Genomic DNA, 230,686 nt, shown 5'->3' with positions numbered 1-230,686 from the left:
GAGGACGTTGAACGACGCCTTCATCATCCTGGATGAGGCCCAGAACACCTCCCCGGAGCAGATGAAGATGTTCCTGACCCGGCTGGGGTTCGGCTCCAAGATGGTCGTCACCGGCGACACGACGCAGGTGGATCTCCCCGGCGGGGTCCAGTCGGGGCTGAAGGTGGTGCAGCAGATCCTGGACGGGGTCGACGACATCCACTTCGCCCGGTTGACCAGCCAGGACGTGGTGCGCCACCGGCTCATCGGGGACATCGTGGACGCCTACGGACGGTATGACGCTCGCCAGCAGCGCGGCCCTCGTCGTCCCCGCGCGGTGGAGGAGGAGTCCTCGTCGTGAGCATCGAGGTGCTCAACGAGTCCGGGGAGGTGCCCTCGCCGGTCCCCGAGCAGGAGCTGGCCGACCTAGGCCGGCACGTCCTGGACCAGCTACGGGTGCACCCGCAGGCGGAGCTGACCATCACCCTGGTTGACGAGGAGACGATGGCGGCCCTGCACGTGCAGTGGATGGACCTGCCCGGACCCACCGACGTCATGAGCTTTCCCATGGACGAGCTGCGTCCGGGGCATGACGGGGAGGAGTCGGTCGCCGGGATGCTGGGTGACGTCGTGCTCTGCCCTTCCGTCGCGCGCCGGCAGGCCCAGGAGGCCGGGCACGCCGCCGGCGACGAGCTGCTGCTGCTGACCACCCACGGCATCCTGCACCTGCTCGGTTTCGACCATGCCGAGCCGGAGCAGAAGCGCGAGATGTTCGACCTGCAGCGGACCCTGCTGCTGACCTTCCTGGCGCAGCGGGGCCGGTCGACCAGCGCGGCTGACGACGACAGCGTGGCGAGGCGGGCATGACCACGCTCATCGTCCTGGCGCTGACCACGACCGTCGTCGCCTTCGTGCTCTCGGCCGGCGAGACCGCGCTGCAGCGGATGTCCCGCCACCGGGCCGAGCAGCTGCTCGACGAGGGGCGCTCCGGTGCGCGAGCGCTGGTCCGCATCACCCGGGAGGTCACCCCCTACCTGGCCGTCGCCACCTTCGTCCGGGTGACAGCCGAGGCGGCGACTGCGGTCATGGTGGCGGTCGCCGTCGACATGGTGACCGACAACCACACCCAGACCGCCCTCATCGCCTCGGCCATCATGGCGGTGGTGCTGTTCGTGGTCGTCGGCGTCTCGCCCCGGACCCTCGGGCGGCAGCACGTGGACGTGGTCGCGCTGCTGAGCGCGCCGCTCGTCCGGCTGCTGCGTCTCTTCCTGGGCCCCCTGGCCAAGCTCCTCGTCCTCATCGGCAACGCGGTCACGCCCGGCCGCGGCTTCTCCGAGGGCCCGTTCGCCACCGAGTCCGAGCTGCGCGAGCTGGTCGACCTGGCCGGGGAGTCGGCCGTCATCGAGGACGACGAGCGGGAGATGATCCACTCGATTTTCGAGCTGGGTGACACCGTTGCCCGCGAGGTCATGGTGCCTCGGCCGGACCTGGTGACGATCAAGGGGGAGAAGGTGCTGCGGCAGGCGATGAGCCTGTTCCTGCGCTCCGGCTTCTCCCGGGTGCCGGTCATCGGCGAGGACACCGACGACGTGCTGGGGATGCTCTACTTCAAGGACGTCGTCCGCGCGGTGAACAGCCGACCCGAGGCCGCCGCCACCACCCCCGTGACCGAGGTGATGCGCCAGGTCCAGCGGGTCCCCGAGATGAAGCGGGTCGATGAGCTGCTGCGCGAGATGCAGCAGGCCCGGGCCCACGTTGCGCTCGTTATCGATGAGTATGGCGGGACCGCCGGCCTGATCACCATCGAGGACGTCGTGGAGGAGATCGTCGGGGAGATCACCGACGAGTACGACCGCGATCAGGCCGAGGTGGAGCCGATCGTCGCCGAGGACGGGCAGGAGCTGGTCCGGGTGCCGGCCAACATGCTCGTCGACGACCTGGCCGAGATGTTCGACGTGGAGATCGAGACCGAGGACGTCGACTCCGTCGGCGGGTTGCTCGCCACCGCCATCGGCATGGTCCCCATCCAGGGGTCGGTGGGCGAGGTCGCCGGTCTGGAGCTGACCGCCGAGCGGATGGCCGGCCGGCGCCGTCGCGTCGCGACCGTCCTGGTGCGCCGGCTGCGGCAGCCCGAGCCCGGTGAGGAAGACGCCGTGCCGGACCGTGACGAGGCCATTTCGGCCCAGAACGAGGTGAGCAGCAGTGCCCCACACTGAGCCCGAGCAGACCGCATACCGGGCCGGTTTTGCCTGCCTGGTCGGCCGGCCGAACGCCGGCAAGTCCACCCTGACCAACACCCTGGTGGGTTCAAAGGTGGCGATCACCTCCTCCAAGCCCCAGACCACCCGGCACACCATCCGGGGCATCCGGACCACCCCGAGCTCACAGCTCATCCTCGTCGACACCCCGGGGCTGCACCGGCCTCGTTCGCTGCTCGGACGGCGGCTGAACGATCTGGTCCGCGACACCCTGCTCTCGGTCGACGTCATCGGCTTCTGCCTGCCGGCCGACCAGCGGGTAGGGCCGGGTGACCAGTACATCGCCAAGGACCTGATGGATCTGCACCGGGTGCGCAAGGTGCCAGTGGTAGCAATCGCCACCAAAGCCGACGCGGTCAGCCGCGACCGGCTGGCCGAGCACCTCATGGCGATCGACGGACTGGGTGACTGGGACGCGATCATCCCCTGCTCCGCGGTCCGCGGCGACCAGGTCGAGGAGGTCGCCGAGCTGTTGGCCGACCATCTGCCGCAGTCGCCGCAGCTCTACCCCGAGGACCAGCTGACCGACGAGTCCGATCTGGTGATGATCGCCGAGCTGGTGCGCGAGGCTGCCCTGGAAGGGATCCGCGACGAGCTGCCGCACAGCCTGGCGGTCCAGGTCGAGGAGATCGTTGCGCGCGAGGACCGGCCCGAGCGCGACCCGCTCTCCGATGTCCGGGTCAACGTCTTCGTCGAGCGACCCAGCCAGAAGGCCATCATCATCGGCCGCGGCGGGTCCCGGTTGCGCGAGGTCGGTTCTCAGGCACGGAAGGGCATCGAGGAGTTGCTGGGTCACCGGGTCTACCTCGACCTGCACGTGAAGGTGGCCAAGGACTGGCAGCGCGACCCCAATGCGCTGGACCGGCTCGGCTTCTGACGCCTGCGTGCAGGCCCAGGGGTGGACCTGCGCGTGCGCCGTCCGAATCTGTGGCAGGGTCGGGGCGTGAAGAAGTTCATCAACGACCCCGCTGACGTGGTCGTCGAAGCCCTGCAGGGTGTGGCCCTGGCCCATCCGGACCGGTTGCGCGTCGACCTGGAGCGACAGCTGGTGCTGCGCGTCGGGGGGCCGGTGCCGGGCAAGGTGGGGCTGCTCTCCGGTGGCGGCGCCGGTCACGAGCCCCTGCACAGCGGCTTCGTGGGTCCGGGGATGCTCGACGCCGCCTGCTGCGGGCAGGTGTTCACCTCACCCGTGCCCGACCAGATCCTGGCCGCGGCGATCGCCGTGGATGCCGGGGCCGGGGTGCTGCAGATCGTGAAGAACTACACCGGCGACGTGCTCAACTTCGAGATGGCCGCCGAGCTGGCGGAAGGTGAGGGGGTCAGGGTGCGCACGGTCCTGGTGGCCGACGACGTTGCGGTCGAGGACAGTCTCTTCACCGCCGGACGCCGCGGCGTGGGCGCCACCGTCCTCGTGGAGAAGATCGTGGGAGCGGCCGCAGAGGACGGGCTGGACCTGGACGCCTGCACCGCGCTGGGGGAGCAGGTGGCCGGCGCGAGCAGGTCGATGGGCATCGCCCTGGGCTCCTGCACCGTGCCGGCGGCCGGGCGTCCGACGGTGGACCTGGGGCCGGACGAGATCGAGATCGGCGTCGGGATCCACGGAGAGCCAGGCCGGCGCCGGCAGGCCCTCGCCCCCGCCCGGGAGCTGGCCGCGCAACTGGTGGAGCCGGTGGTGGAGGACCTCGAGCTGCGGCGGGGCGAGCGCGCGCTGGTCTTCCTCAACGGGCTGGGTGGGACACCGCAGCTCGAGCTCTACCTGATGTTCCACGAGGTGCATCGGCAGCTCAAGGAACGCGGGGTGGACGTGGTGCGCTCGCTCGTGGGCAGTTTCCTGACCTCCCTGGACATGGCGGGCTGCTCGCTGACGCTGCTGCGGCCAGACGAGCCGATGCTGCGTTGGTGGGACGCCCCGGTGGACACCCCGGCTCTTCGATGGTGAGGATGGGACATGGCTGATCTGACCGCATTCCAGGCCTGGGTCGCGCAGAGCGCGCGCTCGATCGGCGAGCACGCGGCGCACCTGACCGACCTGGACCGGGCCATCGGCGATGGCGACCACGGGGCGAACATGGAGCGCGGATTCACGGCCAGCGCACGCCTCGCTGAGGACGAGCAGTTCAGCGGCATCGACACCTATCTCAAGAAGGTCGGGATGACCTTGGTCAGCACCGTGGGCGGAGCCTCCGGCCCGCTCTACGGCACCTTCTTCCTGCGCCTGGCCGGTCCGCTGTCTGCCTCCGACGACGCTGGCGCCCGGGAGCTGTCGCAGGCCCTGCGGGCCGGTGTGGAGGGCATCGTGGCGCGCGGCAAGGCCGAACGTGGCGACAAGACCATGTATGACGCGTTCGCCCCGGCGTTGGCGGCCTTCGAGGAGGCAGCCCACACCGGCCGGACGATCCAGGAGTGTCTGGACCAGGCCGCTCGGGCAGCGGAGGAGGGACGGGACGCGACCGAGCCGATGGTGGCGCGCAAGGGTCGGGCCTCCTACCTGGGGGAGCGCAGCGCCGGGCATGTCGACCCGGGCGCCAGCAGCGCCGCTCTGGTGCTGCGCGCGGCCGCCCAGACTCTGGCCTGACGCATGATCGGCGTCGTCGTCGTCTCACACAGCCGCGCCCTCGCCCGGGCGGTGCGGGACCTGGCCCTGGAGATGTGCACGGGCGGCACGAGCCCGGTGGTGGAGCTGGCGTCCGGGTTGGACGAGGGCACCACCGGGACCGACGCCGCCCTGGTCGCCGAGGTCGTCGCAGCGGTGGACATCGCCACCGGCGGTGACGGGGTGCTGATCCTCGTCGACCTGGGCAGCGCGGTCCTGTCGGCGGAGATGGCGCTGGAGCTGCTCGACCCCGGGGTCGCGGCTCGGGTGCGGGTGAGCCCCGCCCCTCTCGTCGAGGGGCTGCTCGCCGCGGTCGTCGCCGCCGGCACCGGCGCTGACCTCGACACCTGTGCCCTCGAGGCCGAGAGGGGGCTTGCAGCCAAGGTGGAGCACCTGGGGGCCGGCGCCCGGGAGGACCGGCCGGCGAGGGACTCGGCCGGGGATGCCCAGGAAACGGCGGTGGCTGAGGACGCCCGGCCATGGGTCTCCACCGAGCTCGCGGTGGTAGGTGAGCACGGCCTGCACGCCCGACCTGCCGCCCGCCTGGTGACACTGGTTGGCCGGGCCAAGCCGGGCACCGAGGTGCGGCTCACCAATGTGACGATCGGACACGGCCCGGTCGACGCCCGCAGCCTCTCCGCGGTCGGGACGCTGGGGGCGCGGCAGGGGCACGTGCTCCTGGCCCAGGCCCGCGGGGCTGGGGCGGAGCAGCTGCTCGCTGACCTGGAGGAGCTTGCCGCCAGCGCCTTCGGGGACCACGCGGGGCCGGTGGAGCCGCTGTCAGAGCTCGAGCTGCCGGTGCCGGCCGCGGTGTCCAGCGAGCCGGGGGTGGCCGGGTCCGGTCTGGACGCGGCTCTCGGGCCGGCCATCATCGGCGAGCGGCCCCTCAGTCCGGGGATGGACCCGGGGGAGGATCCCGGGCCGGAAGGGAGGTCGCCCGCAGAGCCCGAGGAGCGGATCCGCCAGCTCGAGCGGGCGATCGCACAGGCCACAGGGCGACTGGCGGCGCTGGAGGAGCACGCCCGGCGGCACCTGGGGTATGGCGAGGCGGAGGTCTTCGCCGCCCACGCCATCCTGCTGCGGGACCCCGCTCTGCAGGCGGACGTCCGCGCCCGGATCCGCGCCGGTGCCACCGCGGTCACCGCCTGGTGCGGCGCCGTCGAGATGGTGGCGGCGCGGTTCGACGCCCTGCCGGACAGCTACCAACGTGAGCGCGCCCAGGACGTGCGCAGCATCGGGGACCGGGTGGTGCGCATCTTGCTCGACCATCATGAGCCGGAGTCGCTGGGGGAGGGCGTGCTGGTCGTCGACGAGCTCGACCCCGGTCTGGCGATCTCCCTCGACGCGCACTCGGTCAAGGGTGTCCTGACCCGCCGGGGCGGAGGACTGGGGCACGGCGTCCTCATCGCCCGGGCTCGGGGGGTGCCGGTGCTGACCGGTGTCGGCTCGCGCGCCGACGTCCCCCCGGGCACCCTGCTGGCCTTCGACGCCCGCAGCGGACGCGTCGACGTGGACCCCCCGCCGGAGGTGCAGACCGCCTTCGAGGCCATGCTCGAGCGTCGCCGCAAGCGCCGCGAGCGGGCCTTGGCCGACACGCACCTGCCAGTGACCACGCGGGACGGTCTGCGGATCACGGTCAAGGCCAATGTGTCCTCGCTCGCGGTGGCCCGGCTCGGGGCCGGGCTTGGGGCGGAGGGGTCCGGGCTGGTGCGGACCGAGGCCGTCTTCGCCCGGTCACGCACGGCCCCGACCGTGGAGCAGCAGCAGGAGGTCTACGGCGCGATCGCGGCGGCATACCACCCCCACCCCGTGACGATCCGCACCTGGGACGTGGGCGGGGACAAGCCCTTGGACTTCCTGCCGTCCTGGCCCGAGGCCAACCCCTTCCTGGGTGAGCGCGGCATCCGGGCCTTCCGTGAGGACCCGACCGTCCTGATCGACCAGTTGGAGGCGATCTGCCGGGTGGCGCAGGAGCACCGGGTCAACGTCCTCTTCCCGATGGTCTCCTCGCTCGATGACGTGGACTGGGCCCGGGAGCGGCTCGCTGAGGCAGCGGCCCGGGCCGGTCTTCCGGGCCTGCCTGACCGGCTCGGCGTCGGGCTCATGGTGGAGGTGCCGGCCGTGGCGGTCCGGCTGGGGCGCCTCGCCCAGGGGTTGGACTTCATCTCCATCGGCAGCAATGATCTGTCGCAGTACACCCTCGCCGCCGAGCGTGGCAACCCTCGCCTGGAGCGCTGGTCGGACCCGCTGGACCCGGCCGTCCTGCAGTTGATCCGCTTCATCTGCGAGCGCGCTCCCGAGGGCGTGGTGGTCAGCCTGTGCGGCGAGATGGCCGCAGACCCGGACGTGGCCCGGCTCCTCGTCGGGCTGGGGGTGCGGGAGCTCAGCTCCACCGCCGCGGCGGTGCCCGCGGTCAAGGCCGTCCTTCGGGAGACGTCACTGGAGCAGCTGCGCGAGCTGGCGGCCGGGGCCCTTGCGGCCCGAGACGCCGGCGCCGTCCGCGAACTCCTGCATCAGTAGGGAAACCCGGCTCACCGCGTTGTGCTCACCGCGTTGTGTTGGTGCAGGGGGCGGCCGGTGGCAGGTTGGCCTACCGGCTCAGCGCACCCCGCGGGGGCGGAACTGGATGCTGATCCGCGGGCCGACCGGCTGGTGGGTCTTGGGCACACAGTGGTCCCAGGTGCGCTGGCAGGAGCCCCCCATGACGAGCAGGTCGCCGTGCCCCAGCACATGGCGCAGGCTCTCGCCGCCGCCGCCACGCGGACGGAGCAGCAGGGCCCGGGGGGCGCCGAGGGAGACGATGGCGACCATCGTGTCGTGGCCGGCCGCGCGCCCGAAGCGGTCGCCGTGCCAGGCGACGCTGTCGCGTCCGTCGCGGTAAAGACACATGCCGGCGGTCGCGAACGGCTCGCCCAGCTCCGCGGCATAGTGCTCAGACAGGGCCAGACGCGCCTGCTCCAGGATGGGGTCCGGCAGGCGCTCGCGCTCCCGGTAGAACCGTAGGAGCCGGGGTGTGGTGACCTGCTTGTCGTACATCTGCCGCTGCTCCCCCCGCCAGTCCACCCCGGCGGGGCCACCGAGCGCGAGCCGGGTGAAGAGCTCGTCGGAGCCGGTGACCCACCCGGGCCGCACGTCGACCCAGGCACCGTGGTCCAGGAGCGTGCGGCGGACCGCCCCGGTGAGGGGACGCAAACCGACCTCCTCCACCTGATCAAGCAGGGATCCTTGCAGCATCATGGGTCGAGAATAGAACACCTGTGCAGAAGGCGCCAGTGTCAACCGCACGGGTGTTCGCGTTTCCTGTTCCGGTGTGGCAGAGCGGTCATCCAGGGGGCGTGGGAGACAATGGTGACCATGCCCACCTATCGCGAGGCCGCCATCGTGCTGCGCACGCACAAGCTGGGCGAGGCCGACCGGATCGTCACCCTACTCACCCGCGGCCGGGGCAAGGTCCGGGCCGTGGCAAAGGGGGTGCGGCGGACCAAGAGCAAGTTCGGTGCCCGGCTTGAGCCGGGCATGGTGGTCGACATCCAGTGCTACGAGGGACGCAACCTCGACACCGTCACCCAGGCCGACGGGTTGGCCCCCTACGGCGAGGCGATCGCCCGGGACTATCCGGCGTTCACCGCGGCCAGCGTGATGCTGGAGACCTGCGAGCAGCTCACCGAGGAGGGGCAGCCGGCGACCCAGCATTTCCGGCTGCTGGCAGGGGGCCTGGCGGCGCTCGCCGTGCGCGAGCATGACCCCCGGCTGGTCCTGGACTCCTACCTCATCCGGGCGTTGGCCATCGGTGGCTGGCGCGCCAGCTTCGTCAATTGCGCCCGGTGTGGGATGACCGGGCCGCACCGGGCCTTCCACGTCCCCTCGGGCGGGGCGGTCTGCCCGGTATGCCGCCCGCCCGGCTCTACAGCTCCCGCCGCCGAGACCTTCGCCCTGCTCGGGGCGCTCATGACCGGGGACTGGTCGGTGGCCGACGCCAGCCAGAGCAGGCACCGGCGCGAGGCGAGTGGGCTGGTGGCCGCATATCTGCAATGGCACCTGGAGCGCGGGGTGCGGTCCCTGCGACACGTCGAAAGGACCTTCTGAGCCGATGGCGACCCGCCAGCCCGTGCCGCCCTTCCCCCACCCTTCCGGGGCCAGGCCCCCGGCGATCCCGGCCGAGCTCGTGCCCCGGCACGTGGCCATCGTCATGGACGGCAACGGCCGCTGGGCCAACCAGCGTGGTCTGAAGCGCACCCAGGGCCACGAAGCCGGGGAGGCCTCGCTGCTGGACGTGATCGCGGGCGGGATCGAGGTCGGCGTGCGGTGCATCAGCGCCTACGCCTTCTCCACCGAGAACTGGCGCCGCAGCCCCGACGAGGTGCGCTTTCTGATGGGCTTCAACCGCGACGTCATCCACCGGCGACGCGATGAGCTGCACTCCTGGGGCGTGCGCGTCGTGTGGTCCGGGCGGACGCCACGGCTGTGGCGGTCGGTGATCTCCGAGCTGCGCGACGCCGAGGAGCGCACCCGCGACAACGACGTCATCACCCTCAACTTCTGCGTCAACTACGGCGGGCGGGCCGAGCTCGCCGACGCGGTCCGGGCCATCGGTGAGGACGTCAAGGCCGGGCGGCTGTCGCCGCGCGGGATCGACGAGCGCACCATCGGCCGCTACCTCTACCACCCGGAGGTGCCCGACGTGGACCTCTTCCTGCGCAGCTCGGGGGAGCAGCGGACTTCCAACTTCCTGCTGTGGCAGAGCGCCTACGCCGAGATGGTCTTCCAGGACGTGCTCTGGCCGGACTACGACCGGCGGCACCTGTGGGCCGGGATCGAGCAGTACGTCTCCCGGGACCGTCGCTACGGCGGAGCGGTGGACGCTCCCAGCGCCTGACCCGCCCGCACCCCTCCCCACAGGACACGGCAGAAGGCCCGACAGGACACCGGGGCGTGTTCCCTGAGCCCTTGTGGCGTGTTCGCTCGAGCCCTTTGGCGTGTTCTCTTGAGGCCTTCGGCGTGTTCGGTCAGTGGGTGGGGGCGGTGTGGGCGCAGGTTGGGCAGACCCCGAAGACCTCGAGCGTGTGCTCCACCTGGGTGAAGCCGTGCTCGGCGGCCACGGTGTCCGCCCAGCGCTCCACGGTGGGGCCCTGGATCTCCACCGTGCGGCCGCACCCGCGGCAGACCAGGTGGTGGTGGTGCCCGGTGGAGCACTTGCGGTAGACGGCCTCGCCCTCGTCGGTGCGCAGGGTGTCGATCTCACCGGCGGCAGCCATCGAGGCCAACGTCCGGTAGACGGTCGCCAGACCCACCTTGGCCCCCGCGTCGCGCAGGCTGGCGTGCAGCTCCTGGGCGCTGGTGAAGTCGTCCAGCTCGGCCAGCTGCGCCACGACGGCGCTCTGCTGCCGGGTGGGGCGACGGGTGGTGGTCACGGTGCGGCCTCCTGGTTCTTCGGCTTTTCGAGGGTATGCGGCACGCCCAGCGGGTCGTGCTCGTGCGGGTGCACCTGGGATGCGTGCTCGTCGTAGTGGCCCTCGTGCGCCGCGTGCCGGTGACCGTCGTGCAGGTAGTCGACGTGGTCGCCGTGCGGGACCACATCGTGCCCGCAGCCGGGGCCGTGCTCGTGCGGGTGCCGTTCGGCGTGCCGGTGCCGGGCCAGTGCGATGGCGCGGCGGACAGCACCCCCCAGCGCGGCGACGGCGAAGAGGGCGATGGCCAGCAGCACGATCGTCCCGCCGGAGGCGGTGTCGGCGTAGAACGAGGTCACCACGCCGCCGACGGAGGAGACCACACCGATGAGCACCGCCCACCACCCCGCGGCCCGGAAGCTGCCGGAGAACTGCTGGGCGGCGGCGTTGGGAATGATCATCAGCGCGCTGATGAGCAGCAGCCCGATCACCCGCATCGCGACCACCACGGTCACCGCGGTGAGTACGGCCAGGACGATGTTGAGCGCGAGCACCGGCAGACCCGAGGCGCGGGCGTACTCCTCGTCACCGGCCACGGCGAAGAGCCGGTCGCGCAGGACAACGGTCGCCGCGATGATCGCGGTCGAGAGGACGGCGAAGACCCCGAGGTCCTCGCGCGAGGTGGTGGTGATCGCGCCGAAGAGGAAGCCGGTGAGGTTGCCGGTCTGCCCGCCGTCCGCGCGGTTGATGATGACCACGCCCGCCGCGATGCCCCCGTAGAACATCAGCGCCAGCGCCACGTCGCCCGAGGTTCGCCCCCGGGCCCGGATCAGCTCGATCAGGACACCGGCGATGGCGGCGGCGACCAGCGCTGACCACACGGGGCTGGTCTGCGTGACGACACCGATCGCCACTCCGGCCAACGCCACGTGGCCAAGCCCGTCGCCGATGAGCGAGAGCCGTCGCTGCACCAGGAAGATCCCGACCATCGGCGCGGCCAGACCGACGAACAGGGCCGCGACCAGCGCGTTGCGCATGAACTCCAGCGCGATCATCTCGCTCACGCTGACCCCCTCCCGGCCGCGCGGGCCAACTCGGCCTGGTGCACGGCATACCGCCGCGGCGTGCCGTCGAAGACCAGGTGGCCGGTGTCCACCTCGAGGATGCGGTCCACCACGCCGCGCAAGGCAGCCAGCTCGTGGGTGACGACGAGCATGGTGGTGCCCTCGGCACCGAGACGTTGCAGGACGCCCGCCAGGACGGCCTGGCTGGCGTGGTCGACGCCGGCCGTCGGCTCGTCCATGACCAGGACCTCTGGCTCGGCGACCAGGGCCCGTGCGATGAGCACCCGGCGCTGCTGTCCCCCGGAGAGGGTGTCGACGTCGAAACGGGCCCGGTCCGCCAGCCCGACCGTCTCCAGCGACTGCTGCACGGCCGCACGGTCCGCGCGGGAGGCCCGTCGCCACCAGGGGCGGCGGGCGAGCAGCCCGGTGGCGACGACCTCGGTCACGGTGGCGCGCACGCCGCCGACGAGGGTATGCCGTTGCGGCACGTAGCCGATGCGGGTCCGGTCGCGCAGCCGGGCCAGTGGGGTGCCGAGCACGCTGACCTCGCCGGAGAGGTGCTCCGACAGACCCACCAGCCCCTTGACCAGGGTGGTCTTGCCAGAACCGTTGGGCCCCAGGACGGCCACCACCTCGCCGCGACGGACCTCGACGTCGATATCGGTCACCACCGGACGGCCCTGGTAGCCGAACGCGGCACGGTGCATCGACACCACCGGCTCGGCCGTGTCGATCGTGCCGCTGCCCGCGGGGTCAGCGATGTCGCCCTCGCTGCGGATCATGAGCAGCCCAGGCCCTGCCTCAACGACTCGAGGTTGGCCCGCATGATCTCCGCGTAGGTGGATCCGGAGGAGCTGTCGGTGATGCCTTCCACGGGGTCGAGCGTCAGCACCTCGGTGTCCGTCTCGTTGGCGATCGTCCGGGCGATGTCGTCGCGCAGGATCGGTTCGGCGTAGATCGCCTGGACGTCCAGGTCCTTGACCTGGGCGGCGACCTCGGCAAGGCGGGCGGGGGAGGGCTCGGAGTCCGGCGTGATCCCGGTGATCCCCGTTTGCCGCAGGTCATAACGGTGGGCGAGGTAGCCGAACGCCTCGTGCGTGGTCACCAGGTCACGGCTGCGGCACTCGGCCAGGCCCTCGGCGAACTCCTGGTCCAGCTCATCCAGCTCGGCCAGCACCAGCTCCAGGTTGGCCTCGTAACCGGCCGCGTTGTCCGGGTCGACCACGATCAGCTCCGCCGCGATGACCTCGGCGACCTGGCCGTACCGCTCCGGGTCGAGCCAGAAGTGAGGATCCTCGGGCCCGTGGTCGTGCCCGTCGTCCTCGTCGTGCGCGTGCTGCTCGTCGTCCTCGTCGTGCGCGTGCTGCTCGTCGTCCTCGTCGTGCGCGTCGTCCGGGTGATCATGATCGTGGTCGTCGTGCGCGTCGTGGTCGTCGTGGTCGTCGTGGGGGCTCTCCCCGACCAGCAGCAGGTCTGCGTGCGGCGCCAGGTCGACGCAGGCGCCAGCGGCCTCGACCCCGATCGCCTGGTCCACGGCAGGCTGCATCCCCGCACTGTAGAGCACCAGGTCCGCGCTCCCGAGCGTGGCGACCTGCCGCGGCGTCAGCTCCACGTCGTGCGGGTCAACGCCTGCGGAGGTCAGCGTGCTGATCTCGGCGTGCTCGCCGGCCACTCGCGAGGCGAGGTACTCGATCGGGTAGAAGCTGGTGACCACTGACAGCTGCCCCTCCTGCCCGGCCCCGGCGCTCGCGCCGCTGTTGTCACCGCCGTGAGTGTCAGTGCCGTTGCCCCCGTCGTCACCGTTGCCGCAGCCCGCGAGCCCCAGCGTGAGGGACAGGGCGGTGAGGGCGGCAAGGGCGACAGGGGCCGTAGGGGGTCGCGTCATAGCTCCAGCGTTCTGCGAATGAGAATGGTTGTCAAATCCGAGCCGATCCGGCACCGTCTGTACCGAGCCACGCGTGGATGCTCTGGCCGCGGTTGCAACGGTGGTGGGGTGTCCGAAGGTGTGGCTCGGTCCTTCTGCCCCCTGCCCCTACTCCGGTGAGCCGAAGGCCGAACTTTTCCACAGGGCCACGCTGGGCCCACACTCCAGACTCGCTGGCTTTGCCAGGCTGTCTCGATGTCGCTGTTGCAGGCCTACCTCGACGCCCACGGCGGTGCGCTCTCGTCCGCAGCCGCAGCCGAGCACCTCGGGCTGGGCTCGACAGACCTGCGGCGGCTGCTGGCGACGGGGACACTGACCCGCGTGTGTCGTGGTGGCTATGTCGACTCGGCGCGACTGGCCCAGGCTGGTCCGGAGGATGCGCACCTGCTGCGGCTGCGGGGTGTGCTGGCCACCTCACCCGCCACGTTCGCCGCCAGTCACCAGAGCGCCGCGGTGCTGCTGGGGCTTCCGCTGCTGGCCAGCGACCTTGAGCTTGTCCATGTGACGAGACGGTCCGGGACGGGTCACGGCCGTCGTCGGGATGCCTTCGCCGTGCACCGGTGCCCGGGTGAGCGCGCACATTTTCGGCAGGTGGGCGGCGTGTGGAGCGTAGGGCCGGTGGCCGCGGTCCTCGGCGCGATCCTGGCCTGCAGTCAGATCGGTGCCCAGGGCCTGGCCGACGCCGCGCTGCGGGCCCGGGTTGTCACCAGGGCACAGCTCGAGAAGGGCCTGCGGGACCTGCCGCGCGCGACGGGGACGCCTCGGGCGCGCCAGGTGGTCCGCCGGGCGGACCCGTCGGCCGAGTCGATCGGCGAGAGCGGGCTGCGGACCATCCTGCTCCTGCTCGGCTACCGGGTCCGCCCGCAGTTCGTCATCACGGACGACGGTGAGTTCGTCGCCCGCGTGGACTTGTACCTGCCGGACCTCGGCGTCGTGGTGGAGTTCGACGGGGCGGTGAAGTACGACGGGGTGGACGGACGGAGGGCGCTCGTGCGGGAAAAGGTGCGCGAGGACCGGATACGGCGGCTCGGCTACGGGGTGGTCCGGATCACCTGGGCTCAGCTCTACCGACCCGAGGTGATCAGGGAGCTCGTGGAAGCCGGGGCGCGGATGTCCTCGCGAGGGTGCCGGGCTTAGCCGACCTGATCCGTCCCGGCCAGGGCGCCACGGTTCGAGCTCCCCGCCACCGTTGCAACAGCGGCGCCTGTCCTCAAGCGCGGCGCGGTCGAGGGGGAGAGGGAGAGGGAGGGGACTAGCGTGGCAGGATCTGGGTCGCAGCGACGGCGATGAAGACCGCCAGGACCGCAATGCGCATCACGCGCTCCACCGGGGCCAGGCGGGGCCAGGACAGGTAGAGCAGCCAGAGGATGAACAGCAGCGCCAGCACGACCATGACCCAACCGACCGGGCCGCCCAGGAATCCGCCGACCAGCACCAGGACCAGGAGCAGCAGGAACGGCAGCCACACCGGCAGCTTCGCCAGTGGCTCCAGCAGCGGCCGGCTGGCCTGCTCGATGCGCTGACGCAGTGGCCCGGGGCCCTGGGCAGGGGCGGCTTCGGGGGACGGGCGTGGGGTGGACACCGGACCAGCCTAAACCGGGTCCGAGCCGGCCCCGGCCCCTGCTTAGACTGGCCCGCATGGCTCCCTCCTCCACCGTCGACACGGTCGTGTCCCTGTGCAAGCGTCGTGGCTTCGTCTTCCCCGCCGGAGAGATCTACGGCGGGACGCGTTCGGCCTGGGACTACGGACCCCTCGGCACGGCGCTGAAGGAGAACATCAAGCGCCAGTGGTGGCGCTCGATGGTGCAGATGCGCGACGACGTCGTCGGTCTGGACTCCTCGATCATCCAGCCCCGCCAGGTCTGGGTCGCCTCCGGTCACGTTGGTGAGTTCTCCGACCCGCTCACCGAGTGCCAGTCCTGCCACAAGCGCTTCCGGGTGGACCACCTGCAGGAGGCGGTGGCGGACAAGGCTGCCAAGAAGGGCCGCGAGGGTGCTGCGATCAACCCTGACGACGTCCCCCTGGATTCTATTAACTGCCCCAGCTGTGGCAACAAGGCTTGGACCGAGCCGCGCGAGTTCAACATGATGCTCAAAACCTTCCTCGGCCCCGTCGAGGACGAGTCGGGCCTGCACTACCTGCGCCCGGAGACCGCGCAGGGCATCTTCGTCAATTTCGGCCAGGTGCTGGGCACCTCGCGCAAGAAGCCGCCGTTCGGTATCGCCCAGACCGGCAAGTCTTTCCGCAACGAGATCACCCCGGGCAACTTCATCTTCCGCACCCGCGAGTTCGAGCAGATGGAGATGGAGTTCTTCGTCAAGCCAGGCGAGGACGAGGAGTGGCACGAGTACTGGATCGCCGAGCGCACCCGGTGGTACACGGACCTCGGCATCAACCCGGACAACCTGCGCCACTACGAGCACCCGCAGGAGAAGCTCTCGCACTACGCCAAGCGGACCGTCGACATCGAGTACCGCTTCAACTTCACCGGCTCGCAGTGGGGCGAGCTCGAGGGCATCGCCAACCGGACCGACTTCGACCTCACCACCCACAGCGAGCACTCGGGCCAGGAGCTGAGCTTCTTCGACCAGGCCAGCGGGGAGCGCTACACGCCCTACGTCATCGAGCCGGCCGCCGGCCTCGGGCGCTCGCTGATGACCTTCCTCGTCGACGCCTACGCCGAGGACGAGGCTCCCAACACCAAGGGCGGGGTCGACAAGCGCGTGGTGCTGCGGCTGGACTCGCGCTTGTCCCCGATCAAGGTCGCGGTGCTGCCGCTGTCGCGCAACGCCGACCTGACCCCCAAGGCCAAGGACCTGGCCGCCCAGTTGCGCCAGCACTGGATGGTCGACGTCGACGACGCGGGCGCCATCGGCAAGCGCTACCGCCGCCAGGACGAGATCGGGACGCCCTACTGCGTGACGGTCGACTTCGACACGCCCCAGGACCACGCCGTCACCATCCGTGACCGCGACTCGATGAGCCAGGAGCGGGTGGCGTTGGACCAGGTCGAGGGTTACCTCGCCCAGCGGCTCGTCGGCGCCTGAGGCATACCCCTCGCCACCGAGATTCCGGAGCGCGAGGCAACCCGACAGGCCCCTCTGAGCGTTCACCAGGCATGAGTGCCACGACAGCGGACGCCGAGTTCGCCGAGTTCGTGCGGGCCCGGCAGCACCCGCTGATCCGGGCTGCACGGCTCTACTGCGGCGACCACCACGCTGCGGAGGACCTCGTGCAGGACGCCCTCATCAAGCTCGCCTCCCGGTGGGAGAGCGTCCGCGAGGGGTCGCCTGACGCCTACGTCCGGCGCATCCTTTACCGCGACGCGGTCTCCCGTTGGCGCAAATGGGGCCGAGAGATCCCGTATGCCGTGCAGGCCGGGGAGCCGGACCTGCTCAACAGCGGCGTGGTCCCGGCACAGGTGGACGCCTGGGTCGAGGGCTCGCAGGTGCGTCAGGCCCTCGCCCAGCTGCCGCCACGGCAGCGAGCCGTGATCGTCCTGCGCTACTTCGAGGACCAGTCCGAGGCAGACATCGCGGACACGCTGGGGTGCAGCACTGGCACGGTGAAGAGCCAGGCCAGCAAGGCGCTGCAGAAGCTGAGGTCGCTGATGCCCGAGGTGGCCGGCAGCACTCGGACCGGGGGAGGAGAGCGATGAACGAGAACTTCAGGGAGGCTCTGGAGCGCGCGGCGGGCGACAACCCGCACGTCGACCTCACTGAGCAGGTGTGGGCCCAGGGGCGGGTGGTGCGCCGGCGCCGGCAGACCGTGCAGGCCGCTGGCGGCCTGACCGCGGCCGCAGCCCTCGTCGGGGCGATGTGGCTCGGCGGAGGGCTGCTGTCCGACCCTGACGCCTTCGACGGCCCCGCGGACCAGCCGACCAGCCCGGCCGTCACCTCGGTCGAGGACGAGGCTCCCGACGGGCCGACCGAGGGTGAGAACGTAGACGGGCCAGCCACCGAGGACCCGGGGACCGACGCGACCGGCGAGGATGTCACCACCGAGGACCCGGGGACCGACGCGACCGGCGAGGATCTCACCACCGAGGACCCGGCACCGGCCGGGCCGATCGACCCCTGTGGCACGGCATACCCCGATCCGGTGCTCGTGGCCGAAGGGCTGCCGGAGGCTACGACGGACCGGGCGCTGGAGGTGCTCGAGCTGGCCGCGGCCTGCGACCTGGACGGCCTAGCAGCTCTGGCCCAGCAGGACGATACCCACCTCTCCTTCGGCGTGGCCAGCCCGCAGGAGGCCTTCTCGGGCGACAAGGGCGCGGAGCGGGCTGCTGCCGTCACCACCCTGCTGACGCGCTTCGAGCCGGGCCAGGACGCACCGGACGCGCCCTACCGCTGGCCCGCCGAGGTGGAGACGGAGCAGGACTGGGCGCGCCTGGTGGACAGCGGGCTCTACGCCCAGCAGGACGTGGACCTCATGCGCGGCTCCGGGATCGGGTATAGCGGCTGGCGGGTCGGGGTCGACGCCTCGGGCCGGTGGGCCTTCCTGGTCGCCGGCGAGTGAGCCGTGCCGACTGCTCGTCACCGGTCGACTGTCGCCGGTCGACCACCGATCGACCGTCACGCACCGCGTCCTGGCCGCTGGTTCAGGGGCCGAGGATGAGGCTGAACCCGATGGTGAGCATGACCACGGCAATCCCGGCGTCGAGCAGCTGCCAGGCACGGGGCCGGGCGAAGAACGACGCCAGGCGCCCGGCCCCGAAGCCCAGGGAGCTGAACCACAGCGCGCTCGCCGTGACCATGCCGGCGTAGAACCACCAGCGTCCGTCGGAGCCGTGAGTGTTGGCGATGCTGCCGACGAGGGTCATGTCGAGGTAGACGTGCGGGTTGAGGAAGGTCAAGGCAGCCATCGTCGCCATGGACCTGCGCACCGAGCCGACCCCACCACCCTTCGCGTTGAGTGCCTCCGTGGGGCGCAGGGCGCGCCAGGCGGCGTGCAAGCCGTAGCCGATGACGAACAGCCCGCCGCCCCAGCGGGCCACGTCGAGGAAGGGTGGCCATGCGGCGACGATCGCCCCGATGCCGAGCACCGCAAGGAAGGCCAGTGCGGCGTCGGCCACGGTGCAGAGCAGGACCAGTGGGGCGACCGGAGCGCGACGCAGCCCCTGCCGCAGCAAGTAGGCGTTCTGCGCCCCGATGGCCACGATCAGTCCCAGGCCGGTGAGGAAGCCGGTGAGGAGAACGCCGAGGGAGGTCACGGGCGACCACGTTAGCCCGGGTGGGGCTGTCCGAGCCGCATCAGGATGATGAATGATCTTGGGTGACGGTTAGCATCGTTTCATGAGGTTGGACCCCGTTGCCCTGGCCACGCTCAAGGCCGTGGTCCACGAGGGGACCTTCGAACGGGCGGCGTCGAGGCTGCACGTGACGCCCTCAGCGGTGTCCCAGCGGATCAAGGCGCTCGAGCAGGCTGTGGGCCAGGTCGTCGTGGGACGCGCCAAGCCGGTCACGGCGACGACGGCGGGGGAGGTGCTGCTGCGCCTGGCCGGTCACTGGGACCTGCTGGTCCATGACGCCCTGACTGAGCTCGTCCCCGAGACGAGCGCGTCGGCACACCCACTGGTGCCGGTCGTGGTCAACGCAGACTCCCTGGCGACCTGGATCCTGCCAGGACTCGCCAGGGCGCAGGAGCAGCTGGGGATCACCCTCGACATCGTGCGCGAGGACGAAGAGCACGCCTCGGGCCTGGTTCGCTCGGGTGCGGCGCTGGCCGCGGTCACCGCCGACCCGACTCCAGTGGCAGGGTGCCGGATCCGCCCCTTGGGGTCGCTGCGTTTCGTGGCGGTCTGCACACCCGACTTTCGCGCACGGTGGCTGCCCCGCGGGGCTCGGGCAGCGGACCTGGACCGGGCGCCGATGGTGCGTTTCGACCGCAAGGACACGATGCAACACCGGGTGGCGCGGCGGTGGGTGCGCAGGGAGATCGACCCGCCCGCGTCCTACATCGGCTCCAGCCGGGAGTTCGCCGAGGCGGTGCGCCTGGGCATGGGGTGGGCCATGATTCCCGAGGCGTGGGCCCAGGAGGACCTGGCCGCGGGTGCGCTGGTGCCGGTGTCACGCCGTCCCCACCATGACGTCCCGCTCCACTGGCTTGCCTGGCGCCTCCCCTCGCGCACCCTGGAAGTGCTCTCCGACTGTGTTATCGAGCAGGCCCACACGACCCTGGTCCCGCACGATTCCGGACAGGTCGTCCCGGATGGGACAATCAAGGGGTCATGAGCACCCTCACCTCTCTCCTGCCGCCCCTGCAGATCGGGCGGCACACCATCGACTCCCCGGTGGTCCTCGCGCCCATGGCCGGGATCACCAACCGCGCCTTCCGCCAGCTGTGCCGCGAGTATGGCGAGGAGGGCCTGGCCGCAGGCGGGGCCACGGGCGCGACGTCGCTGTACGTCAGCGAGATGATCACCTCCCGCGCCCTCGTGGAGCGCACTCCGGTGACGATGAAGCTCATCGAGCACGGCCCGGAGGAGCTGCCGCGCTCGATCCAGCTCTACGGCGTCGACCCCGCCACCGTCGGCGCCGCCGTGCGTCTGCTCCGCGACGAGGACCGTGCTGACCACGTCGACCTCAACTTCGGCTGCCCCGTGCCCAAGGTCACCCGCAAAGGCGGAGGCGCGGCGTTGCCGTGGAAGACGGAGCTCTTCCGCGGGATCGTCCGGGCCGCGGTCCGAGAGGCCGCGCCGGCGCAGATCCCAGTCACCGTCAAGATGCGCGTAGGTGTCGACGCCGAGCACGAGACCTTCCTGGACGCCGGCCGGATCGCCGAGGAGGAGGGTGCCGCCGCGGTGGCGCTGCACGCCCGCACGGCCTCCCAGGCCTACTCAGGGCAGGCCGACTGGAGCCGCATCACCGAGCTGAAGCAGGCCGTCACCACGATCCCGGTGCTTGGCAACGGCGATATCTGGTCGGCGGAGGACGCGCTGCGCATGGTGGAGCAGACCGGCTGCGACGGCGTCGTGGTGGGGCGTGGCTGCCTTGGCCGGCCGTGGCTCTTCGCCGACCTGGCCGCCGCCTTCGCCGGCTCTCAGGTCCGGGTCGAGCCCACCCTGGCCGAGGTATGCCGTGTGCTTCGCCGGCATGCCGAGCTGCTCGTCGAGTTCCACCGGGACGAGGCCAAGGGCTGCCGTGACATCCGTAAGCACATCTCCTGGTACACCAAGGGATTCCGCGTCGGTGGGCAGCTGCGCCGCCAGCTCGCCCTCGTCAACACGCTGGCAGACCTCGACTCGCTCATCGACACCCTCGACCTGGACCAGCCCTGGCCGGGCGAGGCGGCCGACGGCCAGCGTGGGCGTGCCGGCTCCGCCCGGGTCGTGGCCCTGCCCGACCGGTGGCTGGACTCGCGCGAGCTCAACGAGCAGCAGCGGACGGCGATCGCCCAGGCCGAGCTGGATGTCTCCGGCGGCTGAGCGCGCGCCTTCGACCTGCATGGGTCGCTAGCCCGACCTAGCGTGGACGGTATGACCCCACGACTCAACGGCAAGACCATCGCCTTCCTGCTGACCGACGGTTTCGAGGACAGCGAGCTGACCAGCCCCTGGGAAACCGTCGTCGAGGCCGGGGGCACCGCCCACCTGATCGCGCCCTCCGGCGACAGCGTCGAGGGCAAGAAAGGCCACACCCAAGACGTCGACAGGGCCGTGGCCGAAGCCGACCCCACCTCCTACGACGCGCTCGTCCTGCCCGGCGGCACCGGCAACGCTGACAAGCTGCGCATGGACGAGGACGCCGTCGCGTTCACCCGCCACTTCGGCGCGGAGGGCAAGCCGATCGCCGTCATCTGCCACGGTGCCTGGATCATGACCGAGGCGGACATCCTGCAGGGGCGGACGATGACCTCCTACCCCTCGCTCAAGACCGACCTGCGCAACGCGGGCGCGACCTGGGTCGATGAGGAGGTCGTCGTCGACGACACCCTGGTGTCCAGCCGCACGCCCGACGACCTGCCCGCGTTCAACCGCGAGCTGGTCAACGTCTTCGCGCAGGGCTGAGGCACGCGCCGCAGCACGCGACGGAGGGGCCGGGGTCATCCCGGCCCCTCGTGCTGTGTGTTTAGTCGGTCGCGACGGGCCGTGAGGGGTCGCTGATCCAGTCGCTCCAGGACCCGACGTAGACGGCCGGCCTCGGCCCGACGCCGTGCGCCTCCAGGGCCAGGGCGAGGTGGGCAGCCTGCACGCCGGAGCCGCAGTAGACCGCCGTGGGCCGATCGGTGGCGCCCCCAGCCTCGGTCAGCCGTTGCACGAGGCCCTCGCTGTCCACGAAGGGCCCGTCCGGCACCAGGGAGAGGGCCGGCAGGGACAGGGCGCCGGGGATGTGCCCGGCAACGGGGTCGATGGTCTCGTTCTGCCCCCGGTAGCGGTCAGCCGGGCGGGCGTCGATCAGCTGCCCGCCCGCGTGCAGGTGCGCCTGCACCCCGGCGGCGTCGAGGAGCTCTCGCCCCCCGGTGACCAGCTCGATGTCTCCCTCCTCGGCCTCGACCTCACCCTCAACCTCCGGCAGGCCGGCTGACCGCCAGGCCGCCAGCCCGCCGTCGAGCACGGCGGCCTGCACCCCGTAGTAGCTGGCCACCCACCAGGCCCGGGCGGCGCCCAGGCTCCGGCCGCCGTCGTAGAAGACCACCGCCCCGTCTTGCCGCACGCCCGCGGCGCGCAGCGCGCTCTGCACCCGCTCGCGGGAGGGCATGGGGTGCCGTCCGCCCTGCCCGTCCTCGCGCACCGGGTCCGACAGGGCTGTCTCCAGGTCGAGGAAGACCGCCCTCGGCACGTGCCCCTCCAGGTATGCGGCCCGGTTGGCCTCGGTGCCGGCCCCGAGGACCCAGCGCACGTCAACCAGTGTGGGGCGCTCCTGCTCAGGGCCGACCAGCAGGGCCTGCAGCTCGGCGGGGGAGAGCAGGGCCCCCAAGCCTCGGGACGGGTCCGACGGTGCGTGCGGGGACGGCGATGACGACATGGTCAGACCCTACGGGCGGTCGCCGGGCGCGGCATACCAAGCCTGGTGGCGACCCCGGGGGAGGAGTGCACCATCGGGGGCTCGGTCGGCGGGGGCAGACCCACCCACCGCAGCGGGGCGGTGAGCTTGCCAGTGGCCTCGGCGTGGTGCAGCGGCCAGACCTCGTGCCGGACGGGGGTTCGCCACAGGATGCCGGCCCTCTGGTGGTAGGCCGCCCACCTGCCGGTGATCGAGTCGAGCTCTAGGGTGCGCTCCGCGGTGGCCACCGGCGTTCGGACGTCCACTCTGGCCTCGAACCAGGGGGAGGTGTGGCGGGCGGGGTCTGGGCGGCCGGCGTCATCCCCGGAAGGCAGCCGGTCCTGCGGCGTGTGGAACCAGTAGCCCCACCGGGCTCCGTGCACGTCCACCTGCCCGGCGGCCCTGGCGTAGGGCAGCCCAAGGCTGCGCAGCGCCACGACGAACGTCAGTCGAGGCACGACCATCCCCAGGAACCAGAGGCCGTCGCGGCCTTCGGGCCCCTGCACATAGGTGCGGACGTTGAGCTCGGCGAACGCACCCCAGCCCGGGGGCGGGGGCAGACTGGGCACGCTGACGTCGCGCATGAGGAAGGGCGTGATGCCCACCCACGCCGTGCCGCCCCACTCCTGGACGCTCAGCCCGTCGGGCACGAGCCGCTGCACCTGCGCCACCGGGTAGCGGTAGTGCAGGAAGGTCAGGTGTTGCCAGGTCTGCCGGTTGACGGGGAGGCGCACCGGCTCCTCCGGCTGGCGGCCGCTCACCGGTGCCCACCTGGCGTGCTCGGCCGGCCAGATCGTCCCATCCCTTCACCCTGGCACCTCTGGCCCCCGACGGCAGGCCGACCGGCTCAGCCGCCGAGATCTTCGGCCATGGCCACGTCGAAGGACCACATCACGCCGAACTTGTCGAAGACCTGACCGTAGTGCGACCCCCACGGCGCCAGCTCGAACGGCATGTTGACCGAGCCGCCGGCCGCCACCAGCTTGTCGATCAACTCCCTGGCTTTGTCCACGTCGTCGACCTCGTACAGCAGCGAGTAGACGGTGTCCCGGATGGCGTAGTCCTCGCCGGGCATGGCGTCCCCGCCGGTGATCGTGCCGCCGTCCAGGTCGAGCCGGGCGTGCGCGACCGACGCCGGGTCGGGCTCGAACGGCATCCCCTCCATCGGCGGGAAGTCGCCGTATGTCATGAGGTGCAGCTCGCCTCCGAGCACCTCCTGGTAGTGCGTGAACGCCTCGGCGGCGTTCCCGAGAAAGGCGATGTATGTCGACAGCGTGGCCATGATGTCTCCTTAAGACTGGGGTGGCCACGACGCTAGTCAGTGCGGGGTGCTGCCCACTTGTCCTGAGTTGCTGACCTCAGGTCGATCCGGCCAGAGACCGCGTCGAGGAAGAGCTTGGGCAGGTTGAGCGTGATGGGTGGGTCCGTCGGGAGGAGCTCTCGCAAGGCGAGGGGGACTGTGGTGGGCCGCTCCAGGGGGAAGGTCACGGGCGCGCGGCACAGCTGGCGCCGGTTGGTGCTCATCTGGAAGTAGGCGCGCGGGTCGGCGGCGCGAGGCACCTCGACGACCATCGGGTAGTAGGTCCCGTCCGGGATCGCGGTGACCAGGTGCTCGGAGGTCCCGAGCATCGCGATCCCGAGCAGCGGCTCACCCCTGACGATCGGCTCTGGGTGGAGCGCCACGAAGAGCGCGCCCTTAGGTGCGGCTCCGTCGACCCGAAGGGTGAGTGCGTGCGGTTGGGGGTGGTCCTCTGGCCGGAAGGTCCGGTGCACGGCGGCGAGCGCGGTCGAGCTGTCGTCCTGGTGCCGCATCAGGTGCGCGGCCAGCGCCCCCATCTGGGTCCGGAACCGCGACGGGGACATGCCGGTATGCCGCACAAAGGCCCGGTGGTAGCTGGAGGCCGACTCGTGTCCTGCCTCCACCTGGGAACGAGTCACCTGATGTCCGTCGAGCAGCACCTCGATCCCCCGATCGACCCGCGTTGCCGCGAGGAAGTCCCGGAGCGGGAAGCCGAGCTGCTCCTGGCACAACCGGGAGAGGTGGAAGCGGCTCAGGTGGGCCTTGGCCGCCAGCTGCTCGAGGGACGCGGCTTCCCCGCGCCGGACGGACATCAGCAGCCCGGCGATGTCATCACGTGTGCCTGGGCTCATGGACGCTCCTCATCAACCAGCTGGGCGAGAAGGAGGGGAGGCCGCCTCAGCCTCGTCCGCGAGGGGGCGAGTCGACTGGTCATGGTCGTCACTGAACCAATCCTGCACCCGATGGCCCCTCGCCGGTACGCCCTGACGTGCTGCCCGCTGGGCGGGAAAGCACCATGTCTCCCTGCACTTCCTTGCTTTCGGTACGTCTGGCCAGCCGAGGGTGACCTCATGGCCAGGCTCGCCGGGAGCCTGCCGCAACCCGCTCAAAGGTCCAGCCGTCCCCAGCGCTCGCGCAGGTCGGCGACGGCGTCCCCGCGGTGCAGCAACGCGCGAGCGCCGCCGCGAACGACCCCCGGGTCGGTCCAGTCCGTGGCAGCATGGCTCACATGTGCCGCAACATCCGCCCGCTCCACAACTTCGCGCCGCCTGCGACCGCCGAGGAGGTGCAAGCAGCGGCGCTGCAGTATGTCCGCAAGGTCGGGGGCGCCAGCAAGCCGGCACGGGCCAACGAGGAGGCCTACGCCAGGGCGACGGAGGCGATTGCCGCCGCGACCCAGGAGCTGCTCGACTCGCTGGTGACCACCGCGCCGCCGAAGGACCGGCAGGTTGAGGCCGACAAGGCCCGGGAGCGGGCCCGCGCCCGGTACGCCTGAGCGTCGTGCACCACCGCGCCGCTGGGTGCCTTCCGTGAGTCGGGCGTTACAGCTGCGCCGGGCGTCACCCGGACCCCGGCATCCCTCGCTCGCCGCCGACGCGCTGCCCACCACCCGGGGGGACGCCGCGCGGCACCTGCTCAACTGGGTCAACCTGTCCACGCCCCTGGGCCTGGTGTTGGCCCGCGCCGGGGGAGCACGGCTGCGGCGAGGACCGCGGCGCAGCATCCTGGCCGACTATTACCGCTGGGCCTTTCCTACCGGTGGCGCCTTCACCGTCGGTGACGTGATCATCTCCCGGCATGACCTGGACCTGCTGGTCGCCCGCCGCCCTGCCCTGTTCGGACACGAGCTGACGCACTCGCGCCAGTGGGCGGCCTGCCAGGGCCTGCCCTTCCTGCCGCTCTACGCAGCTTCGATGGCCTGGTCCTGGCTGCGCACCGGCGACCGGGCGTCCCGCAGCTTCTTCGAACGGCAGGCCGGGTTAGAGGACGGAGGGTATGCCGAGGTCCCGACGCGACCCCTCCGGCCGGTGCTGGCGCAGGCGGCGCGGCGGCTGCGGGGCTCACACCGCATACCCTCGGGGTTGTGACCAGCCTGCCGAGCACCGACGTGCCTATCGGGGGGGCGCGCGTGCGCGGGTATGCCCCTGCGGACCGGGAGCGATGGGTGGCCGAGGATCCGGCGCAGAAGCGCTCGGACCGGCACGACTTCGCCCGGGACCGGGCGCGGGTGCTGCACAGCGCGGCACTGCGGCGGCTGGCCGCCACCACCCAAGTGGTGGCGCCGACCAGCGACGACTTCGTCCGCAACCGGCTGACGCACTCCCTGGAGGTCGCGCAGATCGGACGGGAGTTCGGCGCAGCGCTGGGGTGCGACGCCGACGTCGTCGACGCCGCGTGCCTGGCCCACGACATCGGTCACCCGCCGTTCGGCCACAACGGCGAGGTCGTGCTGGATGAGCTGAGCGCCGACATCGGGGGGTTCGAGGGCAATGCGCAGACGCTGCGGGTGCTGACTCGGCTGGAGGCCAAGCGGGTCCACGCCGACGGCCGTCCCGCCGGGCTGAACCTGACCCGGGCCAGCCTGGACGCCGCGATGAAGTACCCATGGGTGCGGGGGGAGGGGTCGGACGAGACCGCCGCGGGCAAGTTCGGCGTCTATGCCGACGACGTCGAGGTCTTCCGCTGGGTGCGTGAGGGCGTACCGGCCGAGGCGCCGCACCGCCTCTGCTTGGAGGCGCAGGTGATGGACTGGTCCGATGACGTCGCCTACTGCGTGCATGACGTGGAGGACGCCATCGCGTCCGGAAGGGTCGCGCCGAAAGCCCTGCGGGATAGTGGCATCCAGCAGCAGGTCGCCCTCCTCGCGCACGACTGGTATGCCCCCGACCTCCCTGTCGACGAGCTGAGGGGAGCCCTCGCGTCCGTCCTGGACAGTGGCGTGGTCCCCATGCAGCACACCGGGACCCGGGCTGACCTGGCGGCCCTGAAGGATATGACCAGCCGCCTCATCGGGCACTTCGTGCACACCGTCGAGCTGGCGAGCCGGGAACGCTACGGTCCGGGCGTGCTCACGCGCTACGCCGCTGATCTGGTGGTCCCGGACCGCATCCGGGCCCAGGCCGCGATGCTCAAGGCGGTGGCCGCACACTTCGTCATGCTCAGCGAAGAGCGGCGCGCGGTAATGGACCACGAGCGAGAGGTCATCACTGAACTGGTCCGGCGCTACCTGGCCGATCCCAGGCTCTTGGACCCCGTCCACCGCGAGGCCTGGGACGCCGCGGAGAGGTCGAGCGACGACGCCGCGGCCCGCCGCGCGGTCATCGACCAGGTTGCCTCCTTCTCCGATGTCCGCGCCCTCGCGATCTTCGCCCGCACCACACCCGGCACCGCCTGATCGACAGAACACGCGAGAAGTCCCCACAGACCACGCCAAAAGTCCCCACAGACCACGCCAGGAGCCCCAGATGACCAGCCTGCTGACCGCGCTCGACCTCCCGATCGTGGGGGCCCCCATGGCCGGCGGCATCAGCACCCCGCTGCTGGCCGCTGCCGTCAGCGACGCCGGGGGCCTGGGGATGCTGGCCGCCGGCTACCGCACCCCCGAGCAGTTGGCTGCCGACCTCGTCCACACCCGCGACCTCACCCAGCGCCCCTTCGGCGTCAACCTCTTCATCCCGCGCCCGCCCGCCCGTGCCAGGCACGAGGCCGCGGTCAGCGACTTCCGCGACCGGCTGATCCCGGAGGCACAGGCGCTGGGGGTCGCGCCTGGACACCCCTCATGGGGAGACACCGACCACTGGGCGGACAAGGTGCTTCTGGTCGAGACGCTCCGGCCGGCGGTGGTCTCCTGCACCTTCGGTGTGCCTCCCGCACACGTGGTGGGCCGGTGGCGTGCCGCCGGGATCGAGGTGCACGTCACGGTGACCTCGCTGGCCGAGGCCAGAGACGCACTCGCGGTCCAACCTGACGTCCTCGTCCTGCAGGGGCATGAGGCGGGCGCCCACCGCGCCACCCACGATCCGGAGGCGGAACCGGAGGTGATCGACCACCTGGGCCTGCTGGAGGTGGTGGCCCCCGAGGTGGACGTGCCGTTGGTCGCCGCCGGGGGGATCACCACGGCGGGCGACGTCCGCCGGGCCCTGGACGCTGGAGCCGCTGCGGTCCAAGTCGGCACCGCGCTGCTCCTCGCCACCGAGGCGGGCACCTCCCAGACCCACCGCGCGGCCCTGCGCGACCCATCGCTCACCGAACGGGTCACCACGCGGGCGTTCACCGGCCGGACCGCGGGCGCGGTGCGTAACGCCTTCGTGGACCGGCACGAGGGCCACGTGCCCCCGGCCTTCCCCGTCGTCGACCAGCTCACCAAGCCCCTGCGCCGAGCGGCGGCGGACGCCGGAGACGTGCACGGGATCCACATCTGGGCAGGGTCCGGCTGGCGGGCCGCCCAGGAGCGCCCCGCGGGCGAGATCGTGCGCGAGCTCGCCGGGTGAACTCGCTTGGTTGGCTCCCGCCGGGCGTTGAGCTCGCCGACCCCGTCGACCTCGGCGGCTCGCGCCGCTCGACGGTGCTGCGGTATGCCGTCCGCTCCGGCCCGGCGGAGTGGGGCGCCTCGGTTGTCGCGAAGACCTTCACGCACGACGCGACGGGCGGCGCGGTGCCTCGAGGCTTCCAGCGCGAGCGGGTCGGCCTGGCCCACCTGCCCTCGGCCCCGACCCTGCTGGCCAGCGACGAGGCCACCGCGAGCCTGCTGATGGAGGACCTGGGGAGCCACCCGACCCTCGCGGACATCCTGCTCGGCCTGGACGCCGACACGGCCTACCAGCAGACCCTGGCCTGGGCAGGTGCGCTGGGACGCACCCTGCGGGCAGCCAGCTCACTGCCGGCCCCGGTGCGGGAGGCGCTCGGGCCTGCCGTTGCAGAGGATCGGGAGGCGCTGCGCCGCAACCCGCAGACCGGCCTGACCCGGCTGCGGGAGGTGGCCGGGCTGCGGCACGGCGCCGCGGCCGCTGCCGAGATCGCCGACCTGGTGGACTGGCTGGCGGCCGACAGTGCTCGGCACGTCCTGGCTCCGGGTGACGCGTGCCCGGACAACGCTGTCCTCACCCCCGGTGGGGTGCGCTTTCTGGACCTGGAGGGCACCGGGATCCGGCACGCCGCGCTGGAGGCTGCCTACGCGGCTGAGCCGTTCTCCACCTGCTGGTGCGTCTTCGCGCCACCGTCCGGGCTGACCTCCTCGATGCTGTCGGCCTTCACCACCGGCGCCGAGACGGTCCTTCCCGGTCTGGCGCAGGACCCGGATTGGCCTCGCCAGGTGCGGGGCGCGGTCGCGCTGTGGGTCGTCACCGGGGCGATGTGGCTGCTCGACGGGGCGCTCGCCGACCGCAGGATGAACCCCGACCACGCAGGCCCGCCGTTCCGGGCCCTGCTTGTCTCCCGCTGGCGCTGGGTGGTGCGGGAGTGCGCCGACGAGTTGCCGGACACTGCCGCGCTCTGCGATGAAGCCGTCACGTGGGCCTTGCGCACCTGGCGGCAGGGGAGCAGGCTGGACCTGCCGGCCTACCCCGCCTTCGGCGGCTGACCGGACCGACGGTCGACTATCCCCCCCGGGCGTGACACCGGGTGTGAGATCCAGGCGCAGCCGCTCGAGGAGGCGTGCGGCTTCCCCGCACCTGAATGCAACTGAACCTTTGCGTCCGGCGGCGCGACAGGGTGGGTGAGACCGTCAACGGAAGCCGAGAGGAGGCGCGCCGTGGTGACGACCGACCCCGCCTACACGCAGTTCGTGCAGGACCGGCAGGGGCGGTTGAGGCGCGCGGCATATCTGATGTGCGGAGACCCGGACCAGGCCGAGGATTTGCTGCAGGAGGCGCTCATCGCGCTGGCCGAGAAGTGGGAGAAGGTCGAGCACCCCGACGCCTTCGTGCGCAAGGTGATCTATCGGCAGCGGATCTCGTGGTGGCGCAAGACCCGCCACGAGACGATGGTGGAGACGATGCCGGACGCCGGTGTGGGTGACGGTGCGGAGGGCCGGGCCCGGGACGCGGAGGTGCACGACGTGCTGCGCACCCTGCCGCCCCGGCAGCGCGCAGCCCTGGTGCTGCGCTACTTCGAGGACCTCACCGAGGCGCAGGCCGCCGAGGTGATGGGGATCGCGGTCGGCACCGTCAAGAGCCTGTCCCACCAGGCCATTACCCGGATGCGGGAGCAGCTGGCGGCCCGTGGGACCGCTGAGCAGCAGTGGGAGGGGCAGCGATGAACGAGAGGTATGACGTGGACGGGACCGGCCGGGGTGACGGGGGCCCGGCCCTGGACGTCGTGGCCCTGCTTGAGGACGCCTCGTGGCCCGGGCAGCAGGAGAGCCTGGACCCGCACGAGCACTGGAGCAGCGGCCGTCGGCGTCGTTCCCGCAAGCGGGCCGGGGCCGGGGTGCTGGGCGGCGTGGCACTCGCCACCGTGGCCGGGCTGGTGTGGCAGGCGGGCGTCTTCGGGGGCGAGAGCGGGCCGGTGCAGCCGCACGTGGCGAACCTGCCGTCGGGGTTGACCACCTTCGTGCTGGCCCCGTCGGAGGCGGGGGAGCGGGACGTCGCGGACACCCACGCTCAGGTGCAGGTCGCCGACCCCGAGGAGCTCGCCGGGACCTCGTGGGAGCTGAGCGACCAGGTATGGGGCAGTGACCGGAGCGCGACGCAGGTCGTCGGCTCGGACGCGACGACCATCTTCTCCTTCGCCGGTACGGAAAGCGGCGGCTGGGGCTTCGTCGCCGACGACTGCGGGGCTGGCTGGTTCCAGCAGGACCTGCAGCTGGCCGCAGACGGTTCGTTCGCTGGTGGGGACCTGGTGACCAGTGATGTCGGGTGCCCGGCCCCCGCCCAGGAGGCTGAGGACTTCTGGCTCGACGTGCTCGCCGACGGCGGCACCTTGCACACGCTCGACCATGGCTGGCTGCTGCTCTCGGTCGACACCACGGCGGTCGACGTGGAGCAGGCACCACCCACCACCAGCAAGACCGGGACCGACGCCCCCAGCACGCCAGCAGAGGCCAGCGGAGAGGCGCCATCAGGACCCGGCGAGTCGCCGGCGGCCGCTTCCACACCGCCGGCGGTTGCCCCGCCCACGGTGGGGCCCGCGCCGACGACACCGGCCGCCCCGACGACACCGGCCGCGCCGACGACGCCGGCCGCCCCCACGACGCCGGCCGCGCCGACGACGCCGGCTGCGCCGACGACCCCGGCTGCCCCGACGTCGCCGCCCAGCACCCCGTCAGACCCCAGCACCCCGTCAGACCCCAGCACCCCCTCGGTTCCGAGCACGCCACCAGCGTCCCCGGCACCCGCCTCCGGTCCGGCGTTCCTCGACCCCGACGAGCAGTGGGTCGGCCAGCCGTGGCCGGCGTCCGGCGGTGGGATCTACGCCCCGAGCGTCCGGGCAGGCACGCACGACGGCTTCGACCGGATCGTCCTCGACCTCGCCAGCGAGCCGGAGGCGGCCGGACCCGGGTGGCTTGCGGCGTACACCCCCAACCCACTGCGCGATGGCTCGGGCCTGCCGATCGCAATTGCCGGCGACTCGGTGCTGGAGATCGTCCTCAACAGCATGGCCTACCCCGGGCCCGGCGACCCGGTCTACGACGGCGGCGACTTCGGGCTGGACACCCACCGGCTTGGCGGCGTCTACGAGGTCATCCGGACGACGCCCTTCGAGGGGCAGCTGCAGGTCTTTGTCGGGCTGGACGGCGAGCCGCGGCCCTACCGGGTCTTCCTGCTTCAGGACCCCCTGCGGCTGGTGGTCGACGTTCAGACGCCCTGAGCGCCGCCGGGGCGTGGGCTCAGCCCTCGTCCGGCTCCTCGGGCACCTCGGCACCCTCCGCCTCGTCGCGTTCAGCCCACTCCAGCAGGGGGGTGAGGTCGAAGACCGCGTCGTCGATCCCCGCGTGCAGATCACCTAGCTCGGCATACCGGGCCGGCATGGTGCGGACGGTGAAGTCGCGCGGGTCGCAGTCCGGCACCTCCTCCCACCGCAGCGGCGCCGAGACTGTCGCCTCCGGAGTGGCCCGGATCGAGTAGGCCGCGGCGATCGTGTGGTCCCGGGCGTTCTGATTGAAATCAAGAAACAGACGTCGCGGGTCTCGGTCTTTACGCCACCACACCGTCGTCGCCTCGTCGGTGCGCCGCTCGACCTCCCGGGCGAAGGCCAGTGCCGCCCGGCGCACGTCGGCGAAGCCGTGCTCCGGTTCGATCCGCACGTAGACGTGGATGCCGTTGGAGCCGGTCGTCTTCGGCCACCCCACCGCGCCCAGCTCGTGCAGCACCTCCTGGGCGACACTGCAAACCCGGCGCACGGTGGCGAAGTCGCACTCCTCACCGGGGTCGAGGTCGATCCGCCACTCATCCGGCTGCTCGACGTGGCCGCGGCGGCTGTTCCAGGGGTGGAACTCCACCGTCGACATCTGCACGCACCAGATCACCTGAGCCAGTTCGGTCACGCACAGCTCGTCCGCCGTGCGGTTGTAGCGCGGAAAGGTCACCCGCACCGTCTCCATCCAGTCCGGTGCACCACGCGGCAGCCGCTTCTGGTGGACGCGCTCGCCGGTCGTGCCGTCCGGAAAGCGATGCAGCATGCAGGGCCGCTCGCGCAGGGCGTTGACGATCCCGTCCCCGACCTGCACGTAGTAGTGCGCCAGGTCCAGCTTGGTCAGCCCGCTGTCGGGGAAGTACACGCGGTCCGGGTTGGAGATCCGCACGCTCCGACCGCCCACCTCGAGCTCGGTCGCGGGGCTGCTCGTCTTGGCCATGGGCCCAGGCTAGGGCAGGGGTGTGACGGGCGTGCTCCTGCGGGATTCGTCGTCCCTGTCCCGGGGGTGGGCCCGGACCCTCAGTGTGCCGCGACGGACCCGCGGCTGTCCTGAGAGTCATCAAGAGGGCGACGCACGAACAGGGTCAGCACGACGACCACGCCGGCGAGCCCGGCGGCGGCGAGCAGGGCGGTGCGGATGCCGCCACCCAGCGCGTCGTCCGGCGCGGCGCCGTCCGCGGCCAGCGCGACCGAGCTCAGCTGCATGATGGCCACCCCTATCGCGGCACCCGCCGCCCCGGCGACCTGCTGGGATGCTCCGAGGAGGGCACTGCCGTGCGAGGCCAGCCGTCGGGGCAGGGAACCCAGGCCGGAGGTGAAGACGGGGGTGAAGAGGAAGGCCAGGGAGATGCTCATCACGACGTGCAGGGCGAGCACGACCCACCAGGGGGACGACTGCACCGACAGCGCCAGCCCACCCATGGCGGCCACCAGGACGAGGGACCCGGGCACGACCAGCGGACGCGGACCGACCCGGTCGTAGAGCCGGCCCACCACCGGGCCGAGCAGACCCATCACCACCGCCCCCGGCATGAGCATCAGGCCGGACTGCAGCACGCTCATCCCGCGCACGTCCTGCATCGCGATGGGCAGGAGCAGCATGGCGCCTAACATCCCCATGAAGGCCAGGCACAGGACGCCCAGGGCGACGACATACCTCGAGACGGTCAGGGTGCGCAGGTCCAGGAACGGCTCGTCGCGACGCTGCAGCGCCACTTGGCGCCAGACGAACAGGGCGAGCGCCAGCCCACCCACGACGAGGGCCCAGAGCGGGTCGATCGCGCCACCACCGCCAGCGGCCTTTCCTATTGCCGAGAGCCCGTAGACCACGCCGCCGAACCCGAGGGCGGTGAGCAGCACCGACAGCAGGTCCAGGCGCGTGGGGGAGCCGGGCTCGCTACCCCGCAGCAGGCGCACGCCCGCCAGCGTCATCAGGATCGCGATGGGCAGGACCAGACCGAACAGCCAGCGCCAGGACCCCAGCTGCATGATGACCCCGGACACGGTCGGACCCAGCGCCGGTGCGACCGACATGGCCAGGGTGAGGTTGCCCATCACCCGACCCCGTCGCTGTGGGGGGACCAGCGACATGATCGTCGTCATCAGCAGCGGCATCATGACGGCGGTGCCGCCCGCCTGGACCACGCGGCCGAGCAGGAGGATGGAGAACGTGGGCGCGAGAAGGCACAGGGTCGTGCCGATGATGAAGGTGCCCATCGCGAGCGCGTATGCCGTCTGGATGCTCACCCGCTGCAGCAACCACCCGGTCATCGGGATGACGACCGCCATGGTGAGCAGGAAGCCGGTGGTCAGCCATTGGCCCGCGGAGGCGTCAATCTGGAAGACCTCCATGAGCCGCGGGAGCGCGTTCACCATGAGCGTCTCGTTGAGGATGACCACGAAGGCGGCGGCCGTGAGCACGCGCAGGACGAGCCGGACCCGCGCCTCGTCCAAGGCAGCTTCGAGGGTGCCCGCAGCACTCTGGGCGGCGTCGGCGGCAGCGGTCAAGACAATCTCCCGAGAATCTGGGGTGGGTGGGGCGAAGTAGGGGGGCCGGGGCGGGACCGAGAGACGGTGGCGCCCGCAGCCGTACCAGGGTAGACCCTTGCCGGGCATGTGGTTGACAGGTTTACGGCGGGCACCGGCCCACCCGCGGCTGACGGGTGCGTTGGGGATGACCCCGCGGGTTACGAGGGTCCGGCGACCTAGACTCACCGGAGGAGAGGAGGTGGGTGGTGCGGCGGATCAACGACGAGGACAAGCAGGCGCTGAAGGACAAGGCCTCCATCGAGGACGTGGTCCGGGAGCACGTCACGCTGCGCAATGCCGGCGTCGGGGCGCTCAAGGGTCTGTGCCCGTTCCACGACGAGAAGACCCCCTCCTTCAATGTTCGTCCCGCCCTAGGCACGTACCACTGCTTCGGCTGCGAGGAGGGGGGCGACGTCATCGACTTCATGATGAAGATCGACCACCTCACCTTCGCCGAGGCGGTCGAGCGGCTCGCCGAGAAGGTGGGCTTCACGCTGCGCTACGAGGAGGTGGGCGGCCCCGGAGGCCGCAGCGACCAGCCGCCGGTCGGCCAGCGGACCCGGCTGATGGAGGCCCACCGGGTAGCCGAGGAGTTCTACCACGAGGCGTTGGTCCGCTCCGCGGAGGGACGCAAAGGGCGCGACTTCCTGCGCGACAAGGGCTTCAACGGCGCGCACGCCACCCAGTTCATGGTGGGGTACGCCCCGCGAGCCGGCACTGCGCTCGTTGACCACCTGCGGCTCAAGGGGTTCACCGAGGAGGAGCTGGTCCTCGGGGGGTTAGCCAACCGCCGCGGCCGTGGCCTCTCGGACCGGTTCCAGGGGCGGGTCCTGTGGCCGATCCGAGCAATCACCGGTGACACGGTGGGCTTCGGCGCCCGGAGGCTCTACGAGGACGACTGGAGCCCGGCGAAGTACCTCAACACCTCCGAGACCCCGATCTACAAGAAGACCGGTGTGCTCTACGGCCTCGACCTGGCCAAGAAGGCGATCGCCGCAGAGCGCACCGCGGTCGTCGTGGAGGGTTACACCGACGTGATGGCCGCCCACCTGGCCGGGGTGGGCACCGCCGTCGCGACCTGCGGCACGGCCTTCGGCTCGGACCACATCACGATCCTGCGGCGCATCCTGCGCGACGAGGCGGGTAGGGCCCCGGCGCGGGTGATCTTCACCTTCGATGGCGACGCTGCGGGTCAGAAGGCGGCGATGCGGGCCTTCGAGCAGGACCAGCGCTGGGCGGCTCAGTCCTATGTCGCCGTCGCGGCGGACGGGGCCGACCCCAACGACCTGTGGGTCGCGGGTGTGGGGGACACGGACGAGGAGAAGGGCCGGGGGGTGAGGGAGCTCGTCGAAGCCGCTCAGCCGATGTTCGAGTTCGCGGTGCGCACGACCCTGGCGCCCTATGACCTGGGGGAGGCAGCCCAGCGGGTGCAGGCAATGCGTGCCGTCGCGCCGATCCTGGCCCAGATCAAGGACCAGACCCTGCGTCCCGAGGTCACCCGCGACGTCGCCGGCTGGATGGGCATCGACCCCGCGTCGCTGACCGCCGAGGTGCACAAGGCCGCTCGGGTCCCGCAGCGCGGATCGGGCCCGTCGTCCCGCCCGGGGCCGGCGCCGGGCCAAGGCCAGCCGTCCGACACCCCCGGTCGGCCCGCTCCGGAGGGCCCGGGACAGGCGGGAGCTCCAGGTGCGCCGCCCCAGAGCGGCCCACCTCCGCTGCCCCGTCCGGACCTGCGCGACCCGGTGCAGATGGCGGAGCGTCACCTGCTCCAGGTGGCGCTGCAGTATCCGCTCGCCATCGTCCCCGAGGACGTGGACGAGCTCGAGCCGGCCGGTTTTCGCGCACCGATGCACCGGGCGGTCTGGCACGCCGTCCGCACCGCCGGTGGTGTCCCCGCTGCGTCGGCCATGTCGGCCGCAGCCTGGGTCCAGGCGGTCCTACGGCATACCCCCCGGGCGTGCACCCGCTGGTGCACGAGCTGGCCGTGGCCCCAGTGCCCTCCAAGCGGGACCCGGAGACGGGCGTCCCGCCGGAGGTCTTCGTCGACTCCCTGGTCCTGCGGGTCCGGCTCGCGGGCGTCGAGCAGCAGGTCGCCGAGCGGATGAGCGCGCTGGCCAGGGCGACACCGGGCTCGCCGGGCGAACGGCTGATCGCCGAGGAGCTCAACCGACTGCACCACGAACGGGCCCGGTTGCGGGCCAGGATGGAGTGAGCGTGGCCAGGAACATCGTCAAGGCCTTTTTCAGCCGCCGGCCCAAGATCGTCATCGGCGAACTCCCCCCGCCGCAGCGCGCCCCGCGCGACATCCCGAAGGAGGCGGTGCCCGAGCTCACCCGTGGTGAGCGGGTCCTCGCCGTGGCTCAGGAGGACGCCTCGGGGCACTGGCTGGTGCTCACCACCTACCGGCTGCTGGAGCGCTCCTCGGAGGGTCTGACGGCCCTCGAGCGGGCCTGGCACGAGGTCGACACCGGCACCTGGGACCCGGACCTCTGGGTGCTGAGCATCTCCTTCACCGACGGCCTCAACGGCCGGCAGTGGCAGCTGAAGACGCAGACCGGGCCCGGGGAGGTGCCCCAGGTGCTACGCGAGCGGACCACGGCCACCGTGGTGCTCATGCGCGTGGTCGACCTCGGCCCGAGGCGCACCGCGCGGGTGACGGTCCGCAAGGATCTGGCCACCCGCGAGCTCGACGAGCAGGTCATCCTGGGCCGCGGCGCCCGCAGCGACGACGCCGAGCTGATGGCCTCGATCGACCGGGCTCGTGCCGACGTGCGGAACCAGGCCGGGATGCCGCCAGTGTGACGACGCCGATGCGTAGGCCGCGCATCGTGGGATCAAGGTTGTGCTGAGGCTTCACCCCGCTGCGCCAGGCCTCCTCAGCAATACGTGGGATCAAGGTTGTGCGCAGAGGTCCCAGCGCCCGCCTGACAGGTCGGCGAGCAGTTCCTGCCCCGGAGGAGAGCCGATTTCGGGGCCGCGTGCTCCCTTTGCTACAGTCTGACCTCGCATCTCCTTCCCCTGTAGCTCAATTGGCAGAGCAGCCGGCTGTTAACCGGCAGGTTGTTGGTTCGAGTCCAACCGGGGGAGCGCAACACGAAGGCCCGGCACCATCTGGTGCCGGGCCGTCGTCGTGTATGCGGGGCAGCGCGCTGTTCTTACAACCCACCCTCACCGGTGCCGATGCCGCGTGTGGAGCCCCGGCCGCCGGGCCGCAGGTCCTGTGCCCGTCCCTGCGGGCCCTCCAGATCTGCCTCCATCGCGGTGACGTCCATCGAGGGCCCGTAGCCGGTGTCCTTGGCACGGATCGATCGTCCGCTCCGGCGCAGCCGCTTCTCCAGCCGCTCGGCCAGCACCGTGACCGCGTAGTTGATGAGGATGAACAGGACTGCGGCGATGAGGAAGGCCACGGTGGTGTTGCCGAACCGGCTGCCCATCTGCCGGGCGGAGATGAGCAGCTCGGGGTAGAGGATGAAGTAGCCCAGGGCGCTGTCCTTGAGCACCACCACCATCTGGCTGACCAGCGCCGGGAGCATGGCGGTCAGGGCCTGTGGCACCAGGATCATCCGGCGCACCTGAGTCGGGTTCAGCCCGATGGACAGGCCTGCCTCCCGCTGGCCGGCGGGGAGCGAGGCCACGCCGTTGCGGATGACCTCGGCCATCACCGCGCCGTTGTAGAGGACCAGCCCGATGACCACCGCGACCAGTGGCCGTTGCTGGACGGGGACAGGGGTGTATGCCGTCACGAAAGCCAGTGCGAAGATCATCATGATCAGCACCGGGACGGCGCGGAAGAACTCGATGAAGAGTGTGGAGGCCCACCGCAGCACCCGGTTGTCTGACATCCGACACATCGCCGCCACGAGGGCGATCGCGAAGGCGATGGTGATGGAGAAGATGGCGGCCAGGATCGTGGCACGGATGCCGGGCAGCAGGTAGTAGATCCACGCCTCGGACCCGAAGATCGGGGCCCAGCGGCGCGGCGTGATCTGCTCCAACCCCCATAGTGTCCAGAGGAACCAGGCCAGGACTGCCGCGATGACGAGGCCGCCGACGACGGAGCTGATGAGGTGGATCCGCCGGGCGCGCGGCCCGGGGGCGTCGAAGAGGACGTTCGCGCTGCTCATCGGCGCACCGCATACTTCTGCGAGGCCCAGCTGGTGAGCATCCCCATGGGCAGGGTGATGAGCACGAAGCCGACCGCGACGATGAGGAAGATCAGGAAGAGCACGTCGGGGCGGAACTCGATGGCCCGGCGCATCGACAGGGACACGACACCGACACCGATGACGGCCGCCACCGTGGTGTTCTTGGTCAGCGCGATGAGCACATTGCCTAGCGGGGTGATGGCTCCGCGGAAGGCCTGCGGGAGGATGACGTGGCGCAGGCTCTGGGAGAAAGTCAGCCCGATCGAGCGGGCCGCCTCGGCCTGGCCCAGGGGGATGGTGTTGACGCCGCTGCGCAGGGCCTCGCAGACGAACGCCGCGTGGTAGACCGACAGGCTCAGGATCGCGAGCCGGATGTTGTTGGTGACCGAGTCCGGCCCCAGCTCCAGACCCAGCTGGACGTACAGGATGATGTTGGAGGTCAGGATGATCAACGTCAGCGGGGTGTTCCGCAGCGCGGCGACCAGGAAGGAGCCGACGACGTTGAGCGTCCTGATCGGCACCAGGCGCATGATCACCAGGATGGTGCCCAGGAGCAGCGCCCAGAAGGCGCTCCACAGGGTCAGCCACAGCACCAGGCCGAAGCCCTGAATGAAGTCGAAGCGCTCGATCAGCTCCGGGATGTCCTGCATCGAACCTCCTTGTGGGTCTGCTCACGTGGTCGGCCGGTCCAGGACTGGACCGGCCGACCACGGGGCGGGGTGACGGGACGCTCAGGCGCAGTGCCCGCCGATCTCCTCCGGCGGGTTGGCGTCGCTGGGGGTGTAGTCACCGAGGTTGTCCTCGATGATGGTCTCCATCGTCCCGTCCTCCCACATCTCACTGAGGATCTCGTTGACCTCCTCGCAGGCCTCGCTGTCCTGGTTGATGCCGATCCCGAACAGCTCCTCGCTGAAGGTGTTGCCGGTCACCCGGAACTGACCCTCCCACTGCTCCTGCGCGGCATACCCGGCCAGGATCACGTCGTCCGTGGTCAGGGCGTCGACACGGTCGGCGGCCAGGGCCTCCATGCACAGGGTGTAGGTGTCGTAGGTGGACAGGTCGATGTCCAGGTCGCTGTACTCCTCGGCGATCCGCTCGGCCGGGGTGGAGCCGGCGACGGAGCACAGCGTGCGCCCGTCGAGGTCGTCGGGGCCCTCGATGTCGCTGTCGTTCTTGACCAGCAGGTCCTGCCCGGCGACGAAGTAGGGTCCGGCGAACTGCACGCGCTCCTTGCGCTCGGTGCTGATCGAGTAGGTGGCGGCGATCATGTCGACGGTGCCGTTGACCAGCATGTCCTCCCGCTGCGGGGTGGGGGACTCTTGCCAGCTGATGTCGTCCTCTTCGTAGCCCAGGCGGCTGGCGACCTCGCGAGCCACGTCGACGTCCATGCCCTGGTACTCACCCTCGATGAGGATGCCGGTGCCGGGCTGGTCGATCTTGGTGCCGATGGTGATGCTGTCGCCGAACGGCAGGTCGCCGCCCTCGCCGTCGCCGGTGCTACCGCCGTTGCCGTCGTCCCCGTTGCCGCAGGCGGCCAGGGTGAGGGCCGCGACCGCGGCCAGGGCCGGGATGCGGAAGTGAGTGCTACGCATGGGTGAATCTCCTTCGATGTATGCGGAATGTTCTGAACTAATGTGCTTGTGGATGCTCAGTGAGCCAGGATTTTGGACAGGAAGTCCTTGGCCCGGGAGGACTGGGGGTTGGTGAAGAACTCCTCGGGGGTGTTCTCCTCCACGATGGCGCCGTCAGACATGAAGACGACCCGGTCGGCCGCCCGGCGGGCGAAGCCCATCTCGTGGGTGACCACGACCATTGTCATACCGCTCTTGGCCAGCTGGGTCATCACGTCGAGGACCTCGTTGATCATCTCCGGGTCCAGGGCCGAGGTGGGCTCGTCGAAGAGCATTACCTGCGGCTCCATGGCCAGGCTGCGGGCGATGGCCACACGCTGCTGCTGGCCGCCGGAGAGCTGGGCGGGGTACTTCTCCGCCTGGTGCTCAACCCCGACCCGCTCCAACAGCTCCATCGCCCGAGCCTTGGCTGCCGCCGGCTTGGCTTTGCGTACCTTGGTCGGACCCAGGCTGACGTTCTCGAGAATGGTCTTGTGGCTGAACAGGTTGAAGCTCTGGAAGACCATCCCCACGTCGGCGCGCAGGGCGGCCAGCGCCTTGCCCTCCTCAGGCAGCTGCTCACCGGCGATGGTGATGGTCCCCGACTCGATGGGCTCCAGGCGGTTGATGGCGCGGCACAGAGTCGACTTGCCAGAGCCGGACGGGCCGATCACGACCACGACTTCACCCTCGTGCACGGTGAGGTTGATGTCCTTGAGCACGTGCAGGTCGCCAAAGTGCTTGTTGACGTCCTGGAGGACGACCAGGGGAGCGCCCAGGTTGGTCTCCGGGGTCGGGACGGCAGCGTCGGTCATGTCGGGCACCCTAGTGCCGCAGTTGCCCGCGGACGTGGATCTTCGTGGAGATGTCACCGAGTTGTGACCTTGCCCGGGGTCCTGCCGAGGACGCCTTACGGGCCGCCGCAACTCGTGCCCACTGCCTGGCGGAGCGCAGGGGCACCGGCTACCCGGTGGTCGTGAGTGGGCCAGCAGGGGCTTGAACCCTGGACCGACGGATTATGAGTCCGCTGCTCTAACCGGCTGAGCTACTGGCCCCGGATGCGGGAGGACGAACTCGTCGCGGCACCGCACCGCCAGCCGAGCCTACCTGTCCGATGCTGACCCTCCTCGCAGTGCGTCGACAGTCACTGACGCAGGTAGTTCTCCAGGTGGTCCCGCTCCGCCTCCAGGGCGTCCAGCCGGGCCTTGACGACGTCGCCGATCGAGACGATGCCGGCCAGGCCTGCGTCGGAAACCACCGGCATGTGCCGAAAGCGGCCCTCGGTCATCGTGGTTGCCAGCTGGACCAGGTCGTCCTCGAGGGTGCAGGTGCGGATGTCGGCGGTCATCATCTGCGACACGGCCGTGCTGGAATCGCCACTGCCCCGCAGGTGGTGGACCACGTCCCGCTCTGAGGCAATCCCCACGACCTCGTCACCGTCGACCACGAGGACCGCGCCAATGCGGTTGTCATCCAGGGTCTCCAGCAGCTCCGCCACCGTCGCCGTCGACGGGAGGGTGATGACTGAGGAGCCTTTCTTCTTGATCAGGTCAGCCACGCGCATACCCGAACGTAGCATGCGGTATGCAGCCCCGCCAGGGTGCCAGATGAGCCCCCGATCAGCCCCTGAGGTGGATGGGGCTGCTGTTGCACTTGCTCAAAACGTGAACAGCGAGCACAATGTGACGCACAACCGCAGAGCGCACGACAGTCAGCATCGCATCCCGGTGAACGAGGCGTTGGGGAAGACGTCCCTCACCACCAGGAGGTCCGGATGTCCGCTGTCATGCCCAGAGTCATGACCCGTGGGATGGTGTTCATCCACTCCACGCCTATTGCGCTGTGCCCGCACATCGCCTGGGCCCTCGAGGGGGTCCTGGACACCCGTGTCAGCCTGGACTGGGTGGCGCAGCCTGCCCAGACCGGCAGCATGCGCACCGAGTTCGCCTGGACCGGGGAGGCCGGCACGGGCGCCGCCCTCGCCAGCGCCATGCGCGGCTGGGACGGCCTGCGGTATGAGGTCGTCGAGGAAGCCAGCCGCGGAAGCGACGGCGTGCGGTGGACCCACACCCCGAGCTCGGCCTGCACACGGCGCGGCTGTCCGCCAACGGCGATGTCGTCATCAACGAGGACCGGCTGCGCACGATCGTGGAGGCGGCCGGCGGCAGCGCCGCGACCCTGGTGGCCGAGTTGGACCGGGCTCTGGGCACGGCTTGGGACGCCGAGCTGGAGCACTTCCGGCACGCCGGTGAGGGCGCGCCGGTGAACTGGCTGCACAAGGTCGGCTGACAGCCTCGCGAGGACACGAGCTTGCGAGGCCCGCAGCGGGGCGCGGAAGCCGACGGAAGGGGCTAGGTCGGCTGACAGCCTCGCGAGGACACGAGCGTGCGAGGCCCGCAGCCACTTGCGTGTTCTGTCGGGCTGTTTCGCGTGTCCTGTCAGGGGATGGCTGGGGATCGCACTGACTGGGCGACCTGCTCGTGGATGGCGATCATCCGCTGCGCGGACGTGGGCCAGTTGAACAACTCGGCCTGAGCGCGGGCGGCGGCGTGGGCGCCGGGCCGGGCGAGCAGCTCTTCGATGCCGTCGGCGAAGGCGACGGGGGTGGAGGGCTTGACCGTGCCGCCGGAGCCGACGACCTCCTGCAGCGCACCCTCGTCGGAGCAGACCACCGGCACGCCGAGTGCCAGCACCTCCAGCGCGGCCAGGCCGAAGGTCTCTAGGGGGCCGGGGGAGATGGCCACGTCGGCCTGACCCATCCGAGCCGCGAGCTCGGCCCGGTCGGTGATGTAGGAGTGGAAGGTGACCGGCAGGTTCTGCGCCCGCTCGATCAGCGCCCCGAGCATGGGCCCGGCGCCGAAGACGGTGAGCCGGACGTCGTGGCCGCGGCGGATCAGCTCGCGGACCGTCTCGATGGTCAGGCCGGGGTTCTTCTCGGGGGAGAGCCGGCTGCAGTGCACGATCTGGGTCGCCTCACCGGGAGCCGGGGGTGTCCAGGCGTGCACGTCACGGACGGGTCGGAAGGTCTCCAGGTCCACCCCGAGCGGCACCACATGGGCGTCGATGCCGTTGCGGTGAAACTCCTCCGCGGCGAACTGGCTAGGGCAGACGATCGCGTCGTAGTCGTACGCGCTGCGGCGGTTGATGAAGTCGGCGGCCCAGTGTGCCGGACGGTCGGGGACCGGCGTGCGCCGCACCAGGATGCCGGTCATATTCTCGTGACTGATCATCACCGAGCCGATACCCCGGCTGCGGGCCCAGCGCCCCATCCACCGGGTGGTGGCCCGGTCGGAGACCTCCAGGGCGTCCGGGGCGATGGCCTCCAGCAGCCGGACCATCCCCACCCTGCTCCACATGAGCGAGTAGCCCGAGCCGGGGATGGGCGTGGCCGGCACGCGGTACACCAGCCCCTGCGACTCCTCGGTGATCTCCTGCCCTGGGCCCGGGATGATCAGCGAGGCGCGGTGCCCCATCTCCTGGTAGTGCTCGCCCCACGCGCGCAGTGCAGTCTTGATCCCGCCGGAGGTGGGGCTGACGAAGTTGGCGACCCGCAGGATGTGCATACCGGGCTTAGGCGCTGGTGAAGGTCAGCGCCACATTGACCCCGCCGAAGCCGAAGGCGTTGTTCACCGCGGCCAGGTCGCCGTCGGGCAGCGTGCGAGTGCTGCCGGTGACCACGTCGAGGTCAAGGTCCGGGTCCGGGTCGTCCAGGTTGATGGTGGCCGGGACCTGCCGGTGGTGCAGGGACAGCACGGTCAGCACCGCCTCCAGCGCGCCGGCCGCGCCCAGCAGGTGGCCGGTCATCGACTTGGTCGCGGTGACCGGGATCGAAGAGGTGTGGCCGCCGAAGGCTCGGTGGATCGCGTTGGTCTCCGCCTTGTCGCCCACCGGGGTCGAGGTGGCGTGTGCGTTGATATGGCGCACGTCGGTCATCGACAACCCGGCGTCAGCGACGGTCTCGGCCATCGCCCGGGCGGCACCCTCGCCCTCCGGCTCGCCAGCGGTGATGTGGTGGGCGTCGGAGGACATGCCCACCCCGGAGAGGTAGCCGTAGATCTTGGCCCCCCGCGCCTTGGCGTGCTCCTCGGCCTCCAGGACCATGACGGCCGCCCCTTCGGCGATGACGAAGCCGTCCCGGCCCGCGTCGTAGGGGCGCGAGGCGCGCTCAGGCTCCTCGTTGCGCTTGGACAGGGCGGTCATCGCGGCGAAGGCCGCAATCGGCAGCGGGTGGATGGCGGCCTCGGTGCCGCCGGCGACGACCACGTCGGCGCGGCCCTGGCGGATCATGGTCACGGCCTGCCCCATACCCTCCGCGCCGGAGGCACAGGCGCTCACGGCGCAGTGGGCCCCGGCCCGCGCGCCGAGGTCCAGCGAGACCGCCGCGGCGGGGCCGTTGGGCATGAGCATCGGGACGGTCAGCGGGAAGACGCGACGCGGGCCCTTGGTGCGCAAGTTCTCCCACTGGTCCAGCAGGGTCCACACGCCGCCGATGCCGGAGCCGATCGCGACGCCGAGCCGCTCGGGCTCGACCTCGGGGGCGCCCGCGTCGGCCCAGGCCTCACGGGCGGCGATGAGGGCATACTGGCCCGAGGGGTCGTTGCGACGCACCTCCACCTTGGGCAGCACCTGTGCCGGGTCGGTGTGGATCTGGGCGGCGAAGGTGACCGGCAGCTCGTGCTCGCTCACCCAGTCCTGGGTCAGGGGACGCGCGCCGGACCGTCCGGCCAGGATCGCCTCCCACGTCTCGGGGACGGTGCCGCCCACGGGGGTGGTGGCACCCAGGCCGGTGACGACGACGCGGCGCGGGGTGTGGCTGGGGGACATGGTCCTGGCCTCCTGGCGGGATGAAGGGGTATGCGGTGCCGCTGGCGCGGCGGGGACTGCCGGGTCCGGCGCGGCGGAAGTCGCGCGCCGGACCGGCGGCGGGTCAGCCCTGGTTGCTGGCGATGTAATTGACGGCGTCCCGGACGTGGGTGAGGTTCTTGACCTCGTCGTCGGGGATACGCACGCCGAACTTGTCCTCGGCGTTGACCACGATCGTCATCATGGACAGCGAGTCGATGTCGAGGTCCTCGGTGAAGGACTTGTCCATCTGGACCTCCTCGGCCTCCAGACCGGTCTCCTCGTTGACGATCTCGGCCAGACCCTCAAGGATCTCCTGCTCGCTCAGTGCCATTATGTGTCTCCTTCGGTATGAGGTTGGGCTGACCCGGTGCTGCTGCACCCGCCGGGCCTCGGGAGCTGTGGGGTGGGGCTCAGGCCTGCGTCTGGTGCCTGGGCGGCGGGGGAGCCGTCGTGGACGTCGCGGCGCTCACGGCATGACCACCACCTGGGCGGCATACACCAGGCCGGCGCCGAAGCCGATCTGCAGGGCCAGCCCGCCGGACGGGGCCTCGCCCTCGTCCAGCATCCGGCTCATCGCCAGGGGGATGGAAGCGGCGGAGGTGTTGCCGGTCTCGGCGATGTCGCGGGCCACCGGCACGTGCTCGGGTAGCTTCAGCGCCTTGATCATCGCATCGGTGATGCGCATGTTGGCCTGGTGGGGGACGAAGGCGTCCAGGTCGTCGGGGGTGATGCCAGCGGCCTTGACGGTCTCCAGCGCCACCGGGGCCATCGAGAAGACGGCCCAGCGGAAGACGGTCTGACCCTGCATGACGAACGCGGGCCACGGCACGGCCTCGGTGCGGCCGGCATCCTCCATCGTCGGCCGCAGGTCGGTCCACGACTCGCGCTGGGTGATGACGTCAGCCTGGTCGCCGAGGCTGCCCCACAGGGTCGGGCCGATCCCCGGGAAGTCCGAGACCCCGATGACGGCCGCACCGGCACCGTCGCCGAAGATGAACGCCGAGCCGCGGTCGTGCTTGTCGGTGAAGTCGGACAGTTTCTCCACCCCGACGACCAGCACGTAGTCGGCGGTGCCGACCCGGACCATGTCGTTGGCCAGGGAGACGGCGTGGCAGTAGCCGGCGCAGGCGGCGGAGATGTCGAAGGCGGCCGGGCTGGGGATGCCCATCCGGTGCGCCAGCTGCGGCGCGGCGGCCGGCGTCTGGAAGGGGTGGCTCACCGTGGCCATGATGACCACACCGATCTGGTCGGGGGCGACCCCGGCGCGCTCCATCGCCTGCCGCGATGCGGCTTCGGCCATGTCGATGACGGTCTCGTCCTCGCGGGCCCATCGGCGGGTGGCGATGCCGGAACGCTGCCGGATCCACTCGTCGGAGGAGTCGATGAACTGGATGATCTCCTCGTTGGTCACCACCCGCTCGGGGCGGTAGCCGCCGACGCCATGGATGCGGGCGTGCCGCATCCCCTGCGGCACGGTCAGGGTGGGGCGGGTGGTCACTGGTCCTCCTGGGGGGTGCGGCTCGGCTGCTCGGGCACCGGGTCGGCGGCGCCGTGCTCGGCGATGATCCGCTGGGCGGCCTCGAGGTCGTCGGGGGTCTTCAACGCGAGGGTCTCGACCCCTTTCAGGCCTCGCTTGGCCAGACCCACCAGCGTACCCGCGGGCGCGATTTCGATCAGGGCGGAGACGCCTCTGTCGGCGAAGGTCTGCATGGTCAGGTCCCAGCGCACCGGGCTGGAGACCTGCGTGACCAGGCGGTGCAGCACCTCCTGGCCGTCCTGGACGACGTCGCCGTCGGCGTTGGAGACGAGCGGGAGTCGCGGGTCGCGGACCTCGATGGCCCGGGCATAGCGGGCCAACCGGTCCACCGCGGGCTGCATGTGGTGGGTGTGGAAGGCGCCGGCGACCTGCAGCGGGATCACCCGGGCACGGGTGGGCGGCTCGGCGGCCAGCTGCGCCAGCTGCTCCAGGGTGCCGGCCGCCACGACCTGCCCGGCGCCGTTCATGTTGGCGGGGGTCAGGCCGTGCTGCTCGAGGGCGGCCCGGACCTCCTCGGGGTCACCACCGACGACGGCGCTCATCCCAGTGGGCATGACGTCGGAGGCCTGCGCCATCCCGCGTCCCCGCTCGCGGACGAAGACCATCGCCTGCTCGGCGCTGAGCACCCCGGCGGCGACCGCCGCCGTGATCTCCCCGACCGAGTGGCCCGAGACAGCGCCGACGGAGTGCGGCAGGGCGTCAGCCTGGGGGAACAGGGCGCGCAGGGTGACCAGCCCGGCGGCGACGAGCAGCGGCTGCGCCACTGCGGTGTCCCGGATGGTGTCCGCGTCGGAGGTGGTGCCGTGGGCGACCAGGTCGATCCCGGCCACGGCGGACAGCCACTCCGCCCGGTCCCGGACGCCCGGGAGCTCGAGCCAGGGGGCAAGGAATCCTGGGGTCTGGGAGCCCTGTCCGGGCGCGACGATGACGAGCACCACCCCACTCTGCCCATCGAACCCTCCACAGGCCGTCACCGTTTCGCACGATAACGACGGCGCGACCTTGGAGGGTTCCCACAACGCCTACCGTCCGCGTCGGGTGATCCGCCCCAGCGCGAGCGCCACCTGCAGCACCCACGCGTCCCGGGCGTCGTGGGGGTCGAGGCCGACCGTCTCCGCGACCTTGCGCAACCGGTAGCGCACGGTGTTGGGATGCAGGAAGAGCAGGCGCGCGGTCGCCTCCAGCACCATGCCGTTGTCCAGGTAGGCCTGCACGGTGTCGAGCAGGGCCGAGGGATGGTCGCGCAGGGGCACGTAGACGCGGTCCACCAGCATCCGGCGGGCCGGGTTCTCGCCCAGCAGGGCCCGCTCCGGGAGCAGGTCGTCGGCGGCCACCGGACGCGGTGTCGTGGCCCAGGCCGGGGCTGCGTCCATCCCGGACAGCGCCGCCCGCGCGCTGCGACCGGCGGCGAACAGGTGGGGGACCCGGGGCCCGACCACCACCGGGCCGTCCCCGAAGGCGGCGGTGAGACCGGCGGCGTCCTCGACCGGGTCCGAGCAGCCACCCAGGACGCAGATGAGCCGGGGACCCTGGGCCGCGGTCAGGACTTCCCGGCCGATCCGGCGCGCCGCGTCCCGCAGTGTCGACAGCGCCGGGGCCGACTCCCCGTCCGGGAGCCGGCCGACGATGACGGCCACGTCGGTCACGTCCTCCCAGCCCAGCTCGGTAGCGCGGGAGGCCAGGGTGCCGTCGGCCTCGCCCCGCAGCACGGCGTGCACGACCAGTGACTCCAGCCGCGCGTCCCAGCCGCCCCGCTGCTCGGCCGCCCGGGCGTAGACGCCCGCGGCCGCGAAGGCCAGGTCCCGGGAGTAGCGCAGCACCGCCTCCCGGAGGGCGGTCTCCTCCTGCGCCCCGACCAGCTCGGGCACGGCCTCCTCGACCGTGGTCACGGCGGTCCGGGAGAGGTCCAGCGCCTGGGCCAGGGAGATCGTGGAGGCCAGGCTGCGGGGGGCCCCGGCGAAGATCTGGCCAGGGGGTGGGCCGGGGCGGGCGCCGTCGTCATACCAGGTCAGCAGGGCGCTGATCCCCGCCTGGGCGACCAGGGACACCCAGGAGCGGTCGTCGGCCGAGAGGTCGCGGAACCATCCGTGCTCCGCCTCCATCTGACGGGTCGCCCGGGCCGCTAGGCCACCGGCCCGCCGCGCCAGCGGCTCCGGCGAGGGCCGGGGCTCGGGCGGGACGGGGGGCTGGGGCACGTCTGGAGCCTACTGCGCAGGCCCGAGCCCCCGGATGTTCACCCAGTGCTCATCCGGGCGTGGGGTCGAGGTGCCCTGAGGCGTCATCGCGGCAGGTTGTGCTGGAGCACATGTGTGCCGCCAACCCTGCCGTCGTCTCATCGACGCTCCGGCGGACGCCGACCGAGGAGTCGCCGGGCGGGTTGCAGCCCGGGGTCGGCGGCCCGGTCCTCGTGGCCCACCGGGGAGCCTGCGGCTACCGGCCCGAGCACACGCTGCCCGCCTACGAGCTGGCCGCGCGGATGGGGGCGGACTACCTCTCGGTGGACGTGACCGTCACCCGGGACGGCCACCTCGTGGCCCGGCACGAGTGCGAGCTGTCCGCGACGACCGACATCGCCAGCCGGCCCGAGCGCCTCGGCCTGCGCACCATCCACAAGGTCGACGGTTACCTGGTCCGCGGCTGGTTCGTCGAGCACCTCACCTTGGAGCAGGTGCGCGAGCTGCGGGTGGTCGAGCGCTACCCCCACCTGCGGCACGGCAGCGTGGCCTACAACGGGCTGCTGGAGGTGCCCACGCTGCGGGAGGTGCTGGACCTGCGCCGCCGGCTGGCCGAGCAGCTGGACCGACCGATCGGTGTCCTGCTCCAGCTGCGCAGCCCTGGTCACCTGGTCGAGCAGGGCCTGGACCCGGTAGTCCGCCTGGTCGACCTGCTGCGCGCGGACGGGTTGGACCGGCCGGAGGCCCCGGTGGTGCTGGTCAGCGACGACCTGTCCACCCTGGAGCGGGTACGACAGCTGGGCTCCCGGGTGCCGCTCCACCTGCGGGTGCTCGTGGGGGAGCACGGCGCGGCCCTGCGCGATCTCGCCGCCACGGCGCGCGTCGTCAGCGGGCTCCAGCCGGACAAGCAGCTGGTCCGGCCGCGCCGCCTCGACGGCAGCCTGGGCCAGCCCACCGCTCTGGTGCAGGACGCCCACGCCGCCGGTCTGGTCGTCATGCCCTGGGTGTTCCGGGCTGAGAACGCCTTCCTGCCCGAGGAGCTGCGCCGGGGCGACGGTGACTCCCGCCTGGGCCGGGCCGCCGACGAGATCCGGGCTTTCCTGGACGCCGGCGTGGACGGCTTCTGCACCGACCACACCGACCGGGGCGTGCTCGCCCGCCGCGCGAGCGAGCCCGCCTAGGACGCGACGGCGGGCGGTGTGGGAGCAGGGGGCCCACACCGTCCGCCGTCCGATGTGCCGGCGGGGGCCGGTCTCAGGCGTCGCCGCCCGCGGTGCCGGAGGCGCCGGCGTTGACGTCCATCAGCCGGTAGCGCTCGGCCGCCTCGACCGGCACCTGCGGGTCGATGTCGCCGCGGTCGGCGAGCATCTGCAAGGCCTTGACCGCCATCGATGGGCCATCGATGTGGAAGAACCGCCGCGCCGCAGGGCGGGTGTCGGCGAAGCCGAAGCCGTCCGCACCCAGCGCGTAGTAGTCCTCGGGCACCCACGGGGCGATCTGGTCCTGGACCGCACGCATCCAGTCGCTGGTGGCCACGACCGGCCCGGTGCCCTCGGACAGCCGCCGGGTCACGTAGGGCAGGCGCCGCTCCTGCGTCGGGTTCAGGAAGGCGTCCCGGTCGCAGGCCATCGCCTCGCGGCGCAGCTCGTTCCAGGACGTGACCGACCACACGTCAGAGGTCACGCCCCAGTCCTGCTCGAGCAGCTCCTGGGCCTCCAGGGCCCACGGCACGCCCACGCCGGAGGCGAGCAGGCGCACGTGCTTGGCGTCCTCGGCGGGCTGCTTGCCGGAGATCTTGTGCATGCCCGCCAGGATGCCCTCGACGTCCACGTCGTCCGGCTGGGCCGGTTGCTTCATCGGCTCGTTGTAGACGGTGAGGTAGTAGATGACGTCCTGCGGGTCCTCGCCGTACATCACCCTCAGCGCGTCGGGCAGGATGTGGGCCAGCTCGTAGGCGTAGGCGGGGTCGTAGGCGCGGATCGCGGGGTTGGACGAGGCCAGCAGCAGCGAGTGCCCGTCGGCGTGCTGCAGGCCCTCGCCGGCCAGGGTGGTCCGGCCCGCGGTCGCGCCGATCATGAAGCCGCGGGTGAGCTGGTCGGCCGCGGCCCAGATGCTGTCGCCTGTGCGCTGGAAGCCGAACATCGAGTAGAAGATGTAGAACGGCACCATCGGCACGCCGTGGGTGTCGTAGGAGGTGCCCGCGGCGGTCAGGCCGGCGACCGAGCCGGCCTCGTTGATCCCCACGTGCCAGATCTGGCCGCTGGTGGACTCCTTGTAGGCCAGCATCAGGTCGGCGTCGACAGAGGTGTAGTTCTGCCCGTGGACGTTGTAGATCTTCGCCGTGGGGAAGAAGCTGTCCATGCCGAAGGTGCGGGCCTCGTCGGGGATGATCGGCACCAGGTGCTTGCCGAACTCCTTGTCGCGGATCCACTCCTTGAAGATGCGGACCAGGGCCATCGTGGTGGCGACGTTCTGCTTGCCAGAGCCCTTCTTGGCGACGTCGTAGATCTTCTCATCGGGCAGCGGCAGCCGCGTGTTGCCCGGCCTGCGCTCGGGCAGGAAGCCGCCTAGCTGGCGCCGCCGCTCCTTTAGGTACTGGATCGCCTCGTCGTCCTCGCCGGGGTGGTAGTAGGGCGGGGCGTAGGGGTCGGCCTCGAGCTGCTCGTCGCTGATCGGGATCTGGAGGCTGTCGCGGAAGCCCTTGAGGTCCTCCAGCGTCATCTTCTTCATCTGGTGCGTGGCGTTGCGCCCAGCGAACTGGGTGCCCAGTGAGTAGCCCTTGATGGTGTGCGCCAGGATGACCGTCGGCTGGCCGGTGTGCTGCATCGCGGCCTGGTAGGCGGCAAAGACCTTGCGATAGTCGTGGCCGCCGCGCTTGAGCTTCCACCAGATCTCGTCATCGCTCCAGTCCTTGACCAGCTCCTTGGTCCGCGGGTCGCGGCCGAAGAAGTGGTCCCGGATCCAGGCGCCGTCGTTGGCCCGGTAGGTCTGGAAGTCGCCGTCGGGCGTGGTGTTCATCAGGTTGATCAGGGCGCCGCTGGCGTCCTTGGCGAGCAGGTTGTCCCAGCCGCGGCCCCACAGCACCTTGATGACATTCCAGCCGGCACCGCGGAACTGGCTCTCCAGCTCCTGCACGATCTTGCCGTTGCCGCGGACCGGGCCGTCCAGGCGCTGCAGGTTGCAGTTGACCACGAAGGTCAAGTTGTCCAGCTCGTCGTTGGCGGCCACGTGCAGCAACCCCCGCGACTCCGGCTCGTCCATCTCGCCGTCGCCGAGGAAGGCCCACACCTGCTGCTGGCTGGTGTCCTTCAGGCCCCGGTTGTGCAGGTACTTGTTGAACGCCGCCTGGTAGATGGCGTTCATCGGACCCAGCCCCATCGAGACGGTGGGGAACTGCCAGAACTCCTGCATCGAGCGGGGGTGCGGGTATGAGGGCAGCGTGGTCACTCCCTCAGCGGCCTTGCTCTTCTCCTGCCGGAAGGCGTCCATGTCGGCCTCGGAGAGCCGGCCCTCGAGGAAGGCGCGCGCGTAGATGCCGGGAGAGGCGTGACCTTGGAAGAAGATCTGGTCGCCGCCGCCCTCGTGGTCACGTCCGCGCCAGAAGTGGTTGAACCCCACCTCCCACAGGGTGGCCTGGGAGGCGTAGGTGGAGATGTGTCCACCGACGGAGATGTCGGGGTGCTGCGCGCGGTGCACCATAACCGCCGCGTTCCACCGCATCCAGGCGCGGTAGCGGCGCTCCATGTCCTCGTCCCCCGGGAACCAGGGCTCCTGCTCGGGGGAGATGGTGTTGATGTAGTCGGTGGTGGTGACCGAGGGGATCCCGACCTGGGAGTCACGGGCGCGTTCCAGCATCCGCAGCATCAGGTAGCGCGCACGCTGGCGACCCCCCGTCTCGATCGCCGCGTCCAAAGACTCCAGCCACTCCTGAGTCTCCTCGGGGTCCGTGTCCGGGACCTGGTTCGGCAGTCCATTGAGGATGGGGCCAATGGGGCGCTCCAGTGCCATCAGGTGATCCTTCCGTCGCACAGCGGGCATCGCCCGCCAGTCTGTCACGCCTGCCGAGGCGACGCCTGCGCTGGCCCGGACGTTGCCCGTCACCGGCGGCGCGCGCCGACCCCGCTTTACGAGCGCGCCCGGCCTCTGGTTGTCTAGACCGCACCATGGAAGCCAACGAGAGAGCGAGCGAGCAGTCGTCCACGACCGACGGTCCGATGGGGGCCGCCCTGCGCAAGCTGGGCCTGCGCCCCGGTCAGATCGTGGTCGAGTACGGCTTCGACGACGACGTCGAGGAGTCGGTCCGGGACGCCGTCGAGGCGCTGGCCGAGGGTCCGCTGGAGGACGAGGACTACGACGGGGTCGTGGACGTGGTGCTGCTGTGGTGGCGCGACGGCGACGGCGACCTCACCGACGAGTTGATGGACTCGCTGACCCGGCTGGAGGAGGGGGGCAGCATCGTCCTGCTCACGCCCGGCACGGGCCGCCCCGACCGGGTCCCCGCCCCCGACGTGCAGGAGGCCTGCACGACCTGTTCGCTCAGCGCCTCCGGCTTCGTGCCGGTCCAGGGCTGGGTGGGGCAGCGCCTGGTGGGTCGACGATGACCGCTGCGGGCGCGGCGCCTCCGGTGATCGGGGAGCGGGCGCCCGAGCTGGTCCTGCCGGACCAGCACGGAGAGCTGGTCCGGCTCTCCGAGGTAGTGCTCGACCGGCACGCACTGGTCGTCTTCTTCCCCTTCGCCTTTTCCTCGATCTGCACCGGTGAGCTGCTGGACATCCAGCTCAACATCGATGAGTTCGTCAACGACAAGGTGCAGGTTCTCGCCGTCTCCTGCGACCCCACCTACGCGCTGCGCGCGTGGGCGGCCCACGAGGGCTACCGCTTCCCGTTGCTGTCCGACTTCTGGCCCCACGGCCGAGCCTGCCGGGACTGGGGGGTGCTGGACGAGACCTCGGGGACGGCCAGGCGCGGCACCTTCCTCATCGACCCCTCGCACGCCGTGCGGTGGAGCCTGCAGCAGGAGTCCGGCCAGATCCGGGAGGTGGGGGTCCTGCACCGGGCCGTGCGGGACCTGTAGCCGCCACCTCCTAGAATGGTCGATCGCAAGGGCCTGTAGCTCAGTTGGTAGAGCGCCGCGTTTACACCGCGTAGGTCGTCGGTTCGAGCCCGGCCGGGCCCACGTGGACAACAGCAGAGACGGTGGTGGCGCAGTGCCCGAGGGGGTGCGGCTACGCGACGTGGTCGCGCTGCTGGAGGAGTTCTACCCCGTGCACACGGCGCAGTCCTGGGACCGCGTCGGCCTGGTCGCGGGCGACCCCGAGCAGTCGGTCGGCACGATCCTGCTGGCGGTGGATCCCACCCTTGACGTCGTCGCCGAGGCCGTGGCGCTGGGCGCCGACCTCATCATCACCCACCATCCGTTGCTGCTCAAGGGGATCCACTCGGTCGCCACCACGACCGCCAAGGGTGCGACGATCACCGAGCTGCTGGTCAACGACATCGGGCTCTACTGCGCGCACACCAACGCCGACGTCGCGGATCCCGGTGTGGGACAGGCGCTTTCGATGGCCTGCGGACTCATCGACACCGAGCCGTTGCAGGTGACCGAGGACCAGGAACTCGGCCGGGTCGGCGACCTGCCCGAGCCGGTCAGCCTGCAGCAGCTGGCCACCCGGCTCGTGGAGCACCTGCCCCCGACGGCCGGCGGCATCCGGGTCAGCGGGCCGGCCGCGGCACCGGTGCGCCGCGTGGCGGTGCTGGGCGGGGCCGGGGACAGCGCCTTCGAGGCGGTGCGGCGCAGCGGTGCCGACGTCTACGTGACCGCGGACCTGCGCCACCATCCGGCGCTCGAGGCGCGCGAGGAGGCCCGGGCCGCAGCCCGCGCAGGGGCGTCGAGCACGCCATACCTCGTGGACGCCGGGCACTACGCCACCGAGTGGCTCTGGCTGCCGGGTCTGCGCGACCGGCTTGCCGCCCGGCTCGGCGGTAGCGTGGACATCTGCCTCTCGAGCGTCCGCACCGACCCGTGGGACTTCGTCGTCGGGGCCGGCGGCCCCGAAAGCCACCATTCCGAGAACCACCCCACCGACCATGGAGGTATGCCGTGAAGGCTTCGCCCCAGATGCAGGCGCGCCTGCTGGAGCTCGTCGACCTGGACACCACCCTGGCCCAGCTCGCGCACCGGCTGCGCAGCCTGCCGGAGCTGATCGACATCACCCGGATGGAGCAGGGCGAGACCGCCCTGGAGGAGGACGTGGTGCGGGCCCAGACCGAGCTCAGCGACGTCCGCCGCGAGGTCGAGCGGGCCGAGGGGGCGGTCCAGCAGGTGCGAGACCGTGCGGCCCGCAACCGGCAGCGTCTCGACGTCGGCACCGGTAGCGCGAAGGACCTGCAGGGTCTGCAGCACGAGCTGGAGAGCCTGGCCCGTCGCCAGTCCGTGCTGGAGGACGAGGAGCTGGAGGCAATGGAGCGCGCCGAGCAGGCCGAGGCCGCCGAGGCCAAGGCTCTGGTTGCTCGCCAGGCGCACCGTGAGCGGCTCGAGGAGCTGCGTGCCGACCGGGACCGCAAGACCGCCGAGATCGAGGCCGAGCGCGAGCAGGTCGCCGGAGGGCGGGCAGCGATCACCGCTGACCTGTCCGAGGAGCTGCTGGCCCTCTACGAGCGGCTGCGCGCCCACTCCGGCAGCGGCGCAGCCCCGCTGCAGCAACGCCGGTGCGGGGGGTGCCGGCTGGAGATCAACGCGGTCGACCTGGGCCGGATCAAGGCGGCCCCCGAGGACGAGGTGCTGCGTTGCGAGGAGTGCGGGCGCATCCTGGTGCGGGTCCCGGAGTCCGGGCTGTGACGCTGCGCCACGCGCTGATCGTCGAGGCCGACGGCGGCAGCCGGGGCAACCCGGGCGTGGCTGGGTACGGAGCGCTGGTGCGGGACGCCCGCACGGGCACCGTCCTGGCCGAGCGGGCGGCGCCGCTGGGCACCGCCTCCAACAACGTCGCCGAGTACTCCGGCCTGCTGGCGGGCCTGCGCGCCGTGCTCGACCTCGATCTGGCCCGGGAGGCGGCCGTCGAGGTCCGGATGGACTCCAAGCTGGTCGTGGAGCAGATGGCCGGCCGCTGGAAGATCAAGCACGCCGACATGCGGCGCCTGGCTCTCGAGGCGCGCGAGCTGGTTGACGCCATCCAGCGCCAGGACGGCACCGTCTCCTTCACCTGGATCCCGCGGGAGCAGAACGGCGCCGCCGACGCCCTGTCCAACGACGGGATGGACGGGCAGACGGTCCGGCGTGACCACGTGGGTCCCGCGGGCCAGGCCGGGGAGAGCCGGGGGGAGCGGGGCGGGGAGGCCGACGCGCCCTGGTCGCTCTTCGACGAGCCGCAGGAGGAGCGACCGAGCACCGACGGGGGCACGGCATACCAGAAGAGGCAGGAGGTCCGGCCCACCTTCGGAGAGCAGCGGGCGCCGGTGGCCGACCTGGTGCTCTCCGATGAGACCGTGCCGGTGCTGGAGGGCCAGACACGGCTAATCCTGGTCCGCCACGGCATCACCGACTACACCCAGCAGCATCGGGTGGACGGCCGGGGCGGCGCCGACCCGGCCCTGAACAGCACCGGGATGGCCCAGGCCCGCGCCGCAGCCCAGGCCGTCCTGCGCCTCGTCGAGCGGTCCGAGCCGGGGCCGGTGAGCGTGGTCAGCTCCTCGCTGGAACGTGCGCGGCAGACGGGCCAGGCGATCGCGGACGCGCTGGGGGTGCAGCGCGAGGAGGACCGCGACTGGGACGAGCAGGGCTTCGGGGACTGGGACGGCCGGACCATGGGTGAGCTGGCCGAGGAGTTCGGCCAGGAGCTGCTGGCCCTGCGCTCGGACGCGGACTACAAGCGGCCCGGCGGCGAGTCGCGCCGCGAGCTCGACGAGCGCGTCGCCGCCGCCCTGACGCGGGCCGTGCAGCGGGGCGACACCGTCGTGGTGGCCACGCACCGGGTGGCACTGATGTCGGTGCTGTGCCGGCTGCTGGGGATCGACCACGAGCGCGGCTGGTCGTTGGCCACGGCGCCGGCGTCGCTGAGCGCGGTGGAGATCTGGCCCGACGGGGTGGCCCAGGTGGCCTTCGTCAACGACACCCACCACCTGCACGACCTGGTACAGCCGCCGGGCCAGGACGCCCCGGCGACAATCGTCGACCGATCCCTGGACTGAGGCGACCACGGCTCGCCCCCGACCGGGGACACGCTTCGCCCCCGACCGGGGACACGGCTCGCCCCCGACCGGGGACACGGCTCGTACCGGTCAGGGGGTGACGTCGAGGACCCAGGGGCGCCCGGGGCGCTCGCGCGGGGCCAGCCGGACCTGGTGGTGCGGCTCGAGCAGCTCCACCAGCTCCTCGGGGCGCCGCGGGGCCGACGCCTCCTGGCACAGGGTCCGGGAGACCAGGCCACGCGTGTGCTTAGCCATGTGGGTGGCCCCGGGGACGCGCACCTGCACCCACCGCTCGGCCCGGGCCCCGTCGGGCGACCAGGCCGCGGCATACGTGCTGGAGCGGCAATCGACCACCAGCCCACGCCCGGCCGCTGCCTGCAGCACCGGAGCGAGGTGGGGGCGCCAGTATGCCGACAGCGGGCCGATGCCGGGCAGGTTCACTCCCATCGAAAGCCGGTAGGGAGCCACCCGATCGGTCATCCGGACCGCGCCGTAGAGGGCCGAGACGACCCGTAGCCGTGAGCTCGCCCGCCTGCTGGCCGAGACGTCCAGGGTGGCCAGGTCCAACGCGTCGTAGAGCACCCCCGTGTAGAGGTCGCGGGCGGACAGGGTCGGGCTGGACTCCAGGCGGGTGTTCCGCTCGATCTCCGCCGCCAGGTTCACGCTGACCCCCAGCACGAAGGGCGCGTCGATGCGGGCACTGGCCCCGGCCAGCGCCGTCGCCACCGCACGGCGCGCGTCGGTCAGCTCGGGTGCCGAGAGCCGCTCCCACCGCAGGTGGGCGCCTCGGTCACGGACGGCCTTGGACTCCGACGGCGGCAGCAGGATCAGCACGTCAGGCAGGGTAGGCGACGGCCTCGGCCCCGCCGGAGCCGACCCGTAGGGTGGGCGGCATGGTGCAGACGGCGACGACACTGTTGAGCGACCCCAGCACGCCGACGGGGCAGCTGCTCGAGCAGACCTTTGAGGCGATCCGGCAGGAGCTGCAGGTGCGACAGGACTTCCCGCACCAGGTGCTGGGGGAGCTGCGCAGGACGATGGCCGACCCGGACCTGCCTGAGCGGGACGAGACCGACGTCGAGTTCATCACCATCGACCCGCCGGGCTCGATGGACCTGGACCAGGCGATGCACATCGAGCGGGCCGGGGAGGGCTGGCGGGTGCGCTACGCCATCGCCGACGTGCCCGCCTTCATCCAGGTCGGCGGCTCCCTGGACCAGGAGGTGCGGTTGCGCGGGCAGACGATCTACTGCCCAGACCGCCGGGTCCCGCTGCACCCGCCGGAGCTGAGCGAGTCGGCGGCCAGCCTGCTGCCGGACCAGACCTGCCCGGCATACGTCTGGGACATGGTGTTGACCGCCGATGGGCGACGTGAGTCGGCCGAGGTCTATCGGGCGATGGTTCGCTCCCGCCGCCGCTATGACTACGAGGAGACCCAGCGGCTGGTCGATTCGGGTGAGGCCGAGCAGACGCTGCTTCTGCTCAAGGAGGTCGGCGAGGCGCGGATCCGCCGCGAGCTGGAGCGGGGCGGTGCCAGCCTGCCGATGCCGCAGCAGGAGGTCCACCAGGACGGTGAGAGTTATGTCCTGCGCCTGCGCCCGCTGCTGGACAGCGAGGACTGGAACGCCCAGATCTCCCTGCTCACCGGGATGGTCGCAGGGCAGATGATGGTCGACGGCGGCGTCGGCATCCTTCGCACCATGCCGGCCCCGGAGGACCGGGCCGTGACCCGCTTCCGCCGGGAGGCGGCGGCACGGGGCGAGCCGTGGCCACGGGGTATGACGTACGGCGAGTTCCTGCGCACGCTGGACCGCACCGACCCCGCCCACCTGGCGATCATCAACGCCGCGACCTCCCTGTTCCGGGGCGCGGCATACACCGCCTTCGACGGCGAGCTGCCGGCGCAGGCGGAGCAGGTGCAGGCGGCCCTCGCGGCCCCCTACGCCCACGTGACGGCGCCGCTGCGCAGGCTGGTGGACCGCTACGCCCTCGCTGTCTGTGAGGCGCTCAGCGCCGGACGTGAGGTGCCCGACTGGGCGCGGGCGGCATTGCCTGACCTGCCGGCGATCATGCGGGAGAGCGACCAGCGGGCCAAGGCCGTGGACCGGGCCTGCGTCAGTGCGGTGGAGGCGGCCGTCCTGCGGGACCGGGTGGGGCAGACCTTCGAGGCGATGGTGGTCGACCAGACGGGCCGCGGCGACGCGGTCGTCCAGCTCCTCGACCCTCCGGTGAGCGAGCCCGCCACCGGCCATGCCGAGGTCGGCACCATGGTAAGAGTGCGGGTCGACGCAGCCGACGTCCGTGCCCGCAAGGTCGAGCTGAGCGTCGTCAGCGCCACGGTCGAGGCGTCATGAGCACGGCACCCCAGCCAAGCCCGCGCGGCGAGGCGGGTTTCGCTGGTCCGCCGCCCCGGCTGATCGCCACCGACTGCGACGGCACTCTGCTGCGCTCGGACGGCACCGTGTCCACCTATACCCGGGACGTGCTCGCTGAGCTCGCGCGGGTCGGCTTCCCCACCATCCTGGTCACCGCTCGCCCGCCCCGGTGGATGGACGAGCTGGCCGACCTGGGCGTCACCGGGCTGGCCCTGTGCGGCAACGGTGCGTTCACCTACGACCTGGGACGCCGGGAGATCGTCGCGCACCGGCAGATGGACGCCGCGCTCGTCGGTGAGTTGCTGGGCGACCTGCGCCGCGAGCTGTCCGACGTCGCGCTGGCCACCGAGTCCCTGCGCGGGTTCGCCCGTGAGCCGCACTTTGAACGCGCCACGGGGCGGAACGACGGCCAATGGCTGGTCGGCCCCGTTGAGGAACTGGCTCGCGTCGACGCCGGCAAGATCCTGGTCCGGCACCCGCACCTGCACACCGAGGAGCTGACGGCCCTGGTGGAGGACGTGGTCGGCGACCGCGCCGAGGTTTCGCACTCCGGCGCGATCCGGATGACCGAGATCGTCCCCGCCGGCGTGACCAAGGCCCTGGCCCTGTCGCACTGGTGCCAGGAGCAGGACCCACCGGTGGCCGCCGAGGCTGTTTGGGCCTTCGGTGACATGCCCAACGACCTGCCGATGCTCGCCTGGGCAGGGGTAGCGCACGCCGTGGCCAACGCCCACCCGGACGTGCTGGCGGTGGCCGACCAGGTCGTGCCCCGCAACGATGAGGACGGTGTCGCGCGCACCCTGGAGGAACGGCTGCTGGGCTGGTCTGCCGGCCGCGCGGGAATGGCGACGCCGATCGAGCCGGCCCCACTGAAGGGTGGATGAGTCGGCCGGTACGCCGGGTTCTGTCCCTCCGCGCCGTCACCGGCACTGCGAAGGTGGCGACCATCCATCTCGGGTATACGTTGCCGCATACCTCCAGCGACCTACCCGTGCGCTTGGGCGGGCAGCCCTCGGGCGCGCACTGTCTGGTCTTGCTCCTGGCGGGGTTTACCGATCCACGCCGGTCACCCGGCGTGCTGGTGGTCTCTTACACCACCCTTTCACCCTGACCCACCGGCGAACCGGTGGGCGGTCTACTTTCTGTGGCACTTTCCCGCGGGTCACCCCGGGTGGCTGTTAACCACCACCATGCCCTGTGGAGCCCGGACGTTCCTCGGCGGGACACCCTCACGGGGCCCGACGCGGCCGCCTGGCCGACTCATCCACGACCTCCCACTCTACCCCCGGCCTCAGGTCGGCGACGTACACTCGGTCCACGTGACCACCTCCAACCCCTCCGTCGACGACGTCCGCCGTTGGCGGCGCCACCTGGCAGACGAACGGGCCAACAGCCGCGTCTTCCATGACCTGGCCGCCCGACGGCACGGGGAGGAGCGTGACATCCTCAACGCCCTGGCCGAGGCGGAGGAACGGCACGCGCAGCACTGGGTCACCCTGCTCGGTGACCATGCCGAGCCCGCACCTCGCGTGACGCTGGGCCACCGGGTGCACGCCTGGCTGGCGCGCCGCTTCGGCCTGCTCTTCGTGCTCTCGCTGTTGCAGCGCTCCAAGGCCGGAAACCCCTATGCTCGCGATGCCGACGCCTCCTCGTCGATGGTCGCCGATGAGGCGGTGCACGAAGAGGTGCTGCGCGCCCTGGCCGCACGCGGCCGGTTGCACCTGTCCGGCAACTTCCGGGCGGCGGTCTTCGGGGCCAATGACGGTCTGGTCTCCAACCTGGCCTTGGTGATGGGCATGGCCGCGGCCGTGGACAGCAGCAGCATCGTGCTGACCGCCGGGATGGCAGGCCTGCTGGCAGGGGCCTTGTCGATGGCGGCGGGGGAGTACATCTCGGTCCGCTCCGCCCGTGAGCTGCTGGCAGCCTCGCAGCCGTCCCACGGCACCAAGGACGCTCTGGGCGGGCTGGACCTGAACACCAACGAGCTGGAGCTGGTCTATCGGGCCCGGGGGATGGACCCCGACCATGCCCGGACCCGTGCCGCAGACGTGCTCGGGCAGATTCACCTGCGTGGCCTGACGCCGGATGACGCCGTTCCGGCAGTGATGACTGACGCCGACGAGCAGGACGCCGTCCTCAACCCCTGGGGTGCGGCCATGGCCAGCTTCGGCTTCTTCGCGGGCGGGGCAGTGATCCCGGTGCTGCCCTACCTGGCCGGCCTCACCGGCTACGCTGCGCTGCTGACCGCGCTGGTCCTCGTCGGGGTGGCGCTGCTGCTGACCGGCGCCGTGGTGGGGGTGCTCTCGGGCGCCTCACCGCTCGCCCGTGGCCTGAGGCAGTTGCTCATCGGGTATGGCGCGGCCGCCGCCACGTACCTGCTGGGGTTGGCCTTCGGCGCCAGCGGGCTGGGCTGATTCAGCAGTCCAGAGGCCCCTGGTCCTTCAGGTCCAGGACCTTGACCCCGCCGTCGGCGCCGAAGTCGCCGATGTGCTGCAGGTACATCCCCCGGCCGGTGGGCGAGAGCAGGGCGTCGTGGATGGGGATGATCCCCGTGCGCGGCTGCACCCGGCGGACGAACTCGATCGTCTCGGCCACCTTGGCCCACGGCGCGTTGACCGGCACGGCCAGCAGGTCAACCTTCCCAGGCTCGGCGTCGAGCGCGTCTCCAGGGTGGTAGAGCACCGGCTCGCCCTCAGCCCGCACCACCACGCCGAGGTTGCCGACGCGGGGGACGTAAGGGTGGATGAACGCGTGCTGCTCGCCCACGGGCGTCAGCTCCGCAGAGCCGTTGCCGAGGGCGATCCGCTCCCCGCTCACCATCCGCTCGGTGCGCCCTGCCAGCCCGGCCTCGGTGAGCTGCTCGGCCGTCTGCGGCTCGGCGAGGACGACCACCTGCGGGTGGTCCTGGAGCAAGCCCGGCAGGCGCTCAGGGTCGTAGTGGTCGCGGTGCAGATGGGTGATGACCACCGCGGTCAGGTCCGCCAGCCCCGCGTAGGCGGCATCGGAGAAGTTGCCCGGGTCGATGAGGATGCGCTGGTCACCGACCTCGAGCAGGAGGCAGGCATGGCCAAGGTGCGTGATCTGCATACCGCGACCGTATCCGGTTCCCGCTGACCGGGCGAGAGCACGTATCGTCGAGGTCCGTGGAGTTCCTTAACGGCATGCGGCCGACGCACGACCTGACCTACAACGACGTCTTCATGGTCCCCTCGCGCTCCGGCGTGACCTCGCGGATGGACGTCGACCTGCGCACCGCGGACCGGGTGGGCACCACGATCCCGATCGTCGTTGCCAACATGACCGCCGTCGCCGGACGCCGGATGGCTGAGACCGTCGCCCGGCGCGGTGGGATCGCGATCCTGCCCCAGGACATCCCGCTGCCGGAGGTGCGGGGCACCATCGAGCGGGTCAAGGCCAGTCACACCGTCTACGAGACCCCGATCGTCATCGGCCGCGACGCGCCCGTGGCCCAGCTGCTCTCGGTGCTGCCCAAGCGGGCCCACCGCGCCGCGGTCGTGGTGGAGGACGGGCGGCCCGTCGGTGTCGTCACCGAGACCGACGCCGAGGAGGTCGACCGGTTCGCCGCCGTGGGGGACGTGATGCACGAGCCGCGGCTGGTCCTGGATGACGCAGTGGACCTGCGCGAGGCCTTCGACCGGCTCGAGGAAGCCCACGTCCGGGTGGCCCCCGTCGTGGCCGACGGTCGGCTGGTCGGGGTGGTCACGCCCAAGGGCCTGATCCGGTCGGCGATCTACACCCCGGCGGTCGACGAGCGGGGACGGCTGTGCGTCGGGGCTGCGGTCGGGATCAACGGGGATGTTGCCGGCAGAGCGGCCGAGCTGCTGGCTGCGGGCGCCGACGTGATCGTCGTCGACACTGCCCACGGGCACCAGGACAAGATGCTCGCCGCACTGCCGCAGGTCACCCGCGAGCGGGACCGGCACGAGTCCGAGACCGGGGTCCGGGTGCCCGTCGTCGCCGGCAACGTCGTGTCCAGGGCCGGGGTCGAGGACCTCGTGGACGGCGGTGCCGACATCATCAAGGTCGGCGTCGGTCCAGGGGCCATGTGCACTACCCGGATGATGACCGGGGTGGGCCGGCCGCAGTTCTCCGCGGTGCTGGAGGCGGCCGAGAGCGCCCGGGCCCTGGGCGCCCACGTCTGGGCCGACGGCGGGGTGAAGTATCCCCGCGACGTCGCCCTCGCCCTGGCGGCCGGCGCGGCCTCGGTGATGATCGGATCCTGGTTCTCCGGGACCTTCGAGTCGCCAGGGGACCTGGTCCGCGACACCGACGGGCGGCTCTACAAGGAGTCCTTCGGGATGGCCTCTGCGCGGGCGGTGCGCAACCGCACCCGTGAGTTGTCCGCCTTCGACCGTGCCCGCTCCGCCCTGTTCGAGGAGGGCATCTCCTCGGGTCGGATGTTCCTGGACCCGCAACGGCCCGGCGTCGAGGACCTGCTGGACGCGATCATCTCCGGCGTCCGCTCCGCCTTCACCTACGCGGGGGCCCGCACCATCGGCGAGTTCCACACCGGTGCGGTCGTCGGCATCCAGGGTGCTGCCGGCTACGAGGAGGGCCGGCCACGGCATACCAGCTGGTGAGGCACCCAGAGCCCCTTGTCATGGGTGAGCCAGTTCTTCCCGGCTCACGGATGACGAAACGGCTGCAGGCGGGGCGGGCGTGAGCGCACGGCAGGACCAGGGCCTGGTGGGTGGTGTCCAGCGCCCGGTCGTGGATCAACCGCCATGGATCAACCGCCATGGATCAACCGCCATGGATCAACCGCCATGGATCAACCGCCATGGATCAACCGCCATGGTTCAACCCAGGTGGTGGGCGTGCCAGGCTGCGCCGATGATGCCGGCCTGGTTGCGCAGCTGCGCAGGGACGATCGGTGCCCGCAGCTCCAGCAGCGGCAGGAACTTGTCGGCCTTCTTGGAGACCCCGCCACCCACGATGATCAAGTCCGGCGAGAACAACGCCTCCACCACCGAGTAGTAGCGCTGCAGCCGGCCCGCCCACTCCTTCCAGGACAGCCCTTCCCGCTCGCGGGCGCTGCTGGCCGCGCGCGTCTCAGCGTCGTGACCATCGATCTCCAGGTGCCCCAGCTCGGTGTTGGGCACCAGAGTCCCGTCGACGAACAGCGCTGAGCCGATCCCGGTGCCCAACGTGGTGACCAGGACCACGCCGCGCACGCCCCGCCCGGTGCCGTAGTGCACCTCGGCCTCGCCCGCTGCGTCCGCGTCGTTGACCACGTGCACCGGGCGCCCCAGCCGCTTGGTGAAGAGCACGTCGGCGTCCGTGTCGATCCACGAGTCGTCGATATTGGCCGCCGAGCGCACGATGCCCTGCTGCACGACCGCCGGCACGGTGATGCCGACCGGGCTGTCGGTCCCCAGCTGGTCGACGAACTGCTCGGCGACCCACGCGACGACGTCTGCGACGTCACCGGGGGTTGCCCCGGCGGGGGTGTCGACCCGCAGCCGCTCGGCCGCGAACTGGCCCTCGGTCAGGTCGACGGGCGCGCCCTTGATGCCGCTGCCGCCGATGTCAATGCCCAGGACGTGCGTGTTCGCCATGGGCCAAGGGTATGTCGTGGGTAGGCCGCCCCGCCCCACGTGTCTTCGCTCAGGCCTCTGACACGCTCGGGGGAGACGAGGGCTGGACCAGAGGGCGGTAGCGGATCAGGGGAGGGTGAGGATCTCCGCGCCGTCCTCGGTGATGAGGATGGTGTGCTCGAACTGGGCCGAGGGGCGGCCGTCGGCGGTGACGATCGTCCAGCCGTCGGCCCACTCCCTCCAGTCGGGGGTGCCCAGGTTCAGCATGGGCTCGATGGTGAACGTCATCCCGGGCTCGATCACCGTGTCGTAGGCCGGCGCGGAGTCGTAGTGCGGGATGACCAACCCGGAGTGGAAGGCCTCACCGACACCGTGACCGGTGTAGTCCCGGACCACGCCGTAGCCGAACCGGTCGGCATAGGCCTCGATGACCCGCCCGATGACATTGATCTCCCGGCCCGGGCGCGCGGCCCGGATGCCGCGCATCAGCGCCTCCCGGGTGCGCTCGACCAGCAGCCGGGTGTCCTCCGCGACGTCCCCGCACAGGAAGGTGGCGTTGTTGTCGCCGTGCACGCCGCCGATGTAGGCGGTGATGTCGATGTTGCAGATGTCGCCGTCCTGCAGCTCCCGGTCATCCGGGATCCCGTGACAGACCACCTCGTTGACCGAGGTGCACAGCGACTTGGGGAAGCCCCGGTAGCCCAGCGTCGAGGGGTAGGCCCCGTGGTCGAGCAGGAACTCGTGCCCGGCCCGGTCGATGGCGTCGGTGGTGACCCCGGGCCGCACCATGGACCCGCACAGCTCCAGCGCCTGCGCGGCCAGCCGGCCGGCCGCCCGCATCGCCTCGATCGTCCCCTCGTCCTTGATCTCCGACCCGGTGAAGGGGGCAGGAGCGGGCCGGTCGACATACTCGGGACGGGCGATGTGACCGGGCACGGACAGCCGGGGGCTGACCCGTCCAGGGGCAAGCGGGGCGAGGGTGGGCATACAGTGATTCTAGGCGCCGCCACCGCACACCCACGACTCCCCGGAGGACGTATGCCGTTCTGGTTCAACATCAGGACCCGCCAGGTCGAGGCCCACGACGACCCGGCCCGCGCCCGCAGCGCCGACCTCATGGGCCCCTACGCCACCGAGGAAGAGGCGGCCACCGCGGTCGAGCGGGCGGCGCAGCGCACCGCCCAGTGGGAAGAGGAGGAGCGCTCCGAGGACGAGTGGGCCACCGGTGATGCCGAGCGTCGCCAGTGGGACCCCAACCCGCTCAACGACTGACCTGGACCGGAGCGACCGGGCCGACGTGGACAGGCTCGGGGGGTCGACGCAGACGGGCTCGGCTGGCCGCGGTGCCCCGTGATGCCTCAACGGTGCAGCTTGGGCAGCACCTCGCGCCCGAAGACCTCCAGCCACTGCTGCTGGTTGCGGCCCACGTTGTGCAGGTAGACCCGGTCGAAGCCGAGGTCAACGAAGCTCTGGATGTGGGCCCGGTGCACGTCCGGGTCGCTAGAAATGACCATCCGGCCCTCGAAGTCCTCCGGGCGCACGAGCTTGGCCATCTCCGCGAAGTCGTGCGGGCTGCGGATGTCGGCCTTGGGGAACTTCATCCCGCCGTTGGGCCACTCCGTCATCGCGCTGGCCAGGGCCTCCTCGTCGGTCTCCGCCCACGACAGGTGCAGCTGCAGCACCTTGGGCATGGCGTCAGGGTCCTTGCCCGCTTCGCGGGCCCCCTCGGCGAACTTGCCGAAGAGCATCTCGATCTTGCCGTGCGGGGCGCCGACGGTGATGATGCCGTCCGCCAGCCGGCCGGTCCGTCTGGCGTTCACCGGGCCGGCGGTGGCGACCAGGATGGGCGGCGCCTGCTCGGGCATCGTCCACAGCCGGGTCGTCTCCATCGTGAAGAACTCGCCGGACCACTTGGAGTCCTTGCCCTGCGCGGAGGTGGTGAACAGCTGGTGGATGAGCTCCACCGCCTCGAACAACCGCCGGGAGCGCTCGCCCGCCTCGGGCCAGTACCCGGCGATGACGTGCTCGTTGAGCGCCTCACCGGCGCCGACGCCCAGCCAGGTCCGCCCGGGATACATCGCCTCCAGGGTGGCCGCCGCCTGCGCGACGACCGCCGGGTGCCAGCGGAAGCTGGGGCACACCACGCCGGGCCCGAGGTCACCGGCCGTGCGTTCGCCCACCGCGGTCAGCACATTCCAGACGAACGCCGACTGGCCCTGCGTGGGCACCCACGGCGCGAAGTGGTCAGCGGCCATGCAGCCGGAGAACCCGTGCTCCTCCGCACTCGCCGTCAGCGCCACCGCCTCCGTGGGGTGGAACTGCTCCAGCATCGCCGCATACCCGACCGTCAGCCCGCTCATGACCCCGAGCCTAGGGGGTGGGTTGGTCGGTAGGTTGCCCTACGTGGACGAGGTGCTGGTGGAGCGGGTGCTGCGGGCCGTGGAGCAGGTGCCCCCGGGACGGGTGGTGTCCTACGGCGACCTCGGGGCGCTGGTGGGCACCGGGCCCCGGCACGTCGGGCGGATCCTGCGGGAGTGGGGCTCGGGCGTGCCCTGGTGGCGGGTGACCCGCCGGGACGGGACCGTGTATGCCCTGCTGCTCGCCCGGGCGAAGGAGCGCTGGCAGCAGGAGGGGATCGAGGTCGCGGCGTCCGGGGCGGGTTGCCGGTTCCAGGTCCACCGTGCCGATCTGGAACGGCTCGCGCGGGACTACGGCCGGGCGGCGGCCGACCTGCCCCATGCGGCAGGATGAGGACATGAACCGCCAGCAGGAGTACGTCCTTCGCACGATCGAGGAGCGGGACATCCGCTTCGTCCGGCTCTGGTTCACCGACATCCTGGGCACCTTGAAGTCCGTAGCGGTCGCGCCGGCCGAGCTCGAGCAGGCGTTCACCGAGGGCATCGGCCTGGACGGCAGTGTCATCGAGGGCTTCACCCGGGTCTACGAGGCCGACATGATCGTCCAACCCGACGCGGACACCTTCCAGGTGCTGCCGTGGCGAGGGCACACGGCCCGGATGTACTGCGACATCCACATGCCCGACGGCAGCCCGGCCGCAACTGACTCGCGGCACATCCTGCGCCGCGCGCTCGCCGCGGCGGGCGAGGACGGCTACACCTTCTACACCCACCCCGAGATCGAGTTCTACCTGTTCAAGGAGCCCTACGACCGTACGGTCGGGCCGGTACCTGTGGACCAGGCGGGCTACTTCGACCACGTCGCCCGCGGCGACGGCCACGACTTTCGCCGCGCGGCGATCGAGATGCTGGAGCAGAGCGGCATCTCCGTGGAGTTCAGCCACCACGAGGGCGGGCCGGGGCAGCAGGAGATCGACCTGCGCTACGCCGACGCCCTGTCGATGGCCGACAACATCGTGACCTTCCGCACGGTCGTGCGGGAGGTGGCGCTACAGGAGCAGGCCTTCGCCACCTTCATGCCCAAGCCGTTGGCCGCGCACCCGGGCTCGGGCATGCATACCCACGTCTCGCTGTTCGAGGGCGACACCAACGCCTTCTACGAGCCGGGTGCCGACTACGAGCTGTCCCAGACCGGTCGGCAGTTCATGGCGGGTGTGCTGGCCCACAGCCGGGAGATCTGCGCGGTCACCAACCAGTGGGTCAACTCCTACAAGCGGCTCTGGGGCGGCGGTGAGGCCCCGGCCTACGTCTGCTGGGGCCACAACAACCGCTCGGCCCTCCTGCGCGTGCCGATGTACTCGATCGGCAAGGGGCACTCCAAACGGATCGAGCTGCGGTCCCTGGACTCCGCCTGCAACCCCTACCTCACCTTCGCCATGGTGCTCTCGGCCGGGCTGCGGGGGATTCGCAACGGCTACGACCTGCCGCCCGAGGCCGAGGACGACGTCTGGGCGCTCACCGACGCCGAGCGACGCGCGATGGGCATCGACCCGCTGCCGCAGAGCCTGGGGGAGGCGGTGGCCATCATGGAGGGCTCCGAGCTGGCTGCCGAGGTGCTGGGGGAGCAGGTCTTCGACTTCTACCTGCGCAACAAGTGGCAGGAGTGGGGCGACTACCGCTCTCAGGTGACGCAGTTCGAGCTGGACCGTTACCTGCTCCACCTGTGAGCCCAGCGGTGAGCCCTGCGACCCACGACTCGACGGCCCGGCGCCCCCGCGGGGGCAGGGACCAGGGCGACCCGGACCGGGTCGGGCAGGCAGTCTTGGCCCGGGCTGGCTTCAGCGACGGCCGTCGGGCGGCCACCTTGCTCGACGAGGTCGCCGAGCACCTTCGGGCTGCTCCCGGCTCCGAGGATCTGTCCGCCGCCCAGCTCGCCATCGAGCTGGGGACGACCGCCGACCCGGACGGGGCCCTGCTGGGGCTGGTCCGCCTGCTCGACCCCCGCAGCTCCGGGGCCGATGGTGACCGGTGCGACGAGCACGTCCGGCCCGTGGTGCTCGCCGGCGGCCAGGGGCGCCTGCGGCTGCTGGCCCTGCTGGGCGGGTCAGCGGCGCTCGGCGAGCACCTGCTGCGCCACCCCGCCCATGTCGCCGACGTCGCCGAGCCGCTTGCCCCCGAAGCCCGGGATGTCGTCGAGGCCGTCCAGGGTCTGCGCGGAGACAGCCCGGAAGGCCCGGATGCCCTGCGGATCGCCTACCGTCGCCAGCTGCTGCGCATCGCCTGCGCCGATCTGACCAGCGAGGACCCGGTGGCCCTCATGCCGGCCGTGTCCGGCGCCCTAGCCGACCTGGCCTCGGCCGCGCTGCAAGGCGCGGTGCTGCTGGCCCGGGCTGAGACCCCGGGGGAGGAGGGGGTCGACTTCACGGTCATCGGGATGGGCAAGACCGGCGGGCGGGAGCTGAACTACATCAGCGACGTGGACGTGATCTTCCTCGCCGCGCCCCGTCAGGGCACCGCCGAGGAGGAGGTCACCCAGGTCGGCACCAGCCTGGCCAGTGCCGTGATGCGCATCTGCGGGCAGTCCACCGACGAGGGCACGCTGTGGCAGGTGGATGCTGCCCTGCGCCCCGAGGGCCAGCGGGGGCCTCTCATCCGCTCGCTGCGCTCCCACAAGGAGTACTACGAGCGGTGGGCCAAGACCTGGGAGTTCCAGGCCCTGCTCAAGGCCCGGGTGGTCGCCGGTGACCCCGGCCCGGGCAAGGCGTGGCTGGAGATGGTTACCCCTTTGGTCTGGGAGGCCGCCGGACGGGAGAACTTCGTCGAGGACGTCCAGGCGATGCGACGACGCGTCGAGCAGCACGTGAAGAAGCAGGAGGCTGACCGACAGCTCAAGCTGGGTCCGGGCGGGCTGCGCGACATCGAGTTCAGCGTCCAGCTGCTGCAGCTGGTCCACGGGCGCACCGACGAGACCCTGCGCTCCGGCAGCACGCTGGAGGCGCTCCGGGCCCTGACCGACGGCGGGTACGTCGGGCGCGACGACCTGAAGGTGCTCGACCCGGCATACCGGTTGCTGCGCACCCTGGAGCACCGGGTCCAGCTGCACCGGATGCGCCGCACGCACCTGATGCCCACCGCGGAAGCCGACCTGCGCCGCCTGGGCCGCTCGCTGGGGGAGCGCGGAGAGGCCGACCGGGCCGTCCTGGCGAGGTGGCGCTCGGTCCAGCGGGACGTCCGCCGGTTGCACGAGCGCCTCTTCTACCGGCCGCTGCTGTCCGCGGTGGCCCGGTTGTCCACAGACGAGGCCACGCTGTCACCGGAGGCTGCCCGGGTACGGCTGGCGGCGTTGGGCTTCCAAGACCCGGCCGGTGCCATGCAGCACCTCGTCTCGCTCACTGAGGGCGTAAGCCGGCGGGCCACCATCCAGCGGCACCTGCTGCCGGTCATGCTGTCCTGGTTCGCCGACGGCGCCGACCCGGACTCCGGGTTGCTCGCCTTCCGGAGGATCAGCGACAAGCTGGGCACCACCCACTGGTACCTCGGCATGCTGCGGGACGAGGGGACGGCCGCCCAGCGCCTGGCCCGCGTCCTCTCCTCCAGCCGGTATGCCGTGGACCTGCTCATCCGCAGCCCGGAGACGGTCGCCCTGCTCGGCGACGAGGGTGCCTTCGTCGCACCCGACAAGAACACCGTCCTGGCGCGGATGACCACGGCGGCCAGGCGTCGCGCCACCCCCGAGGAGGCCTTCGCGGCGCTCCGCTCGGTGCGGGCTCGCGAGCTGGTGCGGATCGTCCTGGGCGACGTCACCGCGGGCTGGGCCGGCGAGACCGTGCGGTCCGCCCTCAGCGACCTCACCGAGGCCTACCTCGACGTCGCCCTGGAGGTCGCCCAACGCGGGGTGCTGGAGCGTAGGGGCGAGGACGCTGCGACGAGGATGCTGGTGGTGGGGATGGGTCGGCTAGGGGGCCGTGAGGTCGGCTACGCCAGCGACGCCGATGTGCTGTTCGTCCACGACCCACTACCCGGTGCCGACCCCGAGGTGGCCGGGGCGCAGGCGACCGAGATCGTCAGCGGGCTGCGCCAGGGTCTGGCCGGCGCCGGTCCCGACCCGGTGCTGGAGCTGGACGCCAGCCTGCGCCCCGAGGGCAAGGGCGGCCCGATCGTGCGCAGCTTGGAGGGCTACCGCAGCTACTACGAACGTTGGTCGGCGGGGTGGGAGTCGCAGGCCCTGCTGCGAGCGCGACCGGTGGCCGGGGACCCTGAACTGGGGGAGCGCTTCGTCGACCTTATCGAGCCGCTGCGCTGGCCAGAGGATGGGATCAGTGGGGCCGCGGTGCGGGAGATCCGCAAGCTCAAGGCACGGATGGAGGCCGAACGGCTGCCCCGGGGCGCAGACCCGCGAACCCACCTGAAGCTGGGGCTCGGGGGGCTCTCGGACGTCGAGTGGGTCATCCAGCTGCTTCAGCTCCAGCACGCCCACGCGCACCCGGGGTTGCGCACGCCCGGCACGGTCGAGGCACTGCAGGCGGCGGCGGAGGCCGGGCTGATGTCACGGCAGGACGCGGGCCAGCTGCTCGACGCCTGGCGGATGGCCTCCCAGCTGCGGGACGCGGGCATCGTGTGGCGGGGTCGACCGGTGGACAGCGTGCCCAGCGACGCACGCGACGCCGAGGGCATGGCGCGGGTGATGCTGCACGAGGCCGGCCGTGGGGGCGAGCTGGCCCAGGACTGGCGACGGGTGGCGCGGCGCGCCCGGGTGGTCGTCGAGCGGCTCTTCTATGGTGACCGGCCACCCAGGGTCGGTGCGTCGGCGGAGACCGGGTCTCATCAACCCCCGCGCAGATTTGGCGCCACCCGGCCGGCTGACACCCGCGGGGGCGGGGGTGGGTTCGGTCGGCCTCAGACCCCCACCGGGCGGCCCCACGCGGCCCCCTTCGGCACCGGCGCCTTCGGGCGCCCCCGCCCGCCCGGCCCGACCACCCGTCGCCCCGGGGTGGAGAACCCGCTGACGCCCGAGGAGGACCAGGATCCTGACCGGCGCGGCCGTCCTGGAGGGGCCCCGGACGATCCGTAGGATGGCCCGGTGACCCGCTCCGACCCCTCGCAGGCAGCCCTCGTCCTGGCCGCCGGCCCTCGGCGCGAGGTGGACTCCTGGGTCGCCGGCGGTGTGGTCCCCGTGACCGTCGCGCCGCTGGCGGGTTGGGTCGGCGTGGTGGCCCGCGGGCCGTCGCGGACCGGTGAGCCCTACGACGACGGCGCGTTGTTGCTGGCCGCGCGGGCGCTGGGGCCCAAGGCGGGACCGGGGCTGGGGTTCTTCGAGATCGACGGCCGTGCGGTCATCACCGTGCATCCCCCGGGTCGGCGCAGGGTGCTGCGCTGGGTGGTATGGGAGCCGGACGTGGGCCTGCTGCGGCCGCCGGGGCTGGAACTGGCCGGCCCCGCCGAGATGGTGTCTCTGGCCGGCGCCGCACCGCGTGTGCGCGATGAGCTGGTGGAGCTGCTGCACGAGACCCGGGTGCGGCCCGCGCGGATGCTGATGGCCGTGATGGCCACCCTTGACCTGCCCGGCACCCGTCTCCTGGAGCACCCCGACCACGTGGACTCCCTGCCCGGCGCAACCGATCGCGAGCCCGACCGGCGCCAGGTCGGGTGGTTCGAGGACGCGGTCCGGGACTCGGTGCGGCTGCGGCGCGAGCTGGGTGGCCTCCCGTGACCCCAGTTGCCGCCGGCCCGCCGCTGACCCTGCTGCCGGCGGTGGACGTCGCCGCAGGCCGGGCCGTCCAGGTGGTCGACGGCGGGATCGACGACCCGTACCGGGTGGCGATGGGCTGGGTCGAGCGGGGTGCGCAGTGGATCCACCTGGTCGACCTGGACCGGGCCTTCGGGCGGGGGGACAACGCGGACCAGCTCGGCACGCTGGCCGCGCGTCTCCCGGTGCCGGTCCAGCTCTCCGGGGGGTTGGGCACGGCGTCGAGCATCGACTGGGCTGCGGGGACGCAGGCCGCACGACTGGTGCTGGCCAGCTCCACCCTCGGCGACGTCGACCTGCTCACCAGCGTGGTCGCGCGCCACGGGCGCGACCGGGTCGTCGCCGCCGTCGACGTGCGGCAGGGGCGGGTGGTCAGCCGGGGGACCCGGGTGGACCTGGGCCCCGCCCAGGAGTTCCTCCCCGGCCACCCGGTGCTGGGGTTGACCTCACGGCTTCTCGTGGCTGACGCTGCCCGCGACGGATCACGCAGGGGCAGCGACGTCACCCTCTTCGCCGAGATCGCCGCGCTCGGCACCTCCCGGGTCATTGCCTCCGGAGGCATCGCGCAGCTCGCCGACCTGCGCGCTCTGCGGGCCCTGACCGGCCAGGGGGTCACCGAGGCGGTCCTGGGGGCTGCCCTTTACCACGACGAGTTCACTCTTGAGCAGGCCCTGGAGGTATGCCGATGACCCACCCGACCAGCGAGGATCCCCACCCGAGCGGCGAGGCGCGGCACCGCTTCACCGGGCACGAGCCGGCGGCTGGTCACGACACCGCCGGCGTCCCGTGGGCAGGGCGCACCCTGACCGGCACCGGGTTCGATGCCGACACCGGCGCCGCCGATGCGCGACTGGCGCACCTGCTGGTGACCCCGGCCGCCGAGCGCGACGAGCAGGAACTGGTGGCCGCGGTGGCCGAGGCCCGCCTCATCGTCCCGGTCGTGGCGGTCCCCAGTGAGATCGACGATTCCTCGGGCATTCCGGTCGACGCGGTGAGCGACATGGCCTCGGTCACGCTTGTCGCGCCCGACGGCCAGCGTGCGTTGCCTGCCTTCACCTCGACTGCGGCCCTCGCGGCGTGGAACGCCGAGGCCCGGCCGGTGCCGGTGAGCGCCCAACGGGCCGCGCTGGCGGCGGTGCAGGAGGGGTGCGAGGTCATCCCGCTGGACCTGCCGGCCCCTCCTGGCCCCGCGGCATACACCTTGCGCCCCTCGATGGTGTGGGCCCTGGCGATGGGCCGGGTCTGGTCGCCTGCCCACCAGGACCCGAAGGTGGTGGCCGCGGTGGCGGCCGCGGTGGCGGACGAGCCGGCCGTCGTGGGCCACGAGCTCGCCGACGGGGAAGGGGGCCAGCTGGAAGTTCGGCTGCGACTGACGCCCGGTCTGACCCAGAGCCAGGTGCAGTCCCTGGTCGCGGTGATCGGTGAGCGGCTGGCGGATGACCAGGACACCCGCACCCGCATCGACGCGCTGGGGTTCCGGTTGCGCTGACGTGTGCACTCGACACGGGGTCTGCATCAGCAGCGCGGACTGGGGCGTGCTGAGGGGTCACCCCACGCGGCCGCGGTGGAGCTGGCGCGCCGGTCCAGATGTGTGTTACCCACCTGACCGGGTGAGACTGGGGGCATGGCGCAGATGGATCAGCACGGCTCGCCGTCTGGGGTGGAGGGCGCCGGTGCGGTCGCGCCGCGGCAGATCCCGCTGCGGGGGTGGCTGCTCATCGTGCGTCGGGTGGTCCGGCGGATAGCTGAGGACAAGTTTCCTCTGTACAGCGCAGGTGTCGCCTTCTTCGCCGTGCTGTCCGTGGCACCGGTGCTGCTGACGGCGTTGTCGGTGTACGGCGCCATCAACACCCCGGCCCAGGCCCTCGATCACCTCTCCGGGCTCGTGGCGCTCATGCCTCCGGCCGTCGGTGAGATCCTCGCCGATCAGCTGGTGTCCATCACCGAAGCGTCGACCCAGCTGCTCACGGTCCGCGGCCTACTGGCGCTAGCGGTCGCCCTCGGCACAGCGATGACGGCAATGACGTTCCTCATCGACGCACTGACGGTGGCCTACCGCGAGCAGGAGACCCGGGGGGCGCTGCACCGCAGCGCGCTGGCCCTGGCGTTCGTCCTCGGCGGCGCTCTGGTCCTCGGGGCGGTGATTACCGCCAGCGCCTTGGTCTCGCGCGTCCTGCCCGAGGCACCGGCCTGGGTGCGGGCACCGGCCCTGGCCGGGGTCTGGATCGGGCTCGCCGCGCTGGTGGCGCTCGGACTGGCGGTCCTGTACCGGCTCGCCCCCGGCAGGCGGGGCCGGGCACGGTGGCGCTGGATCAGCGGGGGCGCGACTGTCACGGCCGCCCTGTGGCTGGCGGCCTCGGCCGGTCTCTTCTTCTATGTGCAGAACTTCGGCACCTACGAACGCACCTACGGCTCGCTGGCAGGGGTGGCGATCAGCATGTTCTGGCTCTGGTTCACCGTCCTGCTGATCATCCTCGGGGCAGCGTTCAACGCAGAGACCGAGCGGCAGACAGCCCGCGACTCGACCGCCGGGCCCGAGCGCCCGCCCGGGCAGCGCGGTGCCGTGGTCGCCGACGACATCCCGCCGCACCAGGAGGAGTCGAGCTGATGTCAGCGGCTGTCAGGTATGCGGCGGCAGATGAGGGGAAAGGCGGCCACCGGTGATGACTGGTCCGACAGAGGGTCTCGGCAGCGTCCCGGACGCGCTGGTGCTGGTCGCGTCACCGGCGCTCGCAGGTTCGCTGCGACGCGTGCAGGAGAGCGGATGGGTGGGGCCGGTGGTCGTGGTGGGCGATGCGGCCGAGGCGACTGAACTCGCCCGTGCGCTGAAGGCGGACCCGTCCCAGCCGGGCCCGTCCAGGGCGCAGACTCGTGGCCAGGTTGCCGCGTCATCGGGGGTGGTCGACGGGAGCTCGTGCTGGACCCCGACCGTCAGCTGGTGCTCAGCGGTGGCCGACGAGCCCACCTGACGCCGCTGGAGTACGACGTGCTCCACGCGCTGCTGGTCGAGCCCGGCCGGGTCCGCGACTACGCCGAGCTCACCGAGCAGGTCTGGGGGACGCGCCACGTGGGTGAGGCCGCGCAGGTGCACTCGGTGGTCAAGAGGGTCCGGCGCAAGCTGGACCGGATTGCCAGCCCGGTGCAGGTGCAGGTGGTCCACGGAGTCGGTTTCCGGGCGGTGGTCCAGCCCGTCGCCGCCCCGACCGACGAGAGCGGTCACGATCAGGTCAAGGGACAGTAAGGACTTGGTCAAGATCCTTGTGCCCCAGGTCAGGGGCTCATAGGTTCGCAGGAGCTGCACCGACAACGCATGGGTCAGCGCTGGTCACGGCCTCGGGAGGTACTTCGACAATGGTGGCTCAGGCCGGTCCGCTGGGTGACCGGACAGGGGTGCCGGTGGTCCCTCAGGAGCAGCCGGCCGAGGTGGCCCTCATTGTGGTGCTCTCACCCACGACCGTCGCACACGTCGGCCAGATCGCCCAGGCCGGGTGGGACGGCCCGGTCCTGGCGGTCGGCTCGGTCGAGGAGGCCCGGGCCCTGCTGGAGAACTCGTGGCCCCCGGCAGGGGAGCGGCGCACGCCATACCGGCCCGCCCGCCCCCAGCTCTCGCCGGCCCCCGAGACACCCGATCGAGCTGGGCTCAGCCTTGACCCCGACCGGCGCAAGGTGGTGCACCACGGGCACGAGTGCACCCTCACCCCGCTGGAGTTCGGGGTGCTGGAGGTGCTCATGCAACGCCCTGGGCAGATCCAGCGCTTCGCCGAGTTGACCCGCCTGGTGTGGGGCACCACCTTCACCGGGGACTCGGCCCACCTGCACGCGGTGGTGCGCCGGCTGCGCCGCAAGTTGGAGGGCGTGCGGGCCCCCGTGGAGCTGGTGGCCGTCCGCGGGGTCGGTTTCCGCCTCAGCGGCGTGGTTCCGGTCGACGATCCTCGGACGAGGCGGTCCGGCGTGGGTGACGTGCCGTGGGCGGGGTCGGTTGCCTCGCCGTGAGCGTGCCGGGGTGCGCGTCTATGTCTGCTAAGATGGTGGATCGACCAGTTGGGTGCGTACCGCGCCCGACGTGCAAGAGGGGCCCTGCCCCCACCCGCGTCGACCTCAGGGTCGCCGGGTCCCCGGTCCGGACCTGACCGTATCGAGCGGGCGGGTCCGCAACGAGCAGGACGTCGTGCGCAGCACGACGACCTGAATCGTGGACCGACAGGCCTCTTGCGCACCCAGTGCCAGGAGGCTTTCCTGGTGTCTGGGGTCTTCGACACGACGAAGGAGCACGCACATCAGCGAACCTCGCATCAACGACCGCATCCGGGTGCCGGAAGTGCGGTTGGTGGGCCCCAACGGGGAACAGGTCGGCATCGTGCGCGTCGAGGACGCGCTGCGACTGGCGGCCGAGGCCGACCTCGACCTGGTCGAGGTCGCCCCTCAGGCGCGTCCGCCGGTCGCCAAGCTCATGGACTTCGGCAAGTACAAGTACGAAGCCGCCATGAAGGCCCGGGAGTCCCGCAAGAACCAGATCAACACGATCATCAAGGAGATCAAGCTCCGCCCCAAGATCGACAAGCACGACTACGAGACCAAGAAGGGTCACGTCGTGCGGTTCCTCAAGGGTGGCGACAAGGTCAAGGTGACGATCATGTTCCGCGGTCGCGAGCAGTCGCGGCCCGAGCTGGGTTTCCGGCTGCTGCAGCGGCTGGCCGAGGATGTTGCCGAGCTGGGCTTCGTGGAAAGCCAGCCCAAGCAGGACGGTCGCAACATGGTGATGGTCCTGGGGCCGAGCAAGAAGAAGACCGCGGTGCGCCAGGAGAAGCGGCGTGACGCCGAGCGCGAAGCGCAGGATGGCTCGGACAGCTCGTCGGACGCCTCCGACGACACCACCGTGGAGACCGCCGCCGAGACCGCTCCGGAGACCACTCAGGAGACCACGGACGCCTGAGGCTGCGGCCCGCCCCAGCCTCACCCCATTCCCCCCTGTTCACGCCCGCACGTCCGCGGCGCAACGACGAAGGAGACCGGCTCATGCCGAAGATGAAGACCCACAGCGGTGCCAAGAAGCGCTTCCGCGTCACGGGCAAGGGCAAGATCATGCACCAGCGTGCCCGGCACGTGCACAAGTTCCAGGAGCGCCGCGCCTCGCAGGCCCGTCGCCTGGTCAACGACAAGGAGGTCGCGCCCAGCGACGTCCGCCGGGTGAAGAAGATGCTCGGCCTCTGAAGGCCCGGCTCACCACACCCTTTCCCCTTCTTTCCCCGAGAACCTAGTCAAGGAGTACTCACGTGGCACGCGTGAAGCGGGCGGTCAACGCCCACAAGAAGCGCCGGGTCGTTCTGGAGCGCGCCAGCGGTTACCGCGGCCAGCGCAGCCGGCTCTACCGCAAGGCCAAGGAGCAGGTCACCCACTCGCTGGTCTACAGCTACAACGACCGGCGCAAGCGCAAGGGTGACTTCCGTCGCCTCTGGATCCAGCGGATCAACGCCGGCGCCCGCGCCAACGGCATGACCTATAACCGGTTCATCCAGGGCCTGAAGGTCGCCGGTATCGAGGTCGACCGCCGCATGCTGGCCGAGCTCGCGGTGCACGATGAGGCCGCCTTCGCCGCGCTCGTCGAGCTGGCCCGCGTGAACGTCCCGGCCACCGAGGACGCTCAGGCCGGCTCCGCGGCCTGAGCCGCGGGGTCCCGTAGCCCTTCTCGTCCGACGCCCCGGCGCATGACCGACCGACCCTTGGTGCTGAGCAACCCTCGCAGCGAGCGGGTCCGGCAGGTCGCTGCGCTGGGGCGTCGTGCTGCCCGGGAGCGTTCGGGCCGGTTCCTCGTCGAAGGCCCGCAGGCGGTGCGCGAGCTGCTGCGATATGCCCCGGAGGCCGTCGAGCAGGTGTACCTGACCGAGGCCGCAGCCCATCGACACCCGGGCCTCCTCCCCGACCGGGGACACGCTTCGCCCCCGACCGGCGACACGGTTCGCCCCCGACCGGCGACACGTCCCGCGCCCGACCGGGGACACGGGCCGCGCCTCGCGTGGTGCACGGAGCAGGTGATCTCGGCGATGGCTGACACGGGCGCCCCTCAGGGCGTGGTCGCGGTCGCGCAGAAGGTCGACGTGCCGCTGGCGCAGGCGCTGGACGCGGTGGGGGTGGCCGGCTTTGTGGTCGTCCTCACCCACGTCCGCGACCCCGGCAACGCCGGGACGGTCCTGCGGGGGGCCGACGCCTTCGGCGCTTCAGCGGTGCTGGTCAGCGACGCCTCGGTCGATGTGTACAACCCCAAGGTCGTCCGCGCGACCGTCGGCTCCCTGTTCCACCTGCCGGTGTCGGTGGGGACACCGGTGCCCGAGCTGCTCCGGGCCTGCCGGGAGCGGGGGATCCGGCTGCTGGCGGCCGACGGGGCGGGCGGGACCGCCCTGCCCGACGTCGACCTGGCCGGGGCGCACGCCTGGGTGATGGGCAACGAGGCCTGGGGGCTGGAGCCGGAGGTGCTCGCCCTGTGCGACGCAGCGGTTTCGATCCCCATCCAGCGGGCCGAGTCGCTCAACCTGGCGATGGCAGCCACGGTGTGCCTGCACGCCTCCGGCAGCGTGCGGGAGCAGTGAGGTCCGCTGGCCCAGGTGCCGCTAGGCGGGTGGGTCTCGAGCCGGGGTGCCGCTAACCGGGCGGCTGTCAGCGGGTGCGGGGTCCGGAGTGGGGTCCGGAGTCACGCGCGCCCTCGTCCGCCTCGTCGGCCTCCGCGACCTTCTCGGCGACCTCCAGCGCCTGCTGGTGCTCCTCGCCCCGGCGGCCCAGCCAGGCCAGGCCGAGCACCAGGGCGACACCCGCGAAGAACAGCGCCACCGGCAGACCGAGGTCGCCGCTGGGGGCCAGCATCGTCCGGTCCTCGTCCTGCCACGGCCACAGGGCCCGCACCGCGCCGGCGATGGTTCCGGTGACCACCACCAGCGTGGTCACGTGATGCTTCTCCAGCAGGTGCTGCAGGAGCCGGACGAACAGCGAGAGCCCCACCACCACCCCGGCGGCGAACACGCCGATGTAGACCCACTGCCGCTCGTTGAGGGCGGTGATCGTCGGGGTGTACAGACCGAGCGTCAGCAGCAGGAAGGATCCGGAGAGCCCGGGGAGTGCGAGTGCGCACACCGCGACCGAAGCCGCGAGGAAGACCAGCACGAGGTGGGTCGGCACCTGCTGAGGAGGGATGCCGACCAGGAAGAAGACGAGTGCCGCGACCACGGTCGCCAGCCCCACCCGCGGCCAGGTCCACGCCGGGCCGACCATGCCTGCCGGGACGGTGATGGCGGCCAGGCTCATGCCGAGGAAGAGGGCAAACGTCGGCACGGGGTGGTTCTCCACCAACGGGCCGAGCAGTCTGGCCCCGATGACCACCGCCGGGAGCATGCCCAGCAGGACGGGGATGACGACGTCCCAGCGGATCTGGGCGAACTCCCGTCGTGCTGCATCCCGGTCGCTGAGCAGCAGGCGGGCAGCCCCGACGAAGTGGCCGGCGGAGGTGATGAGCCGCTCATAGACCCCGACGATGAGCGCGACCGTGCCGCCACTGATGCCGGGGACCACCTCGGACAGCCCGATTGCCGCCCCGCGGGCAGCGTGCAGCGACGAGGTCAGGGGGGAGGGCATGGGACAAGGCTACGGTCTGCCCCGCCTAAACCCGGTCGTGGACACGGGAGCGGCATACATAGACTTGCGCAGGTGTCCGGTCCCAACAACAACTACGACCCCGTCGAGGTCGCTGCCCTCGCCCCGGAGGCGATCGAGGCCAACGTCGCCGACGCCCTGAGCGCCATCGCCGACGCAGGCTCCCTGGAGGAGCTCAAGGCCGCCCGACTGGCGCACGCCGGTGAGCGGTCACCGCTCGCCCTGGCCAACCGCGAGATCGGTGCTCTGCCGCCCAGTGCCAAGGCCGAGGCCGGCAAGCGGGTGGGTCAGGCCCGCGGAGGGGTGAACCAGGCCCTGGCCGCCCGGCAGGCCGAACTCGAGGCGGAGCGCGACGAGCGGATCCTCGTCGAGGAGGCCATCGATCTCACTTTGGCGCCATCCCGCCGGACCCTCGGGCGGCGCCACGTGCTCACCGTCACGGCCGAGCGGATGGCCGACGTGATGGTCGGCATGGGCTGGGAGATCGCCGAGGGCCCCGGGGTCGAGGCCGAGTGGTTCAACTTCGACGCGCTCAACTTCGACAAGGACCACCCGGCCCGGCAGATGCAGGACACCTTCTTCATCGACCCGGCCGACGCCGGGCTGGTGCTGCGCACCCACACCTCCCCGGTCCAGGCGCGCAGCCTGCTGGAGCGGGGGGCACCGCTCTACGTCGCGGTGCCGGGCAAGACCTTCCGTACCGACGAGCTGGACGCCACGCACACCCCGGTCTTCCACCAGATGGAAGGCCTGGCGATCGACGAGGGCCTGACCATGGCCCACCTCAAGGGCACCCTCGACCGGCTGGCCGAGGCGATGTTCGGCGAGGGGATCGTCAGCCGCCTGCGGCCCGCGTTCTTCCCGTTCACCGAGCCGAGCGCGGAGATGGACTTCCAGTGCTTCGTGTGCCGGGGGGAACCGAGTGCCGCGCAGTGTCGAACCTGTGGCGGCACCGGCTGGATCGAGTGGGGCGGCTGCGGCATGGTCCACCACAACGTCCTGCGCGCCTGCGGCATCGACCCGGAGCGCTACCAGGGCTTCGCCTTCGGGATGGGCGTGGAGCGGACCGCGATGTTCCGCCACGGCATCGCCGACATGCGCGAGCTGATCGAGGGAGACGTGCGCTTCAACGCGCAGTTCGGGATGGAGATCTGATGCGGGTTCCGGTCGACTGGCTGGGTGAGTATGTCGAGCTGCCGCCGGGGGTGACCGGCGAGCAGATCGCCGCCGACCTCGTCTCCGTCGGACTCGAGGAGGAAGGGCTGCACGGTGGTGACGTCACCGGGCCGCTCGTGGTCGGCCGGGTGCTGGAGAAGTACCCCGAGCCGCAGAAGAACGGCAAGACGATCAACTGGTGCCAGGTGGACGTCGCGGACGCGAATGACACCGGGGAGCCCCAGGGCATCGTCTGCGGCGCTGACAACTTCGAGGTCGGCGACCTCGTCGCGGTGGTCCTCCCCGGTGGGGTGCTGCCCGGAGACTTCCGGATCTCGGCGCGCAAGACCTACGGCCACGTCTCGGCGGGCATGATCTGCTCGGTGCGCGAGCTGGGCATCGGTGATGACCACGATGGCATCATCGTGCTGCCGCGCCTGCTCGGCGAGGGGCGCGTCGCCGAGCTCGGCCTAGAGCCCGGCGACAACCTGATCCCCGTCCTGGGCCTGGACCGCGAGGTCGTCGAGGTCAACGTCACGCCGGATCGCGGCTACTGCTTCTCGATCCGGGGCATCGCTCGGGAGTACTCCCACTCGACCGGCGCGGCATACCGCGACCCGGCCGACCTGCCGGTGGACCCCGCGGCGGACGGCGGGTATCCCGTGCAGCTCGCCGACCAGGCACCGCTGGACGGCGTGCCCGGTTGCGACCGCTACCTGGCTCGGGTCGTCCGGGGCATCGACCTGACCCGGCAGACGCCGGAGTGGCTGGCGCGTCGGCTCACCGAGGCCGGGATGCGCCCCATCGGGCTCGCCGTCGACGTGACGAACTACGTCATGCTCGCCCTTGGCCAGCCGCTGCACGCTTTCGACCTGGACACCCTCGAGCGCCCAATCGTCGTGCGCCGGGCCCGCGCGGGGGAGCGGCTGAAGACCCTCGACGACGTCGACCGCGGCCTCGACCCCGAGGACCTGCTCATCACCTGCGGGCCGGGCGGGGAGCGCATCCTGGCCCTCGCCGGCGTCATGGGCGGCGAGGACGGCGAGGTCACCCCCGGACAGACCACGGACGTGCTGATCGAGTCCGCCCACTTCGACCAGCGCTCGGTGGCCCGGACCGCGCGCCGGCACAAGTTGTCCAGCGAGGCGGCGAAGCGGTTCGAGCGCGGGGTCGACCCCGACGTCACCGCCGCGGCGGCCCAGATGGCCGTCAACTTGCTCGTCGAGCACGGCGGCGGCATCGCGGACCCCGCGATCACCGACGCCGACGAGCGCGCGGCGACCACGCTGCCGGCGATCGACCTGGACCTCTCGCTGCCCAGCGCCTACGTCGGCGTCGACTACCCGCGCGAGCGGGTCGTGGAGATCCTGCAGATGATCGGGTGCCGCGTCGAGAAGCCGGACGCGTCGCAGGCCTACCTCCCGGTGCGTGTCACGCCGCCCACCTGGCGGCCTGACCTCACCGACGCCCCGACCCTGGTGGAGGAAGTGGCGCGGATCGACGGCTACGACAAGATCCCGTCGGTCGTGCCGCGTGCTACCGGGGGCCGAGGCCTCACCCACGCCCAGCGCAGCCGCCACGCCGTGGCCTACGGCCTCGCGGGTCAGGGGCTGCACGAGGTGCTGACCTACCCGTTCGTCGGCGAGAGCCGGTTCGACGAGTTGGGACTGGCCGCGGACGACCCGCGCCGCGCCGCCCTGAGGCTGGCCAACCCGCTGTCGGACGAGGCGCCCCTCATGCGCACCGAGCTGCTGCAGACCCTGCCGGACACCCTGCGACGCAACATCTCCCGCGGCTCGCGGGACGTGGCGCTGTTCGAGATCGACACGGTCACCCTGCCCGACCATACGGCCCAGGCCCCGGTGCCGGGCGTGGGCGCCCGACCCTCCGACGAGGTGCTCGAGCGCATTCGCGGCGCGGTCCCGTCCCAGCCGCTGCACGTCGCGATCGTCGCGGCCGGCCAGGTCGAGCGAGCCGGCTGGTGGGGCCAGGGCAGGCCCCTGGATGTCACCGACATCGTGGGGTGGGGGCACGCGGTCGCCGACACCCTGGGCGTCCCCGTGCAGCGGGTGCAGACCGAGCGTGCGCCCTTCCACCCGGGACGGTGCGTGGAGCTCACGCTGGCTGACGGCACCCCCGTCGGGTGGGCGGGCGAGCTCCACCCCAAGGTGCTGCAGCGCCTGGGTTTGCCGGAGCGGACCTGCGCGGCCGAGCTCGACCTGGAGGTGCTGGTCACGGCCAGCGAACAACCCGGACAGGCCGGCGCGCTGTCCACCCACCCCGTCGCCGGGTCGGACGTCGCCCTGGTGGTCCCCCGCACCGTCTCCTACGCCGATGTGGAGGCCACGTTGCGCATGGGCGCGGGCGACCTGCTGGAGAGCATCGCGCTGTTCGACGTCTACGTCGGTGACCAGATCGAGGACGACCAGCAGTCGCTGGCCTTTCGGATGACCTTCCGCGCCCCGGACCGGACGCTGACCACCGAGGAGGTCAACGCGGCGCGCGATGCGGCGGTGGCCCGCGCGACGCGGGAGCTCGGCGCAGTCCAGCGCTGAGGCGCCCCTGGCACCGCAGCGCGCCTCAGTAGGCTGGAGCCATGACTTCCGATCGAGCTCCTGACCGTGTCGCCGTCATCACCGGAGCCTCCCGGGGGATCGGTGCCCACCTGACCCGCGCCCTGCTCGGGGCCGGCTGGCACGTCGCCGGCCTCTCCCGTTCGGGCGGCACACCGGAGGGCGTGGAGGGCCAGCCGTTCGAGTCGTTCACCTGCGACGTCACCGACGAGCAGGCGGTCGAGGCCACCGTGGCCAGGGTCGTGGAGCGGCACGGACGCATTGACCTGCTCGTCAACAACGCCGGCGCGATCGAGCCGGAGGTGCCGCTGTGGGAGGCGGACGTCGAGACCTGGTGGCGGGTGATGGTCATCAACGTGCGCGGCCCCTTCCTGCTGACCCGAGCGGTCGTGCCGCACATGATCGGTGCCGGGGGAGGACGCGTGATCAACCTCAACTCCGGCTCCGGCACCAGGGAGAGCGCCTTGCTCACGGCCTACCACGCCTCCAAGTCCGCGCTGGCCCGGCTGACCGGCGGCACCGCCCTGGCTGGAGCCGAGCACGGGGTGCTCGCCTTCGACCTGGCCCCGGGCGTGATCGAGTCGGACATGACGCATTCCATGGAGCTGCACCGCGGCCGCACCGAATGGACCGACCCCGAGGACCTCAAGGCGCTGGCGCTGGCTATCGCCGACGGTGAGCTCGACGGGTTCAACGGTCGCTTCGTCCGGGCCGGGACCGATGACCTCGACACCCTGCGCGAGCGGTCGAGGTCAGGCCTGGCCGAGGGGGCCCGCATGCTACGCCTGCGCCCCTGGGGCAATGATGACCCCGTGAGCTGATCCTGTGTATGGCGTCCGGTTGGCTTGGGAGGAGCTACCCCGGGAGGTCCGCTCCTGGGTGGGCGAGGTCCTGGGCGAGCCGGTGGTGGGCGCGGCCTCCCAGCCCGGCGGCTTCTCCCCTGGCACCGCGGACCGGGTCATCACCGCGTCAGGACGCCGCGCATTCGTCAAGGGGGTGAGCCCGGCCCAGAACCCGGGCACCCCGGACCTGCACCGGCGGGAGGCCGAGGTGCTGCGCAGCCTGGTCGACGTGCCCGAGGTGCCGCAGCTGCTCGCGTCCTACGATGACGGCGAGTGGGTCGCCCTCGTCGTCGAGGATGTCGAGGGCCGGCATCCACAGCTGCCCTGGACGGAGGAGGAGCTGCGGGCCAGCCTCGCCGCGCTGGGCGACCTGGCACGCCGCCCGGCGCCCGCCACCTGGCCGGCGCTGCACGAGGAGCTGGTGGGGGAGTTCGGGGCGCTGGCCCGGCTGCGTGACTCCGGCACCCAGGGAGTGCCCCCCTGGGTCGCGGCCCGCCTCGACGACCTGGTGGGGCTTTGTGCACAGACCCTGCCGCGGCTGGCGGGGGAGTCGGTCGCCCACACGGACATGCGCGCTGACAACCTGTTGGTCACCCCAGCGGGCACGGTGCGTGTGGTCGACTGGCCCTGGGCGTCGCGGGGCGCAGCCTGGGCCGATGCCGTCATGCTCCTCGTCAACGTGCGGTGGGGAGGGGACCTGGACGTGCGTCCGCACCTGCCCGTCCTGCACGAGCTCGGCGCGGAGCCGGAGGACGTCCTTGGCCTCATCGCCGCGTTGGGTGGGTCCTTCATCGAGGCCGCAGCGAAGCCACCGGCGCCGGGGCTGCCGACGCTCCGAGCCTTCCAGCGGAAGCATGGGCAAGCCTGTGTCGCCCTCCTGGAGGAGCTGGGGGCCTGAGACCTGGCAAAGGGCCGCGCCGTCGGAGCGGACTCCGCATAGTCATGCAGCCCTAGGTATAGTCCTGCAGCATGAGTTCCATCCCGACGACGCGCGGAGCGCGGCACCAGCGGATCGCCGACCTGCTCGAACGTCACCCGGTGGGCTCGCAGGGGCAGCTGCTGGACCTCTTGGCCCGGGACGGCATCATCGTCACCCAGGCCACCCTGTCCCGCGACCTGGTCGACCTGGAGGCCGTCAAGGTCCGGCGGGGGCGCCAGCTCGTGTATGCCGTCCCCGGCCAGGGGGGAGACCTCACGCCGCGACCGGCGCAGGACTCCGGGGAGATCAGCGCCCGGCTTGCCCGGTTGTGCCAGGAGCTGCTGGTCAGCGCCCGGGCGGTGGGCAACCAGGTCGTGCTGCGCACGCCACCGGGGGCCGCGCAGTTCCTCGCCTCGGCCATCGACCGCAGCGACGCCCACGACATCCTGGGCACCATCGCCGGCGACGACACGATCCTGGTGATCACCACCGACCCGGCCGGGGGTCCCGAGACCGCCCAGCGGCTGCTGGACCTGGCCGACGACGGCACGGGCGAGCGCGACCCGGGCTGAGCGGGCGACACCGCGCCACACGGACCGGAGACCTGGCCGCCCACGGCGATGGGGGAAGATGAGGTCATGACTGTGAGCCTGTGGGGCGGCCGGTTCGCCGGCGGCCCGAGCGATGCCCTGGCGGCCCTGAGCAAGAGCACCCACTTCGACTGGCGCCTGGCGCACTACGACCTTGCGGGGTCGCGGGCGCACGCGCGGGTGCTGCACAAGGCGGGGCTGCTCTCCGACGATGACCTGGAGACGATGTTGCGCGGCTTGCGTGCGCTGGCCGAGGACGTGACCTCTGGGGCATTCGCCCCGGCTGAGGACGACGAGGACGTGCACACGGCGTTAGAGCGTGGCCTCATCCAGCGCATCGGGCCCGAGGTGGGGGGCCGGCTGCGGGCCGGGCGCTCGCGCAACGACCAGATCGCGGCCCAGTTCCGGATGTACCTGCGCGACCAGGCCCGGCTCATCGGCGCCAAGGTGCTGGACGTGGTCCAGGCGCTGGTCGACCAGGCTGCCGAGCACGCCGAGGTCGCTATGCCGGGGCGGACGCACCTGCAGCACGCCCAACCGGTGCTGCTGGCCCACCACCTGCAGGCCCACGGGTGGGCGCTGCTGCGGGACGTGGAGCGGCTGATCGACTGGGACCGGCGTGCCGCGGTCAGCCCTTACGGCTCCGGAGCACTGGCCGGGTCCTCCCTCGGGCTGGACCCTGAGTCCGTGGCCCACGACCTGGGCATGCCCTGCTCGGTGGAGAACTCCATCGATGGCACTGCCTCGCGCGACTTCGCGGCCGAGTTCGCCTTCGTCGCGGCAATGACCGCGGTGGACATCTCTCGGCTGGCCGAGGAGATCATCCTGTGGGCCACCGCGGAGTTCGCCTTCGTCACCCTCGACGATGCCTACTCGACCGGCTCCAGCATCATGCCGCAGAAGAAGAACCCGGACGTCGCCGAGCTGGCGCGCGGCAAGGCCGGCCGGCTCATCGGGGACCTGACCGGCCTGCTGGCCACGCTCAAGGGTCTGCCGCTGGCCTACAACCGAGACCTGCAGGAGGACAAGGAGCCGGTGTTCGACGCGGTCGACACCCTGGAGGTGCTGCTGCCGGCGGTGTCCGGGATGGTGGCCACCCTCACCTTCCACCGGGAGCGGATGGAGTCGCTGGCGCCGCAGGGCTTCTCCCTGGCCACCGATGTCGCCGAATGGCTGGTCCGCGAGGGGGTGGCCTTCCGGGACGCCCACGACATCGCTGGTGCCTGCGTGCGGCACTGCGAGGAGCAGGGGATCGGCCTGGAGGACCTCGCCGACGATGACCTGCGCCGGATCAGCGACCACCTGACCCCGGACGTCCGCTCGGTGCTCACCGTCCGCGGCTCGCTGGTCTCCCGCAACGCCCACGGCGGCACTGCCCCGGCCCGGGTCGGCGAGCAGCGCTCCCACCAGCTCAGGCAGGTCGACCGGGCCCGGCACTGGGTGCAGGAGATGCCCCTGGTCCGGGACTGAGGCGGTATGCGGATCGACCGTGACTTCCTGGCCCGTCCCGTGCTCGACGTCGCCCCGGCCCTGCTCGGGGCCCTGCTGCAGCACGACGGGGTGACCCTTCGGCTGACCGAGGTCGAGGCCTACGCCGGCCCGGCAGACCCGGGCTCCCACGCCTACCGCGGCCCGACGCCGCGGACCGAGGTGATGTTCGGGCCGCCGGGGCACCTGTACGTCTACCTGTCCTACGGCATGCACCACTGCGTCAACATCGTCACCGGCCCGGACGGCACGGCGTCGGCGGTGCTGCTGCGGGCGGCGCAGGTGGTCGAGGGGCTGGACCTGGCGCGCGAGCGTCGCCAGGCGGGGTTGTCGACGCCGGTGACCGAGCGGGACCTGGCTCGCGGACCGGGCCGGCTGACCCGGGCGCTGGGTCTGGCTCTGCGCCACGACGGACTGGACCTGCTTGCCCCGGAGGCAGAGGTCCGGCTGCGGCCCGGCACCCGGCCCCCGGGTGTTGTGCGCACCGGGCCCCGGGTCGGGGTCAGCGGTGAGGGCGGGGACGGCGCCCTTTTCCCCTGGCGGTTCTGGATCGGGGACGAGCCGACCGTCTCGGCCTACCGGGCCGCGGCGCGTAGGCTGGGGCGGGCTGCCCCGGCCGGGCGGCATACCCCTGACGAACCGCAGAAGGACAACGACCGGTGAGCAACATCCTCGACGAGCTGCAGTGGCGCGGACTGTTGGCGCAGACCACGGACCTGGACGCCCTGCGCACCGCGCTCGAGAAGGGGCCGCTCACCCTGTACTGCGGCTTTGACCCGACGGCCCCCTCGCTGCACTTCGGCAACCTGGTGCAGCTGATCGTGCTGCGTCACTTCCAGCGGGCCGGGCACCGGGTGCTGGCCTTGGTGGGGGGCTCGACCGGTCTCATCGGTGACCCGAGGCCCACCTCGGAGCGCGTGCTCAAGACAGCCGAGCTCACGGCCGAGTACGTGGATCGGATCCAACGGCAGGTCGGGCCCTTCCTCGACTTCGAGGGCGAGAACCCGGCCCTGATCGTCAACAACCTGGACTGGACCGCGCCGATGAGTGCCTTGGACTTCCTGCGGGACATCGGCAAGCATTTCCGCGTCAACCAGATGATCAAGAAGGACGCCATCGCCGCACGCCTGGAGAGTCAGGAGGGTATCTCCTACACCGAGTTCAGCTACCAGCTGCTGCAGGGGATGGACTACCTGCACCTCTACCGCGAGTACGGCTGCACCTTGCAGACTGGCGGACAAGACCAGTGGGGCAACCTCACCGCCGGCGTGGACCTCATCCACCGGGTGGAGGGCGGCACCGCGCACGTGCTGACCACGCCGCTGGTCACGGACGAGAACGGCGAGAAGTACGGCAAGTCCGCAGGCAACGCTGTATGGCTGGCCGCCGACATGACCAGCCCCTACGCCTTCTACCAGTACTGGATCAACGTCGCCGACTCCGAGACCGGCAAGCTGCTGCGCATCTTCACCGACCGCAGCCAGGAGCAGATCGCCGAGCTGGAGCGCTCTGCCGCCGACCGGCCGCATCTTCGAGAGGCGCAACGCACCCTGGCTGCGGACGTGACCTCCCTCGTGCACGGCCCCGGGGCGACCGCCCAGGTGGAGGCCGCCAGCCAGGTGCTCTTCGGCAAGGGGGACCCCGGCCAGGTCGACGCCGGCACCCTGAGCGACGCCACCGGGGAGCTGGCCGGTGCGGAGGTCGCGCCGGGGACACCACTGGTCGAGGCGATGGTGCTCGTCGGTCTCGCCGAGAGCAAGGGTGCCGCCCGCCGCCTCATCGGCGACGGGGGCGTCAGCCTCAACAACACCAAGGTGGAGGACGTCGAGCGCGACCTGCAGAGCGCAGACTTCCTGCACGGTCAAGTCGCCCTGCTCCGGCGCGGACGTAAGAGCCTCGCCGCCGCCCGAAACCCCGGCTGACCTGCGGATTTGTGCTCCGGGCGGATCGTGCCCTAAAGTTTCACCTCGCTGCACCGACAGGGAGGCACGGACACCAGCAGGTGGCCGGTCCCGGGTGCGGACTACTCCATCCGAGCAGAGCGTGACGCAAGTGATGCTCCCGGAGGCCAGGCCGACGCGGATTTGACCGCAGATGGGCCGGAGGAGTAAAGTAGCAAAGCACCCCGACGAGAACGCGCCACAAGCGCCGGAACGTCTTGTGTGTCCGATTCTTGAGAACTCAACAGCGTGTCAGATTTATTGATGCCATAGTTTGTTTGTCGTGCCTGGTTTGGTTTTGGCTGGGTTGGGTGCGGCGTTTTTTTGACTGCCATGTTCTGGCCCCCCGCTGGGGTGTGGTGGTTTTGCTTGTGATCTGGCTCTTGATAAGGGTTTAGGTTTTTATCGGAGAGTTTGATCCTGGCTCAGGACGAACGCTGGCGGCGTGCTTAACACATGCAAGTCGAACGATGAAGCGCAGCTTGCTGCGTGGATTAGTGGCGAACGGGTGAGTAACACGTGAGTAACCTGCCCTCCACTCTGGGATAACTCCGGGAAACCGGTGCTAATACTGGATATGACTGCTGCCTGCATGGGTGGTGGTGGAAAGATTTATTGGTGGTGGATGGACTCGCGGCCTATCAGCTTGTTGGTGGGGTAATGGCCTACCAAGGCGACGACGGGTAGCCGGCCTGAGAGGGTGACCGGCCACACTGGGACTGAGACACGGCCCAGACTCCTACGGGAGGCAGCAGTGGGGAATATTGCACAATGGGCGAAAGCCTGATGCAGCGACGCCGCGTGCGGGATGACGGCCTTCGGGTTGTAAACCGCTTTCAGCTCTGACGAAGCTTTTGTGACGGTAGGAGCAGAAGAAGCACCGGCTAACTACGTGCCAGCAGCCGCGGTAATACGTAGGGTGCGAGCGTTGTCCGGAATTATTGGGCGTAAAGAGCTTGTAGGCGGCTTGTCACGTCTGCTGTGAAAGCCCGGGGCTTAACCCCGGGTCTGCAGTGGGTACGGGCAGGCTAGAGTATGGTAGGGGAGACTGGAATTCCTGGTGTAGCGGTGGAATGCGCAGATATCAGGAGGAACACCGATGGCGAAGGCAGGTCTCTGGGCCATTACTGACGCTGAGAAGCGAAAGCGTGGGGAGCGAACAGGATTAGATACCCTGGTAGTCCACGCCGTAAACGTTGGGCGCTAGGTGTGGGTCCCATTCCACGGGGTCCGTGCCGCAGCTAACGCATTAAGCGCCCCGCCTGGGGAGTACGGCCGCAAGGCTAAAACTCAAAGGAATTGACGGGGGCCCGCACAAGCGGCGGAGCATGCGGATTAATTCGATGCAACGCGAAGAACCTTACCAAGGCTTGACATGCACCGGACGACTGCAGAGATGTGGTTTCCCTTTGTGGCTGGTGCACAGGTGGTGCATGGTTGTCGTCAGCTCGTGTCGTGAGATGTTGGGTTAAGTCCCGCAACGAGCGCAACCCTCGTTCTATGTTGCCAGCGGTTCGGCCGGGGACTCATAGGAGACTGCCGGGGTCAACTCGGAGGAAGGTGGGGATGACGTCAAATCATCATGCCCCTTACGTCTTGGGCTTCACGCATGCTACAATGGCCGGTACAAAGGGCTGCGATCCCGTGAGGGGGAGCGAATCCCAGAAAGCCGGTCTCAGTTCGGATTGGGGTCTGCAACTCGACCCCATGAAGTCGGAGTCGCTAGTAATCGCAGATCAGCAACGCTGCGGTGAATACGTTCCCGGGCCTTGTACACACCGCCCGTCAAGTCACGAAAGTTGGTAACACCCGAAGCCGGTGGCCCAACCCCTTGTGGGAGGGAGCTGTCGAAGGTGGGACTGGCGATTGGGACTAAGTCGTAACAAGGTAGCCGTACCGGAAGGTGCGGCTGGATCACCTCCTTTCTAAGGAGCTCAACGGCCTCCCTTGACTGTAGTGGTCGGGTGGGGTTGGTGGCCGCGTGGTGCACCCGAGTGTGGTGCCCGTGGTTGCTCTGGGTGGAACATCGATGGATCAGTTGCTGCGCCTTTTCTGGTTGCTGCGCATGTGAGTACGGCTCCTGCTTTTGGGTGGGGGTGTGGAAAGTGTGGTGGTGGTTGGTGGGTGTGGTGCTTGGCACGCTGTTGGGTCCTGAAGGCTCGGACCTCTTGTCTCCTGGGATGCACTGTTGGTGTGTCGTTGGGGGGTGGGGTTGGGTGTCTTCGATGCTGGGGCCGTGTGCATGTCCACCTGTTGGGTGGGTGTGTGTGTGGTTGGCCTGGTTGTTGGTTGAGAACTGTACAGTGGACGCGAGCATCTTAAGTCTTTGTGTGACTTTTGTTAAGTTTTTAAGAGCGCACGGTGGATGCCTTGGCACCAAGAACCGAAGAAGGACGTAGGAATCTGCGATAAGCCTCGGGGAGTCGATAACCAGACTGTGATCCGAGGGTGTCCGAATGGGGAAACCCGGCCAGCTTCATCGCTGGTCACCCGCACCTGAATATATAGGGTGTGTGGAGGGAACGTGGGGAAGTGAAACATCTCAGTACCCACAGGAAGAGAAAACAACATGTGATTCCGTGAGTAGTGGCGAGCGAAAGCGGATGAGGCTAAACCGGCATTGTGTGATACCTGGTAGGGGTTGCAGTGTCGGGGTTGTGGGAGTGTCACGTTCTGGGTCTACCAGCCCGGTGCACAGTAAGAAATTCTGCGTGTAGGTGAAAGGTCTGGAAAGGCCTGGCGAAGACGGTGAGACCCCGGTAGCCGAAACATGTGGGACTGTGTGTGATGCCACCCGAGTAGTACGGGGCCCGAGAAATCCCGTACGAATCTGGCAGGACCACCTGCTAAGCCTAAATATTACTTGGTGACCGATAGCGGACAAGTACCGTGAGGGAAAGGTGAAAAGTACCCCGGGAGGGGAGTGAAATAGTTCCTGAAACCGTGCGCTTACAATCCGTCGGAGCTTTGCACTTTGTGTGGGGTGACGGCGTGCCTTTTGAAGAATGAGCCTGCGAGTTAGTGCTCAGTGGCGAGGTTAACCCGTGTGGGGTAGCCGTAGCGAAAGCGAGTCCGAATAGGGCGTTTGAGTCGCTGGGTCTAGACCCGAAGCGGAGTGATCTACCCATGGCCAGGGTGAAGCGCGGGTAAGACCGCGTGGAGGCCCGAACCCACTTAGGTTGAAAACTGAGGGGATGAGCTGTGGGTAGGGGTGAAAGGCCAATCAAACTCCGTGATAGCTGGTTCTCCCCGAAATGCATTTAGGTGCAGCGTCATGTGTTTCTTGCCGGAGGTAGAGCTACTGGATGGCTGATGGGCCTTACCGGGTTACTGACGTCAGCCAAACTCCGAATGCCGGTAAGTAAGAGCATGGCAGTGAGACTGCGGGGGATAAGCTTCGTAGTCGAGAGGGAAACAGCCCAGATCACCAGCTAAGGTCCCTAAGCGTGTGCTAAGTGGGAAAGGATGTGGAGTTGCGAAGACAACCAGGAGGTTGGCTTAGAAGCAGCCACCCTTTAAAGAGTGCGTAATAGCTCACTGGTCAAGTGATTCCGCGCCGACAATGTAGCGGGGCTCAAGCACACCACCGAAGCTGTGGCACCAGCATTTTGCTCGGCCTGTCCCTTTGTGGGGTGGGTCCAGGCGTGTTGGTGGGTAGGGGAGCGTCGTGCCGGGAGTGAAGCATCCGAGTGATCGAGGTGTGGATCCGGCACGAGTGAGAATGCAGGCATGAGTAGCGAATGAAGAGTGAGAAACTCTTCCGCCGAATAACCAAGGGTTCCAGGGTCAAGCTAATCTGCCCTGGGTAAGTCGGGACCTAAGGCGAGGCCGACAGGCGTAGTCGATGGACATCCGGTTGATATTCCGGAACCGGCGAAGAACCGCCCAATGCTGAATCCGGTGATGCTAAGCGCCCGAACCGTCCAACTCGGTCAGATGCCTTCGGGTGTGTGACTGTGGGCGGGGAGCGCGTGACCCGAGCCGGTAGTAGGTAAGCGATGGAAGGACGCAGGAAGGTAGCCTCCGCGTGGCGATGGTTGTCCACGTCTAAGAGCGCAGGGCCGGGGAGTGGTAAGTCCGCCCCATCAGTGCCCGAGGCTTGATAGTGACCACGTATGTGGGAAGTAGGGTGATCCTATGCTGCCAAGAAAAGTTCCTAGCGAGGTTCGAGCCGCCCGTACCCCAAACCGACTCAGGTGGTTAGGTAGAGAATACCAAGGCGATCGAGTGAATCGTGGTTAAGGAACTCGGCAAAATGCCCCCGTAACTTCGGGAGAAGGGGGGCCGGACGCGTGAAACCCGTTGCGGGTTAGCGCTGATGGCCGCAGAGACCAGGGAGAAGCGACTGTTTACTAAAAACACAGGTCCGTGCGAAGTCGCAAGACGATGTATACGGACTGACGCCTGCCCGGTGCTGGAACGTTAAGGGGACGGGTTAGCCGCAAGGCGAAGCTCTGAACTTAAGCGCCAGTAAACGGCGGTGGTAACTATAACCATCCTAAGGTAGCGAAATTCCTTGTCGGGTAAGTTCCGACCTGCACGAATGGCGTAACGACTTCTCCACTGTCTCAACCGCGAACTCGGCGAAATTGCACTACGAGTAAAGATGCTCGTTACGCGCAGCAGGACGGAAAGACCCCGGGACCTTTACTATAGCTTGGTATTGGTGTTCGGTACGGCTTGTGTAGGATAGGTGGGAGACTGTGAAGCAGCCACGCCAGTGGTTGTGGAGTCATCGTTGAAATACCACTCTGGTCGTTCTGAATGTCTAACCTCGGTCCGTGATCCGGATCAGGGACAGTGCCTGGTGGGTAGTTTAACTGGGGCGGTTGCCTCCTAAAGGGTAACGGAGGCGCCCAAAGGTTCCCTCAGCCTGGTTGGTAATCAGGTGTCGAGTGTAAGTGCACAAGGGAGCTTGACTGTGAGACAGACATGTCGAGCAGAGACGAAAGTCGGGACTAGTGACCCGACGGTGGCTTGTGGAAGCGCCGTCGCTCAACGGATAAAAGGTACCCCGGGGATAACAGGCTGATCCTGCCCAAGAGCTCATATCGACGGCATGGTTTGGCACCTCGATGTCGGCTCGTCGCATCCTGGGGCTGGAGTCGGTCCCAAGGGTTGGGCTGTTCGCCCATTAAAGCGGTACGCGAGCTGGGTTTAGAACGTCGTGAGACAGTTCGGTCCCTATCCGCTGCGCGCGGAGGAAACTTGAGAAGAGCTGTCCCTAGTACGAGAGGACCGGGATGGACGAACCTCTGGTGTGTCAGTTGTCCTGCCAAGGGCACCGCTGATTAGCTACGTTCGGACGTGATAACCGCTGAAAGCATCTAAGCGGGAAGCACACTTCAAGATGAGGTTTCCATGCACCTTTGGTGTGAGAGGCTCCCAGCTAGACTACTGGGTTGATAGGCCGGACGTGGAAGCACAGTAATGTGTGAAGCTGACCGGTACTAATAAGCCGATAACTTAACAATACTTATGTCACACGAACGATTTTGTGTGCGCGTCCACTGTACGGTTCCCGACCCATAACCAGCACACTCAGTGAGTGAGTTGAATAAGGGTTGATCGTGTTACGGCGGTCATAGCGTCAGGGAAACGCCCGGTCACATTCCGAACCCGGAAGCTAAGCCTGACAGCGCCGATGGTACTGCACTGGAGACGGTGTGGGAGAGTAGGACACCGCCGGACCTCTTCTACAGTAGGCCTTGGCCAGCACCTTCGGGTGCCGGCCAAGGCCTACTGTCATTTGCGCACCTACTCTGGACCCCATAGATCAGGACGAGAGGACACCCCACGTGAACGACAAGGGAGACCGAGCCGACGGCGACCGCGACGGGCGGGACGAACGTCAAGGCGGCCCGCGTCACGGTGGAGGACCGCGGCGCGCCGAGCGCCGGGACGAGCGGTCCGAGTGGCGTCCCCGCGGTGGGGAGGAAGGTGGCCATCGCCGCGGGTCCGGTGAGGATCGACGGGGGGAAGCACCTCGGCGGGGCTCCGATGACAGGCGTGGCGGCGCGGGTCGCGATGGCCGTGGGCGGGACGACCGAGGGCGGGGCGGCTCATCGGGGCGATCGGATCGCGATGACCGTGGGCGGAATGACCGAGGGCGGGGCGGTTCAGCGGGCCGATCAGACCGCGATGACCGAGGGCGGGGCGGTTGGCAGGGGGGGCCGGAGCGGGACGGCCGTGGGCGCGATGACCGTGAGCAGCGTCCGCCGCGGCCACGGGAACCAGAGCTGCCGGAGGACGCGCATGCCGGGGTGCTGGACCGGTCCCTGCGGGCCGAGCTACGCACCCTGAGCAAGGAGAACGCCGAGGGCGTCGGGGGCCACCTGGTGATGGTCGGCCGGTTCCTCGACGCCGAAGACTTCGACCAAGCCCTGGCTCACGCCGAGGCAGCCTCGCGCCGCGCCGGGCGGGTGCCTGTGGTGCGGGAGGCTCTGGGGCTGGTGCATTACCGCCGGGGCGAGTGGGCCAAGGCGCTGACCGAGTTCCGGACGGCTCGACGCATGTCCGGCACCCACCATCTGCTCCCGCTCATGGTGGACTGCGAGCGTGGGCTCGGCCGGCCGGAGCGCGCGCTGGAGCTGGCGGCGAGTCCCGAGGCACGGGCCCTGGGAGCGGCCGAGCAGGTCGAGCTGGCGATCGTGATGGCCGGGGCCCGCAGCGACCTCGGGCAACACGCCGCCGCGGTCCTGCAGCTCAAGGACCTGGCCACCCGGGGCACCGGGCGCGAGTCTTGGGCGGCACGGGTCCGCTACGCCTATGCCGCGGCACTCGAGGCAGACGGGCGGCAGGACGAGGCTGCCGTCTGGTTCGAGCGGGCGGCGGAGGTCGATGCGACGGGGGAGACCGACGCGGCAGAGATCCTGGGGTTGGCGGACGATCCGGTCCTGGTCGACCTCGTCGGCGACGGGGACGACGAGGATGGCGAGGACGACACAGCCCCGGGGGCCGAGGCGTCGCCGGCCACCGCCTCAGGAGCCGACGGTGCTGGTGGGGACAGCCCTGCTGCGTTCAGGCGAGGGTCCCGGGACCAGGCCGAGCGAGACGACGCGCGATGAGGGTCCGGGGCGTCCTGTGCGACCTGGACGGTGTGGTGTATCGAGCCCATCAGCCCTGCCCCGGGGCGGTGGAGGGCATCAGTGCCGCCCGCGCCAGCGGCGTGCCGGTGCTGTTCATGACCAATAACGCCTCCCGCACGCCCGGCGACGTCGCCCGGCAGCTGACCGGGCTCGGCCTGCCCGCGACAGCCGACGAGGTGCTGACCGCCTCGCAGGTCGCGGCGGCCCTGGTCGCCTCGGAGTATCCGTCGATGGCCACCGACGGCGGCGGCACGGTCCTGGCCGTGGGAGGCCCGGGGGTGGGGACGGCGCTGGAGGAGCACGGCCTGCGCTGGGTCGACACCGCCGCCGTGCGGGCCGGCCTGGCCTCCCGTCCGGTGCAGGTCGACGTGGTCGTCCAGGGCTATGGCCCGGATGTCGCGGTCGCAGACCTGACCGAGGCGGCGTATGCCGTGGCAGCCGGTGCCGCCTGGGTGGCCACTAACGATGACGCCACCCTGCCCACCGAGCGTGGTCTGGCGCCCGGGAACGGCAGCCTGCTCGCCGCGGTCCGGCACGCTACGGGTGCAGAGCCACGGGTCGTGGGCAAACCGCACGCCTACGCCTACCAGGAAGGGCTGGCCCGGCTGGGGCTGGCCCCGCACGAATGCCTGATGATCGGTGATCGCCTTGACACGGACATCGCCGGGGCCCGCGCCCTCGGTCTGCCCAGTGCGCTGGTCCTCACCGGCGTGACCACCCGCGAGGACGCCCGCTCGGCACCGGAGTCGATGCGTCCGGACCTGACTGTGGACTCCCTGGTCGAGCTGGCCCACCTGTGGGGGGCGGCATGAAAGGCGGCCCCCAGGACGAGCATCAGGACGAGCGGCCGGTGACCGGAGACCCCGGGGTCGACCGGATCACGGCCGATCTCCAGCAGGCCATGGGGGAGGACCCCGAGCAGGTGGTGACCGCGCTGACCGAGGCCCACCGTCGGCTGCAGGCTCGGTTGTCGGACCCTGGGCCGACCCCACCCCAGTGACCCGCGAGGCAGGGGGCGGGGAGCAGGGCAGGCTCGGGCAGGAGCCGCAGCGGCTGGACCGTGAGGTCGTCCGTCGTGACCTGGCCCGGACCCGCAGCCAGGCCGCCCAGCTCATCCGGGCTGGGCGGGTGCTGGTCGACGACCGGGTGGTGACCCGGGCCGGCGTCGCCGTCACCCCCGGGCAGCAGGTGTCCCTCCGGGCGGCCGCCCATGATGAGACGTCCTGGATCGTGCGGGGCTGGGTGGGTCGCGGGTCCCTCAAGCTCGACCACGCCTTCACAGCCTGGGAGCCAGAGGGACTAGCCGTCCGGGGCCGTCGCTGCCTCGACGTCGGCGCGTCCACCGGTGGGTTCACCCAGGTCCTCCTGGAGCGGGGAGCCGCCCACGTGGTCGCCCTGGATGTCGGGCATAACCAGCTCGACCCTCGCGTGGCGACGGACCTGCGGGTCACCGAACGGTCCGGCACGAACATCCGAGAGGTCGACCCGGCGCAGGTCGGCGGCCCCTTCGACGTCGTCGTCGCCGACCTGTCCTTCATCTCACTGACCCTGGTCCTGCCTGTGCTGCATACCCTTTCCCGCCCGGGGGCGGACCTCGTGCTTCTGGTTAAGCCCCAGTTCGAGGTGGGCAAGGAACGGCTCGGCAAGGACGGTCTCGTGCGCCGGGTCCAGGACCGCTACGAGGTCCTCGAGGCGCTGGAAGGGCACGCGCGCACGGTCGGCCTGGCACCTGTGGACCTGCACCGTTCGCCGGTGGTGGGCGGCACGGGCAACGTCGAGTACCTCTGGTGGCTGCGTCGGTGTCCGGGCGGCATGATGGACTGTGGGCGCGGGCCGGCTGAGCTCGCGGCCCGCCGAGGGGTGCTGAGACTGGAGGAGGACGCGTGAGCCGACGCATCATGCTGGTTACTCACCCGACCCGTCCGGAGGTGCCCGAGCTGGCGCAGGCCTTCGCCGAGGGTCTCGCCGAGCATGACATCGAGGCCGAGATCGTCCCCGAGGGTGACCCCACCCGGGATCGGCTGGGCACCGAGGTGCTGGTCCCCCGCAAGAGCCCGGTGCCGCCGCACGTGGACGCCACCGGCTGCGAGCTGGTGGTGGTCTTCGGCGGGGACGGCACGATCCTGCGGGGGGCCGAGATCGCCCGCCCCGCCGGTGCGCCGTTGCTCGGCGTCAACCTGGGCCGGGTCGGTTTCCTGGCCGAGGCGGAGCGCGACGACATCGAGGCGATCATCACCCGTATCGTGACCGGTGACTACCGTGTCGAGGAGCGGATGACCTTGGAGGTCGACGTCCTGCACGAGGGGGAGATCGTCTGCCGCAACTGGGCGCTCAACGAGGCCAGCGTGGAGAAGGCCGCGCGCGAGCGGATGCTGGAGGTGGCGGTCGAGGTCGACGGTCGTCCGCTGTCGACCTGGGGTTGCGACGGAGTGGTCATGTCGACCCCGACCGGCTCCACGGCCTACGCCTTCTCCGGCGGCGGCCCGATCGTCTGGCCCGACGTCGAGGCGCTGCTGCTGGTCCCCATCTCGGCCCATGCGCTCTTTGCCCGTCCGTTGGTGCTCGGGCCCGACACCCGCCTGGCCGTGGAGGTCGTGCCGCACTCGCACGTAGCCGGGGTGATGTGGTGCGACGGGCGGCGAGCGGTTGAGGTGCCTGCCGGTGCCCGGATCGAGGTGCGCCGTGCCCAGGTGCCAGTGCGGCTGGCCCGGCTGAGCAACGACCCCTTCACCGACCGGCTGGTGCAAAAGTTCGCGCTTCCGGTGACGGGCTGGCGCGGCCCGGCTAGCCCGGCTAGCCCGGCCATCCCGGCTAGCCCGGTCGGCGCCGGTCGCGACACCGCCGCGGACCAGGGTGCCGGCGAGGCCACCGGGTGAGCCTGCGGCGCATCCGGATCCAGGAGCTGGGTGTCATCGAGGACGCTGAGCTCGACCTCGCTGACGGGCTCAACGTCATCACCGGCGAGACCGGTGCGGGCAAGACGATGGTCGTCAGCGGCCTAGGGCTGCTGCTCGGGGAACGCGCAGACACCGGGCTGGTCCGCTCGGGCAGTCGCCGCGCCGTCGTCGAGGGGGAGGTCGAGGTGGCCCCAGACCACCCGGCCTCGCGGCGCGTCGCGGAGGCGGGTGGGGATGTGGAGGACGGTCTGGTGCTGGTCCGCACCGTCGCCGCCGAAGGACGCTCACGGGCCAGCCTCGGCGGCCGTTCCGCCCCGGTGTCGGTCCTGGCCGAGGTGGGCCAGCACCTGGTCGCCGTGCACGGCCAAGCCGACCAGTGGCGGCTGCGCGACGCCGACCAGCACCGCATCCTCGTCGACGCCGCTGGGGGTCAGGAGCTGCAGGAGGCTCTCGCTCGCTACCGGGACGCCTGGGAGCGGTGGCAGCAGGAACGGTCCCGCTTGCTCCGGCTCACCAGCTCGGCCGCGCAGCGCTCGGTGCGCGTCTCCGTGTTGCGGGCGGGGTTGGAGGAGATCCAGGCCGTCGACCCTCACGAGGGGGAGGAAGATGAGCTGCGGACCGAGAGCGAGCGGCTCAGCCACTCCGAAGAGCTGCGCAACGCGGCCCAGCACAGCCACGACGTGCTCGCCGGTGCGGAGCTGGAGGACCCCGACCGGCCCAGCGTCGCGGCCCTGCTCTCCTCCGCGCTGGCCGTGCTCGGGCCGGCAGGTGAGCACGACCCGGAACTGGCCCAGCTGCGAGAACGGGCCCAGGAGCTGTCCTACCTAACCTCCGACCTCGCGTCCGACCTCGCCGGGTATGCCGCGACGATCGATATCGACCCTGCCCGGCTCGAGGCGGTGCACGCCCGGCGGGCCGAGCTGATCGGGCTGCTGCGGCGGTACGGGCCTGGCACCCGAGAGGTGTTGACCTTCGCCCGCGAGGCGGCCGAGGAGCTGGAGCGCATCGACGTCTCGGACGTGGCCCTGGGCCAGCTGCAGGAGGAGGTCGAGCGGCTCCGACAGCAGACGGGTCGCCTGGGGGCGGAGCTGACCGAGGTCCGGCAGGCGCTGGCGGAACACATCGGCGCCGCCGTGACCGAAGAACTCGCCCACCTCGCGATGGGCTCGGCCAGGGTAAGCGTCGCCGTCGAGCAGCGGCTGGGAAAGCAAGAGCCGACAGCGGCCCACGGTCCTGCCGGAGTTCCCGCGACGAAGGGCTCCACCGTGTCCGCGGGAGGCGCCACCCCCACACCCCCGACCGATCCCCGGCGACGGTCCCCCTGCCCACTGGCGAGGAGGCGCAGCCTGCGGCGCACGGGCTGGACACGGTCGAGATCCGGTTGGCCGCCAACCCCGGGGCAGCGGCTCGGTCGGTCACCCGCGCGGCCTCCGGGGGCGAGCTGTCCCGGGTCATGCTGGCCCTGGAGCTGGTCTGCGGCCTGGGGGCTGGCGGCGGCAGCGTGCCCACCTACGTCTTCGATGAGGTCGACGCAGGTGTCGGCGGCGCTGCGGCCCTCGACCTGGGTGCGCGGCTCGCCCGGCTGGCTGAGCACGCCCAGGTGGTCGTGGTGACCCACCTGGGCCAGGTCGCCGCCTACGCCGACCGGCACCTGGTGGTGCGCAAGAGCACCGACGGACAGGTCACCCGCAGCGGGGTTGCGGTCGTGGAGGGCCCGGACCGTGAGGCCGAGCTGGCCCGGATGCTCGGCGGGGTCGCGGAATCCGACGCGGCGCTGCAGCATGCCCGAGAGCTGCTGGCCCGCCGTGGGACCATGGGCCGACCATGAGCAGCACGAGGCGTATGCGCCCCGCCGACCCGACGGTCCCGCTCGTCGGGACAGTCCGCGTCGACGAGCGCACCAAGCGGCTCACCACCCGGCTGCAGACGGGGGAGATCGCGGTGATCGACCACGGCGATCTCGACCAGGTCAGTGCCCACGCCCTCGTCGCCTGCTCGCCCGCCGCGGTGGTCAACGCCGCGGCGAGCACCACCGGCGCCTACCCCAACATGGGGCCCCGGATCCTCCTGGACGCCGGCATCCCGCTGCTGGACCGCGCCGGCCCGGAGGTCATGGACGTGGCAGAGGGGTCCACCGTCACGATCAAGGAAGGCGAGGTCTGGGTCGGTGGCGCCCTGGTGGCCAGCGCCGACCGGCTTACCCCCGAGCAGGTCACGGATCAGATGGAGCGGGCCCGGGCCAACCTCTCGGACCAGATCGAGGCCTTCTCGCACAACACGATGGAGTATGTCCGAGCCGAGCGCGAGTTGCTCCTCGACGGCATCGGGGTGCCCGAGCTGCGGACCGACTTCGCGGGCCGCTACGCCCTCGTCGTGGTCCGCGGCTACCACTACAAGCAGGACCTGCAGGCCCTGCGGCCCTTCCTCCGGGACGCCCGCCCCGTGCTCATCGGGGTCGACGGGGGTGCGGACGCGTTGCTGGAGATGGGCCTCGCTCCCGACGTGATCGTGGGCGACATGGACTCGGTCTCGGACCGGGCCCTGACCTCTGGTGCCGAAATCGTGGTGCACGCCTACCGCGACGGCCGGGCGCCGGGGCTGGAGCGGGTGGAGCAGCTGGGCGTGACCGACGCGGTTATCCTGCCGGCGACGGGCACCAGTGAGGACATCGCCATGCTGCTCGCCGACGAGTTGGGCGCCGAGCTCATCGTGGCCGTGGGCACCCACGCGACGCTGGTCGAGTTCCTCGACAAGGGCAGGCAGGGGATGGCCAGCACCTTCCTGACCCGGCTGCGGGTCGGCAGCAAGCTGGTTGACGCCAAGGGGGTCAGCTTGCTCTACCGCTCCGGCATCTCCACCATGTCCCTAGTCTGGCTGGTGTTGGCTGGCCTCTTTGCGCTGGGGGTCGCGCTGGCCACCACCCCGGCGGGTCGGGCCTTCTTCGGCGTCGTGGCCGTACGATGGGACGACATCTGGGCCTGGATCGAGGGGCTGTTCTAGACACGTGATTGACTTCCGTTACCACCTGGTGTCTCTGGTCGCCGTCTTCATCGCGCTCGCGGTGGGGGTCGTGCTGGGCGCCGGACCGCTGCGCGAGGGCATCTCCGACACCCTTGAGGGCGAGGTCTCCGGCCTGCGCGCCGAGCGTGCCGAGGTGCGTGCCCAGGCCGCCGAGGCTCAGGCCCACGCCGACGCACTGGATCGGGCCATGGGTGTCATCGCACCCCGCACCGCATCGGCCACCCTGACAGGGGTTCGCGTCGCCGTGGTCCTGATGCCGGGCGCCGACCGCAACCTGGGCGAGCAGCTCACCGAGGCCGTCGACGAGGCAGGCGGATACGTCCCGCTCACAGTCACGCTGCAGCCCTCCTGGCAGACCCAGCAGGGGCAGGAGGAGGCGGTCCCCCTGCTCGAGCAGATCGCGGGCGACCTGCAGCTGCCGACGCTTCCGGAGGGGGAGGGGCCATCTCTGCCCGCCGTGCTGGGCGCGGCCGTCGTCGGCGCCGACGGACCCGGGCGTACCGGGGCCTGGCTCGAGGTGCTTGAGCAGCTGGACTCAGAGGGCTACCTCAGGCTGGCCTGGAGCGAGCAGCCCGACGGCACGCTGGAGGACCGCCGGCCGCCCGACGCCGTGTTGCTGGTCAGCGGTGGTCTCACCCTGCCGGAGGAGGGTGATCTGGACGAAGCCGACACCTTGGTCCTGGACACCCGCACCAGCCTGGTGCGCACGTTCGTGCGCCTGAACGCCCCTCTCACCGTGACCGGCACCGGCACCGTCGGCGGGGCCCAGCAGCCGCAGGGTGGTCAGGACCCGCTGGTCGTCGGGATTCGCCAGGACCGCGCCCTGCGTGCCCAGACCTCTACCGTCGACGACGCGGAGGGAGCCGCCGGCCGGCTGTCCACGATCCTCGCCCTGGGCTGGGAGGTGGCGGGCCGGTCCGGCCACTACGGCATCGGGCCGCAGGCCGAGGCGCCCATGCCGCAGCCGCCACCGGTGCGGCTGGTGACCGGCCTGGTGCCCGGCGACCAGGAGCAGGCCACCGAGCCGGTGCCCGACGACGCCGAGGAGACCGGGGACACCGAGGCCACCGGGGACACCGACGACGCCGAGGAGACCGGGGACGCCGGGGACACTGCCGTCCCTCCGGTCGAGGACGACGCGGCCACCACCGCACCATGACCGGCCCAGCACGGTCCACGGGCGTGCGGGGAACCGTGCTGCTCGCCGCCGTCGGGTACGCCGTCGCATGCGCCGTCCGGGCCGCCCACCACAGCGGCCGGTTTCCCGGAGGCTCGGGCCGCTGGGAGCGGGTCAACCACGCCGGCAAGCCGATCACCCTGACCGGGGGGATCGCGCTCGCGGCCGGGACCGGACTGCCGCTCGCCCTCGTCGACCCACCAGCCGCCCTGGCCGTCACCGGCGCCACCCTGGCCGGCGCCGCTGACGACCTGGGGGAGAGCGTCCAGGCCAAAGGACTGCGCGGTCACCTGCAGGCGCTGCGTGCGGGCCGGGTGACCACAGGCGCAGTCAAGATCGGGGTGATCGGTGCCACCGGCCTGGCCAGCGCGCTCTGGTCCGACCACCATGGTCGCGGGGTGGGCCTGCACACCGTGGCCGCAGCGGGGCTGATCGCCGGGGGAGCCAACCTGGCCAACCTTTTCGACCTGCGGCCAGGCCGGGCACTCAAGGCGGGGCTGTCGTGCGGCATACCTCTGCTGCTGGCCGGACGCCCGGCCGCCGCCACGGCTGCCGGGGCCAGCCTGGCCGTCCTACCCGACGACCTCGCGGCCCGCTCCATGCTGGGGGACACCGGCGCCAACCCGCTCGGCGCAGCGGTCGGGGTCGCCGCAGCACAGCACCTGACGGGCCGTGGACGGTGGACCGTCCTGGCGGTCGTGACGGGGCTGACCCTGCTCAGCGAGCGGGTGAGCTTCACCGGCGTCATCGAGTCGACCCCGGTGCTGCGCAGCCTGGACGCCTGGGGGAGGGGGTGACCAGCCCCGCTAGTGCCCGGCTGGGCGGCCAGGGACTGCTCGCCGCGGCCGGTGTCGTCGCCGCAGTCACCCTGGTGTCCCGCGCGGTGGGTCTGGCCCGGTGGGGTGCGTTCTCGCACGCGGTGGGTGCCACCTGCGTGGGGGAGGTCTACGCGACGGCCAACACCGTGCCCAATGTGCTCTTCGAGATCGCAGCAGGCGGTGCCCTCGCGGCCGTCGCTGTCCCGCTCGTGGCCCGCCACCTGCACCGCGGTAACGATGAGCTGGCCGACCGGACTGCCTCAGCCCTGCTGAGCTGGGCCCTGCTGGTGCTGCTGCCGCTGACCCTGCTGCTCGCCCTGGCCGCCGGCCCGATCACGGCGCTGCTGCTCGGCGGCGGCGGGCTGGACCGAGGTTGCGAGCCGGCGGCGGCCCAGGCCGCCGGGCGGGTCATGCTGCTGCTTTTCGCCCCGCAGGTGGCGCTCTACGGCGTCGGCATCGTGCTCACCGGCGTCCTGCAGGCGCACCGCCGGTTCTTCGCCGCGGCGCTGGCGCCGTTGCTGTCCAGCCTGGTGGTGATCGCGGTCTACCTGGCCTTCGGGGCCCTCTACGAGCCCGACCAGGACCTCGCCCTTTCTGACCTCCCGACCTCCGCACTGGTGCTCCTGGCCGGCGGCACGACCCTTGGGGTCGTCGCCCTGAGCCTGCCGCTGCTGGTCCCGGCGGTCCGGCTCGGCATCCGCTGGCGGCCGACGCTGCGCTTCCCGGGTGGCTCCGGCCGCCTGGCCGGAGCGCTCGCCGGGGCCGGGGTGCTCGGTGTCGGCGCGCAGCAGCTCTTCGTGGTCGTGGTCATCCTGCTGACCAACCGCACCGGGGTCGCGGGCATCGCGGTGTGGAACTACGCGCAGACGATCTACCTGCTCCCCTACGCCGTCCTCGTCGTCCCGCTGGCCACCGCGGCCTTTCCCCGTCTCACCGACGAGCCGGAGCGCGCCGTAGCCACCCTGCGCCGGGCGCTCACCGCCTCGGTCGTGGCCGCCGTGGCCGGTGCTGCGGTGCTGGTCGCCACGCGTCACGACGTCGGCACCGTCTTCCTCGCCCTCGACAGGGGGTCCGGCGGGGCCGGCCGGGCCTCGCTGGAGGCGCTCCCGCCGACCCTGGCGCTGCTCGCCCCCGGACTGGTGGGGTTCGCCCTCCTCGCAGTGCTGACCCGCGCGCTCTACGCGGCCCACCGGCCATGGGACGCCGCCGCCGGCACGGTCCTGGGCTGGGCCGTCGCGGCGCTGCTGCCGCTCGCGGTCGTGCCGGTCCTCCTGGCCCGGGACGGCACCATCCGCGAGGTCCTAGCCATGCTCGCCGCGGCCTCGTCCGTGGGCATGGGGGTCGCCGCGGGCATCCTGCTCGCGCGCACCCGCCGGGTATGGGGCGCGCCCGCCCTCGCCGGCGCCGGCCGGGCCGGGCTTGCCGCACTGGCCGGCGCGGCCGTCGTGGTGCTCGCGCGGGAGCTGCTGGCCACGACCTGGGTGCCGACGCAGTGGCCCGGTGCGCTGCTCGCGGGGACGCTGACCGGTGCTGCCGTCCTGGTGGTGGTGGCCGCGGCGCTGCGGGTGCTGGCACCGAAGTCCTTCGACCAGGTGCGGGCGCGGGTGGCCGCCCGACGGGAGCGGACCCGGGAACGGGTCGGACCAGGAGGTGTGCGGTGAAGGTGCTGCTGGTGACCGGTCTGGTGGCGGGGGGCGTCGGCGGACACGTCCGCATGCTCGCGCAGGGCCTGGCGGCGGCCGGGCACCAGGTGCTGGTGGCCTGCCCGCAGGAAGTGGCGCGCGGCTTCGAGCTGGACAGGACCGGCGCGACGGTGGTCCCTGTCGAGGTGGGCAGCGGGCTGCACCCGGCCCGCGACCTGCAGGCGCTCCGGCGCCTGCGACGGCTCGCGGCGGGGGCCGACGTCGTGCACGCGCACGGGGTGCGGGCCGGGGCACTGTCCGCCCTTGCCCTCGCCAGCGCGCCGCTGGTCGTGACCGTCCACAACGCCCCGCCGAGCGATCGCCGCTCCGCCCTCGTCTACGGCGTCCTTGAGCGGCTGGTCTACTGCGGTGCCGACCTCGTTCTGGGTGTCTCGCCGGACCTCGTCGACAGGGCCCGGACTCGGGGCGTCCGACAGGTCGACCTGGCCGTCGTCCCGGCCGACCTGACCCGCCTCGTGCCGCCTCAGCGGCGCCCTGAGGTGCGCGCCGCCCTGCGCCGGGAGCTGGGCCTCGTGGACGATCAGCTGTTCTTGCTGACGGTGGGCCGGTTGGGAGCGCAGAAGCGCACGGTCGAGGTGGTGGCGGCCTACCAGTCGATGGTCGGACGCCATCCGCACGAGACGGGGGCCCCGCCCGTCGTGCTGGCCGTCGCCGGGGACGGGCCGGCCCGGGTCGACGTCGCCGCGCAGGCCGCCGGCGGGCCGGGCCGGGTGCACCTGCTGGGGCGCCGGGACGACGTGCCGGAGCTGCTCGCCGCGGCGGACGTCGTGGTCTCCGGAGCCCAGTGGGAGGGTCAGCCGTTGTGGCTGCAGGAGGCTCTGGGTTCTGGCGTGCCCGTCGTGGCGACCGACGTCGGCGGCACCAGGGTCGTGGTCGGGGACGCCGCGGTGCTCGTGCCGGTGAGCCGCGACAGCGGCGGCCTGGGCGGCTACGCCAGGGTCCGGGCGCTGCGGGCGGCCCTGCAGCAGGTGCTGGACGACCCGCAGCTGCGGTCGGTGATGTCGGACCGCTCGCTGCGTCGAGCCCACGAGCTGCCCACCGCGGTGGAGGCCGTCGCGGCGGCCGAGGCCGCCTACGCGCGGGTGCTCGGCACGGCATACCAGACCGGCCCGTCGGACCCACCGGCACCTGAACTAGACTGACAGCCCGTGGCCCAGACGACGAAGCACATCTTTGTGACCGGAGGCGTCGCCTCCTCCCTCGGGAAGGGTCTGACGGCGTCCAGCCTCGGCTTTCTCCTCCGCAGTCGGGGACTGCGGGTGACCATGCAGAAGCTGGATCCCTACATCAATGTCGACCCGGGCACGATGAACCCCTTCCAGCACGGCGAGGTCTTCGTCACCGAAGACGGCGCCGAGTGCGACCTGGACATTGGCCACTACGAGCGCTTCCTCAACCGCAGCCTTTCCGGGCGGGCCAATGTGACCACCGGGCAGGTCTACGACGAGGTCATCTCCAAGGAGCGGCGGGGGGAGTACCTCGGCGACACCGTCCAGGTCATCCCGCACATCACCAACGAGATCAAGGCTCGGATGCGGGCCGACGCCGAGCTGCCCAAGGGGGAGCGGCCGGACATCATCATCACCGAGGTCGGCGGGACGGTCGGCGACATCGAGTCGCTGCCGTTCCTGGAGGCGGCCCGGCAGGTGCGCCACGACATCGGCCGCGCCAACTCCTTCTTCCTGCACGTCTCGCTGGTGCCCTACCTGGCGCCCAGCGGTGAGCTGAAGACCAAGCCGACCCAGCACTCGGTCGCCGCGTTGCGGCAGGTCGGCATCCAGCCCGACGCGCTGGTGCTGCGCGCGGACCGGGAGATCCCCGACGGCATCAAGCGCAAGATCTCGATGATGTGCGATGTCGACGCCGAGGCCGTCGCGGCCGCCGTGGACGCGCCCTCGATCTACGACATCCCCAAGGTGTTGCACCGGGAGATGCTCGATGCGTATGTCGTGCGGCACCTGGACCTGCCCTTCCGGGACGTCGAGTGGTCGGCCTGGGACGCGCTGCTGGAGCGGGTGCACGAGCCTGAGCACCGGGTGGAGATCGCCCTGGTCGGCAAGTACATCGACCTCCCCGACGCCTACCTGTCGGTGACCGAGGCGCTGCGCGCCGGCGGCTTCCGGCAGGACGCCAAGGTGGACATCCGCTGGGTGGCCTCCGACGAGTGCCAGACCGAGGTCGGTGCCACCCGGGCACTCGGTGGGGTCGACGCGATCCTGGTGCCCGGTGGCTTCGGTGTGCGCGGCATCGAGGGCAAGATCGGCGCGCTGCGCTGGGGCCGGGAGCGCCGTGTGCCCACCCTGGGCATCTGCCTGGGGCTGCAGGCGATGGTCATCGAGCATGCCCGCAACGTCGCCGGCATCGAGGGCGCGAGCTCGACCGAGTTCGATGCCCAGACGCCGGACCCGGTCATCGCCACCATGGAGGAGCAGAAGGTCGTGGTGGCCGGCGGCGCCGACTACGGCGGGACGATGCGGCTGGGGGCCTACCCCGCGGTGCTGGCCGAGGGGTCCGTGATCGCTGAGGTCTACGGCTCAACCGAGGTCAGTGAGCGGCACCGGCACCGCTACGAGGTCAACAACGCCTACCGCGACCGGCTGACCGAGGCGGGGCTGGTCTTCAGTGGCACCTCGCCGGGCGGGACGCTGGTGGAGTACGTCGAGCTGCCCCGCGAGGTCCACCCCTACTACGTCTCCACCCAGGCCCATCCCGAGTTCAAGTCCCGCCCCGACCATGCCCACCCGCTCTTCGCCGGGCTGGTCGCCGCGGCCCTGGACGGGCAGCGCGCGCAGCGCCTGGTCGAGGTCGAGGCCCGCCAGCACCAGCACGAGCTCCCCGCTGACTGACAGAACACGCGAAAGGTCTCGACAGGACACGTGAACTGTCCGGCGAAGAGTCTTCGCGCGTATTCGGCGCGTCCTGTGGGGACTGAGGCGTGACTGGGCGCGCGGCCTGGGCCGCATGCGGCATACCGTGACGCCATGACCCTCGACGCCCCGCGCCTGAGCCTGGACGAGCTGCGTGACCTGCCCGGGCGCCGACCGGTGGTGACCAGCGACACCGTCTTCGAGGGGCGCGTCTGGGACGTGGTCGCGGACCAGGTCGACCTGGGCGGTCCGGAGCCGGTGCGGCGCGAGTACGTCGCCCACACCGGCGCGGTCGCCATCCTGGCCCTGCGCGAGGACCGGGGCGCGCCAGAAGTCCTGGTGATCCGGCAGTACCGCCATCCGATCGGCGCCGAGGACTGGGAGCTGCCCGCCGGCCTGCTCGACGTCGAGGGGGAGGAGCCGGTGCTGACGGCCGCGCGCGAGCTGGCGGAGGAGGCCGACCTGACCGCGGCGTCGTGGGAGCAGCTGGTCTCGCTCACGCCGTCGCCGGGCGGCTTGGACGAGGTCATCACGATCTTCCTGGCGACCGGGTTGTCCGACGTGCCGCAGGACGAGCGGCACGAGCGGACCCACGAGGAGGCGGGTATGCCGACCGGCTGGGTCACACTCGACGAGGCCGCCGCAGCGGTTCTGGCCGGACAGGTGCGCAACGGTCCCCTCATGATCGGTGTGCTGGCGCTCGCCGAGCGGCTGCGGCGGGACCGCCGGAACACCCCGTAGACTGCTCCCCGTGCACGGGGCGGAGTGACGACCCGCCGGCGGCAGCACGGCATACCCGTCCGGGAGTCGTGCAGCGTCGCAACCGGGCACCGCGCGTGCGGCGGACCGACGAGAGGTCGAGAACTCCTCGGCGAAGGTGTGGTGGCACCGCGACCTGGCCCCCGCCCGCACCTTTCAGGGCTGCCCGCTGGGTAGACCTACCCTCGGGCTCGTGACCCCGAGAGGAGAGATCATGCTTCGCACCCACGAGGCCGGGACCCTGCGCCCCGAGCAGGTCGGCACCACCGTGACCCTGACCGGCTGGGTCGGCCGCCGCCGCGACCACGGCGGCGTCGCCTTCATCGACCTGCGCGACGCCAGCGGCGTTGTCCAGGTCGTCGCGCGCGACGAGGTGCTCACCGGCACCGCCCACGACCTGCGCAGCGAGTACTGCGTCAAGGTCGTCGGCGAGGTCGTCGCCCGCGCGGACAAGGACGTCAACCCTGAGCTGCCGACCGGCGGGATCGACGTGGTCGCCGCCGACATCGAGGTGCTCAGCGAGTCCGACCCCCTGCCCTTCCAGATCGACGAGCGGGTCAGCGTCGGGGAGGAGGCGCGCCTGCGCCACCGCTACCTCGACCTGCGCCGTCCCGGTGCCAGCTCCGCCGGGCAGAACCTGCGGCTGCGCTCCAAGGTCAACGCGGCCGCCCGCACCCTGCTGGCCGAGCACGACTTCGTCGAGATCGAGACCCCGACCCTGACCCGCTCCACCCCCGAAGGGGCCCGTGACTTCCTGGTGCCGGCCCGGCTGCAGCCCGGCAGCTGGTACGCCCTGCCGCAGAGCCCGCAGCTGTTCAAGCAGCTGCTCATGGTCGCCGGTATGGAGCGCTACTACCAGATCGCCCGCTGCTACCGCGACGAGGACTTCCGGGCGGACCGGCAGCCCGAGTTCACCCAGCTCGACATCGAGCTGAGCTTCGTCGAGCAGGACGACGTCATCGAGCTCGGCGAGGCGATCGCCAAGGCGGTCTGGGGCGTCATCGGCGTCGACCTGCCCACGCCGTTCCCCCGGATGTCCTACGCCGAGGCAATGGCACGCTACGGCACCGACAAGCCCGACCTGCGCTTCGACCTGGAGCTGAGCGACTGCACCGAGTTCTTCTCGGGAACGCCGTTCCGGGTCTTTCAGGCCGAGTATGTCGGCGCGGTCGTCATGCCCGGCGGCGGCGCGCAGCCGCGGCGCCAGTTCGACGCCTGGCAGGAGTGGGCCAAGCAGCGCGGCGCCAAGGGGCTGGCCTACGTCACGGTCGGCGAGGACGGCGAGCTGGGCGGGCCGGTGGCCAAGAACATCTCCGACCAGGAACGTGCCGGGTTGGCCGCGCACGTCGGCGCCCAGCCGGGTGACTGCGTCTTCTTCGCCGCCGGACCGGTCAAGGCCTCGCGGGGTCTGCTCGGTGCGGCCCGCCTGGAGATCGCCCAGCGGGTCGGGCTGATCGACGAGTCGGCCTGGAGCTTCCTCTGGGTCATCGACGCGCCCCTCTTCGAGCCGGCGGGCGAGGCCGTCGCCGCCGGTGACGTGGCGGTCGGTTCGGGTGCCTGGACCGCGGTCCACCACGCGTTCACCTCGCCGAAGGCCGAGTTCGTCGACTCCCTGGAGTCCGACCCGGGTGCCGCGCTCGCCTACGCCTACGACCTGGTCTGCAACGGCAACGAGATCGGCGGCGGGTCGATCCGTATCCACCGGCGCGACCTGCAGGAGCGCGTCTTCGCGATCATGGGGCTCTCGGCGGAGCAGGCGCAGGAGAAGTTCGGCTTCCTGCTCGAGGCGTTCAAGTATGGCGCGCCCCCGCACGGCGGCATCGCCTTCGGCTGGGACCGCATCGTGGCCCTGCTGGCCGGCACCGACTCGATCCGCGACGTCATCGCCTTCCCCAAGACCGGTGGCGGTTTCGACCCGTTGACGGAGGCACCTGCCCCGATCACCCCGGAGCAGCGCAAGGAGGCCGGGATCGACGCCAAGCCAGCCGAGCCGGCCCCCGCGCCGCAGGGCGCGGAGCAGGTGAGCCCGCACCAGAGCTGAGCACGCGTGTGCAGGAACGGTGCGTCACACCCGTAGCGTCAACGACGGGTGTGACGCACCGTTTCCGCACCACCGTGGTCGCGGCGCTCAGAGCTCCAGCTGCCGCGAGTGCCAGGCCCGGGCGGTGCGGTAGCCCAGGCGCCGGTAGAGACGCCGGGCCACGTCGTTGTCCGCGAACATCCCCAGGGTGCAGACGCCGTGGTGCTCCAGCGCCCAGCGGGTCAGTCCTGCCGAAACCACCTCGCCCAGCCCCTGCCCCCGGGCGTGCGTGGCGGTGAGGATGCCGGCCAGGTGCGGCACACCGGAGCGCTCGGTCTCGGCCCCGCCGACCGCCAGCAGCGCGCCGTCCGGCCCGCGGACGCCGACCCAACGGGTCATCACACCCTCACCGATCCGCGTCCACACCCGCGGGTTGTGCTGGTGGGCGAAGGCCAGCAGCTCCTCGGCGTCCTCACGGTCATCCAGCAGCACCAGGGACTCCTCGCCAGCCAGCGGCGGCGGCACGGTCGTGGCCCACATCCACTCCCAGTCCCCACCCTGGTCCGACAGCGGGAGCACCTCATGACCGACCGCGGCGTGCTCCTGCGGCACGGACACCGACCGCGCCTGCCACGCAGTGAGCAGGTCCTCGTCCATGACCCGCTGCACGGCGGCGCGAACCCGACCTGCCTCCTCGGCCAGCCCTCCGTCCTCCGGCACTGCACCGGGCTCGATACCCGGTCGTAGGGGCGCGACCCACAGCCCGGGCCGGTGGCCGAGCCGCTGCACCACCGCGACACCGTCATGCACGAGCGCGTGGCCGGACAAGGGGTCTGGCAGCCCCCACCGCAGCCACGGGTCGTCGTCGGAAAGCGCGCGCAGGTCCCCGTAGGTCAGTGCCGTGGAACGCCCGCCCGTGGGCGGGTGCAGCGACGAGCTGGAGTGCATGGCGAGAATTCTGGCACGCTTTCCGGGGCTGATCCGGACGCGGCCTACGCTGGGCCAATGGCGGACGACGACCTCTTCAGCAGTGGCCCAGCGGACGCCGGAGGCGGGCTGATGGCTCCGCTCGCGGTCCGGATGCGTCCCCGCAGCCTGGGCGAGGTCGCCGGTCAGCGGGATGCGCTCCGGCCCGGCTCGCCCCTGCGTCGGCTCATCGAGGGCCAGGGCGGCGCGGCAGGTCCACTGTCCGCGATCCTCTGGGGTCCGCCGGGGACGGGGAAGACGACGCTGGCGCACCTGGTCGCGACGGCTGCGGACCGGCGCTTCGTGGAACTCTCCGCGGTCACGGCCGGGGTGAAGGACGTCCGTGCCGTGATGGAGCAGGCTACCCGCGACCGCAGCCTCTACGGTCGCCAGACCGTCCTCTTCCTCGACGAGATCCACCGGTTCACCAAGGCCCAGCAGGACGCGCTCCTGCCGGGCGTGGAGAACCGCCTGGTGATCCTCGTGGCCGCCACGACGGAGAACCCGTCCTTCTCGATCATCGCACCCCTGCTGTCCCGCTCGGTGCTCGTCACGCTCACCTCCCTCGACGACGACGACGTCCACGCGGTGGTGGAACGGGCGATCACGGACGAGCGGGGCCTGGCCGAGCGGTTCACCCTCGACGAGGAGGGTATGGCGCACGTCGTGCGGATGGCGGGGGGCGACGCGCGACGGGCGCTGACCACGCTCGAGGCCGCCGCCGGTGTGGCGAGCGACGACGTCCCTGCGGGCCGGGAGGGCGACGTGATCCCCATCTCGCTGGCGCACGTGGAGCAGGCCGTGGCCCAGGCCGCGGTGCGGTACGACCGGGCCGGTGACCAGCACTACGACGTGGCCAGCGCGTTCATCAAGTCGATGCGGGGCTCCGACGTCGACGCCGCGCTGCACTACCTCGCGCGTCAGCTCGAGGCGGGGGAGGACCCGCGGTTCATCGCCCGCCGGATCGTCATCGCCGCCTCCGAGGACGTCGGGATGGGCGACCCGACCGCCCTGCAGACCGCCGTCGCGGCCCTGCATGCGGTGGCCCAGATCGGCATGCCCGAGGCGCGGATCATCCTGGCCCAGGCGGTGGTGCACAACGCGCTCGCGCCCAAGTCCAACGCTGCCTACGCCGCGATCAACGCCGCGATCGCCGACGTGCGGGCGGGCAAGGGCGGGGCCGTCCCCGCGCACCTGCGCGGCACCGGGTATGCCGGGGCCGCGCGGCTCGGTCACGGCGAGGGCTACCGCTACAGCCACGACGAGCCCAACGGGGTCGGGCCCCAGCAGTACCTGCCCGATGACCTGCTCGCCGAGGACGCCGACTACTACCAGCCCAGCGGCCGCGGCTGGGAGGAGCGGCTGGGGCCGCGGTGGAGCGAGCTGCGCAGGATTATCCGCGGGCACTAGCACTGTTTCAGCGCCGTCGCAGCACGGCAGGACCCCACGACGTCTGCCACACGACGAGGCGGCCCGACCCAGAGGGTCGGACCGCCTCGGCCGCTGCGTGGGGTCAGCCGGACACGTGTCTCACATCAGGTCCTGGATGGCCTGACGCAGGGACGCGTGCGCCGGGTTGCCGGCGTCGGTCTGGTTCAGCGCCGCCTGCAGCTGGGCCCGACGCTGGTTGGGGTTGTTCGGGTTCTCCGCGCGGTCCAGCGACCGGGTGATGTTCGCAGCCTTGTTGTCGCGGATCTCGCCGGCCCGCACGACCTGGTCCAGGTAGGCCCGGGCGACGACGATGCTGGGCTCCCAGTCATACATCCGCATCGACATGGCGTTGTGCTCGTCGAGCTGGACGGTCTTCGCCGCAGCGATCTCGTTAGCGCTCAGGTGCTCGGAGGGCAGGACGGCCAGGCTGTCGAAGCCCCGGGAGATCTCGTTGGCGTAGACGTTGCCGTTGTACCAGTACGAGGACCAGTAACCGGCCCCGCCGGCGCCGCGGTCGAAGTAGCCGATCTCCTTCACGTCCGAGGGGTCGGTGAAGTCGAACAGCGACGCACCGCCCGAGTACCAGGCCTGCACCATGACGTCCCGACCGGGGACCGGCAGGATGTTCGCCTGGTGCGCGACGCAGGTCTCGTTCGCAGCCTGCGCCGCGGGCAGCTTGTAGTAGCTCTCGAAGTTCAGCTCCGGGCTCCCGCCGCTACGGTCGATGGTGAAGAAGGCGTTGGCACCCCACTCCTTGCGGTGGTGCGGGGCGCACCGGGCGCCGCCGCCGCCACCCCACTCGTCGGTGAACATCACCGTCTCGCCGTCGTTGCTGAAGTTGGCAGAGTGCCAGTACGAGAAGTTCTCGTCCGCGACGTAGTCCAGTCGTGCCGGGTTGGCCGGGTCGGTGATGTCGATGAGGATGCCGTTGCCCTGGCAGGCGCCAGCCGCGAGACCGACCTCGGGGTAGACGGTGATGTCGTGGCAGGTGTTGGTGTTGGGGTTCGGGCTGTAGCCCGTGCCGGCCGGGGCGCAGCTGTTCAGCCCCGAGCCGTCCGGGCGGGGGGTCGTGCTGCAGGGGTGCCCCTCGCGGGTCGGACCGTTCTGCAGTCCGTCGACCGCGCCGGTCTCCTCGTCGGCGAACAGGCGCCACTCCTTGACGACCTCGGCTGCAGCCGGGTTGGCGACCGGGACCTTGATGATCTCGATCATGTGCGTCGAGGGGTTGGGGTCGTCCAGGCCGCGGCCACAGCGGTCGTCGACGAGGCCGTCAGGCGTGTGCACCTTCTCGCCCGCGTGGCGCTGGCCGGCGGTGCCGTTGTTGTAGATGTAGACGTGGTCGGGGTCGGTGGGGTCCTCGACCATGCGGTTGGTATGGGAGCCGCGGCAGGTCTGGATCGCCGCCACCTGGACCGGGTTGTCCAGGTCGGAGATGTCCCAGATGCGCACGCCGCGCATCCGCTCCGGGTTGGGCTGGTTGGCCGGCCCGGCGCCCTCGGTGCCGCAGTCGAGCCGGCCGTTGGTCTGCTCGACGGAGGTGAACAGCAGGTTGCTGTGGACGTTGGCATCGAACTGCCCACCCGGGCACACGACCGTGGTCCGGATCGTCGGGTTGGCCGGGTCCGAGACGTCGATGATGTTGAATCCGGAGTAGTTGCCCTGGATGACGTAGTCACCGGTGAAGGCCATGTCCGAGTTGGTGGCCGTCAGCGGAGCGGTCTTGGGCATGTTCGACAGCAGCTCCATGTTCTTGCCGAGCTGCTCGTCCTGCGACAGGTGGAAGCGGGGGTCTTCGGTGTCCGGAAGGTTGGGATCGGCGGCCGCCTGCGCGGCGCCGGGGGCCAGGGTGAGGCCAAGCAGCGCGGCGCTGACCATCGCCAGAGAGCCTCGGAGTCGGCGGGGGGAACGTGCTCTTGCTGTCATGGCGGTGACGCCTTTCGTGCCGGTATTCGCTTAACGGGACGCGCAACGGGCCGAGTTGCTGGGCAACCACCATCGGGTGCCTCGGTCACGCATCGACCGTGGTGCTGCAGATGCAACCTAGCCACCCTCGCCAACGACACCGGAGGATTTGACGAAACCTTTACCCGCTTCCGAAAAGTTTTGCCTTCGCTTGACCAACGGGCCGATTTCTTGACGAATCCTTGACCTGTTCCTTCAAGAATCGTGGGGTGGTGGCGGGTATGGTTTGTCGGCCCGCGGGGTGATTCTTGAGGTGGTGGCCTGCTCGGGGCAGCGACCTCGACGACGAGAGAGAGGCCAGGACGTGCCGCGTCCCGCATATCTGGTGCCGGTCGGCGCCGTGCTGATCTGTCTGGCGCTGGGTGCCTGCTCCGGGGCCGAGGAGCCACCGGCAGTGACCCACCGGGTCATCCAGGGCGGCGCCCCTGGTGAGGCCGGCGAGGTGCTCACCCAGATGCCTACGATCCCCGATCCTGAGATCACGGCGGACGACGTGGCCTTCGTGCGGCACATGATCGTGCACCACGGCCAGGCCCTGCAGATGACCGAGCTGGTCGACGAGCGCACGGGGCGCGAGGACGTGCCCCTGTTCGCCGAGCGCATCCGCCTGAGCCAGGAGGACGAGATCAGGCTCATGGAGGAGTGGCTGCAGACGCACCGGCTGTCAGTCCTGCGGATCGACGACGCAGGCGGGGGGCACGGCGCCCACGCCGTGGGGGAGATGCCCGGCATGATCTCGGAGGAGCAGCTCGCCGAGCTGGCCGCCACCGACGGTGAGGACTTCGACCGGCTCTTCCTGAGACTGATGTATGCCCACCACGACGGGGCGGTCACCATGGTGGAGGACCTGCAGCAGGGCAACCAGGGCACCGACCCCGTGCTCTGGAACCTGGTCGTGGACATCGACTCGGACCAGCGGATCGAGATGGACCGGATCCTGCAGATGCAGGAGCAGATGGGCGCCGGTGACCGCGGCGCAGCGGAGAGTTCCGGGGGAGGGACGGGGAGCGACTAGCATGGTGCGGTCCGTGGCCCCCGCCGAAAGTTGAGCATGGAAACCGCCGAGATCCGCCGCCGCTGGCTGTCGTTCTTCGAGAGCAAGGGTCACGCGGTGGTGCCCAGCGCCCCGCTGGTCTACGACGACCCCAACCTGCTCTTCGTCAACGCCGGGATGGTGCCGTTCAAGCCCTACCTCCTCGGCGAGCAGACCCCGCCGTGGCCCCGGGCCACCAGCGTGCAGAAGTGCGTCCGGACGCTGGACATCGAGGAGGTCGGCAAGACCACCCGGCACGGCACCTTCTTCCAGATGAACGGCAACTTCTCCTTCGGTGACTACTTCAAGCCGGGCGCCATCCGCCACGCCTGGGAGCTGATCACCAGCTCCCAGCAGGCCGGTGGCTTCGGCTTCGACCCGGAGTCGGTCTGGGTCACCGTGCTGGGACCCGGGGTGCACCCGAGCCTGCCCGAGGGGGACGAGGAGGCCGCTACCCTGTGGCGCGAGGTCGCCGGTCTGCCCGAGGAGCGGATCCAGCGCCGCGGCCTGGCGGACAACTACTGGCACATGGGGGTGCCCGGTCCGGCCGGCCCCTGCAGCGAGATCTACATCGACCGCGGCCGCGAGCACGGCCAGGACGGCGGGCCGGTCGTCGACGAGGACCGCTTCCTGGAGATCTGGAATCTCGTCTTCATGCAGGAGATGCTTGGGGAGGTCCGCACCAAGACCGACTTCGACGTGGTCGGCGCCCTGCCGAGCAAGAACATCGACACCGGGATGGGCTTGGAGCGGGTGGCCTACCTGCTGCAGGGGGTGGACAACCTCTACGAGATCGACGAGGTCTACCCGGTGATCGAGCGGGCGGAGGATCTGTCGGGCCGGGCCTACGGCGCCAACCACGAGGACGACGTGCGCTTCCGCGTCATCGCCGACCACGTCCGCTCCGGCCTGATGCTCATGGGCGACGGCGTCGTCCCCGGCAACGAGGGCCGGGGTTACGTGCTGCGGCGGCTGCTGCGCCGCGCGGTCCGCTCCATGCGGCTGCTCGGCGTCGACCCCTCGGTCGCCGCGCTGCCGGAGCTGCTGCCGGTCAGCAAGGACGTGATGGCCACTTCCTACCCCGAGCTGGAGCGGGACTGGCCGCGGATCAGCGAGGTCGCCTACGCCGAGGAGGACGCCTTCCGGCGCACCCTCGCCAGCGGCACCACCATCCTCGACACGGCTGTGGCCAAGGCCAAGCAGGCCGGCGCAAGCACCCTTGGGGGGGCCGAGGCCTTCGCGCTGCACGACACCTACGGCTTCCCGATCGACCTCACCCTGGAGATGGCCGCCGAGCAGGGGTTGTCGGTGGACGAGGACGCCTTCCGGACCCTGATGACCGAGCAGCGGCAGCGGGCCAAGGCCGACGCCAAGGCCAAGAAGCACGGTCACGGCGGCGGCACCGCATACCGCGAGCTGTCCGACCGGCTGGGGACCAGCACGGAGTTCACCGGGTATGAGGCGATGACGGGCGAGGCGCCGGTGGTCGGCCTGCTCTCCGGCGGGGCCGAGGTGGAGCGCGTCCGTCTCGAGGGCGCCGATGCCGAGCACGGCGCCGAGCTGGAGCTGGTGCTGGGGAGCACCCCGTTCTACGCCGAGGCCGGCGGCCAGCTCGCCGACCACGGGACGATCCGGCTGGCCGGCGGCGGCGTCTTTGAGGTGCTCGATGTCCAGCGACCCCTGCCTGGCCTGGTCGTGCACCGGGGCCGGCTGCTCGAAGGGGAGGCTGCGGTCGGTGACACCGCTCACTCCCAGATCGACGTGCACCGCCGCGCGGCGGTCTCCCGCGCCCACACGGCCACCCACATCGTGCACAAGGTAATCCGGGAGGCCCTGGGCGACACCGCGACCCAGGCCGGCTCCGAGAACGCCCCGGGTCGGCTGCGCTTCGACTTCCGCGCCACCCGCGGGCTGTCCCCGGACGAGCTGGCCGGGGTCGAGGCCCGCATCAACGACCGACTGATGGCAGACCTGCAGGTCAGCGCCGCGGAGATGCCGCTGGCGCAGGCGCGGGAGATGGGGGCGATGGCCCTCTTCGGTGAGCGTTATCCGGACCTGGTCCGCGTGGTCTCCGTCGGTGGCCCGTGGAGCCTGGAGCTGTGCGGGGGCACCCACGTGGTCAACTCCGCCCAGCTGTCCCTGGTGAAGATCCTCGGCGAGGCATCGATCGGCTCCGGGGTGCGGCGGGTCGAGGCGCTCGTCGGCGCTGATGCCTACGGTCACCTGGCCCGGGAGAACGTCATCGTCGGACAGTTGACCGACACGCTGAAGGTGCGTCCGGAGGAGCTGCCGGAGCGGATCGCCTCGCTCGTGGCCCGGCTCAAGGAGGCTGAGAAGGAGATCGCGCAGGCCAAGGCGGCGCAGGTGCTGTCCTCGGCTTCCAGCCTGGCCCAGCAGGCCCGCGACGTGCACGGCGTGACCTGGTTGGGGCACGACCTCGGCGACGGCGCGGGCGGGGACGACCTGCGCCGGCTCGCCGCCGACCTGCGGGGCCGGCTCGGCACCGAGCGGCCGGTCGTGGTCGCCCTCACCGGCGCCCAGAACGGCCGTCCCGCGGTCGTGGTCGCCACCAACGAGGCGGCCCGGGAGCGGGGGCTCAAGGCCGGTGCGCTGGTCAAGGTCGCCGCCCAGATCCTTGGTGGTGGTGGCGGCGGCAAGGACGACCTGGCGCAAGGCGGCGGGCAGGACCCGGCCAAGGCGCCGGAGGCCCTGGCCCGGATCGAGGCGGGTCTGACCGGGTGAACGCTCCCCCGTCTTCGCCGTCGGGGGCGCAGGACGGCGTGCTGCTGGGGGTCGACGTCGGCCAGGCCCGCGTGGGCCTGGCCGCCAGCGACGGCGCCGGGATCCTGGCGCACCCGGTGGCCACCCTGGCCCGCGACGAGAGCGGAGGCACGGACCTGGAGCAGATCGCGCTCGAGGTGCGGGAGCGGGGGGCCGTGGCCGTCGTGGTCGGGCTGCCGCGTGCCCTCTCGGGGGAGGAAGGCTTGGCCGCCCGCGCCGCACGCCGGTACGCTGAGGCACTGCAACGGCGTATTGAGGTGCCGGTGCGGTTGTGGGACGAACGTCTCACCACGGTGGACGCGCACAGGGTGCTACGGGACAGTGGCGTGCCGGGCCGGTCCCAGCGTGGCGTCGTCGACCAGGCAGCCGCAGTGCTTATCCTCCAGGCAGCGCTCGATGCACGGCGCGCCGGTCGTCCCGTCGGTGCCCCCACCAAGCAGAGGAAGCCGCGTTCGCGTTCGTCCGTGGCCCGTGACGAAAAGGACCAGCCATGAGCCAGCCTCCTGCGGACGAGTGGGACGAGCACGACGACGACCGCGACGACGACCGCGACGACGACCGCGACGACGTCCGTGGTGACGTCCGTGGTGACGGCCGCCGCTACGACGACGGTCTGCTCGGCCTCGGGGCCGGGGAGGAGCACGATGAGACGCTGGCCGACGAGATGCTCGCATCGCCGCCTGAGGAGGGGGCCTACGGCGCGCGTCGGCGCCGCAAGCGCAACCCCCTCCTGCGGGGCGTCGCACTGCTGATTGCCTTGGGTCTTGTCGTCGTGACGGGGGTCTTCTCCTTCAACGCGGTCTCCGGGCTGCTGCCGCAGATCTCCCTGGGCGGTGAGCCCACGGCCGCGGACTACGAGGGATCGGGCACCGGTGAGGTGATGGTGGAGATCCCGCAGGGCGCCTCGGGTGGTGAGATCGGCGAGCTGCTGGTCCAGCACGATGTCGTCGCCTCGGCCTCGGCGTTCACCGCGGCCCTGGCTGCGGACACCCGGGGCGGCTCCGTTCAGCCGGGGACCTACCGGATGGCCGAGCAGATGAGCTCCCAGGCTGCTTTGTCCCGGCTCCTGGATGGTGGCTACCGCGAGATCAACGGCGTGACCATCCGCGAGGGCCTCTGGGTGGCCGAGACCTTCGAGATCCTGGCCGAGCAGACCGGGCACGACGTCGCGGAGTACGAGGCGATCGAGCCCGGGGAGCTGGACCTGCCCGAGGCGGCCAACGGGGAGCTCGAGGGTTTCCTGTTCCCCAGTACCTACGAGTTCCCCGCCAACGCCGGGCCGCAGCAGCAGCTGCAGACGATGATCGACCAGGGCAAGGCAGTCCACGCCCGGCTGGGGCTGGAGGGCGAGGAACTGCGCGAGGTCGTCATCAAGGCCAGCATCATCCAGGGCGAGGGCATGTTCGCCGAGGACCTGCCCAAGATCGCGCGGGTCATGGAGAACCGCCTCGAGGGCAACTCGGAGACCAACGGCTACCTGCAGATGGACTCCACGGTCCACTTCATCTACCAGGAGCGCGGGCTGGCCGGCACGACCGAGTCCCAGCGCGACAACGACGACCCGTACAACACCTATGACCACCCGGGCCTCCCCCCGGGTCCGATCAACAGCCCCGGCGAGGCTTCCATCCAGGCCGCGATGAACCCCGAGCCCGGGGACTGGGTCTACTTCGTCACGGTCAACCCCTCCACGGGCCAGACCGAGTTCGCTGCCACCTACGAGGAGCACCTGGCCAACGTCGAGGAGTTCCAGCAGTGGTGCCAGGAGAACCAGGACGACTCGGGCCAGTGCTGAGCGGGCAGCCCGGCGAGTCCCGGCCGCGCCGGGCTGCGGTGGTCGGCTCCCCGGTGCAGCACTCCCTCTCCCCGGTGCTGCACCGCGCCGCATACGCGGCCCTGGGCCTGACCGGTTGGACCTACGACCGGGTGGAGGTGGCGCAGGGCGCACTGCCCTCCCATATCGGCGCGCTCGGACCGGAGTGGGTGGGCCTGTCGGTGACGATGCCGGGCAAGGAGGAGGCGCTCGCACTCTCCGTAGAGGCAAGTCCGGAGGCCATCCTTGCCGGTGCGGCCAACACCCTCGTGCGTCGCGGCAGCGGTTGGTATGCAGACAACACGGACGTCGCCGGTCTGGCCACCGCGCTGCAGCGCGAGCTGGACCGCACCGGAGCCGGCCCGCTGCGGCAGGCGCTGGTCCTCGGGGGTGGGGCCACCGCCCGCTCGGCGGTGCTGGCGCTACGCCGGCTCGGCGCCCTCGGGGTCACCCTGCTGGTGCGGGGCCGGGTGCGTCCGGAGACGGCGGCCATGCTGGAGCGCCTGGAGCAGCACCGGGGACCCACCTCACCGCGGGTGCGCACGGAGCGGATGGCGGAGGGCATACCCCTGGACGGCTCCGCCTTCCAGGTCGTGGTCGGGACCTTGCCCGCAGGCGCACCCGCTCCCGTCCTCCACCTGCCCGCAGGACGCGCACCCGCGCCGGTCCTGCTCGACGCGACTTACGCCCCCTGGCCCAGCGCCCTGGCCCAAGCCGTGGCCGGCCGGACCGGCGGTAGGGTCTCGGTCGTGAGAGGCACCGCGATGCTCCTGCACCAGGCTGTCGGGCAGGTTGAGCTGATGACCGGCCGGTCCGCGCCCCTCGAGGCGATGTCGACGGCGCTGGAGGAGCACCTCGGGGACGCCCGGTGAGCGACCTCATCCTGCCGCTCGTGACCGGCGTCGTCGGCACCGTGCTGGGGATCCCGGTCGCCCGCTGGCTGGAGCAGACCACCTATCGCAAGCCCGATGAGCTGGACGAGCCGTCCCCGGGTCGACGCTGGTGGGTGCCTCCCACCCTCGGGACGTGCGCCGCCCTGGTGCTGTACCGGGTCTGGCAGGTGGAAGACACCGCGGTGCCGGGCTGGCCGGTTGCCACGGTGCTCACCCTCACCCTGCTGGTCGTCGTGCTCGCCTGCGTCTGCTTGGCGGCCATGGATCTGGACGTCCACCGGCTGCCGGACCGAATCATGTGGCCGACGATGACCACACTGGGTCTCGGGGTAGTGCTTGCCGCTCTCGTCGGGGGCGGCCTGGAGCCGCTCGTGCGGGCCCTGCTGGGCGCGCTGGGCGGCGGCGGACTGTACCTGCTCATCGCCCTGCTCTCCCTGGCACGGGGGTCCCTGGCGGTGGGTCTGGGCGACGTCAAGCTGGCGGTGCTGCTCGGGGGTGGGCTCGGCTGGTTCGGGTGGCCCGAGGCCATTCTCGGCATCTACGGCGGCTTCCTGGTCGGGGGCGTCTGGGCGCTGGCCCTCCTGACGCTGCGCCGCGTCAGCTGGGCCGGTCACTTCGCCTACGGCCCGGCGATGATGGTCGGGGCGCTGCTGGGGCTGATGCTGGCCCCGCAGCTGAGCACGACGATGCTCTCGCTCTAGCGACGGCGTGGCAGGATCGGTGACCATGCTGCGATGGTTGACCGCCGGCGAGTCCCACGGACCCGCCCTCAGCGCGGTGCTCGAGGGACTGCCCGCCGGGGTGCGCGTGGAACGCGCGTCCATCGAGGCCGCCCTGGCACGTCGCCGACTGGGCTACGGCCGCGGCGCGCGGATGTCCTTCGAGGCCGACCGGCTGCACTTCCTCGGCGGGCTGCGGCACGGGCTCAGCCTGGGCTCGCCCCTGGCCCTGCAGATCGAGAACTCCGAGTGGGCCAAGTGGGCGGCCGTGATGTCGCCCGAGCCGGTCGAGCAGGAGACGCTGCAGCGGGCCGACGACGTCGGCGCCCCTCAAGAGCTGGCGCGCAACCGCCCGCTGACCCGTCCCCGGCCCGGGCACGCGGACCTGGTGGGGATGACCAAGTACGGATTCGATGAGGCACGCCCCGTCCTGGAGCGGGCATCAGCGCGGGAGACCGCGGCCAGGGTGGCCCTCGGCGCCGTCGCCGCCGCCTTCCTGGAGCAGGCGGTGGGCGTGCGCCTGGTCTCGCACACCGTGAGCATCGGGCTGGCGGGGGTGCCCGGGCTCGACGACGACGCGCCCACCGACGACCGGCTGCCCGGTCCCGACGACGTGGACCGGCTGGATGCCGACCCTGTCCGCACCCTCGACCCCGAGCTCTCGGCGGCAATGGTGGCCGAGATCGACGCGGCCCGCAAGGACGGCGACACCCTCGGCGGTGTGGTCGAGGTGCTGGCCTACGGGTTGCCGCCGGGGCTGGGCTCGCACGTGCACTGGGACCGGCGCCTGGACTCCCGCCTGGCGGGGGCGCTCATGGGTATCCAGGCGATCAAGGGCGTCGAGGTCGGCGAGGGCTTCCGGACCGCCGCCAGGCGCGGCAGCCAGGCCCACGACGAGCTGGACCGTGGGCCGGACGGTCTGGTGCGCCGGGCCACCCACCGCAGCGGCGGCACGGAGGGCGGGATGAGCACAGGGGAGGTGCTGCGGGTGCGGGCCGCGATGAAGCCGATCTCGACCGTGCCCCGGGCCCTGCGCACGGTGGACACCGCCACCGGCGAGGCGGCCACGGCGATCCACCAGCGGTCCGACGTGTGCGCGGTCCCGGCCGCCGGTGTGGTTGCCGAGGCGATGGTCGCGCTCGTGCTGGCCGATGCAGTCCTGGAGAAGTTCGGCGGCGATTCGGTCGCCGAGGTGGCCCGCAACCACGCGGCATACCTGGCCTCGGTCGCCGAGCACCAGCGCACGCCGGTGACGGGGGGAGGGCATGAGCGGGGTGACCGGGCTCCCCGACAGCGCCGAGGGCGCGCTGGGGCCGGTGCTGGTGCTCATCGGGCCACCCGGCGCGGGCAAGAGCACCGTGGGGCAGGTGCTTGCGACCCGGCTCGGCGTCCCGGTCCACGACAGCGACCGGATGATCGAACGCGCGCAGGGCCGAGAGATCAGCGATATCTTCGTGGACGACGGGGAGGCCTTCTTCCGGGAGCTGGAGCGTGCCGAGGTGCTCAGAGCGCTGGAGGAGGAGACCGGTGTGCTCGCCCTCGGCGGGGGAGCCGTCATGCAGGAGCAGATCGCGCAGGCGCTGCGCGCCAGCGGACGCCCGGTGGTCTTCCTCGACGTGAGCATCGCCGATGCCTCACGGCGGATCGGGTTCGACGCCTCCCGGCCCCTGCTGCTGGTCAACCCCCGCGCCTCCTGGACGCGCATGATGAACACCCGGCGGCCGACCTACGAGGAGCTCTCGACCGTCCAGGTGAGCACCGGGGGCAAGGATCCCGAGCAGGTCGCCGACGAGGTCCTGTCCGCCCTGGGCCTGGCGGGGTCGGCATGAACTCCCGGACCGTGCAGGTGCGGGGCGATCGGCCCTATCCCGTCCACATTGAGGCCGGGGCGGTGTCCCGCCTGGTCGAGCACTCCCGTCCCGGACGCCGGGTGCTGGTCGTGCACCAGCCTGGACGGGATGAGCTGGTCGCGCAGGCCGTCAAGGTGCTGGAGTCAGCTGGCGCCCAGGTGGTGCGTGAGCAGGTCCCCGACGCCGAGGCCGCCAAGCGGGCCGAGGTGCTGGTCGGGCTCTGGGGCCGGCTTGGTCAGGAGGGATTCACCCGGGACGACCTCGTCGTGGGCGTCGGTGGCGGTGCGGTCACCGACCTGGCCGGGTTCGTGGCCGCAAGCTGGCTGCGCGGGGTCCAGGTCGTGCACCTGCCCACCTCGCTGCTGGGTGTCGTCGACGCCGCCGTGGGCGGCAAGACCGGGATCAACACCGCGGAGGGCAAGAACCTGGTCGGTGCCTTCCACCCGCCCGCCGCCGTGCTCTGCGACCCGGCCTGGCTGCACACCATGCCCCGGGCCGACTACGTCTCTGGTCTGGCCGAGGTGCTCAAGTGCGGTTTCGTCGCCGACCCGCAGATCCTGGACCTGGTCGAGGCCAGGCCGGAGGAGGCCACGGACCCGGTGGGTGACCCCGAGCTCGCCGTGGAGCTGGTGGCCCGGGCCGTGCAGGTCAAGGCGGACGTGGTGGCCGCCGACCTGACCGAGTCCTCCCTGCGGGAGGTGCTCAACTACGGCCACACCTACGGTCACGCCGTGGAGCTGGTGGAGGACTACACCTGGCGGCACGGCGACGCGGTGGCCGTCGGCATGGTCTTCGTGGCCGAGCTCGCCCACCGGGCCGGGCTGGTGGACCAGGCCCTGTTGGAGCGGCACCGACGGGTGCTGTCCGCGGTCGGGTTGCCGACCACCTATCCCGCCGGGGCCGGGCGCTGGGAAGAGCTGCGGGCGGCGATGGCGCGGGACAAGAAGTCGCGCGGCACCACGCTACGGTTCGTCGCGCTGGCGGCGCTGGCCCGGCCGACCCGCCTGGTCGGCCCCCCGGAGGAGCTGCTGCAGGCCGCCCACGTCGCCGTCACCACCTGACCTTGCCCCGACCGGCCTCACGGTTTGCCCCCGACCGGGGACACGGTTTGCCCCCGGCCGGGGACACGGTTTGCCCCCGACCGGGGACACGGTTCGGCTCACTCGGTGTTCGAATCCTGGATGACGTCCGACGCCCGCTGCCCAAGCCGCTCCGGGGTGCTGGCAGTGGGGTGCGCTACGGCGTCCCCGGTGGCGGTCACCGACGGTGGCACCGAGCCACCCTGGGGGGCGCCCGCCATGAGGTCCCTGATCTCCTGCCGCTGCTGGGGAGAGGGCAAGCCCCAGGACGGTTCGTCATAGCCAGCCGCCCGCCACAACGGGGTCGCCTGCCGGGTCCCGAGCAGGATGTCGACCATGTCCCCCGAAATCAGACCGGGGTGCTCGACGCCGCACGCCTCCGCCAGCTTGAGCATCTCCCGCCGCCAGGAGACGAGGTAGTTGGCGGCACGGGGGCTCTTGTCGTCGGGGTCCAGGCCCCGGACCAGCCACGGGTTCTGCGTCGCGACCCCGGTCGGGCACAGGTCGTTGTGGCAGCGCTGGGCCTGGATGCAGCCGATCGACATCATCGCCTCGCGGGCCACGTAGACCATGTCGACCCCCAGCGCGAAGGCGACGGCGGCATTGTCCGGCAGCCCGAGCTTGCCGCCACCGAGCCATACCACCCGGTCCGCGATCCCGGCGCGGGCGAACCGGGAGTAGACCTCCGGGAAGGCGATCCGGAAAGGCAGTGAGACCGAGTCGGCGAAGGCCAGCGGTGCCGCCCCGGTGCCGCCCTCCCCACCGTCGATCGCGATGTAGTCCACGCCCCGGTCGCAGCGGGCCATCAGCTCGGCCAGCTCGTCCCATATGTCGACCAGGCCGACGGCCGACTTGATCCCCACCGGTAGCCCGGTCTCCGTCGCGAGCAGCTCGACGAAGTCCAGCATGCTGTCGACATCGGAGAACTCGGCGTGCCGGCTAGGGGAGTGGCAGTCCTGGCCCAGGGGTATGCCGCGGATCTGAGCGATCTCCTCGGTGATCTTGGCCTGGGGGAGCAGCCCACCAAGTCCCGGTTTGGCGCCCTGGGAGAGTTTGACCTCCAACGCCCGGACCGGGTTGGCGGCGACCAGGTCCTTCAGCCGCTGCAGGTCGAAACGGCCCCGCTCGTCCCGGCAGCCGAAGTAGGCGGTGCCGATCTGGAAGATGAGGTCGGCACCGTGCTGGTGGTGGGCCGAGATCCCGCCCTCGCCCGTGTTGTGCAGAGCCCCGGCCGCGGCGCAGCCGCGGTTGAGCGACTCCACGGCCCGACCCGAGAGCGCGCCGTAGCTCATCGCCGAGACGTTGATGACCGACCCGGGTCGGAACGCACCCGCTCGACCACGCGCCTGCCCGAGCACTTTGGCGCAGGGCATCGGCGTCTCCTCGCCGGCGTGCGGGTGCACGGCCGGTTGCACCGGCGCGAAGGTGCGGTGCCGGATGACGGCATACCCCTCGTCCCGCTCCAGGTCGTTGTCGGTGCCGAAGCCGAAGTAGGGATTCTCCCGCTTCGCCGAGGCGTAGATCCAGCGCCGCTGGTCGCGGCTGAAGGGTCGCTCCGAGTTGTTGTCGGTGACGATGTACTGCCGCAGCTCGGGGCCCACCTCCTCCAACAGGTAGCGGGCGTGCCCGACGATGGGGAAGTTGTGTCGGATGGCGTGCTTCTTCTGCGTCAGGTCGCGCACCGCGAGCGCGGCCAGACCCGCTGCCGGCAGCGCCAGGGCCTTCGTCCACCTCATGGGGCCAACTGTGCCGTAGACGGTGCGCCAGGGACTAGTGGAACGGCCCGGTAGACTTGACCGGGTTTGGAACCGCTGCGACCGCCGCGGCCCGCCCGCCCGACCGTCTGACACCGCATACCGAAGGAAGCAGCCTGTGGCGACCACGAACGACCTGAAGAACGGCATGGTCCTGGCCATGGACAACGGCCTGTGGCAGGTGCTGGAGTTCCAGCACGTCAAGCCCGGCAAGGGCCCGGCGTTCGTGCGCACGAAGCTGAAGAACGTCATCAGCAACAAGATCATCGACAAGACCTTCAACGCCGGCACCAAGGTGGAGACCGCGACTGTCGACCGCTCTGACTATCAGTACCTCTACCACGACGGCACCGACTACATCTTCATGGACGAGAAGACCTACGAGCAGGTGCCGGTCAGCCCTGAGGCGATGGGCGACGCCGCGAAGTGGATGCTGGAGAACGGCCGGGCGATGATCGCCCAGCACGAGGGGCAGGTGCTGTACGTCGAGCTGCCGCCGTCGGTCGAGCTGGAGATCACTCACACCGACCCAGGCCTGCAGGGCGACCGCTCCACCGGCGGGACCAAGCCCGCGACCGTGGAGACCGGTGCGGAGATCCAGGTGCCGCTGTTCCTGGAGTCCGGCACCCGGGTCAAGGTGGACACCCGTGATGGGTCCTACCTCGGCCGCGTGAACTGACGTGGCGGCACGCCGGCGCGCGCGCAAACGTGCCTTGGAGCTGCTCTTCGAGGCCGAGCAGCGCGGGATGAACGCGGGGGACCTGCTTGAGCAGCGGATCGCCGCCCCGACCACTCAGCACCCGCTGCCCGAGTATGCAGTGCAGGTCGTGCGAGGCGTGCTGGAGCACTGGCGGGAGATCGAGGAGATCCTCACCACCTGGTCGCAGGGGTGGACGCTGGAGCGGATGGCCGCCGTCGACCGGGCGGCCCTGCGCATCGGGGTCTGGGAGATCGTCTGGAACGACGAGGTGCCAGACATGGTTGCCGTCTCCGAGGCCGTGGACCTGGTGGGGACGATGTCGACCGACGACTCCCCGGGCTTCGTCAACGGTCTGCTCGCCCGCGTCTCCGAGGTCAAGACCACCTTGCTCTGACCCCGCCCTCGTCCCATCCCGCGACCGGCGACACGCTCTGCTCGCGACCGGCAACACGCTCTGCTCGCGACCGGCAACACGCTCTGCTCGCGACCGGCGACACGCTCTGCTCGCGACCGGCGACACGTTCTGCTCGAATCAGTAGTGCGCGGGACGTCGCCGTCGCCGGTATCGCAGCGTTTCCGGGTCGATGGCCGGTCTATCCACGGTGAACGGCAACTTGCGCAATTCACCGTCCCAGCGGACCCACCCCGTGAACTCGTCTGGGCGGACTTGCCCCGCCGCCCGGTTGACGCGTCGTGCCACCCCGTCCGGATCGTCCCGGACCTGCGCGGGGGACCACCGGACCACGCCAAGCCCGGTGGCCTCGATCCTTGCCTGGCGCACTTCTTCAGCGGCCAGGTGGCGTAGCACCGTCTCCTCCGGCGTCGCGTCCACATCGAGGTCGTCAAGGAAGTACTTCATCTCGCCGTCGCACTCACCCACCACCCCTCGCTCCGGCCACAGGCCGTCGACGCGCGCTAGGAACTTCTTCCCTGCGTCGTAGACGGCGACCTGCGGCAAGGGCAGGGGTTGCCCTTGAAGGTGCAGGTGAACGAACGAGAACGACTCACCCCAGGTTTCACGCCCAGGGTCGGCGAGGTGGGTGGCTGCCACCGCCTTGGGACGCCCGCCCCAGCGAGCCTGCGCGTCGATGACCTGTCTCACCTCGCTCACACTGGCCAAGCCCCGACGTAGCACATCGTCCAGCATGGCCACGCCGTGCGGGAGCGTCCGTGTCCGCAGCACGTCTGCGATGGTGCGCACGAGCCCTGTGCTCCGCATGCCTTCCACCAGCTCGGTGTCATTCGCCACGGTTTCACTTCGGTGTATGCGCAGGCCCGGGTAGCGACGTGAGCTGGGCACCCGGTCGATCGTGGTCAGGTGCACAGGGGTCCCGGTGGCGACGGTGACAGCCAGGCCGTGCAGCAGGGCCGCCGTGGTGTGACTAGCTGCATGTCCGGGTCGCGATGCGAGAGCGTTGCGCAGCCGGTCAAGATGCTGGTCGGTGCGCGCCTCCCAGCCGGTGCGGCTGTCGTCGAGGGTTGGGTGGGCATACCAGCCCTGACGTAGGCGGACGATCTCCCCAGCCTCCAGGAGCCACTCGATCTCCCGGCGGCTCATTCCCCGGGCAAGGGCCTGCGCGTAGCTGAACGGGCTGGGCGGGATGACGATCACGCTCACAGAGTGCGCCGAGGTCGGACAAGCGCGACATGGTTGTCCACAGCTGGGGACGGACGACGTCAGCGCGGCAGCTTCTGGGATGATGTGTCGCCGGTGGAGGGCAGACCGTGTCCCCGGTCGGAGGTGGGGAGGGGAGCGGTATAGGGTGGTCCCCGACCGTACGTCCTTTAACCACCGTCCTGTGAGGCGGGGAAGGAGCCGGGCATGAGTGATGCCCAGAACAGCCCACCCGGAGGACGTGAGGTCCTCGCCAGCGATGACATCCGACGGGGGCTCAAGCGGATCGCCCACGAGATCCTCGAGGCGAACAAGGGGCCTGAAGGTCTGGTGCTGCTGGGGATCCCGACCCGCGGTGTGCCCCTGGCCCGGAGGCTCGCCGAGGTCATCCAGGAGGTCGAGGGCGCGGACGTGCCGACCGGCTCGCTGGACATCACCATGTACCGCGACGACCTGCGCAGCCAGCCCACGCGGCCGGTGGAGCGCATGGAGCTGCCCGTGGAGGGGATCGACGACAAGGTCGTGGTCCTCGTCGATGACGTCCTCTACTCCGGCCGCACCATCCGCGCCGCCCTGGACGCGCTGACCGACCTGGGGCGTCCGCGTGCGGTCCGACTGGCCGTGCTGGTCGACCGAGGGCACCGTGACCTGCCGATCCGCGCCGACCACGTGGGCAAGAACCTGCCGACCTCCCGCACCGAGCGAGTGCTGGTCCGGCTGGGCGACCTCGACGGCGTCGAAGGGGTGTGGATCCAGTGAAGCACCTGCTCTCCATCGCCGACCTTGACCGCGAGGAGATCCTGGCGATCCTCGACACAGCGATCTCCATGCACGAGGTGCAGGGCCGGGACGTCAAGAAGCTGCCCACGCTGCGGGGGCGCACGATCATCAACTTCTTCTTCGAAGACTCCACCCGCACCCGCGCCTCCTTCGAGATCGCCGGCAAGTGGATGAGCGCCGACACCATCAACCTCACCGGCAAGGGCACCTCGGTCTCCAAGGGCGAGTCGCTGCGTGACACGGTGCTCACCATCGACGCCATGGGCGTGGACATGATGGTGATCCGCCATCCCGCCAGCGGCGCGCCGCGGCAGATCGCCGACTGGGTCGACTGCTCGATCGTCAACGCCGGTGACGGCACCCACGAGCACCCCAGCCAGGCGTTGCTCGACGCCTACACCCTGCGCCGCAGCCTGGGTGATCTGGACGGCCGGCACGTCGCGATCGTCGGGGACCTCACCCACTCCCGGGTGCTGCGCTCCAACCTGCTGTGTCTGCGCAAGCTCGGGGCCGAAGTCACCCTCGTCGCGCCGCCCACGCTCATGCCCGCCGGGATCGCGGGCTGGGCCAGCACCGACGGCTTCACCGTGTCCTACGACCTCGACGCCGTCCTGCCCACCGTGGACGCCGTGATGATGCTGCGTGTCCAGCGCGAGCGGATGAGCGGTGGCTACTTCCCGACGGCCAAGGAGTATGCCGTCACCTACGGGCTCACCGCCCGCCGCCTGGCCCTGCTCCAGGACCACGCCGTCATCGCCCACCCCGGGCCGATGAACCGCGGCCTGGAGATCTCCGCCGAAGCCGCCGACGCGGCCCGATCCTTGGTCCTGGACCAGGTCAGCGCCGGGGTGGCCGTCCGGATGTCGATCCTCTACCACCTGCTCGCCGGGGAAGGGAGCGCCCAGTGACCCCGACCGCCCACCAGCCCACCAGCCCGCCGCTGCTCATCCGGGGTGGCGACGTGCTCGGCCAGGGCGTCCAGGACGTCCTCGTCGTCGACAGCACGATCGCGGCCGTCGGCCCGGACGCCGCTGACGAGGCGCCGCAGGGCGCGCAACGGCTGGACGCCGCCGGCATGGTCGTGCTGCCGGGTCTCGTCGACCTGCACACCCATCTGCGCGAGCCCGGACGGGAGGACGCCGAGACCGTGGAGAGCGGCTCGCAGGCCGCCGCCCTCGGGGGTTTCACCGCCGTGCTGGCCATGGCCAACACCACGCCGGTCACCGACACCGCCGAGGTCGCCGAGACCGTGTGGGACCTGGGACGCCGCGCCGGCTACGTCGACGTCCACCCCGTCGGGGCCGTGACCAAGGGCCTGGCCGGCGAGGAGCTAGCCGAGCTGGGGCTGATGGCCCGGTCCCGAGCCCGGGTCCGGGTCTTCTCCGACGACGGGCGCTGCGTGGACGACCCGCGCCTCATGCGCCGGGCGCTGGAGTACGTCCGCGTCTTCGACGGCGTCATCTCCCAGCACTCCCAGGACCCGCGGCTGGCCGACGGCGTGGCCTGCTGCCACGAGGGTGAGCTGTCCGGCCGCCTGGGTCTGGCCGGCTGGCCCGCGGTCGCCGAGGAGACGATCGTGGCCCGTGACGTCATGCTCGCCAAGCACACCGGCTCCCGGGTGCACGTCGCCCACGTCTCCACGGCGGGGTCCGTGGAGGTCCTGCGCTGGGCCAAGGCGCAGGGTATCGACGTCACCGCCGAGGTCACCCCCCACCACCTCATGCTCACCCAGGACCTGCTCACCGGCTACGACCCGACGTTCAAGGTCAACCCGCCGCTGCGACCTGCCGAGGACGCCCAGGCCCTGCGGGAGGCGCTGGCCGACGGCACCATCGACGCCGTCGCCACCGACCACGCCCCGCACGCCCGGCAGGACAAGGAGCACGCCTTCGTCGACGCCGCCTTCGGCATGCTCGGCCTGGAGACCGCCCTGCCGGTCGTCTCCACGCTGATGGTGCAGGAGGGGCGGATGTCGTGGACCGACGTGGCGCGCGCGATGTCCACCACCCCCGCCCGGATCGCCCGGCTGACCGACCAGGGCCAGGGGATCCGCGCCGGCGCCCCGGCCAACCTCACCCTCGTCGACCCGGACCGCCGGGTCACCGTGGACCGGGCCAGGTCACGTTCGCTGTCCCGCAACAACCCGTGGCACGGCCGGGAGCTGACCGGCGCGGTCCACCTGACGATGCTGCGCGGCCGGGTGACGGCCCGCGAGGGCCTCGTGTGGGGGGAGCAGTGACGACCGCGCGAGGACACGAGCAAGGCGGCTCCCTGCCGTCCGCGCACGACACCGCGTACCCGCAGCCCGCCGTGCTCGTCCTCGAGGACGGGCGCACCTTCCGCGGCGAGGCCTACGGCGCGCAGGGGAGCACGGTCGGCGAGGCCGTCTTCTGCACCGGGATGACCGGCTACCAGGAGACCCTCACCGACCCCTCCTACCACCGGCAGGTCGTCGTGATGACGGCGCCGCACATCGGCAACACCGGCGTCAACCCTGAGGACATGGAGAGCGAGCGGGTCTGGGCAGCCGGGCTGGTCGTGCGCGACCCCGCCCTGCGCCCCTCCAACTGGCGCTCGCAGGGCGAGCTGGAGGGCGCGCTGCGCGAGGCCGGCGTGGTCGGGATCAGCGGGGTCGACACCCGCGCCCTGACCCGCCACCTGCGCGACCGAGGCTCGATGCGAGTCGGCATCTTCTCCGGGCCACAGGCCGCAGCCCCGCAGGGCGAGCTCCTCCGCGCCGTCGAAGAGGCACCGCGGATGGCCGGCTCGGCCCTGGCCGCAGAGGTCTCCACCCCGGAGCCCTATGTCGTCTGCCCGCCGGAAGGAATCCCCACCCGGTTCCGGGTCGCCGCCCTGGACATGGGTATCAAGGGAAGGACCCCGGCGCTCATGGCTGCACGCGGCATCGAGGTTCACGTGCTGCCCAGCCGCACCGACGCCGACCAGCTGCTGGCCCTGGAGCCGGACGGGGTCTTCTTCTCCAACGGTCCGGGCGACCCGGCGACCGCGGACCACGAGGTCGGCCTGCTGCGCGAGGTGCTGGAGCGCCGCATACCTTTCTTCGGCATCTGCTTCGGCAACCAGCTCCTTGGCCGGGCGCTGGGCCTGGGGACCTACAAGCTGCCCTTCGGGCACCGCGGGATCAACCAACCGGTGCTGGACCGCGAGACCGGCAAGGTCGAGGTCACCAGCCACAACCACGGCTTCGCGGTCGCCTGGCCCGAGGGCCTGGCCACCGACCGGCCCGCGGACACCGACCTCGGTCCCGTGCTCTGCTCGCACATCGCCCTCAACGACGACGTCGTCGAGGGGCTCTCCTGCCGGGACGTGCCCGCGTTCAGCGTGCAGTACCACCCCGAGGCGGCGGCCGGTCCGCACGACGCCGAGTACCTCTTCGACCGTTTCGTCGACCTCCTCACCAGCAGCACCGACAAGGGGGCCCCGCATGCCCAAGCGTGACGACATCACCAGCGTCCTGGTCATCGGTTCCGGACCCATCGTCATCGGCCAGGCCGCGGAGTTCGACTACTCGGGCACGCAGGCCTGCCGCGTGCTGCGCGAGGAGGGCGTGCGGGTCATCCTGGTCAACTCCAACCCGGCCACGATCATGACCGACCCGGGGGTCGCCGACGCCACCTACGTGGAGCCGATCACCCCTGAGATCGTCGAGGCGATCATCGCCAAGGAGCGCCCCGACGCGGTGCTGGCGACGCTGGGCGGACAGACCGCGCTCAACACCGCCATCGCCCTGCACGACAACGGCGTCCTGGAGAAGTACGGCTGCCCGCTCATCGGAGCCGACGTCAGGGCGATCCAACTCGGGGAGGACAGGCAGCTGTTCAAGGGCGTGGTCGAGCGGTGCGGGGCAGAGGTGGCCCGGTCGGCGGCCTGCCACAGCATGGAGGAAGTGCTCGCCGCAGCGGATGACCTCGGCTATCCCGTCGTCGTGCGACCCAGCTTCACCATGGGCGGACTGGGCTCCGGCTTCGCCTACGACGAGGAGAGCCTGCGCCGGATCGCCGGGGCCGGTCTGCAGGACAGCCCGACCACCGAGGTGCTTCTGGAGGAGTCGATCCTGGGCTGGAAGGAGTACGAGCTGGAGGTCATGCGCGACCGGGCCGACAACGTGGTCGTCGTCTGCTCGATCGAGAACCTTGACCCGATGGGCGTGCACACGGGTGACTCGATCACCGTCGCCCCGGTGATGACCCTCACCGACCGCGAGTACCAGCAGCTGCGCGACATCGGGATCGCGGTGATCCGCGAGGTCGGGGTGGACACCGGTGGCTGCAACATCCAGTTCGCGGTCAACCCCGAGGACGGCCGGGTCATCGTCATCGAGATGAACCCCCGTGTCTCCCGTTCCTCCGCGCTCGCGTCGAAGGCCACCGGCTACCCGATCGCCAAGATCGCGGCCAAGATGGCGCTGGGCTACACCCTGGACGAGGTGCCCAACGACATCACGTCCGGCGGTGGGGTGGCGTCCACAGACGGGCGGTTCTACTCCGCCGCCTTCGAGCCCACCCTGGACTACGTGGTCGTCAAGGTGCCCCGGTTCGCCTTCGAGAAGTTCCCCGCGGCCGACCCCACGCTGACCACCACGATGAAGTCCGTGGGCGAGGCCATGGCCCTGGGCCGCAACTTCACCCAGGCACTGCAGAAGGCGCTGCGGTCCACCGAGGCCCGCCACACCAGCTTCCACTGGCGCGAGGACGAGACCCCCTCGCGCGAGATGGCCCGCGCGTTGCTCGACCAGGCCCGCACCCCCACCGATGGTCGGCTGGTCCTGGTGCAGCAGGCGCTGCGCGGCGGGTGCACCGTCGAGGAGGCGCACGAGGCCACCGGCATCGACCCCTGGTTCCTGGACCAGATCGTGCTCATCAACCAGCTGGCCGCGCAGGTGCGGGCCACGGCCCGGGCAGCCCAGGGCGGCCGCCTCACCCCCGAGCTGCTGCGCCTGGCCAAGCGGCACGGCTTCGCCGACGCCCAGCTGGCCCAGCTGACCGGGCTGCGGGAGGACGTGGTGCGTGGCGTGCGCCACGCCCTCGGGGTGCGGCCCGTCTACAAGACCGTGGACACCTGCGCAGGGGAGTTCGTCGCGCTGACCCCCTACCACTACTCCTCCTACGACGAGGAGACCGAGGTCGCCCCCCGGGAGCGTCCCGCGGTGATCATCCTGGGCTCGGGTCCCAACCGGATCGGGCAGGGCATCGAGTTCGACTACTCCTGCGTGCACGCCTCGCTCACCCTGCGCGAGCACGGCTTCGACACGGTGATGGTCAACTGCAACCCCGAGACCGTGTCCACCGACTACGACACCTCCAGCCGGCTCTACTTCGAGCCGCTGACCCTGGAGGACGTGCTCGAGGTCGTGCACGCCGAGCGGATGGCCGGCCCCGTCGCCGGGGTCATCGTCCAGCTCGGCGGCCAGACCCCGCTGGGGCTGGCCGCTGCGCTCAAGGCCGAGGGGGTCCCGGTCGTCGGCACCTCACCGGAGGCGATCGACCTGGCCGAGGACCGCGGGGCCTTCGGCCGGGTGCTGGCCGAGACCGGCCTGGTCGCGCCGCGGCACGGCACTGCATACTCCGTCCCGGAGGCGCTGGGGGTGGCCCGCGACATCGGCTACCCGGTCCTGGTCAGGCCCTCCTACGTGCTCGGGGGCAGGGGGATGCAGATCGTCTATGACGACGAGTCGCTGGCCGCCTACGTGGGCCGGGCCACCCAGGTCGTCAGCGGCGAGGTGCCACACCCCGTGCTGGTCGACCGCTTCCTGGACACCGCGGTCGAGATCGACGTGGACGCCCTCTACGACGGGACCGACCTCTACCTCGGCGGGATCATGGAGCACATCGAGGAGGCCGGCATCCACTCCGGCGACTCCGCGTGCGTGCTGCCACCGTTCACCCTGGGCCGTAGCGAGCTGGAGCAGGTCCGCGAGGCCACCCGCAAGCTCGCGCTCGCCATCGGGGTACGTGGTCTGCTCAACGTGCAGTTCGCCCTGGCCCAGGACGTCCTCTACGTGCTCGAGGCCAACCCGCGGGCCAGCCGCACCGTGCCGTTCGTCGCCAAGGCCACCAGCGTCCCGCTGGCGGCCGCGGCGGCACGGGTCATGATGGGCACCAGCATCGCGGCGCTGCGTCAGGAGGGCATGCTGCCCACCCATGCCGATGGCGGGCTGATGCCGGACGACGCCCCCTTCTCGGTCAAGGAGGCGATCCTGCCCTTCCGACGCTTCCGCACCCAGACCGGGCAGGCGATCGACTCCATCCTGGGTCCGGAGATGCGCTCCACGGGGGAGGTGATGGGTATCGACCCAGCCTTCGGCGCCGCCTTCGCCAAGAGCCAGCTGCGGGCCGGCTCGAGCCTGCCGACGCAGGGCACCATCTTCGTGTCCGTGGCCAACCGGGACAAGCGCTCGATGATCTTCCCGGTCAAGCGCCTGGTGGACCTGGGCTTCCGCATCATGGCGACCGAGGGCACTGCGGACGTCCTGCGCCGCAACGGTATCGATGCCCAGGTGGTGCGCAAGCGCAGCCAAGGGCGGGGGCCAGGAGCCGAGGGCGGACCCACCGAGCCCACCGTGGTCGATCGGATCACGAACGGCGAGGTGGACATGGTCATCAACACCCCGTCCGGCAGGGACGCGCGGGCGGACGGCTATGCCATCCGGGCCGCCACGACCTCCCTGGACCGCCCGATCATCACCACGGTGCAGCAGCTGTCGGCGGCCGTCCTGGGCATCGAGGCCATGCGTGCCGGTGCGCTGCAGGTGCGCTCCCTGCAGGAGCACGCCGCCAGCCTGGACCTCTACGGCCGCACCCCGGCGCACACCTGAGGCGGCCGACGGCGGTGGCAGCGCAGGCGGACCGTAGGGGCGTCCCGCACAGGAGTCGGCGCGGGGCGGCCCGGGAGACTTGGACGAGCGAGACGGGCACGACTGCTGGCCCGGAGCTGTCCGCTCTGGTCAGCGCGGCGCGACCCGAGGGCGGTTACGACGTCCTCACCCTGTCCGTCCCCGCTCGCCCTTCCTGGGCCGGCGCCCGACCCGGGCAGCTGCTCGTCCTCCCCGCCGATCCTGCCCGCGGCGCAGTCCTGCCGCGCGTGCTCTGGCTGGCAGGGGTGCAGGGGGATCCGCTGCACGGCACGACCATCCAGGTGATCCTCTCCGAGGAGGAGGCGCGGGGCTGGCCGGTCGGCAGCACCGTGCGCCTGCTCGGGCCGCTTGGTCGAGGTTTTGCCCTGCCGGCCCAGCCGGTCGACGTCGTGATCGTCTCCCACGAGGAGTCCGCCGCACCGGTGTCCTGGCTGGTCGCGCTCCTGCGCGAGCGCGGATGCCTGGTGCACGTCCTGCTCCCCGCCGACGACGCGGACCGGCGCCTAGACCCCGGTCCGCTGCGGCGGCACGCGACCGGCGTGGTCCTCACCAGCACCGAGGACCTGCCCGCGGCCCTGGGGTCGTTGCTCGGCACCGTCGACCCGGCGCTGGTGCTCGCCCTCGGCCCCACGCACGTCGTGCGCACGGTCGCCGAGCAGTCCCGGGGCCGGGTGGTGCGGGTGGCCGCGGTCGACCCGGGGGCACCGGTGGTGTGCGGCACCGGGGTCTGCGGGGTGTGCGATCTCGAGGTCGCCGACGACCCCGGGTCCCGCCGGGTCCGGCCCTGCGTGGAGGGACCGGTCGTGCCGGGGGAGTGGCTGCTCACCCCGCGGACGGGGGTGCCCGGTGCGTCGTAGCGACCCGCTGCCCCCGGTCCTGCTCGCCCCAGGAGCCGTCAGCGAGCCACGTGCTCTGGCCCGCTTCGGGGACCTGACGCAGGCCCTGCTGCCCGTCGGTCCGGTGCGCACCGGAGAGCCCGGGCCCGTCGCTGCGGCGGTGCAGGGGACGGGCGTGGGCGGGGTGGAGCACGCCTCGAGCCCGGGGTATGCCGTGCCCGCAGCCTTGGAGCTGGTCCGCTGGTGTGCGTCCCGCGGCCTGTCCTGCGTGCTGTCCGTGCGCGGCAGGTCCACCGGTGATCTGGCCGAGGTGGTGCAACGGGTCCGGCTCAGCCTGGACGCCGACGCGGTGGCCGCCGTCGAGGTGGACCTGCGGGGGGCCGACGACCAGGCCGTGCTCAAGTCCATGGCCCGGGTGCGCGAGGCCGCACCCCGCGACCTGCTGCTGCTCGCGCGGCTCAGCGCGCTCGACCCCGAGCTGGTGCCCGCGGCTCGCGCCGCGGTGGCCGGTGGGGCCGGCGCCGTGGTCGTCTGCGGTTCCGTGCGGCTCGGGCCCGACCGGTGGTGGTCCGGTCCGTCGACGGCGGCAGTCTGCCGGGCCGGCGTGCGGGAGCTGGTCGAGGCTGCGGGGGAGCAGCGCTGGCCGGGGGCTCGGCTCGTGGCCGCCGGGGGCGTGCACGACATTCTCTCCGCGCGCGCTGCGCTCACCGCCGGCGCCGACGCCGTCCAGCTGGGCACCGCCCTGTGGGCGGACCCCACCCTGCTGTGGCGCATCACCGACGACCTGAGGAGGTCCTCATGACCACACCCGACCCCCGGCCCGGACGGCAGCCCTTCGGCGAGCGGCTGCTCGACCAGATCGAGCAGTGGGGGCCACTGTGCGTCGGGCTGGACCCGCACCCGCACCTGCTTGCCGACTGGGGCCTGCCGGACACGCCGGAAGGTCTGCGCTCCTTCAGCCTGAGCGTCCTCGACGCCGCCGAGAACCGCTGCGCCGCAGTCAAGCCGCAGTCGGCCTTCTACGAACGGCACGGGTCCGCGGGCGTCGCGGTCCTGGAGGAGGTTCTGGCCGCGAGCCGCGAGCGGGGTCTGCTGTCGGTGCTTGACGCCAAGCGGGGAGACATCGGCTCCACGATGGGCGGTTACGCGCAGGCCTACCTGCAGGACGGATCCCCGCTCGTCGCGGACTCCGTCACCCTCAGCCCGTATCTGGGCTACGGCTCGCTGCGGCCGGCGCTCGACCTGGCTGCGGAGACCGCCCGGGGTGTCTGGGTGCTGGGGCTTACCTCCAACCCCGAGGGAGCCGAAGTGCAGCTCGCCGGCGAGCCCACCGTCGCGGCCCGGATCCTGGAGCAGGTGGCCCAGGACAACGCCGGGGCACCCAGATGTGGGCACGTCGGGCTGGTCGTCGGGGCGACGCTGCCCCGGACCCCCACCGAGCTCGGGCTCGACCTGGCGGCTTCCGGCGCGCCGGTGCTTACCCCTGGGGTGGGCGCCCAGGGAGCCGACGAGCACGACGTCGCGCGCACCTTTGCCGGGCTCACCGAGCGCGTGCTGGTGCCGATCGGCCGGGGGGTGCTGGAATCCGGTCCCGACGGGGCCGCCCTGGCCACCGCGATCCAGGGGTGGTCCGACCGGCTGCGCGGCGCCCTGCGCGGATGACGGGTCGCCGTCCTGCTCGATGCCCGCCCTGTCGGGGGGAGGGCGATGGGTTGGCGCCTGCCCGCCCGGATCGCTATGTTCGCTGCGAGGACGCAGACCGGCTGCGCCGACGCGACGAGGAGAAGCACAGTGGCACTTCCCGAGCTGACGCCCGAGCAACGATCCGAGGCGCTCGCCAAGGCCGCGGCGGCCCGCCGCGAGCGCGCAGAGGTCAAGAACCGCCTGAAGAACTCCCAGGGATCCCTCAAGGAGGTCATCACCGCCGGCAAGGAGAACGACGTCGTCGGCAAGATGAAGGTGTCCGCACTCCTGGAGTCGTTGCCGGGGGTGGGCCGCGTCCGGGCCAAGCAGGTGATGGAGGAGATCGGGATCTCCGAGAGCAGGCGGGTGCGAGGGCTGGGCGCCAACCAGGTGCACCAGCTGCTCGAGCGTTTCGGCGACCGCTGACCGGGGTGCCTCAGCCCCGTCGCCTGGTCGTGCTCGCCGGCCCCACCGCCGTCGGCAAGGGCACCGTCGCCGCCTACGTGCGTCAGCACCACCCCGAGGTGTGGCTATCCGTGTCCGCGACCACCCGGCCGGCCCGGCCGGGGGAGGAGAACGGCCGGCACTACTTCTTCCTCGACGAGCAGGAGTTCTCCCGGCTCGAGGAGGCCGGCGAGCTGCTGGAGTCGGCCACCGTGCACGGACGGGCCCGGTACGGCACCCCTCGTCGGGCGGTGGAGCAGGTGTTGGGGCAGGGACGCCCCGCACTGCTGGAGATCGACCTGCAGGGAGCCCGGCAGGTGCGGGCCAGGATGCCGGAGGCGCTCTTCGTCTTCCTGGCGCCCCCGTCCTGGGAGGAGCTCGTCGACCGGCTCGTTGGTCGGGGCACCGAGACGGAGGAAGAACGCGCGGTCCGGCTGCAGACCGCACGCACCGAGCTGGCCGCTATGGACGAGTTCGACGTGACCATCGTCAACGATGATGTCGCGCGGGCGGCTGAAGAACTCGTATCATTGATGGTTGACCCCCCACCCGCTGAAGACTGAGAGCATCTTTTCGTGACTGGTACCGGCACCATCGCCCACCCCGACGGCATCACCAACCCGCCGATCGACAGCCTCCTGGAGCGCGCGGACAGCAAGTACGCCTTGGTGATCTATGCGGCCAAGCGGGCCCGGCAGATCAATGCCTACTACGCCCAGCTGTCCGAGGGCCTGCTGGAGTATGTCGGCCCGCTCGTCGAGGCCGACGCCACGGACAAGCCGCTGTCCATCGCTCTGCACGAGATCAACCAGGGCAAGCTGCACACCAGCTCCCCCGAGAGCTGAGCACCCCGCGCGAGGGGCTGACCATATGCGCGTCGTCCTCGGCGTGTCCGGAGGGATCGCGGCCTACAAGGCCGCCCTTGTGCTGCGCCTGCTCACCGAGGCCGGGCACGAGGTGAGGGTCGTGCCGACCCAGGCGGCGCTGCGCTTCGTCGGCGCCCCCACCTGGGAGGCGCTCAGCGGCCGACCTGTGGCGGCCGACGTGTGGTCCGACGTCCCCTCGGTGCCGCACGTGCGGCTCGGCCAGGAGGCCGACCTCGTCCTCGTCGCGCCCGCCACCGCGGACCTGCTGGCCCGGGCTGCCCACGGCCTGGCCGACGACCTGCTGACCAACACCCTGCTCACCGCCCGCTGCCCGGTGGTGCTCGCCCCGGCGATGCACACCGAGATGTGGACCCACCCCGCCACCAGGGCCAACGTGGCGCTACTGCGCGAGCGGGGCGTCGTGGTCGTCGAGCCCGCCTCCGGGCGGCTCACCGGGGCGGACACCGGCCCCGGCCGACTGCCCGAGCCGGAAGAGATCGTCGCGGCCGCGCTGGCCGCGGTGCAGGCAGGCGGGCAGACGCGCGAGGGAGCGACCACGGGACCCGGCCTCCGGCCCGGTGACCTGCACGGTCGGCACGTCGTCGTCTCCGCAGGCGGCACCCGCGAGCCTCTGGACCCGGTCCGTTTCCTGGGCAACCGCTCCTCCGGCAAGCAGGGGTATGCCGTGGCCGCCGCCGCGGCGCGGCGGGGGGCGCGCGTCACCCTGGTCAGCGCCAACGTTGCGCTGCCGGTCCCGCAGGGCTGCGAGGTCGTCCAGGTCGAGACCGCCCTGCAGCTGCAGGAGGCGATGCGGGCCACGGTTGCCGGCGGCGTGGACGCGGTCGTGATGACGTCAGCCGTAGCCGACTTCCGGCCGGCGCACTACGTCGAGCGCAAGATCAAGAAGACCCACGGGGCCGGTGACGAGAGCGCCCCCACGATCGAGCTGGTCCGCAATCCAGACATCCTGGCCGACCTGGTCCAGGGCCGTGGAGAGGCGATCAGCCCCTATATCGTCGGCTTCGCGGCCGAGACCGGTGATGACAGCGGCGACGTGATCGAGCTCGCCCGCGCCAAGCTGGCCCGCAAGGGCTGCGACCTGCTCGTGGCCAACGAGGTGGGGGCGGACAAAACCTTCGGCCAGGACGAGAGCACCGTGCACCTGCTGCGGCCGGGCACCGACGAGGTCCCTACCGTCGGCCCGACCGGCAAGGACAGCATCGCCGAGGCCATCTGGGACACGGTCGCGCCGGAGCTGGCCTCGCGCTGAGCGGGTTGTTCACGCGGTGAGGGCCATGGTCTGTCGGCGCGCCCGCATAGACTGCCGAGCGGCCACAGTCAGCAGCCGCTGCATACCGAGGAGAGCGCATGTCCCGCCTGTTCACGTCCGAGTCCGTCACCGAGGGACACCCCGACAAGATCTGCGATCAGATCAGCGACGCCATCCTCGATGACCTGCTCCGCCAGGACCCGCACTCGCGGGTGGCGGTCGAGACCATGGTGACCACCGGCCTGGTGCACGTGGCTGGCGAGATGCGTACCGAGGGCTACTCCAACATCCCCCAGCTGGTGCGGCAGACGATCCTGGAGATCGGCTATGACAACTCGCACAAGGGCTTCGACGGCCGCACCTGCGGGGTGCAGGTCTCTATCGGTGACCAGTCCGCCGACATCGCCACCGGGGTCGACGACGCAGTCGCCAGCCGCGGGCTGGATGGTGCCGACCGCTACGACCAGCAGGGAGCTGGTGACCAGGGTCTGATGTTCGGCTACGCCTGCGACGACACCCCCGAGCTGATGCCCCTGCCGGTCTTCCTCGCGCACCGGCTGGCCGAGCGGCTGACGACCGTGCGCAAGAACGGCGAGCTGGACTACCTACGGCCCGACGGCAAGACCCAGGTCACGATCGAGTACGACGGCGACCGGCCCGTCCGGCTGGACACGGTCGTGCTGTCCACCCAGCACGCCACCGGCATCTCCCTGGAGAAGCAGCTCGCCCCGGACGTGCGCGAACGCATCATCACGCCCGTGCTGGACGCCGCGCACGAAGCCGGTGCCGAGCTGGAGACCGACGGCTACCGGCTGCTGGTCAACCCGACCGGGATCTTCACCATCGGCGGGCCGGTGGGCGATGCCGGCCTGACCGGGCGCAAGATCATCGTCGACACCTACGGCGGGATGGCCCGACACGGTGGTGGCGCGTTCTCCGGCAAGGACCCCTCCAAGGTCGACCGTTCCGCGGCCTACGCCGTCCGCTGGGTGGCCAAGCACGTCGTGGCCGCCGGGCTGGCCACGCGTTGCGAGATCCAGGTCGCCTACGCGATCGGCACGGCTCGGCCGGTCGGCCTCTACGTCGAGACCTTCGGCACCGAGACCGTCCCGGTGGAGCGCATCCAGCAGGCCATCACCTCGGTCTTCGACCTGCGCCCGGCAGCCATCGTCGACGACCTGGACCTGCTTCGTCCGATCTACCGGCCGACCGCCGCCTACGGGCACTTCGGTCGGACCGCCGCCGACGGGGTGGAGGACGCCTTCACCTGGGAGCGGCTGGACCGCCTCGAGGCGCTGCGCGCGGCAGTCTGACGGCGGCGCCCGTGCCGGAGCAGCTCGCGCTGGTGCCCGCGCCCCCCGCGGCGCGCCGGCGCAGGTCCGCACCGGCCTCGGACGCGCCGCTGGCCGAGCGCGACCCTGTCGCAAGGGTCCTCATCGACACCCCGCTGGCCCACCTGGACCGGCCGTTCGAGTATGCCGTCCCCGCCGCCCTGGACGAGGACGCCCGTCCGGGCTGCCGGGTCCGAGTCCGGTTCTCAGGGCGCGACCACGACGGCATCCTGCTGGCCCGCACTGCGACCGCCGAGCACGACGGCCGGCTGGCGCCGCTGCGCACCGTAGTCAGCCCCGAGCCCGTCCTGGCCCCCGCCGTCGCCGCCGAGCTGCGCCTGGTCGCCGACCACTACGGCGGCACAGCCGCGGACGTCCTGCGGCTCGCCGTCCCGCCCCGGCATGCCCGTGCCGAGCGCTCGGTGCCGCCCGAGGTGCCGTCGCCAGAGAGCCTGGAGGGCGGGGCCCCCGCCCACGAGCTGGGGACCGGCACCGCGGAGGAGGGGCAAGACGCGCCGGCCGACCGGCAGGACGCGCCCGCCGACCCGTGGGCGGCCTACCCGGCGGGTCCTGCGCTGCTGCGCCGCCTGGCCGCCGGCCAGGCGCCCGCCGCGGCCTGGCTGGCCCTGCCCCGCCAGCCCCCGGCGACCGACTGGCCGGCGGCCATCGCTGCCGCGGTCCGCGCCACCTCGGCCTCGGGCCGGGGCAGCCTGGTGGTCGTCCCGGACCGACGGGACGTAGATCGGGTGCTGCCGGTCCTGACGCAGGCCCTGGGGGAGGAGGCCGTGGTGCGGCTGACCGCCGACCTCGGCCCGGAGGCCCGCTACCGCGCTTTCCTGCAGGTGCTGCGCGGCCATGCCCGGGTGGTGGTCGGGACCCGCGCGGCGGCGTTCGCGCCCGTGCGCGACCTGGGCCTGCTCATCTGCTGGGACGAGGGGGACGACCTGCACCAGGAGCCCCGGGCCCCCTACCCGCACGTGCGCGAGGTGCTGCGGCTGCGGGCCGGGCAGGAGCGCGCGGCCCTCCTCGTCGGCGGGCTGACCCGCAGCGTCACCGTCCAGTCCTGGGTGGAGGCCGGCACGGTTGCGAACCTGATCGGAGGGCCAGCACAGGTCCGGAGGGCGGCTCCGCGGGTTGTCGTGGCGGGGGAGGGCCTGGCGGAGGAGCGCGACGCGGCCGCCCGGACCGCCCGGATCCCCAGCCTGGCGTGGCGGACGCTGAAATGGGGGCTTGCCCGGGGGCCGGTGCTGGTCCAGGTCCCACGGCAGGGGTATGTCGTGGCCCTGGCCTGCCAGGACTGTCGCGCCCCCGTCCGCTGCGCCGTCTGTCAGGGGCCGGTCGGGGTGACGGGTTTGCCGCCCGCCGCGGTGTGCCGCTGGTGCGGGACCGAGCCAGTCCAAGACCGCTGCCGTCAATGCGGCTCCCCGCGTCGCCGTGCCACGACGCTGGGGAGCGGCGCACCGCCGAGGAGCTGGGTAGGGCCTTCCCCGGCACCCGGGTGGTCAGCTCGGGCGGTCAGCAGGTGGTGCCCGAGGTGGACCCCGAGCCGGCGCTGGTCGTCGCCACGCCCGGAGCCGAACCGTGGTGCCGGGCGGGATATGCCGCGGTCGTCTTGCTGGACGGCTGGCGGCTGCTGGAACGGCCGGCGCTGGATGCCGCACCTGAGGCCCTGCGGCGTTGGGCGGCGGCAGCCGCCGGTGCCGCCACCCCGGCGCATGGACCGGCGGACGGACCGGCGGTGGCTGGTGCCGGACCCGCCCAGGTCGTGCTGTGCGGCGTACCCCCGCACGGCAGCGTGCCGGCCGTCGAGGCGCTGGTCCGGTGGGATCCGTCCTGGTTGGCCGCTCGCGAGCTGTCCGAGCGCCGCGAGCTCGGCCTGCCGCCCGTGCGGCGCCATGCCACGGTGGTCGGGCCGCCGGGCGCGGTGCAGGAGGCGGTGTCCGCCCTGTCTCAGGACGGGACGGTGGAGCTGGTCGGCGTCGTCGAGTCGGGCGTCGACCAGGATGCTCGGTACGGACCGGACGGGGGTGGCACGGGCCACCGGGGTCGCGCCGTGGCCACCGTGCGCGAGCCGGGCGGGTCCGAAGACACCCTGCCCGGCGCGGTCCACGCTCTTCGAGCCGCCCGCAGCGCCCGCAAGGCCGAGGACCAGCTCCGGGTGATGCTCGACACGACGGAAGCGCCTGGCTAGCAGGACAGGGCGGGAATGCCCCCGGAAGTCTCAAATCCGTAACGATCAGGTCACCGTGTGGACACGAAGGTGGTCAAACGGGTCCCGACCTGTCTATGTTCATCTGGCAACCCCCCGGGTTCGCCGTATGCGTGACCAGCCCTCGATCTGATGTGGCTGGACGGGCGGCGACCTTTCACTAGGAGGAACATTGAAGATCAGGCGCGCAACCATGGCCGTTGTGGCTGCAGGGGCCCTGGTGCTGGCCGGCTGCACGTCGGACTCAGGTGACGAGACCACGACTCCCGACGAGACCGCCACGGACGTCGACACCGACGCCGACGCCGGCGCGGACGCGGACGACGAGACGGGTGACACCGACACCGAGACGGGCGGCACCGACACCGACACCGAGACCGCCACCGACGGCGGCCAGGAGATGGGTGAGGAGGGTGACACCGCCAAGGCCGACCTCGGCGACGTCACCACCAACGACGACACCGTGACCTTCTCGACCGGTGCTGAGCAGTACAACTCGTACAACGACACCACGTCGGCGACCAACTCGACCTACAACTCGGTCGTCAACAACCAGCTGATCTCGAGCTTCTGGTACTGGGGCACCGACGGCACCGTCTACCCCGACGAGACCTACGGCACCTACGACATGGTCTCCGAGGACCCGCTGACCATCGAGTACACCATCTCCGATGACGCGGTCTGGTCCGACGGCACCGACATCACCTCCAACGACTACCTGCTCACCTGGGCCTCCACCAACCCGGACTCCCTGTTCGGCGAGGGCGACGACAACGCCGGCGAGTTCGACCCGGTGAGCAACTGGTCCGTCTACGCCCCGGACGTCCTGGAGACCGAGGTCGGCAGCAAGACCTTCACCGTCGTCTACCCCGAGCCCTACCCGGACTGGGAGATCGCGGTCGGCGGAGCGCTGCCCTCGCACATCGCTGCCGAGCAGGGGGGCCTGTCCTCCGATGAGCTGGCCCAGGCGATCCTCGACGGCGAGGGTGAGACGGTCAACCAGGTCGCTGAGTTCTGGAACACCGGCTGGAACTTCCCCAACTACCAGGTTGAGGACGAGTCGCTGGTGCCGTCCTCCGGCCCGTACACGCTGGAGGGTGCGTCCTGGCAGACCGGGTCGAGCCTGGCGCTGGTGCCGAACGAGAACTACTGGGGCACCCCCCCGGCGACCGGCACCCTGGAGTTCGTCTTCGCGGCCCCGGACACCCACGTCCAGGCTCTGATCAACGGTGACATCGACGTCATCAGCCCCCAGGCCACCGTTGACACCATCGCCCAGATGGAGAACGCCGGCGACTCGATCACCCACCAGACCGGTGACTCGATGACCTGGGAGCACCTGGACTTCAACTTCGGTGAGACCAGCGCCTTCGCCGACGAGAACGGTGGCCTGGCCGCCCGCGAGGCGTTCGCCTACTGCGTCCCGCGCCAGCAGATCGTGGACACCCTGATCGCGCCGCTCAACCCCGACGCCGTGGTCATGAACGCCCGCGAGAAGTTCCCGTTCCAGGAGGAGGAGTACAACGAGCTCGTCTCCGAGTCCTACGACGGCCGCTTCGACGAGGTCGACCTGGAGACGGCGGCCGAGAAGTTCGCCGAGTCCGGCCTGGAGGAGGGCGTGACGATCCGCATCGGCTACTCCGCCCCCAACCCGCGCCGTACCGACGAGGTCGCGGCCATCAAGGCCTCCTGCGACCAGGTCGGCTTCACCATCGAGGACTCCGGCTCTGCGGAGTTCTTCCAGGAGGGCGGCGACCTCGACGCCGGTGACTACGAAGTCGCGCTGTTCGCCTGGGCCGGTTCCGGTCAGATCGCGTCTGGTGCGAACATCTACCAGACCCAGACTGGCAGCGCCGGCCTGCAGAACTACGGCAACTTCTCCAGCGAGACCGTGGACGAGGCCTTCGCCACCCTGTCTTCCTCGGTGGACCCGGAGGTCCACATGGAGCAGCTGAAGATCATCGAGAAGGCGCTGTGGGACGAGCTGTACGGTATCCCGCTGTTCGCTCACCCGCGTGTGGTCGGCTACGACTCCACCCTCGAGAACGTCCGCGACACAACGGTCCAGACCGGTGTGTCGTGGAACGCCGAGCAGTGGGTTCGCGCCAACTGACGCTCTAACGTCAGGGTCGTCAGGTGGGCCCTGCCCACCTGCGGCACCCGCCTCCGGGGCGGGAGGGGATATCCCCTCCCGCCCCGGAGGTACGTCCGGCGTCCTCCCGTGGCGTCAATGACCCGCTCGTCTCCCTGTTCTGCCCCCTCCCCGCGCGTGGAAAGAAACGTCCCGAACGGTCGTGGCTAACCGTGCCTGCACGGGTTAGAGTTCGTCACCAGCCAGGTCGCCACGCAGGCGCGCCCCCCGCTCCCAGGAAGGCCCCCCCGTGCTCCAGTTCATCCTTCGAAGGATCGGCATCTCGGCGCTGGTGATGCTCGTCGCCTCCGCACTGCTGTACTTCCTGACGATCAACTCCGGCGACCCGCTGGAGGAGCTGTGGGAGAGCAACGCGGACAACCGCCAGCAGCTCATCGATGCACGCATCGCGAACATGAACCTGGACATGCCGTGGTGGCAGCGCTACCTGACCTGGCTGGGCGGCGCGGGCCGATGCCTGCTCCTGGACTGCGACCGGGGGCTCACGAGGGACGGCGCCAACGTCAACACCATGCTCGTGGACGCCGCGGGGGCCAGCCTCCGGCTGGTCACCATCGCCACCTTCCTGGCGATCATCATCGGTGTCACGCTGGGCATCCTGTCGGCGATCCGGCAGTACTCCGGCTTCGACTACGCGGTGACCTTCACCGCCTTCCTCTTCTACTCCCTGCCCGTCTTCTGGGCGGCGGTGCTGCTGAAGGAGTACGGCGCGATCCGGTTCAACCGGTGGATGGGCGATCCCACGATGTCGTTGGTGACCATCATCGTCATCGCGATGGTCCTGGGCATCATCCTGGCCGCCGTGCTGGGCGGTGGCCTGCGACGCCAGGTGATCACCTTCCTCGCCACCGCTCTCGTGATCGGCGGCGTCGTGGGCTACTTCGATGCGGTCAACTGGTGGCACCGCCCCGCACTGGGGCTCCCGCTCGTGATCGTCGGCGGGCTCGCGGCGCTGGCCTTCATGCTGGTGATGACGGTGGGCCTGGCCAACCGGCGGATCCTGTACGCCGGGCTGGTGGTCGTCGGCCTGGGCGTGGTCTCCTACTTCGCCACCCAGCCCCTCCTGGACGACCCGGCCAACTGGTTCGTCGTCCTGGGTCTGGCACTGCTGGCCGCCGCGGTGGGGGCAGCAGTCGGCTGGTTCATGGGCGGTTATGAGCGCAGGGTCGGGATGACCGTTGGTGCCGGCACCGCCGTCGGCATGGCCTTCCTGATCTTTATGGACCACCTGCTCTCGGCCTGGAGCGGCTTCCTGGCCCGGACCCCCGGCCGGCAGATCGCCACCATCGGGGAGCGGCGCCTGGACCCCGGCCGGGTGGAGCTGGCGTTCTACGAGAACATCTACAACTGGGGCATCCAGCTGATCCTGCCCACCATCGTGCTGACGGTCATCTCCATCGCCGCCTACAGCCGCTACACCCGCGCCTCGATGCTGGAGACGATCAACCAGGACTACATCCGCACCGCCCGCTCCAAAGGGCTCTCGGACCGGGTGGTCTACACCAAGCACGCGCTGCGCAACGCGCTGATCCCGATCACCACCATCGTGGCCTTCGACTTCGCCGGGCTGCTGGGCGGGGCGGTCATCACCGAGACGATCTTCGGCTGGCGTGGGCTGGGGGCGATGTTCGCCGCCGGCCTCAACAATGTCGACCCCAACCCGGTCATGGCCTACTTCCTGGTGGCCGGCGGTGCCGCGGTGATCATGAACATGGTCGCCGACATCGCCTACGCCTTCCTCGACCCGCGGATCCGGCGGTGAGGGACAACGTGAGCACGCACCCTCATCTCCCAGCCACTGACGCCCGTCTCGCCCACGTGAGGACGACCCGATGACTGACAACAACCGCCCGGACGGGGCGCGTCCCGGCCCCGACCAGCCCCGGCTGCCCGGGTCCGGGCGCGAGGGGCTCTCCCCCATGCCGATTCCCGCCGATCCCGGCAGCCCCCAGCAGATCCACTCCTCGGCTGCGGCCACAGACCTGGAGGAGAGGTACTCGGTCGAGAAGAAGCTGGACCTGAGCCAGAAGTCCTACTCCCAGGGCCAGCTGGTCCGGCGACGGTTCATCCGGCACAAGGGCGCCATCGTCTCCCTCGCCTTCCTGCTCTTCGTGACTGCCATGGCCTTCACCTCCATTGGCTACGGGATCATCCCCGGCTGGTGGGACAAGGGCTTCATCCTCACCAGCGCGCAGGTTAACGGGGGTCGGCCGACGCTGGAGCTGTGGCCGCCCAGCCTGGGGGAGCACCCCTTCGGCCAGGACACCATCGGCAAGGACTACTTCGCGCTGACCATGCGCGGCACCCAGCGCTCGCTGATCATCGCCTTCACCGTCGGCCTGCTCTCCACCCTCATCGGCACCACCATCGGGGCCATCGCCGGTTTCTACCGCGGCTGGGTCGAGTCCGTGCTGATGCGGATCACCGACCTGTTCATCGTCATCCCGCTCCTGGTGCTGGCTGCCGTCGTCGGCCAGTACGCCGGCGGCATCTGGTCGCTGGCTGTCCTGCTCAGCGTGCTGACCTGGACCGGCCTGGCCCGTCTGGTCCGCGGCGAGGTGCTCTCGCTGCGTGAACGTGAGTTCGTCACCGCAGCCGAGGCCATCGGCACCGACTCGGGCCGGATCATCTTCCGGCACATCCTGCCCAACACGATCGGCACGATCATCGTCAGCGCCACGCTGGCGATCGCCTCCGTCATCCTGCTCGAGTCCTCGCTGTCCTTCCTGGGCTGGGGCGTGCAGCCCCCGGACACCTCTTTGGGCCTGCTCATCTCCACCTACCAGAACGCCTTCCTGACCCGCCCCTGGCTGTTCTGGTGGCCCGGCATGCTGATCCTGGCCATCGCCCTGTGCGTGAACTTCCTCGGCGACGGCCTCCGCGACGCCTTCGACCCCCGCCAGAACAGGACCGCTGACTGATGACCGCGACCACCGACAACCACGGCGCCACCCCCGTGGACCCCGTCTTCACCGGCTCCGGCACCCCCACCGAGGGTGAGGAGGTCGTGCTCACCTTCGACGACGTCGACGTCCGTTTCCGCACCGAGTTCGGTTCGGTGCACGCCGTCAAGGGCGTCGACCTGGCGATCCGGCCCGGAGAGGTCGTCGCCCTCGTGGGCGAGTCGGGGTCCGGCAAGTCGGTGACCTCGATGACCGCCATGCGCCTGCTGCCCCGCAACGCCACCATCGGCGGCCGGGTCAACGTGGCCGGCAGGGATGTGGGCCGCCTCACCGAGACCAATATGCGGCGCCTGCGCGGCAACGACATCGCCATGGTCTTCCAGGAGCCGATGACCGCGCTGAACCCCGTGCTCACGATCGCCACCCAGATGACGGAGTCGATGGAGCTGCACGGCGTGGCCCGTGGACAGGGCGCCTGGGACCGGGCGGTCGAGCTGCTCGGCATGGTCGGCATCCCCGAGCCCGAGCGGCAGATGAGGAAGTACCCCCACGAGCTCTCCGGCGGCCAGCGTCAGCGTGTGGTCATCGCCATCGCGATCAGCTGCGACCCCAAGGTGATCATCGCCGACGAGCCCACCACGGCCCTCGACGTGACCGTCCAGGCCGATATCCTCGACCTCCTGCGTTCGCTGAAGGACAAGCTCAACACCGGCATCCTGCTCATCACGCACAACATGGGCGTGGTCGCCGACATGGCCGACCGGGTAGCTGTGATGTTCAAGGGCGAGATCGTCGAGCGGGGCACGGCCGAGGAGGTCCTGCTCCACCCCCGGCACGACTACACCAAGATGCTGCTGGGCTCGGTCCCACGGATGGGTGCCGGGCGCGGTCAGATGGGCATCAACGTCCGCGAGGAGGTCGACCCCGAGGCGCCACTGGCGATCGACCTGAAGAACCTCATCATCGAGTACCAGCGGCTGGGCAAGCCGCCGTTCCGCGCCGTTGACGATGTCAGCTTTGAGGTCCGCAAGGGTGAGATCGTCGGTCTGGTCGGTGAGTCCGGCTCGGGCAAGTCCACGATCGGGCGCTGCGCCCTGGGGCTCATCCCGGCCTCCGGCGGTGAGTTCCGCCTGCTGGGCGAGGACCTCACCCAGATGAACCGCCGCCAGCTCAAGAAGCTGCGTCGGCGTATTGGCGTGATCTTCCAGGACCCGGCGGCCTCGCTCAACCCGCGGCTGCCGATCGGCGACTGCATCGCCGAGCCGATGGAGGTGCACAAGGTCGGTGACAGGAAGGCGCGCCGCCAGAAGGTCTATGAGCTGCTCGACGCGGTGCAGCTGCCGCGCGAGGTCTACAACCGCTACCCGCACGAGGTTTCCGGCGGCCAGCGCCAGCGCATCTCCGTCGCCCGGGCGCTCTCCCTCGACCCCGAGCTGCTGGTGGCCGACGAGCCGACCTCCGCCCTGGACGTCTCGGTCCAGGCGCGGGTGCTGAGGATCTTTGCCGATCTGCAGGATCAGTTCGGCTTCGCCTGCCTGTTCATCAGCCACGACCTGGCGGTCGTCGACCTGCTGGCGCACAAGGTGGTTGTCCTTCAGAACGGCAAGGTCGTCGAGGCCGGGCCGCGCGAGCAGATCATGGAGAACCCCACGCAGGAGTACACCCAACGGCTGATCGCCGCGGCACCCGTCCCGGACCCGATCGAGCAGAACCGGCGCCGCCGGGAGCGGCACCAGCTGCTACGGGAGCAGGGCGAGGAGGTCGTCGAGCTGCACGCTGACGCCAGCCTGTTCCGCCAGTCCATCTCCGGCGAGCGGGACGTCGTCGAAGGGGAGTCCTCGGGCGACGACCCCTACCGTCGCCCCTGACGCACACAGCCACCCACCCAGCCACCCGCACGACCGGCGACACGCTCTGCCCCCAACCGGCGACACGCTTTGCCCACGACCGGCGACACGCTATGTCCCAACGGGCGACACGCTCTGCCCCCAACCGGCGACATACTCTGCGGCCGCCGGGCGCGCGCCGTGCTCCGTGTGTGAGGATCGTCCGGTGAGGCAGCGAGGTATGTGGTGAGAGTCGTCTTCGCGGGAACCCCGCAGGCCGCGGTCCCGAGCCTGCGGGCCCTGCTGGGCTCCCGCCACCAGGTCGTCGGTGTCCTGACCCGGGCAGATGCGAGGGCGGGGCGCGGTCGCGGCCTGCAACCGTCCCCGGTGCGCGAGGTGGCTGAGGAGGCCGGGCTGCCGGTGCTGACGCCGGTCACGCTGCGGACCCCCGAGGCACAGGAGCAGCTTACGTCCTGGGCCCCGGACGCCTGCCCGGTCGTCGCCTACGGCCTGCTGGTCCCGCCCGCGCTGCTTCACCTGCCGCGGCACGGCTGGGTCAACCTGCACTTCTCGTTGCTGCCCGCCTGGCGCGGCGCGGCGCCGGTGCAGCACGCCATCCGGGCCGGTGACGACGTCACGGGAGCGGTGACCTTCCGGCTGGAGGAGGGCCTGGACACCGGGCCCGTGCTCGGGCGGCTCACCGAGGCGGTCCAGCCGCGCGACACCAGCGGTGACCTGCTGGCCCGCCTTGCGGACTCAGGCGCCCACCTGCTCGTTGCCACCCTGGACGCCCTCGAGGACGGCACGGTCGTCCCGGAGCCGCAGCCGGCCGACGGCGTCAGCCACGCGCCGAAGATCACCGTCGACGACGCGCGGCTGGAGTGGACCAGGCCGGCGTATGTCGTGGACCGGGCCGTGCGGGCCTGCACGCCGGCCCCAGGGGCGTGGACCACCTGGCGCGGGGAGCGGATCAAGGTGGGCCCGCTGAACGCGGTGGACCCGGTCGACCCGGCGGCCGTCGGCGAGCTGGCATCCGGCGAGGTCCGCGCCGAGCGTCGCCGGGTGCTGGTCGGCACCGGCAGCGGGCCGGTCGAGCTGGGCCAGGTGCAGCCGCACGGGAAGAAGGCGATGGACGCGGACGCCTGGGCCCGTGGCGTCCGTCCGGAGGCGGGGGAGCGGTTCGATGGCTGAGGCGACATCCGGAGACAAGGGCGACCGCGAGGACGCCCACGGCCGCCGCGCCCAGAGCGCCGGTGACACCAGCGGGCGCCACCGTCAGAGCGGCGGCGACGACGGCCAGGGTGGCCGTAGGCAGGGAGGCCGAGCCGGTGGGCAGCGCGACGGCGACCGCGCGGGGGCCGGCGCGGTCCCCGGCAGCGGTCCGCCCAGCGCCCCGCAGAACGCGCCCGGGCCGCTGACCCGGCCCGGCAGGCGGCCTACCAGGTGCTCCGCGCCGTCGACGTGGGGCAGGCCTATGCCAACCTCGAGCTGCCCCAGGTCCTGCGCCGCGCCCGGTTGGGCGGCCGGGACGCCGCCTTCGCCACCGAGCTCACCTACGGCACCCTGCGCATGCAGGGGCTCTACGACCGCGTCGTCTCAGTCGCAGCCGACCGGGCCTCCACCAGCATCGACCCGCCCGTGCTGGACGTCCTGCGCCTCGGGGTGCATCAACTGTTGGGTATGCGGGTGCCCGACCACGCGGCCGTGAGCGCGACCGTGGGACTGGCGCGCCAGGAGCTCGGCCAGGGCGCCAGCGGCTTCGTCAACGCCGTGCTGCGTCGGGTCGGCGAGCGCGACCGGGAGGCCTGGGTGGACACCGTCCTCGACGGCCTGGACGACCCCGTGCTGCGGGCCGCGGCCGAGCACTCGCACCCCGAGTGGGTAGCCCGGGCGCTGCGGGCTGCCCTGCTGGGCGCGGGGGTGGCCCCGGCCGCGGTCGGGGCCGAGCTCGACCGGTTGTTGGCGGCGCACAACGTCCCGGCCCCGGTGACGCTGGTGGCCCGTCCGGGACTGGTGGAGGACACCGAGCTGGAACAGGCCGGAGCCAGCTCGGCGCCGGTCGCGCCGACAGCCTGGACCCTGCCGGGGGGAGACCCGGGGGACCTGCCCGCGGTGCGCGACGGCCGGGCCGCGGTCCAGGACGCAGGCTCGCAGCTGGTCGCCCTCGCCCTGGTGGACGCCCCGCTGGAGGGACCGGACGAGCGCTGGCTCGACCTGTGCGCCGGCCCCGGCGGCAAGGCCGGTCTGCTCGCCGCACTCGCAGCCGCCCGCGGCGCCACGCTACGGGCCAACGAGGTCAGCCCCCACCGGGCCGAGCTGGTGCGGCATACCCTCGTCGCGCCGGTGCACGCCGGTGCCGAGGTGACCGTGACCGTCGAGGATGGCCGGGAGGTCGGTTCCCACGAGCCGGCGGCCTACGACCGGGTGCTGGTGGACGCGCCCTGCACCGGGCTGGGCGCCCTACGCCGGCGCCCGGAGGCCCGCTGGCGCCGCTCGCCTCAGGACCTGACCACGCTCGGCCCGTTGCAGCGCCAGCTGCTCGCCTCCGCGCTCGATGCCACCCGGCCGGGGGGAGTCGTGGCCTATGCCACCTGCTCACCCCACCTGGCTGAGACCCAGCTGGTCGTGCGGGACGTGCTCAAGCGGCGGGACGACGTCGAGCTGATCGACGTCCGAGGCCTGCTGCGCGACCGCTCCGGGACGGTGCTGGACGGCACTGGCGCAGGGTCCGAGCCGTGGGCCCAGCTCTGGCCGCACCGGCACGGCACGGACGGGATGTTCCTCGCCCTGCTCCGGCGCCGCTAGGCGAGCCCCTGGCGCTGCGCCGGACCGCCACCCCGCCGGGGGGCGCTGGCCCGCCAGTAGGGTCGGAGGATGACCCGCCAGCTGCAGATCAGCCCTTCCATCCTGTCCTCCGACTTCGCCAACCTCGAAGCCGAGCTCCGGGCGATCGCCAGTGCGGACTGGGCGCACGTGGACGTCATGGACAACCACTTCGTGCCCAACCTGACGCTCGGGCAGCCGGTCGTGGAGTCGCTGGCCCGGGTGAGCCCGGTGCCGCTGGACGCGCACCTGATGATCGAGGACCCGGACCGCTGGGCGCCGGGGTATGCCGAGGCCGGGGCAGGGTCGGTGACCTTCCACGTCGAGGCGGCAGCGGACCCGGTCGCCGTGGCGAGGGCGATCCGGGCCGAAGGCGCGCGCGCGGCCTTCGCCCTCAAGCCGGGGACGCTGTTCGAGCCTTACGAGGAGTTGCTCGACGAGGTCGACATGGTGCTGGTGATGACCGTCGAGCCGGGCTTCGGCGGGCAGTCCTTCATGGCCGACCAGTTGCCCAAGGTGAGGGCGGTGCGCGAGGCGGTCCGCCGACGCGGGGGAGAGATCTGGGTCCAGGTCGACGGCGGGGTGTCCGCCGACACCATCGGCCAATGCGCGGAGGCCGGAGCGGACGTCTTCGTCGCTGGGTCGGCGGTGTACGGCGCGGACGACGTCCCAGGCCGGATCGCGCAGCTGCGCGAGACCGCCGGGCGGCACGCCTGCGCCTGACCATGGCGCGGGGCAGGCCGGGGCAGGTCGGGGCAGCCCAGCAGCGGGTATAAACTGGGCCCGCACACGTGCTCCGGGGTCGGTGTAATTCCGAACCGGCGGTAACAGTCCGCGACCCGGCCGCAGCCAGCGGTCGGTTGACCTGGTGAAACTCCAGGACCGACGGTGAAAGTCCGGATGGGAGGCAGCACGCGCGTCGCCCGTGGCGACGGTGCCCGAGATGTCGGCGACGGCATACCCAGGCACCGAGCCGCCGCACCGGCGACGCGTCGCTTCACAACCCCCGGCGCCCACACCCGGCGAGCGGGGTTGTGATCTCCTCTCGCCCTGATCCGAGAGGACAGACGTGGACGTCTGGAACGACATCTTCTACGCAGAGCTGAACGTCTTCGGCCACCCGATCGCCTGGCGGGAGGTCGTCGGCAACGTCTTCGGCTTTGGCTCGGCCATCCTCGGCATGCGCCGCACGGTCTGGGCCTGGCCGATCGGCATCATCGGCAACGCCCTGCTGTTCACCGTCTTCATGGGAGTCTGGTTCGCCAACCCCCAGGAGCACAGCCTGTTCGGGCAGGCCGCGCGACAGGTCTTCTTCATTGCCACCAGCGTCTATGGCTGGTGGCGCTGGCAGCAGTCGCGCAAGACCCGCGCCAAGGGCGCCCCGGCCATCACCCCGCGCTGGGCCACGCGCGCCGAGCGCGTGGTCTACCTCGTCGCCGTCGCGGTCCTGGTGGTCCTGACCCAGTGGATCTTCCGCGCGGTCGGCCTCGGCTGGGAGGCCCCCTCCTGGTACTACTGGGCCGACGCCTGGATCTTCGTGGGCTCGATCCTGGCCACCTACGCCATGGCCCGTGGGTGGGTTGACTTCTGGCTGGTGTGGATCGCGGTCGACCTGGTAGGGGTGCCGCTGCTGTGGCACTCCGGCTACTACCCCTCCGCGGTCATGTATGCCGTCTACGGCGGCCTCGTGCTCTGGGGCTTCGTGGTCTGGCGCAAGGCCGCCCGGGAGGAGACGCCCGAACCGGCGGTCACCGGGGCCGGTCCGGTGCCGGCGGAGGGTCGGTAGAACCGCCGTGGCCGGCCCCGGCGCCGCGGACGACGCGGTGGTGGGACGCGGGGGCCGGCCGCCTGCGGACTAGGCTGGCGGGGTGAGTGCTGCCAGCCCAGGAACCCCGGAAGGCGCCCCGAGCCCCCGGCGCGACGCCTACGCCACCTTCCGCCCGGTGCGCGGCACGTGGGTGGCGGGCATCATGGCTGTCCTCTCGATCATCGTCTTCGTGTTGGTCGCGATTTTCGCGCCGACCTACGAGGGTGTCGCGCCCATCGTCACCGTGCTCAACCGGGTCGCCCTGGTCGGGGTCGGAGCCGCCATGGCCGCTTTCCTGTGGCGGTATGCGGTGATCCGCGCCGTGCCCACCCCGCAAGGGCTCACCGTGGTCAACCTCTTCCGGACCTATGAGGTGGAGTGGGCCCAGATCCTGGGCGTCGGTTTCGCCGGCGGGTCGGCCTGGGCCATCCTGGAGCTCACCGACACCGAGGAGATTGCGGTGATGGCGATCCAGCGTGCGGACGGCGACCGGGCGCACCGGGAGGCCTCGCGGCTGGCGGCGCTGATCCAGCACCACCAGAACCGCGTCCAGGAGCAGCAGCGGCCCGCCGAGGGCCCCGCCCCTGAGGGTCGGCAGGCGACGGACCAGGACGACCGGGACACACCGGGAGGTTCGTGATCCGGCGGGTCACCGGTAGCTCAGCGCTGGCGGCTGAACCGCTCAGAGGTTGCGTGCGCGCTCAGAGCCTGCGTCGGTGGCTGGCCAGCGCCGCGACGTCGGCATCCGAGCCCTCGGCGACCACCCGGGCGTGGTCCTCACGGCCGAAGGCGTGCAGGACCAGCTCCAACGGCGTCCCCCGCAGGACCACGGTGCCGCCGTCGTCCGGCGGCCGGCGCAGCGCCACCCGCCCATGCCCGTGCGCCACCGCGACCACCCCCGTGGGTGCGCCGCGGTAGGTCATCCGGCCCGCCATCCGCACGGTGCGCCAGAGCTGGGCCTGGACCTCCTGCGGCAGATCGGTCGGCTGCCAGTCCGGCTGGGCGCGGACCATGTCCTCGTGGTGGACCGCCAGCTCGGCCGTGTTGACCATCCGGTCCAGCAGAGGAAGCCGGGTTGGCCACCAGGGCGCAGGCCCGTCGACCACCTGCCCGACCAGGTCGCTGAAGTCCCGGGCGGCGACGCGGTCCTGCACCGACTGCGTGTGCCGCTGCAGCGCCTTCACCGGCGCCGCGACGCCCGGCAGCGCGTCGGGACGGGACTCGCGCACCACCAGGTGGGCCAGCAGATCCCGGACGGACCAGGGGTCGCACAGGGTAGGGGCGTCTGGCCCCAGGTCGGTGGCGGTGGTGGCGATCAGCCTGCGCAAGGAGGACGGCATACCCCATCTCACCACGGGGGCCCCGGCAGCGCTGCGCCGATCCTCGGGGTACGGGATCATCAGGTGACCCGACCGGATGATCTGGACGAGAGCAGCGGGTCGACGTCGGCAAGGCCTGCCGGTCGGCCCCGGCGTCCGCGGGCTGAACGTCGTGCGAGAATGTTCGACGCCCCCACCTTCGGACCGCCCCGACGGACGCGGGGTTCTTGCATGCCCCCAGCCCCTCGGAGGTCCCCTCACGATGTCCACCGCCAGCCAACCGGTGCCCCGCCCCGTCGCATCGCGCGCGGTGCTGCGGCGCGGGTTGGGGGTCATCTGGGGCGGGATGAAGACCGAGCCGCGCCCCACGATCGTGGCGGTGATCGGGTCGGTGCTGTGGGCAGCGGCGACGGTGGGCACGGCTGCGGCCATCGGCTATGTGACGGACCAGTACATCGAGCCGGCCGTGCTCCAGCGCCAGGTCGAGGCCGCCGCGCTGTGGACCGTCTTCGGCGTGCTGGTCGCCGTCCTGGTGGTCAACGTCATCGGTGTCATCCTGCGGCGCGTCTTCGCGACCGTCGCCGGCTTCAACCTGCAGGCCCGCTACCGCCGGGACGTCACCCGGCAGTACCTGCGCCTGCCCCTGTCCTGGCACCATGCGCACCCGTCCGGGCAGCTGCTGTCGAACGCGCACGCCGACGTCGAGGCCACCTGGCAGGTGTTCAACCCCCTGCCCATGGCCATCGGCGTGGTGTTCATGCTCTTCATCGCCGGCACGATGATGGTGCTGGTCGACCCGTTCCTGGCCTTCATCGGCCTGCTGGTCTTCCCTGGGCTGTTCGCCGCCAACGTCGTCTTCCAGCGCTTTATGTCGCCCCGGATCACGCTCGCCCAGCAGCTACGTGCCGAGGTGGCCGAGGTGGCCCACGAGTCCTTCGAGGCCGGCCTGGTGGTCAAGTCGATGGGCCGCGAGGAGGAGGAGACCGAGCGCTTCCGGACCCAGACCCACGAGCTGCGCGACGCGCTGATCCAGGTGGGCCGCACTCGGGGAGTCTTCGAACCGGTCATCGAGGCCATCCCGACGCTGGGGACGCTGGCCGTGCTCGGCGTGGGGACCTGGCAGGTCTCCCGCGGCGAGCTGGGCGCCGCCGAGGTGGTGCAGATGGCCTACCTGTTCTCGATCCTGGCCTTCCCGGTGCGCGCGCTGGGCTGGGTGCTGGCAGAGCTTCCGCGCTCGGTCGTTGGCTACGACCGAGTGCAGCACGTGCTGCAGGCCGAGGGCAGCATGCACTATGGCCGGGCCACCTTCGCCGACCGCGACGGCCCGGCCAGCTCAGAGCTGCAGGACGTGGTCTACGCCCACCCGGGGGAGGAGAAGCCCACGATCACCGGCGTCACCCTGGAGATCCCCGCGGGCAGCACCACCGCACTCGTCGGCCCTACAGGCGCGGGCAAGACCACCTTGACCAACCTGGCCCTGCGCCTGGTGGACGCCGACTCGGGGCGGGTTCGCATCGACGACGTCGATGCCCGCGAGCTGCAGCTGGGTGAGATCCCGGCGGTGGCCACTCTTGTCGCGCAGCAGACGTTCATGTTCGACGACAGCGTCCGCGGCAATGTCACCCTGGGGGAGTCGGCCAGCGACGAGTCGGTGTGGGAGGCGCTGCGGATCGCCCAGGCCGAGGGCTTCGTTCGCGAGCTGCCGGACGGCCTGGACACGGTCATCGGCGAGCGGGGAGGCAGCCTGTCCGGCGGTCAGCGGCAGCGGATCGCCCTGGCCCGGGCCGTGTGGCGCCGCCCCCGCCTGCTCGTCCTTGACGACGCCACCAGCGCCGTCGACCCCTCCGTGGAGCAGGCCATCCTCGCCGGGCTGCGGGAGGCCCGGGCGGGCATGACCGTCCTGGTCGTCGCCTACCGGATGGCCACCATCACGCTGGCGGACCAGGTCGTCTACCTCGAGCACGGCCGGGTCGTCGACCGTGGGCCCCACCCCGAGCTGCTCGCCCGGTGCCAGGGGTATGCCGACCTGGTGCACGCCTACGCCCGGGAGGCCGCAGAGCGCGCGGCCGTGGCCGGCCAGGAGGAGACCCAGTGAGCCCGCGCACCCCGGCGACCTCCGGCGGCAGCCGGATTGAGGCCCAGAGCGACCTCGGCACCCTCGCCACTCTGAAGCGGGGCCTGCAGCTCTCGCCCGAGCTGCGCAAGGGGCTGCTGGTCACTGCGCTCATCGCCGTCGTGGCCACCCTGGGCCGCGTGGTCATCCCGTTCGTGGTCCAGCAGACGACCGACAACGGGATCATGGCCGAGGGAGGTGTCGACCTCGACTACGTCCTGCGGGCGATCCTCCTCGCGGCCGGCGTCGTCGCGATCACCTCGGTGGCGCAGTATGCCGTCAACGTCCGGCTGTTCACCGCCGCCGAGTCGGGCCTGGCCACCCTCCGGCTGAAGGCGTTCCGGCACATCCACGACCTGTCCGTGCTGACCCAGAGCACCGAGCGGCGCGGCGCCCTCGTCTCCCGGGTCACCAGCGACGTGGACACCATCTCGATGTTCGTCCAGTTCGGCGGGCTGATGCTGCTCATCAGCACCGCCCAGATCGTCCTGGCGACCATCCTGATGTTCATCTACAGCCCGGCCCTGGCACTCGTGGCCTACCTCTGCCTGCTGCCCCTGGTCATCCTGGTCCGCTACCTGCAGCCGGTCCTGGGCCGGGCCTACGGCCTGGTCCGGACCCGGGTCGGCGACATGCTGGGCGCGGTCAGCGAGTCCATCGTCGGCGCCACCACCATCCGCGCCTACGGTGTCGAGGACCGGACCGCCGAGCGCATCGACCGGTCCATCGAGGCCCACCGGCAGTCCGCGATCCGGGCCCAGATCCGCTCGGTTGTCGCCTTCGTCTCCGGCCAGACCTTCGCCGGGATCACCACCGCGGTCGTCCTCGTGGTCGGCACCGTGCTGGCCACCCGCGGCCACCTGACCCTGGGCCAGCTGCTGGCGTTCCTCTTCCTGGTCAACCTGTTCACGCAGCCGGTGCTGATGGCCACCGAGATCCTCAACGAGCTGCAGAACGCGGTCGCCGGCTGGCGGCGGGTGATCGGGGTCGTCGACACCCCGGCCGACGTCTCCGACCCGGGGGAGGACGGGATCGTGCAGGAGCGGGGGCCGATCACCGTCGACTTCGAGGACGTCTGGTACGCCTACCCCGGTGGCGAGCCGGTGCTGCGCAACGTCAACCTGCGCATCGAGCCGCATACCAGGGTGGCGATCGTGGGGGAGACCGGATCGGGCAAGACCACGATGGCCAAGTTGCTGACCCGCCTGATGGACCCCGCGGGGGGCCGCGTGCTGCTGGATGGCACCGACCTGCGCCGGATCCCGTTCTCCACGCTGCGTCGCCGTGTCGTCCTCGTCCCGCAGGAGGGGTTCCTCTTCGACCAGGACCTGCGCGAGAACATCCGCTTCGGCAAGCCCGAGGCCAGCAACGAGGACCTCGACCTCGCCGTCACCGAGCTGGGGCTGGACGCCTGGGTCGCCGGGCTGCCGCACGGCCTGGACACCAGGGTCGGTCAGCGTGGCGAGTCCCTGTCCGCGGGGGAGCGGCAGCTGGTCGCCATTGCCCGGGCCTACCTGGCCGACCCCGACCTGCTCGTCCTCGACGAGGCCACCAGCGCTGTCGACCCCTCCACCGAGGTCCGGGTCCAGCGTGCCCTGGAGGGACTGACGACCGGCCGCACCTCGGTCGCCATCGCCCACCGGCTCTCCACCGCAGAGGCCGCCGACATGGTGGTCGTGGTCGACCAGGGCCGGATCGTCGAGGTCGGACACCACCGGGACCTGGTCGGGCAGGGCGGTGTCTACTCCCGGATGCACGCCTCCTGGGCGGCGCAGCGGACCGGCTGACCCGCGGGTCGAGGACCGGTCGGAGCCTTCTGGCCCCTGGACTGGCAGAATGAGGCCGCACCGTCCATGACCACCGACCTGGAGCCGAGCGGCAGCCGGGACCCGCACCAAGGAGCACCACCCCATGCACGAAGACAACCACGGCCACAGCAAGGCAGCCTGGGTCGGCGTCACGATCATGCTGGTCGGCACGGTCGTCGGCTGCTGGGGCGTCTTCGCCGGCCCCGAGGTGCTGCTGTACATCGGGCTCGGGGTCGGGGTGGTCGGTGCGGTGGCCTGGTACGGCATGGAGCGGGCCGGGTACGGCGGAAACTCGAAGATCGCCCAGCACGACGGCTGACCGCCCGCCAGCGGGCGGGGGCGGCACGGGTCACCCGCGCGACGGCTTAGGCTGGTGGGGTGCCGACCGTGCTGGAGCAGATCATCGAGGGCGTCCGTGAGGACCTTGCCGTACGCCGCGCCGCCCGCCCCCTCACCCAGGTGCAGGAGAGCGCGGCCGCTACGCCCTGGCCCCGGGATGCCCTCGCTTCGCTCACCGAGCGCAGGGGCGTCCACGTGATCGCTGAGGTCAAGCGGAGCAGCCCCTCCAAGGGGGCTCTGGCGGCCATCGCCGACCCCGCGGCCCTGGCCGCCGACTATGCCGCCGGCGGGGCGAGCGTCATCAGCGTGCTCACCGAGCAGCGCCGGTTCGGCGGCTCGCTCGCGGACCTCGACGCCGTCCGAGCCCGGGTGGACGTGCCCGTCCTGTGCAAGGACTTCGTCGTCGACCCCTACCAGGTGTGGGAGGCGCGGGCGCACGGCGCGGACCTCGTCCTGCTCATTGCCGCGGCCCTGCCCCAGGAGGTGCTCCAGGGCCTGCTGGAACGGGTGGAGTCGCTGGGAATGCACGCCCTGGTCGAGGTGCACGACGAGGAGGAGCTGGGCCGAGCGCTGGACGCCGGTGCCCGGATCGTGGGGGTGAACAACCGCGACCTGCGCACCTTGGAGGTGGACAGGAGCACCTTTGCTCGTCTCGCGCCCGGCATCCCGGCAGGGCGGGTTGCGGTCGCCGAGTCCGGCATCCGCGGACCTCTGGACGTCATGGCCGCCGCCGAGGCAGGCGCTGGGGCCGTGCTGGTCGGGGAGGCCCTGGTGACCGGCAGCTCCCCGCGGGACGCGGTGGCCGAGCTGGTGGCGGCCGGTGCCCACCCAGCAGTGCGTGGTCAGCAGGTCGGGACACGCGGGGGTGAGCGGTGAGCACGGCGACCGGCCGGTTCGGTGACTTCGGCGGACGTTTCGTGCCCGAGGCGCTGGTCGCGGCGCTGGAGGAGCTGGACGCCGCCCGGACCGACGCGATGGCCGACCCGGACTTCCGCGCCGAGCTCGACGGCCTCCAGGAGTCCTACACGGGGCGGCCCAGCCCGCTGACGGAGGTGCAACGCTTCGCCCGGCACGCCGGCCGCGCCCGGGTCTTCCTCAAGCGCGAGGACCTCAACCACACCGGTTCCCACAAGATCAACAACGTCTTGGGGCAGGCGCTGCTCGCGGTCCGGATGGGCAAGCGCCGGGTGATCGCCGAGACCGGCGCCGGCCAGCACGGCGTCGCCACCGCCACCGCGGCCGCCCTGATGGGTCTGGAGTGCACGGTCTACATGGGCGAGGTCGACACTCGCCGACAGGCGCTGAACGTCGCCCGGATGCGGCTGCTCGGCGCGACCGTGGTGCCCGTCGCCACCGGCAGCGCCACGCTCAAGGACGCTATCAACGAGGCGATGCGCGACTGGGTGACCCACGTCGATCACACCCACTATTTGTTGGGCACCGTGACCGGTCCCCACCCCTTCCCGACCATGGTGCGCGACTTCCACGCCGTCATCGGTCAGGAGGCCCGCGACCAGGTCCAAACGGTGGCTGGCCGCCTTCCGGACGCCGTGTGCGCCTGCGTCGGGGGTGGTTCCAACGCGATGGGCATCTTCCACGCCTTCCGCGACGACGCCCAGGTGGCGCTGCGCGGCTTCGAGGCGGGCGGTGAGGGCCCAGAGCAGGGCCGGCACGCCGCCCGTTTCTCCGGGGGGGTCCCAGGGGTGCTGCACGGTGCGGCCACCTACGTGCTGCAGGACGAGGACGGCCAGACCCTGCAGACCCATTCAGTCTCGGCCGGTCTGGACTACCCCAGCGTTGGTCCCGAGCACGCCTTCCTGCACGACAGCGGCCGCGCCACCTACGAGCCGGTGACCGACGCGGAGGCGATGGACGCCTTCGCCCTGCTCTGCCGCACCGAGGGCATCATCCCGGCCATCGAGAGCGCCCACGCCCTCGCCGGGGCGCTTCGGGTGGGGCGCGAGCTGACCGCCGCCGCCGGCCAGGACGGGCCCGAGCCGGTGGTCCTGGTCAACCTCTCCGGCCGCGGGGACAAGGACGTGGACACCGCTGCCCGGTGGTTCGGCCTTGTCGACGGCCAAGAGCTGGTCGAGGCCGAGCAGCTCAAGGCCTCAGAGCCGGTCGCCGAGGCCGAAGGGAGCGGGTGGTGAACGCCCTGGACGCAATCTTTGCCCGGTGCCGCGATGAGGGCCGGGCCGCGCTGGTGGCCTACCTGCCGGCCGGCTACCCCGACCTGGACAGCTCCCTGGCCGCGGTCCGGGCGGTGGCCGAGAGCGGCGCCGACATCGTCGAGGTCGGCGTGCCCTACACCGACCCGCTCATGGACGGGCCGGTCATCGAGCAGGCTGCCGCACAGGCGCTCGCGGGCGGGTTCCGGTTCCACCAGGTGCTTGACGTGGTCCGCGCGGTGCACGAGGCCGGGGCGGTGCCGGTTGTCATGTCCTACTGGAACCCGGTGCTCCGCCACGGGCCGGCCCGGTTTGCCGCCGACCTCGCCAACGCCGGTGGCGCCGGCCTCATCACCCCCGACCTCATCCCCGACGAAGCCTCGGCGTGGCGCGATGCGGCTACCGAGCACGGTCTGGCCCCCATCTTCTTGGTCGCCCCCAGCTCTACCGACGAGCGGCTGGCGATGACCGCCCAGGCCTGCCGCGGCTTCGTCTACGTCGCCTCCACGATGGGCGTCACCGGCGCCCGGGATGAGGTGGGCGAGGGTGCACTCCGGCTCGTGGAGCGCACCCGCGCCGTCACCGACCTGCCACTGTGCGTCGGCCTGGGCGTGAGCACCGGGGCCCAGGCTGCACAGATCGCCGCCTACGCCGACGGTGTCATCGTCGGCTCCGCCCTGGTCCGGGCTATCGGGCAGGACCCCGGGCTGGGCGCGCTCCGGGCCCTCACGCGTGGGCTGGCCGAAGGGGTGCGCGGCCGGTGACCGGCGACGCGGACGTGCGCGCCGACCCGGTGGGCTACGCCCCCGTCGAGCCTGCAGCGGGCACCGGGCGGTCCGCATACCGGACCCGGGTCCTCGACGTGGTCGGGCTGATCGCCCGCGTCGGTCTGGGGTTGGTGCTGATCGCCGCGGGCCTGCCCAAGATCCTGGACGTCACCGGCTCGGTCCAGAACGTGCTCGCCTACGAGCTGTTCGGCTACGGCACCGCCCGCCTCATCGGCACCATGCTCCCGGTCGTGGAGATCGTGCTCGGGGTGCTGCTCGTGCTGGGTCTGTTCACCCGCGCAGCCGCCGCGGCCGGCGGTCTGCTCATGGTCGTCTTCATCGCCGGGATCGCCTCAGCCTGGGCCCGAGGTCTGGCCATCGACTGCGGCTGCTTCGGCACCGGCGGCCCCGTCGAGCCGGGCGAGACCGCCTACCTGCTCGACATCCTGCGCGATCTGCTGTTCCTGGCCATGGCGGCCTGGCTAGTGCTCCGCCCGCGCACCCCGTTCGGCCTCGACACTCTGATCACGAAAGGTCGCTGAGACAGCATGCCCCGTCCGCCCGCCCCCCAGGTCAAGCCGGTCTCCAGCAAGGGTCCCCCCGGCGTCCTCATCGGCGCCGTCGTAGTGCTGGTGCTCGCTCTGATCGCCGGCTTGGTGTGGGCCGCGACCCGTGACGGCGCCGACCTGTCAGCCGAGGGCTCGGCCAACGCCCTGCCCGAGGGCGGCGGGATCAGCCTGGGCCCCGACCCGGAGGCCGGCATCCCGAAGCTGCACGTCTACGGCGACTTCCAGTGCCCCTGGTGCGGGGTGTTGGAAGACGCGATCGGGGAGTCGGTGCAAGAGAAGGTGGAAGCTGGCGAAACGCACGTCACCGTCACTCTGATGTCCTTCCTGGACGGCCGGGTCCCGGGCGAGAACTCGGTGCGCGCCGCCAACGCGGCGCTGTGCGCGGACGACCAGGACGTCTTCCTGCCCTACTACCACCAGGTCTACGTCAACCGCCCGGCCGAGGAGGGCAGCGGCTGGACTGACGACCAGCTGGTCTCCTTCGCCGGAGCGGCCGGGATTGAGGGCGACGACCTGGACACCTTCACCAGCTGCCTGGAGGACCGGTCGCACGTCGACTACGTCCACGCCATGCAGGAGCGGGCCAACCGCGACGGGGTCAGCGGGACGCCCCGCCTGTTCGTCGACGGCACCCAGATCACCGACGAGCAGATGCAGGGCCTGATGGAGAACCGGGTCACCCTGGACCAGGTCGTCGCCGCGCACTCCTGACCCATCTGCGAGGAGATGCACTCATCGGCCTCACCGATGGTGGTCACCGGCAGGTGGTCGTCAGGACTAGGCTGGGGCCCATGCGTCGAGCCAAGATCGTCTGCACCCTGGGACCAGCCACCGACTCCTACGAGCAGATAGAAGCGCTCGTCCACGCCGGGATGGATGTGGCCCGCCTCAACCTTTCGCACGGCCGCCACGAGGAGCATTACGAGCGCTATCTGAGGGTGCGACAGGCCAGTGACGCGCAGGGTCGCGCAGTCGCGGTGCTGGCCGACCTGCAGGGCCCCAAGATCCGCACCGGCACCTTCGCCAGCGGTCCGGTGACCCTGGCGACCGGTGACGCCTTCACCATCACCACCCGCCAGGTCACAGGCGACCAGGGCAGCGTCGGCACCACCTACGGCGGCCTGCCCGGCGACGTCGCCGTGGGCGATCCCCTCCTCATCGACGACGGCAAGGTGATGCTGCGGGCGGTGGAGGTCACCGAGACCGACGTCGTCAGCGAGGTCATCACCGGTGGCGTCGTGTCCAACAACAAGGGGATCAACCTGCCCGGTGCCCTGGTGAGCGTCCCCGCCACGTCGGAGAAGGACATCGAGGACCTGCGTTGGGCCCTGCGCACCGGCGTCGACGTCATCGCGCTGTCCTTCGTCCGCTCCGCGGCCGATATCGAGGTCGTGCACCGGGTGATGGACGAGGAAGGCCGCCGAGTGCCGGTCATCGCCAAGATCGAGAAGCCGCAGGCGATCGAGAACCTCGATGAGATCGTCGACGCCTTCGACGGCATCATGGTGGCCCGCGGCGACCTGGGGGTCGAGCTGCCGCTGGAGCAGGTGCCGCTGGTGCAGAAGGATGCCATCCAGCTGAGCCGCGAGCGGGCCAAGCCGGTCATCGTGGCGACCCAGGTGCTGGAGTCGATGATCGAGAACCCCCGGCCCACGCGCGCCGAGGCCTCCGACTGCGCCAACGCCGTGCTCGACGGAGCCGACGCCATCATGCTCTCCGGCGAGACCTCGGTCGGCGCCTACCCCATCCGGGCGGTCCGCACGATGGCGAGCATCATCGAGTCCACCGAAGACCACGGACTGCACCGCATCGCCCCCATCCGCACCGTGCCGCGGACCCCGGGCGGGGCCGTCACCCGAGCCGCGATCGCCATGGCCGACGCGCTGGACAACCACGGCGTCAAGTACCTCGTCACCTTCACCCAGAGCGGTGACACCGCGCGCCGGATGGCGCGCGTCCGGCCCCAGACCCCGATGCTGGCCTTCACCACCGAGCAGGACACGCGTTCGCAGCTGTCCCTCACCTGGGGGGTGGAGACCTTCCTCGTGCCCTTCGTCTGGCACACCGATCAGATGGTGCTCCAGGTCGAGGAGGCGCTGTTGCGGGAGGGTCGCTGCCAGAAGGGTGACCTCGTCATCATCGTGGCCGGCTCGCCCCCCGGCGTCTCCGGCACCACCAACGCACTGCGGTTGCACCGCGTCGGTGACACGATCTTCGGCAACGCGCCGGCCTACTCCGAGGAGCCGGTGGTCTAGCGCGTCGGCCTCCAGCGCGCGCCGATCGCCACAGTCCGGCGGGTATGCTGTACCGGATCGACAGGCGGGCCCCGACCGGGCCCGTCACCCCCGCCGGGGTGGTGGAATGGCAGACACGGGGCACTCAAAATGCTCTGCCCGAAAGGGCGTGCGGGTTCAAGTCCCGCTCCCGGCACCCATACAGGTTGGCGACGGATGATCGTGACGGCACAGCACGGCGAAAGATAAGGTAGACGCGTGACGGCAGCAAAGACGCCCAGCACCGAACCGACGGAGTCGTCGGACCCATCCGGAGCGACGGGGGCGGACACCACCCAGGACGAGACGTCGGACGCCACCCCGCAGGGCGGCGACGCGACGGAGGCGCCCGACGCGACCGCCGGTGCGGCCCCGGAGGAGCAGGAGATGCCGGGCCTGCGCATCTTGCTCGCCGAGGACGAGGCCCTCATTCGGATGGACCTCGCCGAGATGCTGACCGAGGCCGGTCACCAGATCGTCGGCCAGGCCAGCGACGGGGAGCAGGCCGTGTCTCTGGCCCAGGAGACCAAGCCCGACCTGATCGTCATGGACATCAAGATGCCCGGGATGGACGGCATCTCCGCCGCCGAGCAGATCGGCCGGGACGGCCTCGCCCCGGTGGTGATGCTCACCGCGTTCAGCGACAAGAACCTGGTCGAGCGGGCCCGCGATGCCGGGGTCATGTCCTACGTCGTCAAGCCGTTCAGCGCCGCCGACGTGCTGCCCGCCATCGACATCGCGCGCGCCCGCTGGGCCGAGCGTCAGGCGCTGGAGGCCGAGGTCGCCGACCTCAGCGAGCGGTTCGAGACCCGCAAGCGGGTCGACCGCGCCAAGGGCCTGCTGATGACCCAGCTCAAGCTGAGCGAGGCTGACGCCTTCCGGTGGATCCAGAAGGCCGCGATGGACCGGCGCCTGTCGATGCGCGAGGTCGCCGACGCCGTCATCGCCGGGATGCCCGCCAAGAAGTAGCCCGGCGGCGCACTCGCGCCGGGACGCCGCAGGCCCCGCACGGGGCACCGCCAGTTCGGTGACACGTTCGCCGATACCGGACCCCTGCCGCAGGAACGGGTGGGCCTGGTCGTAGCCTTCCGCCATGGATGGAGCCTTCCCCGGGCTGGGGACCCTCATCAACATCGTGGCGGTGCTGGCCGGCGCCTCGCTGGGGATGCTCGCCGGCCATCGGCTCTCGGCACACGTGCGCTCGGTCGTCACCAGCTGCCTGGGCCTGGTCACCCTGCTGATGGCGATCCTGTCGGCCCTCGACGTCACCTCCCCGGCCTTGGCGGAGACCGTGGGCCGTGGGGTGCCCATCCTCGTCGTGCTCGGCAGCCTGCTGCTGGGCGGGATCACCGGCGCCGTGCTGCGGATCGAGCAGCGGCTGGAGTCGCTGGCGGGCGTGGTGCAGCACTGGGTCCAGCGTCTTGGCCGCGCCACCGAGGGCACGGGTGAGGGTGCCCGGGAGCGGTTCATCGAGGGCTGGCTCACGGCGTCGCTGCTCTTCTGCGTGGGACCGCTGACCATCCTCGGCGCCTTGTCCGACGGACTCGGGCGGGGGATCGACCAGCTGGTCCTGAAGTCCGCGCTGGACTTCTTCGCCGCGATGGCCTTCGCCTCAACGTTCGGGGTCGGCGTGCTCTTCTCCGTGGTGTCGGTGGCTCTGATCCAGGGAACGCTGACCCTCGTGGGCCTGACCCTGGGCTCGGTGGTGCCCGAGGCCAACATCGCGGCCCTGACCGCCACCGGAGGCCTGCTCCTGGTCGGCATCGCCTTCCGCTTGCTTGACATCAAGCAAGTGCCCGTCGGTGACCTGCTCCCGGCGCTCGTATTCGCGCCGGTGCTGGTCAGCGTCATCGCCGCCGTGACCTGAGCCTGCTGGCAGGAAGCCGAACAGGACGGGCTCCAGTCGCGCGGTCGTTGCCGCTGGGTCAGGCCCCGGGTGGGCGCTCGCGCAGGGCGCAGGTGAGTCGAGCGGTGCACACACGGCGCCCCTCGTCGTCGCTCACCACGATCTCGTAGGCGGCGATGGAGCGGCCGAGTGACAACGGCGTGGCGACCGCGGTCACCTGCCCCTCGCGCACCGCTCGGTGGTGGGTGGCGTTAAGGTCCACGCCCACCGCGATCCGGCCGGCGCCGGCGTGCAACGCGGCCCCGATCGACCCCACGGTCTCGGCGAGCGCGGCCGAGGCGCCCCCGTGCAGGAGGCCGTACGGCTGGGTGTTGCCCACGACCGGCATTCGGGCCACGGTGCGCTGCGCGTCGGCCTCCAGCAGCTCCATCCCCATCCGCTCGGCCAGGGTGCCGGTCATGGCGAACGGGACCTCGTCGGGGCGCACGGCGGACGTGGGGTGAGCGTTGTCGGTCATGGGACATAGGCTGCCATGCGTGAGTCGACTGCTGCTGTTGGATGGACACTCCGTGGCCTACCGTGCCTTCTACGCCCTGCCGGTGGAGAACTTCTCCACCACCACGGGCCAGAGCACCAACGCGGTCTACGGCTTCACCTCGATGCTCATCAATGTCCTGCGCGACGAGGCCCCGACCCACATCGCGGTGGCCTTCGACAAGTCCAGGCAGACCTTCCGCACCCAGGAGTACTCCGAGTACAAGGCGGGCCGGGCCAGCACCCCCGAGGAGTTCAGGGGCCAGGTCGACCTCATCAAGGAGGTACTGGACGCGCTGCGGATCCAGCACCTGGAGGTGGAGGGGTATGAGGCCGACGACATCATCGCCACCCTCACCGGCCAGGCCCGGGAGGAGGGGATGGAGGTCGTCATCCTCTCCGGCGACCGGGACGCCCTGCAGCTGGTGGACGAGCGCACCCTGCTGCTCTACCCGGTCCGGGGCGTCTCCGAGACCTGGCGGCTGACCCCCGAGGCGGTCAAGGAGAAGTACCTCGTCCCCCCGCACCTGTACAGCGACCTGGCCGCCATGGTGGGCGAGAGCTCGGACAACCTGCCCGGCGTGCCGGGGGTCGGTCCCAAGACCGCCGCCAAGTGGCTGACCCAGCACGGCGATCTTCCCGGCATCGTCGCCGCCGCCGACCAGCTCACCGGCAAGGCGGGCCAGGCGTTGCGCGACCACCTCGACCAGGTGCTGCGCAACCGACGGCTCAACCAGCTCGTGGGCGATGTGCCCCTCGAGGTCACGGTGCCCGACCTGGCCGCCCGCGGCTGGGACCGTGAGGAGGTGCACCGCGTCTTCGACGGCCTGGAGTTCCGGGTGCTGCGCGAGCGGCTGTTCACCACCCTGGACTCGGCCGAGACCGAGGCCGAGGAGGGCATCGACCTGGAGGGCAGCCTGCTGCGTGCGGGCGAGCTGGCGGCCTGGCTGGCCGAGCACGCCCAGGCGGGGGAGCGGGTCGCCGTCGTCGTCCACGCGGCTCCCCGCACGGCCGCGGGCCCGGGGGAGGCGACCGGGGTCGCGCTGGCGGGGGACAGCCACGCCGCATACCTCGACCTGGCCGACGCGGATCCGTCGGACGAGCAGGCGCTGGCCGTCTGGCTCGCCGACCCCGAGCACCCCAAGGTGCTGCACGACGCCAAGGGTCAGATCGCCTCGTTGGAAGTCATCGGCATGCCGATGGAGGGCGTGGTCAGCGACACCGGCCTGGCGGCCTACCTCATCCGGCCAGACCAACGCTCCTACGACCTGACCGACCTCTCGCTGCGCCACCTGCGCCGTGAGCTGCGGCTGGAGGACGACGCGGAGGAGGCGCAGGGCCAGCTGGACCTGAGCTTTGGTGATGAGCAGGACGGCGCCCAGGAGCGGGCGGCCGCCCGCTCCGGCATGGTGCACGCCCGCGCCGTCCACGACCTGTCGGTCAAGCTCGACCAGGAGCTGGCCGACGAGCAGGAGCAGCGGCTGCTGCGCGAGGTGGAGCTGCCGCTGGTCGGGGTGCTGCGACGGATGGAGCAGGCCGGCATCGCCGTCGACCTGGATGCCCTGCACGCCCTGGAGGGCGAGTTCGCGGGAGGGATGGCCCAGGCGCAGCAGGACGCCTGGGACGCCATCGGCGACGACACCGTCAACCTGGGCTCGCCCAAGCAACTGCAGGTGGTGCTCTTCGAGACCCTGGGGTTGCCCAAGACCCGTCGCACCAAGACCGGTTACACCACCGACGCCGATGCGCTGGCGGGGCTGTTCGCCCAGACCGAGCACCCCTTCCTGGAGGCGCTGCTGCGGCACCGCGACGTCTCCCGGCTGCGGGTGACTGCCGAGGGCCTGATCAAGTCGGTCGCCGACGACGGGCGCATCCACACCACCTACCAGCAGACGATCGCGGCCACCGGCCGGCTGAGCTCGACCGATCCCAACCTGCAGAACATCCCGATCCGCACCGAGGAGGGGCGGCGGCTGCGGGAGGTCTTCGTCGTCGGTCGCGACCCGCGCGCCAACGTCGACTACGCCGCGTTGCTGTCGGCCGACTACAGCCAGATCGAGATGCGGATCATGGCCCACCTCTCCGGCGACGAGGGGTTGATCGAGGCCTTCCGCACGGGTGAGGACCTGCACCGCTTCGTCGGCTCCCGGGTCTTCGGGGTCGAGCCCCAGGAGGTCACCCCGGAGATGCGCGCGAAGGTCAAGGCGATGAGCTACGGCCTGGCCTACGGCCTGTCCGCGTTCGGGCTGTCCAAGCAGCTGGGCATCTCCACCGGAGAGGCCAAGGGGCTGATGGAGGAGTACTTCGAACGCTTCGGCGGGGTCCGCGACTACCTGCGCGACATCGTCGCCGAGGCGCGGCGCAGTGGCTTCACCGAAACCCTCCTGGGCCGCCGCCGCCACCTGCCGGACCTGCTCAGCGACAACCGACAGCGGCGCGAGATGGCCGAGCGGATGGCCCTCAACGCACCCATCCAGGGGTCTGCAGCCGACCTGATCAAGATCGCCATGCTGCGCACGGAGCAGGCGCTGCGCGACCAGGGCCTGGCCTCACGGCTGCTGCTACAGGTGCACGACGAGCTGGTGCTCGAGGTCGCGCCCGGGGAGCAGGAGCAGGTTGAGGCGCTGGTGCGCGAGCAGATGGGCGGGGCCGCCAACCTGTCGGTGCCGCTAGACGTCAGCGTGGGGGTGGGCCGCACCTGGCACCAGGCCGCCCACTGACCCGGGCCGGGATGCAGCAGGGCGACAGCCGGCGGGACCGACGAGGGGCATGCGCTGCGCACTAGGTAACGATGTGGGCACAATCGGACAGGTTGGCCGCGGCACCCTTGTCATCCCGTGACGAGGGTCCTAGGTTCAGGGCACACCGTGACGGCACCGCTGCCGCACATCGACACGAGGAGCACCATGCGCACAACCTCTCTTCGCTCACGCGCGTCCGTGACCACCCGCGGGATTGCTGCAATGGCCGCCGCCACCCTGATGTTGGCGGCCTGCGGCAACGGAGGAGACGACACCGACAACGGCGAGCCCGCCAACACGGGAGCCGGGACCGACACTGACACCAGTACCGGCGAGGCCGCCGGCGAGGCCGGCGAGCGCGACCTGACCCTGCAGGTCGGCACCGTGCTGCCGCAGACCGGCTCTCTTGCCTTCCTGGGCCCGCCCGAGGAGGCGGGCGTCCTGCTCGCCGCAGAGCACATCAACGAGGCCGACCTCGGCATCACCGTCGAGGTCACCCTCGGCGACTCCGGCGACCCGGACAACCGGGCCTACGCGACGACCGTTCCGCAGCTGCTCAACGCCGGCACCCACGTCATCGTCGGCGCGGCATCCTCCGGTGTGTCCAAGCTGTTCATCGACGAGGTCATCGCCGCGGAGCGGCTGATGATCTCCCCGGCCAACACGGCCGCGGAGTTCACCGACTGGAACGACAACAACCTCTACTGGCGCACCGCGCCATCCGACCTGCTGCAGGGCGAGGTGCTGGGCAACATGATCGCCCAGGACGGTGTGATGAACCTGGGCATCATCTACCTGAACGACGCCTACGGCACCGGTCTGGAGGCGACGCTCACCGAGACCTTCGAGGCCGCGGCCGGCACGGTCGTGGCCAGCGAGCCCTACAACGCCGGTGACACCACCTTCGACGCCCAGATCAGCTCGGTGCTGGCCCAGAACCCGGACGCGATCGCGATGATCACCTTCGAGGAGATCAAGACGATCCTGCCGGCCATCGAGGCCGCCGGCTTCGACACCGGCAACCTCTACTTCGTCGACGGCAACATCGCCGACTACAGCGAGGACTTCGATCCGGGCATGCTCGAGGGTTCCAAGGGCACCCAGCCGGGCCCGGACCTGGGCGACGACTTCCGCAACCAGCTGAACGAGGTCTGGACCGCTGAGGGCAACCCCGAGCTGGAGAACTGGAACTACGCGGCGGAGTCCTACGACGCCGTGGTCCTGGCGGCGCTGGCCGCGCTCGCCGCCAACTCGGTGGACGGGCCCGACATCGCCGCCAAGATGCAGGAGGTCTCCGGCGGTGCCGGCGACGGTGAGCAGTACGACAACTTCGCCGACGCGGCCCAAGCCATCATCGACGGTGACGTCGTGAACTACGACGGCCCGTCCGGTCCCATCACCTTCGACGAGAACGGTGACCCGACCGAGGCCACCATCGGCATCTTCGAGTACGACGAGAACAACAGCCTGGTCCGCCTGAACTAAGAGGCGAACCACGCCGCACGACAGTGGGCCCCGGGACGAAGGTCCCGGGGCCCACTCATGTGTGCGTGCTGACAGCAGGGCAGGCTAGGCGCTGTCCTGTCCCAGGGTGCCCAAATACAGCCCGATGACCCGCTCGTCGTTCAGCAGCTCCCGGCCCGTCCCGCTGTGGGCATCCCGACCCTGGTCGAGCACGTAGGCGCGGTCGCAGATCTGCAGGCAGCGGCGGGCGTTCTGCTCGACCATGATCACCGTCACACCGGCCTGGTTGATCGAGGAGACCCGCAGGAAGGCGTCGTCCTGGCGCACGGGCGACAGGCCGGCCGACGGCTCGTCCAGCAGCAGGACTTCTGGGCGCATCATCAGCGCCCGAGACATCGCCACCATCTGCCGTTCGCCACCGCTGAGCGAGCCCGCCACCTGGTTCATCCGGTCCCGAAGGGTCGGGAAGATGTCGACGACGAAGTCGATGCTGTCCCTGATCTGGGAGGGGCGCTGGTAGGCGCCCATCTCCAGGTTCGCCCGGATGGTCAGCGTGGGGAAGACGTTCTCGGTCTGGGGGACCAGCCCTACTCCCTTGCTGACCAGCTTGTTGGCCTTGAGGTTGGTGATGTCCTCGCCGCGCAGCAGGATCGCGCCCGAGCGCACGTTGACCAGTCCGAAGATGGCCTTGAGCAGGGTTGACTTGCCGGCCCCGTTGGGCCCGATGATGCCGATGAGCTCGCCGTCGTAGGCCTGCAGGTTGGTGTCGGTCAGGATGTCGATGCCAGGCAGGTAGCCGGCGGTGACGTTCTCCACGTCGACGACGAGGTCCCTGGCCGGGGTCGGTGCGGGCTGGTCGGCTGGCTGGGTGTCGGTCAGGCTCATGACAGTCGGCTTCCCTCCGCGTCGTACCGGCCGGTGATCTGGCCGAGGTCGTCGTCCAGGTGGCTGCCCAGGTAGGCGTCCACGACCGCCGGGTCCTTCATCACCTCACGCGGCGGGCCTTCGGCCACGATGCGGCCCTCGGCCATGACCACGACCCAGTCGGCGATGTGCCGGACCATGTGCATGTCGTGCTCGACGAAGAGGACGGTCATGCCCTCGCTCTTGAGGTCGATGACGTGGTCCAGCAGGGACTGGACCAGGGCCGGGTTGACGCCCGCCATCGGCTCGTCCAGCAGGACGAACTCCGGCTCGGTCATCAGGGCCCGGGCCATCTCCAGCAGCTTGCGCTGCCCACCGGACAAGGCGGCCGAGTAGTCGTCCCGCTTGTCGTAGAGCTTGAACTTCTTCAGCAGCTCCAGCGCGCGGACCTCGATCTGCTTCTCCTGCGAGCGCCACAGGAAGGGCAGGACGCTGGTGAGCATTCGCTCGCCAGTCTGCTTGGAGGCGCCCAGCTTCATGCTCTCCAGGACGGTGAGGCGCTGCAGCACCTTGGTCAGCTGGAAGGTGCGCACCTGCCCGCGACGGGCGGCCTTCCAGGCAGGGATGCCGGCCAGTGAGCGACCGTTGAAGGACCACTCGCCGCTGTCCGGCTTGTCGAAGCCGGACAGCAGGTTGAACAAGGTCGTCTTGCCGGCGCCGTTGGGCCCGATCAGGGCGGTGATCGCGTTGCGGGGAATCTCCAGGTGTTGCACGTCGACAGCCTTGATGCCACCGAAGCTGCGGGTGATGTTGTCGGCGACGAGGATCGGGTCCTTCTTGCCCACCCCGGGCGCGGACGGCCCGGTGGCCAGGTCGTGGTTGGCGTGCACCTCGTGGGTGGGCTGAACCTCGAGCGTCTCGACGGCGTGGCCGTCCTCGGCGACCACGACCTCGTCGAAGTCACCGGTGTGGTCGGTCACCTCGATCTCTCCCTCGTCAGGCGCATGGGCGCCGGAGGCGGAGGGACGGGGATGCTGGTCACTTGACAAAGGTCATCTCCTTCTTCTTGCCCAGGATGCCTTGTGGTCGGAAGGCGACGAGCAGCATCAGGGCCACGCCGACCACGATGAAGCGCAGGTTGCCGGCATTCGTGGGGGTCAGGGGCAGCCACCCCGCCGCCGCCATCTGGGGCAGCACGCCGGCCAGGAAAGCCATCAGGGCCCAGTACAGGGCCGCGCCCAGGACGGGGCCGAAGATCGTCGCCGCACCGCCAAGCAGCAGAGCCGTCCACACGAAGAAGGTGAGGCTGGGCAGGTAGTACTGCGGGATCACTGCCGCGGGAAGGGCGATAACCACCCCGCCCAGGGCACCGAAGACGCCGCCGATGATCAGCGCTTGCATCTTGTAGAGGAAGACGTTCTTGCCCAACGAGCGCACGGCATCCTCGTCCTCGCGGATCCCCTTCAGCACCCGGCCCCACGGGCTGCGCATCAGCATCCAGGTCACCAGCACGGCCACAACCACCAGGAGGAGCCCGAAGATGCGCACCCACCAGCCGGTCTCGGTGTAGGTCCACGGGCCGATCCCGTAGCTGCCGCTGGGTAGGGGGTTCGCCGCCCGGAACCCGGCGTGGTAGCCACCCAGGCCGTCCGCGGAGTTGGTCCACTCGTCAAAAATCTGCGACTGGAAGAGCAGGCGGACGATCTCGGCCGCGGCAATCGTCACGATCGCCAGGTAGTCGCCGCGCAGCCGCAGCGTGGGGATGCCCAGGAGGATGGCGAAAACCACCGCCCCGGCGATGCTCACCATCATGGCCACATACCACGGCAGGCCGAAGCTAAGGATGGAGATCGCGTACGAGTAGGCCCCGATCGCCATGAACCCGGCCATGCCGAAGTTGAGCAGGCCGGCATAGCCGAAGTGGATCGACAGTCCGATGGCGGCGAGCATGAAGCCGATGGTCTCCGGCGACAGGACGAAACTCGCGGTGTTGTTGAGGATCTGGCCCCAGTCCATCGCAATCCCTCCGTTATCCGATTCGTGCTCGTCGGCCCAGGAGCCCCTGCGGCCGGACGAGGAGGATGAGGATCAGCACGCCTAGCGCACCGACGTACTTGATGTCCGAGGGGATCCACAGGGTGGACACCTCGACGAGGATGCCGATGGCCAGGGCGCCGATGAGGGCTCCGAAGGCGGTGCCCAGGCCGCCCAGGACGACGGCGGCGAAGATCAGCAGCAGGATCTGTACCCCCATGTCCCACTTGATCCCTGGGCGGAAGTAGGCCCACAGGATGCCGGACAGGCCCGCGAGCGCGCCTCCGGCGACCCACACCAGCCGGGTGACGGCCTCGACGTCGATGCCGCTGGCGGAGGCCAGGGACCGGTTGTCCGCGACGGCCCGGGTGGCTTTGCCGGTGCGAGTGCGCAGCAGCCACAGCGCGACCAGGAGCAGCACGGTCAGGCTGATGCCCATGCTCACCATGTCGATGGTGCTCAGCCGGATCGGCCCGATGATCTGGTGCCGGGTGCCGCCGGCCCCTGGGAGCTGCAGGGTGCCGCCGCCAATGAACATCTGGAAGACGTAGCGACCGGCCAGGGACAGGCCGATGGTCAGGATCATCAGCTGGACCAGCCCGATGCCGCGCCGCCGCAGGGGACGCCAGATCGAGGCGTCCACTGCTAGGCCCAGCGCCCCGCTGAGCAGCACCGCCAAGGGGATGGCCGCCCAGATGGGCAGTGCGATCGTGACGCCAAGGAAGTAAGCCATCACGGCGCCGAAGGTGACCATCTCCGCGTGCGCGAAGTTGGTCAGGCCGGTGGTGCCGAAGATCAGCGACAGGCCGATCGAGGCCAGCGCCAGCATGAGCCCGAAGTTGATCCCGTTCATCAACCGCTCGGTGAACTGGGAGGCAAAGCTGGCCGTCTCCCGCACCCCTTCACCGAGGAAGAAGTTGCCGGGTTGGAAGAACTGGGAGCCGTAGTTGACCGTGATCGGGTTCGCACCGGTGACCGCGATGCCCTCGGGCAGGGTCTCCTCATCGACGAAGACCTCGTAGGGGTCGGTGCTCGGCACGCCGACCCGCGCCTGGCCGCGGTCGTTGGTCGTCGCCTCTGCCTCGTAGCCACCCCCCGAGATGACGACGCGGGCGCCCTCGACGGGTTCGTTGTCGTGGCGCAGGTTGACCGTGATGTTCTGGTCGTGCTCCTCGATGTTGACCTGCGAGGGGTCGTCCGGCGTCTGGGCCAGCGCGGTGGCAGGGGAAAGGACGTTGAAGACGAACAACGTCATCAGCAGGAGCCCCAATGCATGCAGGGGTCTCCGGGCGCGACGACGCTCCCGGTAGGGGGTGGTGGGCGGCACTGCTCCTCCAGCCTGGTTCACGGGTCGGACTCCATGCCCCGGGCCGGCGCATGGCTGGGGTGAGCATAAGGGAACGTGCGCCGAGTCAACAGGGTGGCACCGGAGTGTGTCCGGATCGTGATGTTGCGTCGCCGGGGTGATGATCGGGGGGTCAGGGGTGCCGCGCGAGGAAGATGGCGGTCCCCGGCACCAGTTCCCCGCGGGTGCGACTCCAACCGCCCCAGACGTGGTCGCGACCCGCGGGCCAGGGTGGCTCGACGAGGTCCTCCAGGACCAGACCGGAGGCGACCACCGCACGGACGAGGTCGCCGACAGTCCGGTGGTGCTCGGCATACGTCGCGAGCCCGTCCTGGGTCTCCTCGACGTAGGCCCGGCGGTCGAAGTAGGAGTGGCGCACGACCAGTCCCTCCGGTCCAGGCACGTCGGGCAGCGACCAGCGGAACGGGTGGGGCAGGGAGAAGACGCACCGCCCCCCGGGGCGCAGCACCCGGGCCCACTCCCGCAGCGCCTGCTCGGCCTCGGGGACGAAGGCCAGCACCCCGTGGGCGGTGAGCACCAGGTCGAAGGAGGCGTCTGCCAGCGGCAGCCGTGCCCCGTCACACTGCAGGTATGCGGCCGGGCCGGCCGACGGCATACCCGCGGCCGCGTCCCGGGCGTCGACGCGGCGGGCCACCCGCAGCATGCCGGCGGACAGGTCGCTGGCCAGGACCCGGGCCCCCTGCCGCGCGCACCAGCGTCCGCCCTGAGCCGCGCCGGCGCCGACCTCGAGCACGTCGGCCCCGGCGAGGTCACCGAGCAGGCCCAGGTCGGCCTCGGTCCAGCCCTCCGGTCCCCACACCAGGTCGGCGTCGCCGAGGAAGCCGCCGTGCTCGGCGTAGTAGTCCTCGGCCTCGGCGTCCCACCAGGCCCGGTCGGCCCGTACCGTCTCCTCGTGGTCCGCAGGACGCCGGGTGACCCGGTCGGGGGTCGGGGGAGTGGTCGAGGAGGAGCTCACGGTCCTAGTCTGGGGGCTCGGGCGCCGCTTTGACCTGGGTGGTCAGCGCCGGTTAGGCTGTCAGGGCGCGTTTCGTGCGCTGTCGGCTGCCCCGAATCGGGGGCCGACGCGGCGCCGCGCACGCGCATCATCCACATCGTCCATACACTGTGTCCACAATCGGAGCCCCTACTACATGACTGCAACCACGGCCGAGAGGGCCATCTCCCAGATCGCTGTCAACGACATCGGGTCTGAGGAGGAACTGCTCGCGGCGATCGACGCCACGATCAAGAACTTCAACGACGGAGACATCGTCGAGGGGGTCATCGTCAAGGTCGACCGGGACGAGGTCCTGCTCGACATCGGCTACAAGACCGAGGGTGTCATCCCCTCGCGCGAGCTGGCCATCAAGCACGACGTCGACCCCTCCGAGGTCGTCAGCGTCGGCGACGAGGTCGAAGCCCTGGTCCTCCAGAAGGAGGACAAGGAGGGCCGGCTGATCCTGTCGAAGAAGCGCGCCCAGTACGAGCGCGCCTGGGGCTCCATCGAGCAGATCAAGGAGGAGGACGGCGTCGTCACCGGCACCGTCATCGAGGTCGTCAAGGGTGGCCTCATCCTCGACATCGGCCTGCGCGGCTTCCTGCCCGCCTCCCTGGTCGAGATGCGTCGCGTCCGCGACCTGCAGCCTTATGTCGGCAAGCAGATCGAGGCCAAGATCATCGAGCTGGACAAGAACCGCAACAACGTGGTCCTGTCCCGCCGCGCGTGGCTTGAGCAGACCCAGTCCGAGGTCCGCACGACCTTCCTCAAGGAGCTGCAGAAGGGTCAGGTGCGCTCCGGCGTCGTCTCCAGCATCGTCAACTTCGGTGCCTTCGTCGACCTTGGTGGCGGCGTGGACGGCCTGGTGCACGTCTCCGAGCTGTCCTGGAAGCACATCGACCACCCGGGCGAGGTCGTCGAGGTCGGTGACGAGGTCACCGTGGAGGTGCTGGACGTCGACATGGACCGCGAGCGCGTCTCGCTGTCGCTGAAGGCGACCCTTGAGGACCCGTGGCAGACCTTCGCCCGCACCCACGCCATCGGCCAGGTCGTGCCGGGCAAGGTCACCAAGCTGGTGCCCTTCGGTGCCTTCGTCCGCGTCGAGGACGGCATCGAGGGCCTGGTCCACATCTCCGAGCTGGCCGAGCGCCACGTGGAGCTGCCGGAACAGATCGTCACCGTCGGTGGCGAGGTCTTCGTCAAGGTCATCGACATCGACCTGGAGCGCCGCCGCATCTCGCTGTCGCTCAAGCAGGCCAACGACGCCGTGGCCCAGGAGTTCGACCCGACCCTGTACGGCATGGCCGCCGAGTACGACGAGGAGGGGAACTACAAGTACCCCGAGGGCTTCGACCCGGAGACCAACGAGTGGCTCGACGGCTTCGAGGCTCAGCGCGAGAAGTGGGAGAAGGAGTACGCCGACGCCCACGCCCGCTGGGAGGCCCACAAGGCCCAGGTCGAGGCGGCCACCGAGGCCGACTCCTCCGCCGGTGTCGAGGTCGCGCCGTCCGCGTCCACCTACTCCAGCGAGACCCCGGAGGACGCCGGCGGCACGCTGGCCTCCGACGAGGCGCTCGCGGCGCTGCGAGAGAAGCTGACCGGCGCCTGATCGTAGGCCCCAACGGCCTAGGCCCGTCCACCCCCTGGGTGGGCGGGCCTTCGCCGTCCCCCTGGGGTTAGGGTCGGCAGGGTGTCCCTCACCCTCGTCGACGCCCGTGCCCGCTCCCAGGTCGTCTCCGGCGCCGCCTACCAGATCCACCTCGACCTCACCGGTGACGAGCACTTCCTGGCCACCACTACGGTGACCTTCGCCGCCCCGCCCGGGACGTCCACCTTCCTGGACCTGCAGCGGGCCCTCGATGTCGAGGTGGAGCTCAACGGGCGCCCGCTCGGGCCTCGCTGCTACCGGGACGACCAGGTGCACCTCACCGACCTGGCAGCGCACAACACCGCGGTCGTCACCGCCCGGATGCCCTACGTCACCGACGGCGACGGGATGCACCGTTTCGTCGATCCGAGCGACGGCGCGGTCTACCTGGGCTGCTACGGGGGGATGGACGTCAACCGCCGGGTCTTCGCCTGCTTCGACCAGCCTGACCTCAAGGCACCGGTCACGGTCGCGGTCCGGGCCAGGCCGGGCGCCACGGTGCTGTCGAACGGCAGACCGGAGCAGGTGCCCGACGTGACGGACGGCGGCGCGCCGACGTCTTGGGTGTTCGCGACCACACCGCCGCTGTCGACCTACCTCGTCACGGTGTGCGCCGGCCCGTGGGCGAGCCGCACCTGGGAGCACGACGGGCGCCCCTTCGGCTGGCACGCCCGCGCCTCGCTGGCCGCCGACCTCGACCGGGACCTGCCGATGCTGCGGGAGCAGACTGTGTCCGCCTACGACTGGTACGCCCAGCGCTTCGACGAGCCCTACCCCTTCGACTCCTACGACCAGATCTTCGTCCCCGGCCACAACTGGGGCGCGATGGAGAACCCCGGGTGCGTCAGCTACCGCGACGAGCTGCTCCCCCAGGGCACGACGCCGGCCGTGCTGGCGCGCCAACGGGCGATGACGATCGCGCACGAGATGGCGCACATGTGGTTCGGCGACCTGGTGACCTTCCGTTGGTGGGAGGACACCTGGCTCAATGAGTCGTTCGCCGACTACCTCGGCTTCGTCGTCGCCGGCGCCACCGGCGCGGCGCCAGGGGCGCTGGCGGAGTTCGACCTGGGCCGCAAGGCGGGTGGGTATGCCGCGGACGCCCGCCCGTCCACGCACCCGGTCGCGCCCCGGCCGGAGGACGTGCCGGACGTCGACTCGGCGTTCAACAACTTCGACCCCATCTCCTACGCCAAGGGCAACTCCACCCTGCGCCAGCTGGCCTTCTGGCTGGGGGAGGAGACGTTCTTCGCCGGGGTGAACCGGCACCTGACCGGCGCGCGGTTCGGCACCGCCTCGCTGGACGACTTCGTCGCTTCGCTGCAGTCAGTCACCGACCGGGACGTCACCGGCTGGGTGGAGGCCTGGCTGCGGGTGCCGGGGACCGACGTCCTCCAGCTCACGCGGCCGGGGGCAGAGGCGGGCGTGGGCGGCGCCGGGGCCAGGGGCCGGGAGGGGCTGACGCTGCGGCTGGTCCCGGGGGTCGACGAGCGGTCCGGCTCCTCCGCCGCCGCCCGGCGCCCGCACCGGGTGCGGGTGAGCGGGTATGCCGTCTCGGGAGACCAGGTCGAGCGGGCGTGGGAGCAGGTGGTCGATCTCTCGCCCGGGCAGGCCATGGTGCGGCTGGCGCCCGCCGACCTGGTGGTGCCGAACAGCACCGGGGACACCTTCGCCCGGATCGCCCTGGACTCGGGGACCCTCGACCGGGTGCTGCAGGTGCTCGGGCGGGTGCCGGATGAGCACCGGCGGGTGATCCTGTGGTCGGCCCTGCTCGAACTGGCGGCCCGGGGGGAGATCACGCCGGCGGTGCTGGTGCGGGCGGTCGAGCACCACCTGCCTGGGGAAGGGACTGACTTCGTCGTGGCCCACGTTCTCAGCCGGTCCGCCGCGGTGGTGCGGCAGGTGACGCCGGCGGGCGAGGTGGGGGAGCTGCTGGAGCGCCTGGGGCAGGTGGCGCTCGTCCTGCTGGGTGCCGCGCAGGTGGCCACCGCCGTGGCCCAGACCGCGGTGTCCGTGGGTGCCGGGGCACTGCACGACGTGGACCTGCTCCTCGGTTGGCTCGAGGTGGGCGCCGGCCATGGTCCGCTGTCCCAGGAGGAGCGCTGGGAGGTGCTCCGCCGCCTCGCCGAGCTCGGTGCCGACACCACACAGCTGCTCACCGCGGAGCAGGAGCGGGACCCGTCGGCCGCGGGCCAACTGGCCGCGCTGGCGGTCGCGGCGGCCCGGCCCGAGCCGTCGACCAAGGCGCAGGCCCTGGCCAGGATGGCCGACGACGCGGTGAGTAACCGGGAGATCGGCGCCCTGGCCCGAGGGTTATGGTCGGCCGAGCAGCGCGACCTGGTCGACCCGCTGGTGGCTGACTACCTGCGCACGATGGCCCCCGTTGCCCGGCGGGGCCAGGCGCTCGGGCTCGTCGTCGGCCGTGCGGCCCCCGGCTTCCGCTGGACCCTCGCCCAGCAGGCCGACCTGGAGCGGGCCTTGGGCGAGGACACCCTGCCGCCGGTGCTGGCCCGCACCTGGGCCGACGTCCTGCACGACCAGCGCCGACTCGGCGGCTGAGCGCTCACGGGACACCTTCGACGAGCGTCGTGGACGCTGCGGGAAGGGTCTGTCAGGTCTCGGCGTTAGCGTGGGTGCTATGAGACCCGTCACCGATCTGCAGCGCGCAGTGCACCCGTTCCGGGTCGAGTCCGACTTCTCCCCCAGCGGGGACCAGCCCGGGGCGATCGCCGACCTCGCGACCCGGATCAACGCCGGCCAGCAGGACGTGGTGCTGCTTGGCGCCACCGGCACCGGCAAGTCGGCCACCACCGCGTGGCTCGTGGAGCAGGTGCAGCGGCCGACGCTGATCATGGCTCCGAACAAGACGCTGGCCGCACAGCTGGCCAACGAGTTCCGCGAGCTGCTCCCGCACAACGCGGTCGAGTATTTCGTCAGCTACTACGACTATTACCAACCCGAGGCCTACGTCCCGCAGTCCGACACCTACATCGAGAAGGACTCCTCGGTCAACGACGAGGTGGAGCGGCTGCGGCACTCGGCGACCAACAGCCTGCTCACCCGGCGTGACGTCGTCGTGGTCGCTTCGGTGTCCTGCATCTACGGCCTGGGCACGCCGCAGGAGTATGTCGACCGGATGGTCCGCCTGCGCGTCGGCGACACCATCGAGCGGGACGGTCTGCTGCGCCAGTTCGTCACCATGCAGTACGCCCGCAATGACGCCTCGTTCACCCGCGGCACCTTCCGGGTGCGTGGCGACACCGTAGAGATCATCCCGCAGTACGAGGAGCTCGCGGTGCGGATCGAGTTCTTCGGCGACGAGGTCGACCGGCTCTACACCCTGCACCCGCTCACCGGCGAGGTGGTCCGCGAGGAGCAGGAGATGTACGTCTTCCCCGCCTCCCACTACGTCGCCGGACCAGAGCGGATGGAGCGGGCGGTCGCCGGGATCGAGGCCGAGCTCGCCGAGCAGCTGGAGAGCTTCGAGCGCCAGGGAAAGCTGCTGGAGGCCCAGCGGCTGCGGATGCGGACCACCTACGACATCGAGATGATGCGCCAGGTCGGCTCCTGCTCCGGGATCGAGAACTACTCGCGGCACATCGACGGGCGAGGACCAGGCAGCGCCCCCAACTGCCTGCTTGACTACTTCCCGGAGGACTTCCTGCTCGTCATCGACGAGTCGCACGTGACCGTGCCGCAGATCGGCGCCATGTACGAGGGCGACATGTCCCGCAAGCGCACACTGGTCGAGCACGGCTTCCGCCTGCCCAGCGCCATGGACAACCGGCCGCTGAAGTGGGAGGAGTTCCTGGAGCGGATCGGCCAGACCGTCTACCTGTCCGCCACGCCCGGTGACTACGAGATGGCCAAGGCCGACGGCGTGGTGGAGCAGATCATCCGCCCCACCGGCCTGATCGACCCCGAGGTCGTGCTCAAGCCGACCAAGGGCCAGATCGATGACCTGCTGCACGAGATCAGCGCGCGGGCCGAGCGCAACGAGCGGGTGCTGGTCACCACGTTGACCAAGAAGATGGCCGAAGACCTGACCGACTACCTGCTCGACAAGGGTGTGCGGGTGCGCTACCTGCACTCCGAGGTCGACACCCTGCGCCGGGTGGAGCTGCTGCGCGAGCTGCGCCTGGGGGAGTACGACGTGCTGGTCGGCATCAACCTGCTTCGCGAGGGGCTGGACCTGCCTGAGGTCTCCCTGGTGAGCATCCTGGACGCCGACAAGGAGGGCTTCCTGCGCTCGGCCCGCTCGCTGATCCAGACGATCGGCCGCGCCGCGCGTAACGTCTCGGGGCAGGTGCACATGTATGCCGACACGGTCACCCCCTCGATGCAGGAGGCGATCGACGAGACCAACCGCCGCCGCGAGCGGCAGGTGGCCTACAACACGGCCCACGGCATCGACCCCACCCCGCTGCGCAAGCGGATCGCGGACATCACCGACCTGCTGGAGCGCGAGGACGCCGACACCGAGGCCCTCATGGGCAGCGGGCGTTCTCAGTCCCGGGGCCGGGGACGGGGGCGGGGCGCCGCGGCCGCCGTCGGCACCACGGTCCTGGATCGGCGTGCCACCGACGACATGCCGGCGACCGAGCTGGCCACGCTCATCCACGAGCTGTCCGATCAGATGCACCAGGCCGCGACCGACCTGCACTTCGAGCTGGCGGCCCGCCTGCGTGATGAGATTTCCGAGCTGAAGAAGGAGCTGCGGCAGATGCGGGAGGCGACCGGCTGACCAGGCTCTGAGCGTTGCCTTGGCAGGGCCCGGCGTCAGGCCGCCTCGGCGGGGTCGGGGGCCCTGGCCTGGCCCCGTCTTCGGCCCCGGCCCAGGACGAGGATGCTGGCGAGCACGACGAGCGCCATCCCGGCCAGCTGCAGCGGCTGCAGGACCTGCCCCAGCACCACCAGCCCGGCCAGCGCCGCGGCGGCCGGCTCCAGGCTGAGCAGCACCCCGAAGGTGCCGGAGGCCAGGTGGCGCAGGGCCATCAGCTCCAGGCTGTAGGGAATCGCCGAGGACAGCAGCGCGATGCCTAGTCCGCGCAGCAGCGCATCGGGAGTGAGCAGGGCCATGCCGGCCGTGGCCAGACCGAGCGGCAGGGTCGCCACGGCACCGATCGCCATGCAGATCGCGATGCCGTCCAGGCCGCCGAACCGGGCGCCGGTGCGCCGGCTGAGCACGATGTAGGCGGCCCAGCAGGCGCCTGCCGCCGCGGCCAGGCCGATCCCGACCAGGTCCAGCTCCGCCCAGGGCGTGGTCAGCGCCTCGGAGATGAGAAAGACACCGACGAGGGCCGCCGCGACCGCGGCCAGGTCCCGGGCCCGCTTTGAGGTGGCCGCGGCCAGAGCGAGCGGGCCAAGGAACTCGATGGTCACCGCCACGCCGATCGGCAGCCGGGTGAGGCTGGCGTAGAAGCTGAGGTTCATCAGGGTCAGGGCGGCGGCGAAGAGCGAGACGACCAGCCAGTCGGCCCGGCTCCGGCCGCGCAGGCGCGGCCGGACGAAGAGCCACAGCACCGCGGCCGCGAGCGTGAGCCGCAGCGTCACTGACCCCAGCACGCCGACCAGCGGCAGCAGGGTGACCGCCAGGGCGCCACCGAACTGGACCGAGACGACGGCCAGCAGGACCAGGACGACGGGATGCACCGGGGGTCGGGCGACGCCACCGGCCTGGGGGAGGGGTCTCACCAACCGCGGGCCCGCCACTGGGGCAGCTGGCCCCGCTCGGCGCCGAGCGTGGTGTTGTCGCCGTGTCCCGGCAGGACGACGGCGTGGTCGGCATACACGGCGAACACCCGCTCCTCCAGGTCGCCCATGAGGGTGCTGAAGTCCTCGGGGGTCTGGGTCTTGCCCGGCCCGCCGGGGAAGAGGGAGTCGCCGGTGAACAGCAGGGTGCTCTCCTGGTCCGCAGCGGTGGACAGGGCCAGGGCCACGGACCCGGGGGTGTGACCCCGCAGGCTGATGATGTCGAGCACCATGTTGCCGACCCGGAGCAGGCCACCGTCACCGAGCCGGACGTCCACCGGCACCGGCAGGTCGTCGGCGTCGGCCACCCCGGCGAGGGTCCGGGCGCCGGTGGCCTGCACGACCTGAGCCAGGGCCCGGTGGTGGTCCCAGTGGCTGTGGGTGGTGAGCACCTGGCCGAGCTCGGTGGTGCCGTCGTCCTCCCGGAGCAGCTCCAGGATCCGGTCTGCGTCGTCGGCGGCGTCCACCAGCAGCCGCTCACCGGTCGTGGTGCAGGTGATGAGGTAGACGTTGTTGTCCATGTCCGAGACGGAGATCTTGCGGACGCGGGCCGGTCCGAGGTCCACGGACCAGCCCGGTCCCCCCGGCTCGACGTGGCCGGCGGTCTGCTCGCGGGTGCTCATGCCCGCGAGTCTACGAGGGGCCGGGTCGAGCCCCTGACCACTGACACGTCAGACCGTCAGCGGCCGGTCGGTGGGCCGGATCGGCGCGGGCAGCGTGGTGCGGCCGGACAGGTACCGGTCGACGGCGGCGGCACAGGCCCGCCCCTCGGCGATCGCCCACACGATGAGGGACTGGCCGCGGCCGCAGTCCCCTGCGGCGAAGACGCCGTCCAGGGGGGTGGCGAAGGAGCCGTCCCGCTCGTAGGTGTTGGCCCGGGTGCGGGGGAGCTCGACGGCGGGGGCCGCGGTCTGGTCGGGGCCGACGAAACCCATCGCCAGCAGCACGAGCTGGGCGGGGATCTCCCGCTCGGTCCCCTCGGTGGGCACGAAGCGGCCGTCGAGGAAGGCACCGTCGACCATCGTCAGCCCGCGCACCCGGCCCTGCCCGTCGTCGAGCACCTCCACGGTGGAGACGCCGTAGGTGCGCTTGCCGCCCTCCTCGTGCGCCTCGGTCACCTTGTAGAGGAGAGGGTAGGTCGGCCAGGGCTGGTGCGCGGGCCGCTCGGTCGGGGGCGTGGGCATGATCTCCAGCTGCAGCACCGAGCGGGCACCCTGCCGATGCGCCGTGCCCAGGCAGTCGGCGCCGGTGTCGCCACCGCCGATGATGACCACATCCTTGCCCTCGGCGTCGATCCCGCGGGGCCCGCCCAGCGCCTCCCGGTTGGCGGGGACCAGGTAGTCCATCGCGGGGTGCACGCCCTCGAGGGCGGCGCCGGGCACCTGCAACGTGCGGGGCACGGTCGACCCGGTCGCCAGGACCACCGCGTCGAATCGCTCCCGCAGCTGGGCCAGCGATGGGTCGTCCGGCCCGTCACCGCCGACCGTGACCCCGGTGACGAAGCGGATGCCCTCGCCGCGCAGCTGGACCAGCCGCCGGTCCACCACCGACTTCTCCAGCTTGAACTCGGGGATGCCGTAGCGCAACAGGCCGCCCACGGCGTCAGACCGCTCGTGGACCACCACGGTGTGCCCTGCCCGGGACAGCTGCTGGGCGGCGGCCAGCCCGGCCGGCCCGGAGCCGACGACCGCGACGGTCCTGCCGCTGAGCCACTCCGGCTCCTGCGGGGTGACGCGACCGTTGGCGAAGGCGCGGTCGATGATCGAGACCTCGATCGCCTTGATCATGACCGGTGGCTCGTTGATGCCTAGCACGCACGCCGTCTCGCACGGGGCGGGGCAGAGGCGACCGGTGAACTCGGGGAAGTTGTTGGTCGCGTGGAGGCGCTCGATGGCGTCGGCGAAGTTGGCGCGGCGGGTGTGGTCGTTCCACTCCGGGATGAGGTTGCCCAGCGGGCAGCCCTGGTGGCAGAAGGGGATGCCGCAGTCCATGCAGCGCCCCGCCTGCCGGCGCAGGACGTCGGTGCCTTGCTCGCCGTGCACCTCCTTCCAGTCCTGGATGCGGACCGGAACGGGACGGCTCGGCCGGTCCTCCCGCTGACGGTGGGTCAGGAAGCCGTGCGGGTCAGCCATGGGAGTCCTCCAGGATTCGTTGCCAGGCGTGCGGGCCGTTGGGGTCCTCGCCCCGTTCCTCGGCCTCGTGCCGGATGCGCAGCACGCTCGCGTACTGCCGCGGGGTGATGACGGTGAACCGGCCGGTCCAGCCGTCGTCGGCGAGCAGCGCCTCGGCGACGGTGCTGCCGGTGAGCTCGCGGTGCTCGAGCAGCAGCAGGCGCACCAGGTCGATGTCGGCCTGGGACGAGCTGCCCAGGGGCGAGAGCGCCAGGTCCCCGTTGGCCCGGGCGAGGGGGTTGACCAGGTCTGGGTCCAGGTCGAGCAGGTATGCGGTGCCGCCGGACATCCCGGCGCCCAGGTTGCGCCCGGTGGGGCCGAGCACCAGCGCCGTGCCGCCGGTCATGTACTCCAGGGCGTGGTCGCCGACGCCCTCCACGACCGCGGTCGCGCCCGAGTTGCGCACGCAGAAGCGCTCGCCGACGGTGCCGCGGACGTTGACCTGCCCCGACGTCGCGCCGTAGCAGATGACATTGCCGGCGATGACGTGGTCCCGGGGGCCGGCGCTCACGTAGGGGGCCCCGTCCGGGGGACGCACCACGATCCGCCCACCGGAGAGGCCCTTGCCGACGAAGTCGTTGGCGTCGCCGACCAGGCGCAGCGTGACGCCCCGGGGCAGGAAGGCCCCCAGCGACTGCCCGGCCGAGCCGACCAGGGTGAGGTCGATCGTCCCGTCCGGCAGGCCCCCGGGCCCCGCCGCTCGGGTCACGTGGTGCCCCAGGAGGGTGCCGACGGTGCGGTTGACGTTGCTCACGGGAACCGTGCCTCGGACAGGTGTGCCGTCGGTCAGGGCCGGGGCAGCCAGCTCCACCAGCCGATGGTCCAGGGCCGCTTCCAGTCCGTGGTCCTGGCTGGTCGTGCACCGCAACGACGCACCCGCCGGCACCTGGGCTCGATGCAGGACGGGGGAGAGATCCAGCCCCGCGGCCTTCCAGTGCTCGACGGCAGCCCCGGTGTCGAGCAGGTCGGCTCGTCCGATGACCTCCTCCAGGCTGCGGTAGCCCAGCTCGGCCAGGTACTCGCGCACCTGCTGGGCGAGGAACTCGAAGAACGTCACGATGTACTCGGCCCGCCCGGTGTAGCGCTGGCGCAGTTCGGGGTTCTGAGTCGCCACGCCCACCGGGCAGGTGTCGAGGTGGCAGACGCGCATCATCACGCAACCGGACACGACGAGGGGCGCGGTGGCGAAGCCGAACTCCTCGGCGCCGAGCAGGGCCGCGACGAGCACGTCCCGCCCGGTCTTGAGCTGCCCGTCGCACTGGACCACGATCCGGTCGCGCAGGCCGTTGACGAGCAGGGTCTGTTGGGTCTCGGCCAGCCCCAGCTCCCACGGCGTCCCCGCGTGCTTGAGCGAGGTCAACGGGCTGGCCCCGGTGCCGCCGTCGTGTCCGGAGACAAGGACGACGTCGGCCTTGGCCTTCGCCACTCCGGCCGCGACCGTGCCCACCCCGACCTGGCTGACCAGCTTGACGTGGATGCGGGCGTGCGGGTTGGCGTTCTTCAGGTCGTGGATGAGCTGCTTGATGTCCTCGATGGAGTAGATGTCGTGGTGCGGGGGCGGGGAGATCAGCCCGACCCCCGGGGTCGAGTGCCGGGTCCGGGCCACCCACGGGTAGACCTTGCCCGGCGGCAGCTGCCCGCCCTCGCCCGGCTTGGCGCCCTGCGCCATCTTGATCTGGATGTCGTCGGCATGTACCAGGTAGGCAGAGGTGACCCCGAACCGGCCGGAGGCGACCTGCTTGATCGCCGACCGGCGCTCCGGGTCCAGCAGCCGCTCCACGTCCTCTCCGCCCTCGCCGGTGTTGGACTTGCCGCCCAGCCGGTTCATCGCGATCGCCAGGGTCTCGTGGGCCTCCTGCGAGATCGAGCCGTAGCTCATCGCCCCGGTCGCGAACCTCTTGACGATCTCGCTCACCGGCTCGACCTCGTCGATGTCGACCGGCTCCCGGTCGGGACGCAGGCAGAACAGCCCACGCAAGGTCATCAGCTCGCCCGCCTGCTCGTCCACCAGGTCGGTGTACTGCCGGAAGATGTCCTCGCGGCGCTCGCGGGTGGCGTGCTGGAGACGGAAGACGGCCTCCGGGCTGAACAGGTGGGGCGGGCCCTCGCGGCGCCATTGGTACTCGCCCCCGATCTCCAGGGTGCGGTGGTAGGGCGGGATGCCCGAGCGCGGGTAGGCACGCTCGTGCCGGTGCGCCACCTCCTCGGCGACGACGTCCAGCCCGATGCCGTCGATCTGGCTGGTGGTGCCGGGGAAGTGCCGGGCCACCAGGTCGCGGGACAGGCCCACCGCCTCGAAGGTCTGCGCGCCGCGGTAGGAGGCGATGGTGGAGATGCCCATCTTGGACATCACCTTCAGCACGCCCTTGCCGAGGGCGGTGATGAGGTTGCGGATCGCCACGTCCGGGTCCAGCCCGTCCAGGACCTGCCCGGCCGAGCACAGGTTCTCCACGGTCTCCATGGCCAGGTAGGGGTTGACCGCAGCCGCGCCGTAGGCCACGAGGGTCGCGACGTGGTGCACCTCGCGCACGTCGCCCGCCTCGACGAGCAGCCCGACCCGGGTGCGGGTGTTGCCCGCCACCAGGTGGTGGTGGACGGCGCTGGTGAGCAGCAGCGAGGGGATGGGGGCCAGCTCGCGGTCGGCGTGCCGGTCTGAGAGGACCACGAAGAAGGCGCCGGCGGCGACCGCCGCGTCGACCTCGGCGCAGATCTCCGCCAGCCGCGCGGCCAGGGCCGGTGCGCCCCCGTCAACGCGGTAGAGCCCGCGGACGACGGTCGCCCCGAGGTCGGCGTGCCCAACCTCGGCGTCGATGCGCCGCAGCTTGGCCAGCTGGTCGTTGTCGATGACCGGGAACGGCAGGACCACCTGCCGGGCGTGCTGCGGGGTCTCGCTGAGCAGGTTCGGCTCCGGCCCCGTCGAGGTCACCAGGGAGGTGACGACCTCCTCGCGGATCGCGTCGAGGGGCGGGTTGGTCACCTGCGCGAACGCCTCGACGAAGTAGTCGAAGAGCAGCCGCGGCCGCTCCGAGAGCACGGCGATGGGGGTGTCTGTGCCCATCGCGCCGAGCGGCTCCTGGCCGCTCTGGGCCATCGGGGCGAGCAGGATGCGCAGCTCTTCCTCGGTGTAGCCGAAGATCTGCTGACGCCGGGCGACGGAGGCATGGGTATGCCGCACGTGGACCCGTTCCGGCAGGTCGCCCAGGTGCACGAGGTGCTCGTCGAGCCACTCGCGGTAGGGCGCGCGGGCGGCGAGCCCGTCCTTGACCTCCTCGTCGGGCACGATGCGGCCCTCGGCGAGGTCGACGAGGAACATCCGCCCTGGGGCGACCCGACCCTTGCGGGCGACCTGCTCCTCGGGGATGTCCAGCAGACCGGTCTCCGAGCCCAGCACCACCAGCCCGTCGGTGGTCACCCAGTAGCGCGAGGGCCGTAGACCGTTGCGGTCCAGCACCGCCCCCACCTGGGTGCCGTCGGTAAAGACGAGGTTGGCGGGTCCGTCCCACGGCTCCATGAGCATGGAGTGGTACTCGTAGAACGCCCGCAGCGCCGGGTCCATCCCGGCGGCGTTCTCCCACGCCTCCGGGATCATCATCCGGACCGCGTGCGGCAGTGACCGGCCGGAGAGGGCCAGCAGCTCCAGCACCTCATCGAAGGTGGCCGAGTCGCTGGCGTCGGGGGTGCAGATCGGCAGCACGTCGGCGAGTGCCTCGCTGCCACCGGGGAAGAGCTCGCTCGCCAGCTGCGACTGCCGGGCGGTCATCCAGTTGCGGTTGCCGCGGACCGTGTTGATCTCGCCGTTGTGGGCGATCAGCCGGTAGGGGTGCGCCAGCGGCCAGGAGGGGAAGGTGTTGGTGGAAAACCGGGAGTGGACCACGGCCAGCGCGCTCGCGTAGCGCTCGTCGCCCAGGTCGGAGAAGTAGGCGGGGAGCTGCTCGGTGGTGAGCATCCCCTTGTAGGTGAGGGTGCGGGTGGACAGCGAGACCGGGTATGCCGTGGTCGCTCGCTCGATCCGCTTGCGGCACAGCCAGACCCGGCGCTCCAGCTGCAGGCCCTCCTCGAGCCGGCCGTCCGGCGCGGGCTGGGCGGCCACCACCAGCTGGCGCATGACCGGCATCACCGACCGCGCGGTCGGGCCGACGAGGCGGCTGTCCACCGGCACCTCGCGCCAGCCCAGGGTGCGCAGGCCGCTGTCAGCGACGATCTGCTCGACCCGGGCGGCCACCTCGTCGGCGGTGCCGTCCGCGGGCAGGAAGACCATGCCGACGGCATACTGGCCGGGGGCCGGCAGCTCGAACGGCAGCACGACGCGCAGGAAGGCGTCCGGCACCTGGGTGAGGATCCCCGCCCCGTCACCGGTGTCGACCTCCGAGCCGACGGCGCCGCGGTGGTCCAGGTTGTGCAGCGCGGTCAGGGCTTGGCGCACGACCTCGTGCCGGGGGACGCCGTCGAGCCGGGCCACGAAGGCGACGCCACAGGCGTCGTGCTCGTGCCGGCCGTCGTACAGGCCCTGCGGGGGTGCGCCGGGCACAGGGCGGAGCGCAGCGGGGGTCTCGGGCATAGGAGCACCGTTCTGACAGGCACCGTGGGGCGCGGGGTGGGCGCGCGGGACAACGGCGACCCGCAGAGTTATGTGGGAGGCAGCATACATATGCACTCCCCGGTGGGGAAGGGGCGGAGGCAGATTCGCACGGGCCTCGACGATCGCGGGCGTCTAGCATGGAGCCACCACAACGGAAGGATCGTCATGACGAACTCACCCGAGACCAGCCCGCCCACGAACTCACCCGATGCCACCCCGCCGAACATCTCCGACGTGGCCGCGGAGTCGCCGGAGGAATCGGTGGAGAAGGAGCGGGGCGCCACTGAAGAGTTCCTGGACACCGGTGACTCCGTCCCGGAGGACGACTCCCTGTAGTCCTGCCGCGGGCGCCGTGGGGGTGAGGGCTGGACCGTGGTGGGCCGGTAGCCCAGCCGCGGCGGTTGCGGGCAGCCCGCGGACACGCAAGATGTGTCGGTGGGGGGACTTACAGTGGATGTGTGCAGTCTTCGTCCCTCCCCACTCCCGTGCCAGGACCTCGTCACGACCGTCTGGTGGTGCAGGGGGCCCGTGAGCACAACCTCAAGGACGTCTCGGTCGACATCCCCCGCGACGCCCTCGTGGTGTTCACCGGGCTGTCTGGCTCGGGCAAGTCCTCCCTCGCCTTCGACACCATCTTCGCCGAGGGGCAGCGCCGCTACGTCGAGTCCCTCTCCGCCTATGCGCGCATGTTCCTGGGCCAGATGGACAAGCCCGACGTCGACTTCATCGAAGGCCTGTCCCCGGCGGTCTCCATCGACCAGAAGTCGACCAACCGCAACCCGCGCTCGACCGTCGGCACGATCACCGAGGTCCACGACTACCTGCGCCTGCTCTACGCCCGCGTCGGTCGTCCGCACTGCCACGTCTGCGGGGAGCCGGTCGAGCGGCAGACCCCCCAACAGATCGTCGACCGGCTGCTGGAGTTGCCGTCCGGCACCCGCTTCCAGTTGCTGGCGCCGGTCGTCCGGGGCCGCAAGGGCGAGTTCGTCGACCTCTTCTCCGAGCTGCAGGCCAAGGGCTTCGCGCGTGCCCGGGTGGACGGTGAGCCGGTGCAGCTGACCGACCCGCCGACCTTGGAGAAGCAGCGCAAGCACAGCATCGAGGTGGTCGTCGACCGGCTCGTCGCCAAGCCGGGGGAGCCGAGCGACGACGGTGCACCGACCGTGGACCGTGCCTATGCCCGGCGGCTCACCGACTCGGTCGAGACCGCCCTGTCCCTGGCCGGGGGCATCGTGGTCGCCGAGTTCGTCGACGTGCCCGCCGCGGGGGATGAGCCGGGCAGCCGGGCCCTGCCGGTGGACGCCGCCGGTGTCGAGCTGCCGCGCGAGCGTCGGTTCTCCGAGCGGATGGCCTGCCCCAACGAGCACCCCCTCTCCATCGACGAGGTCGAGCCGCGCTCGTTCTCCTTCAACAGCCCCTTCGGCGCCTGCCCGGAGTGCACCGGCATCGGCGTGGAACTGGAGGTGGACCCCGAGCTGGTGGTCCGCGAGGATCAGAGCATCCTCGCCGGCGCCATCGTTGCCTGGTCCACCGCCAGTGGCGGCCTCAGCGACTACTTCCTGCGGGTGCTCGGCGGGCTCGCCGACGATCTCGACTTCCGCCTGGACGTGCCCTGGCAGGCCCTGCCCGGGCGGGCCAAGGACGCGATCCTGCAGGGCTACAAGCACAAGGTGCACGTGCGCTACCGCAACCGGTTCGGCCGGGAGCGCAGCTACTCCACCGGCTTCGAGGGCGTCATCCCCTACATCAAGCGCAAGCACGGGGAGACCGAGTCCGACAGCAGTCGGGAACGCTACGAGGGCTACATGCGCCAGGTGCCGTGCCCGGCGTGCAAGGGCGCCCGGCTCAAGCCAGAGATCCTGGCGATCCTCGTCGGCGGCCGGAGCATCGCCGAGGTCAGCGCGATGTCGATCGATGAGTGCGCCGAGTTCCTCGCCCAGGTGCAGTACACCCCCCGCGAGGCTGCTATCGCGGCCCAGGTGAGCCGCGAGATCGCGGCCCGGCTGGGTTTCCTGCTGGACGTCGGTCTGGACTACCTGTCCCTGGACCGCCCGGCTGGCACCCTGTCCGGCGGCGAGGCGCAGCGGATCCGGCTGGCCACCCAGATCGGCTCGGGTCTGGTCGGGGTGCTCTACGTCCTCGACGAGCCGAGCATCGGGCTGCACCAGCGGGACAACCATCGGCTCATCGAGACCCTGACCCGCCTGCGGGACCTCGGCAATACGCTTATCGTCGTCGAGCACGACGAGGACACCATCGCCACCGCCGACTGGGTCGTCGACATCGGGCCAGGGGCGGGTGAACACGGCGGCCACGTCGTGCACAGCGGCTCCGTCAGGGACCTGCTCTCCCACCCGACCTCCCTGACCGGCCAGTACCTCTCCGGTCGCAAGGCCATCCCGCTGCCGGAGGCGCGGCGCCCGCAGGACGGTCGCGCGGTGGCCGTGCGCGGTGCCCGGGAGAACAACCTGCAGGACACCGATGTGAGCTTCCCGTTGAGCAACCTGGTGGCGATCACCGGGGTCAGTGGCTCGGGCAAGTCCACGCTGGTCAACGACATCCTCTACAAGGTGCTGGCCAACCAGCTCAACGGGGCCCGGCACGTCCCGGGGCGGCACCGGCGGGTGGACGGGCTGGACCAGCTGGACAAGGTGGTGCACGTCGACCAGAGCCCGATCGGCCGCACCCCCCGCAGCAACCCGGCGACCTACACCGGCCTGTTCGACCACATCCGCAAGCTGTTCGCCACCACGACCGAGGCCAAAGTCCGCGGCTACCTGCCGGGCCGGTTCAGCTTCAACGTCAAGGGCGGGCGCTGCGAGGCCTGCTCCGGCGACGGCACGTTGAAGATCGAGATGAACTTCCTGCCTGACGTGTACGTGCCCTGCGAGGTGTGCCACGGTCGCCGCTACAACCGGGAGACGCTCGAGGTGCACTTCAAGGGCCGGACCATCGCCGACGTCCTCGACATGCCGATCGAGGAGGCCGCCGACTTCTTCGCCGCCGTGCCGGTGATCAGCCGGCACCTGAGCACGCTCAACCAGGTCGGGCTGGGGTATGTGCGCCTGGGCCAGCCGGCCACGACCCTGTCCGGTGGTGAGGCCCAGCGGGTCAAGCTCGCCGCCGAGCTGCAGAAGCGCTCCACCGGGCGCACCATCTACGTCCTGGACGAGCCCACGACCGGGCTGCACTTCGAGGACATCCGGCGGCTGCTCGCAGTGCTGCAGGGCCTGGTCGACAAGGGGAACACGGTCCTGGTCATCGAGCACAACCTCGACGTGATCAAGTCGGCCGACTGGATCGTCGACATGGGCCCGGAAGGTGGCCGGGGCGGTGGCACTGTCGTCGTCGAAGGCACGCCCGAGCAGGTGGCCCGGCACGCCGGCAGCCACACCGGCCGGTTCCTGTCCCCCATCCTCGATGTCAACCGCAGGTCCACGGCATGAGCCCCGTGAGCCCCGTGAGCCCCGTGAGCACGGAGGCGTTGCTACCCCGCCCCACCCGGCGTGCTGTGCTCGGGTGCGCGGCCGGGGCCGCCGCCATCCTTTCTGCCTGCGGAGGTGACCGCGACGCGTCCACGCCGACGGTGGAGGCCGACGGCGCGGTGCGGGTGCCCCTGGCCGACACCCCGGTCGGTGGCTCGACCTACTACCCCGGCGCCTCGGCACGCATCGTCGTGACCCAGCCCAGCGAGGGCAGGTGGCTCGCCTACGACGCCACCTGCACCCACGAGGGCTGCATGACCTCCGCCACCGACGACGACGGCAACCTGGTCTGCCCCTGCCACGGCAGCGTCTTCGACCCGGCCAGCGGCGAGCCGGTCGCCGGCCCCGCGCAGGAGCCGCTGGCCACCTTGGCCGTCGAGGTGGACGGGGAGGACCTGCTGATCCGTGGCTAGCCCCGCGTCCTACCGCCCCCGCACCGGGGAGATCCCCACGGAGCCGGGGGTCTACCGCTTCCGCGACCAGCACGACCGCGTCATCTACGTGGGCAAGGCCAGCAACCTGCGCTCCCGTTTGTCCTCCTACTTCCAGGACCTGTCCGCGCTGCACCCGCGCACCCGGCAGATGGTCACCACCGGGGCCAGGGTCGAGTGGACCGTGGTGCGCAACGAGGTCGAGGCGCTGCAGCTGGAGTACTCCTGGATCAAGGAGTTCGACCCCCGGTTCAACGTCAAGTACCGCGACGACAAGTCCTACCCGTACCTGGCCGTGACGATGGGTGAGGAGCACCCCCGCGCCCAGGTGATGCGGGGAAAGAAGCGGACCGGCACCCGCTACTTCGGCCCCTACACCCACGCCTGGGCGATCCGGGAGACCCTGGACACCCTGTTGCGGGTCTTCCCGCTGCGCACGTGCTCCGCCGGTGTCTTCCGCCGGGCCCAGCAGGTGGGGCGCCCGTGCCTGCTCGGCTACATCGACAAGTGCTCCGCCCCGTGCGTGGGCCGGGTCAGTGCCGATGAGCACCGGGGCATTGCCGAAGACTTCTGCGACTTCATGGCCGGTGACACCGCCCGCTTTGTGCGCAGGCTCGAGACGCAGATGCGGCAGGCGGCGGCCGAGCTGGACTTCGAGACCGCGGCCCGGCTGCGCGACGACGTGGGTGCCCTGACCCGCGCGCTGGAGCGCTCGGCGGTGGTCCTGCCTGACAGCACCGACGCCGACGTCTTTGCCCTGGCCGACGACGAGCTCGAGGTCGCGGTACAGGTCTTCCACGTCCGGGGTGGGCGGGTCCGCGGCCAGCGGGGCTGGGTCAGCGAGAAGGGCGCCGAGGACATGGGCTCGATCGTCGAGCACCTGCTGCAGCAGGTCTATGGCCCGGAGCGCGGCGAGGTCGTGCCGCGGGAGGTGCTGGTCCCGGTGCTGCCCGAGGGGCATGAGGAGCTGGAGATCTGGCTGTCCGGGCTGCGCGGATCACGTGTGCGGGTGCGCATCCCTCAGCGCGGTGACAAGAAGACCCTCATGCAGACGGTCGGGCGCAACGCAGAGCAGGCGCTGGCCCGGCACAAGATCACCCGCTCAGGCGACCTGACCCTGCGCTCGCAGGCTCTGCAGGAGCTGCATGAGACCTTGGAGCTGGACGACGCTCCGCTGCGCATCGAGTCCTTCGACATCAGCCACGTCCAGGGCAGCGACGTAGTCGGCTCGATGGTGGTCTTCGAGGACGGCCTGGCGCGCAAGAGCGAGTACCGCCGGTTCATCGTCCGACAGGGCACCGGTGACGACACGGCCGCGATGCACGAGGTGCTCACCCGCCGCTTCCGCCACCTGGTCCAAGCGCCTACGCCCACGCCCACGCAGGACGACGGGCGGCCGTCGAAGTTCGCCTACCCGCCCAACCTGGTCGTCGTCGACGGCGGCCTGCCGCAGGTCCGGGCCGCCCAGCAGGCCCTGTCCGACCTGGGCATCACCGATGTGGCTGTCGTTGGCCTGGCCAAACGCCTGGAGGAGGTGTGGCTGCCCGACCAGGAGTACCCCGTCGTCCTGCCCCGCTCCAGCGAGGCGCTCTACCTGCTGCAGCGGGTCCGCGACGAGGCCCACCGGTTCGCCAACGCCTTCCATCGCCAGCGCCGCTCCCGAAGCATGACGGTCAGCGCACTGGACGGCATACCCGGCCTGGGCCCGGCCCGGCAAAAGGCGCTGCTGCGCCACTTCGGCTCGGTCAAGGCGCTGCGGGCGGCCGACCTGACCCAGCTGCAGGAGGTGCCCGGGGTCGGGCCGGCGCTCGCGCAGACGGTGCTGGCCAGGCTGCGCGACGAGCAACCCGGTCCGGCGGTTAACCTGAGCACGGGCGAGGTGCTCGACTGACCCGCTGGTCCCGCCACGGGCAGCACCCGCCCGACGACGGGACGGAGCCCACTGTGACGACACCCGCCACCGGCGCGCGAGAGGGGCTGCCCGCGCCTGCCCCCACCATGGCGCGCCACGACATGGTCATCCTCACCGGCATGTCCGGAGCAGGCCGCACCACCGCCGGCGACGTCCTGGAGGACCGGGGTTGGTACGTCGTGGACAACCTCCCGCCGGCCATGGTGCCCCGGCTCATGGAGCTCACCGCCGACGACCCGCACCGGCAGAAGGTTGCGGTCATCGTCGATGTGCGCTCGCGGGACTTCACCACCGAGCTCTCCCGGTCCCTGGAGGACCTCGGCGCCGCAGGCTGGCAGCCCCGGATCATCTTCGTCGACTCCTCCGACGAGGCGCTCGTGCGGCGCTTCGAGGCCGTGCGCAGGCCGCACCCCCTGCAGGGGGAGGGGCTGCTGCTCGACGGCATCCGGCGTGAGCGCCGCATGCTCGGTGACCTACGCTCCAACGCTGACATCGTCATCGACACGAGCGACTACAACGTCCACGAGCTCAGCGCCAAGATCGACGACCTGCTGCGCACCGACGACGAGGTGCGCCTACGTTTTGCAGTGGTCTCCTTCGGGTTCAAGTACGGCATCCCCCTGGACGCCGACGTGGTGCTTGACCTGCGCTTCCTGCCCAATCCCTACTGGATCCCCAAGCTGCGCCCGTACACCGGGCAGGACGGCCCGGTCCGCGACTTCGTCCTGGGCCAGGACAACGCCGGTGACTTCCTCGAGCACGCGGAGGCGATGCTGCGGACCGCGGTGCGCGGCTACCTGGAGGAGGGACGTCGTTACCTCACCGTCGCCGTGGGCTGCACCGGGGGCAAGCACCGGTCGGTCGCGACCGCCGAAGAGCTGACTCGGAGGTTGATGGACCTGGACGAGGTCGGCGTGCAGCTGACCACCTTCCACCGGGACCTGGGGCAGGAGTGAGCGCCCTGCGGGTCGTGGCCTTGGGTGGTGGACACGGGTTGTCGGCCTCGCTCCAGGCACTGCGGCATATCACCGAGGCAATCACCGCCGTGGTCACCGTCGCCGACGACGGCGGCTCCAGCGGCCGGCTCCGCCAGGACTTCGACATCCTGCCGCCCGGCGACCTGCGGATGGCGCTCGCCGCGCTGTGCGAGGACACCGTCTGGGGCCACCAGTGGTCGGGCGTCCTGCAACACCGCTTCGGCGGGGACGGTGACCTGGCCGGCCACGCCCTGGGCAACCTGCTCATCGTCGCCCTCTGGGACCTGCTGCCCGGCCAGGAGGTGCGCGGCCTGGACCTGGTCGGCCGGCTGCTCAACACCCGCGGCCGGGTGCTGCCGATGTCGCAGGTGCCACTGGACATCGAGGCCACCGTGACGGTGGACGGCGCGACGGTGGACGGCGGGAAGACGGACGGCGGGAAGACGGACGGCGGGAGGACGGACGGCGGGAAGACGGACGGAGAGGGGGAGGGCTGCGCCGGCACGGTCACCGTGCGCGGCCAATCCCAGGTCGCGCGGCACCCGGGCCGGGTCACCTCCGTGCGCCTGCTGCCGGCGTCGCCGCCCGCTTGCCCCGAGGCGGTGGAGTCGATCAAGCTGGCCGACGTGGTGGTGCTGGGGCCGGGTTCCTGGTTTACCTCGGTCATGCCGCACCTGCTTGTGCCCGACCTGCTGCAGGCGCTGCAGGACACCCCCGCCCAACGGGTGCTCACCCTCAACGTGAGCCTCACCGACGACGAGGACTCCGGTTACACCGTCGCCGACCACGTGCACGCCATCGCCGCGCACGCACCCGGGCTGACCTTCGACCACGTCATCGCTGACCCCGGCGTCGTCCGCTCCGAGGCCGAGCGCCGAGCCCTGGCGAAGGCGGTCGACCGGGTGGGGGCCGAGCTGGTGGTCACCACGGTCGCCAAGATGGGTCGGCCCGGCCTGCACGACACGCTGCGGCTCGCCGCGGCGTACCGCGACGTCATGAGCGGGGTGGTCTCGTGACGGGCAGGGCAGGGCGGGATAGTAGTGTTCCGGACGCCGGGCGGGGGCAGACCGGCACGGACGACGCACCTCGGACGAGGAGGATCAGCGCAGTGGCGATGACCGCGAAGGTCAAGGACGAGCTGGCCAGGCTCCCGGTGACCAAGACCTGCTGCCGCAAAGCCGAGGTCTCCACGATGCTCCGGTTCGCCGGCGGGCTGCACATCGTCGGTGGCCGCATCGTCATCGAGGCCGAGCTGGACACCGCGCAGAGCGCGCGGCGGCTGCGCGCCTTCATGGCCGAGGTCTACGGCTCCAGCAGCGAGGTCGTGGTGATGAGCCCCGGCGGCCTGCGCAAGCACACGAAGTATGTGGTGCGGGCCACCTCCGACGGGGAGTCCTTGGCCCGCCAGACCGGGTTGATCGACCACCGCGGCCGACCCGTCCGCGGGCTGCCCCCGCGGGTCGTGGGCGCCTCGGTGTGCGACGCTGAGGCCGCCTGGCGGGGGCCTTCCTGGCGCACGGCTCGATCACCGAGCCCGGCCGCTCCTCCGCCCTGGAGATCACCTGCCCCGGGCCGGAGGCCGCCCTCGCCCTGGTCGGGGCGGCGCGACGGCTGGGGATCCAGGCCAAGGCCCGAGAGGTCCGAGGAGTCGACCGAGTGGTCATCCGGGACGGTGACGCGATCGGGGCGATGCTGACCCGGCTGGGCGCCCACGACGCGGTGCTGGCCTGGGAAGAGCGTCGGATGCGCCGCGAGGTCAGGGCGACCGCCAACCGGTTGGCCAACTTCGACGACGCCAACCTGCGCCGCTCCGCCCGGGCTGCGGTGGCGGCCGGCGCCCGGGTGGAGCGGGCCCTGAAGATCCTCGGTGAGGAGGTGCCGGAGCATCTGCGGATCGCGGGTGAACTGCGCCTGGAGCACAAGCAGGCTTCGCTGGAGGAGCTGGGCCAGCTGGCCGACCCGCCGATGACCAAGGACGCCGTGGCCGGCCGGATCCGGCGGCTGCTGGCGATGGCCGACAAGCGGGCCGAGGAGCTGGGGATGGAGGGGACCGAGGCCAACCTCACCCCGGACATGTTCGACGACTGACCCGGCCAGGTCGAGGGCGAGCACCGCAAGGTCGCGGATGTTCCGGTCAACCACTCGAGGACCTACGTGGCTCCGGTCTGCTGTCGCCCGGTGGCCCGCCGTGGCCCTGCCGGAGTGCCCTCACGCCGGTGCGGGAGCGGTCCCCCGGGCACGCGCCGCATACCGGCAACCGATAGGTTGGGAGGCAAAAGGAGCCTACGGAGGAGTCCTCTGCGGTCCCTTTCAGCGGTGCACACCCGGTGCGCCGACGACCCACGAGGGAAGGTTGTCTGATCATGACCGTTCGTGTTGGCATCAACGGCTTCGGGCGCATCGGCCGGAACTTCACGCGCGCCGTGCTGAGCTCCGGCGCCGACATCGAGATCGTGGCGGTGAATGACCTCACCGACAACGCCACGCTCGCCCACCTGCTGAAGTACGACTCGATCCTGGGCCGGTTGGATGGCAAGGTGAGCTCCTCCGAAGAGGAGATCACCGTCGACGGCAAGGTCATCAAGGCCTTCGCCGAGAAGGACCCGAGCGCGCTGCCCTGGGGGGACCTTGGTGTCGATGTGGTCGTGGAGTCCACCGGCATCTTCACCGACGCGGCCGGGGCCCAGAAGCACGTCGACGCCGGTGCCAAGAAGGTCATCATCTCCGCCCCCGCCAAGAACGAGGACATCACCGTGGTGATGGGCGTCAACGAGGGCGACTACGACCCCGCCTCGCACCACATCATCTCCAACGCCTCGTGCACCACCAACTGCCTGGCCCCGATGGCCAAGGTGCTGCACGAGGAGTTCGAGATCGTCAAGGGGCTGATGACGACCATCCACGCCTACACCGCCGACCAGAACCTGCAGGACGGCCCGCACAAGGACCTGCGCCGTGCCCGCGCCGCCGCCCTCAACATCGTGCCGACCAAGACCGGTGCCGCCGCCGCGGTGTCGCTGGTGCTGCCCGAGCTCAAGGGCAGGTTCGATGGCTACGCCCTGCGGGTTCCGGTCGCCACCGGGTCGGCCACCGACCTCACCTTCGAGGCCGGCCGTGAGGTCACCGTCGAGGAGGTCAACGCCGCCGTGAAGAAGGCTGCCGAGGGCCCCCTGAAGGGGATCCTGAAGTACACCGAGGACCCGATCGTCTCCAAGGACATCGAGACCGACCCCCACTCCTGCATCTTCGACGCAGGCCTGACCAAGGTCATCGGCAACCAGGTCAAGGTCGTCGGCTGGTATGACAATGAGTGGGGTTACTCCTGCCGTCTGGTCGACCTCGTTTCGCTGGTCGGCGACAAGCTCTGAGCTGATGCGCACCCTCTCCGACCTCGCCGAACAGCTCGGCGGGCTGGCCGGCAAGACCATCCTGGTCCGCTCGGACCTGAACGTGCCGCTCGCGGGCACCACCATCACTGACGACGGGCGCGTGCGGGCTTCGGTCCCCACGATCCGTCACCTGACCGACGCCGGCGCCCGGGTCGTCGTCGTCGCCCACCTCGGCCGACCCAAGGGCGCACCGGAGGCCCGCTACTCGCTGGCCCCGGTCGCCGACCGGCTGCGTGAACTGCTCGGCAACATCACCCCGGTCACCTTCGTGGAGGAGACCGTCGGCGAGCGCGCCACCGAGGCGGTGGAGGCCATGTCGGACGGTGACGTCGTGGTGCTGGAGAACCTCCGGTTCACCCCGGGGGAGACCGCCAAGGACGACGACGAGCGCGGAAAGTTCGCCCAGCAGCTTGCCGAGCTGGCAGATGGCTACGTGTCGGACGGCTTCGGGGTCGTGCACCGTGCCCAGGCCTCGGTCTACGACGTGGCCCGGGCGCTGCCGCACGCCGCGGGGATGTTGGTGCACGCCGAGGTCGAGGTGATGCGGGCGCTGCGCGAGCAGCCGCGCCGGCCCTACGCAGTCATCCTGGGCGGGGCCAAGGTCAGCGACAAGCTCGGGGTCATCGAGTCCCTCATCACCGTGGCCGACCGTCTCCTCGTCGGCGGTGGGATGGTGTTCACCTTCCTCAAGGCCCAAGGCTATGAGGTCGGCACCAGCCTGTTGGAGGAGGACCAGGTGGAGACGGTGCGCGGTTACCTGCAGACGGCAGCGCAGCGCGGGGTCGAGATCGTCCTGCCGGTGGATATCGTCGTAGCTGCCTCCTTCTCCGCCGACGCGGAGCACCAGGTGGTCGCGGCCGACGCCATCCCCGCCCACCTGATGGGTCTGGACATCGGCCCGGCGTCGGAGGAGTTGTTCGCCGAGAAACTCGCCGACACCCAGACCGTCTTCTGGAACGGCCCGATGGGCGCTTTTGAGATGGAGCCGTTTGCCTCGGGCACTAAGGCGGTCGCCGAGGCCCTGGTCAAGCGCACGAAGGCCGGCGCGCTCACCGTCGTCGGTGGTGGCGACTCCGCCGCCGCGGTGCGCGCGTTCGGCCACGCCGACGAGGACTTCGGGCACATCTCCACCGGGGGTGGGGCCAGCCTGGAGTACCTCGAGGGCAAGGAACTGCCCGGGCTACAAGTACTGGAGGACTGATGGCGAGCAAGACCGCAAACGCAACCGGGCGCACGCCGCTGATGGCGGGCAACTGGAAGATGAACCTGGACCACCTGCAGGCTACCCACCTGGTGCAGAAGCTGGACTGGACGCTGCGGGACGCACGGCACGACCATGACCAGGTCGAGGTGGTCGTACTGCCTCCGTTCACCGACCTGCGCTCGGTGCAGACGCTGGTCCAGGGCGACAAGCTCCGGCTCGCCTACGGCGGGCAGGACCTGTCCCAGCACGACGAGGGGGCCTACACCGGCGAGATCTCCGGGGCCTTCCTGGCCAAGCTCGGCTGCACCTACGTGGTGGTCGGGCACAGTGAACGCCGCGAGCACCACCAGGAGAGCGACGAGCTGGTCGCCGCCAAGGTGCGCGCGGCCCTGCGGCACGGGCTCACGCCGATCCTGTGCGTGGGGGAGCCGCTGGAGGTCCGTCAGGCCGGGCAGCACGTCGAGCACGTCGTGACCCAGCTGCGGGCCGCGATCGAGGGGCTGGAGGGCGAGCAGGTGAGCCGGGTCGTAGTCGCCTACGAGCCGGTGTGGGCGATCGGCACCGGGGAGGTCGCCACCCCGGACGACGCCCAGGAGGTGTGCGCCGCGATCCGCCGCACCGTGGCCGGGCCCGTCGGCGACGAGGTCGCCGCCGGGCTGCGGGTGCTCTACGGCGGCTCGGTCAAGCCCGGCAACGTCGCGGAGATCATGTCCCGCGAGGACGTCGACGGTGCCCTGGTCGGGGGCGCCGCGTTGTCGGTGGACGACTTCGCCGCGATCGTGCGCTACCAGCACCACCACGGGGCCGGCTGAGCACGCCGCTGCCGCGCCGTACGTCCGGGCACGTTCGGTCCCTGGCGCTTGCTGGGTTAGGCTGTCTGTCGCCCCGGATCCCTCACGGGTCCGGGGCTGACGATCTTCTGACCGGTCCGACGACAAGGTGTGTCCTGCGTGGAGTACGTGCGCTGGTTCCTCGATGGGCTGCTGGTGATTACCAGCTGCTTCCTCGTCCTGCTCATCCTGATGCACAAGGGCAAGGGTGGGGGCATGTCCGACATGTTCGGCGGCGGCATGAGCAGCAGCCTCGGTGGCTCCTCCATCGCTGAGCGCAACCTGAACCGGATCACCGTCGGCATGGCCCTGGTCTGGGCCGGTGTCGTCGTGGCCATCGGCGTCCTCGTCCGCTTCTCCTGACCGGCGCGCCGCAGATGAGACGTTCGCCACAGCGCAGGTGGCGGGGTTAGGCTGACCCTCAGGGACGTCATACCCCACCCGTGTGGGTGTGCCGTCGACAGTCCGCGCAAGGAGGCAACGATGGCTGGCGCAAACGCGATCCGAGGAAGCCGGGTCGGTTCTGGCCCCATGGGTGAGACCGAGCGGGGGGAGGTCGCGCCCAGGATCTTTGTCAGCTACTGGTGCGGCAACGGTCACGAGACCACCCCCAGCTTTGCCCAGGGCGGCGAGGTCGAGATCCCCGCGGTGTGGGACTGCCCCCGGTGCGGACTCCCCGCAGGGCAGGACAGGTCCGCGCCCCCGGGACCTCCCCGCACCGAGCCGTACAAGACGCACCTGGCCTACGTCAAGGAACGCCGCAGCGACCAGGAGGGCGAGTCCTTGCTCGAGGAGGCGCTGCGCACGCTGCGTGAGCGCGGGGTGGGCGCCGGGCCCGCCGAGTAGCTGGCCTGCCCGCTCTGGTCTGCCCGGTCAGGTGACGAGTGGCAGCCCGTCGCACAGGGCGCGGGCGTAGATCTCGTCGGGGTCCAGGCGGCGCAGCTCCTCTGCCAACGCCTCGGACAGGGAGGGGGTATGCAGCGCGACCAGGCGGGGTGGGGTGCCCAAGCGGGTGAGGGTGGCGGTGTCGGAGCCGTCCTCGCTGCGGGTCAGCTCGATCGGTCCGGAGGCGCGCTCCAGGCGCACACCCACCAGGCCGCTGCCCTCCGGCGTGCCGACCCTCGTGACCGGGCAGCGCAGCGCCTGCGCCAGCCACCCGGCGAGGAGGTCACCACTGGGGTGGCCCGGCTCGCCGCGCACCTCGACGCCGGTGACCGGCTCGTAGGGTGAGCCCTCCAGCGAGGTCGCCAACAACGCCCGCCACCGGGTCAGGCGGGTCCACGCCAGGTCGGTGTCACCGGGCCGGTAGTGCTGCGCGCGGTGCCGCAGCTGAGCCGCCGGGTCGGTGCACCGGTCGGCGTCGGTGACCCGGCGGATCGCCATCGCGCCCAGCGGGGTGGCGGCCACGTCCTCCTCGCTATCGCCTGGCCACCAGGCGACAACGGGGGAGTCGGGCAGCTGGAGCGGGATGACGACCGCGCTTCCGTGGCGGGTCAGCTCCCCGTGCAGCCGGAGCACGACCACCTCGGAGGCGCCGGCGTCACCACCCACCCGGATCTCGGCGTCCAGCCGGTCCCCGGCGCCCTCATCGACCGGGACCACGACCAGGATGCGGGCGGGGTGCTGGCGGGTGGCGTCGTTCGCGGCGGTGATGGCGTGATCCAGGCCGTCCTCGGTGACCGAGACGAGCAGGGTAAGCACTCGGCCCGTCGCCATCGCACCCACCTCCTGGCGGAGCTGGACAAGGCGCTTGGCGACGTCCCTGGTGGAAGCGTTGGGCAGGTCGACGATCACGGCAACCTCCACTCCCGGCCGTCCCGCCGGACCAGGTCGTCGGCGGCGGGCGGACCCCAGGAACCGGCCGGGTAGTCCTGCGGGGGCTGGTCCCGGGCGGCCCAGTGCTCGATCACCGGGTCCAGGATGCGCCAGGACTGCTCGACCTCCTCGTGGCGGGGGAACAGCGGCGGCTCGCCGAGCAGCACGTCGAGGATGAGCCGTTCGTAGGCCTCGGGGCTGGACTCGGTGAACGAGGCGCCGTAGCCGAAGTCCATCGACACGTCCCGCACCTCCATCTGGCTGCCGGGCACCTTGGAGCCGAAACGGACCGTGACCCCCTCGTCCGGCTGGACGCGGATGACGACCGCGTTGGCGCCCAGCTCCTCGGTCGCGGTGCTGCTGAACGGCTGGTGCGGCGCGCGGCGGAAGACGACCGCGATCTCGGTGACGCGCTTGCCCAGGCGCTTGCCGGTGCGCAGGTAGAAGGGCACCCCGGCCCATCGGCGGGACCGCACGTCCAGGCGGAGCGCCGCGTAGGTCTCGGTGCCCCGATCGGCCTCCACGCCCTCCTCCTCGACGTAGCCGGCGACCTTCTGCGAGCCCTGCCAGCCGGGGGAGTAGCGGCCACGGGCGGTCGTGGTGTCCAGGTCCTCACCCAGGCTCACCGCCGCCAGCACCTTCTCCTTCTCCGAGCGCACCGCGTCTGCGGTGAACGACAACGGCTCTTCCATCGCGGTGAGGGCGAGCAGCTGGAGCAGGTGGTTCTGGATGACGTCGCGGGCCGCACCGACGGTGTCGTAGTAGCCGGCCCGGCCGCCGATGCCGATGTCCTCGGCCATGGTGATCTGCACGTGGTCGACGTAGCGCCCGTTCCAGACCGGCTCGAAGATCTGGTTGGCAAACCGGAAGGCCAGGATGTTCTGCACCGTCTCCTTGCCCAGATAGTGGTCGATCCGGAAGACCGAGTCCGGCGGGAAGACCGCCTCCACGATCCGGTTGAGCTCCTGGGCGCTGGGCAGGTCGTGACCGAACGGCTTCTCAATCACTACCCGGCGCCAGGTCCCCTCGCTCGGGTCCGACAGTCCGCTGCGCTGCAGCTGCTCGCAGACGGTCGCGAACCAGGAGGGCGGGATGGAGAGGTAGAAGGCATGGTTGCCGCCCGTGCCCCGATCCTCGTCCAGCTCGGCGACGGTGCGCGCCAGCTGAGCAAAGGCCGCGTCGTCGTCGAAGGCACCGGAGACGAACCGGAAGCCCTCGGCGAGCGAGCGCCAGACCTCGTCGCGGAACTCGGTCCGGGCGTTCTCGCGCACGGCCTCCCGCACCACCTCCGCGAAGTCCTGGTCTTCCCAGTCGCGACGGGCGAAGCCGACGAGGGAGAAGCCCGGGGGCAGCAGCCCCCGGTTGGCCAGGTCGTAGATGGCCGGCATGAGCTTCTTGCGGGCCAGGTCGCCGGTCACCCCGAACATCACCATGCTGCACGGCCCCGCGATGCGGGGCAGGCGCTTGTCGTCCGGGTCGCGCAGCGGGTTGTGCAGCATGGTGTTGTGCGCGGGGACCGGTGCGGGTGGGCCGTCGTCGCGGTTCACCAGGGCAGCACCCTGCGCAGCTGCTCGAGCCCGGTGTCCCGGTCGGTCAGGTGCAGGCGCAGCACCGGGCGCCCGTGCTCAGCCAGCACCTGGGCATCGCCGGTCGCCTGGGCCGCGATGAACTCGCCAAAGGTGTAGTCCTGGCCGGGCACCGGCACATCCTGCGCCGGGGCCGCGGTCACCTGCAGGTAGACACCCTGGGCGGGGCCGCCCTTGTGGTACTGCCCGGTGGAGTGGAGGAAGCGGGGGCCCCAGCCGAAAGTCACTGGCCGGCCGGTCCGCTCCACCAAGCCCGGTTGCATCCGGGCCAGGTCGGCCAGCTCGAGCCGGTCGAGGTACACCATGACCGCCAGGTAGCCACGCTGCGGGTCGAGGCGGTCCAGCAGAGCCCGGACCGCCCCGGTGAGGTCGTCGGCGTCCTCGGGCAGCCACCCTCCCGGGGCCCGCACCTCGACGGCGCCGTCGACCATGGCCGGGGCCGCGCCGGAGCCGACGCCTTGGGCCATGATCCGGCGGGCGGCCTCTTTGGCGCTCTCCACGTCGGGCTGGTCGAAGGGGTTGATCCCCAGCAGCCGGCCGGCGGCCGCCGTGGCCACCTCCCAGAGCAGGAGCTGTGCGCCCAGGGAGCCGGTGACGTTGACCTGCGACTCCGCCCCGCCGTTCGGCAGGCCCTTGTCATCGTTGGTCTCATCGACGTCAGGGGCCAGGACGACGACTGTGCAGTCGCTCGTGTCAGACAGCCCCTGGGTCGGTGCCGCGCCCGCTGGGGTCACCACCGGCAGCACGCCGGTGCCGGATTTGCCCGTCGACTCGGCGATGAGCTGCTCAACCCAGTCGGCCAGACCGACGATGCCGGAGCCGGCGTCGGTGAAGAGCAACTTGTCGCGAAGCGGCTCGGTGCCGGCCAGGGCGGCGGCGAGCCGCAGCCCCGGGTTGCCCAAGTCGTCCTCGGCGAGAAGATCGGCGACCTCTTCGGCCTCGTTCAGCAGGGCGCCCACGTCCACCCCGGCCAGGCCGGAGGGGACCAGCCCGAAGGCGGTCAGCGCCGAGTAGCGACCCCCGACGTCAGGGTCGGCGTTGACGACCCGGTAGCCGCCCTCCCGGGACCGTGTGTCCAGCGGGCTGCCAGGGTCGGTGACGATGACCACGCGTTCGGTGGGGTCAATGCCTGCGTCGGTGAAGGCCTGGACGAAGGCGCGCCGTTGGCTGTCGGTCTCCAGCGTGGAGCCCGACTTGGAGGACACCACCACGACGGTTCGCTCCAGATCCTCCTGCACCGCGGCCCGCACCATGTCCGGGTCGGAGCTGTCCAGCACCACGAGCGGCCGCCCCGCGGTGGCGCAGATGACCTCAGGGGCGAGGGAGGACCCGCCCATGCCGCACAGCACCACCCGGTCGACGCCGCGCTCGCGCAGCTCCTCCCGGAGCGCGGCGATCTCCCCGACCAGGGGCCGGGAGGTGCGGGGCAGGTCAACCCACGCGAGACGCTTGGCGGCCTCGTCCTGCGCGTCCGGCCCCCACAGCTGCCCGTCCTGCGCGAACAGTCGGGAGGCGAAGCGCTCCTCGACCAGGTCCGGCAGATGACGCTCGACGGCGTCGGCGGCGGCGCCCAGGGCCTCCACGGTGAGAGCGGTCATGACCCCGACCCGGCGGACGCGGCCTTGTCGAGCTCGCCTTGCACCGACTCCAGCAGCTCGGCCCAGGACTGCTCGAACTTGTCCACGCCCTCGACCTCGAGCAGGTCGACCACCTCGGGGTAGGACACACCCATCCGCTCCAGGTCGTCAAGCATCTGCTGGGCCTCGGCGTAGCCGCCGGTGACGGTGTCCCCGCGCAGCTCACCATGGTCGACCGTGGCCTCCAGCGTCTTGCTGGGCATGGTGTTGACGGTGTGGGCGGCGACGAGCTCGGTGACGTACATGGTGTCCGGGTAGTCGGGGTTCTTGACCCCGGTCGAGGCCCACAGCGGCCGCTGCAGGTTGGCGCCGTGGTCGCGCAGGTTGGCCCAGCGGGGGGTGGAGAAGACCTCCTCGAAGGCCTGGTAGGCCAGGCGTGCGTTGGCCAGGCCGGCCTTGCCTCGCAGCGCCAAGGCCTCGTCGGTGCCGATGTCCTCCAGCCGCTTGTCGATCTCGGCGTCGACCCGGGAGACGAAGAAGCTGGCGACCGAGCGGATCGTGGACAGGTCCCGGCCCTGCTCCAGGGCCTGCTCCAGCCCGGTCAGGTAGGCGTTCATCACGCCGCGGTAGCGGTCCAGGCTGAAGATCAGAGTGACGTTGACGCTGATGCCCGCAGCCAGGGCCTGGCTGATGGCCGGTAGCCCTTCCACGGTGGCCGGGATCTTCACCAGCAGGTTGGGCCGGTCGATCTCGTTCCACAGCTGCTGGGCCATCTCCACGGTGCCGGTGGTGTCCTTGGCCAGCCGGGGGTCGACCTCGATCGAGACCCGGCCGTCCTGCCCGCCGGTGGCCTCAAAGGTCGACAGGAAGATGTTGCAGGCGTTGCGCACGTCCTCGGTGGTCAGTGCGTGCACCGCCGCGTCCACGTCGGCACCCGACCCGGCCAGCTGCCGCACCTGGTCGCTGTAGGCCTCGCCCTCGGACAGCGCGGTGGCAAAGATTGTCGGGTTGGTGGTGACACCCAGGACCCCGCGGTCGATGTAGGCCTGCAGGTCGCCGTCGGTGATCATCGGGCGGTTGAGGTCGTCCAGCCACACCGAGACACCAGCCTCGGCCAGCTCGTGCAAGATGGTACGGGTGGCCTCGCGGTCACCGGTGGCGCCCTCGGTGGGCTCGGCGGTCGGCTTGTGGTCGCTCATCTTGTCTCTCCTTGGACTCGCTGCTGGAAACTCGCTGTGGGTGCGCCTGCTGCTGGGCTCAGTGCTGCGACTCGTCCGTGGACCGGGTGCCGCCCTCGCCGGCGTCGCCCAGGGTGCTGTCGTCGCCCTCGGGCTCCTGCGGGACGCCCTGCCCGGGGGCGGGGTCACCCTGCGCCGCCTGCAACGACTCCTGCGCCGCCTCCACCACGGCCTCTGCGGTGACGCCGAACTCCTGATAGAGCCGTTCGTAGTCGGCCGAAGCGCCGAAGTGCTCGATGCTCACGCTCCGGCCGGCGTCGCCGACCAGCTCCCGCCAGCCCATCGCGATGCCCGCCTCGACGGAGACCCGGGCCCGCACCGCCGCCGGCAGGACCTCCTCGCGGTATGTGGCGTCCTGCTCGTCGAACCACTCGCGGCACGGCATCGACACGACCCGGGTCGGGACGCCCTCCGCCTGCAGGGTGTCGCGGGCCGCGACGGCCAGCTGGACCTCGGACCCGGTGCCGATGAGGATCACCTCTGGCTCACCGCCCTCGGCCTCGGCCAGGACGTAGGCTCCCCGGGCGACGCCCTCGGCGGACGCCATACCGCCCTTCCCCCGGTCAAAGGTCGGGACGTTCTGGCGGGTCAGCGCCAAGGCTGAAGGGTGGTCCACGGTCTGCAGGATGGTGCGCCAGGCGACCGCCGTCTCGTTGGCGTCCGCGGGACGGACGACGTCCAGGCCCGGGATGGCGCGCAGCGCGGCCAGGTGCTCGATCGGCTGGTGCGTCGGGCCGTCCTCGCCCAGGCCGATGCTGTCGTGGGTCCAGACGTAGATGACCGGGGCCTGCTGGATGGAGGCCAGCCGGACCGCCGGGCGCATGTAGTCGGAGAAGACCAAGAAGGTGCCGCCATAGGGGCGGGTCAGTCCCTCCAGCGCGATCCCGTTGAGGATCATCCCCATCGCGTGCTCGCGGATGCCGAAGTGCAGGGTGCGGCCGTACTCGTGGCCGGGGAACATCTCCGTCGCCTTGCTGGACGGGACGAAGCTGGGCTCACCCTTCATCGTGGTGTTGTTGGAGCCGGCGAGGTCGGCCGAGCCGCCCCACAGCTCGGGCATGACCGGCGCAAGGGCGCTGAGCACCTCGCCGGAAGCCTTGCGCGTGGCCACGCCCTTCTCGTCGGCCTCGAAGGTGGGGATCGCCTCCGCCAGGCCCTCGGGCAGGGTCTTGTCCTGCAGCCGGTCGAGGAGGGCCGCCCGCTCGGGGTTCGCCCCGCGCCACGCGTCGTAGCGCTCCTGCCAGGCGGCCCGGGCCTGCTGGCCACGGTCGATGACCTTGCGGGCGTGGGCGAGCACCTCCGGCTCCACGGGGAAGGTCTGCTCCGGGTCGAAGCCGAGCAGCTTCTTGGTGGCCGCGACCTCGTCCGCGCCCAGGGCCGACCCGTGCGAGGCACCGGTGTCCTGGGCCTGCGGCGCCGGCCAGGCGATGATCGTGCGCAGCAGGACCAGGGTCGGCTTGTCGGTGCGCTCGCGGGAGGCCTGCAGCGCGGCGTACAGGGCGTCGACGTCCTCGACGTAGGCGCCGGCGCGCTGCTCGACCCCCTCGACGTCCTCGGTGGCCTCACCGGTGGACCCGGTGCTGCCGCGCCAGTCCACGGTCTCCACGTGCCAGCCGTAGGCCTCGTAGCGCTTGGCCACGTCCTCGCTGAAGGAGATGTCGGTGTCGTCCTCGATCGAGATGAAGTTCTGGTCATAGATCACGGTGATGTTCGACAGCTCCTGGTGTCCCGCCAGGGAGCACGCCTCGGAACTGACGCCTTCCATGATGTCCCCGTCGGAGGCGATGACCCACACGTGGTGGTCGAAGGGGGACTCGCCGGCGGAGGCGTCCGGGTCGAGTAGCCCACGCTGCCGGCGCTGGGCCATCGCCATGCCGACGGCGGAGGCCAGGCCCGAGCCCAGCGGCCCGGTCGTGATCTCCACGCCGGTGGTGTGGTGCACCTCGGGGTGGCCAGGGGTGGCGCTGCCCCAGGTCCGCAGCGCCTTGAGGTCCGACAGCTCCAAGCCGTAGCCGTTGAGGTAGAGCTGGACGTACTGCGTCAGGCTGGAGTGGCCGGCGGACAGCACGAACCGGTCCCGGCCCAGCCAGTGGGGTTCGGACGGGTCGTGGACCATGACGTTCTGGTAGAGCAGGTAGGCCAGGGGTGCCAGGCTCATTGCCGTGCCGGGATGTCCGTTGCCGACGTTCTCCACCGCGTCGGCCGCCAGCATCCGGGCCGTGTCCACCGCGCGGACATCTGCGTCGGTCCACCCCACCTGCTCGGCGACCGGTCGGGACAGGCCCTGGTCCCGGTCGGCGGTGAAGGTCTGTTCGGGTGCACTCACGAAGATCTCCTGACATGTGGGGCCGGACGTGTGGCCTGTCCGCCGGGCGGGCACGCCACACTCCTGACCTTAACGGTCCCCGGCACCGGCACGCTGGTCGAGGGCGGGGTCGGCGGGCGGCTGACGCCGGGGCTGAAGAGAGTTCGGGCGTCCTCAGCGAGTACCATCGACGAAGGTCGTGCCCAGGGCGCGGCCCCCTTGGCCGCCGACCCTGAAGGACACCGTGACCTCGCTCGACCCACGATCTGCGCCCCCGGTCCAGGGACACGAGGGTCAGCCGGGCCGCCGAGGGGCCGGCGCGGTCGTCCGCGACTACGTGTCACTGACCAAGCCGCGGATCATCGAGCTGTTGCTGGTCACCACCTTCCCGGTGATGTTCCTCGCCCAGCGCGGGGTGCCCCCGGTCTGGCTCATCGTCGCCACCCTGGTCGGCGGCACCCTGGCGGCCGCCTCGGCCAACACCCTCAACTGCGTCCTGGACCGCGACATCGACGCCCAGATGCATCGCACCGCCAACCGGCCGCTGGTCACCGGCACTATCCCGGTGCGCAACGCGGTCGTCTTCGGCGGGGTCCTGGGCGTGGCCTCGGTCCTCTGGCTCGGGCTCGTGGTCAACTGGTTCTCGGCCTGGCTAGCGCTGGGCGCAATCCTCCTCTACGTCGTCTTCTACACCATGGTGCTCAAGCGCCGGACCAGCCAGAACATCGTGTGGGGCGGGGTCGCCGGGTGCATGCCCGTGCTGATCGGCTGGTCGGCGGTCTCCAACTCGCTGTCGTGGTCGGCGGTCATCCTCTTCCTGGTCGTCTTCTTCTGGACACCGCCGCACTACTGGCCGCTGTCGATGCGCTTCCGCGAGGACTACGCCAACGCCGGCGTGCCGATGCTGCCGGTCGTCGCCGAGGACACCGCGGTCGGCCGGCAGGTCGTCATCTATGCGTGGGCGACCGTCCTGGCCTCGCTCGTGCTCGTCCCGGTGGCGCCGATGGGGTGGGTATATGCCGTGGTCGCGGTGGTCTCCGGGGCGCTCTTCGTCGTGGAGTCCCACCGCCTGCACATCCGGGCCAGGGCCGGCGTGACCGGCAAGTCGCTGGGCGCGATGCGCTTGTTCCACTACTCGATCAGCTACCTGACCCTGCTCTTCCTGGGGGTCGCGGTCGACCCGCTGCTGCACTACCCGCTGCCGCTGTGACCCCCGCTCCACCGCAGTCTGCGAGACCGAAGGCCATGAGCACCTCTAGCACCTCCCCAGCCCCCTCGCCCGCCCGATCTGCGCTCGCGTCCTTCCTCATCCCCACGCACGTGACCCGGTGGGTGCGCGTGCTGGCCTGGGCCTCATTGGTGGCCAACGCACTCCTCATCGTCACCGGGGGAGCGGTCCGGCTCACCGGCAGCGGGCTGGGCTGCCCGACCTGGCCCCGGTGCACCGACGAGTCGTGGACGAACACCCCCGAGATGGGCCTGCACGGCGTGATCGAGTTCGGCAACCGCATGCTGACCTTCGTGCTGGTCGTCGTCGCGCTGCTCACCTTCGCGTCCGTCTGGCGACTGCGGGTGCGGCACCCGCTGTTCTGGAAACTGGCGCTGGCCATCGGGCTGGGCATCATCCTGCAGGCCGTCATCGGCGGCATCACCGTGCGGACCGGGCTCAACCCCTGGGTGGTCGGGATCCACTTCGTGGTCTCCGCGGTCCTGGTCGCGGTCGCCAGCGTCCTGGTCAACCGGACCCGACGGGCCTCGCTGGAGCACGTGGCCGTCGCCGAGCGCAAGGGGCAGCTCGCCGGCCGGGACCGGGGAGCGGCCCGGGTCCTGGGCGCGGTCCTGGCGGCCAGCGGCTTCCTGGCCGTCTACCTCGGCACTCTCGTCACCGGCACCGGCCCGCACTCCGGCGACGCCGGGGAGGTGTCGCGGCTGCTGTTCGACCCCTATGTCATCACCCGCGTGCACGTGGTCCCCGTCTACGTTCTCACCGCCACCACGGCCATCTGCCTGGGGGTCGCCTTCTGGCTGCGCTGGCCGGCGCCGGTCCGTCGGATCCTCCTCGCGCTGACCCTGCTCGTCCTCGCCCAGGCCGCAATCGGCTACTACCAGTTCTTCAACGGTGTCCCTGAGCTGGCGGTCGGGATGCACATGGCGGGGGCCGCGGCGCTCGCCGCAGTCATCACCATGACTACCGAGAAGTTGTATGCCGTCTCCGCCAGTGCGCAGGAGACGCCCGTCGCGCCGGCCACCCCGACGGACCGGGCCTCGGCGAGCGCCTGAGGCTCCTCAGCGCCCGACCGCCGCGTCGACCAGACGGACCACGGCGTCGGCCAGTTCGGCCCCGACCATCACCGCGTCGTTGTGCCCGGCCCCGTCCAGCACCAGCTCTTCCACCAGGTGTGGGGTGGCCCGGGCCACCTGCTCGCTGAGCGAGGTGGGCACCACCTGGTCGGCCGTGCCCCGGACGACGGTCACCGGCACCTCCAGCTCGCGGATGTGGGCGAGGACCGGGTAACGGTCCCGCAGCAGCAGGCCGACCGGCAGCCACGGGTAGTGGGTGCGACCGACGTCGGCCAGCTCGGTGAAGGGGGAACGCAGCAGCATTCCGGCGGGCGGGCGGGCTGCTGCCAGAGCCGCCGCCACGCCGGTGCCGAGCGACTCACCGACATACACCTGCCGGTCCTGGTCGAAGCCCTCGGCCACCAGCCGCTCCTGCGCGGCCAGGGCGTCCGCGGCCAGCCCGCTCTCGGAGGGTCGGCCCGGGTTGCCGCCGTAACCGCGGTAGTCCACCAGCAGCACCGTCAGGCCCCGCTCGGAGAGGTGCTCGGCGATCTGGACCCGACCGGCCCGGTTGCCGCCGTTCCCGGGCAGGAAGAGCACGGCGACGCCGTCATCTAGGTCAGGCCGGGCCGGGACCAGCCAGGCGGTCAGCTCCAGCCCGTCGTGCGTGGACAAGGTGACGTCCCGGGCGCCGGGAACCACCTCGGTCGCGGGTGGGGGCGCGGACCGGTCGGGGAAGTAGATCAGGCCTCGTTGTCCCACGGACACCACTCCTCCCAGCAGGGTCAGCATGATGGCGGCAGCGACAACCCACCTCCAGGGCTGTAGGCCCCTGCGCTGACGCTGCTCCATACCCCATCCTGCACACGGCCCACCCAGCCCGCCGATCTAGACTGTCACATCGTGACCCCCGCCCCGACCGCCGCCCTGCTCATGGACTCCGTGCAGCGTCGGTTCGGCAGGGTCGAGGCGCTGCGCGGGCTGACCTGGGAGGCGGCCGCCGGGGAGGTCACCTGCGTGCTGGGCCCCAACGGGGCCGGCAAGACGACGGCCGTAGAGATCGCGACCGGGCTGCAGCGTCCCGACGGCGGGACCGTGCGTGTGCTGGGGACCGACCCGTGGGGGGCCAGCGCCGAGCACCGGGCCCGGGTGGGGGTCATGCTGCAGGACGGTGGCCTGCCCCAGTCGGTGCGGCCGCTGGCCCTGCTGGCGCACCTGGCCCGCTTCTGGACCGAGCCGGCCGACGTCGACGCCCTCGCCGCGCGCCTGGGCATCCACGACTTCCGGCAGACCACCGTCCGCCGGCTCTCCGGCGGGCAGCGCCAGCGGGTCGCGCTGGCGGCGGCACTGGTCGGGCGCCCCGAGGTGGCCTTCCTGGACGAGCCTGCCGCCGGCCTGGACCCGCACGCGCGGCGCGAGGTCCACGCCCTGATCCGCGAGCAGGCCGACGCGGGGACGGCCATGGTGGTCACCACTCACTCCTTCGACGAGGCCGAGCGGCTGGCCGACCGGATCGTGGTCATCGTCGGCGGCCGGGCCGTGGCCCGCGGCACGGTGGCCGAGGTGGCCGGCGAGCGGGGCCTGGAGGAGACCTACTTCGCGCTCACCGACGCCGCCCGCTCGACCATTCACACCAGCCCGCAGGAGTCCGACCGGTGAGCGCCCCTGCCCCCGCCCCCACCCCCACCCGTGTCCTGGCCCAGGCCCGGTTCGAGGCCGCCGGCCTCCTGCGACACGGGGAGCAGTTGCTCATCTCCGTCGTCCTGCCGCTGATGGCCTTGGTCGGGCTCACCTTCGTGCCCTACCCCGACCTGTCGGTCGGCGCGTTCGAGGGGGTGGACCGCATCGACGTGGTCGCCCCCGGGGTGATCGCGCTGGCCGTGATGTCCACCGCCTTCACCGGCCAGGCCATCCTCATGGGCTTCGAGCGTCGGTGGGGGGTGCTGCGGCTGCTGGGCACCACCCCGCTGGGTCGCGGCGGCCTGCTCATGGCCAAGGCGCTGTCGGTGCTGGTGGTGCTGGCGATCCAACTGGTCGTGCTCGGCGGCACGGCCTTGGCCCTGGGCTGGCGCCCGTCGCTGGTCGGTCTGCTGCCCGCCCTGCTCGCCGTGCTGCTGGGCACCGCGGCGTTCGCGGCTCTCGCCGCCTGCCTGGGCGGGTCGCTGCGCGCCGAGGCCGTGCTCGGTCTGGCCAACCTGGTCTGGGTCCTGCTGGCCGCCGGCGGTGGGGTTCTCGTCCCCGCGGGGGCGCTGCCCGGCGCCCTAACCACCGTGGTCTCCCTTCTCCCCTCGGCCGCCCTGGGCGACATGCTGCGCTCCGCGCTAGTTCACGGGGCCCTCGCCTGGGCCCCGCTGCTGACCTTGCTGGTCTGGGCCGTGGTCGCGGGGCTGTTGGCCCGTCGCCTCCTGCGCTGGTCGGACTAGCTCGGATTGGAGTCCGTGCGCGAAATAGGTCACAATGGCATAGTGAATTTGGCCGAGGTGCATGACGAGTCGCGGACCCGCGACCGGGTGCGCCGTGCCGTGGGTGAGCGGGGGCCGGTCAGCGCCTCTGCTCTTGCCGGAGAGTTGGGCCTGACGCCGGCCGCCGTGCGCCGCCACCTCGACGCTCTGCGGGAGGCCGGGCTCATCACCGAGCACGACGGCCCGGTCGCGGGCAAGCGTGGTCGGGGTCGCCCCGCCCGCTCCTACGTGCTCACCCCGCTCGGCCAGGACCAGTCCCGGACCAACTACAGCGGCGTCGCGACCGCCGCGTTGCACTACCTCGCCGACACCGCCGGCCCTGAGGCCGTCGATGCCTTCGCCGAGGAGCGGATGGCCGAGCTGGAGGTCAAGCTGAGCGCCGCCGTGGAGCGCGCGGTCGAGGAAGGGGGCCGCGACGACCTGGACACCCGCGCCGGCGCGCTGGCCCGGGCCATGTCCGAAGAAGGTTTCGCCGCCTCCACCCGCCCCGTGGGCGTCGGCACCGGGCTGGCCGGGATCCAGCTGTGCCAGGGCCACTGCCCGGTGCGCTCCATCGCCAGCGAGTTCCGCCAGTTCTGCGACGCCGAGACCGAGGTCATCTCCAGGGTGCTGGGAGTCCACGTCCAGCGGTTGGCTACGCTGGCCGGCGGCGAGCACGTCTGCACCACCTACGTGCCCACCGGCGCCTTCGGCACCGGGCCCCCCACCCCGGAGCAGGCGGCCAACGCGCCGCCCCGGCCCTACGCCATACCCGAGCGCACCACTCAGCACACCACCGAGCGCACCACTGAGCACACCCCGTAACCCCCCGCCGACGAGAGGACGTGAGATGAGCACCAACATCGAGGAGCTCAACCCCGGTTTGAAGGACCTGGGCAAGTACGAGTACGGCTGGGCCGACAGCGACGAGGCGGGCGCCTCCGCACGCCGAGGTCTGTCCGAGGATGTCGTCCGCGGCATCTCCGGGATGAAGAACGAGCCTGACTGGATGCTGCAGGCCCGGTTGAAGGGCCTGCGACTCTTCGGCAAGAAGCCGATGCCGCACTGGGGCGCGGACCTGTCGGGCATCGACTTCGACAACATCAAGTACTTCGTGCGGTCCACGGAGCGGCAGGCCACCAGCTGGGAGGACCTGCCCGAGGACATCAAGAACACCTACGACCGCCTGGGCATCCCGGAGGCCGAGAAGCAGCGCCTGGTCGCCGGTGTCGCCGCGCAGTACGAGTCTGAGGTCGTCTACCACCAGATCCGTGAGGACCTGGAAGAGCAGGGCGTCCTCTTCCTGGACACCGACACCGCGCTGCGCGAGCACGAGGACCTGTTCAAGGAGTACTTCGGCTCGGTCATCCCGACCGGCGACAACAAGTTCGCCGCGCTGAACGCCTCGGTCTGGTCGGGCGGCTCGTTCATCTATGTCCCCAAGGGCGTCCAGGTCGAGATCCCGCTGCAGGCCTACTTCCGGATCAACACCGAGAACATGGGCCAGTTCGAGCGGACCCTGATCATCGCCGACGAAGGCTCCTCGGTGCATTACGTCGAGGGCTGCACGGCGCCGATCTACAAGACCGACAGCCTGCACTCGGCGGTGGTGGAGATCATTGTCAAGAAGAACGCCCGGGTGCGCTACACGACCATCCAGAACTGGTCGAACAACGTCTACAACCTGGTCACCAAGCGCGCCACCTGCGAGGAGGGCGCCACCATGGAGTGGATCGATGGCAACATCGGTTCCAAGGTGACGATGAAGTACCCGGCCGTCTACCTGCTGGGTGCGCACTCCAAGGGCGAGACCCTGTCGGTCGCCTTCTCCGGCGAGGGTCAGCACCAGGACGCCGGGTCCAAGATGGTGCACGCCGCCCCGTACACGTCCTCGACCATCGTCTCCAAGTCGGTGGCCCGGGGCGGTGGGCGCAGCTCCTACCGCGGACTGGTGCAGATCCTGGAGGGTGCCCACCACAGCAAGTCCTCCGTGGTCTGCGACGCACTGTTGGTCGACCAGATCTCCCGGTCCGACACCTACCCCTACGTCGACGTCCGCGAGGACGACGTGCAGATGGGTCACGAGGCCACCGTCTCCAAGGTGTCCGCGGACCAGATGTTCTACCTCATGTCCCGAGGCCTGTCCGAGACCGAGGCCATGGCGATGATCGTGCGCGGGTTCGTCGAGCCCATCGCCCGTGAGCTGCCCATGGAGTATGCCCTCGAGCTGAACCGCCTCATCGAGCTGCAGATGGAAGGAGCCGTCGGCTGATATGTCGCTTCTGATGAACGAGCCCGCCGAGACGTCCGTGGATCACCAGGACCCCTCAAGCCAGATCGGGGGGACCACCGCATACCGGACGAGTCGCGCGCCTCGCGCACGCGCTCCTCCGACGTGGCCGACTTCCCCGTCCCGACGGGGCGCGAGGAGGAGTGGCGCTTCACCCCGGTCGACCGGCTGGGCAACGTCTTCGCCGACGCACCGAGTGACGACCACGGGGAGGACTACGCGGCGCACTACGCCCTGGACCTTCCGGAGGAGCAGCTGGCCCAGCCGTCCCTGGCCCCTGGCCAGGCTCCGCGCGGCACGGCGCTGGTGCCTGAGGACCGCGGCGCGGTCGTGGCCAGCAGGAACACCGAGGAGGCGCTGCACGTCAAGATCCGGGCGGAGGCCGTCTACGACGAGCCGCTGCGGGTGACCGTCACCGGTCGCGGCGCCGGGCGCCGCTCCAATGCCCACTACGTGCTGGAGGCGGGTGCGCACAGCAAGGCACTGTTCATCCTCGACCACGTCGGCTCCACGGACCACACCGGCAACCTGGAGGTCCTCGTCGGCGACGGCGCGGACCTGACCGTCGTCAGCCTGCAGCGTTGGGACGACGACGCGGTGCACCTGGCTCAGCACGACGCCCTCGTCGGTCGCGACGCCCGCTACCGCCACATCTCGGTCACCCTCGGCGGGGGGATCGTGCGGGTCAACTCCAACGTCCGCTACGCCGGGCCCGGCGGTGACGCGACCCTGCTCGGGGTCTACTTCGCCGACGCCGGCCAGCACTTGGAGCACCGCTCGTTCGTGGACCACAACGCCCCCCGGTGCCAGTCGCTGGTGACCTACAAGGGCGCCCTGCAGGGGCAGACCGCCCGCACCGTCTGGGTCGGCGACGTCCTCATCCGCAAGGAGGCCGAGGGCATCGAGACCTACGAGCTGAACCGCAACCTGGTGCTCACCGACGGCGCCCGCGCCGACTCGGTGCCGAACCTGGAGATCGAGACCGGCGACATCGCCGGCGCCGGTCACGCCAGCTCGACCGGTCGCTTCGATGACGAGCAGCTCTTCTACCTGATGTCGCGCGGCATCACCGAGGCGGACGCCCGTCGTCTCGTGGTGCGCGGCTTCTTCGCCGACATCGTCGCCAAGATCGGGGTCCCGGAGGTGGTCGAGGCCATCATGACCGCGATCGACGCCGAGCTGGAGCTGACCTCCTCCATGGAGCCCGCCCAGGCATGAGTGAACCGGTCCGCGTCTGCTCGGTCGACGAGCTGCCCGCAGGTGTCGGTGCGGCCGTCGCCGAGATCGAGGGGCGGCGGGTGACCATCGCCCGTGACTCTGCCGGCCGCATCCATGCCTTCGACGACACCTGCACCCACGCCAACGTCTCGCTCGCCGAGGGCGAGGTCGACGGCGGTCTCATCGAGTGCTGGTTGCACGGCTCCCAGTTCGACATGACCACAGGCGAACCAAAGCAGCTGCCGGCCACCCAGCCGATTGCGGTGCACACCGTCAGCGTCGCCGATGACGGGTCCGTCTACGTGACCCTCGCCGCCTGACGCCTCACCACCTACCCGACGAACTGCTTCCCGAAGGAGCACCATGACCACTCTTGAGATCAAGAACCTCCACGTGAGCGTGGAGACCGAGGACGAGCCCAAGGAGATCCTGCGCGGCGTCGACCTGACCATCAACTCCCATGAGACTCACGCGATCATGGGTCCGAACGGCTCAGGCAAGTCCACCCTGGCCTACGCCGTGGCCGGCCACCCGAAGTACACCGTCACCGAGGGCCAGATCCTGCTGGACGGCGAGGACGTGCTGGGGATGGGGGTCGACGAGCGGGCCTCCGCCGGTCTGTTCCTGGCCATGCAGTACCCCGTGGAGGTGCCCGGCGTGACCGTGTCCAACTTCCTGCGCACCGCCAAGACCGCGGTCGACGGCGAGGCCCCCAAGCTGCGCCACTGGGTCAAGGACGTCAAGGTCGCGATGGACGCGCTGCGCATGGACTCCTCGTTCGCCGAGCGCAACGTCAACGAGGGCTTCTCCGGCGGTGAGAAGAAGCGCCACGAGATCCTGCAGATGGAGCTTCTGCAGCCCAAGATCGCGATCCTGGACGAGACCGACTCCGGCCTCGACATCGACGCGCTCAAGGTCGTCTCCGAGGGCGTGAACCGGGTCAAGGAGAACACCGGGCTGGGCGTCATGCTCATCACCCACTACACCCGGATCCTGCGCTACATCCAGCCCGACCACGTGCACGTCTTCGTGGGCGGCCGCGTCGCCGAGTCCGGCGGCCGGGAGCTGGCCGACCGCCTCGAGGCCGAGGGCTACGACCGCTACTTGACCGCAGCGGTCTGAGCACCAGCGCAACACGAGAACTCAGCACAGACACGTCGCAGCACCCAGCACGAAAGCAGGACGAGGTATGACGACGGACCGGTCGACCGCCGATCTCACAGCGGGTCTGGCGTTCAGCGCGCAGGAGCTCGCCGCGGTGCGGGCAGACTTCCCGCTGCTCGCCCGGCGGGTGCGGGACGACCGGCCGCTCGTCTACCTCGACAGCGGCGCCACCAGCCAGAAGCCGCGGGTGGTCCTGGACGCAGAGCGCGAGTTCTACGAGCAGCACAACGCTGCGGTGCACCGGGGCGCGCACCAGCTGGCCGAGGAGGCCACCGAGGCGTTCGAAGGTGCCCGGGCCAGCGTCGCGTCCTTCCTCGGGTCCGCCGCCGATGAAGTGGTGTTCACCAAGAACGGCACCGAGGGGCTGAACCTGCTGGCCTACGCCTTCTCCAACGCCGCCGCACCCGGTGCTCTGGACGGTACGGACCCTCAGTGGGCCGAGCGGCTGCGCCTGGGCCCTGGTGACGAGATCGTGGTCACCGAGATGGAGCACCACGCCAACCTGGTCCCGTGGCAGGAGCTCTGCCGCCGCACCGGCGCCACACTGCGCTGGATCGGCGTCACGGACGACGGCCACCTGCAGGATCCCGAGGGCGTGGTCGGGGAAGCGACCCGTGTGGTCGCACTGACCCACGTCTCCAACGTCCTGGGCACCCTCAACGACCTGGGGCCGGACTCGCCGGTGATCCGAGCCGCCCAGGCCGTCGGGGCCCTGGTCTTTGTCGATGCCTGCCAGTCGGCCCCGCACCTGGACATCCGAGCGATCACCTCCGCCGGCTCCGGCGTGGACGCGCTGGTCTTCACCGGGCACAAGACGCTCGGTCCCTCCGGGGTCGGCGTGCTCTGGGCCCGCCGCGGGCTGCTCGAGGCCATGCCGCCCTTCCTGACCGGCGGTTCGATGATCGAGATCGTGCGGATGGAGGGGTCCACCTGGGCACCCCCTCCGGCCAAGTTCGAAGCGGGGGTGCCGATGGCCGCCCAGGCCGTCGGCCTGGCCGCGGCCCTGGACTATCTGACCGCCCTAGGGCTGGATCGGGTGCACGCTCATGACCAGGCCCTGATGCGCCATACCCTCCAGACGCTCGCGCAGCGTCCCTGGGTGCGGGTGCTTGGGCCCAGTGCCACGGCCGACCGGGTGGGCGCGGTGAGCTTCGTCGTGGACGGGGTGCACCCGCATGACGTCGGGCAGATCCTGGACGACTCCGGGATCGCCGTGCGGACCGGGCATCACTGCGCTTGGCCGTTGCACCGGCGGCTACGGGTGCCGGCCTCGACCCGCGCCAGCTTCGGGGTCTACACGACGACCGAGGAGATCGACCAGTTCGCGCAGGCCCTGGACCGGGTGCCGCAAATCTTCGGGATGGAGGCCAGCGCCTGATGGATCTGTATGGCGAGCTCATCCTCGACCACGCCAAGCGACCCCAGCACGCCGGGCTGCGTGAGCCCTACGACGTCGAGGTCAACCACGTCAACCCCACCTGCGGCGACGAGATCAGCCTGCGGGTGCACGTGGCAGGTGACCCCGACGGCACGGTGCTGCAGGACGTCTCCTACGACGCGCTGGGCTGCTCCATCTCCATCGCCTCCGCGTCGGTGCTGGCCGAGGAGACTATCGGACGCCGGGTGCCGGAGGCTCTGGAGGTCTACGGCCACCTGCGCGCGATGCTCACCAGCAAGGGGCAGGACGCCGGTGACCCCGAGCAGATCGGCGACGCTGTGGCCTTCGCCGGGGTAGCGCGCTACCCGGCCCGGGTGAAGTGCGCACTGCTGCCCTGGACCGCCCTGCTCGACGCCCTGGCCCGGGCCGGCGTCGACATCTCCGCGTCCAGCAGGGCCACCGATCCTGCCCCCTGACCTTGACCGACCGACTATCGTTGGAGGAACCATGACCATCAGCACCCCGCCCAATGTCGCGGACATCGAAGAGGCCCTGCGCGACGTCGTCGACCCTGAGCTCGGCATCAACGTCGTGGACCTGGGGCTCGTCTACGGCGTGACCGTGGACGCCGCCAACCACGCCGTCATCGACATGACGCTCACCTCCGCGGCCTGCCCGCTGACCGACGTCATCGAGGACCAGATCGCCCAGTCCCTGGAGGGTCTGGTGGCCAGCCACCGGATCAACTGGGTCTGGATGCCGCCGTGGGGCCCGGACAAGATCACCGAGGACGGCCGTGAGCAGCTGCGCGCCCTCGGCTTCAACGTCTGAGACCTGCCCGGTGAGCCCGGCCCGGACCGGGCCGGCCCGACGAGCCGTCCGGTGAGCCTGACCCGCACGGTCGAGGTGGCTCCGGAGCGGCTCGCGGGCTGGATCGAGCGGTTCACCGCCTCCCACGGGGCCGTCTCTTGGGCGATCGCCGACGGCGCCGCCCCGGCCGGCACCCAGGTCGGCATCCCGAGCGACGCTCCGGCCGCCTGGTTCGGCCAGGCCATGGACGGTTCCTGGGCGCGGCTGGAGGGGTGGGCCGCCCCCGAGTCCGGCGCGCCGGGACCGCTCGCCTCTGATGATGGTCCCTCCGCCCGCTGGCCGTCCCCCTCCGGCCCCCTGCTCCTGCTCCTGATCCGCCGGGGCGGGTATGCCGTGGCCGTCGCCTCCGCGACCGGTGAGCTGCTCGCGCACAAGGTCGGCACCCGTCGGGTGCAGGGACGCACCGCCGCCGGAGGGTGGAGCCAGCAACGCTTCGCCCGACGTCGAGCCCACCAGGCCGATGAGCTGGTCGAGGCCGCCGTCGGGCATGCCCGAAGGATCCTGGGGGAGGGGGAGAGCAGGACCGGCGCACCGGTGGCGGCACTGGTGCTCGGCGGCGATCCTGCGCTGGGTGACCAGGCGATGCAGCTGCTGGCGACCGGCCCCCGCAGCCGGCTGCACGGCATACCCCGGCGCACCCTGCCTGACCTGGCCGACCCGCGCCGGGCCGTCCTGGACGACGCGGTGCGCAGGGCGCTGGCGGTGCGAGTCACGGTGCACAACGCCTGACGCGCCCAGGCGGTCCACGGGAGCAAGAGTGCCGCTCACGCCTGAGCCCCGCAGCATGAGGGCCCGGCACCTGATGGTGCCGGGCCCTCATGCCGTGCCTCGGTCGGGCAAGGCAGGATGTGCCTGACCCGGCCGGCGAAAGGCGTCAGCGCCGCACGGTGTCGGTCTCCGCCGAGGTGCGCGCGCCGGAGCGGGCATCCTGGGGGTGACGTGCTTCGTCGGACGCCTCCGGCGCCTGGTCCTGGACGGCGCCGACGGTCACCGGCTGGTCGACGGTGTCGCCGACCGGGCCTGCCTCGGGGGTGTCCGCAGCCCAGGGCAGACCGCGGCGCGGCGCGTCATACGCAGCCTGGTCAAGGATGCCCTCACGCTTGGCGACGACCGCGGCGACCAGGGACTGGCCGGCCACGTTGGTGGCGGTGCGGCCCATGTCCAGGATCGGGTCCACGGCGAGCAGCAGGCCCACGCCCTCCAGCGGCAGGCCGAGGGTGGACAGGGTCAGGGTGAGCATGACCGTCGCGCCCGTCACGCCGGCCGTGGCGGCCGACCCGATCACCGCGACGAAGGCGATGAGTAGGTACTCGGTCAGGCCCAGCTGGATCCCGAAGAACTGAGCCACGAAGATCGCGGCGATCGCGGGGTAGATGGCCGCGCAGCCGTCCATCTTGGTGGTCGCGCCCAGCGGGACCGCGAAGGAGGAGTACGCGCGGGGCACGCCCAGGTTGCGCTCGGTGACTGCCTGGGTGACCGGCATGGTGCCGATCGAGGAGCGGGAGACGAAACCGAGCTGGATCGCCGGCCAGGCGCCGGAGAAGAACTGGCGCACCGAGAGGCCGTTAAAGCGCAGGACCAGTGGGTAGAGCACGGCGATGACCAGCAGCAGGCCGACGTAGACGGCCAGCGTGAAGCGACCGAGCGAGCCGATGGTGTCCCAGCCGTAGGCGACGATCGCGTTGCCGAGCAGACCGACGGTGGCCAGCGGCGCGAGCCGGATGATCCACCACAGCACCTTCTGGACCACGGCGAGCGCGGACCGGGTGAAGCCGAGGAAGGGCTCGGCCTCCTTGCCGACCTTGACCACGGCGATGCCGACGGCGATCGCCACGACGAGGATCTGCAACACGTTGAAAGACAAAGAGATCGAGTCGTCCTGGCCGGGGCTGGCGCTCAACCCCAGCACGTTGGCCGGGATGATGCCGGTGAGGAAGTCCAGCCAGCCGCCGGTGCGGCTGGGCTCGGCGGCGTCGGCGGCGGTGACACCCGCGCCGCGGGCCGGGTCCAGGAGCAGGCCGACGGTGATGCCGATGACGACGGAGGCCAGGGCGGTGATCGCGAACCAGAGCAGGGTCTGCCAGGCGAGCCGGGCGGCGTTGGCGACCTGCTGCAGGTTGGCGATCGAGGAGACGATGGCCAGGAAGACCAGCGGAGGCACGATGGTGCGCAGGAGGGTGACGAACGAGGACCCGATGATCCGCATGGTCTCCGAGAGCCAGGTCGGGTTGTCGGCGCTGGCGCCGGTGGCCCGGGCGACCAGGCCCAGCACGATGCCGAGCACCAGGCCGATCAGGACCTGGGTGCCGAAGGACACCCGGGGAAGACGAGCAAGCACGAGGACGAGCCTTTCGCGAACGAAGAGACCGGGGATCCTGCGTGGCGCGTGGTTGCCCCCGGGTGCCGCGGGGACGGCACGACTGGGAGCAACGAGTGCTTATGGGTAACCATTCCCTGCGTTTGGTATGAGGTGGGTCACACGGGCTCAGTGTTCCTCGACGCTGCCCGCGTTGAGGACATCGCACTGGCCCGGGTCGGCGCTCCGGTAGCCGCGCATGAACCAGCCCATCCGCTGCTCGGAGGAACCGTGAGTCCAGGTATGCGGGGTGACCTGTCCCTGCGCGCGCTCCTGGATGGAGTCGTCACCGACCGCGGCCGCCGCGGACA

201 protein-coding genes, 4 tRNA genes, 3 rRNA genes, 1 other RNA gene, 4 pseudogenes and 1 riboswitch (2 of these 214 running past the window's edge) are annotated in these 230,686 nt (G+C 71.1%); of the genes and pseudogenes, 156 read left to right on the top strand and 57 right to left on the bottom strand.

Going from position 1 to position 230,686, the window contains the following annotated elements; translation table 11 throughout:
- From FY030_RS09400 to ptsP, 7 genes are all read left to right on the top strand, one after another.
- Positions 1 to 340, top strand: the 3' end of a protein-coding gene (locus tag FY030_RS09400) for a PhoH family protein (RefSeq protein ID WP_238348210.1). Its footprint begins 734 nt before the window's first position; the window shows 340 of its 1,074 coding nt (coding positions 735-1,074); its start codon lies off the left edge, out of view; its stop codon occupies positions 338 to 340.
- A complete protein-coding gene (gene ybeY, locus FY030_RS09395; protein ID WP_158061274.1) occupies positions 337 to 846 on the top strand; it encodes an rRNA maturation RNase YbeY in 510 nt (169 codons plus the stop codon). The genes FY030_RS09400 and ybeY overlap by 4 nt, the downstream gene beginning before the upstream one ends.
- The gene (locus FY030_RS09390) at positions 843 to 2,195 is read left to right on the top strand and encodes a hemolysin family protein (RefSeq protein WP_158061273.1); all 1,353 of its coding nucleotides are present in this window, start codon (positions 843 to 845) and stop codon (positions 2,193 to 2,195) included. Before ybeY ends, FY030_RS09390 begins: the two co-directional genes overlap by 4 nt.
- Positions 2,182 to 3,114, top strand: coding sequence for a GTPase Era (gene era, locus FY030_RS09385; RefSeq protein WP_158061272.1), 933 nt, complete (start codon positions 2,182 to 2,184; stop codon positions 3,112 to 3,114). Before FY030_RS09390 ends, era begins: the two co-directional genes overlap by 14 nt.
- A gap of 66 nt (positions 3,115 to 3,180) precedes the next feature.
- A complete protein-coding gene (dhaK, locus tag FY030_RS09380) occupies positions 3,181 to 4,176 on the top strand; it encodes a dihydroxyacetone kinase subunit DhaK (RefSeq protein ID WP_158061271.1) in 996 nt (331 codons plus the stop codon).
- A gap of 9 nt (positions 4,177 to 4,185) precedes the next feature.
- Entirely contained in the window at positions 4,186 to 4,812 is a 627-nt protein-coding gene (gene dhaL / locus FY030_RS09375) for a dihydroxyacetone kinase subunit DhaL (protein ID WP_158061270.1), read from the top strand.
- Positions 4,813 to 4,815: 3 nt separating this feature from the next.
- On the top strand, positions 4,816 to 7,350 hold the full coding sequence (gene ptsP, locus FY030_RS09370) for a phosphoenolpyruvate--protein phosphotransferase (RefSeq protein ID WP_158061269.1): 2,535 nt from the start codon (positions 4,816 to 4,818) through the stop codon (positions 7,348 to 7,350).
- A gap of 78 nt (positions 7,351 to 7,428) precedes the next feature.
- Here ptsP and FY030_RS09365 read toward each other — a convergent pair whose 3' ends face one another.
- On the bottom strand, positions 7,429 to 8,067 hold the full coding sequence (locus FY030_RS09365) for an alpha-ketoglutarate-dependent dioxygenase AlkB (RefSeq protein ID WP_158061268.1): 639 nt from the start codon (positions 8,065 to 8,067) through the stop codon (positions 7,429 to 7,431).
- A 117-nt stretch (positions 8,068 to 8,184) separates the two neighbouring features.
- Here FY030_RS09365 and recO point away from each other — a divergent pair, with 117 nt between their 5' ends.
- Together recO and FY030_RS09355 are read left to right on the top strand one after the other, a co-directional pair.
- Entirely contained in the window at positions 8,185 to 8,916 is a 732-nt protein-coding gene (gene recO / locus FY030_RS09360; protein WP_158061267.1) for a DNA repair protein RecO, read from the top strand.
- A gap of 4 nt (positions 8,917 to 8,920) precedes the next feature.
- On the top strand, positions 8,921 to 9,706 hold the full coding sequence (locus FY030_RS09355; protein ID WP_158061266.1) for an isoprenyl transferase: 786 nt from the start codon (positions 8,921 to 8,923) through the stop codon (positions 9,704 to 9,706).
- Positions 9,707 to 9,836: 130 nt separating this feature from the next.
- On the opposite strand, the gene FY030_RS09350 is transcribed toward FY030_RS09355, so the two are convergent.
- Genes FY030_RS09350 through FY030_RS09335 form a run of 4 tightly spaced genes read right to left on the bottom strand, consistent with a single transcriptional unit; the run spans position 9,837 to position 13,166 of the window.
- Entirely contained in the window at positions 9,837 to 10,241 is a 405-nt protein-coding gene (locus FY030_RS09350; RefSeq protein WP_158061265.1) for a Fur family transcriptional regulator, read from the bottom strand.
- Positions 10,238 to 11,281: a metal ABC transporter permease gene (locus tag FY030_RS09345; RefSeq protein ID WP_158061264.1), complete on the bottom strand. Its 1,044-nt coding sequence runs from the start codon at positions 11,279 to 11,281 to the stop codon at positions 10,238 to 10,240. Before FY030_RS09345 ends, FY030_RS09350 begins: the two co-directional genes overlap by 4 nt.
- The gene (locus FY030_RS09340) at positions 11,278 to 12,063 is read right to left on the bottom strand and encodes a metal ABC transporter ATP-binding protein (protein WP_158061263.1); all 786 of its coding nucleotides are present in this window, start codon (positions 12,061 to 12,063) and stop codon (positions 11,278 to 11,280) included. Before FY030_RS09340 ends, FY030_RS09345 begins: the two co-directional genes overlap by 4 nt.
- Complete coding sequence (locus tag FY030_RS09335; protein ID WP_158061262.1) at positions 12,060 to 13,166, bottom strand: metal ABC transporter solute-binding protein, Zn/Mn family; 1,107 nt, start codon at positions 13,164 to 13,166, stop codon at positions 12,060 to 12,062. Before FY030_RS09335 ends, FY030_RS09340 begins: the two co-directional genes overlap by 4 nt.
- 234 nt (positions 13,167 to 13,400) lie before the next feature.
- Between FY030_RS09335 and FY030_RS09325 the strand changes: the two genes are divergently transcribed.
- The gene (locus tag FY030_RS09325; protein ID WP_158061260.1) at positions 13,401 to 14,342 is read left to right on the top strand and encodes a PDDEXK family nuclease; all 942 of its coding nucleotides are present in this window, start codon (positions 13,401 to 13,403) and stop codon (positions 14,340 to 14,342) included.
- Positions 14,343 to 14,457: 115 nt separating this feature from the next.
- On the opposite strand, the gene FY030_RS09320 is transcribed toward FY030_RS09325, so the two are convergent.
- Positions 14,458 to 14,787 (bottom strand): DUF6703 family protein, encoded by a 330-nt coding sequence (locus FY030_RS09320; RefSeq protein WP_158061259.1) that lies wholly within the window; start codon positions 14,785 to 14,787, stop codon positions 14,458 to 14,460.
- 56 nt (positions 14,788 to 14,843) lie between these two features.
- Between FY030_RS09320 and FY030_RS09315 the strand changes: the two genes are divergently transcribed.
- From FY030_RS09315 to FY030_RS09305, 3 genes are all read left to right on the top strand, one after another.
- Complete coding sequence (locus FY030_RS09315) at positions 14,844 to 16,253, top strand: glycine--tRNA ligase (protein WP_158061258.1); 1,410 nt, start codon at positions 14,844 to 14,846, stop codon at positions 16,251 to 16,253.
- 71 nt (positions 16,254 to 16,324) lie between these two features.
- On the top strand, positions 16,325 to 16,864 hold the full coding sequence (locus tag FY030_RS09310) for a SigE family RNA polymerase sigma factor (protein ID WP_158061257.1): 540 nt from the start codon (positions 16,325 to 16,327) through the stop codon (positions 16,862 to 16,864).
- Positions 16,861 to 17,724 carry a hypothetical protein gene (locus tag FY030_RS09305; protein ID WP_158061256.1) on the top strand — a complete coding sequence of 288 codons (864 nt, stop codon included), beginning with the start codon at positions 16,861 to 16,863 and terminating at the stop codon, positions 17,722 to 17,724. The genes FY030_RS09310 and FY030_RS09305 overlap by 4 nt, the downstream gene beginning before the upstream one ends.
- Before the next feature lie 82 nt (positions 17,725 to 17,806).
- On the opposite strand, the gene FY030_RS09300 is transcribed toward FY030_RS09305, so the two are convergent.
- A complete protein-coding gene (locus tag FY030_RS09300; RefSeq protein ID WP_158061255.1) occupies positions 17,807 to 18,418 on the bottom strand; it encodes a LysE/ArgO family amino acid transporter in 612 nt (203 codons plus the stop codon).
- An 82-nt stretch (positions 18,419 to 18,500) separates the two neighbouring features.
- Here FY030_RS09300 and FY030_RS09295 point away from each other — a divergent pair, with 82 nt between their 5' ends.
- The 3 genes from FY030_RS09295 to FY030_RS09285 are packed head-to-tail and all read left to right on the top strand — an operon-like array spanning position 18,501 to position 21,214.
- Positions 18,501 to 19,439 (top strand): LysR family transcriptional regulator ArgP, encoded by a 939-nt coding sequence (locus FY030_RS09295; RefSeq protein WP_158061254.1) that lies wholly within the window; start codon positions 18,501 to 18,503, stop codon positions 19,437 to 19,439.
- On the top strand, positions 19,436 to 20,632 hold the full coding sequence (gene dusB / locus FY030_RS09290) for a tRNA dihydrouridine synthase DusB (protein WP_158061253.1): 1,197 nt from the start codon (positions 19,436 to 19,438) through the stop codon (positions 20,630 to 20,632). Before FY030_RS09295 ends, dusB begins: the two co-directional genes overlap by 4 nt.
- 51 nt (positions 20,633 to 20,683) lie before the next feature.
- The gene (locus tag FY030_RS09285) at positions 20,684 to 21,214 is read left to right on the top strand and encodes a type 1 glutamine amidotransferase domain-containing protein (RefSeq protein ID WP_158061252.1); all 531 of its coding nucleotides are present in this window, start codon (positions 20,684 to 20,686) and stop codon (positions 21,212 to 21,214) included.
- A gap of 61 nt (positions 21,215 to 21,275) precedes the next feature.
- Here the strand turns inward: FY030_RS09285 and FY030_RS09280 are convergent, their stop codons facing one another.
- The 5 genes from FY030_RS09280 to FY030_RS17075 form a co-directional block, all read right to left on the bottom strand.
- On the bottom strand, positions 21,276 to 22,172 hold the full coding sequence (locus tag FY030_RS09280; RefSeq protein WP_158061251.1) for a sulfurtransferase: 897 nt from the start codon (positions 22,170 to 22,172) through the stop codon (positions 21,276 to 21,278).
- A 2-nt stretch (positions 22,173 to 22,174) separates the two neighbouring features.
- Positions 22,175 to 22,951, bottom strand: a complete 777-nt coding sequence (locus FY030_RS09275; RefSeq protein ID WP_192498554.1) for a YqjF family protein — start codon at positions 22,949 to 22,951, stop codon at positions 22,175 to 22,177.
- Positions 22,952 to 23,037: 86 nt separating this feature from the next.
- A complete protein-coding gene (locus tag FY030_RS09270; RefSeq protein ID WP_238348209.1) occupies positions 23,038 to 23,472 on the bottom strand; it encodes a VOC family protein in 435 nt (144 codons plus the stop codon).
- 32 nt (positions 23,473 to 23,504) lie between these two features.
- On the bottom strand, positions 23,505 to 24,341 hold the full coding sequence (locus FY030_RS09265; protein WP_158061248.1) for a helix-turn-helix domain-containing protein: 837 nt from the start codon (positions 24,339 to 24,341) through the stop codon (positions 23,505 to 23,507).
- Positions 24,342 to 24,595: 254 nt separating this feature from the next.
- A complete protein-coding gene (locus FY030_RS17075; RefSeq protein ID WP_272950507.1) occupies positions 24,596 to 24,718 on the bottom strand; it encodes a hypothetical protein in 123 nt (40 codons plus the stop codon).
- Between FY030_RS17075 and FY030_RS09260 the strand changes: the two genes are divergently transcribed.
- From FY030_RS09260 to FY030_RS09230, 7 genes are all read left to right on the top strand, one after another.
- The gene (locus FY030_RS09260) at positions 24,719 to 24,985 is read left to right on the top strand and encodes a DUF2277 domain-containing protein (protein WP_158061247.1); all 267 of its coding nucleotides are present in this window, start codon (positions 24,719 to 24,721) and stop codon (positions 24,983 to 24,985) included.
- 34 nt (positions 24,986 to 25,019) lie between these two features.
- Positions 25,020 to 25,577, top strand: coding sequence for a hypothetical protein (locus FY030_RS09255; RefSeq protein ID WP_238348208.1), 558 nt, complete (start codon positions 25,020 to 25,022; stop codon positions 25,575 to 25,577).
- A 5-nt stretch (positions 25,578 to 25,582) separates the two neighbouring features.
- Positions 25,583 to 26,884 carry a deoxyguanosinetriphosphate triphosphohydrolase gene (locus tag FY030_RS09250; protein ID WP_238348657.1) on the top strand — a complete coding sequence of 434 codons (1,302 nt, stop codon included), beginning with the start codon at positions 25,583 to 25,585 and terminating at the stop codon, positions 26,882 to 26,884.
- Positions 26,885 to 26,954: 70 nt separating this feature from the next.
- Positions 26,955 to 27,980: an NAD(P)H-dependent flavin oxidoreductase gene (locus tag FY030_RS09245; RefSeq protein WP_158061246.1), complete on the top strand. Its 1,026-nt coding sequence runs from the start codon at positions 26,955 to 26,957 to the stop codon at positions 27,978 to 27,980.
- On the top strand, positions 27,977 to 29,068 hold the full coding sequence (locus FY030_RS09240) for a hypothetical protein (protein ID WP_158061245.1): 1,092 nt from the start codon (positions 27,977 to 27,979) through the stop codon (positions 29,066 to 29,068). The genes FY030_RS09245 and FY030_RS09240 overlap by 4 nt, the downstream gene beginning before the upstream one ends.
- A 171-nt stretch (positions 29,069 to 29,239) precedes the next feature.
- On the top strand, positions 29,240 to 29,746 hold the full coding sequence (locus FY030_RS09235) for a SigE family RNA polymerase sigma factor (RefSeq protein ID WP_158061244.1): 507 nt from the start codon (positions 29,240 to 29,242) through the stop codon (positions 29,744 to 29,746).
- Positions 29,743 to 31,296: an AMIN-like domain-containing (lipo)protein gene (locus FY030_RS09230; RefSeq protein ID WP_158061243.1), complete on the top strand. Its 1,554-nt coding sequence runs from the start codon at positions 29,743 to 29,745 to the stop codon at positions 31,294 to 31,296. Before FY030_RS09235 ends, FY030_RS09230 begins: the two co-directional genes overlap by 4 nt.
- 19 nt (positions 31,297 to 31,315) lie before the next feature.
- Here FY030_RS09230 and ligD read toward each other — a convergent pair whose 3' ends face one another.
- Positions 31,316 to 32,281, bottom strand: a complete 966-nt coding sequence (ligD, locus tag FY030_RS09225) for a non-homologous end-joining DNA ligase (protein ID WP_158061242.1) — start codon at positions 32,279 to 32,281, stop codon at positions 31,316 to 31,318.
- Positions 32,282 to 32,361: 80 nt separating this feature from the next.
- On the bottom strand, positions 32,362 to 33,849 hold the full coding sequence (locus tag FY030_RS09220) for a DHA2 family efflux MFS transporter permease subunit (protein ID WP_238348207.1): 1,488 nt from the start codon (positions 33,847 to 33,849) through the stop codon (positions 32,362 to 32,364).
- Positions 33,850 to 34,076: 227 nt separating this feature from the next.
- Between FY030_RS09220 and dnaG the strand changes: the two genes are divergently transcribed.
- From dnaG to FY030_RS09205, 3 genes are all read left to right on the top strand, one after another.
- Positions 34,077 to 35,975 (top strand): DNA primase, encoded by a 1,899-nt coding sequence (gene dnaG / locus FY030_RS09215; RefSeq protein ID WP_238348206.1) that lies wholly within the window; start codon positions 34,077 to 34,079, stop codon positions 35,973 to 35,975.
- A 109-nt stretch (positions 35,976 to 36,084) separates the two neighbouring features.
- Complete coding sequence (locus tag FY030_RS09210) at positions 36,085 to 36,672, top strand: hypothetical protein (RefSeq protein WP_158061240.1); 588 nt, start codon at positions 36,085 to 36,087, stop codon at positions 36,670 to 36,672.
- A 212-nt stretch (positions 36,673 to 36,884) separates the two neighbouring features.
- Positions 36,885 to 36,957, top strand: a tRNA-Asn gene (locus FY030_RS09205).
- Positions 36,958 to 37,025: 68 nt separating this feature from the next.
- On the opposite strand, the gene FY030_RS09200 is transcribed toward FY030_RS09205, so the two are convergent.
- From FY030_RS09200 to FY030_RS09175, 6 genes are all read right to left on the bottom strand, one after another.
- On the bottom strand, positions 37,026 to 37,994 hold the full coding sequence (locus tag FY030_RS09200; RefSeq protein ID WP_158061239.1) for an amino acid ABC transporter permease: 969 nt from the start codon (positions 37,992 to 37,994) through the stop codon (positions 37,026 to 37,028).
- Positions 37,991 to 38,665 carry an amino acid ABC transporter permease gene (locus FY030_RS09195; RefSeq protein WP_158061238.1) on the bottom strand — a complete coding sequence of 225 codons (675 nt, stop codon included), beginning with the start codon at positions 38,663 to 38,665 and terminating at the stop codon, positions 37,991 to 37,993. Before FY030_RS09195 ends, FY030_RS09200 begins: the two co-directional genes overlap by 4 nt.
- 81 nt (positions 38,666 to 38,746) lie before the next feature.
- The gene (locus FY030_RS09190) at positions 38,747 to 39,607 is read right to left on the bottom strand and encodes a glutamate ABC transporter substrate-binding protein (RefSeq protein WP_158061237.1); all 861 of its coding nucleotides are present in this window, start codon (positions 39,605 to 39,607) and stop codon (positions 38,747 to 38,749) included.
- A gap of 56 nt (positions 39,608 to 39,663) precedes the next feature.
- Entirely contained in the window at positions 39,664 to 40,440 is a 777-nt protein-coding gene (locus tag FY030_RS09185) for an amino acid ABC transporter ATP-binding protein (RefSeq protein WP_420371852.1), read from the bottom strand.
- 166 nt (positions 40,441 to 40,606) lie between these two features.
- A tRNA-Ile gene (locus FY030_RS09180) sits at positions 40,607 to 40,680 on the bottom strand.
- Between the two features lie 89 nt (positions 40,681 to 40,769).
- Positions 40,770 to 41,189, bottom strand: a complete 420-nt coding sequence (locus FY030_RS09175) for a CBS domain-containing protein (RefSeq protein ID WP_158061236.1) — start codon at positions 41,187 to 41,189, stop codon at positions 40,770 to 40,772.
- Between the two features lie 210 nt (positions 41,190 to 41,399).
- Between FY030_RS09175 and FY030_RS09170 the strand changes: the two are divergent.
- Positions 41,400 to 41,914: pseudogene (locus FY030_RS09170) on the top strand (DUF3145 domain-containing protein).
- A gap of 149 nt (positions 41,915 to 42,063) precedes the next feature.
- Here FY030_RS09170 and FY030_RS09165 read toward each other — a convergent pair.
- The 6 genes from FY030_RS09165 to FY030_RS09140 form a co-directional block, all read right to left on the bottom strand.
- On the bottom strand, positions 42,064 to 43,188 hold the full coding sequence (locus FY030_RS09165; RefSeq protein WP_158061235.1) for a glycosyltransferase: 1,125 nt from the start codon (positions 43,186 to 43,188) through the stop codon (positions 42,064 to 42,066).
- 7 nt (positions 43,189 to 43,195) lie between these two features.
- Entirely contained in the window at positions 43,196 to 44,449 is a 1,254-nt protein-coding gene (fabF, locus tag FY030_RS09160) for a beta-ketoacyl-ACP synthase II (protein ID WP_158061234.1), read from the bottom strand.
- Between the two features lie 103 nt (positions 44,450 to 44,552).
- Positions 44,553 to 44,801, bottom strand: coding sequence for an acyl carrier protein (locus FY030_RS09155; RefSeq protein ID WP_158061233.1), 249 nt, complete (start codon positions 44,799 to 44,801; stop codon positions 44,553 to 44,555).
- 135 nt (positions 44,802 to 44,936) lie between these two features.
- Positions 44,937 to 45,968, bottom strand: coding sequence for a beta-ketoacyl-ACP synthase III (locus tag FY030_RS09150; protein ID WP_420371851.1), 1,032 nt, complete (start codon positions 45,966 to 45,968; stop codon positions 44,937 to 44,939).
- Entirely contained in the window at positions 45,965 to 46,942 is a 978-nt protein-coding gene (locus FY030_RS09145; protein ID WP_158061232.1) for an ACP S-malonyltransferase, read from the bottom strand. The genes FY030_RS09150 and FY030_RS09145 overlap by 4 nt, the downstream gene beginning before the upstream one ends.
- An 87-nt stretch (positions 46,943 to 47,029) precedes the next feature.
- Positions 47,030 to 48,202 carry a PucR family transcriptional regulator gene (locus FY030_RS09140; protein ID WP_238348205.1) on the bottom strand — a complete coding sequence of 391 codons (1,173 nt, stop codon included), beginning with the start codon at positions 48,200 to 48,202 and terminating at the stop codon, positions 47,030 to 47,032.
- A 110-nt stretch (positions 48,203 to 48,312) separates the two neighbouring features.
- Here FY030_RS09140 and FY030_RS09135 point away from each other — a divergent pair, with 110 nt between their 5' ends.
- Positions 48,313 to 49,362, top strand: a complete 1,050-nt coding sequence (locus FY030_RS09135; RefSeq protein ID WP_158061231.1) for a glycerophosphodiester phosphodiesterase family protein — start codon at positions 48,313 to 48,315, stop codon at positions 49,360 to 49,362.
- A 73-nt stretch (positions 49,363 to 49,435) separates the two neighbouring features.
- On the opposite strand, the gene aceE is transcribed toward FY030_RS09135, so the two are convergent.
- The gene (gene aceE, locus FY030_RS09130; protein ID WP_158061230.1) at positions 49,436 to 52,189 is read right to left on the bottom strand and encodes a pyruvate dehydrogenase (acetyl-transferring), homodimeric type; all 2,754 of its coding nucleotides are present in this window, start codon (positions 52,187 to 52,189) and stop codon (positions 49,436 to 49,438) included.
- Between the two features lie 155 nt (positions 52,190 to 52,344).
- Here aceE and FY030_RS09125 point away from each other — a divergent pair, with 155 nt between their 5' ends.
- From FY030_RS09125 to FY030_RS09100, 6 genes are all read left to right on the top strand, one after another.
- A complete protein-coding gene (locus FY030_RS09125) occupies positions 52,345 to 52,782 on the top strand; it encodes a DUF3052 domain-containing protein (protein WP_238348204.1) in 438 nt (145 codons plus the stop codon).
- Entirely contained in the window at positions 52,779 to 53,255 is a 477-nt protein-coding gene (locus tag FY030_RS09120; RefSeq protein WP_158061229.1) for a redoxin domain-containing protein, read from the top strand. Before FY030_RS09125 ends, FY030_RS09120 begins: the two co-directional genes overlap by 4 nt.
- Positions 53,256 to 53,284: 29 nt before the next feature.
- Positions 53,285 to 53,357, top strand: a tRNA-Val gene (locus tag FY030_RS09115).
- Positions 53,358 to 53,388: 31 nt separating this feature from the next.
- The gene (locus tag FY030_RS09110; protein ID WP_192498553.1) at positions 53,389 to 54,285 is read left to right on the top strand and encodes a Nif3-like dinuclear metal center hexameric protein; all 897 of its coding nucleotides are present in this window, start codon (positions 53,389 to 53,391) and stop codon (positions 54,283 to 54,285) included.
- A complete protein-coding gene (locus tag FY030_RS09105; protein WP_158061227.1) occupies positions 54,282 to 55,019 on the top strand; it encodes a zinc ribbon domain-containing protein in 738 nt (245 codons plus the stop codon). Before FY030_RS09110 ends, FY030_RS09105 begins: the two co-directional genes overlap by 4 nt.
- Complete coding sequence (locus FY030_RS09100; RefSeq protein ID WP_238348203.1) at positions 55,016 to 56,368, top strand: bifunctional RNase H/acid phosphatase; 1,353 nt, start codon at positions 55,016 to 55,018, stop codon at positions 56,366 to 56,368. Before FY030_RS09105 ends, FY030_RS09100 begins: the two co-directional genes overlap by 4 nt.
- Positions 56,369 to 56,458: 90 nt before the next feature.
- On the opposite strand, the gene FY030_RS09095 is transcribed toward FY030_RS09100, so the two are convergent.
- Entirely contained in the window at positions 56,459 to 57,202 is a 744-nt protein-coding gene (locus tag FY030_RS09095; protein WP_158061226.1) for a YaaA family protein, read from the bottom strand.
- A gap of 59 nt (positions 57,203 to 57,261) precedes the next feature.
- On the opposite strand from FY030_RS09095, the gene FY030_RS09090 reads away from it, so the two are divergent.
- Both FY030_RS09090 and FY030_RS09085 read left to right on the top strand, forming a co-directional pair.
- Positions 57,262 to 58,722, top strand: a complete 1,461-nt coding sequence (locus tag FY030_RS09090) for an RNB domain-containing ribonuclease (RefSeq protein ID WP_158061225.1) — start codon at positions 57,262 to 57,264, stop codon at positions 58,720 to 58,722.
- Positions 58,719 to 59,627, top strand: a complete 909-nt coding sequence (locus tag FY030_RS09085) for an HAD family hydrolase (RefSeq protein WP_158061224.1) — start codon at positions 58,719 to 58,721, stop codon at positions 59,625 to 59,627. The genes FY030_RS09090 and FY030_RS09085 overlap by 4 nt, the downstream gene beginning before the upstream one ends.
- On the opposite strand, the gene rnpB is transcribed toward FY030_RS09085, so the two are convergent.
- An RNA gene (gene rnpB, locus FY030_RS09080) (RNase P RNA component class A) lies at positions 59,621 to 60,006 on the bottom strand. The two genes, FY030_RS09085 and rnpB, sit on opposite strands and share 7 nt — an antisense overlap.
- 56 nt (positions 60,007 to 60,062) lie before the next feature.
- Here rnpB and FY030_RS09075 point away from each other — a divergent pair.
- Positions 60,063 to 61,157 (top strand): VIT1/CCC1 transporter family protein, encoded by a 1,095-nt coding sequence (locus FY030_RS09075; RefSeq protein WP_158061223.1) that lies wholly within the window; start codon positions 60,063 to 60,065, stop codon positions 61,155 to 61,157.
- Position 61,158: 1 nt separating this feature from the next.
- Here the strand turns inward: FY030_RS09075 and FY030_RS09070 are convergent, their stop codons facing one another.
- Complete coding sequence (locus FY030_RS09070; protein ID WP_158061222.1) at positions 61,159 to 61,830, bottom strand: MBL fold metallo-hydrolase; 672 nt, start codon at positions 61,828 to 61,830, stop codon at positions 61,159 to 61,161.
- Between the two features lie 56 nt (positions 61,831 to 61,886).
- Here FY030_RS09070 and FY030_RS09065 point away from each other — a divergent pair, with 56 nt between their 5' ends.
- A complete protein-coding gene (locus FY030_RS09065) occupies positions 61,887 to 63,344 on the top strand; it encodes a GuaB1 family IMP dehydrogenase-related protein (RefSeq protein ID WP_158061221.1) in 1,458 nt (485 codons plus the stop codon).
- A gap of 219 nt (positions 63,345 to 63,563) precedes the next feature.
- Here the strand turns inward: FY030_RS09065 and ppgK are convergent, their stop codons facing one another.
- Both ppgK and map read right to left on the bottom strand, forming a co-directional pair.
- Positions 63,564 to 64,322, bottom strand: a complete 759-nt coding sequence (ppgK, locus tag FY030_RS09060; protein WP_158061220.1) for a polyphosphate--glucose phosphotransferase — start codon at positions 64,320 to 64,322, stop codon at positions 63,564 to 63,566.
- 105 nt (positions 64,323 to 64,427) lie between these two features.
- Positions 64,428 to 65,288, bottom strand: coding sequence for a type I methionyl aminopeptidase (map, locus tag FY030_RS09055; protein WP_158061219.1), 861 nt, complete (start codon positions 65,286 to 65,288; stop codon positions 64,428 to 64,430).
- 51 nt (positions 65,289 to 65,339) lie between these two features.
- On the opposite strand from map, the gene FY030_RS09050 reads away from it, so the two are divergent.
- The gene (locus tag FY030_RS09050) at positions 65,340 to 65,573 is read left to right on the top strand and encodes a methionine aminopeptidase (protein ID WP_158061218.1); all 234 of its coding nucleotides are present in this window, start codon (positions 65,340 to 65,342) and stop codon (positions 65,571 to 65,573) included.
- An 86-nt stretch (positions 65,574 to 65,659) separates the two neighbouring features.
- Here the strand turns inward: FY030_RS09050 and FY030_RS09045 are convergent, their stop codons facing one another.
- A complete protein-coding gene (locus FY030_RS09045) occupies positions 65,660 to 66,661 on the bottom strand; it encodes a TIGR03557 family F420-dependent LLM class oxidoreductase (protein ID WP_158061217.1) in 1,002 nt (333 codons plus the stop codon).
- A gap of 43 nt (positions 66,662 to 66,704) precedes the next feature.
- Here FY030_RS09045 and FY030_RS09040 point away from each other — a divergent pair, with 43 nt between their 5' ends.
- From FY030_RS09040 to FY030_RS08980, 13 genes are all read left to right on the top strand, one after another.
- Positions 66,705 to 67,052, top strand: coding sequence for an MGMT family protein (locus tag FY030_RS09040; RefSeq protein WP_158061216.1), 348 nt, complete (start codon positions 66,705 to 66,707; stop codon positions 67,050 to 67,052).
- Between the two features lie 4 nt (positions 67,053 to 67,056).
- Positions 67,057 to 68,385: a glutamine synthetase family protein gene (locus FY030_RS09035; protein ID WP_158061215.1), complete on the top strand. Its 1,329-nt coding sequence runs from the start codon at positions 67,057 to 67,059 to the stop codon at positions 68,383 to 68,385.
- Positions 68,386 to 68,393: 8 nt separating this feature from the next.
- Positions 68,394 to 71,729: a bifunctional [glutamine synthetase] adenylyltransferase/[glutamine synthetase]-adenylyl-L-tyrosine phosphorylase gene (locus tag FY030_RS09030; RefSeq protein WP_192498552.1), complete on the top strand. Its 3,336-nt coding sequence runs from the start codon at positions 68,394 to 68,396 to the stop codon at positions 71,727 to 71,729.
- 9 nt (positions 71,730 to 71,738) lie between these two features.
- Positions 71,739 to 72,368, top strand: coding sequence for a hypothetical protein (locus tag FY030_RS09025; protein WP_158061213.1), 630 nt, complete (start codon positions 71,739 to 71,741; stop codon positions 72,366 to 72,368).
- Positions 72,365 to 73,093 (top strand): HisA/HisF-related TIM barrel protein, encoded by a 729-nt coding sequence (locus FY030_RS09020; RefSeq protein WP_192498551.1) that lies wholly within the window; start codon positions 72,365 to 72,367, stop codon positions 73,091 to 73,093. Before FY030_RS09025 ends, FY030_RS09020 begins: the two co-directional genes overlap by 4 nt.
- A complete protein-coding gene (locus FY030_RS09015; protein ID WP_158061211.1) occupies positions 73,090 to 73,893 on the top strand; it encodes an SseB family protein in 804 nt (267 codons plus the stop codon). Before FY030_RS09020 ends, FY030_RS09015 begins: the two co-directional genes overlap by 4 nt.
- 135 nt (positions 73,894 to 74,028) lie before the next feature.
- On the top strand, positions 74,029 to 75,012 hold the full coding sequence (locus FY030_RS09010) for a YihY/virulence factor BrkB family protein (protein WP_158061210.1): 984 nt from the start codon (positions 74,029 to 74,031) through the stop codon (positions 75,010 to 75,012).
- A gap of 306 nt (positions 75,013 to 75,318) precedes the next feature.
- Positions 75,319 to 75,645: a winged helix-turn-helix domain-containing protein gene (locus FY030_RS09005; protein ID WP_192498550.1), complete on the top strand. Its 327-nt coding sequence runs from the start codon at positions 75,319 to 75,321 to the stop codon at positions 75,643 to 75,645.
- A gap of 110 nt (positions 75,646 to 75,755) precedes the next feature.
- Entirely contained in the window at positions 75,756 to 76,397 is a 642-nt protein-coding gene (locus FY030_RS09000) for a winged helix-turn-helix domain-containing protein (RefSeq protein ID WP_158061208.1), read from the top strand.
- A 283-nt stretch (positions 76,398 to 76,680) separates the two neighbouring features.
- A complete protein-coding gene (infC, locus tag FY030_RS08995) occupies positions 76,681 to 77,337 on the top strand; it encodes a translation initiation factor IF-3 (protein WP_158062745.1) in 657 nt (218 codons plus the stop codon).
- An 83-nt stretch (positions 77,338 to 77,420) separates the two neighbouring features.
- On the top strand, positions 77,421 to 77,615 hold the full coding sequence (gene rpmI / locus FY030_RS08990; RefSeq protein ID WP_158061207.1) for a 50S ribosomal protein L35: 195 nt from the start codon (positions 77,421 to 77,423) through the stop codon (positions 77,613 to 77,615).
- 62 nt (positions 77,616 to 77,677) lie between these two features.
- Positions 77,678 to 78,067: a 50S ribosomal protein L20 gene (rplT, locus tag FY030_RS08985; protein ID WP_158061206.1), complete on the top strand. Its 390-nt coding sequence runs from the start codon at positions 77,678 to 77,680 to the stop codon at positions 78,065 to 78,067.
- A 42-nt stretch (positions 78,068 to 78,109) separates the two neighbouring features.
- Positions 78,110 to 78,988 (top strand): TrmH family RNA methyltransferase, encoded by an 879-nt coding sequence (locus FY030_RS08980; protein WP_158061205.1) that lies wholly within the window; start codon positions 78,110 to 78,112, stop codon positions 78,986 to 78,988.
- A 67-nt stretch (positions 78,989 to 79,055) separates the two neighbouring features.
- Here FY030_RS08980 and FY030_RS08975 read toward each other — a convergent pair whose 3' ends face one another.
- Positions 79,056 to 80,024: a DUF368 domain-containing protein gene (locus FY030_RS08975; RefSeq protein WP_158061204.1), complete on the bottom strand. Its 969-nt coding sequence runs from the start codon at positions 80,022 to 80,024 to the stop codon at positions 79,056 to 79,058.
- 72 nt (positions 80,025 to 80,096) lie between these two features.
- Between FY030_RS08975 and pheS the strand changes: the two genes are divergently transcribed.
- The 26 genes from pheS (at position 80,097) to aspS (ending at position 111,920) form a co-directional block, all read left to right on the top strand.
- Positions 80,097 to 81,197: a phenylalanine--tRNA ligase subunit alpha gene (gene pheS / locus FY030_RS08970; protein WP_158061203.1), complete on the top strand. Its 1,101-nt coding sequence runs from the start codon at positions 80,097 to 80,099 to the stop codon at positions 81,195 to 81,197.
- Positions 81,197 to 83,752: a phenylalanine--tRNA ligase subunit beta gene (gene pheT / locus FY030_RS08965; RefSeq protein ID WP_158061202.1), complete on the top strand. Its 2,556-nt coding sequence runs from the start codon at positions 81,197 to 81,199 to the stop codon at positions 83,750 to 83,752. Before pheS ends, pheT begins: the two co-directional genes overlap by 1 nt.
- A gap of 41 nt (positions 83,753 to 83,793) precedes the next feature.
- Positions 83,794 to 84,591: an SDR family NAD(P)-dependent oxidoreductase gene (locus FY030_RS08960; RefSeq protein WP_158061201.1), complete on the top strand. Its 798-nt coding sequence runs from the start codon at positions 83,794 to 83,796 to the stop codon at positions 84,589 to 84,591.
- A gap of 19 nt (positions 84,592 to 84,610) precedes the next feature.
- The gene (locus FY030_RS08955) at positions 84,611 to 85,510 is read left to right on the top strand and encodes a phosphotransferase family protein (protein WP_202879687.1); all 900 of its coding nucleotides are present in this window, start codon (positions 84,611 to 84,613) and stop codon (positions 85,508 to 85,510) included.
- 71 nt (positions 85,511 to 85,581) lie between these two features.
- Positions 85,582 to 86,103 carry an arginine repressor gene (locus FY030_RS08950; RefSeq protein WP_158061199.1) on the top strand — a complete coding sequence of 174 codons (522 nt, stop codon included), beginning with the start codon at positions 85,582 to 85,584 and terminating at the stop codon, positions 86,101 to 86,103.
- Between the two features lie 66 nt (positions 86,104 to 86,169).
- Positions 86,170 to 87,591 (top strand): argininosuccinate lyase, encoded by a 1,422-nt coding sequence (argH, locus tag FY030_RS08945; RefSeq protein WP_158061198.1) that lies wholly within the window; start codon positions 86,170 to 86,172, stop codon positions 87,589 to 87,591.
- A gap of 6 nt (positions 87,592 to 87,597) precedes the next feature.
- Positions 87,598 to 88,272 (top strand): DNA-3-methyladenine glycosylase, encoded by a 675-nt coding sequence (locus FY030_RS08940; protein ID WP_158061197.1) that lies wholly within the window; start codon positions 87,598 to 87,600, stop codon positions 88,270 to 88,272.
- A complete protein-coding gene (tyrS, locus tag FY030_RS08935) occupies positions 88,269 to 89,531 on the top strand; it encodes a tyrosine--tRNA ligase (RefSeq protein WP_158061196.1) in 1,263 nt (420 codons plus the stop codon). Before FY030_RS08940 ends, tyrS begins: the two co-directional genes overlap by 4 nt.
- A gap of 420 nt (positions 89,532 to 89,951) precedes the next feature.
- Positions 89,952 to 91,474: ribosomal RNA gene (locus FY030_RS08930) — 16S ribosomal RNA — on the top strand.
- 413 nt (positions 91,475 to 91,887) lie between these two features.
- A 23S ribosomal RNA gene (locus FY030_RS08925) occupies positions 91,888 to 95,023 on the top strand.
- Positions 95,024 to 95,123: 100 nt separating this feature from the next.
- Positions 95,124 to 95,240 (top strand): 5S ribosomal RNA (gene rrf, locus FY030_RS08920).
- The 16S, 23S and 5S rRNA genes sit together here, the layout of an rRNA operon.
- A gap of 572 nt (positions 95,241 to 95,812) precedes the next feature.
- Entirely contained in the window at positions 95,813 to 96,616 is an 804-nt protein-coding gene (locus FY030_RS08915; RefSeq protein ID WP_192498549.1) for a tetratricopeptide repeat protein, read from the top strand.
- A complete protein-coding gene (locus tag FY030_RS08910) occupies positions 96,613 to 97,449 on the top strand; it encodes an HAD-IIA family hydrolase (protein ID WP_158061195.1) in 837 nt (278 codons plus the stop codon). Before FY030_RS08915 ends, FY030_RS08910 begins: the two co-directional genes overlap by 4 nt.
- Positions 97,446 to 97,637: a hypothetical protein gene (locus tag FY030_RS08905; RefSeq protein WP_158061194.1), complete on the top strand. Its 192-nt coding sequence runs from the start codon at positions 97,446 to 97,448 to the stop codon at positions 97,635 to 97,637. Before FY030_RS08910 ends, FY030_RS08905 begins: the two co-directional genes overlap by 4 nt.
- Positions 97,634 to 98,524, top strand: coding sequence for a TlyA family RNA methyltransferase (locus FY030_RS08900; protein ID WP_158061193.1), 891 nt, complete (start codon positions 97,634 to 97,636; stop codon positions 98,522 to 98,524). The genes FY030_RS08905 and FY030_RS08900 overlap by 4 nt, the downstream gene beginning before the upstream one ends.
- Positions 98,521 to 99,513 carry an NAD kinase gene (locus FY030_RS08895; RefSeq protein WP_202879686.1) on the top strand — a complete coding sequence of 331 codons (993 nt, stop codon included), beginning with the start codon at positions 98,521 to 98,523 and terminating at the stop codon, positions 99,511 to 99,513. The genes FY030_RS08900 and FY030_RS08895 overlap by 4 nt, the downstream gene beginning before the upstream one ends.
- Positions 99,510 to 101,147, top strand: a complete 1,638-nt coding sequence (locus tag FY030_RS08890; protein ID WP_158061192.1) for a DNA repair protein RecN — start codon at positions 99,510 to 99,512, stop codon at positions 101,145 to 101,147. Before FY030_RS08895 ends, FY030_RS08890 begins: the two co-directional genes overlap by 4 nt.
- Complete coding sequence (locus FY030_RS17325) at positions 101,144 to 101,362, top strand: hypothetical protein (RefSeq protein ID WP_192498548.1); 219 nt, start codon at positions 101,144 to 101,146, stop codon at positions 101,360 to 101,362. The genes FY030_RS08890 and FY030_RS17325 overlap by 4 nt, the downstream gene beginning before the upstream one ends.
- A complete protein-coding gene (gene steA, locus FY030_RS08885) occupies positions 101,359 to 102,534 on the top strand; it encodes a putative cytokinetic ring protein SteA (RefSeq protein ID WP_158061191.1) in 1,176 nt (391 codons plus the stop codon). The genes FY030_RS17325 and steA overlap by 4 nt, the downstream gene beginning before the upstream one ends.
- Positions 102,535 to 102,538: 4 nt before the next feature.
- Complete coding sequence (locus tag FY030_RS08880) at positions 102,539 to 103,714, top strand: copper transporter (RefSeq protein WP_192498547.1); 1,176 nt, start codon at positions 102,539 to 102,541, stop codon at positions 103,712 to 103,714.
- Positions 103,711 to 104,529 (top strand): hypothetical protein, encoded by an 819-nt coding sequence (locus tag FY030_RS16380; RefSeq protein WP_192498546.1) that lies wholly within the window; start codon positions 103,711 to 103,713, stop codon positions 104,527 to 104,529. The genes FY030_RS08880 and FY030_RS16380 overlap by 4 nt, the downstream gene beginning before the upstream one ends.
- Positions 104,526 to 106,211 carry a murein biosynthesis integral membrane protein MurJ gene (gene murJ / locus FY030_RS08875; protein WP_192498545.1) on the top strand — a complete coding sequence of 562 codons (1,686 nt, stop codon included), beginning with the start codon at positions 104,526 to 104,528 and terminating at the stop codon, positions 106,209 to 106,211. Before FY030_RS16380 ends, murJ begins: the two co-directional genes overlap by 4 nt.
- Complete coding sequence (locus tag FY030_RS08870; RefSeq protein ID WP_192498544.1) at positions 106,208 to 107,395, top strand: glycosyltransferase family 4 protein; 1,188 nt, start codon at positions 106,208 to 106,210, stop codon at positions 107,393 to 107,395. Before murJ ends, FY030_RS08870 begins: the two co-directional genes overlap by 4 nt.
- A 6-nt stretch (positions 107,396 to 107,401) precedes the next feature.
- Complete coding sequence (locus tag FY030_RS08865) at positions 107,402 to 109,099, top strand: CTP synthase (protein WP_158061187.1); 1,698 nt, start codon at positions 107,402 to 107,404, stop codon at positions 109,097 to 109,099.
- A 135-nt stretch (positions 109,100 to 109,234) separates the two neighbouring features.
- Positions 109,235 to 109,861 (top strand): NUDIX domain-containing protein, encoded by a 627-nt coding sequence (locus tag FY030_RS08860; RefSeq protein WP_158061186.1) that lies wholly within the window; start codon positions 109,235 to 109,237, stop codon positions 109,859 to 109,861.
- Between the two features lie 232 nt (positions 109,862 to 110,093).
- Positions 110,094 to 111,920: an aspartate--tRNA ligase gene (gene aspS / locus FY030_RS08855; RefSeq protein WP_158061185.1), complete on the top strand. Its 1,827-nt coding sequence runs from the start codon at positions 110,094 to 110,096 to the stop codon at positions 111,918 to 111,920.
- Positions 111,921 to 112,007: 87 nt separating this feature from the next.
- On the opposite strand, the gene FY030_RS08850 is transcribed toward aspS, so the two are convergent.
- Entirely contained in the window at positions 112,008 to 112,847 is an 840-nt protein-coding gene (locus tag FY030_RS08850; RefSeq protein ID WP_158061184.1) for a GNAT family N-acetyltransferase, read from the bottom strand.
- Between the two features lie 57 nt (positions 112,848 to 112,904).
- Between FY030_RS08850 and FY030_RS08845 the strand changes: the two genes are divergently transcribed.
- Positions 112,905 to 114,275: a replication-associated recombination protein A gene (locus FY030_RS08845; protein ID WP_158061183.1), complete on the top strand. Its 1,371-nt coding sequence runs from the start codon at positions 112,905 to 112,907 to the stop codon at positions 114,273 to 114,275.
- Positions 114,276 to 114,395: 120 nt separating this feature from the next.
- Here FY030_RS08845 and FY030_RS08840 read toward each other — a convergent pair whose 3' ends face one another.
- Positions 114,396 to 116,171, bottom strand: coding sequence for an LVIVD repeat-containing protein (locus FY030_RS08840; RefSeq protein ID WP_192498543.1), 1,776 nt, complete (start codon positions 116,169 to 116,171; stop codon positions 114,396 to 114,398).
- A gap of 391 nt (positions 116,172 to 116,562) precedes the next feature.
- On the opposite strand from FY030_RS08840, the gene FY030_RS08835 reads away from it, so the two are divergent.
- The 9 genes and pseudogenes from FY030_RS08835 to aroB all read left to right on the top strand — a co-directional run bounded on the left by FY030_RS08835 (position 116,563) and on the right by aroB (position 126,408).
- On the top strand, positions 116,563 to 117,273 hold the full coding sequence (locus FY030_RS08835) for a DUF305 domain-containing protein (protein WP_158061181.1): 711 nt from the start codon (positions 116,563 to 116,565) through the stop codon (positions 117,271 to 117,273).
- 36 nt (positions 117,274 to 117,309) lie between these two features.
- Positions 117,310 to 120,033, top strand: coding sequence for an alanine--tRNA ligase (gene alaS / locus FY030_RS08830; RefSeq protein WP_158061180.1), 2,724 nt, complete (start codon positions 117,310 to 117,312; stop codon positions 120,031 to 120,033).
- Complete coding sequence (gene ruvX, locus FY030_RS08825; protein WP_238348201.1) at positions 120,030 to 120,566, top strand: Holliday junction resolvase RuvX; 537 nt, start codon at positions 120,030 to 120,032, stop codon at positions 120,564 to 120,566. Before alaS ends, ruvX begins: the two co-directional genes overlap by 4 nt.
- Entirely contained in the window at positions 120,563 to 121,867 is a 1,305-nt protein-coding gene (mltG, locus tag FY030_RS08820) for an endolytic transglycosylase MltG (protein ID WP_158061179.1), read from the top strand. Before ruvX ends, mltG begins: the two co-directional genes overlap by 4 nt.
- Complete coding sequence (locus tag FY030_RS08815) at positions 121,861 to 122,757, top strand: shikimate dehydrogenase (protein WP_238348200.1); 897 nt, start codon at positions 121,861 to 121,863, stop codon at positions 122,755 to 122,757. Before mltG ends, FY030_RS08815 begins: the two co-directional genes overlap by 7 nt.
- Entirely contained in the window at positions 122,754 to 123,479 is a 726-nt protein-coding gene (locus FY030_RS08810; RefSeq protein ID WP_158061178.1) for a prepilin peptidase, read from the top strand. Before FY030_RS08815 ends, FY030_RS08810 begins: the two co-directional genes overlap by 4 nt.
- Before the next feature lie 25 nt (positions 123,480 to 123,504).
- Positions 123,505 to 124,743: pseudogene (gene aroC / locus FY030_RS08805) on the top strand (chorismate synthase); the annotation flags it as partial.
- 19 nt (positions 124,744 to 124,762) lie between these two features.
- Positions 124,763 to 125,326, top strand: coding sequence for a shikimate kinase (locus FY030_RS08800; RefSeq protein WP_158062741.1), 564 nt, complete (start codon positions 124,763 to 124,765; stop codon positions 125,324 to 125,326).
- Positions 125,323 to 126,408 carry a 3-dehydroquinate synthase gene (aroB, locus tag FY030_RS08795; protein ID WP_158062740.1) on the top strand — a complete coding sequence of 362 codons (1,086 nt, stop codon included), beginning with the start codon at positions 125,323 to 125,325 and terminating at the stop codon, positions 126,406 to 126,408. The genes FY030_RS08800 and aroB overlap by 4 nt, the downstream gene beginning before the upstream one ends.
- A gap of 98 nt (positions 126,409 to 126,506) precedes the next feature.
- Here the strand turns inward: aroB and FY030_RS08790 are convergent, their stop codons facing one another.
- On the bottom strand, positions 126,507 to 128,162 hold the full coding sequence (locus tag FY030_RS08790) for an FMN-binding glutamate synthase family protein (RefSeq protein ID WP_158061177.1): 1,656 nt from the start codon (positions 128,160 to 128,162) through the stop codon (positions 126,507 to 126,509).
- A gap of 136 nt (positions 128,163 to 128,298) precedes the next feature.
- On the opposite strand from FY030_RS08790, the gene efp reads away from it, so the two are divergent.
- Both efp and nusB read left to right on the top strand, forming a co-directional pair.
- Positions 128,299 to 128,859: an elongation factor P gene (gene efp / locus FY030_RS08785; RefSeq protein ID WP_158061176.1), complete on the top strand. Its 561-nt coding sequence runs from the start codon at positions 128,299 to 128,301 to the stop codon at positions 128,857 to 128,859.
- 1 nt (position 128,860) lies between these two features.
- Complete coding sequence (gene nusB, locus FY030_RS08780; RefSeq protein ID WP_158061175.1) at positions 128,861 to 129,274, top strand: transcription antitermination factor NusB; 414 nt, start codon at positions 128,861 to 128,863, stop codon at positions 129,272 to 129,274.
- Between the two features lie 138 nt (positions 129,275 to 129,412).
- On the opposite strand, the gene FY030_RS08775 is transcribed toward nusB, so the two are convergent.
- Positions 129,413 to 130,492: a type IV toxin-antitoxin system AbiEi family antitoxin domain-containing protein gene (locus FY030_RS08775; RefSeq protein WP_158061174.1), complete on the bottom strand. Its 1,080-nt coding sequence runs from the start codon at positions 130,490 to 130,492 to the stop codon at positions 129,413 to 129,415.
- A gap of 210 nt (positions 130,493 to 130,702) precedes the next feature.
- Here FY030_RS08775 and pyrR point away from each other — a divergent pair, with 210 nt between their 5' ends.
- The 24 genes and pseudogenes from pyrR to FY030_RS08660 all read left to right on the top strand — a co-directional run bounded on the left by pyrR (position 130,703) and on the right by FY030_RS08660 (position 158,939).
- A complete protein-coding gene (gene pyrR / locus FY030_RS08770; protein WP_158061173.1) occupies positions 130,703 to 131,254 on the top strand; it encodes a bifunctional pyr operon transcriptional regulator/uracil phosphoribosyltransferase PyrR in 552 nt (183 codons plus the stop codon).
- Positions 131,251 to 132,183, top strand: coding sequence for an aspartate carbamoyltransferase catalytic subunit (locus FY030_RS08765; protein WP_158061172.1), 933 nt, complete (start codon positions 131,251 to 131,253; stop codon positions 132,181 to 132,183). Before pyrR ends, FY030_RS08765 begins: the two co-directional genes overlap by 4 nt.
- Entirely contained in the window at positions 132,180 to 133,514 is a 1,335-nt protein-coding gene (locus FY030_RS08760) for a dihydroorotase (protein ID WP_238348199.1), read from the top strand. The genes FY030_RS08765 and FY030_RS08760 overlap by 4 nt, the downstream gene beginning before the upstream one ends.
- Positions 133,515 to 133,546: 32 nt before the next feature.
- Entirely contained in the window at positions 133,547 to 134,734 is a 1,188-nt protein-coding gene (gene carA / locus FY030_RS08755; protein ID WP_158062738.1) for a glutamine-hydrolyzing carbamoyl-phosphate synthase small subunit, read from the top strand.
- Positions 134,721 to 138,110 carry a carbamoyl-phosphate synthase large subunit gene (gene carB, locus FY030_RS08750; protein WP_158061171.1) on the top strand — a complete coding sequence of 1,130 codons (3,390 nt, stop codon included), beginning with the start codon at positions 134,721 to 134,723 and terminating at the stop codon, positions 138,108 to 138,110. Before carA ends, carB begins: the two co-directional genes overlap by 14 nt.
- Before the next feature lie 14 nt (positions 138,111 to 138,124).
- Positions 138,125 to 139,006, top strand: a complete 882-nt coding sequence (locus FY030_RS08745) for an iron-sulfur cluster-binding protein (protein ID WP_158061170.1) — start codon at positions 138,125 to 138,127, stop codon at positions 139,004 to 139,006.
- A complete protein-coding gene (locus tag FY030_RS08740) occupies positions 138,996 to 139,787 on the top strand; it encodes a hypothetical protein (RefSeq protein ID WP_158061169.1) in 792 nt (263 codons plus the stop codon). The genes FY030_RS08745 and FY030_RS08740 overlap by 11 nt, the downstream gene beginning before the upstream one ends.
- Positions 139,784 to 140,647 carry an orotidine-5'-phosphate decarboxylase gene (gene pyrF / locus FY030_RS08735; protein ID WP_158061168.1) on the top strand — a complete coding sequence of 288 codons (864 nt, stop codon included), beginning with the start codon at positions 139,784 to 139,786 and terminating at the stop codon, positions 140,645 to 140,647. Before FY030_RS08740 ends, pyrF begins: the two co-directional genes overlap by 4 nt.
- A 129-nt stretch (positions 140,648 to 140,776) precedes the next feature.
- Positions 140,777 to 141,094, top strand: coding sequence for an integration host factor, actinobacterial type (gene mihF / locus FY030_RS08730; RefSeq protein ID WP_158061167.1), 318 nt, complete (start codon positions 140,777 to 140,779; stop codon positions 141,092 to 141,094).
- Positions 141,095 to 141,099: 5 nt separating this feature from the next.
- Complete coding sequence (gmk, locus tag FY030_RS08725) at positions 141,100 to 141,675, top strand: guanylate kinase (RefSeq protein WP_238348198.1); 576 nt, start codon at positions 141,100 to 141,102, stop codon at positions 141,673 to 141,675.
- 12 nt (positions 141,676 to 141,687) lie between these two features.
- Positions 141,688 to 141,957: a DNA-directed RNA polymerase subunit omega gene (gene rpoZ / locus FY030_RS08720; protein ID WP_158061166.1), complete on the top strand. Its 270-nt coding sequence runs from the start codon at positions 141,688 to 141,690 to the stop codon at positions 141,955 to 141,957.
- 25 nt (positions 141,958 to 141,982) lie between these two features.
- Complete coding sequence (gene coaBC, locus FY030_RS08715; protein ID WP_158061165.1) at positions 141,983 to 143,248, top strand: bifunctional phosphopantothenoylcysteine decarboxylase/phosphopantothenate--cysteine ligase CoaBC; 1,266 nt, start codon at positions 141,983 to 141,985, stop codon at positions 143,246 to 143,248.
- 98 nt (positions 143,249 to 143,346) lie between these two features.
- A complete protein-coding gene (metK, locus tag FY030_RS08710) occupies positions 143,347 to 144,561 on the top strand; it encodes a methionine adenosyltransferase (protein ID WP_158061164.1) in 1,215 nt (404 codons plus the stop codon).
- Positions 144,562 to 144,572: 11 nt separating this feature from the next.
- Positions 144,573 to 144,914, top strand: a pseudogene (locus FY030_RS16845) (primosomal protein N' family DNA-binding protein); the annotation flags it as partial.
- A 1,079-nt stretch (positions 144,915 to 145,993) separates the two neighbouring features.
- Positions 145,994 to 146,770, top strand: a complete 777-nt coding sequence (locus FY030_RS16840; protein WP_238348699.1) for a hypothetical protein — start codon at positions 145,994 to 145,996, stop codon at positions 146,768 to 146,770.
- A gap of 211 nt (positions 146,771 to 146,981) precedes the next feature.
- Positions 146,982 to 148,901 (top strand): ABC transporter substrate-binding protein, encoded by a 1,920-nt coding sequence (locus FY030_RS08700; RefSeq protein ID WP_158061163.1) that lies wholly within the window; start codon positions 146,982 to 146,984, stop codon positions 148,899 to 148,901.
- A gap of 268 nt (positions 148,902 to 149,169) precedes the next feature.
- A complete protein-coding gene (locus FY030_RS08695) occupies positions 149,170 to 150,702 on the top strand; it encodes an ABC transporter permease (RefSeq protein WP_158061162.1) in 1,533 nt (510 codons plus the stop codon).
- Between the two features lie 70 nt (positions 150,703 to 150,772).
- On the top strand, positions 150,773 to 151,861 hold the full coding sequence (locus FY030_RS08690; RefSeq protein WP_238348196.1) for an ABC transporter permease: 1,089 nt from the start codon (positions 150,773 to 150,775) through the stop codon (positions 151,859 to 151,861).
- Entirely contained in the window at positions 151,861 to 153,711 is a 1,851-nt protein-coding gene (locus FY030_RS08685) for an ABC transporter ATP-binding protein (protein ID WP_158061161.1), read from the top strand. The genes FY030_RS08690 and FY030_RS08685 overlap by 1 nt, the downstream gene beginning before the upstream one ends.
- Positions 153,712 to 153,915: 204 nt before the next feature.
- Complete coding sequence (gene fmt, locus FY030_RS08680) at positions 153,916 to 154,860, top strand: methionyl-tRNA formyltransferase (protein WP_158061160.1); 945 nt, start codon at positions 153,916 to 153,918, stop codon at positions 154,858 to 154,860.
- 252 nt (positions 154,861 to 155,112) lie between these two features.
- Complete coding sequence (locus tag FY030_RS08675; RefSeq protein WP_158061159.1) at positions 155,113 to 156,474, top strand: RsmB/NOP family class I SAM-dependent RNA methyltransferase; 1,362 nt, start codon at positions 155,113 to 155,115, stop codon at positions 156,472 to 156,474.
- Positions 156,475 to 156,543: 69 nt separating this feature from the next.
- Entirely contained in the window at positions 156,544 to 157,215 is a 672-nt protein-coding gene (gene rpe, locus FY030_RS08670; protein ID WP_238348195.1) for a ribulose-phosphate 3-epimerase, read from the top strand.
- Between the two features lie 65 nt (positions 157,216 to 157,280).
- A riboswitch (FMN riboswitch) is annotated at positions 157,281 to 157,409 on the top strand.
- A gap of 152 nt (positions 157,410 to 157,561) precedes the next feature.
- Entirely contained in the window at positions 157,562 to 158,278 is a 717-nt protein-coding gene (gene pnuC, locus FY030_RS08665) for a nicotinamide riboside transporter PnuC (RefSeq protein ID WP_158061158.1), read from the top strand.
- Positions 158,279 to 158,360: 82 nt separating this feature from the next.
- Positions 158,361 to 158,939, top strand: a complete 579-nt coding sequence (locus tag FY030_RS08660) for a PH domain-containing protein (RefSeq protein ID WP_238348194.1) — start codon at positions 158,361 to 158,363, stop codon at positions 158,937 to 158,939.
- 61 nt (positions 158,940 to 159,000) lie between these two features.
- Here FY030_RS08660 and FY030_RS08655 read toward each other — a convergent pair whose 3' ends face one another.
- Complete coding sequence (locus FY030_RS08655; RefSeq protein WP_238348193.1) at positions 159,001 to 159,699, bottom strand: TIGR03085 family metal-binding protein; 699 nt, start codon at positions 159,697 to 159,699, stop codon at positions 159,001 to 159,003.
- 181 nt (positions 159,700 to 159,880) lie between these two features.
- Here FY030_RS08655 and FY030_RS08650 point away from each other — a divergent pair, with 181 nt between their 5' ends.
- From FY030_RS08650 to FY030_RS08595, 12 genes are all read left to right on the top strand, one after another.
- Entirely contained in the window at positions 159,881 to 161,713 is a 1,833-nt protein-coding gene (locus FY030_RS08650) for an ABC transporter ATP-binding protein (protein WP_192498542.1), read from the top strand.
- Positions 161,710 to 163,518 (top strand): ABC transporter ATP-binding protein, encoded by a 1,809-nt coding sequence (locus FY030_RS08645; protein ID WP_158061157.1) that lies wholly within the window; start codon positions 161,710 to 161,712, stop codon positions 163,516 to 163,518. The genes FY030_RS08650 and FY030_RS08645 overlap by 4 nt, the downstream gene beginning before the upstream one ends.
- Positions 163,519 to 163,642: 124 nt before the next feature.
- The gene (locus tag FY030_RS08640; protein WP_158061156.1) at positions 163,643 to 163,858 is read left to right on the top strand and encodes an HGxxPAAW family protein; all 216 of its coding nucleotides are present in this window, start codon (positions 163,643 to 163,645) and stop codon (positions 163,856 to 163,858) included.
- A 59-nt stretch (positions 163,859 to 163,917) separates the two neighbouring features.
- The gene (trpC, locus tag FY030_RS08635; RefSeq protein ID WP_158061155.1) at positions 163,918 to 164,754 is read left to right on the top strand and encodes an indole-3-glycerol phosphate synthase TrpC; all 837 of its coding nucleotides are present in this window, start codon (positions 163,918 to 163,920) and stop codon (positions 164,752 to 164,754) included.
- On the top strand, positions 164,751 to 166,028 hold the full coding sequence (trpB, locus tag FY030_RS08630; RefSeq protein ID WP_158061154.1) for a tryptophan synthase subunit beta: 1,278 nt from the start codon (positions 164,751 to 164,753) through the stop codon (positions 166,026 to 166,028). Before trpC ends, trpB begins: the two co-directional genes overlap by 4 nt.
- On the top strand, positions 166,025 to 166,810 hold the full coding sequence (gene trpA, locus FY030_RS08625) for a tryptophan synthase subunit alpha (RefSeq protein ID WP_158061153.1): 786 nt from the start codon (positions 166,025 to 166,027) through the stop codon (positions 166,808 to 166,810). Before trpB ends, trpA begins: the two co-directional genes overlap by 4 nt.
- Positions 166,807 to 167,355 (top strand): MauE/DoxX family redox-associated membrane protein, encoded by a 549-nt coding sequence (locus tag FY030_RS08620; RefSeq protein ID WP_158061152.1) that lies wholly within the window; start codon positions 166,807 to 166,809, stop codon positions 167,353 to 167,355. The genes trpA and FY030_RS08620 overlap by 4 nt, the downstream gene beginning before the upstream one ends.
- Before the next feature lie 6 nt (positions 167,356 to 167,361).
- Complete coding sequence (locus FY030_RS08615; protein WP_158061151.1) at positions 167,362 to 168,093, top strand: DsbA family protein; 732 nt, start codon at positions 167,362 to 167,364, stop codon at positions 168,091 to 168,093.
- 80 nt (positions 168,094 to 168,173) lie between these two features.
- Positions 168,174 to 169,637, top strand: coding sequence for a pyruvate kinase (gene pyk, locus FY030_RS08610; RefSeq protein WP_158061150.1), 1,464 nt, complete (start codon positions 168,174 to 168,176; stop codon positions 169,635 to 169,637).
- A 92-nt stretch (positions 169,638 to 169,729) separates the two neighbouring features.
- Positions 169,730 to 169,812: transfer RNA gene (locus FY030_RS08605), tRNA-Leu, on the top strand.
- A 230-nt stretch (positions 169,813 to 170,042) separates the two neighbouring features.
- Positions 170,043 to 170,624 (top strand): ANTAR domain-containing response regulator, encoded by a 582-nt coding sequence (locus tag FY030_RS08600; protein ID WP_158062731.1) that lies wholly within the window; start codon positions 170,043 to 170,045, stop codon positions 170,622 to 170,624.
- 124 nt (positions 170,625 to 170,748) lie between these two features.
- A complete protein-coding gene (locus tag FY030_RS08595) occupies positions 170,749 to 171,522 on the top strand; it encodes a DUF554 domain-containing protein (protein WP_158061149.1) in 774 nt (257 codons plus the stop codon).
- A 58-nt stretch (positions 171,523 to 171,580) separates the two neighbouring features.
- Here FY030_RS08595 and FY030_RS08590 read toward each other — a convergent pair whose 3' ends face one another.
- The gene (locus FY030_RS08590) at positions 171,581 to 172,018 is read right to left on the bottom strand and encodes a hotdog fold thioesterase (protein WP_158061148.1); all 438 of its coding nucleotides are present in this window, start codon (positions 172,016 to 172,018) and stop codon (positions 171,581 to 171,583) included.
- Positions 172,019 to 172,037: 19 nt separating this feature from the next.
- On the opposite strand from FY030_RS08590, the gene polA reads away from it, so the two are divergent.
- Together polA and FY030_RS08580 are read left to right on the top strand one after the other, a co-directional pair.
- A complete protein-coding gene (polA, locus tag FY030_RS08585) occupies positions 172,038 to 174,755 on the top strand; it encodes a DNA polymerase I (RefSeq protein ID WP_158061147.1) in 2,718 nt (905 codons plus the stop codon).
- 243 nt (positions 174,756 to 174,998) lie between these two features.
- Positions 174,999 to 176,261 carry an ABC transporter substrate-binding protein gene (locus FY030_RS08580; protein WP_238348192.1) on the top strand — a complete coding sequence of 421 codons (1,263 nt, stop codon included), beginning with the start codon at positions 174,999 to 175,001 and terminating at the stop codon, positions 176,259 to 176,261.
- 84 nt (positions 176,262 to 176,345) lie between these two features.
- On the opposite strand, the gene FY030_RS08575 is transcribed toward FY030_RS08580, so the two are convergent.
- From FY030_RS08575 to FY030_RS08555, 5 genes are all read right to left on the bottom strand, one after another.
- The gene (locus FY030_RS08575; protein ID WP_158061145.1) at positions 176,346 to 177,125 is read right to left on the bottom strand and encodes an ABC transporter ATP-binding protein; all 780 of its coding nucleotides are present in this window, start codon (positions 177,123 to 177,125) and stop codon (positions 176,346 to 176,348) included.
- Complete coding sequence (locus FY030_RS08570; RefSeq protein ID WP_158062730.1) at positions 177,122 to 177,994, bottom strand: ABC transporter ATP-binding protein; 873 nt, start codon at positions 177,992 to 177,994, stop codon at positions 177,122 to 177,124. The genes FY030_RS08575 and FY030_RS08570 overlap by 4 nt, the downstream gene beginning before the upstream one ends.
- A gap of 148 nt (positions 177,995 to 178,142) precedes the next feature.
- A complete protein-coding gene (locus FY030_RS08565; protein WP_158061144.1) occupies positions 178,143 to 179,120 on the bottom strand; it encodes a branched-chain amino acid ABC transporter permease in 978 nt (325 codons plus the stop codon).
- 13 nt (positions 179,121 to 179,133) lie between these two features.
- Entirely contained in the window at positions 179,134 to 180,393 is a 1,260-nt protein-coding gene (locus FY030_RS08560; protein ID WP_192498541.1) for a branched-chain amino acid ABC transporter permease, read from the bottom strand.
- Between the two features lie 223 nt (positions 180,394 to 180,616).
- On the bottom strand, positions 180,617 to 181,459 hold the full coding sequence (locus FY030_RS08555) for a class I SAM-dependent methyltransferase (protein ID WP_158061143.1): 843 nt from the start codon (positions 181,457 to 181,459) through the stop codon (positions 180,617 to 180,619).
- Between the two features lie 175 nt (positions 181,460 to 181,634).
- Between FY030_RS08555 and rpsA the strand changes: the two genes are divergently transcribed.
- From rpsA to uvrB, 3 genes are all read left to right on the top strand, one after another.
- Positions 181,635 to 183,089, top strand: a complete 1,455-nt coding sequence (rpsA, locus tag FY030_RS08550) for a 30S ribosomal protein S1 (RefSeq protein ID WP_158061142.1) — start codon at positions 181,635 to 181,637, stop codon at positions 183,087 to 183,089.
- A gap of 81 nt (positions 183,090 to 183,170) precedes the next feature.
- The gene (pepN, locus tag FY030_RS08545) at positions 183,171 to 185,687 is read left to right on the top strand and encodes an aminopeptidase N (protein ID WP_158061141.1); all 2,517 of its coding nucleotides are present in this window, start codon (positions 183,171 to 183,173) and stop codon (positions 185,685 to 185,687) included.
- A 79-nt stretch (positions 185,688 to 185,766) separates the two neighbouring features.
- Positions 185,767 to 187,872 carry an excinuclease ABC subunit UvrB gene (gene uvrB, locus FY030_RS08540; RefSeq protein WP_158061140.1) on the top strand — a complete coding sequence of 702 codons (2,106 nt, stop codon included), beginning with the start codon at positions 185,767 to 185,769 and terminating at the stop codon, positions 187,870 to 187,872.
- 35 nt (positions 187,873 to 187,907) lie between these two features.
- On the opposite strand, the gene FY030_RS08535 is transcribed toward uvrB, so the two are convergent.
- Genes FY030_RS08535 through gltB form a run of 4 tightly spaced genes read right to left on the bottom strand, consistent with a single transcriptional unit; the run spans position 187,908 to position 195,608 of the window.
- Positions 187,908 to 188,822 carry an EamA family transporter gene (locus tag FY030_RS08535; protein WP_192498540.1) on the bottom strand — a complete coding sequence of 305 codons (915 nt, stop codon included), beginning with the start codon at positions 188,820 to 188,822 and terminating at the stop codon, positions 187,908 to 187,910.
- Entirely contained in the window at positions 188,819 to 189,502 is a 684-nt protein-coding gene (locus FY030_RS08530; protein ID WP_158061138.1) for an MBL fold metallo-hydrolase, read from the bottom strand. Before FY030_RS08530 ends, FY030_RS08535 begins: the two co-directional genes overlap by 4 nt.
- 48 nt (positions 189,503 to 189,550) lie before the next feature.
- A complete protein-coding gene (locus tag FY030_RS08525; protein WP_158061137.1) occupies positions 189,551 to 191,011 on the bottom strand; it encodes a glutamate synthase subunit beta in 1,461 nt (486 codons plus the stop codon).
- Positions 191,004 to 195,608 (bottom strand): glutamate synthase large subunit, encoded by a 4,605-nt coding sequence (gene gltB, locus FY030_RS08520; RefSeq protein WP_158061136.1) that lies wholly within the window; start codon positions 195,606 to 195,608, stop codon positions 191,004 to 191,006. The genes FY030_RS08525 and gltB overlap by 8 nt, the downstream gene beginning before the upstream one ends.
- 186 nt (positions 195,609 to 195,794) lie before the next feature.
- On the opposite strand from gltB, the gene FY030_RS16375 reads away from it, so the two are divergent.
- The 12 genes and pseudogenes from FY030_RS16375 to FY030_RS08465 all read left to right on the top strand — a co-directional run bounded on the left by FY030_RS16375 (position 195,795) and on the right by FY030_RS08465 (position 208,703).
- Complete coding sequence (locus tag FY030_RS16375) at positions 195,795 to 195,965, top strand: hypothetical protein (protein WP_192498539.1); 171 nt, start codon at positions 195,795 to 195,797, stop codon at positions 195,963 to 195,965.
- A gap of 122 nt (positions 195,966 to 196,087) precedes the next feature.
- Positions 196,088 to 199,075, top strand: coding sequence for an excinuclease ABC subunit UvrA (uvrA, locus tag FY030_RS08515; protein ID WP_420371850.1), 2,988 nt, complete (start codon positions 196,088 to 196,090; stop codon positions 199,073 to 199,075).
- Positions 199,072 to 199,527 carry a Rieske (2Fe-2S) protein gene (locus tag FY030_RS08510; RefSeq protein ID WP_158061135.1) on the top strand — a complete coding sequence of 152 codons (456 nt, stop codon included), beginning with the start codon at positions 199,072 to 199,074 and terminating at the stop codon, positions 199,525 to 199,527. Before uvrA ends, FY030_RS08510 begins: the two co-directional genes overlap by 4 nt.
- Positions 199,520 to 201,436, top strand: coding sequence for an excinuclease ABC subunit UvrC (gene uvrC, locus FY030_RS08505; RefSeq protein ID WP_158061134.1), 1,917 nt, complete (start codon positions 199,520 to 199,522; stop codon positions 201,434 to 201,436). Before FY030_RS08510 ends, uvrC begins: the two co-directional genes overlap by 8 nt.
- Before the next feature lie 107 nt (positions 201,437 to 201,543).
- Positions 201,544 to 202,413 (top strand): RNase adapter RapZ, encoded by an 870-nt coding sequence (rapZ, locus tag FY030_RS08500; RefSeq protein ID WP_158062727.1) that lies wholly within the window; start codon positions 201,544 to 201,546, stop codon positions 202,411 to 202,413.
- Entirely contained in the window at positions 202,410 to 203,450 is a 1,041-nt protein-coding gene (locus FY030_RS08495) for a gluconeogenesis factor YvcK family protein (RefSeq protein ID WP_202879685.1), read from the top strand. The genes rapZ and FY030_RS08495 overlap by 4 nt, the downstream gene beginning before the upstream one ends.
- 92 nt (positions 203,451 to 203,542) lie before the next feature.
- Positions 203,543 to 204,522 (top strand): annotated as a pseudogene (gene whiA, locus FY030_RS08490) (DNA-binding protein WhiA).
- Between the two features lie 275 nt (positions 204,523 to 204,797).
- The gene (gene gap / locus FY030_RS08485; RefSeq protein ID WP_158061133.1) at positions 204,798 to 205,802 is read left to right on the top strand and encodes a type I glyceraldehyde-3-phosphate dehydrogenase; all 1,005 of its coding nucleotides are present in this window, start codon (positions 204,798 to 204,800) and stop codon (positions 205,800 to 205,802) included.
- 4 nt (positions 205,803 to 205,806) lie between these two features.
- Positions 205,807 to 207,024 carry a phosphoglycerate kinase gene (locus FY030_RS08480; protein WP_158061132.1) on the top strand — a complete coding sequence of 406 codons (1,218 nt, stop codon included), beginning with the start codon at positions 205,807 to 205,809 and terminating at the stop codon, positions 207,022 to 207,024.
- Complete coding sequence (gene tpiA, locus FY030_RS08475) at positions 207,024 to 207,839, top strand: triose-phosphate isomerase (RefSeq protein ID WP_158061131.1); 816 nt, start codon at positions 207,024 to 207,026, stop codon at positions 207,837 to 207,839. The genes FY030_RS08480 and tpiA overlap by 1 nt, the downstream gene beginning before the upstream one ends.
- Before the next feature lie 138 nt (positions 207,840 to 207,977).
- Positions 207,978 to 208,220: a preprotein translocase subunit SecG gene (gene secG, locus FY030_RS08470; RefSeq protein WP_158061130.1), complete on the top strand. Its 243-nt coding sequence runs from the start codon at positions 207,978 to 207,980 to the stop codon at positions 208,218 to 208,220.
- Between the two features lie 120 nt (positions 208,221 to 208,340).
- Positions 208,341 to 208,703, top strand: coding sequence for an RNA polymerase-binding protein RbpA (locus FY030_RS08465; RefSeq protein WP_158061129.1), 363 nt, complete (start codon positions 208,341 to 208,343; stop codon positions 208,701 to 208,703).
- 27 nt (positions 208,704 to 208,730) lie between these two features.
- Here FY030_RS08465 and FY030_RS08460 read toward each other — a convergent pair whose 3' ends face one another.
- From FY030_RS08460 to FY030_RS08440, 5 genes are read right to left on the bottom strand one after another with little or no spacing between them, the layout of a single operon-like run.
- Positions 208,731 to 209,651, bottom strand: coding sequence for a glucose-6-phosphate dehydrogenase assembly protein OpcA (locus FY030_RS08460; protein ID WP_158061128.1), 921 nt, complete (start codon positions 209,649 to 209,651; stop codon positions 208,731 to 208,733).
- Positions 209,648 to 211,171 carry a glucose-6-phosphate dehydrogenase gene (gene zwf, locus FY030_RS08455; RefSeq protein ID WP_158062725.1) on the bottom strand — a complete coding sequence of 508 codons (1,524 nt, stop codon included), beginning with the start codon at positions 211,169 to 211,171 and terminating at the stop codon, positions 209,648 to 209,650. Before zwf ends, FY030_RS08460 begins: the two co-directional genes overlap by 4 nt.
- Positions 211,172 to 211,215: 44 nt before the next feature.
- Positions 211,216 to 212,856: a glucose-6-phosphate isomerase gene (locus FY030_RS08450; protein WP_158061127.1), complete on the bottom strand. Its 1,641-nt coding sequence runs from the start codon at positions 212,854 to 212,856 to the stop codon at positions 211,216 to 211,218.
- A complete protein-coding gene (gene tal, locus FY030_RS08445; protein ID WP_158061126.1) occupies positions 212,853 to 214,034 on the bottom strand; it encodes a transaldolase in 1,182 nt (393 codons plus the stop codon). Before tal ends, FY030_RS08450 begins: the two co-directional genes overlap by 4 nt.
- Positions 214,035 to 214,092: 58 nt before the next feature.
- A complete protein-coding gene (locus FY030_RS08440; protein WP_158061125.1) occupies positions 214,093 to 216,399 on the bottom strand; it encodes a transketolase family protein in 2,307 nt (768 codons plus the stop codon).
- Between the two features lie 223 nt (positions 216,400 to 216,622).
- On the opposite strand from FY030_RS08440, the gene FY030_RS08435 reads away from it, so the two are divergent.
- Complete coding sequence (locus FY030_RS08435) at positions 216,623 to 217,588, top strand: heme o synthase (protein ID WP_158061124.1); 966 nt, start codon at positions 216,623 to 216,625, stop codon at positions 217,586 to 217,588.
- Between the two features lie 35 nt (positions 217,589 to 217,623).
- A complete protein-coding gene (locus FY030_RS08430; RefSeq protein WP_158061123.1) occupies positions 217,624 to 218,658 on the top strand; it encodes a COX15/CtaA family protein in 1,035 nt (344 codons plus the stop codon).
- A gap of 6 nt (positions 218,659 to 218,664) precedes the next feature.
- Here the strand turns inward: FY030_RS08430 and FY030_RS08425 are convergent, their stop codons facing one another.
- On the bottom strand, positions 218,665 to 219,510 hold the full coding sequence (locus FY030_RS08425) for an alpha/beta hydrolase (RefSeq protein WP_192498538.1): 846 nt from the start codon (positions 219,508 to 219,510) through the stop codon (positions 218,665 to 218,667).
- Positions 219,511 to 219,591: 81 nt separating this feature from the next.
- Between FY030_RS08425 and FY030_RS08420 the strand changes: the two genes are divergently transcribed.
- The 11 genes from FY030_RS08420 to FY030_RS08370 all read left to right on the top strand — a co-directional run bounded on the left by FY030_RS08420 (position 219,592) and on the right by FY030_RS08370 (position 228,748).
- Entirely contained in the window at positions 219,592 to 220,317 is a 726-nt protein-coding gene (locus FY030_RS08420) for an ABC transporter ATP-binding protein (RefSeq protein ID WP_158062723.1), read from the top strand.
- Positions 220,314 to 221,081 (top strand): ABC transporter permease, encoded by a 768-nt coding sequence (locus tag FY030_RS08415; protein WP_158061122.1) that lies wholly within the window; start codon positions 220,314 to 220,316, stop codon positions 221,079 to 221,081. Before FY030_RS08420 ends, FY030_RS08415 begins: the two co-directional genes overlap by 4 nt.
- A gap of 42 nt (positions 221,082 to 221,123) precedes the next feature.
- Positions 221,124 to 221,924, top strand: a complete 801-nt coding sequence (locus FY030_RS08410) for a helix-turn-helix transcriptional regulator (RefSeq protein ID WP_238348191.1) — start codon at positions 221,124 to 221,126, stop codon at positions 221,922 to 221,924.
- Between the two features lie 25 nt (positions 221,925 to 221,949).
- Positions 221,950 to 223,371, top strand: coding sequence for a Fe-S cluster assembly protein SufB (sufB, locus tag FY030_RS08405; protein ID WP_158061121.1), 1,422 nt, complete (start codon positions 221,950 to 221,952; stop codon positions 223,369 to 223,371).
- A 123-nt stretch (positions 223,372 to 223,494) separates the two neighbouring features.
- Positions 223,495 to 224,607: a Fe-S cluster assembly protein SufD gene (gene sufD / locus FY030_RS08400; RefSeq protein ID WP_420371849.1), complete on the top strand. Its 1,113-nt coding sequence runs from the start codon at positions 223,495 to 223,497 to the stop codon at positions 224,605 to 224,607.
- Complete coding sequence (locus FY030_RS08395; protein ID WP_158061119.1) at positions 224,604 to 224,927, top strand: non-heme iron oxygenase ferredoxin subunit; 324 nt, start codon at positions 224,604 to 224,606, stop codon at positions 224,925 to 224,927. Before sufD ends, FY030_RS08395 begins: the two co-directional genes overlap by 4 nt.
- Positions 224,928 to 224,970: 43 nt before the next feature.
- Positions 224,971 to 225,729 (top strand): Fe-S cluster assembly ATPase SufC, encoded by a 759-nt coding sequence (gene sufC, locus FY030_RS08390; protein WP_158061118.1) that lies wholly within the window; start codon positions 224,971 to 224,973, stop codon positions 225,727 to 225,729.
- 67 nt (positions 225,730 to 225,796) lie between these two features.
- The gene (locus tag FY030_RS08385; protein ID WP_158061117.1) at positions 225,797 to 227,149 is read left to right on the top strand and encodes a SufS family cysteine desulfurase; all 1,353 of its coding nucleotides are present in this window, start codon (positions 225,797 to 225,799) and stop codon (positions 227,147 to 227,149) included.
- Entirely contained in the window at positions 227,149 to 227,625 is a 477-nt protein-coding gene (gene sufU / locus FY030_RS08380) for a Fe-S cluster assembly sulfur transfer protein SufU (RefSeq protein WP_158061116.1), read from the top strand. Before FY030_RS08385 ends, sufU begins: the two co-directional genes overlap by 1 nt.
- A gap of 31 nt (positions 227,626 to 227,656) precedes the next feature.
- Positions 227,657 to 227,980: a metal-sulfur cluster assembly factor gene (locus tag FY030_RS08375; protein WP_158061115.1), complete on the top strand. Its 324-nt coding sequence runs from the start codon at positions 227,657 to 227,659 to the stop codon at positions 227,978 to 227,980.
- 51 nt (positions 227,981 to 228,031) lie between these two features.
- Positions 228,032 to 228,748, top strand: a complete 717-nt coding sequence (locus tag FY030_RS08370) for an acVLRF1 family peptidyl-tRNA hydrolase (protein ID WP_158061114.1) — start codon at positions 228,032 to 228,034, stop codon at positions 228,746 to 228,748.
- Between the two features lie 145 nt (positions 228,749 to 228,893).
- On the opposite strand, the gene FY030_RS08365 is transcribed toward FY030_RS08370, so the two are convergent.
- Together FY030_RS08365 and ypfJ are read right to left on the bottom strand one after the other, a co-directional pair.
- Complete coding sequence (locus FY030_RS08365) at positions 228,894 to 230,357, bottom strand: dicarboxylate/amino acid:cation symporter (RefSeq protein ID WP_158061113.1); 1,464 nt, start codon at positions 230,355 to 230,357, stop codon at positions 228,894 to 228,896.
- A 147-nt stretch (positions 230,358 to 230,504) separates the two neighbouring features.
- Positions 230,505 to 230,686, bottom strand: the end of a protein-coding gene (ypfJ, locus tag FY030_RS08360; protein ID WP_158061112.1) for a KPN_02809 family neutral zinc metallopeptidase. The gene runs 709 nt beyond the window's last position; the window shows 182 of its 891 coding nt (coding positions 710-891); its start codon lies beyond the right edge, outside the window — the gene reads right to left on this strand; it ends in the stop codon at positions 230,505 to 230,507.

Origin of the sequence: Ornithinimicrobium pratense, from assembly GCF_008843165.1 — a bacterium.
Taxonomy (GTDB): Bacteria; Actinomycetota; Actinomycetes; order Actinomycetales; family Dermatophilaceae; genus Ornithinicoccus; species Ornithinicoccus pratensis.
The sequence above is the reverse complement of the archived record's forward strand: the minus strand, read 5'-3'. Positions and strand labels throughout refer to the sequence as shown.

Excerpts from the sequence above, each read along its gene's own strand:
- FY030_RS08950 (WP_158061199.1), top strand. The coding sequence starts at position 85,582 with ATGAGTTCCATCCCGACGACGCGCGGAGCGCGGCACCAGCGGATCGCC.
- FY030_RS08580 (WP_238348192.1), top strand. The coding sequence starts at position 174,999 with ATGGCCGCCGCCACCCTGATGTTGGCGGCCTGCGGCAACGGAGGAGAC.
- FY030_RS08685 (WP_158061161.1), top strand. The coding sequence starts at position 151,861 with ATGACCGCGACCACCGACAACCACGGCGCCACCCCCGTGGACCCCGTC.
- FY030_RS08640 (WP_158061156.1), top strand. The coding sequence starts at position 163,643 with ATGCACGAAGACAACCACGGCCACAGCAAGGCAGCCTGGGTCGGCGTC.
- FY030_RS09270 (WP_238348209.1), bottom strand. The coding sequence starts at position 23,472 with ATGGCCACGCTGTCGACATACATCGCCTTTCTCGGGAACGCCGCCGAG.
- recO (WP_158061267.1), top strand. The coding sequence starts at position 8,185 with ATGCCCACCTATCGCGAGGCCGCCATCGTGCTGCGCACGCACAAGCTG.
- FY030_RS09010 (WP_158061210.1), top strand. The coding sequence starts at position 74,029 with ATGGCGCAGATGGATCAGCACGGCTCGCCGTCTGGGGTGGAGGGCGCC.
- FY030_RS09035 (WP_158061215.1), top strand. The coding sequence starts at position 67,057 with ATGAACCGCCAGCAGGAGTACGTCCTTCGCACGATCGAGGAGCGGGAC.
- ptsP (WP_158061269.1), top strand. The coding sequence starts at position 4,816 with ATGATCGGCGTCGTCGTCGTCTCACACAGCCGCGCCCTCGCCCGGGCG.
- FY030_RS09315 (WP_158061258.1), top strand. The coding sequence starts at position 14,844 with ATGGCTCCCTCCTCCACCGTCGACACGGTCGTGTCCCTGTGCAAGCGT.
- FY030_RS08840 (WP_192498543.1), bottom strand. The coding sequence starts at position 116,171 with ATGGTCAGCGCCGCGCTGCTTGGCCTCACCCTGGCCCCCGGCGCCGCG.
- FY030_RS08860 (WP_158061186.1), top strand. The coding sequence starts at position 109,235 with ATGACCCTCGACGCCCCGCGCCTGAGCCTGGACGAGCTGCGTGACCTG.
- FY030_RS08525 (WP_158061137.1), bottom strand. The coding sequence starts at position 191,011 with ATGGCTGACCCGCACGGCTTCCTGACCCACCGTCAGCGGGAGGACCGG.
- FY030_RS09070 (WP_158061222.1), bottom strand. The coding sequence starts at position 61,830 with ATGCAGATCACGCACCTTGGCCATGCCTGCCTCCTGCTCGAGGTCGGT.
- FY030_RS09390 (WP_158061273.1), top strand. The coding sequence starts at position 843 with ATGACCACGCTCATCGTCCTGGCGCTGACCACGACCGTCGTCGCCTTC.
- FY030_RS09085 (WP_158061224.1), top strand. The coding sequence starts at position 58,719 with ATGAGCACGGCACCCCAGCCAAGCCCGCGCGGCGAGGCGGGTTTCGCT.
- pheT (WP_158061202.1), top strand. The coding sequence starts at position 81,197 with ATGCGGGTTCCGGTCGACTGGCTGGGTGAGTATGTCGAGCTGCCGCCG.
- FY030_RS08980 (WP_158061205.1), top strand. The coding sequence starts at position 78,110 with ATGACCGACCGACCCTTGGTGCTGAGCAACCCTCGCAGCGAGCGGGTC.
- FY030_RS09120 (WP_158061229.1), top strand. The coding sequence starts at position 52,779 with ATGACCGCTGCGGGCGCGGCGCCTCCGGTGATCGGGGAGCGGGCGCCC.
- FY030_RS09265 (WP_158061248.1), bottom strand. The coding sequence starts at position 24,341 with ATGAGCCCAGGCACACGTGATGACATCGCCGGGCTGCTGATGTCCGTC.
- FY030_RS08565 (WP_158061144.1), bottom strand. The coding sequence starts at position 179,120 with ATGGACTGGGGCCAGATCCTCAACAACACCGCGAGTTTCGTCCTGTCG.
- FY030_RS09050 (WP_158061218.1), top strand. The coding sequence starts at position 65,340 with ATGCCGTTCTGGTTCAACATCAGGACCCGCCAGGTCGAGGCCCACGAC.
- carB (WP_158061171.1), top strand. The coding sequence starts at position 134,721 with ATGCCCAAGCGTGACGACATCACCAGCGTCCTGGTCATCGGTTCCGGA.
- FY030_RS09090 (WP_158061225.1), top strand. The coding sequence starts at position 57,262 with ATGGTGCAGACGGCGACGACACTGTTGAGCGACCCCAGCACGCCGACG.
- FY030_RS08650 (WP_192498542.1), top strand. The coding sequence starts at position 159,881 with ATGTCCACCGCCAGCCAACCGGTGCCCCGCCCCGTCGCATCGCGCGCG.
- FY030_RS09230 (WP_158061243.1), top strand. The coding sequence starts at position 29,743 with ATGAACGAGAGGTATGACGTGGACGGGACCGGCCGGGGTGACGGGGGC.
- FY030_RS09355 (WP_158061266.1), top strand. The coding sequence starts at position 8,921 with ATGGCGACCCGCCAGCCCGTGCCGCCCTTCCCCCACCCTTCCGGGGCC.
- FY030_RS09310 (WP_158061257.1), top strand. The coding sequence starts at position 16,325 with ATGAGTGCCACGACAGCGGACGCCGAGTTCGCCGAGTTCGTGCGGGCC.
- FY030_RS08690 (WP_238348196.1), top strand. The coding sequence starts at position 150,773 with ATGACTGACAACAACCGCCCGGACGGGGCGCGTCCCGGCCCCGACCAG.
- FY030_RS09280 (WP_158061251.1), bottom strand. The coding sequence starts at position 22,172 with ATGTCGTCATCGCCGTCCCCGCACGCACCGTCGGACCCGTCCCGAGGC.
- FY030_RS08600 (WP_158062731.1), top strand. The coding sequence starts at position 170,043 with ATGCCGGGCCTGCGCATCTTGCTCGCCGAGGACGAGGCCCTCATTCGG.
- FY030_RS09200 (WP_158061239.1), bottom strand. The coding sequence starts at position 37,994 with ATGAGCAGCGCGAACGTCCTCTTCGACGCCCCCGGGCCGCGCGCCCGG.
- sufC (WP_158061118.1), top strand. The coding sequence starts at position 224,971 with ATGACCACTCTTGAGATCAAGAACCTCCACGTGAGCGTGGAGACCGAG.
- rpsA (WP_158061142.1), top strand. The coding sequence starts at position 181,635 with ATGACTGCAACCACGGCCGAGAGGGCCATCTCCCAGATCGCTGTCAAC.
- FY030_RS08700 (WP_158061163.1), top strand. The coding sequence starts at position 146,982 with ATGGCCGTTGTGGCTGCAGGGGCCCTGGTGCTGGCCGGCTGCACGTCG.
- tpiA (WP_158061131.1), top strand. The coding sequence starts at position 207,024 with ATGGCGAGCAAGACCGCAAACGCAACCGGGCGCACGCCGCTGATGGCG.
- steA (WP_158061191.1), top strand. The coding sequence starts at position 101,359 with ATGAGCAGCACGAGGCGTATGCGCCCCGCCGACCCGACGGTCCCGCTC.
- FY030_RS09000 (WP_158061208.1), top strand. The coding sequence starts at position 75,756 with ATGGTGGCTCAGGCCGGTCCGCTGGGTGACCGGACAGGGGTGCCGGTG.
- fabF (WP_158061234.1), bottom strand. The coding sequence starts at position 44,449 with ATGTCCCCCAGCCACACCCCGCGCCGCGTCGTCGTCACCGGCCTGGGT.
- FY030_RS08375 (WP_158061115.1), top strand. The coding sequence starts at position 227,657 with ATGACCATCAGCACCCCGCCCAATGTCGCGGACATCGAAGAGGCCCTG.
- map (WP_158061219.1), bottom strand. The coding sequence starts at position 65,288 with ATGCCCACCCTCGCCCCGCTTGCCCCTGGACGGGTCAGCCCCCGGCTG.
- FY030_RS08615 (WP_158061151.1), top strand. The coding sequence starts at position 167,362 with ATGCCCCGTCCGCCCGCCCCCCAGGTCAAGCCGGTCTCCAGCAAGGGT.
- coaBC (WP_158061165.1), top strand. The coding sequence starts at position 141,983 with ATGCGCGTCGTCCTCGGCGTGTCCGGAGGGATCGCGGCCTACAAGGCC.
- FY030_RS08790 (WP_158061177.1), bottom strand. The coding sequence starts at position 128,162 with ATGAGGTGGACGAAGGCCCTGGCGCTGCCGGCAGCGGGTCTGGCCGCG.
- FY030_RS09185 (WP_420371852.1), bottom strand. The coding sequence starts at position 40,440 with ATGACCGACGCTGCCGTCCCGACCCCGGAGACCAACCTGGGCGCTCCC.
- dusB (WP_158061253.1), top strand. The coding sequence starts at position 19,436 with ATGAGCACCCTCACCTCTCTCCTGCCGCCCCTGCAGATCGGGCGGCAC.
- FY030_RS16840 (WP_238348699.1), top strand. The coding sequence starts at position 145,994 with ATGCGGCTCCCCGCGTCGCCGTGCCACGACGCTGGGGAGCGGCGCACC.
- FY030_RS08940 (WP_158061197.1), top strand. The coding sequence starts at position 87,598 with ATGCGGATCGACCGTGACTTCCTGGCCCGTCCCGTGCTCGACGTCGCC.
- sufB (WP_158061121.1), top strand. The coding sequence starts at position 221,950 with ATGAGCACCAACATCGAGGAGCTCAACCCCGGTTTGAAGGACCTGGGC.
- FY030_RS09045 (WP_158061217.1), bottom strand. The coding sequence starts at position 66,661 with ATGAGCGGGCTGACGGTCGGGTATGCGGCGATGCTGGAGCAGTTCCAC.
- gltB (WP_158061136.1), bottom strand. The coding sequence starts at position 195,608 with ATGCCCGAGACCCCCGCTGCGCTCCGCCCTGTGCCCGGCGCACCCCCG.
- gap (WP_158061133.1), top strand. The coding sequence starts at position 204,798 with ATGACCGTTCGTGTTGGCATCAACGGCTTCGGGCGCATCGGCCGGAAC.
- rapZ (WP_158062727.1), top strand. The coding sequence starts at position 201,544 with ATGGCGCGCCACGACATGGTCATCCTCACCGGCATGTCCGGAGCAGGC.
- FY030_RS08530 (WP_158061138.1), bottom strand. The coding sequence starts at position 189,502 with ATGAGCACCCGCGAGCAGACCGCCGGCCACGTCGAGCCGGGGGGACCG.
- metK (WP_158061164.1), top strand. The coding sequence starts at position 143,347 with ATGTCCCGCCTGTTCACGTCCGAGTCCGTCACCGAGGGACACCCCGAC.
- FY030_RS09175 (WP_158061236.1), bottom strand. The coding sequence starts at position 41,189 with ATGCGCGTGGCTGACCTGATCAAGAAGAAAGGCTCCTCAGTCATCACC.
- ligD (WP_158061242.1), bottom strand. The coding sequence starts at position 32,281 with ATGGCCAAGACGAGCAGCCCCGCGACCGAGCTCGAGGTGGGCGGTCGG.
- FY030_RS09125 (WP_238348204.1), top strand. The coding sequence starts at position 52,345 with ATGGAAGCCAACGAGAGAGCGAGCGAGCAGTCGTCCACGACCGACGGT.
- mltG (WP_158061179.1), top strand. The coding sequence starts at position 120,563 with ATGAGCCAGCCTCCTGCGGACGAGTGGGACGAGCACGACGACGACCGC.
- FY030_RS16380 (WP_192498546.1), top strand. The coding sequence starts at position 103,711 with ATGACCGGCCCAGCACGGTCCACGGGCGTGCGGGGAACCGTGCTGCTC.
- FY030_RS08960 (WP_158061201.1), top strand. The coding sequence starts at position 83,794 with ATGACTTCCGATCGAGCTCCTGACCGTGTCGCCGTCATCACCGGAGCC.
- FY030_RS09335 (WP_158061262.1), bottom strand. The coding sequence starts at position 13,166 with ATGACGCGACCCCCTACGGCCCCTGTCGCCCTTGCCGCCCTCACCGCC.
- FY030_RS08395 (WP_158061119.1), top strand. The coding sequence starts at position 224,604 with ATGAGTGAACCGGTCCGCGTCTGCTCGGTCGACGAGCTGCCCGCAGGT.
- FY030_RS08655 (WP_238348193.1), bottom strand. The coding sequence starts at position 159,699 with ATGATCCCGTACCCCGAGGATCGGCGCAGCGCTGCCGGGGCCCCCGTG.
- FY030_RS09340 (WP_158061263.1), bottom strand. The coding sequence starts at position 12,063 with ATGATCCGCAGCGAGGGCGACATCGCTGACCCCGCGGGCAGCGGCACG.
- argH (WP_158061198.1), top strand. The coding sequence starts at position 86,170 with ATGACTGTGAGCCTGTGGGGCGGCCGGTTCGCCGGCGGCCCGAGCGAT.
- FY030_RS08510 (WP_158061135.1), top strand. The coding sequence starts at position 199,072 with ATGAGCCCCGTGAGCCCCGTGAGCCCCGTGAGCACGGAGGCGTTGCTA.
- ppgK (WP_158061220.1), bottom strand. The coding sequence starts at position 64,322 with ATGGCGAACACGCACGTCCTGGGCATTGACATCGGCGGCAGCGGCATC.
- FY030_RS09305 (WP_158061256.1), top strand. The coding sequence starts at position 16,861 with ATGAACGAGAACTTCAGGGAGGCTCTGGAGCGCGCGGCGGGCGACAAC.
- FY030_RS09365 (WP_158061268.1), bottom strand. The coding sequence starts at position 8,067 with ATGATGCTGCAAGGATCCCTGCTTGATCAGGTGGAGGAGGTCGGTTTG.
- aspS (WP_158061185.1), top strand. The coding sequence starts at position 110,094 with ATGCTTCGCACCCACGAGGCCGGGACCCTGCGCCCCGAGCAGGTCGGC.
- FY030_RS08800 (WP_158062741.1), top strand. The coding sequence starts at position 124,763 with ATGAGCGGGGTGACCGGGCTCCCCGACAGCGCCGAGGGCGCGCTGGGG.
- aroB (WP_158062740.1), top strand. The coding sequence starts at position 125,323 with ATGAACTCCCGGACCGTGCAGGTGCGGGGCGATCGGCCCTATCCCGTC.
- FY030_RS09195 (WP_158061238.1), bottom strand. The coding sequence starts at position 38,665 with ATGCAGGACATCCCGGAGCTGATCGAGCGCTTCGACTTCATTCAGGGC.
- FY030_RS08905 (WP_158061194.1), top strand. The coding sequence starts at position 97,446 with ATGAAAGGCGGCCCCCAGGACGAGCATCAGGACGAGCGGCCGGTGACC.
- FY030_RS08480 (WP_158061132.1), top strand. The coding sequence starts at position 205,807 with ATGCGCACCCTCTCCGACCTCGCCGAACAGCTCGGCGGGCTGGCCGGC.
- FY030_RS16375 (WP_192498539.1), top strand. The coding sequence starts at position 195,795 with ATGACGAACTCACCCGAGACCAGCCCGCCCACGAACTCACCCGATGCC.
- FY030_RS09190 (WP_158061237.1), bottom strand. The coding sequence starts at position 39,607 with ATGCGTAGCACTCACTTCCGCATCCCGGCCCTGGCCGCGGTCGCGGCC.
- FY030_RS08910 (WP_158061195.1), top strand. The coding sequence starts at position 96,613 with ATGAGGGTCCGGGGCGTCCTGTGCGACCTGGACGGTGTGGTGTATCGA.
- FY030_RS08595 (WP_158061149.1), top strand. The coding sequence starts at position 170,749 with ATGGATGGAGCCTTCCCCGGGCTGGGGACCCTCATCAACATCGTGGCG.
- FY030_RS08385 (WP_158061117.1), top strand. The coding sequence starts at position 225,797 with ATGACGACGGACCGGTCGACCGCCGATCTCACAGCGGGTCTGGCGTTC.
- alaS (WP_158061180.1), top strand. The coding sequence starts at position 117,310 with ATGGAAACCGCCGAGATCCGCCGCCGCTGGCTGTCGTTCTTCGAGAGC.
- FY030_RS09260 (WP_158061247.1), top strand. The coding sequence starts at position 24,719 with ATGTGCCGCAACATCCGCCCGCTCCACAACTTCGCGCCGCCTGCGACC.
- zwf (WP_158062725.1), bottom strand. The coding sequence starts at position 211,171 with ATGCTGCACAACCCGCTGCGCGACCCGGACGACAAGCGCCTGCCCCGC.
- FY030_RS08420 (WP_158062723.1), top strand. The coding sequence starts at position 219,592 with ATGGACTCCGTGCAGCGTCGGTTCGGCAGGGTCGAGGCGCTGCGCGGG.
- FY030_RS09155 (WP_158061233.1), bottom strand. The coding sequence starts at position 44,801 with ATGGCACTGAGCGAGCAGGAGATCCTTGAGGGTCTGGCCGAGATCGTC.
- FY030_RS08575 (WP_158061145.1), bottom strand. The coding sequence starts at position 177,125 with ATGAGCCTGACCGACACCCAGCCAGCCGACCAGCCCGCACCGACCCCG.
- rpmI (WP_158061207.1), top strand. The coding sequence starts at position 77,421 with ATGCCGAAGATGAAGACCCACAGCGGTGCCAAGAAGCGCTTCCGCGTC.
- FY030_RS08590 (WP_158061148.1), bottom strand. The coding sequence starts at position 172,018 with ATGACCGACAACGCTCACCCCACGTCCGCCGTGCGCCCCGACGAGGTC.
- FY030_RS09325 (WP_158061260.1), top strand. The coding sequence starts at position 13,401 with ATGTCGCTGTTGCAGGCCTACCTCGACGCCCACGGCGGTGCGCTCTCG.
- FY030_RS09245 (WP_158061246.1), top strand. The coding sequence starts at position 26,955 with ATGACCAGCCTGCTGACCGCGCTCGACCTCCCGATCGTGGGGGCCCCC.
- FY030_RS08465 (WP_158061129.1), top strand. The coding sequence starts at position 208,341 with ATGGCTGGCGCAAACGCGATCCGAGGAAGCCGGGTCGGTTCTGGCCCC.
- sufU (WP_158061116.1), top strand. The coding sequence starts at position 227,149 with ATGGATCTGTATGGCGAGCTCATCCTCGACCACGCCAAGCGACCCCAG.
- FY030_RS08850 (WP_158061184.1), bottom strand. The coding sequence starts at position 112,847 with ATGCACTCCAGCTCGTCGCTGCACCCGCCCACGGGCGGGCGTTCCACG.
- aceE (WP_158061230.1), bottom strand. The coding sequence starts at position 52,189 with ATGGCACTGGAGCGCCCCATTGGCCCCATCCTCAATGGACTGCCGAAC.
- FY030_RS08425 (WP_192498538.1), bottom strand. The coding sequence starts at position 219,510 with ATGGAGCAGCGTCAGCGCAGGGGCCTACAGCCCTGGAGGTGGGTTGTC.
- rpe (WP_238348195.1), top strand. The coding sequence starts at position 156,544 with ATGACCCGCCAGCTGCAGATCAGCCCTTCCATCCTGTCCTCCGACTTC.
- pyk (WP_158061150.1), top strand. The coding sequence starts at position 168,174 with ATGCGTCGAGCCAAGATCGTCTGCACCCTGGGACCAGCCACCGACTCC.
- FY030_RS09135 (WP_158061231.1), top strand. The coding sequence starts at position 48,313 with ATGTGTGCCGCCAACCCTGCCGTCGTCTCATCGACGCTCCGGCGGACG.
- FY030_RS08975 (WP_158061204.1), bottom strand. The coding sequence starts at position 80,024 with ATGCCCTCCCCCCTGACCTCGTCGCTGCACGCTGCCCGCGGGGCGGCA.
- FY030_RS08560 (WP_192498541.1), bottom strand. The coding sequence starts at position 180,393 with ATGACGTTGTTCGTCTTCAACGTCCTTTCCCCTGCCACCGCGCTGGCC.
- FY030_RS08845 (WP_158061183.1), top strand. The coding sequence starts at position 112,905 with ATGGCGGACGACGACCTCTTCAGCAGTGGCCCAGCGGACGCCGGAGGC.
- FY030_RS09015 (WP_158061211.1), top strand. The coding sequence starts at position 73,090 with ATGACCCACCCGACCAGCGAGGATCCCCACCCGAGCGGCGAGGCGCGG.
- tal (WP_158061126.1), bottom strand. The coding sequence starts at position 214,034 with ATGAGCGACCACAAGCCGACCGCCGAGCCCACCGAGGGCGCCACCGGT.
- FY030_RS09285 (WP_158061252.1), top strand. The coding sequence starts at position 20,684 with ATGACCCCACGACTCAACGGCAAGACCATCGCCTTCCTGCTGACCGAC.
- FY030_RS09295 (WP_158061254.1), top strand. The coding sequence starts at position 18,501 with ATGAGGTTGGACCCCGTTGCCCTGGCCACGCTCAAGGCCGTGGTCCAC.
- pyrF (WP_158061168.1), top strand. The coding sequence starts at position 139,784 with ATGACCACACCCGACCCCCGGCCCGGACGGCAGCCCTTCGGCGAGCGG.
- FY030_RS08430 (WP_158061123.1), top strand. The coding sequence starts at position 217,624 with ATGAGCACCTCTAGCACCTCCCCAGCCCCCTCGCCCGCCCGATCTGCG.
- uvrB (WP_158061140.1), top strand. The coding sequence starts at position 185,767 with ATGAGACCCGTCACCGATCTGCAGCGCGCAGTGCACCCGTTCCGGGTC.
- dhaL (WP_158061270.1), top strand. The coding sequence starts at position 4,186 with ATGGCTGATCTGACCGCATTCCAGGCCTGGGTCGCGCAGAGCGCGCGC.
- FY030_RS08450 (WP_158061127.1), bottom strand. The coding sequence starts at position 212,856 with ATGACCGCTCTCACCGTGGAGGCCCTGGGCGCCGCCGCCGACGCCGTC.
- FY030_RS09165 (WP_158061235.1), bottom strand. The coding sequence starts at position 43,188 with ATGCACATCCTGCGGGTCGCCAACTTCGTCAGCCCCACCTCCGGCGGG.
- pyrR (WP_158061173.1), top strand. The coding sequence starts at position 130,703 with ATGAGTGATGCCCAGAACAGCCCACCCGGAGGACGTGAGGTCCTCGCC.